Source organism: Sporichthya polymorpha DSM 43042, assembly GCF_000384115.1.
Lineage (GTDB): Bacteria > Actinomycetota > Actinomycetes > Sporichthyales > Sporichthyaceae > Sporichthya > Sporichthya polymorpha.
Genome location: NZ_KB913029.1, coordinates 3028223 through 3253940, shown reverse-complemented (window position 1 = coordinate 3253940; position 225718 = coordinate 3028223). Strand labels below are relative to the sequence as shown.

Annotated in this window: 215 protein-coding genes, 1 tRNA gene and 1 pseudogene (2 of these 217 cut by a window edge); 88 read left to right on the top strand and 129 right to left on the bottom strand. The window is 72.2% G+C overall.

Going from position 1 to position 225718, the window contains the following annotated elements; translation table 11 throughout:
* The 6 genes from SPOPO_RS0115895 to SPOPO_RS32930 form a co-directional block, all read right to left on the bottom strand.
* On the bottom strand, window positions 1–752 hold the 5' portion of the coding sequence (locus SPOPO_RS0115895; protein ID WP_084671170.1) for an ABC transporter substrate-binding protein. Its footprint begins 718 nt before the window's first position; only the first 752 of its 1470 coding nucleotides appear in the window; it begins with the start codon at window positions 750–752; the stop codon falls past the left edge of the window.
* Between the two features lie 116 nt (window positions 753–868).
* Entirely contained in the window at window positions 869–2059 is a 1191-nt protein-coding gene (locus SPOPO_RS0115890) for a thiolase C-terminal domain-containing protein (RefSeq protein ID WP_019875861.1), read from the bottom strand.
* The gene (locus tag SPOPO_RS29925) at window positions 2056–2451 is read right to left on the bottom strand and encodes a zinc ribbon domain-containing protein (protein ID WP_019875860.1); all 396 of its coding nucleotides are present in this window, start codon (window positions 2449–2451) and stop codon (window positions 2056–2058) included. The genes SPOPO_RS0115890 and SPOPO_RS29925 overlap by 4 nt, the downstream gene beginning before the upstream one ends.
* On the bottom strand, window positions 2451–2849 hold the full coding sequence (locus tag SPOPO_RS0115880; protein WP_019875859.1) for a MaoC/PaaZ C-terminal domain-containing protein: 399 nt from the start codon (window positions 2847–2849) through the stop codon (window positions 2451–2453). Before SPOPO_RS0115880 ends, SPOPO_RS29925 begins: the two co-directional genes overlap by 1 nt.
* Window positions 2846–3307: an FAS1-like dehydratase domain-containing protein gene (locus tag SPOPO_RS0115875; RefSeq protein WP_019875858.1), complete on the bottom strand. Its 462-nt coding sequence runs from the start codon at window positions 3305–3307 to the stop codon at window positions 2846–2848. Before SPOPO_RS0115875 ends, SPOPO_RS0115880 begins: the two co-directional genes overlap by 4 nt.
* A gap of 9 nt (window positions 3308–3316) precedes the next feature.
* Window positions 3317–3859 (bottom strand): histidine phosphatase family protein, encoded by a 543-nt coding sequence (locus tag SPOPO_RS32930; RefSeq protein ID WP_019875857.1) that lies wholly within the window; start codon window positions 3857–3859, stop codon window positions 3317–3319.
* Window positions 3860–3926: 67 nt separating this feature from the next.
* Between SPOPO_RS32930 and SPOPO_RS0115865 the strand changes: the two genes are divergently transcribed.
* The gene (locus tag SPOPO_RS0115865; protein WP_019875856.1) at window positions 3927–6548 is read left to right on the top strand and encodes an NAD-dependent epimerase/dehydratase family protein; all 2622 of its coding nucleotides are present in this window, start codon (window positions 3927–3929) and stop codon (window positions 6546–6548) included.
* A 78-nt stretch (window positions 6549–6626) separates the two neighbouring features.
* Here the strand turns inward: SPOPO_RS0115865 and SPOPO_RS0115860 are convergent, their stop codons facing one another.
* The 8 genes from SPOPO_RS0115860 to SPOPO_RS29910 are packed head-to-tail and all read right to left on the bottom strand — an operon-like array spanning window position 6627 to window position 14157.
* Complete coding sequence (locus SPOPO_RS0115860) at window positions 6627–6827, bottom strand: hypothetical protein (protein WP_019875855.1); 201 nt, start codon at window positions 6825–6827, stop codon at window positions 6627–6629.
* Window positions 6828–6845: 18 nt separating this feature from the next.
* Window positions 6846–7991 (bottom strand): cytochrome P450, encoded by a 1146-nt coding sequence (locus SPOPO_RS0115855; RefSeq protein WP_019875854.1) that lies wholly within the window; start codon window positions 7989–7991, stop codon window positions 6846–6848.
* A gap of 22 nt (window positions 7992–8013) precedes the next feature.
* Window positions 8014–8793, bottom strand: coding sequence for an acyl-CoA dehydrogenase family protein (locus SPOPO_RS32925; protein WP_019875853.1), 780 nt, complete (start codon window positions 8791–8793; stop codon window positions 8014–8016).
* A 10-nt stretch (window positions 8794–8803) separates the two neighbouring features.
* Entirely contained in the window at window positions 8804–10018 is a 1215-nt protein-coding gene (locus SPOPO_RS0115845) for an acyl-CoA dehydrogenase family protein (RefSeq protein ID WP_019875852.1), read from the bottom strand.
* Window positions 10015–10854: an amidohydrolase family protein gene (locus SPOPO_RS0115840; protein ID WP_033385074.1), complete on the bottom strand. Its 840-nt coding sequence runs from the start codon at window positions 10852–10854 to the stop codon at window positions 10015–10017. Before SPOPO_RS0115840 ends, SPOPO_RS0115845 begins: the two co-directional genes overlap by 4 nt.
* A complete protein-coding gene (locus SPOPO_RS0115835) occupies window positions 10851–12479 on the bottom strand; it encodes an AMP-binding protein (protein ID WP_019875850.1) in 1629 nt (542 codons plus the stop codon). The genes SPOPO_RS0115840 and SPOPO_RS0115835 overlap by 4 nt, the downstream gene beginning before the upstream one ends.
* An 8-nt stretch (window positions 12480–12487) precedes the next feature.
* Complete coding sequence (locus SPOPO_RS0115830; RefSeq protein ID WP_019875849.1) at window positions 12488–13249, bottom strand: SDR family oxidoreductase; 762 nt, start codon at window positions 13247–13249, stop codon at window positions 12488–12490.
* Complete coding sequence (locus tag SPOPO_RS29910) at window positions 13246–14157, bottom strand: 3-keto-5-aminohexanoate cleavage protein (protein ID WP_019875848.1); 912 nt, start codon at window positions 14155–14157, stop codon at window positions 13246–13248. The genes SPOPO_RS0115830 and SPOPO_RS29910 overlap by 4 nt, the downstream gene beginning before the upstream one ends.
* A gap of 76 nt (window positions 14158–14233) precedes the next feature.
* On the opposite strand from SPOPO_RS29910, the gene SPOPO_RS29905 reads away from it, so the two are divergent.
* The 3 genes from SPOPO_RS29905 to SPOPO_RS0115810 are packed head-to-tail and all read left to right on the top strand — an operon-like array spanning window position 14234 to window position 16946.
* On the top strand, window positions 14234–14848 hold the full coding sequence (locus SPOPO_RS29905; protein WP_169577206.1) for an HAD family hydrolase: 615 nt from the start codon (window positions 14234–14236) through the stop codon (window positions 14846–14848).
* A complete protein-coding gene (locus tag SPOPO_RS0115815) occupies window positions 14845–15912 on the top strand; it encodes an acyl-CoA dehydrogenase family protein (protein ID WP_019875846.1) in 1068 nt (355 codons plus the stop codon). Before SPOPO_RS29905 ends, SPOPO_RS0115815 begins: the two co-directional genes overlap by 4 nt.
* An 11-nt stretch (window positions 15913–15923) precedes the next feature.
* A complete protein-coding gene (locus SPOPO_RS0115810; protein ID WP_019875845.1) occupies window positions 15924–16946 on the top strand; it encodes a hypothetical protein in 1023 nt (340 codons plus the stop codon).
* A gap of 46 nt (window positions 16947–16992) precedes the next feature.
* Here the strand turns inward: SPOPO_RS0115810 and SPOPO_RS0115805 are convergent, their stop codons facing one another.
* The 10 genes from SPOPO_RS0115805 to SPOPO_RS0115760 are packed head-to-tail and all read right to left on the bottom strand — an operon-like array spanning window position 16993 to window position 29203.
* The gene (locus tag SPOPO_RS0115805) at window positions 16993–18144 is read right to left on the bottom strand and encodes an acyl-CoA dehydrogenase family protein (protein ID WP_028984825.1); all 1152 of its coding nucleotides are present in this window, start codon (window positions 18142–18144) and stop codon (window positions 16993–16995) included.
* Window positions 18141–19340, bottom strand: coding sequence for a thiolase family protein (locus SPOPO_RS0115800; protein ID WP_019875843.1), 1200 nt, complete (start codon window positions 19338–19340; stop codon window positions 18141–18143). The genes SPOPO_RS0115805 and SPOPO_RS0115800 overlap by 4 nt, the downstream gene beginning before the upstream one ends.
* A 19-nt stretch (window positions 19341–19359) precedes the next feature.
* Window positions 19360–19767: a Zn-ribbon domain-containing OB-fold protein gene (locus SPOPO_RS35235; RefSeq protein WP_019875842.1), complete on the bottom strand. Its 408-nt coding sequence runs from the start codon at window positions 19765–19767 to the stop codon at window positions 19360–19362.
* Window positions 19764–20795, bottom strand: coding sequence for an acyl-CoA dehydrogenase family protein (locus tag SPOPO_RS29900; protein ID WP_019875841.1), 1032 nt, complete (start codon window positions 20793–20795; stop codon window positions 19764–19766). The genes SPOPO_RS35235 and SPOPO_RS29900 overlap by 4 nt, the downstream gene beginning before the upstream one ends.
* 5 nt (window positions 20796–20800) lie before the next feature.
* On the bottom strand, window positions 20801–22003 hold the full coding sequence (locus tag SPOPO_RS0115785; protein ID WP_019875840.1) for an acyl-CoA dehydrogenase family protein: 1203 nt from the start codon (window positions 22001–22003) through the stop codon (window positions 20801–20803).
* On the bottom strand, window positions 22000–23550 hold the full coding sequence (locus SPOPO_RS29895) for a class I adenylate-forming enzyme family protein (protein ID WP_019875839.1): 1551 nt from the start codon (window positions 23548–23550) through the stop codon (window positions 22000–22002). Before SPOPO_RS29895 ends, SPOPO_RS0115785 begins: the two co-directional genes overlap by 4 nt.
* Window positions 23547–24437 carry an enoyl-CoA hydratase/isomerase family protein gene (locus SPOPO_RS0115775; RefSeq protein WP_019875838.1) on the bottom strand — a complete coding sequence of 297 codons (891 nt, stop codon included), beginning with the start codon at window positions 24435–24437 and terminating at the stop codon, window positions 23547–23549. Before SPOPO_RS0115775 ends, SPOPO_RS29895 begins: the two co-directional genes overlap by 4 nt.
* 25 nt (window positions 24438–24462) lie before the next feature.
* Window positions 24463–25614, bottom strand: coding sequence for an acyl-CoA dehydrogenase family protein (locus SPOPO_RS0115770; RefSeq protein ID WP_019875835.1), 1152 nt, complete (start codon window positions 25612–25614; stop codon window positions 24463–24465).
* Window positions 25611–27632 carry an acetyl/propionyl/methylcrotonyl-CoA carboxylase subunit alpha gene (locus SPOPO_RS0115765; protein ID WP_019875834.1) on the bottom strand — a complete coding sequence of 674 codons (2022 nt, stop codon included), beginning with the start codon at window positions 27630–27632 and terminating at the stop codon, window positions 25611–25613. The genes SPOPO_RS0115770 and SPOPO_RS0115765 overlap by 4 nt, the downstream gene beginning before the upstream one ends.
* Window positions 27620–29203, bottom strand: a complete 1584-nt coding sequence (locus SPOPO_RS0115760) for an acyl-CoA carboxylase subunit beta (protein WP_019875833.1) — start codon at window positions 29201–29203, stop codon at window positions 27620–27622. The genes SPOPO_RS0115765 and SPOPO_RS0115760 overlap by 13 nt, the downstream gene beginning before the upstream one ends.
* Before the next feature lie 89 nt (window positions 29204–29292).
* On the opposite strand from SPOPO_RS0115760, the gene SPOPO_RS0115755 reads away from it, so the two are divergent.
* From SPOPO_RS0115755 to SPOPO_RS0115745, 3 genes are all read left to right on the top strand, one after another.
* On the top strand, window positions 29293–30099 hold the full coding sequence (locus SPOPO_RS0115755; protein ID WP_019875832.1) for an SDR family NAD(P)-dependent oxidoreductase: 807 nt from the start codon (window positions 29293–29295) through the stop codon (window positions 30097–30099).
* A gap of 74 nt (window positions 30100–30173) precedes the next feature.
* Window positions 30174–30965, top strand: coding sequence for a FadR/GntR family transcriptional regulator (locus SPOPO_RS0115750; protein WP_019875831.1), 792 nt, complete (start codon window positions 30174–30176; stop codon window positions 30963–30965).
* Window positions 30965–31735, top strand: a complete 771-nt coding sequence (locus tag SPOPO_RS0115745) for a FadR/GntR family transcriptional regulator (RefSeq protein WP_019875829.1) — start codon at window positions 30965–30967, stop codon at window positions 31733–31735. The genes SPOPO_RS0115750 and SPOPO_RS0115745 overlap by 1 nt, the downstream gene beginning before the upstream one ends.
* Window positions 31736–31794: 59 nt before the next feature.
* On the opposite strand, the gene SPOPO_RS0115740 is transcribed toward SPOPO_RS0115745, so the two are convergent.
* Genes SPOPO_RS0115740 through SPOPO_RS0115730 form a run of 3 tightly spaced genes read right to left on the bottom strand, consistent with a single transcriptional unit; the run spans window position 31795 to window position 34172 of the window.
* Window positions 31795–32802: a hypothetical protein gene (locus SPOPO_RS0115740; RefSeq protein ID WP_019875827.1), complete on the bottom strand. Its 1008-nt coding sequence runs from the start codon at window positions 32800–32802 to the stop codon at window positions 31795–31797.
* 24 nt (window positions 32803–32826) lie between these two features.
* On the bottom strand, window positions 32827–33021 hold the full coding sequence (locus SPOPO_RS29890; RefSeq protein ID WP_019875826.1) for a hypothetical protein: 195 nt from the start codon (window positions 33019–33021) through the stop codon (window positions 32827–32829).
* Window positions 33018–34172 (bottom strand): amidohydrolase family protein, encoded by a 1155-nt coding sequence (locus tag SPOPO_RS0115730; RefSeq protein WP_019875825.1) that lies wholly within the window; start codon window positions 34170–34172, stop codon window positions 33018–33020. The genes SPOPO_RS29890 and SPOPO_RS0115730 overlap by 4 nt, the downstream gene beginning before the upstream one ends.
* Before the next feature lie 142 nt (window positions 34173–34314).
* Between SPOPO_RS0115730 and SPOPO_RS29885 the strand changes: the two genes are divergently transcribed.
* The 9 genes from SPOPO_RS29885 (at window position 34315) to SPOPO_RS32920 (ending at window position 46463) form a co-directional block, all read left to right on the top strand.
* Window positions 34315–34674 (top strand): hypothetical protein, encoded by a 360-nt coding sequence (locus tag SPOPO_RS29885; protein WP_019875824.1) that lies wholly within the window; start codon window positions 34315–34317, stop codon window positions 34672–34674.
* A 22-nt stretch (window positions 34675–34696) separates the two neighbouring features.
* On the top strand, window positions 34697–35401 hold the full coding sequence (larC, locus tag SPOPO_RS29880; RefSeq protein WP_019875823.1) for a nickel pincer cofactor biosynthesis protein LarC: 705 nt from the start codon (window positions 34697–34699) through the stop codon (window positions 35399–35401).
* Between the two features lie 218 nt (window positions 35402–35619).
* On the top strand, window positions 35620–36744 hold the full coding sequence (locus SPOPO_RS0115715) for a nitronate monooxygenase (RefSeq protein WP_019875822.1): 1125 nt from the start codon (window positions 35620–35622) through the stop codon (window positions 36742–36744).
* Entirely contained in the window at window positions 36741–38804 is a 2064-nt protein-coding gene (locus tag SPOPO_RS29875) for an acyl-CoA dehydrogenase family protein (RefSeq protein WP_019875821.1), read from the top strand. Before SPOPO_RS0115715 ends, SPOPO_RS29875 begins: the two co-directional genes overlap by 4 nt.
* Window positions 38805–38836: 32 nt before the next feature.
* Entirely contained in the window at window positions 38837–41197 is a 2361-nt protein-coding gene (locus SPOPO_RS0115705; protein WP_019875820.1) for an enoyl-CoA hydratase-related protein, read from the top strand.
* Window positions 41194–42999 carry a long-chain-acyl-CoA synthetase gene (locus tag SPOPO_RS0115700; protein WP_028984822.1) on the top strand — a complete coding sequence of 602 codons (1806 nt, stop codon included), beginning with the start codon at window positions 41194–41196 and terminating at the stop codon, window positions 42997–42999. Before SPOPO_RS0115705 ends, SPOPO_RS0115700 begins: the two co-directional genes overlap by 4 nt.
* The gene (locus SPOPO_RS29870; protein ID WP_019875818.1) at window positions 42996–43604 is read left to right on the top strand and encodes a TetR/AcrR family transcriptional regulator; all 609 of its coding nucleotides are present in this window, start codon (window positions 42996–42998) and stop codon (window positions 43602–43604) included. Before SPOPO_RS0115700 ends, SPOPO_RS29870 begins: the two co-directional genes overlap by 4 nt.
* A gap of 26 nt (window positions 43605–43630) precedes the next feature.
* Entirely contained in the window at window positions 43631–45115 is a 1485-nt protein-coding gene (locus SPOPO_RS0115690; protein ID WP_019875817.1) for an aldehyde dehydrogenase family protein, read from the top strand.
* Between the two features lie 43 nt (window positions 45116–45158).
* Window positions 45159–46463, top strand: coding sequence for an alpha/beta fold hydrolase (locus tag SPOPO_RS32920; protein ID WP_084671154.1), 1305 nt, complete (start codon window positions 45159–45161; stop codon window positions 46461–46463).
* Window positions 46464–46496: 33 nt separating this feature from the next.
* Here SPOPO_RS32920 and SPOPO_RS32915 read toward each other — a convergent pair whose 3' ends face one another.
* Together SPOPO_RS32915 and SPOPO_RS32910 are read right to left on the bottom strand one after the other, a co-directional pair.
* Window positions 46497–47534: an alpha/beta hydrolase gene (locus tag SPOPO_RS32915; RefSeq protein WP_245541719.1), complete on the bottom strand. Its 1038-nt coding sequence runs from the start codon at window positions 47532–47534 to the stop codon at window positions 46497–46499.
* 113 nt (window positions 47535–47647) lie between these two features.
* On the bottom strand, window positions 47648–48682 hold the full coding sequence (locus SPOPO_RS32910; RefSeq protein ID WP_425424138.1) for an alpha/beta fold hydrolase: 1035 nt from the start codon (window positions 48680–48682) through the stop codon (window positions 47648–47650).
* A gap of 168 nt (window positions 48683–48850) precedes the next feature.
* On the opposite strand from SPOPO_RS32910, the gene SPOPO_RS0115670 reads away from it, so the two are divergent.
* Window positions 48851–49918 carry a GDSL-type esterase/lipase family protein gene (locus SPOPO_RS0115670; RefSeq protein WP_019875811.1) on the top strand — a complete coding sequence of 356 codons (1068 nt, stop codon included), beginning with the start codon at window positions 48851–48853 and terminating at the stop codon, window positions 49916–49918.
* Here SPOPO_RS0115670 and SPOPO_RS0115665 read toward each other — a convergent pair.
* Window positions 49890–50414: a TspO/MBR family protein gene (locus SPOPO_RS0115665; protein ID WP_019875810.1), complete on the bottom strand. Its 525-nt coding sequence runs from the start codon at window positions 50412–50414 to the stop codon at window positions 49890–49892. The genes SPOPO_RS0115670 and SPOPO_RS0115665 overlap by 29 nt on opposite strands.
* A gap of 88 nt (window positions 50415–50502) precedes the next feature.
* On the opposite strand from SPOPO_RS0115665, the gene SPOPO_RS0115660 reads away from it, so the two are divergent.
* The gene (locus SPOPO_RS0115660; protein WP_019875809.1) at window positions 50503–50985 is read left to right on the top strand and encodes a glutathione peroxidase; all 483 of its coding nucleotides are present in this window, start codon (window positions 50503–50505) and stop codon (window positions 50983–50985) included.
* Window positions 50986–50992: 7 nt separating this feature from the next.
* Here the strand turns inward: SPOPO_RS0115660 and SPOPO_RS0115655 are convergent, their stop codons facing one another.
* From SPOPO_RS0115655 to SPOPO_RS0115640, 4 genes are all read right to left on the bottom strand, one after another.
* Window positions 50993–51817 (bottom strand): ABC transporter permease, encoded by an 825-nt coding sequence (locus tag SPOPO_RS0115655; protein ID WP_019875808.1) that lies wholly within the window; start codon window positions 51815–51817, stop codon window positions 50993–50995.
* Window positions 51814–52791 carry a daunorubicin resistance protein DrrA family ABC transporter ATP-binding protein gene (locus tag SPOPO_RS0115650; RefSeq protein ID WP_019875807.1) on the bottom strand — a complete coding sequence of 326 codons (978 nt, stop codon included), beginning with the start codon at window positions 52789–52791 and terminating at the stop codon, window positions 51814–51816. The genes SPOPO_RS0115655 and SPOPO_RS0115650 overlap by 4 nt, the downstream gene beginning before the upstream one ends.
* Before the next feature lie 84 nt (window positions 52792–52875).
* Complete coding sequence (locus tag SPOPO_RS34395) at window positions 52876–54585, bottom strand: choice-of-anchor G family protein (RefSeq protein WP_156869921.1); 1710 nt, start codon at window positions 54583–54585, stop codon at window positions 52876–52878.
* Window positions 54586–54722: 137 nt separating this feature from the next.
* On the bottom strand, window positions 54723–55217 hold the full coding sequence (locus tag SPOPO_RS0115640; RefSeq protein WP_019875805.1) for a CAP domain-containing protein: 495 nt from the start codon (window positions 55215–55217) through the stop codon (window positions 54723–54725).
* 349 nt (window positions 55218–55566) lie between these two features.
* Between SPOPO_RS0115640 and SPOPO_RS0115635 the strand changes: the two genes are divergently transcribed.
* Window positions 55567–55962, top strand: a complete 396-nt coding sequence (locus SPOPO_RS0115635; RefSeq protein WP_019875803.1) for a flagellar basal body-associated FliL family protein — start codon at window positions 55567–55569, stop codon at window positions 55960–55962.
* Between the two features lie 36 nt (window positions 55963–55998).
* On the opposite strand, the gene SPOPO_RS0115630 is transcribed toward SPOPO_RS0115635, so the two are convergent.
* Together SPOPO_RS0115630 and SPOPO_RS29850 are read right to left on the bottom strand one after the other, a co-directional pair.
* Window positions 55999–57960 (bottom strand): ATP-binding protein, encoded by a 1962-nt coding sequence (locus SPOPO_RS0115630; protein ID WP_019875802.1) that lies wholly within the window; start codon window positions 57958–57960, stop codon window positions 55999–56001.
* 7 nt (window positions 57961–57967) lie between these two features.
* Window positions 57968–59197 (bottom strand): EAL domain-containing protein, encoded by a 1230-nt coding sequence (locus SPOPO_RS29850; RefSeq protein WP_019875801.1) that lies wholly within the window; start codon window positions 59195–59197, stop codon window positions 57968–57970.
* Between the two features lie 273 nt (window positions 59198–59470).
* Here SPOPO_RS29850 and SPOPO_RS29845 point away from each other — a divergent pair, with 273 nt between their 5' ends.
* A complete protein-coding gene (locus SPOPO_RS29845) occupies window positions 59471–60931 on the top strand; it encodes a putative glycoside hydrolase (RefSeq protein ID WP_156869919.1) in 1461 nt (486 codons plus the stop codon).
* A gap of 85 nt (window positions 60932–61016) precedes the next feature.
* Window positions 61017–62006, top strand: a complete 990-nt coding sequence (locus tag SPOPO_RS35230) for a lytic transglycosylase domain-containing protein (protein WP_028984819.1) — start codon at window positions 61017–61019, stop codon at window positions 62004–62006.
* Window positions 62007–62033: 27 nt separating this feature from the next.
* Here SPOPO_RS35230 and SPOPO_RS0115610 read toward each other — a convergent pair whose 3' ends face one another.
* Window positions 62034–62702, bottom strand: a complete 669-nt coding sequence (locus SPOPO_RS0115610; protein WP_019875796.1) for a hypothetical protein — start codon at window positions 62700–62702, stop codon at window positions 62034–62036.
* Between the two features lie 100 nt (window positions 62703–62802).
* Entirely contained in the window at window positions 62803–63351 is a 549-nt protein-coding gene (locus tag SPOPO_RS0115605; RefSeq protein WP_019875795.1) for an RNA polymerase sigma factor, read from the bottom strand.
* Window positions 63352–63370: 19 nt separating this feature from the next.
* Here SPOPO_RS0115605 and SPOPO_RS0115600 point away from each other — a divergent pair, with 19 nt between their 5' ends.
* The 3 genes from SPOPO_RS0115600 (at window position 63371) to SPOPO_RS32905 (ending at window position 67177) form a co-directional block, all read left to right on the top strand.
* Window positions 63371–64321, top strand: a complete 951-nt coding sequence (locus SPOPO_RS0115600) for a serine/threonine-protein kinase (protein WP_019875794.1) — start codon at window positions 63371–63373, stop codon at window positions 64319–64321.
* Window positions 64322–64635: 314 nt separating this feature from the next.
* Complete coding sequence (locus tag SPOPO_RS0115595) at window positions 64636–65148, top strand: C40 family peptidase (protein WP_156869917.1); 513 nt, start codon at window positions 64636–64638, stop codon at window positions 65146–65148.
* Between the two features lie 382 nt (window positions 65149–65530).
* Window positions 65531–67177, top strand: a complete 1647-nt coding sequence (locus SPOPO_RS32905) for an HNH endonuclease signature motif containing protein (RefSeq protein ID WP_028984818.1) — start codon at window positions 65531–65533, stop codon at window positions 67175–67177.
* Between the two features lie 62 nt (window positions 67178–67239).
* On the opposite strand, the gene SPOPO_RS0115585 is transcribed toward SPOPO_RS32905, so the two are convergent.
* Window positions 67240–68169 carry a TIGR03619 family F420-dependent LLM class oxidoreductase gene (locus SPOPO_RS0115585; RefSeq protein WP_019875791.1) on the bottom strand — a complete coding sequence of 310 codons (930 nt, stop codon included), beginning with the start codon at window positions 68167–68169 and terminating at the stop codon, window positions 67240–67242.
* A gap of 36 nt (window positions 68170–68205) precedes the next feature.
* On the opposite strand from SPOPO_RS0115585, the gene SPOPO_RS0115580 reads away from it, so the two are divergent.
* Window positions 68206–68646 (top strand): TIGR03668 family PPOX class F420-dependent oxidoreductase, encoded by a 441-nt coding sequence (locus SPOPO_RS0115580; protein WP_019875790.1) that lies wholly within the window; start codon window positions 68206–68208, stop codon window positions 68644–68646.
* 10 nt (window positions 68647–68656) lie between these two features.
* Here SPOPO_RS0115580 and SPOPO_RS0115575 read toward each other — a convergent pair whose 3' ends face one another.
* The gene (locus tag SPOPO_RS0115575) at window positions 68657–69646 is read right to left on the bottom strand and encodes an LLM class flavin-dependent oxidoreductase (RefSeq protein WP_019875789.1); all 990 of its coding nucleotides are present in this window, start codon (window positions 69644–69646) and stop codon (window positions 68657–68659) included.
* 69 nt (window positions 69647–69715) lie between these two features.
* On the opposite strand from SPOPO_RS0115575, the gene SPOPO_RS0115570 reads away from it, so the two are divergent.
* Genes SPOPO_RS0115570 through SPOPO_RS0115560 form a run of 3 tightly spaced genes read left to right on the top strand, consistent with a single transcriptional unit; the run spans window position 69716 to window position 73212 of the window.
* Entirely contained in the window at window positions 69716–71689 is a 1974-nt protein-coding gene (locus SPOPO_RS0115570; protein WP_019875788.1) for an acetoacetate--CoA ligase, read from the top strand.
* Between the two features lie 34 nt (window positions 71690–71723).
* Entirely contained in the window at window positions 71724–72125 is a 402-nt protein-coding gene (locus tag SPOPO_RS0115565; RefSeq protein ID WP_019875787.1) for a DUF1801 domain-containing protein, read from the top strand.
* Window positions 72126–72180: 55 nt separating this feature from the next.
* Window positions 72181–73212, top strand: a complete 1032-nt coding sequence (locus SPOPO_RS0115560) for an LLM class flavin-dependent oxidoreductase (protein ID WP_019875786.1) — start codon at window positions 72181–72183, stop codon at window positions 73210–73212.
* A 15-nt stretch (window positions 73213–73227) separates the two neighbouring features.
* Here SPOPO_RS0115560 and SPOPO_RS0115555 read toward each other — a convergent pair whose 3' ends face one another.
* Entirely contained in the window at window positions 73228–73578 is a 351-nt protein-coding gene (locus SPOPO_RS0115555) for an STAS domain-containing protein (RefSeq protein ID WP_019875785.1), read from the bottom strand.
* Between the two features lie 165 nt (window positions 73579–73743).
* Here SPOPO_RS0115555 and SPOPO_RS29835 point away from each other — a divergent pair, with 165 nt between their 5' ends.
* Both SPOPO_RS29835 and SPOPO_RS0115545 read left to right on the top strand, forming a co-directional pair.
* Entirely contained in the window at window positions 73744–74487 is a 744-nt protein-coding gene (locus tag SPOPO_RS29835) for a GAF and ANTAR domain-containing protein (RefSeq protein ID WP_019875784.1), read from the top strand.
* Window positions 74488–74522: 35 nt separating this feature from the next.
* The gene (locus SPOPO_RS0115545; protein WP_156869915.1) at window positions 74523–74819 is read left to right on the top strand and encodes a DUF6665 family protein; all 297 of its coding nucleotides are present in this window, start codon (window positions 74523–74525) and stop codon (window positions 74817–74819) included.
* A 15-nt stretch (window positions 74820–74834) separates the two neighbouring features.
* On the opposite strand, the gene SPOPO_RS0115540 is transcribed toward SPOPO_RS0115545, so the two are convergent.
* Window positions 74835–76901, bottom strand: coding sequence for an acetate--CoA ligase family protein (locus SPOPO_RS0115540; RefSeq protein ID WP_051098381.1), 2067 nt, complete (start codon window positions 76899–76901; stop codon window positions 74835–74837).
* Between the two features lie 119 nt (window positions 76902–77020).
* Here SPOPO_RS0115540 and SPOPO_RS29830 point away from each other — a divergent pair, with 119 nt between their 5' ends.
* The 5 genes from SPOPO_RS29830 (at window position 77021) to SPOPO_RS0115515 (ending at window position 83323) form a co-directional block, all read left to right on the top strand.
* Window positions 77021–77692: a GntR family transcriptional regulator gene (locus SPOPO_RS29830; protein WP_019875781.1), complete on the top strand. Its 672-nt coding sequence runs from the start codon at window positions 77021–77023 to the stop codon at window positions 77690–77692.
* Between the two features lie 95 nt (window positions 77693–77787).
* Window positions 77788–79386: an acyl-CoA carboxylase subunit beta gene (locus tag SPOPO_RS0115530; RefSeq protein WP_019875780.1), complete on the top strand. Its 1599-nt coding sequence runs from the start codon at window positions 77788–77790 to the stop codon at window positions 79384–79386.
* A gap of 9 nt (window positions 79387–79395) precedes the next feature.
* Window positions 79396–81396, top strand: coding sequence for an acetyl/propionyl/methylcrotonyl-CoA carboxylase subunit alpha (locus SPOPO_RS0115525; RefSeq protein WP_019875779.1), 2001 nt, complete (start codon window positions 79396–79398; stop codon window positions 81394–81396).
* Window positions 81397–81464: 68 nt separating this feature from the next.
* Window positions 81465–82322: a mycofactocin-coupled SDR family oxidoreductase gene (locus SPOPO_RS0115520; RefSeq protein WP_019875778.1), complete on the top strand. Its 858-nt coding sequence runs from the start codon at window positions 81465–81467 to the stop codon at window positions 82320–82322.
* Entirely contained in the window at window positions 82319–83323 is a 1005-nt protein-coding gene (locus SPOPO_RS0115515) for a TIGR03617 family F420-dependent LLM class oxidoreductase (protein ID WP_019875777.1), read from the top strand. Before SPOPO_RS0115520 ends, SPOPO_RS0115515 begins: the two co-directional genes overlap by 4 nt.
* On the opposite strand, the gene SPOPO_RS0115510 is transcribed toward SPOPO_RS0115515, so the two are convergent.
* The 10 genes from SPOPO_RS0115510 to SPOPO_RS0115465 are packed head-to-tail and all read right to left on the bottom strand — an operon-like array spanning window position 83273 to window position 93187.
* A complete protein-coding gene (locus tag SPOPO_RS0115510) occupies window positions 83273–84367 on the bottom strand; it encodes a CaiB/BaiF CoA transferase family protein (RefSeq protein WP_019875776.1) in 1095 nt (364 codons plus the stop codon). The two genes, SPOPO_RS0115515 and SPOPO_RS0115510, sit on opposite strands and share 51 nt — an antisense overlap.
* 3 nt (window positions 84368–84370) lie before the next feature.
* Window positions 84371–84784 (bottom strand): VOC family protein, encoded by a 414-nt coding sequence (locus tag SPOPO_RS29825; protein WP_019875775.1) that lies wholly within the window; start codon window positions 84782–84784, stop codon window positions 84371–84373.
* Between the two features lie 4 nt (window positions 84785–84788).
* On the bottom strand, window positions 84789–85538 hold the full coding sequence (locus SPOPO_RS0115500; protein WP_019875774.1) for an SDR family NAD(P)-dependent oxidoreductase: 750 nt from the start codon (window positions 85536–85538) through the stop codon (window positions 84789–84791).
* A 2-nt stretch (window positions 85539–85540) separates the two neighbouring features.
* A complete protein-coding gene (locus SPOPO_RS0115495; protein WP_019875773.1) occupies window positions 85541–86470 on the bottom strand; it encodes a cyclase family protein in 930 nt (309 codons plus the stop codon).
* A gap of 52 nt (window positions 86471–86522) precedes the next feature.
* The gene (locus tag SPOPO_RS29820) at window positions 86523–87299 is read right to left on the bottom strand and encodes an enoyl-CoA hydratase-related protein (protein WP_169577205.1); all 777 of its coding nucleotides are present in this window, start codon (window positions 87297–87299) and stop codon (window positions 86523–86525) included.
* A gap of 9 nt (window positions 87300–87308) precedes the next feature.
* Window positions 87309–88139, bottom strand: a complete 831-nt coding sequence (locus tag SPOPO_RS0115485) for a phytanoyl-CoA dioxygenase family protein (RefSeq protein ID WP_019875771.1) — start codon at window positions 88137–88139, stop codon at window positions 87309–87311.
* Window positions 88136–89692 carry a long-chain-fatty-acid--CoA ligase gene (locus SPOPO_RS0115480; RefSeq protein ID WP_028984814.1) on the bottom strand — a complete coding sequence of 519 codons (1557 nt, stop codon included), beginning with the start codon at window positions 89690–89692 and terminating at the stop codon, window positions 88136–88138. Before SPOPO_RS0115480 ends, SPOPO_RS0115485 begins: the two co-directional genes overlap by 4 nt.
* Before the next feature lie 14 nt (window positions 89693–89706).
* Window positions 89707–90441, bottom strand: a complete 735-nt coding sequence (locus SPOPO_RS0115475) for an SDR family NAD(P)-dependent oxidoreductase (protein WP_019875769.1) — start codon at window positions 90439–90441, stop codon at window positions 89707–89709.
* 23 nt (window positions 90442–90464) lie between these two features.
* On the bottom strand, window positions 90465–91577 hold the full coding sequence (locus SPOPO_RS0115470; RefSeq protein ID WP_019875768.1) for a nitronate monooxygenase: 1113 nt from the start codon (window positions 91575–91577) through the stop codon (window positions 90465–90467).
* A complete protein-coding gene (locus SPOPO_RS0115465; RefSeq protein ID WP_019875767.1) occupies window positions 91574–93187 on the bottom strand; it encodes a flavin-containing monooxygenase in 1614 nt (537 codons plus the stop codon). The genes SPOPO_RS0115470 and SPOPO_RS0115465 overlap by 4 nt, the downstream gene beginning before the upstream one ends.
* Window positions 93188–93276: 89 nt before the next feature.
* Here SPOPO_RS0115465 and SPOPO_RS0115460 point away from each other — a divergent pair, with 89 nt between their 5' ends.
* On the top strand, window positions 93277–94020 hold the full coding sequence (locus SPOPO_RS0115460; RefSeq protein WP_019875766.1) for an IclR family transcriptional regulator: 744 nt from the start codon (window positions 93277–93279) through the stop codon (window positions 94018–94020).
* Window positions 94021–94038: 18 nt separating this feature from the next.
* Here SPOPO_RS0115460 and SPOPO_RS0115455 read toward each other — a convergent pair whose 3' ends face one another.
* From SPOPO_RS0115455 to SPOPO_RS0115420, 8 genes are all read right to left on the bottom strand, one after another.
* Window positions 94039–95670 (bottom strand): flavin-containing monooxygenase, encoded by a 1632-nt coding sequence (locus SPOPO_RS0115455; protein ID WP_019875765.1) that lies wholly within the window; start codon window positions 95668–95670, stop codon window positions 94039–94041.
* An 89-nt stretch (window positions 95671–95759) separates the two neighbouring features.
* The gene (locus tag SPOPO_RS0115450; protein WP_019875764.1) at window positions 95760–96281 is read right to left on the bottom strand and encodes a hypothetical protein; all 522 of its coding nucleotides are present in this window, start codon (window positions 96279–96281) and stop codon (window positions 95760–95762) included.
* Window positions 96278–96616, bottom strand: coding sequence for a hypothetical protein (locus tag SPOPO_RS0115445; RefSeq protein ID WP_019875763.1), 339 nt, complete (start codon window positions 96614–96616; stop codon window positions 96278–96280). The genes SPOPO_RS0115450 and SPOPO_RS0115445 overlap by 4 nt, the downstream gene beginning before the upstream one ends.
* Before the next feature lie 38 nt (window positions 96617–96654).
* Window positions 96655–98169 (bottom strand): ABC transporter substrate-binding protein, encoded by a 1515-nt coding sequence (locus SPOPO_RS0115440; protein ID WP_019875762.1) that lies wholly within the window; start codon window positions 98167–98169, stop codon window positions 96655–96657.
* A 70-nt stretch (window positions 98170–98239) separates the two neighbouring features.
* Entirely contained in the window at window positions 98240–100177 is a 1938-nt protein-coding gene (locus SPOPO_RS29815; protein WP_019875761.1) for a branched-chain amino acid ABC transporter permease, read from the bottom strand.
* Window positions 100174–100872 (bottom strand): ABC transporter ATP-binding protein, encoded by a 699-nt coding sequence (locus SPOPO_RS0115430; RefSeq protein ID WP_019875760.1) that lies wholly within the window; start codon window positions 100870–100872, stop codon window positions 100174–100176. The genes SPOPO_RS29815 and SPOPO_RS0115430 overlap by 4 nt, the downstream gene beginning before the upstream one ends.
* A gap of 37 nt (window positions 100873–100909) precedes the next feature.
* A complete protein-coding gene (locus SPOPO_RS0115425) occupies window positions 100910–102268 on the bottom strand; it encodes a hypothetical protein (RefSeq protein WP_020629231.1) in 1359 nt (452 codons plus the stop codon).
* Between the two features lie 54 nt (window positions 102269–102322).
* Window positions 102323–102880, bottom strand: a complete 558-nt coding sequence (locus SPOPO_RS0115420) for a MarR family winged helix-turn-helix transcriptional regulator (RefSeq protein ID WP_019875759.1) — start codon at window positions 102878–102880, stop codon at window positions 102323–102325.
* A 95-nt stretch (window positions 102881–102975) separates the two neighbouring features.
* Between SPOPO_RS0115420 and SPOPO_RS0115415 the strand changes: the two genes are divergently transcribed.
* From SPOPO_RS0115415 to SPOPO_RS0115405, 3 genes are read left to right on the top strand one after another with little or no spacing between them, the layout of a single operon-like run.
* Window positions 102976–103551 carry an NADPH-dependent F420 reductase gene (locus SPOPO_RS0115415; protein ID WP_019875758.1) on the top strand — a complete coding sequence of 192 codons (576 nt, stop codon included), beginning with the start codon at window positions 102976–102978 and terminating at the stop codon, window positions 103549–103551.
* A gap of 53 nt (window positions 103552–103604) precedes the next feature.
* Entirely contained in the window at window positions 103605–104120 is a 516-nt protein-coding gene (locus tag SPOPO_RS0115410; RefSeq protein ID WP_019875757.1) for a VOC family protein, read from the top strand.
* On the top strand, window positions 104117–105283 hold the full coding sequence (locus SPOPO_RS0115405; RefSeq protein ID WP_019875756.1) for a luciferase domain-containing protein: 1167 nt from the start codon (window positions 104117–104119) through the stop codon (window positions 105281–105283). The genes SPOPO_RS0115410 and SPOPO_RS0115405 overlap by 4 nt, the downstream gene beginning before the upstream one ends.
* A gap of 26 nt (window positions 105284–105309) precedes the next feature.
* Here the strand turns inward: SPOPO_RS0115405 and SPOPO_RS0115400 are convergent, their stop codons facing one another.
* Window positions 105310–105708 (bottom strand): hypothetical protein, encoded by a 399-nt coding sequence (locus SPOPO_RS0115400; RefSeq protein WP_019875755.1) that lies wholly within the window; start codon window positions 105706–105708, stop codon window positions 105310–105312.
* A 68-nt stretch (window positions 105709–105776) separates the two neighbouring features.
* Here SPOPO_RS0115400 and SPOPO_RS0115395 point away from each other — a divergent pair, with 68 nt between their 5' ends.
* Complete coding sequence (locus SPOPO_RS0115395; protein ID WP_033385070.1) at window positions 105777–106796, top strand: CobW family GTP-binding protein; 1020 nt, start codon at window positions 105777–105779, stop codon at window positions 106794–106796.
* Between the two features lie 197 nt (window positions 106797–106993).
* Here the strand turns inward: SPOPO_RS0115395 and SPOPO_RS0115385 are convergent, their stop codons facing one another.
* The 5 genes from SPOPO_RS0115385 to SPOPO_RS0115365 all read right to left on the bottom strand — a co-directional run bounded on the left by SPOPO_RS0115385 (window position 106994) and on the right by SPOPO_RS0115365 (window position 113222).
* Window positions 106994–107962 carry a hypothetical protein gene (locus SPOPO_RS0115385; protein WP_019875753.1) on the bottom strand — a complete coding sequence of 323 codons (969 nt, stop codon included), beginning with the start codon at window positions 107960–107962 and terminating at the stop codon, window positions 106994–106996.
* 122 nt (window positions 107963–108084) lie between these two features.
* Window positions 108085–109614 carry an acyl-CoA carboxylase subunit beta gene (locus SPOPO_RS29810; RefSeq protein ID WP_019875752.1) on the bottom strand — a complete coding sequence of 510 codons (1530 nt, stop codon included), beginning with the start codon at window positions 109612–109614 and terminating at the stop codon, window positions 108085–108087.
* Entirely contained in the window at window positions 109607–110212 is a 606-nt protein-coding gene (locus tag SPOPO_RS35675) for a TetR/AcrR family transcriptional regulator (protein ID WP_019875751.1), read from the bottom strand. The genes SPOPO_RS29810 and SPOPO_RS35675 overlap by 8 nt, the downstream gene beginning before the upstream one ends.
* Window positions 110213–110359: 147 nt before the next feature.
* Window positions 110360–111814 carry an ABC transporter substrate-binding protein gene (locus tag SPOPO_RS0115370; RefSeq protein ID WP_156869913.1) on the bottom strand — a complete coding sequence of 485 codons (1455 nt, stop codon included), beginning with the start codon at window positions 111812–111814 and terminating at the stop codon, window positions 110360–110362.
* 103 nt (window positions 111815–111917) lie between these two features.
* Window positions 111918–113222 carry a cytochrome P450 gene (locus tag SPOPO_RS0115365; RefSeq protein WP_169577203.1) on the bottom strand — a complete coding sequence of 435 codons (1305 nt, stop codon included), beginning with the start codon at window positions 113220–113222 and terminating at the stop codon, window positions 111918–111920.
* 84 nt (window positions 113223–113306) lie between these two features.
* Between SPOPO_RS0115365 and SPOPO_RS0115360 the strand changes: the two genes are divergently transcribed.
* Entirely contained in the window at window positions 113307–114587 is a 1281-nt protein-coding gene (locus SPOPO_RS0115360) for an ATP-binding protein (protein WP_051098374.1), read from the top strand.
* Between the two features lie 76 nt (window positions 114588–114663).
* On the opposite strand, the gene SPOPO_RS0115355 is transcribed toward SPOPO_RS0115360, so the two are convergent.
* Both SPOPO_RS0115355 and SPOPO_RS0115350 read right to left on the bottom strand, forming a co-directional pair.
* Window positions 114664–114740: transfer RNA gene (locus SPOPO_RS0115355), tRNA-Met, on the bottom strand.
* Window positions 114741–114877: 137 nt separating this feature from the next.
* A complete protein-coding gene (locus SPOPO_RS0115350; protein WP_019875747.1) occupies window positions 114878–117910 on the bottom strand; it encodes a UPF0182 family membrane protein in 3033 nt (1010 codons plus the stop codon).
* 165 nt (window positions 117911–118075) lie between these two features.
* Here SPOPO_RS0115350 and SPOPO_RS29800 point away from each other — a divergent pair, with 165 nt between their 5' ends.
* Window positions 118076–118750: a PPA1309 family protein gene (locus tag SPOPO_RS29800; protein ID WP_211210908.1), complete on the top strand. Its 675-nt coding sequence runs from the start codon at window positions 118076–118078 to the stop codon at window positions 118748–118750.
* A 43-nt stretch (window positions 118751–118793) separates the two neighbouring features.
* On the opposite strand, the gene SPOPO_RS0115340 is transcribed toward SPOPO_RS29800, so the two are convergent.
* From SPOPO_RS0115340 to SPOPO_RS0115330, 3 genes are all read right to left on the bottom strand, one after another.
* Window positions 118794–119855 carry a YlbL family protein gene (locus SPOPO_RS0115340; RefSeq protein WP_019875745.1) on the bottom strand — a complete coding sequence of 354 codons (1062 nt, stop codon included), beginning with the start codon at window positions 119853–119855 and terminating at the stop codon, window positions 118794–118796.
* Window positions 119856–119885: 30 nt separating this feature from the next.
* The gene (locus SPOPO_RS0115335; protein ID WP_019875744.1) at window positions 119886–120311 is read right to left on the bottom strand and encodes a molybdenum cofactor biosynthesis protein MoaE; all 426 of its coding nucleotides are present in this window, start codon (window positions 120309–120311) and stop codon (window positions 119886–119888) included.
* A 76-nt stretch (window positions 120312–120387) separates the two neighbouring features.
* Window positions 120388–121506 (bottom strand): NAD-dependent epimerase/dehydratase family protein, encoded by a 1119-nt coding sequence (locus SPOPO_RS0115330; protein WP_019875743.1) that lies wholly within the window; start codon window positions 121504–121506, stop codon window positions 120388–120390.
* 98 nt (window positions 121507–121604) lie between these two features.
* Between SPOPO_RS0115330 and SPOPO_RS0115325 the strand changes: the two genes are divergently transcribed.
* The 3 genes from SPOPO_RS0115325 to SPOPO_RS0115315 are packed head-to-tail and all read left to right on the top strand — an operon-like array spanning window position 121605 to window position 124209.
* A complete protein-coding gene (locus tag SPOPO_RS0115325; RefSeq protein ID WP_019875742.1) occupies window positions 121605–122969 on the top strand; it encodes a zinc-dependent metalloprotease in 1365 nt (454 codons plus the stop codon).
* A complete protein-coding gene (locus tag SPOPO_RS0115320; RefSeq protein ID WP_019875741.1) occupies window positions 122966–123523 on the top strand; it encodes an NUDIX hydrolase in 558 nt (185 codons plus the stop codon). Before SPOPO_RS0115325 ends, SPOPO_RS0115320 begins: the two co-directional genes overlap by 4 nt.
* Complete coding sequence (locus SPOPO_RS0115315) at window positions 123520–124209, top strand: PH domain-containing protein (RefSeq protein WP_019875740.1); 690 nt, start codon at window positions 123520–123522, stop codon at window positions 124207–124209. Before SPOPO_RS0115320 ends, SPOPO_RS0115315 begins: the two co-directional genes overlap by 4 nt.
* 21 nt (window positions 124210–124230) lie before the next feature.
* Here the strand turns inward: SPOPO_RS0115315 and SPOPO_RS0115310 are convergent, their stop codons facing one another.
* Window positions 124231–124800: a M48 metallopeptidase family protein gene (locus tag SPOPO_RS0115310; RefSeq protein WP_019875739.1), complete on the bottom strand. Its 570-nt coding sequence runs from the start codon at window positions 124798–124800 to the stop codon at window positions 124231–124233.
* Between the two features lie 400 nt (window positions 124801–125200).
* Here SPOPO_RS0115310 and SPOPO_RS34855 point away from each other — a divergent pair, with 400 nt between their 5' ends.
* From SPOPO_RS34855 to SPOPO_RS0115295, 3 genes are all read left to right on the top strand, one after another.
* The gene (locus SPOPO_RS34855; RefSeq protein WP_019875738.1) at window positions 125201–125359 is read left to right on the top strand and encodes a DUF5679 domain-containing protein; all 159 of its coding nucleotides are present in this window, start codon (window positions 125201–125203) and stop codon (window positions 125357–125359) included.
* A gap of 143 nt (window positions 125360–125502) precedes the next feature.
* Window positions 125503–126561, top strand: a complete 1059-nt coding sequence (locus SPOPO_RS0115300) for a hypothetical protein (protein WP_211210907.1) — start codon at window positions 125503–125505, stop codon at window positions 126559–126561.
* A gap of 105 nt (window positions 126562–126666) precedes the next feature.
* Window positions 126667–128043, top strand: a complete 1377-nt coding sequence (locus SPOPO_RS0115295; protein ID WP_051098616.1) for an ABC1 kinase family protein — start codon at window positions 126667–126669, stop codon at window positions 128041–128043.
* 101 nt (window positions 128044–128144) lie between these two features.
* Here SPOPO_RS0115295 and SPOPO_RS34850 read toward each other — a convergent pair whose 3' ends face one another.
* The 5 genes from SPOPO_RS34850 to SPOPO_RS0115270 all read right to left on the bottom strand — a co-directional run bounded on the left by SPOPO_RS34850 (window position 128145) and on the right by SPOPO_RS0115270 (window position 131964).
* A complete protein-coding gene (locus SPOPO_RS34850) occupies window positions 128145–128321 on the bottom strand; it encodes a hypothetical protein (RefSeq protein WP_169577202.1) in 177 nt (58 codons plus the stop codon).
* A gap of 157 nt (window positions 128322–128478) precedes the next feature.
* Complete coding sequence (locus tag SPOPO_RS0115285) at window positions 128479–128778, bottom strand: WhiB family transcriptional regulator (protein WP_019875734.1); 300 nt, start codon at window positions 128776–128778, stop codon at window positions 128479–128481.
* Between the two features lie 131 nt (window positions 128779–128909).
* Complete coding sequence (locus SPOPO_RS0115280; RefSeq protein ID WP_156869911.1) at window positions 128910–129167, bottom strand: hypothetical protein; 258 nt, start codon at window positions 129165–129167, stop codon at window positions 128910–128912.
* Window positions 129168–129314: 147 nt separating this feature from the next.
* On the bottom strand, window positions 129315–131429 hold the full coding sequence (locus SPOPO_RS0115275; RefSeq protein WP_051098614.1) for an ATP-dependent DNA helicase UvrD2: 2115 nt from the start codon (window positions 131427–131429) through the stop codon (window positions 129315–129317).
* A gap of 91 nt (window positions 131430–131520) precedes the next feature.
* On the bottom strand, window positions 131521–131964 hold the full coding sequence (locus SPOPO_RS0115270) for a peptidoglycan-binding domain-containing protein (RefSeq protein ID WP_084671147.1): 444 nt from the start codon (window positions 131962–131964) through the stop codon (window positions 131521–131523).
* Window positions 131965–132120: 156 nt separating this feature from the next.
* Between SPOPO_RS0115270 and SPOPO_RS0115265 the strand changes: the two genes are divergently transcribed.
* Window positions 132121–132396, top strand: coding sequence for a glutaredoxin domain-containing protein (locus SPOPO_RS0115265; RefSeq protein WP_019875730.1), 276 nt, complete (start codon window positions 132121–132123; stop codon window positions 132394–132396).
* 118 nt (window positions 132397–132514) lie between these two features.
* On the opposite strand, the gene nudC is transcribed toward SPOPO_RS0115265, so the two are convergent.
* The 9 genes from nudC to SPOPO_RS0115220 form a co-directional block, all read right to left on the bottom strand.
* On the bottom strand, window positions 132515–133432 hold the full coding sequence (nudC, locus tag SPOPO_RS0115260; RefSeq protein WP_019875729.1) for an NAD(+) diphosphatase: 918 nt from the start codon (window positions 133430–133432) through the stop codon (window positions 132515–132517).
* 26 nt (window positions 133433–133458) lie between these two features.
* The gene (locus SPOPO_RS0115255; protein WP_019875728.1) at window positions 133459–136647 is read right to left on the bottom strand and encodes an ATP-dependent helicase; all 3189 of its coding nucleotides are present in this window, start codon (window positions 136645–136647) and stop codon (window positions 133459–133461) included.
* Window positions 136644–139940: an ATP-dependent helicase gene (locus SPOPO_RS0115250; protein ID WP_156869909.1), complete on the bottom strand. Its 3297-nt coding sequence runs from the start codon at window positions 139938–139940 to the stop codon at window positions 136644–136646. The genes SPOPO_RS0115255 and SPOPO_RS0115250 overlap by 4 nt, the downstream gene beginning before the upstream one ends.
* A gap of 12 nt (window positions 139941–139952) precedes the next feature.
* Window positions 139953–140309, bottom strand: a complete 357-nt coding sequence (locus SPOPO_RS0115245) for an MGMT family protein (RefSeq protein ID WP_019875726.1) — start codon at window positions 140307–140309, stop codon at window positions 139953–139955.
* Between the two features lie 60 nt (window positions 140310–140369).
* The gene (locus SPOPO_RS29790) at window positions 140370–141254 is read right to left on the bottom strand and encodes a S1 family serine peptidase (RefSeq protein WP_211210906.1); all 885 of its coding nucleotides are present in this window, start codon (window positions 141252–141254) and stop codon (window positions 140370–140372) included.
* Window positions 141255–141561: 307 nt separating this feature from the next.
* Window positions 141562–142722, bottom strand: a complete 1161-nt coding sequence (gene moeZ / locus SPOPO_RS0115235) for an adenylyltransferase/sulfurtransferase MoeZ (RefSeq protein WP_019875724.1) — start codon at window positions 142720–142722, stop codon at window positions 141562–141564.
* A 106-nt stretch (window positions 142723–142828) separates the two neighbouring features.
* Window positions 142829–143815, bottom strand: a complete 987-nt coding sequence (ku, locus tag SPOPO_RS0115230; protein WP_019875723.1) for a non-homologous end joining protein Ku — start codon at window positions 143813–143815, stop codon at window positions 142829–142831.
* Between the two features lie 118 nt (window positions 143816–143933).
* A complete protein-coding gene (locus SPOPO_RS0115225; RefSeq protein WP_019875722.1) occupies window positions 143934–144926 on the bottom strand; it encodes a hypothetical protein in 993 nt (330 codons plus the stop codon).
* On the bottom strand, window positions 144919–145464 hold the full coding sequence (locus tag SPOPO_RS0115220) for an RNA polymerase sigma factor (RefSeq protein ID WP_019875721.1): 546 nt from the start codon (window positions 145462–145464) through the stop codon (window positions 144919–144921). Before SPOPO_RS0115220 ends, SPOPO_RS0115225 begins: the two co-directional genes overlap by 8 nt.
* 102 nt (window positions 145465–145566) lie before the next feature.
* Here SPOPO_RS0115220 and ligD point away from each other — a divergent pair, with 102 nt between their 5' ends.
* The 3 genes from ligD (at window position 145567) to SPOPO_RS0115205 (ending at window position 147592) form a co-directional block, all read left to right on the top strand.
* Window positions 145567–146490 carry a non-homologous end-joining DNA ligase gene (gene ligD / locus SPOPO_RS0115215; RefSeq protein WP_019875720.1) on the top strand — a complete coding sequence of 308 codons (924 nt, stop codon included), beginning with the start codon at window positions 145567–145569 and terminating at the stop codon, window positions 146488–146490.
* A gap of 77 nt (window positions 146491–146567) precedes the next feature.
* Entirely contained in the window at window positions 146568–147197 is a 630-nt protein-coding gene (locus SPOPO_RS0115210; RefSeq protein WP_019875719.1) for a TetR/AcrR family transcriptional regulator, read from the top strand.
* A 167-nt stretch (window positions 147198–147364) separates the two neighbouring features.
* Window positions 147365–147592 (top strand): DUF3107 domain-containing protein, encoded by a 228-nt coding sequence (locus tag SPOPO_RS0115205; protein WP_019875718.1) that lies wholly within the window; start codon window positions 147365–147367, stop codon window positions 147590–147592.
* Window positions 147593–147642: 50 nt separating this feature from the next.
* Here the strand turns inward: SPOPO_RS0115205 and SPOPO_RS0115200 are convergent, their stop codons facing one another.
* Window positions 147643–148335: a ferritin-like fold-containing protein gene (locus SPOPO_RS0115200; protein ID WP_019875717.1), complete on the bottom strand. Its 693-nt coding sequence runs from the start codon at window positions 148333–148335 to the stop codon at window positions 147643–147645.
* Window positions 148336–148443: 108 nt separating this feature from the next.
* Between SPOPO_RS0115200 and SPOPO_RS0115195 the strand changes: the two genes are divergently transcribed.
* Window positions 148444–150087, top strand: a complete 1644-nt coding sequence (locus tag SPOPO_RS0115195) for a DEAD/DEAH box helicase (protein WP_019875716.1) — start codon at window positions 148444–148446, stop codon at window positions 150085–150087.
* Between the two features lie 7 nt (window positions 150088–150094).
* On the opposite strand, the gene SPOPO_RS29785 is transcribed toward SPOPO_RS0115195, so the two are convergent.
* The 3 genes from SPOPO_RS29785 to SPOPO_RS0115180 form a co-directional block, all read right to left on the bottom strand.
* Window positions 150095–151897 carry a DUF11 domain-containing protein gene (locus tag SPOPO_RS29785; protein WP_019875715.1) on the bottom strand — a complete coding sequence of 601 codons (1803 nt, stop codon included), beginning with the start codon at window positions 151895–151897 and terminating at the stop codon, window positions 150095–150097.
* A 361-nt stretch (window positions 151898–152258) separates the two neighbouring features.
* On the bottom strand, window positions 152259–152594 hold the full coding sequence (locus SPOPO_RS0115185; protein ID WP_019875714.1) for a hypothetical protein: 336 nt from the start codon (window positions 152592–152594) through the stop codon (window positions 152259–152261).
* Complete coding sequence (locus tag SPOPO_RS0115180; protein ID WP_019875713.1) at window positions 152591–153364, bottom strand: ParA family protein; 774 nt, start codon at window positions 153362–153364, stop codon at window positions 152591–152593. Before SPOPO_RS0115180 ends, SPOPO_RS0115185 begins: the two co-directional genes overlap by 4 nt.
* 100 nt (window positions 153365–153464) lie before the next feature.
* Between SPOPO_RS0115180 and SPOPO_RS0115175 the strand changes: the two genes are divergently transcribed.
* The gene (locus tag SPOPO_RS0115175; RefSeq protein ID WP_019875712.1) at window positions 153465–154328 is read left to right on the top strand and encodes an alpha/beta fold hydrolase; all 864 of its coding nucleotides are present in this window, start codon (window positions 153465–153467) and stop codon (window positions 154326–154328) included.
* Window positions 154329–154453: 125 nt separating this feature from the next.
* A complete protein-coding gene (locus tag SPOPO_RS29780; RefSeq protein ID WP_019875711.1) occupies window positions 154454–154912 on the top strand; it encodes an ATP-binding protein in 459 nt (152 codons plus the stop codon).
* 7 nt (window positions 154913–154919) lie between these two features.
* On the opposite strand, the gene SPOPO_RS29775 is transcribed toward SPOPO_RS29780, so the two are convergent.
* Window positions 154920–155582: a DUF6758 family protein gene (locus SPOPO_RS29775; protein ID WP_084671144.1), complete on the bottom strand. Its 663-nt coding sequence runs from the start codon at window positions 155580–155582 to the stop codon at window positions 154920–154922.
* Between the two features lie 136 nt (window positions 155583–155718).
* On the opposite strand from SPOPO_RS29775, the gene SPOPO_RS0115160 reads away from it, so the two are divergent.
* The gene (locus tag SPOPO_RS0115160; RefSeq protein WP_019875709.1) at window positions 155719–156123 is read left to right on the top strand and encodes an NUDIX hydrolase; all 405 of its coding nucleotides are present in this window, start codon (window positions 155719–155721) and stop codon (window positions 156121–156123) included.
* Entirely contained in the window at window positions 156120–156788 is a 669-nt protein-coding gene (trmB, locus tag SPOPO_RS29770) for a tRNA (guanine(46)-N(7))-methyltransferase TrmB (protein WP_019875708.1), read from the top strand. The genes SPOPO_RS0115160 and trmB overlap by 4 nt, the downstream gene beginning before the upstream one ends.
* Window positions 156789–156791: 3 nt before the next feature.
* On the opposite strand, the gene SPOPO_RS0115150 is transcribed toward trmB, so the two are convergent.
* From SPOPO_RS0115150 to SPOPO_RS36070, 5 genes and pseudogenes are all read right to left on the bottom strand, one after another.
* The gene (locus SPOPO_RS0115150) at window positions 156792–158051 is read right to left on the bottom strand and encodes a Kelch repeat-containing protein (RefSeq protein WP_156869905.1); all 1260 of its coding nucleotides are present in this window, start codon (window positions 158049–158051) and stop codon (window positions 156792–156794) included.
* Between the two features lie 101 nt (window positions 158052–158152).
* Window positions 158153–158662, bottom strand: a complete 510-nt coding sequence (locus SPOPO_RS0115145) for a MaoC family dehydratase (protein ID WP_019875706.1) — start codon at window positions 158660–158662, stop codon at window positions 158153–158155.
* Between the two features lie 106 nt (window positions 158663–158768).
* Window positions 158769–159860 carry a DUF2332 domain-containing protein gene (locus SPOPO_RS29765; RefSeq protein WP_019875705.1) on the bottom strand — a complete coding sequence of 364 codons (1092 nt, stop codon included), beginning with the start codon at window positions 159858–159860 and terminating at the stop codon, window positions 158769–158771.
* Window positions 159857–160822 carry an aldolase/citrate lyase family protein gene (locus tag SPOPO_RS36075; protein ID WP_028984804.1) on the bottom strand — a complete coding sequence of 322 codons (966 nt, stop codon included), beginning with the start codon at window positions 160820–160822 and terminating at the stop codon, window positions 159857–159859. The genes SPOPO_RS29765 and SPOPO_RS36075 overlap by 4 nt, the downstream gene beginning before the upstream one ends.
* 192 nt (window positions 160823–161014) lie before the next feature.
* Window positions 161015–161806: pseudogene (locus SPOPO_RS36070) on the bottom strand (DMT family transporter); the annotation flags it as partial.
* A gap of 147 nt (window positions 161807–161953) precedes the next feature.
* Between SPOPO_RS36070 and SPOPO_RS0115130 the strand changes: the two are divergent.
* Genes SPOPO_RS0115130 through SPOPO_RS0115120 form a run of 3 tightly spaced genes read left to right on the top strand, consistent with a single transcriptional unit; the run spans window position 161954 to window position 164979 of the window.
* Window positions 161954–163297 (top strand): magnesium transporter MgtE N-terminal domain-containing protein, encoded by a 1344-nt coding sequence (locus tag SPOPO_RS0115130; protein WP_019875703.1) that lies wholly within the window; start codon window positions 161954–161956, stop codon window positions 163295–163297.
* On the top strand, window positions 163287–163805 hold the full coding sequence (locus tag SPOPO_RS0115125; protein WP_019875702.1) for a DUF1003 domain-containing protein: 519 nt from the start codon (window positions 163287–163289) through the stop codon (window positions 163803–163805). Before SPOPO_RS0115130 ends, SPOPO_RS0115125 begins: the two co-directional genes overlap by 11 nt.
* A gap of 19 nt (window positions 163806–163824) precedes the next feature.
* On the top strand, window positions 163825–164979 hold the full coding sequence (locus SPOPO_RS0115120) for an Mrp/NBP35 family ATP-binding protein (protein ID WP_019875701.1): 1155 nt from the start codon (window positions 163825–163827) through the stop codon (window positions 164977–164979).
* Between the two features lie 10 nt (window positions 164980–164989).
* Here the strand turns inward: SPOPO_RS0115120 and SPOPO_RS32895 are convergent, their stop codons facing one another.
* The 3 genes from SPOPO_RS32895 to sigE all read right to left on the bottom strand — a co-directional run bounded on the left by SPOPO_RS32895 (window position 164990) and on the right by sigE (window position 166886).
* A complete protein-coding gene (locus tag SPOPO_RS32895) occupies window positions 164990–165556 on the bottom strand; it encodes a twin-arginine translocase TatA/TatE family subunit (protein WP_019875700.1) in 567 nt (188 codons plus the stop codon).
* Between the two features lie 119 nt (window positions 165557–165675).
* Window positions 165676–166299 (bottom strand): anti-sigma factor family protein, encoded by a 624-nt coding sequence (locus tag SPOPO_RS32890; protein ID WP_051098372.1) that lies wholly within the window; start codon window positions 166297–166299, stop codon window positions 165676–165678.
* The gene (gene sigE / locus SPOPO_RS29750) at window positions 166296–166886 is read right to left on the bottom strand and encodes an RNA polymerase sigma factor SigE (RefSeq protein WP_051098370.1); all 591 of its coding nucleotides are present in this window, start codon (window positions 166884–166886) and stop codon (window positions 166296–166298) included. Before sigE ends, SPOPO_RS32890 begins: the two co-directional genes overlap by 4 nt.
* Window positions 166887–167055: 169 nt before the next feature.
* On the opposite strand from sigE, the gene SPOPO_RS0115100 reads away from it, so the two are divergent.
* Window positions 167056–167682: an O-methyltransferase gene (locus SPOPO_RS0115100; RefSeq protein ID WP_019875698.1), complete on the top strand. Its 627-nt coding sequence runs from the start codon at window positions 167056–167058 to the stop codon at window positions 167680–167682.
* A 101-nt stretch (window positions 167683–167783) separates the two neighbouring features.
* Here the strand turns inward: SPOPO_RS0115100 and SPOPO_RS0115095 are convergent, their stop codons facing one another.
* Together SPOPO_RS0115095 and SPOPO_RS33810 are read right to left on the bottom strand one after the other, a co-directional pair.
* Window positions 167784–169340 (bottom strand): leucyl aminopeptidase, encoded by a 1557-nt coding sequence (locus tag SPOPO_RS0115095; protein ID WP_019875697.1) that lies wholly within the window; start codon window positions 169338–169340, stop codon window positions 167784–167786.
* Window positions 169341–169379: 39 nt separating this feature from the next.
* Window positions 169380–169547: a DUF3117 domain-containing protein gene (locus SPOPO_RS33810; protein ID WP_019875696.1), complete on the bottom strand. Its 168-nt coding sequence runs from the start codon at window positions 169545–169547 to the stop codon at window positions 169380–169382.
* A 231-nt stretch (window positions 169548–169778) separates the two neighbouring features.
* Here SPOPO_RS33810 and SPOPO_RS0115085 point away from each other — a divergent pair, with 231 nt between their 5' ends.
* Window positions 169779–170561 carry an enoyl-CoA hydratase-related protein gene (locus tag SPOPO_RS0115085; RefSeq protein WP_028984803.1) on the top strand — a complete coding sequence of 261 codons (783 nt, stop codon included), beginning with the start codon at window positions 169779–169781 and terminating at the stop codon, window positions 170559–170561.
* Window positions 170562–170576: 15 nt separating this feature from the next.
* On the opposite strand, the gene SPOPO_RS0115080 is transcribed toward SPOPO_RS0115085, so the two are convergent.
* Genes SPOPO_RS0115080 through SPOPO_RS0115070 form a run of 3 tightly spaced genes read right to left on the bottom strand, consistent with a single transcriptional unit; the run spans window position 170577 to window position 171895 of the window.
* A complete protein-coding gene (locus SPOPO_RS0115080; RefSeq protein WP_019875694.1) occupies window positions 170577–171149 on the bottom strand; it encodes a DNA-3-methyladenine glycosylase I in 573 nt (190 codons plus the stop codon).
* A complete protein-coding gene (locus SPOPO_RS0115075) occupies window positions 171146–171601 on the bottom strand; it encodes an SRPBCC family protein (RefSeq protein ID WP_019875693.1) in 456 nt (151 codons plus the stop codon). Before SPOPO_RS0115075 ends, SPOPO_RS0115080 begins: the two co-directional genes overlap by 4 nt.
* Window positions 171602–171895, bottom strand: a complete 294-nt coding sequence (locus SPOPO_RS0115070; protein WP_028984802.1) for a DivIVA domain-containing protein — start codon at window positions 171893–171895, stop codon at window positions 171602–171604. It lies immediately after the preceding gene.
* A gap of 101 nt (window positions 171896–171996) precedes the next feature.
* Between SPOPO_RS0115070 and folP the strand changes: the two genes are divergently transcribed.
* Entirely contained in the window at window positions 171997–172863 is an 867-nt protein-coding gene (gene folP, locus SPOPO_RS0115065; protein WP_019875691.1) for a dihydropteroate synthase, read from the top strand.
* Between the two features lie 25 nt (window positions 172864–172888).
* On the opposite strand, the gene SPOPO_RS0115060 is transcribed toward folP, so the two are convergent.
* From SPOPO_RS0115060 to SPOPO_RS0115035, 6 genes are all read right to left on the bottom strand, one after another.
* On the bottom strand, window positions 172889–173200 hold the full coding sequence (locus SPOPO_RS0115060; RefSeq protein WP_019875690.1) for a hypothetical protein: 312 nt from the start codon (window positions 173198–173200) through the stop codon (window positions 172889–172891).
* 34 nt (window positions 173201–173234) lie between these two features.
* The gene (locus SPOPO_RS0115055) at window positions 173235–174935 is read right to left on the bottom strand and encodes a BNR-4 repeat-containing protein (protein ID WP_084671137.1); all 1701 of its coding nucleotides are present in this window, start codon (window positions 174933–174935) and stop codon (window positions 173235–173237) included.
* Between the two features lie 55 nt (window positions 174936–174990).
* The gene (locus tag SPOPO_RS0115050; protein WP_019875688.1) at window positions 174991–176253 is read right to left on the bottom strand and encodes an ATP-binding protein; all 1263 of its coding nucleotides are present in this window, start codon (window positions 176251–176253) and stop codon (window positions 174991–174993) included.
* A gap of 132 nt (window positions 176254–176385) precedes the next feature.
* The gene (locus SPOPO_RS0115045; RefSeq protein ID WP_028984801.1) at window positions 176386–177057 is read right to left on the bottom strand and encodes a response regulator transcription factor; all 672 of its coding nucleotides are present in this window, start codon (window positions 177055–177057) and stop codon (window positions 176386–176388) included.
* Between the two features lie 181 nt (window positions 177058–177238).
* On the bottom strand, window positions 177239–177838 hold the full coding sequence (locus SPOPO_RS0115040) for a PH domain-containing protein (protein ID WP_019875686.1): 600 nt from the start codon (window positions 177836–177838) through the stop codon (window positions 177239–177241).
* A complete protein-coding gene (locus SPOPO_RS0115035; protein ID WP_019875685.1) occupies window positions 177838–178647 on the bottom strand; it encodes a biotin--[acetyl-CoA-carboxylase] ligase in 810 nt (269 codons plus the stop codon). The genes SPOPO_RS0115040 and SPOPO_RS0115035 overlap by 1 nt, the downstream gene beginning before the upstream one ends.
* Window positions 178648–178813: 166 nt before the next feature.
* Here SPOPO_RS0115035 and SPOPO_RS0115030 point away from each other — a divergent pair, with 166 nt between their 5' ends.
* The 4 genes from SPOPO_RS0115030 (at window position 178814) to SPOPO_RS0115015 (ending at window position 183873) form a co-directional block, all read left to right on the top strand.
* Entirely contained in the window at window positions 178814–180337 is a 1524-nt protein-coding gene (locus tag SPOPO_RS0115030; RefSeq protein WP_051098610.1) for a carboxyl transferase domain-containing protein, read from the top strand.
* Window positions 180334–180573 (top strand): acyl-CoA carboxylase subunit epsilon, encoded by a 240-nt coding sequence (locus tag SPOPO_RS0115025; protein ID WP_019875683.1) that lies wholly within the window; start codon window positions 180334–180336, stop codon window positions 180571–180573. Before SPOPO_RS0115030 ends, SPOPO_RS0115025 begins: the two co-directional genes overlap by 4 nt.
* A gap of 65 nt (window positions 180574–180638) precedes the next feature.
* Window positions 180639–181316, top strand: coding sequence for a haloacid dehalogenase type II (locus tag SPOPO_RS0115020; RefSeq protein ID WP_019875682.1), 678 nt, complete (start codon window positions 180639–180641; stop codon window positions 181314–181316).
* A gap of 37 nt (window positions 181317–181353) precedes the next feature.
* Window positions 181354–183873 (top strand): glycosyltransferase family 2 protein, encoded by a 2520-nt coding sequence (locus SPOPO_RS0115015; protein WP_019875681.1) that lies wholly within the window; start codon window positions 181354–181356, stop codon window positions 183871–183873.
* On the opposite strand, the gene SPOPO_RS0115010 is transcribed toward SPOPO_RS0115015, so the two are convergent.
* The gene (locus SPOPO_RS0115010; RefSeq protein ID WP_019875680.1) at window positions 183828–186386 is read right to left on the bottom strand and encodes a glycosyltransferase family 2 protein; all 2559 of its coding nucleotides are present in this window, start codon (window positions 186384–186386) and stop codon (window positions 183828–183830) included. The two genes, SPOPO_RS0115015 and SPOPO_RS0115010, sit on opposite strands and share 46 nt — an antisense overlap.
* Window positions 186387–186554: 168 nt before the next feature.
* Between SPOPO_RS0115010 and SPOPO_RS0115005 the strand changes: the two genes are divergently transcribed.
* Window positions 186555–186950, top strand: a complete 396-nt coding sequence (locus tag SPOPO_RS0115005) for a hypothetical protein (protein WP_019875679.1) — start codon at window positions 186555–186557, stop codon at window positions 186948–186950.
* Window positions 186947–189025, top strand: coding sequence for an acyltransferase family protein (locus SPOPO_RS29745; protein WP_019875678.1), 2079 nt, complete (start codon window positions 186947–186949; stop codon window positions 189023–189025). The genes SPOPO_RS0115005 and SPOPO_RS29745 overlap by 4 nt, the downstream gene beginning before the upstream one ends.
* A gap of 15 nt (window positions 189026–189040) precedes the next feature.
* Here SPOPO_RS29745 and SPOPO_RS35220 read toward each other — a convergent pair whose 3' ends face one another.
* From SPOPO_RS35220 to SPOPO_RS0114985, 3 genes are read right to left on the bottom strand one after another with little or no spacing between them, the layout of a single operon-like run.
* The gene (locus SPOPO_RS35220) at window positions 189041–189658 is read right to left on the bottom strand and encodes a PH domain-containing protein (RefSeq protein WP_019875677.1); all 618 of its coding nucleotides are present in this window, start codon (window positions 189656–189658) and stop codon (window positions 189041–189043) included.
* A gap of 37 nt (window positions 189659–189695) precedes the next feature.
* A complete protein-coding gene (locus tag SPOPO_RS0114990) occupies window positions 189696–190550 on the bottom strand; it encodes a class I SAM-dependent methyltransferase (RefSeq protein WP_028984798.1) in 855 nt (284 codons plus the stop codon).
* The gene (locus tag SPOPO_RS0114985; protein ID WP_019875675.1) at window positions 190547–191776 is read right to left on the bottom strand and encodes a homogentisate 1,2-dioxygenase; all 1230 of its coding nucleotides are present in this window, start codon (window positions 191774–191776) and stop codon (window positions 190547–190549) included. Before SPOPO_RS0114985 ends, SPOPO_RS0114990 begins: the two co-directional genes overlap by 4 nt.
* 51 nt (window positions 191777–191827) lie before the next feature.
* Between SPOPO_RS0114985 and SPOPO_RS0114980 the strand changes: the two genes are divergently transcribed.
* The 3 genes from SPOPO_RS0114980 (at window position 191828) to SPOPO_RS0114970 (ending at window position 193891) form a co-directional block, all read left to right on the top strand.
* Window positions 191828–192433, top strand: coding sequence for a Maf family protein (locus tag SPOPO_RS0114980; protein ID WP_019875674.1), 606 nt, complete (start codon window positions 191828–191830; stop codon window positions 192431–192433).
* A gap of 73 nt (window positions 192434–192506) precedes the next feature.
* Complete coding sequence (locus tag SPOPO_RS0114975; RefSeq protein WP_019875673.1) at window positions 192507–193607, top strand: WD40/YVTN/BNR-like repeat-containing protein; 1101 nt, start codon at window positions 192507–192509, stop codon at window positions 193605–193607.
* Window positions 193604–193891, top strand: coding sequence for a ubiquitin-like small modifier protein 1 (locus SPOPO_RS0114970; RefSeq protein ID WP_019875672.1), 288 nt, complete (start codon window positions 193604–193606; stop codon window positions 193889–193891). Before SPOPO_RS0114975 ends, SPOPO_RS0114970 begins: the two co-directional genes overlap by 4 nt.
* Here SPOPO_RS0114970 and SPOPO_RS0114965 read toward each other — a convergent pair.
* The 4 genes from SPOPO_RS0114965 to SPOPO_RS0114950 are packed head-to-tail and all read right to left on the bottom strand — an operon-like array spanning window position 193888 to window position 197011.
* The gene (locus SPOPO_RS0114965) at window positions 193888–194073 is read right to left on the bottom strand and encodes a hypothetical protein (protein WP_019875671.1); all 186 of its coding nucleotides are present in this window, start codon (window positions 194071–194073) and stop codon (window positions 193888–193890) included. The two genes, SPOPO_RS0114970 and SPOPO_RS0114965, sit on opposite strands and share 4 nt — an antisense overlap.
* Before the next feature lie 17 nt (window positions 194074–194090).
* Window positions 194091–194264: an acyl-CoA carboxylase subunit epsilon gene (locus SPOPO_RS33805; protein WP_019875670.1), complete on the bottom strand. Its 174-nt coding sequence runs from the start codon at window positions 194262–194264 to the stop codon at window positions 194091–194093.
* On the bottom strand, window positions 194261–195790 hold the full coding sequence (locus SPOPO_RS0114955) for an acyl-CoA carboxylase subunit beta (RefSeq protein WP_019875669.1): 1530 nt from the start codon (window positions 195788–195790) through the stop codon (window positions 194261–194263). The genes SPOPO_RS33805 and SPOPO_RS0114955 overlap by 4 nt, the downstream gene beginning before the upstream one ends.
* Before the next feature lie 51 nt (window positions 195791–195841).
* Complete coding sequence (locus tag SPOPO_RS0114950) at window positions 195842–197011, bottom strand: acyl-CoA dehydrogenase family protein (RefSeq protein WP_019875668.1); 1170 nt, start codon at window positions 197009–197011, stop codon at window positions 195842–195844.
* Window positions 197012–197094: 83 nt separating this feature from the next.
* On the opposite strand from SPOPO_RS0114950, the gene SPOPO_RS29735 reads away from it, so the two are divergent.
* The 5 genes from SPOPO_RS29735 to SPOPO_RS0114925 all read left to right on the top strand — a co-directional run bounded on the left by SPOPO_RS29735 (window position 197095) and on the right by SPOPO_RS0114925 (window position 202667).
* Window positions 197095–197646, top strand: coding sequence for a MerR family transcriptional regulator (locus SPOPO_RS29735; RefSeq protein WP_019875667.1), 552 nt, complete (start codon window positions 197095–197097; stop codon window positions 197644–197646).
* 28 nt (window positions 197647–197674) lie between these two features.
* The gene (locus SPOPO_RS0114940; RefSeq protein ID WP_019875666.1) at window positions 197675–199435 is read left to right on the top strand and encodes an acetyl/propionyl/methylcrotonyl-CoA carboxylase subunit alpha; all 1761 of its coding nucleotides are present in this window, start codon (window positions 197675–197677) and stop codon (window positions 199433–199435) included.
* A 46-nt stretch (window positions 199436–199481) separates the two neighbouring features.
* Entirely contained in the window at window positions 199482–199994 is a 513-nt protein-coding gene (locus tag SPOPO_RS0114935) for a hypothetical protein (RefSeq protein WP_019875665.1), read from the top strand.
* Between the two features lie 33 nt (window positions 199995–200027).
* Window positions 200028–200753 (top strand): enoyl-CoA hydratase, encoded by a 726-nt coding sequence (locus tag SPOPO_RS0114930; RefSeq protein ID WP_019875664.1) that lies wholly within the window; start codon window positions 200028–200030, stop codon window positions 200751–200753.
* 393 nt (window positions 200754–201146) lie between these two features.
* Window positions 201147–202667 carry a DEAD/DEAH box helicase gene (locus tag SPOPO_RS0114925; protein WP_019875663.1) on the top strand — a complete coding sequence of 507 codons (1521 nt, stop codon included), beginning with the start codon at window positions 201147–201149 and terminating at the stop codon, window positions 202665–202667.
* 63 nt (window positions 202668–202730) lie between these two features.
* Here SPOPO_RS0114925 and SPOPO_RS0114920 read toward each other — a convergent pair whose 3' ends face one another.
* From SPOPO_RS0114920 to SPOPO_RS0114910, 3 genes are read right to left on the bottom strand one after another with little or no spacing between them, the layout of a single operon-like run.
* A complete protein-coding gene (locus SPOPO_RS0114920; protein WP_084671131.1) occupies window positions 202731–204200 on the bottom strand; it encodes an ABC transporter substrate-binding protein in 1470 nt (489 codons plus the stop codon).
* Window positions 204200–205102, bottom strand: a complete 903-nt coding sequence (locus SPOPO_RS0114915) for an alpha/beta hydrolase (protein ID WP_019875661.1) — start codon at window positions 205100–205102, stop codon at window positions 204200–204202. Before SPOPO_RS0114915 ends, SPOPO_RS0114920 begins: the two co-directional genes overlap by 1 nt.
* Window positions 205099–206283 carry a cytochrome P450 gene (locus tag SPOPO_RS0114910; protein ID WP_019875660.1) on the bottom strand — a complete coding sequence of 395 codons (1185 nt, stop codon included), beginning with the start codon at window positions 206281–206283 and terminating at the stop codon, window positions 205099–205101. Before SPOPO_RS0114910 ends, SPOPO_RS0114915 begins: the two co-directional genes overlap by 4 nt.
* 52 nt (window positions 206284–206335) lie before the next feature.
* Between SPOPO_RS0114910 and SPOPO_RS32885 the strand changes: the two genes are divergently transcribed.
* Window positions 206336–207016 (top strand): TetR/AcrR family transcriptional regulator, encoded by a 681-nt coding sequence (locus tag SPOPO_RS32885; protein ID WP_084671128.1) that lies wholly within the window; start codon window positions 206336–206338, stop codon window positions 207014–207016.
* On the opposite strand, the gene SPOPO_RS0114900 is transcribed toward SPOPO_RS32885, so the two are convergent.
* Window positions 206946–208343: an NAD(P)H-quinone dehydrogenase gene (locus SPOPO_RS0114900; RefSeq protein ID WP_019875658.1), complete on the bottom strand. Its 1398-nt coding sequence runs from the start codon at window positions 208341–208343 to the stop codon at window positions 206946–206948. The two genes, SPOPO_RS32885 and SPOPO_RS0114900, sit on opposite strands and share 71 nt — an antisense overlap.
* Window positions 208344–208460: 117 nt before the next feature.
* On the opposite strand from SPOPO_RS0114900, the gene SPOPO_RS35215 reads away from it, so the two are divergent.
* From SPOPO_RS35215 to deoC, 7 genes are read left to right on the top strand one after another with little or no spacing between them, the layout of a single operon-like run.
* On the top strand, window positions 208461–208910 hold the full coding sequence (locus SPOPO_RS35215) for a gamma-glutamylcyclotransferase family protein (RefSeq protein ID WP_019875657.1): 450 nt from the start codon (window positions 208461–208463) through the stop codon (window positions 208908–208910).
* Window positions 208907–209713 carry a purine-nucleoside phosphorylase gene (locus tag SPOPO_RS0114890; RefSeq protein WP_028984797.1) on the top strand — a complete coding sequence of 269 codons (807 nt, stop codon included), beginning with the start codon at window positions 208907–208909 and terminating at the stop codon, window positions 209711–209713. The genes SPOPO_RS35215 and SPOPO_RS0114890 overlap by 4 nt, the downstream gene beginning before the upstream one ends.
* 10 nt (window positions 209714–209723) lie before the next feature.
* Window positions 209724–211238: a phospho-sugar mutase gene (locus SPOPO_RS0114885; RefSeq protein ID WP_019875655.1), complete on the top strand. Its 1515-nt coding sequence runs from the start codon at window positions 209724–209726 to the stop codon at window positions 211236–211238.
* Window positions 211239–211248: 10 nt separating this feature from the next.
* On the top strand, window positions 211249–213027 hold the full coding sequence (locus tag SPOPO_RS0114880) for an N-acetylglutaminylglutamine amidotransferase (RefSeq protein ID WP_028984796.1): 1779 nt from the start codon (window positions 211249–211251) through the stop codon (window positions 213025–213027).
* Between the two features lie 18 nt (window positions 213028–213045).
* Window positions 213046–214809, top strand: coding sequence for an N-acetylglutaminylglutamine synthetase (gene ngg, locus SPOPO_RS0114875; RefSeq protein ID WP_019875653.1), 1764 nt, complete (start codon window positions 213046–213048; stop codon window positions 214807–214809).
* Window positions 214806–215987: an osmoprotectant NAGGN system M42 family peptidase gene (locus SPOPO_RS0114870; RefSeq protein ID WP_019875650.1), complete on the top strand. Its 1182-nt coding sequence runs from the start codon at window positions 214806–214808 to the stop codon at window positions 215985–215987. Before ngg ends, SPOPO_RS0114870 begins: the two co-directional genes overlap by 4 nt.
* A gap of 10 nt (window positions 215988–215997) precedes the next feature.
* On the top strand, window positions 215998–216771 hold the full coding sequence (deoC, locus tag SPOPO_RS29725) for a deoxyribose-phosphate aldolase (protein ID WP_019875648.1): 774 nt from the start codon (window positions 215998–216000) through the stop codon (window positions 216769–216771).
* A 71-nt stretch (window positions 216772–216842) separates the two neighbouring features.
* Here the strand turns inward: deoC and SPOPO_RS0114860 are convergent, their stop codons facing one another.
* The 5 genes from SPOPO_RS0114860 to SPOPO_RS29715 form a co-directional block, all read right to left on the bottom strand.
* The gene (locus tag SPOPO_RS0114860; RefSeq protein ID WP_019875646.1) at window positions 216843–217034 is read right to left on the bottom strand and encodes a hypothetical protein; all 192 of its coding nucleotides are present in this window, start codon (window positions 217032–217034) and stop codon (window positions 216843–216845) included.
* A 57-nt stretch (window positions 217035–217091) separates the two neighbouring features.
* Entirely contained in the window at window positions 217092–218240 is a 1149-nt protein-coding gene (locus tag SPOPO_RS0114855) for an adenosine deaminase (RefSeq protein WP_019875645.1), read from the bottom strand.
* Between the two features lie 77 nt (window positions 218241–218317).
* On the bottom strand, window positions 218318–219604 hold the full coding sequence (locus SPOPO_RS0114850) for a thymidine phosphorylase (RefSeq protein ID WP_019875644.1): 1287 nt from the start codon (window positions 219602–219604) through the stop codon (window positions 218318–218320).
* Window positions 219601–219990: a cytidine deaminase gene (locus SPOPO_RS29720; protein ID WP_019875643.1), complete on the bottom strand. Its 390-nt coding sequence runs from the start codon at window positions 219988–219990 to the stop codon at window positions 219601–219603. The genes SPOPO_RS0114850 and SPOPO_RS29720 overlap by 4 nt, the downstream gene beginning before the upstream one ends.
* The gene (locus SPOPO_RS29715; protein ID WP_019875642.1) at window positions 219987–221177 is read right to left on the bottom strand and encodes an amidohydrolase; all 1191 of its coding nucleotides are present in this window, start codon (window positions 221175–221177) and stop codon (window positions 219987–219989) included. Before SPOPO_RS29715 ends, SPOPO_RS29720 begins: the two co-directional genes overlap by 4 nt.
* A gap of 137 nt (window positions 221178–221314) precedes the next feature.
* On the opposite strand from SPOPO_RS29715, the gene SPOPO_RS29710 reads away from it, so the two are divergent.
* A complete protein-coding gene (locus SPOPO_RS29710; RefSeq protein WP_245541717.1) occupies window positions 221315–222628 on the top strand; it encodes a D-alanyl-D-alanine carboxypeptidase family protein in 1314 nt (437 codons plus the stop codon).
* Between the two features lie 6 nt (window positions 222629–222634).
* On the opposite strand, the gene SPOPO_RS0114830 is transcribed toward SPOPO_RS29710, so the two are convergent.
* Window positions 222635–223174: a 2'-5' RNA ligase family protein gene (locus SPOPO_RS0114830; RefSeq protein WP_019875639.1), complete on the bottom strand. Its 540-nt coding sequence runs from the start codon at window positions 223172–223174 to the stop codon at window positions 222635–222637.
* Between the two features lie 11 nt (window positions 223175–223185).
* The gene (trpS, locus tag SPOPO_RS0114825) at window positions 223186–224226 is read right to left on the bottom strand and encodes a tryptophan--tRNA ligase (protein WP_033385065.1); all 1041 of its coding nucleotides are present in this window, start codon (window positions 224224–224226) and stop codon (window positions 223186–223188) included.
* A gap of 132 nt (window positions 224227–224358) precedes the next feature.
* Between trpS and SPOPO_RS0114820 the strand changes: the two genes are divergently transcribed.
* Together SPOPO_RS0114820 and SPOPO_RS0114815 are read left to right on the top strand one after the other, a co-directional pair.
* Window positions 224359–225255, top strand: a complete 897-nt coding sequence (locus SPOPO_RS0114820) for a hypothetical protein (RefSeq protein WP_019875636.1) — start codon at window positions 224359–224361, stop codon at window positions 225253–225255.
* Window positions 225256–225422: 167 nt separating this feature from the next.
* On the top strand, window positions 225423–225718 hold the start of the coding sequence (locus tag SPOPO_RS0114815; RefSeq protein WP_019875635.1) for an NADP-dependent isocitrate dehydrogenase. 1915 nt of this gene lie beyond the right edge of the window; the window shows 296 of its 2211 coding nt (coding positions 1–296); it begins with the start codon at window positions 225423–225425; its stop codon lies off the right edge, out of view.

The window sequence follows — 225718 nt, the reverse complement described above, 5'->3', positions numbered from 1 at the left end:
TGCACGCTGTACTTCCCACTCGAGGCCTGCGGGAAGAAGTTCGGGTGGTTGTAGACCATGTCGTAGGACGTGTCGGTCCCGATCACCGGAATCTTCTTGGCCACGAGGTACTTCTCGCTGCCGCTCCAGGACAGTGCCGGATTCATCTGCACGAACGCGATGACGCCGTCGCGCTCGACGAGTTGCTGAACCTGCGCGGCGTGCTTGGCCGGGCTCCCGCCGTCGTCCGCGATGAGGTACCGGACCTGATGGCACGCCAGACCACCGGCCGCGTTGACCGACGCCACCCACGCCGACACGGCCTTCGGGCCGTTCATCGTGACCGCGCCGGCGATGCCCGACTGCTGGCCGACGGAACCGAGAACGATCGGCTTCTCGGTACCGGTGCACGGTCGGCCCGATCCGCCGCCGGTCGCCCCGGCGCCGGGCTGCGCCTTCGTCGTCGCGGCCGGTTTCGGGCCGCCGGCGTTCGGGTTGGTGCCCGGAGCGGTGGTGGCGACGGCACCGGGCGCGGTGGTCGCCCCGGGGGCCGGCGCCTCGGGGGCAGCGGGCTGCTGGGGCTGGGCCGGCGTGGTCCCCGGATCGGTGACGGCGCCGGGCGCGAGCTGACTCCCGGCGGCCGTCGGGAACTGGTCGACGAGCGCGGTCTTCAGCTCGTCATGAGTGCGCCGGGTCCCGCAGCCGGCGAGCAGCAACGCGAGGCAGCAGACGACGGCCGTCGCCGACCACACCTGCGCGCGCGTCCTCTTCACCGCCGGTGTCGCCTCCCGGAATCACGGGTCCGCGTCGACCCGCCAAGTGAATATGATTTCTCCGTTGTCGACGATACGTGCCCCGCGTCACACACGCAACCAATGCCCGCTCCTGCCTACTTCTGCAGGATGTGGACGGCGCAGGCGCTGCCGAGGCCGAGGACGTGGGCGAGGCCGACGCGAGCGCCGGGGATCTGGCGGTCGCCGGCCTCGCCGCGAAGGTGGGTGACGATCTCGTAGACACCAGCGACGCCGGTCGCGCCGAGGGGGTGACCCTTGGACAGCAGGCCCCCGGAGACGTTCACGGGCAACGACCCGTCGCGCCAGGGCGCGCCGGACTCCAGGAACCGCACCGCGTCACCGGGTTTGCAGAGCTGCAGGTTCTCGTAGTGCAGCAGCTCCGCGGTGGCGAAGCAGTCGTGGAGCTCGACGAGATCGAGGTCCTCGGGCCCGAGGCCGGCCTGCTCGTAGGCGGCGGCCGCGGCGTTCCGCGTCACGGTGCTGACGTCCCACCGCGCCTCGGCGTCCGGGACCCACGGGTCCGAGACGAGCACCGACGCCGCCACCCGCACCGCGCGCGCCCGCACGCCCGGGTCGAGCGTCGCGAGCCCGGCCTCGTTGACGACGACGACCGCGGCCGCGCCGTCACTGGTCGGCGAGCACATCAACGCGGTGTTCGGCCACGCGATCATGTCGCCGTCACGGATCTGATCGAAGCTGAACCGCTTCCGGTACTGCGCCAGCGGGTTGAGCGTCGAGTGCGCGTGGTTCTTCTCCGCGATGCGGAAGAAGTGGTCGGCCGACGCCTCCGGGTTCGCGGCCAGGTACTCGACCCCGGCCTCGGCGAACACCGCCGGCATCGTCGAACTGCCGATCAGCCCCTCGGTGTCGAGCACCGAACCGTCCCGACCGCGCGGCGTGTACTCGGCCGGCCGCGGCTCCTCCGGCGCCGCGAGCAGCCCGCGCTTGCCGAGCTGCTCGACGCCGACCGCGAGCGCGGTGTCGGCCTCCCCCGCGCGGATCGCGGCGATCGCGGCGCGGACCGCCGTCGCCCCCGTCGCGCACGCGTTGACGACGTTGACGACCGGCACGCCCGTCATCCCGATCTCGTGCAGCACCCGCTGCCCGACGCCCGTCAGCGCCTCGAAGACGTTGCCAACGGCGACGAACTGCATCTCGTGAATCGTCACCCCGGCGTCGCTCAGGGCACCCCGCGCGGCGGTGCCGCCCAGGGTGGCGACGTCCGCATCGTCGTACCGGGTGAAGCGCGTCATGTCCGCGCCCACGACCCAGATCGGCGCGCTCATGCCGCCTCCACCCGGAACGTGAACCCGACGGCCGCCGTGCCGGCGACGTCGGTCCCGACCACACCGGTCTCCAGCGCGGCCCGCCGCCCGACGACCGCGACCGGGTCCTCGGCCCCGGTCAACGTGCAGCGGACGAAGCCACCGCCGTCGAGCGCGACGACGCCGCTGGTGAACGGGGTCGGCACTCCCGGCATCCCGCGGCGCACGACGGTGGCGGTCGTGACGGTGCCGGTGGTCGCCAGCTCGACGTCAGCGGTCAGGTTCGCGCCCCCGCAGGACGCACACGCGATCCGCGCCAGCAGGTACACCGCGCCGCAGTCCGCGCAGCGCGAGCCGACGAGGCCGGGTGGGTCGATTCGCAGGTAGGCGACGGCCGGGATCTGTGGGGGCATCAGTTCTCCAGTCGGACGGTCACGGCACCGGTGACGGCGACCCCGCCGCCGGAGCGTGTGATTCGCAGGTCGAGGTCGGCGACGCGGCCGTCGCCCTCGGGCCGGACGTCGGCGACGGTGCCGGCGCAGGTGAGGACGTCGCCGGGCCGGACCGGCTCGGCGAAACGGACGGCAATCGAGCGCACCGCGGTCGGCCCGAACAGGTCGACGCAGTACGTCCCGAGGTAACCCGCCTGCAGCATGCCGACGCTGATCGCGTCGGGCAGCCCGCCCGCGCGGGCGAACTCGTCGTCGTGGTGGACGGGGTTGAAGTCCCCGCTCGCCCCCTGGTAGCGGACGATGTCGGTTCGGGTCTGCGGGCCGAATGTGCGCTCGGGCAGGGTGTCGCCGGGCTTCACTCCGACACTCCTGAGGCACTCCGCTCGATGACCGTGGCCCGGCCCTCGGCGACGATGCCGCCCCCGCGGCGGTACGTCGTCAGCAGCACGAGAAAGGTCATCGAGCCCCGCTTCCCGGGTTTGGACGTCACGGACTCGACGGTGACGTCGATGTCGAGGTGATCCCCGACCCGCGGCAGCTCGCCGGGGAACCGGTACTCCTGGCCGCCCTGCAGCACGCGCGTCAGATCGAGGCCGAGCCGTTCGACGAGGGAGACCCCGGCCGGCTCCCAGAGCATCGAGGAGACCAGGAACGTCGGCGGGATCGGAGCGTCCGCGGCGTCGTAGAGCGCGACGTCGGCGCCGGTGGCCCGCGCGAACTCGCGCACCTTGCCGCGCTCGATCGGCATCGAGAACGACAGCAGCGTCTCGCCGATCAGCTTCGCCGCCGGATGGTCGGTGTGGCCAGGCCCGTCCACGAACGCCCCTCAGTAGGTGAGCAGGTCGTCGTCGAGCAGGTGCTCGACGAGGTTCAGGGAGTGGATCTCGCGCCGCGAGTCCGGCGCGTAGCGGAGCCACGTGATCGAGCAGTGCGCGGGGTTGAAGACCATGTCCGCGCGGACGCCGAGGATTTCCGCGACGGCCAGGTCGCGGTAGAGGTCGATCTCGCGAAGCTCGGGCAGCTCGCCCGCGATCGGCACCCCGGTGGCGTCGGCGATCGCTCCGGCCGTGTCGCGCGCCCGCTGCAGATCGCTGCAGTAGATCCGCTGCAGGTCGAACCGCTTCATGCGCTCCGCGACGGCCGCGGCCTGTCGACGCCCGACGTCGTCCAGCGGCGGGTCGAGGAAGTGCTCCCGGCTCACGGTGCGCGGCATCTCCTGCCGGCCGTGACGGATCAGGAACAGCGACCCGGCGAGGTCGGGCTGGTTGAGAAAGATCCGGTCGAGCGGCGCGTACGGCAACCGATGCCGACCGACCACGAAGACCGGATCGTTCAGTGGGTGCGTCCCGTCCTCGGGGTCCGTCTCCATGCGAATATCATATTCACTTCGCGGCAGGTCGGCGCTAGTCTGCCGGGACGCTGCAGAGGAGATCGACGTGGGTCACGGCGGGCGGGTCCTGGTCACCGGTGGGACCGGAGCGTTCGGCATCGCGACGAGCACGTGGCTGTCTCGACTCGGCCACGACGTCGTGGTCTTCGCCCGCCGCGAACCCGAGCGACTTCCCGCCCGGGCGACGTTCTTCCGCGGCGACATCTGCGACCCCGCGAGCGTCCGGGCGGCGATGACCGACTGCGATGCGGTCGTGCACCTCGCGTGGGCGGTGAGCGGGTCGATCAGCCTCGAGGCCGCGACGCCGCTCAACATCGGCGGCACCGAGAACGTGCTCAAGGCTATGGCCGACACCGGCTGCGCGCGCCTGGTCTTCGCGTCCTCGATCACCGCGTACGGCGGGCACCCCGACCATCCGCAGCCCTGGCACGAGGACGAGGAACTGCGCCCCGGCCGCGACATGGTCTACGAACTCCACAAGGCCGAGGCCGAACAGCTCATCGTCGCGAGCGGGGTGTCCGCGGTGCGCGTCCGCCCGACGGTGGTCGTCGGCCGGCACGCGCACAACGCGCCGGCGAACGTCTACCGGCAGCTGGTGATCCCGAACCTCGGCTGGGGCATGCAGTCGGTCCACCAGGACGACGTCGGCCGCTTTTTCGCGCAGGCGTGCACCTCGACGCAGACCGGCGCGGTGAACCTCGCCGCCGACGACGTCGTCAGCTGGGCCGAGATCGCGCGGTTGTGCCGGCGCCCGCTGCTGCCGTTCTCCGTCCCGGCCGTGACCGCGGTGCTGCGTCAGGTCGGCAAGGTCGTCCCCGCCGCGCACTCCGCGCCGGAGCTCGTGAATCTGATGGCTCATTTCCCCATCGGTGACACGACGCGGCTGAAGGAGGACTTCGGGTTCTCCGTCGCGTGGACCAGCGCCGAGGCGTTCGCGGACCAGGGCCGGACGTCCGGCTCGCACGTTGTGCTCGGGATGAAGGAGGTGCGCCGGCCGAACCGGCTCGACCGCGTCCGCGACCACGGCGCGGCCGGGGGCGACGACGCCGGCAATTTCGTCGAGGCGATCGACCCCGCCGTCGCGGGTGAGTTCGACACCGTCCGCACAGACCCCCGCTATCCCGACTGGACCGCCGCCAACCTCGCCGAAGCCTTCCCCGGCCCGATGACCCCGCTCTCGCTGCAGATGGGGTGGGAGTCGCTGAGCACCAGCGCCGACCTCGTCGCGCGGTTGCTGCCGCTGCCGGAGCACATCGCGGACAACATCCGCCGTCGCCAGCTCGGCATCTTCGGCCACCGCCTCTACAACAACACCTCCGTGCTGGAGGAGATGGTCGTCGCCGTCCCCGGTCAGACGCCCGAGGACTTCAAGTACCAGACGCTGGGTCAGCCGTACCCGGAGAACTTCGTCCGCCCGCGAACGACGCCGCGCGACGTCCTCGGGTACGCGCGCTTCGCACTGCAGGCGGGGCCGCGGCTCGCCGGCCTCGACGCCGAGGTCGGCCGCGCGATCGCCCGGGCGCAGGAGCACGCCGCACGCCTCGACCCCGACGCGACGCTGCCGGACGAGCGGCTGCTCGCATCCATCGACGTCCTCTGGGACGACACCCTCAAGGCGTGGCAGACCGGCAACGTCTGCACGTTCCTCGTCAGTGGCCCGACCGCGATCCTCGAGCGCAAGTACGGCCGCCAGGCGATCCTCGCGCTCAGAGGCGAGGCGGGGTCGCTGCCCAGCGGGCGGCTGCTGCACGGCATCGGGAACCTCGCGCGGATCGCGCGGACCAACGACACCGTCGGCGCTCTGCTCAGCGGCGGGATCGACGACACGACGCTCGACCGGCTCGCCGCGGACGCGCCGAGCTTCGCCCGCGAGGTCCGCAAGCTGCTCGCGGACTGCGGTCACCGCGGCCCCGGCGAGACCGAGCTCGCCAACAAGGTCTACGCCGACTCCCCCGCCTTGCTGCTCCGCGCGATCGCGGGTTCGATGAGTGAGCGCTCCGCCCTGCCACCCGCGAGCCCGCCCTCGGGGCTCGCCGCCCGGCTGGGGAAGGTCGCGCTCCAGGCGATCTGCCGGCGCGAACGGGCCCGTGACGCCGTCGTGCTGACGACGCATCAGCTGCGCAAGGCGCTGCGCGAGTGGGAGCGCCGGCTGATCGAACGCGGCCGGCTGACCGAGCCCGGCGACGTCTTCCACCTCCGTCTCGACGAGGTGTACGCGGCGAACGCCCGGGACTTCCGGGAGCTCGTCGCCCGCCGCCGGGCCGAGCGGATTCGGCTGGCCGCGCTGAACCTGCCTACCGACTTCTCCGGGCAGATCTCCCTGGACGCCGAGGCCGCGGCTTTCAGCTCGGGCGCGGTGCTCACCGGGATCCCCGCCTCCCCCGGGACCGTCCGCGGCCGGGTCCGGCGCATGTCCTCCCCCGAGGACGACCTCGACGAGGGCGAGATCCTCGTCGCGAGCGCCACCGACACCGGGTGGACCCCGTTCTTCGGCGTCGCCTCCGCCGTCGTCACCGAGTTCGGCGGGCTGATGTCCCACGCGTCCATCGTCGCCCGGGAGTTCGGCATCCCCGCCGTCGTCGGGCTGGGCGGCGCCTGCGTCCGCCTGACGGACGGTCAGCTCGTCGAGGTCGACGGCGCCGCCGGCACCGTCACCGTCCTCCCCTGACCTCCCCGCTTACGTCCGGCCAACTGTGGCCTATGGGCCACACTTCGCCGGACGCAAAGATCACGGCTGCCGCTGAAATCAGCACAACCCCGCGCGCCTCATCCATTCGACATGCCTGGTGGTGAACAGGCAGTGCTCGCGCAACAGCGTGAGCAACTCGTCGTGGTTGCCGAACCACGGATACTGCTTCTGCTCGATGGCTTCGATCCGAGCTTGCGTGAGCCGTATGCGCTCTTGCCACTCTTCGAAGGTCCACGAGAGTTCATCCTGATGCGCCATGTCCCATGATATCCGCGGTCAGGAACGCAGGGCGAACCGCACGGGGAGGGTCTTGGCCCCGCGCATCATGACCGGGCCGCGGGGCTTCCACTCGTAGTCGGCGGGGAGGTGGAGGTCCGGGAACAGGTCGAGGACGGTGTTGAGGGCGCCGCGGAGCTCGACCTTGGCCAGCGGGGCCCCGATGCAGAAGTGGGACGCGAAGCCGAACGTGACCGGGGTCGGCTCGTCCTTGGACCGGTCGAGCCGGAACGTGTGCGGGTCGGCGTAGTGCGTCGGGTCGTGGTTGGCGCTCGCGAGGTTGACGGCGACGACGCAGCCGGCCGGGATCTCGACGCCGGCGATCTCGGTCGCCGCGGCCGCGATGCGCGGGATCCACGCCAGCGGCGGGTCGATGCGCAGCGCCTCCTCGACGGCGACGGCGCGCAGGCTCTCGTCGGCCTTCACCTTCTCCCACAGTTCGGGCCGGGAAAGCAGCTGGTGGAACAGCGTCGAGATCGCGTTCGCGGTGGTCTCGGTGCCGGCGACGATGAGGATGCGCACCATTGCGACGAGCTCGTCGTCGGTCAACCGCTGGCCGTTCACCTCGGTGTGGACGAGCGAGCTGAGGATGTCCTCGCCCGGGTGAGCCCGGACGTGCTCGATGCGCTCCCGCGCGTAGGCGACGAACTCGGGGTGGCTCGGCGGTTCCTCGGAGCGGTGGCTGTGCTCGACGGCGTCGTCGGCCCAGGAGATGAACCGCTCACGGTCGAACTCGGGAATGCCGAGCAGGCGGAAGAACACGATCGCGGGCAGCGGCTGCGACAGGGCCGGGACCAGGTCGAAGCCCCCGGAGCCGAGGTGCGGCGTCAGGAGCTCGCGGGCGATCTCCTCCACCCAGGGCTGGCAGTGCAGCATGAACCGCTTCGGCAGGGCCTTGTTCGCGATCCGGCGGACGCGGACGTGCTCCGCGCCGTCAAGGTGCAGCAGCTGCTCGACCTCCCCCTCGGCCGGCGGCCGGAGCGAGCGGCTGGAGTAGGTCTCGTGGTCGGCGAGGACGCTCGTCACCGTCGGGTACCCGACGGTGTGCACGATGCCCTTCGGCGTGCGGTGCGCGGGGCACTGCTCACGCAGGGCGTCGAGCGCGGCCCACGGGTGGTCCGGCGGCGCCAGCGGGTCGTACTCCATCTCGCTCACTCCTGACGATCCATCAGTGGGCCGGAACGGCGTCGAGTTCGCGGGCCCACCGGGGCAGGCGGAGGCCGTGCCGGTGCTGCCAGAGGTCGCGGATCTGCTCGGAGTTTGGGTCGGCGAGCAGCGTCCGCGCGATGCGCAGCCGCGCCGCCGTCGGGTCCTGCGGGAGCGCTCGGGCCCAGTCCTTCAGCCGCCGCGTCCACAACTGCAGGTCGGCCTCGACGGTGAATCCGTGCCCGCCGAACACCTGGTGCGTGTTGCGGGCGACGGTGAACGCGCGCGGCACGGCGGCACTGATCAGGGCGGCGGTCCAGAAGTCGTCGGGCGCACCTGAATCCGCACTGGCCCACGCGACCTTCCGGACGAGCAGGACGAGCCCGTCCACCGCGATGCGTGTGTCGACGAGCTTGTGCGCGATCGCTTGGAACGAGCCGATGGGGACCCCGAACTGGCGGCGCTCCTGCGCGTACGCGACCGCGAGCTCCAACGCCCGCTCCGCCGCCCCGGCGATCCGGGCGACGTCGACGAGCACGGCGAGGTGCTCGTCGTCGACCGCGAAGGGCGCCGGTGCGGCCGCGCGACCGAGCTCGAACGCCGCCGCGGCCAGGAGCTCCGGCTCCAGCGGAAGCTCCTCCAACCCCACCTGCGCCAGCGCCTGCGCCAGCCGCGTCGCCTCCGCGCCCTGCGGGTCCGCCTCGATCGCCCGCACCGTCTCCGGGGGGCACGCGCGCCGCAAGGTGTCCCGCAGTGCGGCGGCGAACTCGCGGGCGTCCGGGCCCCAGCGTTCGTCGATCATCGCGACCCCCTCATCGCGGCAGCCCCAGGCCCCGGTCGGCGACGACGTTGCGCTGGACCTCCGAGGTCCCACCGATGATCGTGAACGCGGTCGAGGTTCGCAGGGCCTGCCCCGCGTCGGCGATCAGCGGATCCGCGGCCGGCCCCGCGCCCGTCGACGTCGACAAGGGGTGACACCCCTTATCAACATCGGTCGACAAAGGGTGACACCCCTTATCAACGTCGGTGGACAGGACGGCGTCGACCCACTCGGCGGTGCGCTGGGCGAGCTCGGAGCCGAAGACCTTGCTGATGCTCGCCTCGGCGGCGGCGTCCTCGCCGCGTTCACCCAGGGCGGCGGCGCGGAGGTTCAGCAGCCGCTCGATCTCGAGCTCGACAACGAGGTCACCGAGCGCCTCGGCACGGACGTCGTCGACGTCCTCCTGGGTCGCGGCCCACCGATGGATCAGCCGCGCGAGCAGCAGCCGGGATTCGCGGCCGCCGAAGCTCATCGTTCGCTCGTCGGTGAGGGCCTGGGAGAGAACGGCCCAACCGCGGTTCTCCTCACCGAGGAGGTGCGACGCCGGGACCCGCACCTGGTCGAAGCTGACGGCGTTGACGCGCCACCCACCGACGACCGGAACGGCGTCGATCGTCACGCCCGGCGCCTTCGCGTCGATGACGAGGATCGACAGGCCCCGGTGCCGCTGCGACTCCGGGTCGGTGCGGACGATCGTGACGATCCAGTCGGCCAGGTGCGCCGACGACGTCCAGAGCTTGGTGCCGGTGACGACGTACTCCTCGCCCTCGCGGACCGCACGTGTCCGGAGCGCCAGCAGGTCGCTGCCGGCCTCGGGCTCGCTGTACCCCCCGGCGTAGGTCCACTCCCCTGCGAGCAGCTTCGGCAGGTGTTCGGCGACGAGCTCGGGGCGGCCCCGACGGGCGATCATCCCCGCCATCGTCTCGTTCAGCTCGAGGCTGTACGTCGGCAGGCCGGCGGCGTCGAGGGCCTCGTGCAGGGCGTAGCGCTCGGTCGGCCCCGCGCTGCGGCCCCAGGGCTCCGGCAGTCCGATCGCCAGCAGGTTCCGCTTCGCGAGCTCACGGTGGAAGGACTCCGCGTGCCGCTCCGCACCGAGAGTCTCGACCTCCGCGCGCAGCGCGAGGATCTCCTCCCGGCCGTAGCTTCCGACCAGCTCCGCGACCTCGGCGAGGACTGCGGCTCCTTCGGGCTCCAGGGCGAACGTCATGCCCAGCCCCGGCGGTCGAGCCGGAACGCCGCGACGGCGTTGTCGTGCAGGAAGCGCCGCTCGACCTCGGGCTTGAGGTCGAAGTCATCGAGGCCCGCCAGCGCCGTCGGGAAGTCGAGGATCGGCCAGTCGCTGGCCCAGATGCACTTGGTACGGCCGAACGTGCGCAGGAAGTGCACGAACTCCGGCGGGTAGTACTTCGGCTGGTGGGCGCTGGTGTCGATCCAGACGTTGTCGTGCTTCTGGGCGATCGCCATCATCTCGGTCGTCCAGGGCCAGCCGATGTGTCCCGCGACGATGCGCAGCTCGGGGAAGTCGATCGCGAGACGGTCGATGTACAGCGGCTGCCCGGTGTACGACGGGTACGTCGCGGGCCCGGTGTTCCCGACCTGCACCTGCAAGGTGATGTCGAGGTCCACGCACGCCGCGTACAGCGGGTACCAGCGCGCCTCGGTGAGCGCCTTGTCCTGGTGGAACGGTTCGAGCTTGAGCGCGACCGCGCCGTGCTCGGAAACCGCGCGGCGCAGTTCGTGCACCGCCGGCATCACGCCGTCGAGCGTCCAGGGGTCGACGCTCGCGACCGGGAGCAGCCGCTCCGGCGCGAGGGCAACGGCCTTGAGGACCTCCTCCCACGCGATCGTCGGCCCGGCCGAGACCAGCGCGCGGTCGACCCCGGCCGCGTCCATCTCCTCCAGCAGCGCCTCGGCGGGCATCCCCTCCAGCAGCCGGGTCGCGCCCAACCGCTCGGCGAGGCTGCGGTTGCGCGCGGGCTGCGCCTGCGCGACCGCGGGTGTCCAGGGCTGGACCCAGGCGTCGATCACGGGCCGGCTCGTCATCGGGTCGGCACCAGTCCCTCGCGATTGACGCGATAGCCGTGCGCCTCGAGGTCGAAGGCGCCGGTGGTTCCCTGTTCGCGCAGCACGTACTTCAGGATCTTGCCGACCGGACTCTTCGGCAACTCCTCGACGAGGCGCACGTACCGCGGCACGGCGAAGAACGGCATGTTGTCCACGCAGTACCGAATGAGCTCGAACGGCTCGATCGTCACCCCCGGCGCCGGGACGACCGCGACGAGACAGTCGTCCTCGGTGAACTCGCTCGGGACGCCGATGGCGGCGACGTCCGCGATCCCGCCGAACCCGCGCACGGTCCGCTCGACCTCGAAGGAACTCACGTTCTCCCCCCGCCGGCGGAGGTAGTCCTTCTTGCGGTCCTCGAAGTAGAAGAACCCGTTGGAGTCGAACCGGCCCAGGTCGCCGGTGTGGAACCAGCCGTTGCGCCAGACCGCGCGCGTCGCCTCGGGGTTGCGGAAGTACTCGGTGAACATGACCGACGGCTGCCGCGGCCGCACGCACACCTCGCCGATGGAGCCGACCGGTACCTCGTGGTCGGAGTCGTCGAAGAGCCGGACCTCGACGCTCTCGACGGGAATGCCGCTCGACCCCGGCGGCGAGTCGAGCCAGATCGGGCGGCTGCAGATCGGCGTGCACTCCGTCAGCGCGAAGCCCTGCGAGACCTTCAGGTCGTACCGGCTCTCCCACTGCTCGCGCATGTCCGCGGAGATCGGGGCGCCGATCAGGACGCGAACGCCGTGCTGCGCGTCCCGCTCGGACGGAGGCAGGTTCCACACCATCGTCAGCATCGCGCCGAGGATCGCGATGTGGTCGGCGCCGACCTCGTCGACGCGGTCCCAGAACTGCGAGACCGAGAACCGCTGGTCGAGCACGCCGGTCCCGCCGTGGAGCATCGGCCCGAGCACGGTGACCATGTGCGCGTTCAGGTGGAACAGCGGCAGTGGGCTGTAGACGACGTCGCCCTCGCGGCCGCCGCGGTTGCGGAACGACGTGTCGGCGGCATTGATCACCGCGCGGTGCGGGAGGACGACGCCCTTGCTCGGGCCGGTCGTCCCGCCGGTGTAGACGATCATCAACGGGTCGGCGTAGGTGACCTCCGCGGGCGGCAGCGTCTCGGGGTCGCCGTCGAGCAGATGGGTCACCGGCAGCACCGGGGCGCCGAGCAACGTTTCCGGCAGCCCGTCGAGCGAGCCGCGGACGAGGACGGCCGCGAGGCCCTCGAGCTCGGTGTCCGGCAGGCGGTCGACGTACTCGGCCGCGATCACCAGCACCCGGGGCAGGCAGTTCAGCAACTGGTGGCGCAGGTAGTCCCCGCGGTAGGCGGTGTTGAGCGCGACCTCGATCGCGCCGGTCTTCCCGCACGCGAACCAGACGTCCGCGATCTCGATGCAGTTCTCCACCAGCAGCGCGACGCGGTCCCCGTGCCGGACCCCGAGGGCGTGCAGGGCGGCGGCGGTCCGGTTGGACCGGTCGTCGGCCTCCGCGTACGTGATCGGGACGCGGTCGATGACCAGCGCCGGGTGGTCCGGCCACTGCTTCGCGCCGGAGACGACGACGTCCCCGAGCGTGCGCGTGTCGGTGACGGGGCCCCACGAACTGTCGGTCACGGGTCTCCTCAGGCGAGCAGGCTGTAGCCGCCGTCGACCGCGATCACCTGGCCGGTGACGAAGACGAACGCGGGCGTGGTGAGGGCGACGGCGACGGAGGCGATCTCGTCGGGGGTCGCCAGTCGGCGCATCGGCGTCTTCGCCGCCACGGCCGCGATGACCTCGTGCACGCCGGCGATCTGGTCCTCGCCCCCGTGGCCCGGATTGTCGATCAGACAAGGGGAAACGGCGTTGACGCGCACCTGCTTCGGGCCGAGCTCGGCGGCGTAGTAACGCACCAGCCCCTCCATCGCGGCCTTCGCCGGACCGAGCGCGCCGTAGTAGCGGGCGTAGGAGTTGCTGCCCAGGCTCGTCACGGCGACGACCGCACCGCCGCCGTCCGCGAGGTACGGCAATCCGGCGCGCACGATCTCCCACAACCCCCAGACCTGGACGTCGAAGGCGCGCTCGTAGTCCTCGCGCGTGACGCCGAGCGTCCGGCCGGTGATGAGCGGGACCGCCGTCGTGACCAGCGCGTCGAGACCGCCGAGTTCCTCCGCGGCACGGACGGTCATCGAGGCGCCCTCGGTACCGAGGTCGCCCTTGACGAGGATCGGCTCCGGCCCGACCTCCGCGGCGGCGCGCGCAGTCTCCTTGGCCGCCTCGTCGTTGGACGTGTAGCCGATCGCAACCCGCGTCCCCCGCGCCGCGTACTGCCGGACGGCGGCCGCCCCGACCCCCCGGCTGCCGCCGATGACGAACGCGGTCCGCGGATTCTGAGTATCCGTCATGCCGCTGCTCCGGCGGTCAGGCCGCAGCGCTCGCGCAGCTCGGCGGTGGTCGCGGGTTCGAGGCCGTGCTTGCGGACGCGCTCGACGGCCCGTTCGGCGAGCTCGGCGTTGGTGGCGGTCGGGTGGACCAGCGGGGTGTCGCCGAGCCCGGTCCGGATCCCGAGACCGCGCTCGAGGGCGGCGTCCCAGAGGGCCTCGCAGCGTTCGGCGGAGGACATCGCGTACGGGACGACGACGGTCTCGTGGTCGATGCCGTCCGGGATCCGGCTCAGCAGGAAGTCGAGCACGGCCGGGTCGGGTTCGTTGTTGCTGACCCAGCGGTCGGAGAAGAACATCTTCAGGTTCAGCGGCTGGCGCAGCACCCCGGCGCGGGCGGCGAGCAGCGTCCACCGCAGGTCCGAGACGTTGAAGATCGCGATGTTCGGGACGAGGCCGAGTTCGGCGAGGCGGTCGAGCTCCGGCGGGTACGGGGGTCGACTGTGGGCCGGGTCGTCCGGGCCGAAGGTGACGACGCCGAAGCTGTTCGACTCCTCCTGCCAGAGCACGCGGCGGATGTGCTGCACCGGGTCGAACGGGCTGACCTGCAGCCGGCGCTCGGGTTCCCGGCTCGCCGCGAGGTCCCACACCACCGACAGGTCGGCGTTGTTGTAGCTCGGGTAGGCGAGCAGATCGATCTCGCGCGCGACGGCGGCGAGCACGTCGCCGGTGATCGCGGCGTCGGTGAAGGCCTGCCGTCCGTCCGGGTGGCGCGCATGAAAGTGGGCCATCGTCACGCCCGCGCGACCGCAGGCGACGACGTCGGCCGCGACCTCCTCGGCGGTGTACGGGACGCCCGCGGCCTCGTCCTTGGTCGCGACCTCGTTGACCCCGACCTCGACCACGACCTTGCCGCTGTCCCGCAGCGCCATGGAGCCTCCCTCGGCCACGATCCGGCTGGCGCTCCCGACTGTAGATGATTTCCTCTTGATGTGCCATGCTGCGAGCGTGGAACAGCGCATTGCAGCGGTGGTCTTCGACCTGGGCGGGGTCCTCACTCCTCCGGTGTTCGGCCCGCTCGACGAGCTCAACGACTCCCTCGGCCTGCCGGACGGGACCCTGCGCGCCTTCTTCCGCGGCGACGAGGTGTTCGCGCAGGTCGAGCGGGGCGAGATCAGCTTTCGCGAGTTCCTCAAGTCCGTCGGGACGCGCGTGCAGGCCGCGCACGGACTGCGCCTGGACCTGCGGGCCCTGGCCGCCGCGGTCGAGGACGCCGGCCACCTGGAGCCGGCGATGGTCGACCTCGTCCGCCGCCTGCACGCCGACGGAATACGCCTCGGCCTGCTGACCAACAACGCCAAGGAGTCGGTGTTCTGGCGCGAGACACTTCCGCGGGAGTGTTTCGACGTGGTCGTCGACAGCAGCGAGGTCGGGCTCCGCAAGCCGGACCCGCGCATCTACGCCCTCGTGCTCGAACGCCTCGGGCTCCCTGCCGACGAGGTGCTCTACGTCGACGACTTCGCCGAGAACCTGCCCCCGGCCGCGGATCTCGGGATGCTGACGTGGTCGTTCGACGGGCGCGACCGGCTCGAGGCCTTCCTCCGCGGGGTGGTGACTCCGTGACGGGTGATCATCTCGACGACCTGCGCACCACGCTCCGCACGCTGCTCGCGGCGCACGCCCCGCTCGCCCGGGTGCGGACGACGGCGCTGGCCGGCAAGCCCCGGGACGAGGGCGTGTGGAACCGCCTGGTCGCCGAGGTTGGCGTCGCCGGACTTCCGTTCGCCGAGGTTGACGGCGGCGCCGGTGGCGGGCAGCGGGAACTCGTCGTGCTGCTCGAGGAGACCGGCGCGGTCCTGCTCGACCAGCCGCTGTTCTCGACCGTCGCCCTCGCGGGGCAACTGGTGGCGGAGACGGTTTCCGGCCCCGCCCGGACGCAACTGCTGCCGCTCCTCGCCGGTGGAGCTGCTCGCTCCACCGTGGCGGTGGGCGACGACGGCGAGCCGCTGACGGAGCTTGAGCTCGCGGACGGGCGACTCACCGGCACCGTGCTCCGCGTGCCCGAGGCCGCCCGGAGCACCGAAGTGCTCGTGGTGCTCGCCGGCGGGTGCGTCGTCCGTGTCGACCTCGACCAGCCCGGGGTGACCCTGCGCCCGACCGATGCCCTCGACCCGACCCGCCCGTGCGCCGACGTGGTGTTCGACGGCGCGGCGGCCGAGGTGCTCGCCGAGAACGCGACCGACGGCCTCGCCCGCTGGCGTCGTCTCGCGGTGCTGGCGAACGGGGCCGAGCAGGCCGGCGTCTGCCGCGCCGCGCTGACGATGGCGGTGGAGTACGCGAAGCTGCGCGTCCAGTTCGACAAGCCGATCGGCGCGCAGCAGGCGATCCAGCATTTGCTCGCGGGCGTGCTCGCCGGGACCGTCGGTGCCGAGGCCGCGGTGCGCCTCGCGGCGGCCGCCGTCGACGAGGGCCGCTCCGACGCCGCGGAGCTCGTCGCCGTCGCGGCCGCGCACGCCGCCGAGACCGCGGTGTCCGCGACGAAGGCGCTGATCCAGGTCCACGGCGGGATCGGTTTCACCTGGGAGCACGACGCCCACCTGCTCTACCGCCGGGCGCTCGCGTCGGCGGCGTTCTTCGGCGGCGCGGCCGCCCGCCGGCGCGAGCTGGCGACCGTCCTGCAGATCTGACGAGGAGTCTGATGACCACGCTCGACAACGCTCCCGCCCTCGGCGACCTCGGCTTCCCGACCGCGGTCTCGTGCTACGCGCCGAACCTCGACATGCACCGTCCGACCGCCCGTCCGTTCGGGCTGACCGAGCAGTCGATGTACCTCTACGGCGGGTGGCGCGACGAGACGGGCGCGCTGCACATCGTCGAGCGCAAGTTCTGCGGCCCGATGACCGGCGGCCTGTGGCTGATGAACACCAAGAGCGGCAAGGTCACGCTCGCGCCGGAGTCGCTGAACACCGTCCGCGGTGAGGTCAAGCGCGAGTACTCCGACTCCGAGCACCACCTGCACGGCTCGCTGCTCGGCAAGGCCGGCGGCGCTCCCGAGGAGGGCCTGGACTACCGCCTCACCCCCGGCGCGATGCACTGGCGCGAGGGCACGGTGATGGAGCTGTCGGGCAACCTCGTCGGCCCGGGCATCCAGATCGGGAGTCTGGACCACGAGCTCCCGTTCTTCTACACCTCCGAGCTCTACAAGATCTCCGGCACCGTCCTCGGCGAGCAGGTCGACGGATTCGTCTTCCTCGACCACGGCTACTGGCCCCACGGCGCGGACTGGAAGGAGTGGCACATCTTCAACCGCCAGCAACTCTCGTGGACCGCCTGGGCCGCGGAGTTCGAGAACGGTGACGTGGAGTGGGGGCAGGTCTGCTTCGGCCGGGACGGCTTCAACTTCGTCGCGGTCGCGAACGCCGACGGTCCCGTCGTTCTGGACGCCACCTGCCGACCCGGCATCGACCCCGACCCCGACGACTGGGCCGCCCGCCTCGGCTACCAGGCGACCGACGGCCGGACCTGGATCTTCGAGCTCGAGCCCGGCGGTCAGATGTCCCCGTTCACCGCCGCCCGCTGGGGCGGCTACCGCGCCCAGGCCGGCCGCGTCCTCCGGCACGGGGAGGACCGCCCGGTAAAGGTCGCCTTCGGCTGGGGCGAGACGTTCATGGAGCGCATCCGCGACGCCGGCGTCAGCCCCGTCGACGCCCTCCTGACGTAGCGGACGTCCGAAGATGTGGCTGCTATAGCGGCCACATCTTCGGACGTCAGGAGCCGCGCGGGAGGCCGAGGACGCGCTCGGCGACGAGGGTGCGGAGGATCTCGTCGGTCCCGCCGGCGATGTGGAAGGCCGGCTTCGCGAGGAGGAGGCGGCGCCACTCGTCGTCGAGGTCGACGGCGCCGGCGGTGAGCACCGGGCCGAGGGAGGCGGCGACGGCGTCGGAGAGGGTCTCCAGCAGCTGGGCGACGGCGAGCTTGGCGAGGGTCGCCTCCGGCCCCGGGGACTTCCCGGCCAGCAGCGCGGAATTCACCTGCTCCTCCATCGCGGCGAGCACGCGGTGCTCCACGACGGCGCGGACGTAGGTGTCGCGGGCGATCGGGTCGGACCAGTCGAGGTCGCGGGCGCGGTCGACGAGGGCCCGGAACGACTTGCCGTGGCTGGAGAACCGCTCGAAGCCGAGCGTCGTCATCGCCACGCGCCAGCCCTTGCCCACCTCGCCGAGGACGTCGGCGGGGCCGATGCGGGCACCGTCGAGGAACACCTCGGAGAACGAGGACCCGCCGGTCATCTGCCGCAGCTCGCGGACCTCCACCCCGGGCTGGTCCAGGTCGAGCCGGAACGCCGTCAGCCCATCGTGCTTGCGCCCCTCGACGGAGGTCCGCGCCAGCAGGTAGCCGTACCGGGCGTGCTTGGCCTCGCTGGTCCAGACCTTCTGGCCGGTGACGCGCCAGCCGACGCCGTCGGGCTCCGCACGCGTCCGCAGTGACGCCAGGTCACTTCCGCTGCCCGGCTCACTGAACAACTGGCACCACACCTCGTCGCCGCGGAGCATCGCGCGGCAGTGCTCGCGCTGCTCGGGGGTTCCGAGGGTGAACAACGTCGGGCCGATGATCTCCAGCGTGACGTCGAAGAGCCCGCGCGCGACGACGTACGGCGCCTGCTCCTCGGCCCACACGTGCGCGTGCGCCGGCGAGAGCCCCTGACCACCGACCTCGGTCGGCCACGCGACGCCCGCGAACCCGGCGTCGAAGAGTTCGCGCTGCCACGCGCGGCAGGCTGCCGCCCACTCCGCGTCCTCCGCGGCCGAGCGCTCGGCGAAGATCGCGAGCACCGACCGCGCCCGCGCCGGGTCGCGCTCGGCCCGACTGTCGAGGAACGCCCGGGCCCGGGCGCGGAAGGCGTCCAACGTTTCAGTCACCGATGTCCCCTCGTCAGCAGCAACGCCCCGGCGAACGGGCCGCCACCGGCGCTGGTCAGCACCACCTCGGCGCCGGTGACCTGCCGGGCCCCGGCGTCCCCGCGGGCCTGGAGCACCGCCTCGTACAGGTGCCCGTACCCGTGCAGCCGCCCCGCGGAGAGCTGACCGCCGGACGTGTTCATCGGCAGCGACCCGTCGAGCGCCATCGTGCGCCCGCCGTCGAGGAACGCCGCCCCCTCCCCCGGTCCGCAGAACCCGAGGGCCTCGACCCACAGCAGCGTCAGGAAGCTGAAGCCGTCGTAGAGCTGGGCGGTGTCGACGTCGGAGGGCTTGAGGTCGGTGCGGGCCCACAGCGACGTGCCGACGTCGTGCAACGCCATGGTCGCGAGGTCGCCGCGGTGGAACCACTGCGGCCGGTCGGTCACCGCCGCTCCCATGGCCTCGACGAACACCGGGACCGGACGGGTGTCCGCCGCCGCCTCGCGCGCCGACACCACGATCGCGACGCTCCCGTCGCACGGCACGTCGCAGTCGTAGAGCGAGAGTGGGGTGGAGATCATGCGGCCGGCAAGGTAGTCCGCCATCGTCAACGGCTGCCGGAACACCGCCGCCGGGTTCCGCGCCGCGTGAGCCCGGGCCGCGACCGCGATGCCGCCGAGGTCCTCACGCCGCAGACCGTACGTGTGCTGGTACCGCGTCGCCGACAGCGCCAGCCAGTTGACCGGGCTGTACGCGCCGGGCGGCATCACCCACTGGAACGGACCGCTGGTCACCTCGGGCCCCGTCGACGAACGCCCCGTCAGTTTCACCGCACCGCGCTTCGCGTTGCCCTGCACCGTCGCCTCGGTGACGGTCCGGTAGACGACGGCGTGCCGCGCCATCCCGCCGGCCACCGCGAGGATCGCGTTCATGACGGCGAGCAGCTGCCCCGGGCCCTCCGCCGCGCCGCTGTGCCAGGTCAGCTGCAGGCCGAGCGCGTCCTGGACGTCGCTGCTCGCCGGCCCACCGAGCCCCGGCATCCCGGTCGCGCCGGGGTAGGTGCAGAGCCCGTCGATGTCCTCCATGCGCAGGCCCGCGTCGGCGACCGCACGGCTGACCGCCTCGCAGGTCAGGTCCAGGCTGCTGCGGTTCAGCTTCCGCCCGACCTCGCTCTGCCCGGCGCCGGTGATCGCGACCGCGCTCTCCGCCTTCCTCATGACGGGGCCTTCCGCACGCTCACGCCGGCACCCCGTAGGGGATCGCGACCTCGCCGGCCGCGGCGAACGCGAGCCGCACCGGCATCCCGATCGTCACGGCCTCGGGGTCGACGTCGACGAGCGTGACCAGCAGCCGCAACCCGGGCTCCTCGGCGAGCTCGACGACCGCGAGGACGTTCGGCGTCTCCATGTCGGGGAACCACGGCTGGACGTTGACCGTGAACGTGTAGACCTCGCCCCGGCCGGAGAGCGCGACGTCCTCCAGGTCGGTGCTCCGGCACCGGCGACACACCGGCGCGGGCGGGATCAGGTGGTGGCCGCAGGCGCGGCAGCGCGGAACCGCCAGTGCCCCGGCGAGACCCGAGGTCCAGAACCGCTCGGTGTGCGGTTCCACCTCGGGCAGCATGCGGACGACGAACTCACTCACGCGCTAGCTCCTGACGGTGCGTCATCCAGCAGCAGGCCGGCGAGCGCCGCGAAGCGCTCCGCCGGCGTCCCGCCCAGCTGCTCGTTCACCTTCGCACGCCGCAGGTACAGGTGCAGGTCGTGCTCCCAAGTGACACCGATGCCGCCGTGGATCTGCACCGCCGCCGCCGCGACCGCCCGCGCGTTCTCGGTCGCGACGGCCTTCGCCATCGCCGCCGAGAGCGCACGGTCCCGCCACCCGTGCGCCAGGGCCCACGCCCCGCCCCACGTGGCACTGCGCGCGTTCTCGGCGCGGACGAGCATGTCGGCGAGGTTGTGCTTCACCGCCTGGAACGTGCCGATCGGAACGCCGAACTGCTGCCGGGTCCGGGCGTAGGCCGAGGCCGTGTCGAGGCACCAGCGTGCGACGCCGGTCGACTCCGCGGCGAGCAGCACCTGCCGCCGCCGGCGGACCTCCTCGCCCAACTCCGCGGCGTCGTTGAGCAGCACCCGCCCGGCCCCGGCCGGGATGGCGACGGTCGCGATCGATCGCGTCCGGTCGACGCACGGCTGAGCGCGACGTGCCGCCGCCCACTCCTCGCCGGCGAGCTCGACCAGCGCGCCGCCCGTGAACACCAGACCCGCATCGGCCTCCGCCGCGTCGAGGACCACCGTGTCCCCCGGCAGCACGACCGCCGGCGGCCGACCCTCCAGCACGCGCGCCGTCAACGCCTCGTCGGGGGCCGAACCGAGGACCACCGAGGCCAGGGCTGCCGACCCGAACGGCACCCGCGCCAGCGCGGCGCCGATTTCCTCGGCGACGACGACCTGGTCGATGGCGTCCCCGCCCGGCCCGCCGAGCGCCTCGGGCACGCCGAGCGCGGCGACGCCGGACTCCACCAGCGCCGCCCACACCTTCGCCTCGCGCGGGGTCGCGGCGTCCACCGGCAGCTCGGTGTCGTACCGCTCGCGCCGGTCGGCGAGGTCGGCCAGCAGCTGCGCGACCATCTCCCGCAGCGAGATCTGTTCCTCGGTCAGTCCGTAGTGCATGCCAGTCAGTCCGCCCACGGGTCCCGCGGCTGGCCGAGCAACCGCTCGGCGAGGGCGTTGCGCTGCACCTCGGAGGTGCCGCCGCCGATCGTCGACGCCCGCGTCCGGAGCCAGCCGAGGATCCACTTGCCGCCGTCGACAGCCTCACCGGGACCGTCGAGCCCGCGGTCGATCACACCCTCCGGCCCGCAGCAGTCGAGCAGCAGCTCGTAGAGCGCCTTCTCGGTCTCCTGCCCGAACAGCTTGCTCATCGCCGCCTCGGGTCCGGGCTCCAGCCCGTCGGCCGCGCGGGCCAGCCCGCGCAGCCCGTTGATCCGGACGAGCTGCGCGTCGCACCACGCCCGCGCGTACCGCTCGCGGGTGTGGGCGTCCGCGGTCCGGGCCCGATCGCGGATCGCCGCCAGCTGGCGCGCGAGTGCGAGCTGCCGGCCGAGGAAGAGGACGCCCCGCTCGTTGGCCAGGGTCGTCCGCATGACCGCCCACCCGTTGCCGAGGCCACCGACCACATTCGTCAGCGGCACCCGGACCTCGTCGAGGAAGACCTCGCTGAACTCGGCGTCGCCGCTGATCTGCTCAATCGGACGGACCGTCACTCCCGGCGCGCTCATCGGGATCAGGACGTACGAGATGCCGTCCCGCTTCGGGACGTCGCGGTCGGTGCGGACCAGCGCGAACATCGCGTCGGCCTCGCGGGCTCCGGAGGTCCAGATCTTCTGACCCGAGATCACGAGCTCGTTCCCGTCAATCGCCCCGAAGGTGCGCAGCGACGCGAGGTCGCTGCCGGCCTCGGGCTCGGAGAAGCCCTGGCACCACAGGTCGTCACCGCGGCGCAGCCGGGGCAGCACCGTGGCGCGCTGCTCCTCACTGCCGTGCACCATCAGCGTCGGGCCGAGGATCGACAGGCCCGTCCGACCCGGCACGGTCGGCAGCCGGCGGCGCGCCATCTCGGAGTGGCAGATCAGCTGCTCGGTGAACGTCGCGTCCCGGCCGCCGTGCTCGGCCGGCCAGGTGATCGCCGCGTACCGGCCCTCGTCGAGGGTGGCCTGCCACGCGCGGAGGGCCGCCAACCGCTCGGCGGGGTCGTCGGGCAGGACGAACGGCGACGGCGCGTGCTCGTCGAGGAAGGCGGACAGGTCGGCGAGGAACTGCTCGTCGCCGTCCCCGAGCGCCGTGCCGAGGTCACGTGCGATCCCGCGCAGCACGCTCACGGGCGCGGCTCCGTCGGATTCGGCGTCGGCTGCGGGTTCTTCAGCAGCGCCAGCACCGCCGGGCGCACGATCTTCATCGCGCCGTTGCGCGGGATCGCCTCGCACCGGCGCAGGACGGTGGGCGCGTAGTACGGGGGCAGCCGGTCGCGAACCCAGCCCTCGAGGTCGTCGTCGCTGACGTCCTGCCCCTCGCGCAGGACGACCAACGCGCCCGGGGTCTCGCCGAGCCGTTCGTCGGGCATGCCGACGACCGCGGCCTCGCGGACCGCCGGGTGCTCCTCGAGGACGCTCTTGAGCTTGCCCGCACTGACCTTGAACCCGCCGCGGTTCAGCACGTCGTCCACGCGACCCTCGACGAACAGGAACCCGTCGGAGTCGATGCGGCCCAGGTCGTTGGTGTTGATCCAGTCCTCGGGCCCGGCGCCGACCGAATGCGGAGTGCGGAAGCTGAGCCGGCCGGTCTCACCCGCCGTCAGTTCCGCGCCGGTGTCGGGATCCAGCGTCCGGCCCGCGACGCCCGGGTGCAGCCGGCCGACGCTGCGGCGCTTGGTCGCGCCCCAGATCTTCCAATCGCCCAGGCTCCAGCCGGCGAGGCCGCCGGTGAACTCGGTCGCCCCGTAGCTCTGCAGGACCGGGAAGCCGTAGGTCGCCTCGAAGCGGTCGGCCAGCGCCGGGTCGAGCGGCGCCGCGCCCGACCAGACCGCAGCCACCGACGCGAGGTCGCCGGCCGGGATCTGGGCGTCGAGGATCATCCGCAACGCCGCCGGTGGGAGGTTCAGCGTCCGCGGCCGGTGCCGACGCACCAGCGCGGACCACGGCACCGGGTCGAAGCGGTCCATCAGCACGATCGGGGCGCCCCCGGCCAACGCGGTGATCAGCGCCCACAGCCCGGTGATCGTGACCGGCAGCAGCGGGCAGATCACCGGCGCCGTCCGCCGCGCGGTGACGACCTTGCCGAGGTAGTGCCGATCGATCCCGGTCAGGGCGGCCTCGATGTCCCGGTACCGGACGGACACCCGCTTCGCCGGCCCGGTCGTCCCGCTGGTCAGCATCACGATCGCGACGCCGGGTTCGGGATCCTGCGGCTCGCCCTGACCGGGCGTCAGCAGCGGTGCGCTCCCCTGCCCCGGCACCGGCAGCTCCACGAAGGTCGAACCGGCCGCGACTGCCGCGGCGCGCAGGTCCGGGCCGGCGTCGCCGGTCTCCGCGACGACGACGGCCGGACGGAACGCGCGGATGTCGGCGGTCGAACGCTCGACCGGTTCCAGCGGGCTGAGCACCACCAAGGTATGGCCGTCGATCAGCGCCGCCGCCAGGGCCGCGATGTGCCACGGGTGGTTGCGCGGAACGATGGCCACCGGCGCCGCCGGACCCCGCGAGCCGAACACCGCACGCAGGTGCGCCACCGCGGCGCGCAGGCGGTCGGCGTTCCAGGCGAGGTCGCGGTAGAAGACGAGCTCCATCTCCGCCGGTGCCTCGGACAGGTGCGTCGCGAGGTTCCGGGCGAAGGCGGGCGCGTCCTCCGAAGCGGTGGCCGGGGTGGTCATTCGCCGCGGCCCCCCGAACCACCGTCATAGAACTCGTCACGCTTCTTGAAGGCGGCCCCGGTGCTGCCCGCGCGCGAGCGTTCCTTGACGAAGTTGAACTCGTCGTCCTCGAACCGCAGGTTGGTGCCGTAGCTGTGGAACAGGTACGCGCAGGTCTCCTCCGCCGCGAGGGCGGTCTGGCCCTCGACGAGCCGGTAGGCCTCCTTGGCGATCGCGATGCCGTCCGCGGGCATCCGCGCCACCTGGGCCGCGAGCTCCTCGGTCGTGGCGGCGACGTCCTCGTCCGGGAGAACGCGAGCGAAGATGTGCGCGTGCTCGTACTCCGAGGCGATGGCCTGACGTCCCGTCAGGAGCAGGTCGCGCGTGATGTTCGGGCCGAGCCGGTGGAAGAACAGGTGCAGGTTGCCGAGCACCGGGCCGAGGAAGCGCGTCGCCGGCATGCCGAGCTTGGCGTTGCGCCCGACCACCGCGAGGTCGCTGGCCAGCGCCAGTTCCAGGCCCGCGCCGAAGGCGTAGGCCTCGACCTGGGTGATCGTCACCTTCGGGTAGCCGATGAACTCGTGGAAGATGCGCTGCCCCGCGCGGTCAACGGCGAGGCGGCGCCGCTGGCTCGGCCGGCGCGTGTCGCCCTCCTTGGCGTACCAGTTGTAGGCCTGCGAGAGGTCCGCCCCGGTGGTGAAGACGCCCCCGGTCCCGCGGAGCACGACGACCTTGATGTCGTCGTCGACGGCGAGCTCGTCGAGCGCCCGGCCCAACGTGTTCACCATGTCGAGGTTCATCGCGTTCTTCTTCGACGGGTTGTCGAAGGTGATGCGCGCGATGTGGCTCACGGGGTCGCGGTCGACGTGGACGATGCCCTTGTCGTCCGTGCTGAACTCTGCGCCCACCGGGTCTCCACTCACTGGTCGATGCTCACTGGTCGAATCCGTACTGCTTGGACAGCATCCGCAGGAGCACCTCGTCGGCGCCCCCGCCGATGGAGAGCAGCCGCGCGTCCCGGAAGTACCGGGACACCCACGTCTCCTCCATGTAGCCCACGCCCCCGTGGTACTGGATGCACGTGTCGGCGACCGTCCGCGCCAGGCGGCCGGCCTTGAGCTTCGCGACCGTCGACACCTGCGCAATGTCCTCCCCCGCCGCGAACTTCGCGGCGCAGGAGTACGTGTATTCCCGCAGAATCTGCACCTCGGCGAACAGCTCGGCGAGGACGTACTGCAGGTGCTGGTTGGCCAGCAGCGGCTGGCCGAACGCCGACCGGATGCGCAGGTAGTCGACGGTCCGCTCGAGCGCGAACTGCATCTGCCCGACGGCCTGGTAGGTCGCGGTCAACCGTTCCAGGTTGAACTGATGCATCTGCTGGACGAAGCCGCGGTCGATCTCGCCGATCGTGTTCGCGACCGGGACCCGGACGTTGTCGAAGACCAACTCCGCGGTGTCCGAGGCCTTGTTGCCGAGCTTGCGCAGCGAGCGGCTGACGGTCAGCCCCGGCGTGGTCGTGGGCACGACGATCTGGCTCATCCCCCGGTAGCCGGGGGCGTCCGACGTCCGCGCGAGCAGACACAGCCAGTCGGCCTGGGTGCCGTTGGTGATGTAGATCTTCGCGCCGTTGATCACCCAGTCGTCGCCGTCGCGGCGGGCGCGCGTCCGGATGTTCGCGACGTCCGACCCGGCGTCGGGCTCGGTGACCGCGATCGCCGCGACCAGCTCGCCCCACATCGACGGGACGAGCCAGCGCTCCTTCAGTTCGGGGCTGCCGTGCTCGGCCAGCGACGCCGTCGCGTAATAGGCCTGGACGTTGAACGCCATCGGGATCGCGTTGCCGTCGACCCGCCCCAGTTCCTCGGAGAGCACGACGGTGTACCAGTGGTCCGCGCCCTGACCGCCGTCGGCCTCGGCGTACTCCAGCCCGATCGCTCCGATGCTCGCGAACTTCGTGAACAGCTCGCGGGCGGGGAAGATCCCCGCCTCCTCCCACGCATCGACGTGCGGCGCGACCTCGTTCGCGAGGAAGTCGCGCACCGTCTTGCGGAACGCCTCGTGCTCCGCGGTGAACGGGGACGTCACCCGGCCTCCTCCGTCTCCGTCAGCTCCAGCAGCAGCTGGTGCGCCTCCACCGCCTGACCCGGCGTCACCAGGACGCGCGTCACGACCGCGTCGTACGGCGCGGTGATCGGGTGCTGCATCTTCATGGCCTCGACGACGGCCAGCACGGTGCCGGCGGCGACCGTCTCGCCCTCGCCGACACGGACCTCGACGACGGTGCCCGGCAGCGACGACACCGGCCCGGTGGCCGCGGTGTCGTGCCGCCCGGTCCGGAACCGCGGCGCGACGCCGAGCGCGATCGCCCGTCCGTTCCCGCGGACCACCACCTCGTCGGGCTCGATGTCCCGCGCCGGCCCCCGCCGCGCGACCGTCCACTCCGCGATCTCGGACCCGACCCGCAGCAGGAGCGTCCGCTCGCGCCCCTCCGACCGGTCCGCGATCACCTCCACCTCTGCGGGATTCGGGACCACCTCAAGGCTCCAGTACCGGTCGGCGACGGGGGTGAGGCGGACGGGGAGGGGCTCGCCGTCGACGACGAGCTCGAGCTCCCGGGCCGGCTGGACGCCCCAGCGCCACGAGGTGGGCAGGGTCGGGACGATCGCGTCCGCGACGGTCTCGTCGGCGAGCAGCCCCAGCGCCGCGGCGGCGAGCTCGGCCGTCGTCGGCGCGGGGGCGGCGGTGACCTCGGGGTACTTCTCGAGGAAGGAGGTGTCGACCTCGGTCCCTGTCACGTACACCGGGTGCCGCAGGACCGCCGCGAGCGCGAGCCGGTTGGTCTCGACGCCCGCGACCTCGGCGCGGGCGAGGGCGTCGGCCAGTCGCGCCAGCGCGATCGCGCGCGTCGGGCCGGACGCGATGACCTTCGCGATCATGGAGTCGTACGCGGGCGTGACGGTGTCGCCCTCGGTGATGCCGTGCTCGCCGCGCAACCACGGCGCCTCCGGGTGCCGGTACCGCCAGACCGTGCCGGTGCTCGGCACCCAGCCCGCCGCCGGGTCCTCGGCACAGAGCCGGGCCTGGACCGCGACGCCGCGCGGCTCCAGCTGATCCGGCGTCAGGTTCAGGCGCTCCCCCGTCGCGACCGCGAACTGCAGATCGACCAGGTCGAGCCCGGTGACCTCCTCGGTCACGGTGTGCTCGACCTGCAGGCGCGTGTTCATCTCGAGGAAGTATGCGTCGGACCCTTCCACGAGGAACTCGCACGTCCCGACGCCCTCGTAACCGATCTTCGAGGTCAACCGCGCGGCCGCGGCGGCGATCGTCTCCCGCACCGCGCCCGGGATGCAGACCGCCGGGGCCTCCTCGATCAGCTTCTGGTGCCGGCGCTGGACCGAGCACTCGCGGTCGCCGAGGACAAACACGTTGCCGTGCCGGTCCGCGATCACCTGCACCTCGACATGCCGGGCGGACGCGAGGTACCGCTCGAGGAACACGGTGCCGTCACCGAAGGCGGCCAGCGCCTCGCTCCGGGCGGCGGACACGGCAGCGACCAATTCGCCCGCCGCGGCCACCGGTCGCATGCCCCGGCCGCCGCCACCGGCGCTGGCCTTGACGAGCATCGGGAACCCGACGGACTCCCCCGCCGCGAGCAGGTCCGCCTCGCTCACGTCGGCGCCGATCACGGCGTCCGGCAGCACGGGCACATCCGCGGCGCGGGCCGCGTCCTTCGCGGCGACCTTCGAGCCCATCAGCGCGACGGTCTCGGCGCTCGGCCCGAGGTAGGTCAGCCCCGCGGCGGTCACGGCCGCCGCGAAGTCGGCGTTCTCGGCGAGGAAGCCGTAGCCGGGGTGGATCGCGTCGACGCCCGCCTCCCGGGCGGCGGCGACGATCGCCTCGATGTTCAGGTAGGTCTCGGCGAGGGTGTCGCCGGGGAGCAGGACCGTGGTGTCGGCCTCGCGCACGAACGGCGCGGTGGCGTCGGCCCGGGAGCAGACCGCGACCACGCGCAGTCCACGGGCCCGGGCCGCGCGGGTGATCCGCCGGGCGATCTCGCCCCGGTTGGCGATGAGAAGAGAGGTGAGCGCCATCAGTGCCGCCACACCCCGTAGTCCGGGGACGGGACGGTCTCGGTCTGCGTCGCCGCGGAGAGCGCGACCCCGAGGGCATTCCGCGTCATGCGCGGGTCGATCATCCCGTCGTCCCAGAGCCGGCCCGTGGCGTAGAGCGGGGAGGACTCCTCGTCGATCTGACGCTCCGTCGCCGCGCAGACGGCCGCGTCGGCGGCCTCGTCGTACGGCTCACCGCGGGACTCCGCTGACCGGCGGCGCACGATCGACATCACACCGGCGAGCTGCCGCCCGCCCATGACCGCGATGCGGTGCGACGGCCAGCTCAGCACCAGCCGCGGCTCGTACGCCTTCCCGGCCATCGCGTAGTTGCCGGCGCCGTACGAGGCGCCGACCATCAGCGTCAGCTTCGGGACGTCGACGTTCGAGACGGCGTTGATCAGCTTCGCGCCGTCCTTGATGATGCCGCGCTTCTCGCGCTCGGAGCCGATCATGAAGCCGGTGATGTTCTGGCAGAACAGGAGCGGGACGCCCTGGCGCTCGACGAGCTGGATGAACTGCGCGCCCTTCTGCGACTCCTCGTTGAACAGCACGCCGTTGTTCGCGAGCACCGCGAGCGGCATACCGTGCAGCGACGTCCAGCCGCAGACCAGGTTGGAGCCGTACGGGCCCTTGAACTCCTCGAACTCCGAGCCGTCGACGAAGCGGGCGAGGACTTCACGCATGTCGAACGGGACGCGGATGTCCGCGGGCACGACGCCGAGCAGCTCGTCGGGGTCGTACGCCGGCGGCGGTCCCCCCGGCGCGCGGCGGGCGTCGGGCAGGCGGCCGACGATCTCGCGCGTCAGCCGGATGGCATCCGCCTCGTCGAGCGCGAGGTAGTCGGCGAGCCCGGAGACGCGCGCGTGCATGTCCGCGCCGCCGAGAGTCTCCTCGTCGACGTCCTCGTCGATCGCCATCTTCACCAGCGGCGGGCCGCCGAGGAAGACCTGCGCGCGCTCCTTGACCAGCACCGTGTAGTCGCTCATGCCGGGCAGGTACGCGCCACCGGCGGTCGACGAGCCGAACACCGCGGCGATCGTCGGGATGCCGGCGCGGGAGAGCTGCGCGAGCCGGCGGAACTGCTCGCCGCCGGGGACGAAGATGTCCGCCTGCTTCGGCAGGTCGGCGCCCCCGCTCTCGACGAGCAGCACGACCGGCAACCGGTTCGAGCGCGCCACCTCCATCGCGCGCAGCGTCTTCGCGACCGAGGTCGGGGAGAGCGAGCCGCCGCGCTGCGTCGGGTCGTTGGCGACGACCATCACCCAGCGGCCGCGGACCTGGCCGATGCCGGTGACCATGCCGCCGCCGAGGGGGTCGTCGGAGCCCCAACCGGCGATCGGCGAGAGTTCGAGGAAGGCGCCGGCGCGGTCGAGCAGGAGCGCGACGCGGTCGCGGACGGGGAGCTTGCCGCGCGAACGCAGCCGCTCCTGGGCCTTCGCGCCACCGCCCGCGGCGGCGATCGACAGCTGCTCGGCGTGGGCGTCCAGGACGGCCTGCGCGGCCTCGCGCGCGGCCAGATAACCCTCGGACCGCACGTCCAGGGCGGAGGTCAGAACCGGCACGGTTGCTGCCTCCTCTGGCCGCCCTCAAGTGGAGATGATTTACTCATGATGCCGACCTCCGGAAGATTTGTCGAGCGAGGAGAGAGCCCATGAGCCTCACTGTGGCCGGACGCTCCGCACCTCGGATTCTCGTCGTCGGCGCGAGCCAGGGCATGGGACGCGCCGCGGCGTTGCGGCTCGCATCCGGCGGTGCGCGCGTGGCGCTCGTGGCCCGGACGCCGGCCGATCTCGACGCCGTCGCGAAGGACGTCTCCGCTGCCGGCGCGGTGGACGTCCTCACCGTCCCGACCGACGTGACCGACCCCGCCGCGGTGGTCACCGCCGTCGACGCACCCCTTCAGCGCTGGGGCGGGCTCGACGGTCTGGTCAACGCGGTCGGGCTGTGCGAGCCGGTGGACGGCGGGTTCCTGGAGACCGACGACGGTCACTGGCAACGGGCGTTCGACGCGGTGCTGCTCTACGCGGTGCGGACGTGCCGCGCGGCGCTCCCCCACCTGCTCGACGGCGGTGGGGCGATCGTCAACGTGTCGGCCATGTCGAGCCGGCACTACCTGCCGATGATGCCGCACTACTCCTCGCAGAAACTGGCGCTCGCTCACCTGACGAAGAATCTGGCGAAGGAGTTCGGCGCTCGCGGGATCCGGACGAACGCGGTCATGCCGGGCATGGTCTCCTCCGACGCGGTGGCGCGGCGCAAGGCGGCCGCGATGGCCGAGCACGGCTGGGACGACGAGCAGTTCTTCGACTACGTCAACACGAAGTACTCCCAGTGCACGTGGGGCGGCCGACTCGGGCAGCCGGACGAGGTCGGGGCCGCGATCGCCTGGCTGATCTCCGACGACGCGTCCTACGTCAACGGGGCCTGGTTGCCGGTCGACGGTGGTTCGACGTTCTGACCACCACCCGGCCCGGGCCACGTCACACGCGAGGTGAATGGGAAATGGTTCCCCCTCTTGGCACAATGCGACGCATGACGGGCCGGCAGGGAACGACCTTCGGGTCCGCACGTCGACGCGTCAGTCTGCCCAAGGCCGCCGACCTCGTCGCCGACGACCTGCGCCGCGAGATCGCGTCCGGCACCTTCGCCGACGGCGAGCTCCTCCCGCCCGGGACCGTGCTGCTGGAGCGCTACGGCATCTCGCGCCCGACGCTGCGTGAGGCGCTGCGGGTACTCGCGTCCGAGAACCTGATCAGCCTCTCCGCCCGGACCCAGGGCGCGCGGGTGACGCTGCCGTCGACCGACGTCGCCGCCAACTACGCGGGCGTGCTCATGCAGCTGCGCGGCACGACGCTGCTCGACCTGGAACGGACGCGGGCGGTGATCGAGCCCCCGGCCGCACGGCTGCTCGCGGAGGCCGAGGACCGCAAGGCCGCCCTCGACAAGCTGCGCGCCGCCCTCGACACCGAGAAGCAGGCCATCGCCTCCGGCGACGCCGTCGCCGCCGGCCGCGCGGCACTGGACTTCCACGACGCCGTCGTCGAACTGTCCGGCAACATCACGTTGGCAACCACGTTCGCGCTCGTGCAGTCGGTGGTGCAGCGGCACCAGGACCTGCGGCTGTCCGAAGGCTCCGACCCCTCCGATCACGAGGCCCACCTGCGCAACCTCGGCATTGCGAACCGCGCGCACGCCAAGCTGATCCGGCTCATCGAGGCCGGCGACGCCGACGGCACCGAGGCGCACTGGCGCACCCACGCCGAGCTCGTTGCCGAGGCGCTGGTGGAGAACGACGACGCCCGCCGCATCGTGGACATCGTCTGATGGCCCGTAAGGAACCCGGGGCGCCGGGCGACGACGACATCCCCGCCAGCGCCACCGCCGACGCCCGCCGGCTCGCGCGTGACCTGCGCCGGCAGATCGTCACCGGCGAGCTTCCCGCCGGCACGCGCCTCGCGGCCGAGCCCGAGCTGCAGGAGCAGTTCGACGTCTCCCGCGCGACGCTGCGCTCGGCGTTCCGCGTCCTCGAGGCCGAGGGCCTGGTGCGCATCCACCGCGGGGCACGCGGGGGCGCGGAGGTCACGCACCCCAGCGCCGAGGCCGCGGCCCGCTACTTCGGTCTCGTTCTGCAGTCCCGCGGCACGCGACTCGAGGACTTCGCCTACGCCCGCACCGTGCTGGAGCCGCACGCCGCGGCCCTCGCCGCCGAGCACGCGACACCCGAGGACGTCGCCCGCCTGCGCGCCGCCCTCGAGACCGAGAACGCCGCGCTCGCCTCCGGCGACCTCGAGGAGTTCCTCGCCGCGACCGTCGCCTTCCACGGCCTGGTCGCGGAGATCGGCAAGTCCTCGACGCTCTGGGTGATCATGGATCTGATCGACGGCGTCCTGCAGCGGCACGCGGAAGGCCGCATCCGCGCCGGCCGCAACACCGATCCCGAGCTCCGCAAGGACAAGACCCACGCCCAGCTCGTCGCCGCGATCGAGTCCGGCGACGTCGACGCCGCCCGCGAGATCTGGGCCAAGCACGCGCAGCAGCTCGGCGCCGCGATGGTGAAGAACTCCTCCGGCCGGGACGCCCGCCTCTTCGCCTGACCGCAACGTCCGAAGATGTGGCTGCTATTGCGACCACATCTTCGGACGTTGTGCCGGGATCAGCCGTCGGCCAGCGCCTCGTCGAAGGAGCGGATCTTGTCCTCGCGGATGCGGTCGCCGAAGGTCTCGAGCCAGCTGAAGCCGAGCTTGACCTCACGGTCGTCGCCGACGCGCTGGGTGTGGCCGGCCTGGGCGCGGTAGCCGCCCCAGCGGGCCTTGGTGAACCCGGACAGCGGGGCCTCCAGCTCGAACACCCACCGCTTGCCGTCGGCGGCGCGCCAGGTCTGCCGCGTGCAGTAGTCGTCCTCGCCGAGATCGAGGCCGGCCGTGACGTTGCTGTCGCAGGAGACCGGACCGTCGGCGCTGCCGACGCCCGTGAAGTTGAACCCGTGGCGGCCGAGGCACAGGTGGCCCCACTCGATGCTGCCGTCGGTGTACTCGTTGGCGAAGGCCTGCCAGCCGAGCTGGAGGTCCTGAAAGACGCGGTACTCCTTCCAGTCGTGGCCGGGGGCCCAGTAGGCGTGGTCGAGGAAGACGAAGCCCTCGACCTCGTCGCCCTTCACGGTGCCCTTCACCTTGTAGAGCTCGCTGATGTACAGCAGCGGCTCGGCGACGTCGGGGGCGTAGATCTGGATGCCGGGGCCGACGAGCTTGCCGTCGAGGGCGAGGACGTCGTCACCCTCGGTCCAGGTGAACTCGCCGGCGCGGAGGGCGAACTTGTACGACAGGCCGCCCTTGCCGATCTTCTCCATCATCTGGCCCGCCAGGACGTACTCGTCGTCGCCGTAGGACCGCTTGACCTCGCCGCGCACGGTCTCGGCCGAGATCTCGTCGATCTCGACGGAGCCGTCGAGCGCCTTCATCAGCCACAGGCCGGCCGTCATCGGCCCGATGAACTTGCGCTCGAAGACGTGCAGGGTGCCGTCGGCCTCGCGCCAGCCGCCGTAGAGGTAGACGACCTGCTCGGTCAGCCCGAACGGCGTGTTCGACGGAAGGTGGATCCTCAGGTCGGGGTCGTAGGAGGCGGTGATCGCTTTGAAGTTGAGCGACCCGATGCCTTGAGCCATGCCGGTACCTTCCGTGACGGGTGATCAGATCGATTTGTTACGAGCGGCGGCGATGCGTTCCGCCGCCTCGGTCAGCTCCTGCACACGTTGGTCGTCGCCGCGCTCGCGCGCGCGCCGGATCTCCTCCGCGAGCCGCTCCGAGGCCTCGGCGATCGTGAGCAGGTCCTCGTCGTCCCAGTCGGACGCCCCGAGGCTCTTCTCGGACGGGGAGTCGGTCATGCCGCGGCTCGCGGGAAGCGGAACAGCTCGCGTGCGTTGGTCTCCACGATCCGCCGGACGTCGGAGTCGGGGACGTCGGCGAAGACCTCCTCGGCGACCTTGCGGCTGTTCGGCCAGTTCGAGTCCGAGTGCGGGTAGTCGCACTCCCAGAGCATGTTCGCCACACCCACCGACTCGCGCACCGCGAGGCCGTGCTTGTCCTCGATGAAGCAGGCGTAGACGTTGCGGCGGAACAGCTCAGAGGGCCGGACCTCCTGGTTCACGTTCTGGTAGAAGCGGTGCCGCTCCCACACGTAATCCGCCCGCTCGAGGATGTAGGGGATCCACCCGATCCCACCCTCGGACAGCGCCACCTTCAGGTCCGGGTGCTGGTGGAACACCGGCGAGAACAGCAGGTCCACCACCGCGGACATCGAGTTCGTCCCGAACAGCGTGATGCTCACCGCCAGCGGCCCGTCCGGCGACGGCCGCGGGGACTGCCCCGAGGTCCCGAAGTGCAACGACAGCGGCAACTGACGCTCCGCCGCCGCCCGCCACACCGGGTCCCAGTGCGGGTCGTGCAGCGACGGCAGTCCCAGCGGGTAGGTGTTCTCCGGGAACGAGATCGTGCGCGAGCCCAGATCCGCCGTCCGGTGGATCTCCGCGACGCACGCGTCCACGTCCCACAGCGGCAGGATCGAGAGCGGGATGTACCGATGCGGGTCGGCCGCGCACCACTCCTCGATCAGGAAGTCGTTGTAGGCGCGCACGCACGCCAGCGCGACCTCACGGTCCTCGCCCTCCAGGAACACCGTCCCCGCGAACCGCGGGAACGACGGGAAGCACAGCGCGGCCTGGACGCCGTCCAGATCCATGTCCGCCAGCCGCTGCTTCGGGTCGTAACAACCCGGCAGCATCTCGTCGAAGCGCGCCGGATCGATGTTCCACTCCGACGGGTCCTTGCCCGCCACCGCGTTCAACCCGATCTGCGGATAGCGCCGCCCCTGGTACTCCCACACCTGACTCGGCGGACCGCCGGACTCCCGCGGCACCTCGACGATGTGCGGCGCCACCTGCGCCCACTTCGCCGGCAGCCGGTCCGCCCACACCCGCGGATGCTCGATCAGATGATCGTCCACGGAGATCAGCTGCATGTCCGGCTGGAGTGGCATGACGGTCCGGGCCCCCGGGTCAAAGGGAAAATGATTGCTGGTTCGAGCGTAACCCGCCGGGGGCGATCCGCCTAGAGGTGCGGATGCGAATCATTTCCTCTGGCCGGGTAGATTCGGACTGAACCGAGGGAGGGAGCACGGCATGCGGGAGACGACGCTGGCGGTCGCATCGGGGGCGGGGCGGACGCTGTTCGGGGCACTGGCGCTCGCCGATCCGCCGACCATCGCCAAGCTCGGCGACTTCCAGCTCGATCACCCGACGGCTCAGTTCATGACGCGGCTGTTCGGCGCCCGCGACGTCGTCCTCGGCGCGATGACGATCCTGCCGTCGACCCGCCGGTTCGCCCTCACCGCCGGCCTGCTCTGCGACGTTCTGGACGCCGGCTCCGGCCTGCTGCTCGCCCGCGAGGGCGCGTCCACCCGCGCCAAGCTCGGCACGATCGGCGGCCCGATCCCCTTCATCGTCGCCGGCGCCCTCGCCCTCCGCGCCGGGAAGCGCTGACGCCCCGCCCGCGGGCTCCGCGGTGATCGGCTGGATCGACGCCACCGCCGGCGCCGCCGGCGACATGCTGCTCGGCGCCCTGATCGACGTCGGCGTCCCGTTGTCCGTGCTGCAGACCGCGGTCGACGCCGTCGCTCCCGAGCCGATCCGACTGCGCCGTGAGCAGGTCGTCCGCGGCGGCGTCGCCGCGACCAAGTGCCACGTCGACTTCGCCCCGAGCGACACGCACCGGCCGTGGGCGAGCATTCGAGAGCGACTCCTGGCCGCCGACCTGCCGGACGGCGTGCGCGACCGCGCCCTGGCCGCCTTCGAGCGCCACGCCCGCGCGGAGTCGGAGGCGCGCGACATCGCCCTCGACGACGTCGACTTCTTCGAGGTGCTGGACTCGTTCGCCGACATCGTCGGGGTCTGCGCCGGGTTCGAGCACCTGGCCCTGGAGTCGCTGACGGTGTCGACGATCGCGGTCGGGGCCCGGGTCGTCGCGGGTCCGCCCGACTCCCTGCCCCTGCCCGGCCGCGTCGTCACCCGGGTGCTGCGCGACGTCCCGACGACGGCGGGCCCCATGCCCCGCGGGAGCTGCACCCCGACGGGCGCGGCGCTGCTCCGGACCCTCGCCGACTCGTTCGGCCCCCAGCCGCCGATGACCGTCCGTGCCGAAGGCATCGGCGCCGGCACCGACGACCCCCACACCCACCCCAACGTCGTCCGCCTCCTCCTCGGCGACTGACCCCCCACCCATGGGGGTGACACCCCCTTGTCGCCGCGACCAAAGGGGTGACACCCCTCGGTGACGGAGGACAAAGGGGTGACACCCCTCATGGATCCGGCCTGACCGACTGGATATGTCATGTCCAGTGACGAGCCTTCCCTCTGGCCTGGGGCCGGGGTACGGTGCGGGATTACTGACGTAGAGCGTTCTGTAATTCGACCCCGGGAGGCCTGCCCGTGCGAACCGTCGCCACCGAGCTGCTGGGGATCGAGCACCCGTTGATCGGGTTCAGCCGCTCCCCCGGGGTGGTCGCGGCGGTGAGCCGGGCGGGTGGGCTCGGCGTCCTGGGCGCGACGGCGTACACGCCGGAGCAACTCGACGCCCAGCTGACCTGGATCACCGAGCAGGTCGAGGGCAAGCCCTTCGGCGTCGACGTCCTGATCCCGGCGAAATCCGTGCCCGGCGACCCGGCGAACCTCATCGCGAGCCTGCGGGCCCAGATCCCTGCGGCGCACATCCGGTTCGTCGACGAACTCCTTGCCAAGTACGAGATCCCCGCCGACGCCGGCAAGGCGCTGTTCACCGACGACCTGATGGCGGGGCTGGCCGGCAACGGCGCCGAAGCCCTGCTCGAGGTCGCGTTCCGGCACCCCCTCGCGCTCGTCGCCAACGCGCTCGGCCCGGCCCCGGAGCCGATGCTCAGACTCGGCCGCGAACACGGGGTGCCGGTGGCGGCGCTGGTGGGATCGCCGAAGCACGCGCAGCAACAACTCGAACGCGGCGTCGACCTGCTCATCGCGCAGGGCACCGAGGCCGGCGGCCACACCGGCACGATCGCCACGATGGTCCTCACCCCCGAGATCGTCGAACTCGCCGGGGACACCCCGGTCCTGGCCGCCGGCGGCATCGCCAGCGGTGCCCAGATGGCCGCGGCCCTGGCGCTCGGCGCGGCCGGGGTGTGGTGCGGGTCGGTGTGGCTGCGGTCCGAGGAGGACATCACCCCGCGCGAGATCAAGGAGAAATTCCTCGCCGCCGGCAGCAGCTCGACCCTCCGGTCCCCGACGCGGACGGGCAAGCCGGCCCGGCAGTTGCGCTCCGCGTGGCACGACGCGTGGGAGTCCTCCGACGCCCCGCCGCCGCTGCCGATGCCGCTGCAGCCGCTGCTGGTCAACGACGCCTGGAACCGCATCGACGCCGCGGCCGAGGCGGGCCACCCCGGCGCGCTCGAACTGGAGTCGTTCTTCATCGGCCAGGTCGTCGGCCGGTTCCGGCAGCTGGAGCCCGCGTACGACATCGCGACCGGGATGATCCGCGACTGCGAGGCGCGCCTCCGCGAAGTGGCGGCCCTGGTGACGCCGTGAGCACAGGGACGACGACGGCGACGACCGACGCCGCGATGAGCGCCTCGGCAGCCGCGCTGCTCGCCGGCACCTGGACGCCGCAGGATCCGAGTTCCGACGCCCTCGCGCAGATCTGGGAGTTGGGCGCCAAGGCCGGCTGGTTCGACCTCGAGGGCGAGGGGTCGGCCGCCGCGCTGGTCGCGATCGCCGACGCGCTGGGCCGCGTCGCCTGCCCCGTCGCGGTCGCCGACGCCTACGTCGCCGCACGGTTGCTCCCCGCCGACCTCGCGGACGCGGTCCGCCGGGGCGACCTCCGGCTCGCGGTCGTGCCTTCCCTGGCCGACGGGGTCCGCGGCCTGGAGGCGGCGTCGGTGCTCACCCACGTCCTGGTGATCGGGGACGGCGCGGTCGATCTGCAGCCGGTGCGCGTCACCGGCGTCGAGCCGGGGACCGCGCGGCCGGAGTGGGGCGTCGGCGACCTGGAGCCGGCGGTCTGGTCCGCCGACCCGGGGGTCGCCGTCACCGACGCGGCCCGGACGCAGCTGCGGCTCGCGCTCGCGGCCCGCGCCGCCGGCGGGGCGGCCCGGTTGCACGAGCTCGCCGTCGATCACGCGAAGACCCGGAAGCAGTTCGGCCGTGTCATCGGCACGTTCGGTGCCGTGCAGCAGCGGACCGCCACGGCCGCGATCGCCGTCGCCGGGGCCGCGCTGCTGCTCCAGGACGCCGTCCGCGCCCTGGAAAGCGGCGCCGGCGACTGGGAGTTCCGCGCCGAACTGGCGGTCCGTCACATTGCGGAGTCCGCCCGTGCCGTCCTGCTCGCCGCGCACCACACGCTGGGCGCGATCGGGTACTTCTCCGAGCACGTCGGGCCCTGGCTGTTCCGCCGGGTGCACGCGGACCTGGCCCAGTGCGCCGCGCTGGCTCCGACCGCCGGCTCGGTGACCGACCGGCTCCTGGCCGGGGCCACGATGCCCGCCATCGGCGACGACGCCGAAGAGTTCCGCGCCGAGGTCCGCGCCGTCATCGCCAGTCTCCGCCGGCCGAACGGCACCTACGACCGCGACGCGGCGGTGGCCGCCCTCGTCGACCGCGGCTGGCTCGGGATGGCGTGGCCGCCGGCTCTCGGTGGCCGCTCCGCGCCGCTGGACGAACTCGCCGTCCTCCAGCACGAGTTCACCTACGCCCGGGCCCCGGTCGAGATCGAGCTGGCCTCGGTCCTCATCGTCGGCGACGCCATCGTCGCCCACGGCACGCCGGCGCAGCAGGCGCAGTTCCTCCCCCTCGTGCGCGAGGGCCGGATGCGCTTCTGCCTCGGCTACTCCGAGCCCGAGACCGGCTCCGACCTCGCGTCGCTGCGCACCCGCGCGACCCGCGTCGACGGTGCGTGGGAGATTTCCGGGCAGAAGATCTGGACGACCCGCGCGGACGTCGCCGACTGGATCTGGCTCGCGGCGCGCACCGACCCGACCGCCACCCCGCCCCACGCGGGCATCACGGTGTTCCTCGTCCCCACGTCGGCGCCCGGTGTGACGATCCGTCCGATGACCGCGCTGTCCGGCGAGACTGCGGCCACCGTGTTCCTCGACGATGTGCTCGTGAGCGACGACGCCGTCATCGGCGAGGTGAACGGCGGCTGGAGGGTCATCACATCCGCCCTCGCCGGGGAACGCGTGCTGATGGGCGGGATCGCCGCGCTGCTCCAGCGGGTCCTCGACGACGTCGTCGCCGCGGGCCGCCGGGACCCCGACCTGCTCGGACCCCGCGGCTCCGCGAGCCGCGCCGCCCTCGACTCGGTCGCCGCCGAACTCCAGGCCCTGCACGCCCTCGTCCGCACCGCTCTCGGCTCCACTCCGCAGGCGCGCCTGGCTGCTCCGATGGCCGGCGTCCTCGGCGGGGAACTGGCCGAACGGTTCGGCGGGATCCTGCTCGACGTCCTCGGCCCCGACGCCCTCCGCGCCGACGGCCCCGCCGGCCCGTGGCCCGAGTACCTGAATCGACTCGCCCCGATGTACGTCATCGGCGGCGGGACCAACGACATCCAGCGCGGCCTCATCGCCCGGGGGGTCGGCCTCCCCCGTTGACCGCCCGTCGTCCAACAGTGAGCGAGGACCACATGATCGACCCGAGCACCCCCGTACTCGTCGGCGTCGGCCAGAGTTCCGAACGCGTCGGCGACCCCGGCTTCGCCGCGCTCTCGCCGATCGCGCTCGCGGTGGCCGCCGCGCAGGAAGCCCTCACCGACACCGGCCGGGAGCCGGCGGAGATCGCCCCGCTTGTCGACGTCGTCGCGACGACCCGTCAGTTCGAGAATTCGACCCCGATGGCCAAGGCGCCGTTCGGACAGTCGACGAACTTTCCGCGCTCGGTCGCCTCGCGGCTGAGGGCCGACCCGCGCCGCGCGGTGCTCGAAGTCGTCGGCGGTCAGGGCCCGCAGAAGCTGGTCAACGAGTTCGCGGCCGAGATCGCGGCCGGCCGGGCGTCCTGGGTCCTGCTGGCCGGGGCGGAGGCAATCTCGACGGCCCGTCACCTGCAGGAGACCGGGACCGCGGCGGACTGGTCCGACGATCCGGGCGGTGACCTGGAGGACCGGGGCTGGGCGCTCGAAGGCCTGCTCACCTACGCCCAGATGCTCCACGGACTCATCGACGCCCCCAGCCAGTACGGCCTCGTCGAGAACGCCCGCCGCGGCCGCCTCGCGCTGGGGCGCGACGAGTACCGCCGGGCGATGGGCGAGTTGTTCGCGCCGTTCACGACTGTCGCGGCGAAGAACCCGCACGCGGTGTTCCGCGAGGAGCTCGATGCCGCGACGCTGTCGACCGTCGACGAACGCAACCGCCTCATCGCCTCCCCCTTCCCGCGCTTCCTCGTCTCCCGCGACCTGGTCAACCAGGGCGCCGCGATCCTGCTGACCTCGCTCGGGGAGGCCCGGCGCCTCGGGATCGACGAGGACCGGATCGTCTACCTCGCTGGGTACGCGGACCTGCGCGAGGTGACGCTGTTCGAGCGGCCCGACCTGTCGGTCGCGCCGAGCGCACCGGCCGCCGTCCGGCACGCGCTGGCGGTGGCGAACAAGTCCCTCGACGACGTCAGCTGCTTCGACCTCTACAGCTGCTTCCCGATCGCGGTCTCGAACGTCCTGGACACGCTCGGGCTCTCGCCCAACGACCCGCGCGGGTTCACCCTCACCGGCGGGCTCTGCTTCTTCGGCGGCGCCGGGAACAACTACTCGGCCCACGCGATCGCCGAAGCCGTCACCCGCGCCCGGTCCGAACCCGGCTCGCTCGCCCTGGTCGCGGCGAACGGCGGCGTGCTGTCCAAGTACTCCGTCGGGCTCTACACGACCACCCCCAGCCCGTGGCAGCCGCCGAGCAGCGCCCACACCCAGGAGGAACTCGACGCCGTCCCCCGCGTCGCCACCGTCGCGGCGCCCAACGGCTGGGCCCGGCTGGAGACGTGGACGGTCAAGTACGGCCGGTCCGGGGCACACGCGATCGTCGTCGGCCGCCTCGAGGCGGACGGTCGCCGCTTCGTCGCGACCGGCATGCCCGGCGACGACGACCTGCTCCAGGTCCTCGAAGGTGAGGACAACCCCGTCGGCACCCGGATCTACGTCCGCGCCACCGGAGCGAACAACCGCGTCGCGCTCAGCCGGGCCGCCCTGGAGCGGCGCCTGCCGGCCCGGCCCGTCGGGTTCCGCGACTCCTACGAGTTCGCCACGGTCGAACGGCGCGGCCGCCTGCTCGAGGTGACCATCAACCGGCCCGACCTGCGCAACTCGCTGCACCCGCCGGCCAACGAAGAGCTCGAGGACATCTGGAACGCCTACTTCGCCGACCCGGAGCTGTGGGTCGCGATCGTCACCGGCGCCGGGGACGAGGCGTTCTGCGCCGGCAACGACCTGATCTACAGCGCCTCCGGCAAGCCGACGTACCTGCCGGTGACCGGCTTCGGCGGCTTGACGGGGCGTCAGAACATGAGCAAGCCCGTCATCGCCGCGGTCAACGGGTACGCCCTCGGCGGCGGGTGCGAGATCGCGCTGGCCTGCCACCTGATCGTCGCCGACGAGCGGGCGACGTTCGGGCTCAGCGAGGTCAAGGTCGGCGTCTTCGCCGGGGCGGGCGGGCTCGTCCGGTTGCCCCGCCGCATCCCGCCCAACGTGGCGAACGAACTCATCCTCACCGGCCGCCGCATGAACGCCGAGGAGGCCCGCGGCTGGGGTCTGGTCAACCGCGTCACCCCCGCGGGGGAATCGCTGCGCGTCGCTCGCGAACTCGCCGACGAGATCCTCACCGCCTCCCCCACGTCGGTGCGCCTGTCGCTGCAGGCGATGGAGGCGATGCGCGGTGACCCCGACGAGGTCCGAGCGCAGGAGCGGCAGTCCGCCGTGGCCGACGCGCTGATGGTCAGCGCGGACATGATGGAGGGGATGACGGCCTTCGCCCAGAAGCGTGCCCCGCGGTGGAGGAACCGATGAGCGCGAACGCCGACCTGATCTCGGGCCGCGAGTTCTACCTCCGGCTGATCAGGAAGCTGAGCCACCGCGGGGTCCTCCCGGCACTGATCAAGCTCCAGCGTCTGTCCGACTCCGAGCAGGACTCGATGGGCGCTCTCCTGGAGCGCCGCGCCGCCGAGACCCCGACCCAGGTCGGGCTGCGGTTCGAGGACGAGGTCTACACCTGGGCCGAGATCAACGAGTGGTCGAACCGGTGCGCGCACGCCCTCAAAGCCGTCGGCGTCGGCAAGGGTGACGTCGTCGCCATCTTCCTGACGAACCGTTCGACCTACATCCCGGTCGCGATGGGCGCGCTCAAACTGGGAGCGATCGGGGCGCTGATCAACATCGGCCTGCAGGGCGACGTCCTCGCGAACAGCCTTCGCAAGGCCGCCCCCAAGGCCCTGGTGGTCGGTGAGGAACTGCTCCCGAGTCTGCAGACGATCCCCGAGACCGAGCTGCCGGCCGAGTGCTTCCTCGCCGAGGAGGCCGGGAGCACCCCGCTGCCGGCGGGCTTTCGGTCCCTGACCGCGGCCACCGAGTCCGCGGCGTCGACGAGCCTGCCGGAGACCGCCGCCGTCTCGTTCGGCGACCCGGCGTTCTACGTGTACACCTCGGGCACGACCGGCATGCCGAAGTGCGCGATCAACAAGCACCGCCGCCTGTTCATGGGCGGCCTGTTCGCCGGCAAGGCGTTGCGCGAGATCGGTCCGGACGACGTCATCTACTGCCCGCTGCCGATGTACCACGTCACCGCGCTGATGGGCGGCTGGTTCGCCTGCCTGTTCACCGGCGCGACGTTCGCCCTCGCGCGCGGGTTCTCGGCGTCGAACTTCTGGAACGACATCCGCAAGCACAACGCGACCGGCTTCAACTACGTCGGGGAGATGGCGCGGTACCTGTGGAACCAGCCGCCCTCACCGGACGACCGCAACCACCGCGTCACCAACATGATGGGCGCCGGCCTACGGCACGAGATCTGGGACGACTTCAAGGCCCGGTTCGGCATCGACGCGGTCTACGAGGTGTACGGCGGTTCGGAGTCGCCGGCCGGGTTCGTCAACCTGTTCAACTTCGACCGCACCTGCGGGTGGTCACCCCGCGGCATGAAGGTCGCGGCGTGGGACCACGAACGGAACGACATCGTGCGTGGCACGGACGGTCGCGGGATCGCGCTGAAGCCGGGCGGCCGCGGCGTCCTGCTCCAGCAGATCTCCGCCCACCAGCAGTTCGACGGGTACACCGACCCGGAGGCGACGCAGAGCAAGATCCTGCGCGACGTGTTCAAACCCGGCGACCGCTGGTTCAACTCCGGCGACCTGGTCCTGAATCAGGGTCACGGACACATCCAGTTCGTCGACCGGCTCGGTGACACGTTCCGCTGGCACGCCGAGAACGTCGCCACCACCGAGGTCGAGGGTGTGATCAACGGCTTCGCCGGCATCCTCGAGGCGATCGTCTACGGCGTCGAGGTGCCCGCGATGGAGGGCCGCGCCGGCATGGCTCGGCTCGTGGTCGAGGAACCGGCGACCTTCGACCTCGCCGGCCTCGCGCGGCACATGCGCGCCGGTCTGCCGGAGTTCGCGGTGCCACGCTTCCTTCGCCTGACCAACTCCCAGACCGACGTCACCGGGACGTTCCGCTACAAGAAGGCCGACCTCAAGGACGAGGGCTTCCGACCGCCGGGCGGCGACCGTGTCGTGCTCGTTGCGCCGGGGTCGGACCCGCAGGACCTGACCGACGACGTCGAGGCCCGGATCCGGTCGGGCGAGATCCGGCTGTGAGCACTCCCGCTGTCACCAACTCCGGCCCCGGTCGGCCGCCGGACCCCGGGCTGGCCGACCGCGTCCACCGTGCGGCCTGCCGGGTCTACGGCCGGCACGGCTGGCGCGGCTTCACGATCGAGGCGGTCGCCAAGGAGGCCGCCGTCGGCAAGGCGTCGATCTACGCGCGGTGGTCCTCCAAGGAGGATCTGCTGACGGAGTCGCTCGCCGCGCAGGTCGCGTTCCGCAGCGACGTCGACACCGGCGACATCCGGTCCGACCTGACGGTCCTCGCGCAGGCGGTCTTCGACTTCTACGACGGCGAGTACGGCGCCGCGGCCCTGCGTCTGCTCGGCGAGGCCCGGCTGAACCCCGACCTCGGGATCCGGTTCGAGGCGTTCCGCGACGACGCCATCCGCGCCGCGCGCAAGGTGGTCCGTCGCGCCATGGACCGCGGCGAGGTGTCCCGCGAGACCGACGTCAGCGCGCTGCTCGTCGCGATCTTCGGCGGCGTGATCATGCAGGTCGTCAGCACACCGATCCCCCCGACCAAACGTCAGCGCGTCACCGCAGCGCGTGACGTCTCCGCCCTGGTCGATCTCGTCCTCAAGGGGGTTCAGACATGACGGCCAGACATGACGGAGGGCCAGACATGACCGCGGTCCGGACCGAGCACACCGCCGACGAACTGCGCGCGGCCTACGACCGGCAGCGGGCCGCGTTCGTGGCCGAGGGTCCCCCGTCGGTGGCGGTCCGACGGGATCGCATCGACCGCCTGACGCTGCTGCTGACCGAGAACGCCACCGCGATCGCGGACGCCGTCGGCGCCGACTTCGGGTCCCGGCCGCGGTCGACCAGCATCGTCAGCGAGGTGCTCGGGATCGTCCCGGACCTCGAACTCACGCGGGCCCGGCTCGCGACGTGGATGAAGCCGCGCCGTGTCCTGCCGGTCGCGGGCGCCCTCGGGATGCCGATCCGCGTCGAACCCAGCCCGCTCGGCGTCGTCGGCGTCATCGCGCCGTGGAACTTCCCGGTCGGGCTGCTGGCCGAGCCGGCCGCGGCGGCGTTCGCCGCCGGCAACCGTGTGATGGCCAAGGCCTCGGAGGTCACGGCGCGGACCGGCGAACTGCTCGCCGAGCTCACCCCGAAGTACTTCGACCCCGCCGAGTTCACCGTGTTCTGCGGCGGCCCGGAGACCGCGGCGGCGTTCAGTTCCCTGCCCTTCGACCACCTGTTCTTCACCGGCTCGCCCCAGGTCGGCGCGCTGGTCGCGCAGGCCGCGGCCGCGAACCTGACGCCGGTCACGCTCGAGCTCGGCGGCAAGAACCCGGCCGCGGTCGGTTCCGGCGCGGACGTCGCGAAGGTCGGGGCCCGCATCATGGCCGCGCGGCTGGCCAACGGCGGCCAGCTGTGCCTGTGCCCGGACGAGGTCTACGTCCCCCGCGCGCAGGTGCATGCGTTCGTCGACGCCGCGCAAGCCGCGGCGCGCGCCAGCTTCCCGTCGGTGCTGCACGGCGAGGGTTGGGTCAGCATCGTCAACGAGCGGAACTTCGACCGCGTCGTCGGCCTCATCGAGGACGCCGTCGCCAAGGGCGCCAAGAAGATCGAGGTCGCACCCCCGGGCGAGCGGCTTCCTGACCGGACGTCACGTCGCATCGCCCCGACGATCCTGCTCGGCGTCACGCCGGAGATGACGATCGACTCCGAGGAGGTCTTCGGCCCGGTCCTCACCGTCCACCCCTACGACCGGATCGACGACGTCATCGCACGGCTCGCCGACCGCCCCGCCCCGCTCGCGGCGTACTGGTACGGCCCGACCGGGGCGGACTTCGAGCGGTTCCGGACCCGCACCCGCAGCGGCGGCATGACGATCGACGACTTCGCCGCCCACTGCGCCGCGATGTCCGCACCGTTCGGCGGCGTCGGCCGCAGCGGTTACGGCGCGTACCACGGCAAGGCCGGTTTCGACACGTTCAGCCACCGGCGCACGGTCGTCCACAACAAGACCCCGGTCAGCGTCGCGCAAGTGATGGTCCCGCCGTACCCCCGCGGGTACGACCGCGTCGTTACCGCATCCGTCGGCCTGATGCGGAGAACCGCCCGGCGGCGCCGGGCCAAGGCCGCCGGAAAGGCGTGACCGAACCGGTGACACGGGCCCGATCCCGTGCTGCAATGCGGAAATGATTGGCGGTCGGGCCCGGCGGATGCGGCACGCGGTCGCGGGCGCGGCGGCGCTGACGCTGCTCGCCCCGACCGCGGCGGTCGCCACCGAGAACGGTCCGCGGTGCCGCGAGGTCCAGGTCGCGGTCGCGCTGACCGAGGGCGGACCGAAGGACCAGCGCATCGTCGGTGACCTCTGCGAACCGAAGGGCGTGCGGGCGACCGCGATCCAGTTGCTGGTCCACGGCATCACCTACGACGCCGGCTACTGGTCCTTCCCCGACCGCACCGGCGGGACCGATCGTTACAACTACGTCGCCCACGCGAACCGGGCCGGCTTCGCGACGCTCGCGATCGACCGGGTCGGGTCGACGCGGTCGTCCAAGCCGCTGTCCACCGACCTCACGATCGAGAGCAACGCGCACTCGGTCCATGAGGTCGTGCAGGCGATCCGCACCGGCGAGATCCGCCGCTCCGACGGCCGCCGCTTCACCAAGGTCGTCTACGTCGGCCACTCCTACGGGACGTGGACGGGTTGGTTCGAGGTCGGCCGTTACTCCGACGTCGACGCCGCGGTGTTCACCGCCGCTTCCAGCAAGGGCGCGCCCACGGCGCTCGCGAACGCGCTCGGCAACCTGTACCCGGCGATGTTCGACGAGAAGTTCCGCGACGCCGGCCTGGACCCCGGGTACCTGACGACCCTTCCGAACACCCGCTACCAGTCGTTCTACGCCCCCGCCGAGGCCGACCCCGGGGTGATCGCGCACGACGAGGCGACCAAGTCGACCGTCACGTTCTCCGAGCTCGCGAAGTTCCGCGACATCCTCACGACGAAGCACGACATCCGCGTGCCCGTGCTGCTCGTCGCCGGCGCGCAGGACAGCCTGTTCTGCCGCGAGAACTTCCACCCCTTCCCCGCGGGCGCGCAGCTCGACGCCGCGACCCGGCCCCACGAGGACCGCACGCTCCCCGAGACCGGCGACCTCACCGGCCTCCGTTTCGGCGCCACGCGGTGCGACACCCCGGAGGAGCTGATCGCCGACGAGCGCGCGCACCTCGGGTCGAACATGCCGGTCCTCGACGCCTACGTCCTCCCCGGCGCCGGGCACGACCTGAACCAGGCGCCGCGCGCCCGCGAGTTCTTCGCCTTCACCCAGCGCTGGATCCGCGCTCAGCTCGGCCGAATCCCCCGGACGTCCGACGATGTGGCTGCTATGGCAACCACATCGTCGGACGCAACGGCAGTCGTGGCCCGTCGACGGATAGGTGCCCCGTCGATAAAGGGTGTCACCCCTTGTCGACGGCGGGCGCGGGCCCGTCGATAGAGGGTGTCACCCCTCATCAACCGCAGGTGTGGTCTACAGGCGCTGGGCCAGCCAGTCCCGCAAAAGCGGGAAGACCTGGTTCCACAGGGCGATGCCGTGCTTGCGGCCCGGGAGCACGACCAGGTGTGAGTCGACGCCGACGCGATGGGCGGCGCGCTGGAACGCCTCGGCCTGCTCCGGCCCCCAGGACTTCTCCTTCGCGGAGTGGAACAGCAGTGACGGTGGGTCAGTTCGGTCGAGTTGGTTGAGCGCCGAGGCGGCCCGGTACTCGTCGGGACACTCCGTCGGCAGGCAGCGGAGCAGCAGGTTGGGGACCACGCCGCTGCTGTAAGCCGGGTTGGCACCGACCATGTAGAAGGGGTCGAGGAGCCCGGACAGAGTGACGAGCCCGCGGAATCGGTTCGGGCCGGTGCCCGCCGTGGCCACACTCGCCGCGATCTGCCCACCGGCCGAGCTGCCGACCAGAACCATGCGCTTCGGGTCGACGTTCAGCCGCGACGCGTTCTTCCGCACGTACGCGATCGCCGCCTCGACGTCCGCGCGCTGCTGGTCCGCCGTTCCGTGCTGGGCGAGGCGGTAGTTCACCGACACCGCCACGTAGCCGAGCTGCGTGAGCTGCACCGCCTGCTTCTCCAGGTCCGTCCGGTCGCCCTTGACCCAGCCCCCGCCGTGGACGAGGACGATCGTCGGCGTCGCCTGCCCGGTCCGGCCGCGCAACGCACGAGGCGTGTAGACGTCGAGCGTGCGCGCGTTGCCGTACTCCTCCGAGACGACGTGGGTCTTCACCCGCACGCCGGCCCTGGACGCGATCAGCCCGAAGTCGGGCGGAGTGGTGACGGGCGGGAGCGGGAGCGGCTCGGGAGCCGCGTCGAGGTCGGAGTCGGTGGAGTCGGTGGAGTCGGTGGGACCGGTGGAGGTCTGGCTCGCGACCGTCTCGGCCACGACCACCTGCCCGGGCGCAGTCTCACCCGCGGCGGCCGGAGAGTCGTCCGACCCGACCAGAAGCGACAGCGCCGTCGCCAGCGCGATGACGGCCACCCAGGCCTGACGCAGTCCTGCTGTCGTGCCCACCCCTGAACACCCCCGCCGTCATGGTGGCGGGCGGTGCGCGCAATCGTCCCGCTTTCGCGGGCACATCAGCCGAACGGACCCGGGAGATGTCCGGCGTATCGGGACATCTGCGCTCAGCGGTCCTGAGTCCCCAGCCGTTCGAAGAGCCACTTCTTCAGGGTCGGGAAGATCTTCCACCACGCGTCGATCCCGTGGGTTCGGCCCGGCAGCACGACGAGCCTCGCCGGGACGCCGACGCGCTTGGCCTTCTTCACGAACTGCTGCGCCTGCTCGGGCCCCCACCACACCTCACGCTCCGAGTGGAACATCAGGGTCGGCGGGTCCTTCTTGTCCAGGTGGTGGATCGCCGTCGCGGACTTGTACTTGTCCAGGCAGGTGATCGGCAGGCATCGCAGCAACATCGTCGGGATGACCGCGTTGGAGTAACCGGGGTTGTTCCGCGCCATGTAGAGCGGGTTCACCAGCCCGGAAAGCGTGACCAGGCCACGGAACCGCTTCCGACCCGCGCCGCTCGTGGCGACGGCGGCCGCGATCTGCCCCCCGGCGGACGAGCCGAGCAGGACGGTCCGCTTGTTGTCGACGTTGAGCTTCTTCGCGTTCTGCCGGACGAACTTGATGGCGGCGTTGACGTCGTTGCGCTGCGCCGACCACGGAGCCTCGGTCGCGAGCCGGTAGTTCACGGAGACGACGACGAACCCGAGCTGCGCGAGCTCCACCGCGTGTTCCTCGAGGTCCGTGCGGTCGCCCTTCTGCCACGCGCCGCCGTGCACCAGAATCACGGTCCGGACCTGGCGACCCGTCTTGTTGCGGAACTTGCGGGGTGTGTAGACGTCGAGGGTGCGGGCATTGCCGAACCCCTCGGAGACGACGTAGGTCTTCAGGCCGACGCCGGTCCGCGCCGCGACCTGGCCGAAGTCCTCCGCCTGCATCACGATCATCGGCGCCTTCGTCGAGTCGCCGGCGAACCCGGACTCGGGAGTACCCGGGGTCTCCCCGGTCGGGACCTCCTCCGACCCGTACGTCGGCCGGGGGTCCGCCGCAGGTCCGGCCGTCGCGGAGGTGTGCACCGCGGACACCGACAACGCCGCGGTCAGGGTGACCGCAGCGAGCCGAACCGGACCCGGGCGAAACGTCGACACACCGCACATCCTGCCCGATCCGGCGGCGGACGGCCCCGGATCCGGCAGCTTCGCCCGCCGTTCGCCCGGCGTTCGCCCGTCGTCCGGAGCCGCCTTCTCAGCGGCTTCGCAGGTTTCCGGCCACCTTTTCAGCGGAAGCATGATCACTTCGCCGCATTCGGCACCTACCATCGCCGCGTGTCCCGGATCGGCTTCGGCCTCCTCGCCGCCGTCACAGCGTTCGGTGCCCTCACTGTCGGTCCCGCCACCATCAACGCCGCCCCGGCGCGGGCGGGCAACCAACCGGTGCGGCTGCTGCTGACCGGCGACTCGATCACCCACGGCAGCCACGGGGACTACACCTGGCGCTACCGGCTCGCCCAGGAGTTCCGGCTCCAGGCCAAGCCGTTCGACTTCGTCGGGTCGTGGACCTCGCCGTACAAGCCGATCGAGTTCGCGGCCGCGGCCTACGCCGACCCCGCCTTCGACCAGGACCACTTCTCGCGCGCCGGCTGGCAGCTGCGGGAAATGGTCGGGGCGATCGGGGCCGAGGTCGGCCGGCACCAGCCCGACGTCATCGTCCTCGAGGCGGGGATCAACGACCTGCGCCACGGCCAGACGGCCGACCAGATCGAGTCCTCGCTGCGCGCCTGGGTGAAGCAGGTGCGGGCGGCCAAGCGCGACGTGCGCATCGTGATCTCGCCGCTGCTGCCCGCCGACCGCGTCGCCGACCGCGACCGGATCAACGCCGGCGTCGCGGACTACAACGCCCGGCTCCCCCGCCTCGCCACCCGGCTCTCCACCCGCCGATCGCCGGTCACCGTCGCACGGACGAACCAGGGCTGGTCGCCGGCGGAGCACACCTGGGACGGCCTGCACCCGACGCCGGCCAGCGAGGGCCTGATCGCGCGCCGGATCGCCGAGGAGCTCGCCCGCGTCGGGGTCCTGCCGACGGATCCGCAGATTCCGATCGCCACCCGGTGGACCTTCACCCAGCGGCCGGAGGTGACGCTCGCCGGCCGCACGGTCACCGTCCGATGGTCCCCGCAGGCCGTCACCAGCGCTTCCGTCCAGGTCCGGCGCATCGACGCCCCGGCGCCGGTGGTCACGAAGGAACGAGGCCAGTCGGCGCAGTTCGCGCTGGAGCGCGGCGGCGTCTACGACGTCCGCCTGCGACTGGTGCGCGGCACGATGACCGGGCCGTGGGGTCAAGCGGTGACGGTCGAGGTCCCGTCCGTCAGTTCAGCGCCGCGACTCCCGCGTTGAGGTAGGTGGCGAACAGCGTCCACGCCAGGTAGGGCACGAGCAGCAGCGCGGCCGTCCGGCTGTGCCGGCGGAAGGCCCCCGCGGTGGCGAGGATCGCGAGGTCCAGGGCCAACACGATCACGAGGCCCACGAACAGTCGCTCCGCACCGAAGAACACCGGCGTCCAGGCGGCGTTGAGCGCGAGCTGGACGGCGTAGAGGCCGAGGGCGGTGCGGGCCCCGGTGAAGCCGCTCGACCGCCAGACCAACCAGGCGGCGACGGCCATCGAGGTGTAGAGGATCGACCAGACCGGCCCGAACAGCCAGCCCGGCGGCGTCGCCGGCGGCTTGTCCGCCTCGGCGTACCAGCCGTCGGTCTCCCCCGCGTTGATCAACGCGCCGGAGACGGCCACGGCCGCGACCAGGAGCAGGGACAGCACGAGCACGCCGAGGTCGAGGCCGGCCCGCCGGCCGGCGGGCGGGGGCGCCGTCGAGGTCACCTGGGCAGTGGAGGCCATGGCCCTCCCCTTCCCCGAACCGGCCCCGACCCACCCGCGGCGGGGCCGGCAACGAAGAATGAGAGCCACGACACCGCGAGGAGGGTTCATGACCGCCCTGACCGACTTCACCGCCCGCACCCTCGACGGCGAGGACAAGTCCCTCGCCGACTACGCCGGGCAGGTCGTGCTCGTCGTGAACACCGCCTCCAAGTGCGGGTTCACACCGCAGTACGCCGGGCTCCAGGAACTCCACGAGGCCTACGGGCCGCAGGGTCTGGTGATCCTGGGATTTCCCTGTAACCAGTTCGGCCACCAGGAGCCGGGCGACTCCACCGAGATCGGCGAGTTCTGCTCGCGCAACTACGGCGTCACCTTCCAGATGATGGAGAAGGTCGCCGTCAACGGCTCCGACGCCCACCCGCTCTTCGACTGGCTGCGCAAGCAGAAGGGCGGCCTGCTCGGCGAGAAGATCAAGTGGAACTTCACGAAGTTCCTCGTCGGCCGGGACGGGCAGGTGGTCGAGCGCTACGGCCCGACCACCAAGCCCGAGAAGCTGACGGCCGACATCGAGAAGGCCCTCGCCGGCTGACGCCGCCTCAGCGGCTCGATGCCCGCACGTACTGACGCACCGACAGGGGCGCGAAGATCGCGACGATCGCCACCGACCACAGCAGGGTGTAGATCACCGGGTTCTCCATGGCCCAGCTGTCCGGCGTGACGACGTCGGGCGCCGTGTTGCCGAACAGCTCGCGGCACGCCTGCGCGACCGTCGACACCGGATTCCACTCGACGAATGTGCGCAGCGGGCCGTCGAACGACTCGGTCGGCACGAACACGTTCGAGACGAACGTCAGCGGCATGATCACGATGAACGAGGCGTTGTTGACGACCTCGGGGCTCGGCACCAGCAGCCCGACCCAGCCCATCACCCAGCTGATCGCGTAGGCGAACACGAGCAGGACTCCGAACGCCAGCGCCGCGTCGAGGATGCCGTCGCGGATCCGCCAGCCGACGAGCAGACCTGTCAGCGCCATGATCGCCAGCGACAGGACGTTGTAGATGACGTCCGACGCCGTCCGCCCGACCAGCACCGCGGACCGCGACATCGGCAGCGACCGGAAGCGGTCGATGATGCCCTTCTGCATGTCCTCGGCGAGACCGGCCCCGGTGAACGTCGCGCCGAACACGACGGTCTGGGCGAAGATCCCGGGGACCAGGAACTCCTTGTAGTCCACGTCGCCGGGCACGTCGATGGCGCCGCCGAAGACGTACGCGAACAGCAGCACGAACATGATCGGCGAGATCAGGACGAAGACCAGGATCTCCGGCACCCGCATGATCTTGATGACGTTGCGGCGGGCGACCACCCAGCCGTCGCGCGCGATGCGAACCGGGCCCGACGTCGTCGAGGTGGCAGTCACGACGCCACCCCCTCGGTCGCGGCATCGGCAGGAGGCTCCGCGGCGTGGCCGGTCAGCTCGAGGAAGACGTCGTCGAGGGTGGGACGCCGCAGCCCGATCTCGAGCACGTCGATGCCCGCGTACTCGAACTCGCGCAGCGCCTGCTGCAGCGAGCGGGCGCCGTCGTCGACGCGGGCGGCGAGACCGCGGCCGCTCTCGTCGACCTGCACCTCACCGCGCGCGACCTTGGCCAGCACGCGCTCCGCGTTCTCGCGGCGGGAGGAGTCGGCGAGGATCACCTCGATCCGCTCGCCGCCGGTCTGCGCCTTGAGCTGGTCGGCGGTGCCGCGCGCGATCGCCCTGCCGTGGTCGATGACGACGATCTCGTCGGCGAGGCGGTCGGCCTCCTCCAGGTACTGCGTCGTCAGCAGCAGCGTGGTGCCGGCGGCGACGAGTTCGCGGATGACGTCCCACAGCTGCAGCCGGCTGCGCACGTCGAGCCCGGTCGTGGGCTCGTCGAGGATCAGCAACGGCGGCGCCGCCACGATCGCGCCCGCGAGGTCGAGCCGGCGTCGCATGCCGCCGGAGTAGGTCTTCGTCGGCCGGTCGGCCGCCTCGGTCAGCCCGAACCGCTCGATCAGCTCCCGCGCCCGGGCCCGCGCCCGCGCGCGGCCGAGGTCGTAGAGCCGGCCGACCATTTCCAGGTTCTCGTAGCCGGTGAGGTGCTCGTCGACCGCGGCGTACTGCCCCGAGAGCCCGATCCGGGCGCGCACGCCCGCCGGGTCGGCGAGCACGTCGACGCCGGCGACCTGCGCCGTCCCGGCGTCGGGGACGAGCAGGGTGGTCAGCACCCGCACCGCCGTCGTCTTGCCCGCGCCGTTCGGCCCGAGCAGGGCGACGACCGAGCCCTCCTCCACCTGCAGGTCGAGCCCGCTGAGCGCCTCCACCGTCTTGTACCGCTTGACCAGGCCGGTTGCCCGGACCATGTCCGTCATGACTCTCCTGCCGTGTGGCCGGTCGGGGACCACGGGGTACCCAATCACGCCTCACCGACAGAACGGGAACCAATTTCCCCGGAACTACCGCCGGGCGTGGCGACCGCGGGGCCGGGAGCGGACCGCGCTGAGAGCTCCGCCCGCGACCAGCATCGTGAGGCCGGCTGCCCCGATCGGGACGATCCCGGCGGCTCCGGTGCTCGGGAGCACGGGGACGGCCATCTCGTCCGTCGGCGCGGGCACCTCGTCCGCGGCGTCCGGGGCCAGGGACTCCGGGAGCGCGGCGGACGGCGTGGGCGTCGGGGTGGGCGTCGGGGTCGGCGTCGGGTCCGGCATGGGGGTCGGGTCTGGACTGGGCGTCGGCGTCGGGTCCCCCGGCGTCGGCGTGGGGGTCGGCGTGGGGGTCGGCGTGGGGGTCGGCGTGGGGGTCGGCTCCGGGTCCGCCGGGCCGGCGTTCGGCCCGACGGTCGCGGAGGCCAGCTTGATCTCCGCGACCGACGGGGCGCCGGGCAGCACGGCGACGCGCAGCGCGGACTGGGTGAACCGGCCGTCCGCGGTCTCCTGGACGTTGGCCTGCAGTCCGAGCACGCCCGGCAGCAGGTTCGCGAGAGTGTCGTCGAGCAACGGGTTGAGGCCCGCGACCGCGCTGGTGATCGCGCCGGTCACCAGGTTCACGACCGGTGTCACGACCGAGAGCAACGTGCCGGCCTCGATCGGCAGGCCCAGCACCGTGACCGTCAGGTTCTCCAGCGACCCGGTGATGTCCGCGAGCAGGTCGTTGAGGATCCCGGTGATCGTCGGCAGCAGCTGCGTGGTGAGCGTGGCGGTGATCAGCGGCAGCAGCTCGGTGTTCGGGGCGAGAGAGTCCAGATCGGGGCCGGCGAGGTCGACGAGGTGCCCGACGTCCAGACTGATCCGGCCCTCGAGCAGGTTGATGTCCAACGAGCCGTCGTTGCTGGTGACAGTGCCGAGAGCGTCGACGAGGTCGACGAGCGTGGGCAGGCCGCTGATCTCGACGATGCCGAGGTCCAGCGGATCGAGCAGGAGGTTGAGCGTGTCGACGATCGCGTTCACCGGCACCTGCAGCCCGGCGAGAGTGGTTCGCAGCGCACCGAGGATGTCCGCGACGGCCGGGCTGCGGAGGTCGAGGCTGATGTCCGCGATGTCGTAGGTGCCGGACTGCGCGCCGCCCGCCCCCGCGGCCTGCACGGCCCGGGCGGCGATCGAGGAGATGTTCAGGCCGAGTTCGCTGATCAGGCCGGTGTCGCCGCTGCCGAGCAGACCGCTCAGGTTCAGGGCGGCGTTCGCGAGCGGCACCCCCGCGCCGCCGACGGCGATGGCGCCGGAGTCGGTGACCGCGCCGGCGGCGGCCAGGGCGCTGCCGTCGGCGTTCGCCTCGGCGTACTGCCCGACCGCGCCGAGCGTCAGGATCGGGTTCGACCCCAGCAGGTTGACCGGGCCGAGGGAGATGGGGATGGAGTTGAGCAGGTCGAGGTCGAGCGGGTTGGCCTGGAACACCTGCGCGACCGACCCGACGTTCGTCGCGCCGGCCGGGAGGACCGCGAGCAGGCTGTCCAGGTTCGTCCCGAGGACGCTGCCGGACAGGAATCGCCCCTGGGCCTGGGCGACCGGGTCGTCGGCCGTCGCCGGCTCCGCGGTGAGCAGCAGCCCTGCCGCCGAGAGTCCCGTGGCGGTCGTCAGCGCCACGGCGCGCCGGCCCGCCCCGACGCGTGCGGGCGACCGGCGGTGCGCCCCGCGCCGGCGGGTGGTCGTCGTCCTGCGCTGTGCAGCCATCCGTGGCTCCCCATGCGTTGTCCCGTCCTCAGACCCCCATCGGTCGGGGGCCGGTCGACCTGACGAAAGCGACCGGACTCGCAGGGATGGGAAACCTCACCTCACTGCCGCGGGATCGGCCCCGGGTCGGCCCCGGGTCAGTAGCCGAAGTCCTGGACCCAGTAGTTGCCGTTCGCGTTGTGGCCGACGCCGATCTGGCGGAACTTGCAGTTGAGGATGTTCGCGCGGTGGCCCGGCGACTTCAGCCAGGCGGTCATGACCCGCTCGGTCGAGGTGTGGCCCCGCGCGATGTTCTCCCCGCCCGGCTTCTTGAACCCGGCCTTCTTGATCCGCGTGATCCACGAGCGGCCGTTGGCGCTGGTGTGGCTGAACAGATTCGTGCGCACCATGTCGTCGGCGTGGCGCTGGGCGGCCGTCGTCAGCTGCGAGGAGACCTTCAGCGGCTTGCAGCCGGCCTTGGCGCGGGCGGCGTTCACCGAGGCGACGACGTCGGTGCGCAGCTCGGCGCGGGTGGAGCCGCTCACCGACGCGGCCTCGGCCGAGCTGGCCGTCAGCGCCGGCGTGAGCGCGGTCAGGGTGAGGACCGCCGCGGCAGCGCCGGTGCGGGCCAGAGACAAGCGGGCGTGCGACATGAAGGGTCTCCTGAAGGAAGGCGTGAGGTGTCTCGGACCCGCTCATCGAGTGGCCGCTGCGGTTCCCGTGATCCGCTGCGGTGCCGCGGAGGGCGCGAGGCGCCGTGTGTTCCGCGTTGCGTTGTCCGACGCTGTGAATGTCGGACATGGACCGGTCCGTCTTGAGGGTCCGTGACCCGCGTCTCGCCGCCACGCCGACCAATCACCCGTTCGGACGATCCCAGGCCGAATCGTCCGAACCGGGCCTAAAGACCCAGGCCGCGGCGACCGAGGTTGTCCATGATCAGAGTGATCTGACGGCTATTCAGACGCTGTCAGCTTCGATGCCCGCGATCCCTTGGAGTGATCAGTGAACATCCAGCGGGCGCAGGGGGCCGGACGCCGGCTGCTCGAACTGACGTTGCTGGTGACCGCGACGGCGATCCTGCTGCGCCCCGAGGTGGCACCCGCGACCGCGAACGCCGGCCCCCGCGTCCAACTCGCGCCTCTGACCCTCGACCTCGCGGACGAGCACTACGTCCAACTCTCGCTGGACCTCGAAGGAGCTACCGGTCTCACACCGGCCGAGATCGACCGCACGCAGGCCCTCGACGTCGCCATCGCCGAACTCGCGCCGCGCACCGGTGCCGATCTCGACACCGCGGAGGAACGAGCGGACGCCAAGGCCGACCTCACCTCCGCGATCCTCGCGGCCTACGACGGCCGGATCGCCGAGGTCCACGTCGCGGAGTTCCTCGCCCACTGACCGAGCCGCCACGGACTCCGGATCGGCGGCGGTCACTCAGAGCCCGGGGATGCGCGCCAGGCGGACGTCGTCGAGCAGCGCGAGCAGACGACCGACCTGGATCGGCTTCGTGAAGTAGTCCGCCGCGCCGAGGGCGACGATTCGCTCCGCGCGGCCCGGGGTGGCGTCGGCGCTGACCACGACGACCGGCACCGCGGCTGTGCTCGGCTCGGCCCGCAGTCGCATCAGGACGTCCTCGCCCCGCAGGTCGGGCAGATGGAGGTCGAGCAGGACCAGGTCCGGCGGGTCGGCGATCGCGAGATCGAGCCCGAGCTGCCCCTGTCCGGCCGTGACGAGCCGCCAGCCCGGCCGCCGGCTCACGATCTCCTGCAGCAGGCGGACGTTCGCCGGGTTGTCCTCGACGGCGAGCACGACCAGCGTCGACTCCTCGCTCGCGCGGGCCGCCGGCAGTCGGATCTCCCCCGTCGGCCGGTCGACCGCCGTCGTCGGCGCCGTGGCCGACGGCAGCACGAGCCGGAAGGTGCTCCCCGCACCCCGCTCGGACTCCACCTCGATGCGGCCCTCCATCGCCGACGCGAGGCGCTGCGACAGCGCGAGCCCGACGCCGGTGCCCTCGATCTCGCTGTTCGTCGCGCCCAGCCGTTCGAAGGGGGTGAAGAGTCGCACGAGATCCTCCGCCGCGATGCCGACGCCGTTGTCGGTCACCTCGATCGCGGTCGTGGGATCACCGGCGTGGCACCGCACGACGACGAATCCGCCCGGCCGGTTGTACTTCACCGCGTTCGAGACGAGGTTCAGCACGATCTGCTTGGTGCGCTGCCGGTCGGCGAGCACATACCCGGAACCGCGGACCACGGCGGAGACGTCGAGTGCGACCCCGTGGTCGGCGGCGAGCGGCGCCATCAGCTCGACCACCTCCCCGACCACGTCGGAGACGCGCACCGGCTCCAGCGAGAGCGTCAACTGCCCCGCCTCGATCCGCGAGATGTCGAGCACCTCGTTGATGAGATCGAGCAGATGAGCGCCGGCCCGCCGGATCTGACGGGCACTCTCCTTCTCACCCTCGGGCAGGTCCATCTCCAGCAGCTGCGCGAAACCGAGCACCGCGTTCAACGGCGTACGCAGTTCATGGCTCATGCGCGAGAGGAACTCGCTCTTCGCCTGATTGGCCTCCTCCGCCGCCACCCGGGCCGCCTGCGCCTCGGACTTCCACAGCTGCCAGCGGGACGCGACGTCGGTCAGCCGGCGCGAGACCACGCCGATCTCGTCCCGGCCCGGGTCGACGAAGTTGGGGACCTCCCCCTCGCGCAGGCCGTCGGTCCGTGCGACGACGCGTTCCAGACGACGCGTCACTCCTACGGTGAACGCGAGCATCGCCGCGACCCCGCCCGCGATCCCGAGGCCGAGCGCGACGATCGTGATGACCGTCCCGCGGTCGACCCACGCATCCTCGGACCGCAACCGGTCGGCGAGCAACCGGTCCTCGGTCCGCCAGACGTCGGACAGCAACTCGCGGAGCTCGTCGGTCGACGCCTTCTGGCGGTCGATCCAGGCGCGCACGAACTGGGCGTCGGTGTTGCGTCGCGGTGGTGCGCGCAGCTGGTAGCCGTCGTCGAGCAGGACGCGGATGCGCGCCAGGCGGGCCGCCTGCTCCGGGGTGTCGCCGACCAGCGCGGTCAGGTTGTCGAGCACCTGCGGCAGACGTTCCTGCGCCGTCCTCGTCGGGGCCAGGTACTGGCGGTCGCCGGTGGCGAGGTAACCCCGGATGCCGGTCTCGCCGTCGATCACCAGCCGGTAGGCCTGGGCGAGCTCGTCCTGCGCCTGGCGGGTCTCGTCCACCCGGTCCTGCGACCGTTCGGTCTGCGAGAGGACGGACAGGAACACGACGGCGGCGCCGACGAACGCGAGCAGCGGCAGGGCGAGGACGAGTACGCCTTTCGTACGGAGGGAGCGGTTCGACCACCACCGACCGAAGGCACTGCGCTGACGGTCCGTCATCTGCAGGTCATCCCGGCGCTCGGCCCGGCGCGCCGTCGCCGTGGCAGAAGCGCAGCACCTCGTCCAGCGGCAGCGGTCGCGCGATCAGGTAGCCCTGCGCCCACGGCACGGCGAGGTCACGCAGCGAATCCAGTTCGGCGGCGGTCTCCACCCCTTCGGCGAGGACCCCCGAGCCGGTGTCGCTCCCGAACTGGACTAGCGCGCTGGCCAGGGCCCGGCGCGCCGGGTCCCGGTCGACGCCGCGGGTGAGCGACAGGTCGAGCTTGACGACGTCGGGCGCGAGCGCGACCAGATGCTGCAGCCCCGCGTACCCGGCGCCGGTGTCGTCGACCGCGAGCCGAGCGCCGCCCTTGCGCAGCGGTTCGACCGCGGCGTTCAACGCGTCGTAGTCCTCGACCGGCACCTGCTCGGTGAGCTCGAGGACCAGCCGGTCCAGCACCGGTTCCGTCAGGGCCGCCAACCGGTGCGAGCGGTCGAGCAGGACCGACGGCGTCAGGTTGACCCCGAGGAGGACGCCGGGCGGGAGGGAGTCGAGCGCGGTCAGCGCCTGCTCGATCGCCAACAACTGCAGTTCCACACCCAGGCCCACGCGGTCGGCCTCGGCGAACCAGACGTCGGGGGTCCGCGCGAGTTCGCCGGAGAACCGCGCCAGGGCCTCGACCCCGACGACGCGGCCGGTCTGCACGTCGGCGACCGGTTGATAGACGACATTCAGGGCCCGCTCGTCGAGGACCCGGCGGATCCGCGCCTCCTGCTGCGAGCGCTCACCCCGCTCGGCCTCGGTGTGAGCACGCTGCTCGTCGACCTTCGAGCGCAGCCAGCGGTTGTGCAGCCGCAGTTGTTTCTGCAGGGCGTTCGTCTGCAGGAGGTTGCGGACGCGGAGCACCACCTCGGTCGCGTCGAAGGGCTTGGTGACGAAGTCGTGGGCGCCGGAGGCGAGCGCACGCCGCATCGCCTCGGCGCTGACGTCCGCCGTGAGCACCAGCGCGGGCAGGTAGGAGCCGGCGGCCCGTTCGACGATCCGCTCCAGGACGGCGTAGCCGTCGAGGTGGGGCATGTGCAGGTCGACCAGCGCGAGGTCGGGGCGCTGCGCGAGGCCGGCGACGGCCTCGCGGGAGTCCGTGTAGGTGCGCACGTTCCGCAGGCCGGCGCGCTCCAGGATCGCCGACAGCAGCGCGACGTTCGCCCGGTTGTCGTCGACGACCAGGACGTCCGCCTCCGCGAACCGCTCCAACACGATGAACCCCGCCCCCTTTGTCGCTGCCGCCTCTTCCCTGAGGGACGGTGCGAGAACAGCCTCCCCGCTTCCCTCACTGACCGCAGCCGCACAACTACTATCTGTACGTTATCCCGATCACATCCGGACGAATCCTGCGATGGGCGGATTCGCCAATCTTCGTCCCGGCCTCGCCCGGCCCGATCGGGTGCAAGATCGCGGAAGTCCGTGCGCCGGACCCGCGCTTTGCCGCACTCTGCTCTTGACGTCTGACCTGATTCGGGGGGCACAACCATGACCGGTGCACGACGGCCGAACCTCCGGCGCGCCTTGGCCGCCGCCGGAGCTCTGGCTCTGCTGACCACGCTGGCCGCGTGCAGCAACGATGACGACGACCCCGTGGCGGAGCCCGCCGCGGCGGCCACCGAGACCGCGGCGCCCGCGGCCGAACCCTCGGCGGCCAGCAGCCCGGACGCGGCGGCCGGCCCCGAGGCCGGCAACGGCGTCGGCGCGGTGCACGTCCGCTCCACCCACCTGACCTCGTGGGCCTGGGGCGACCCGGAGACCAAGGACCCGGTCGTCGCGCTGATCAAGGCCGGCAAGCTCGACAACGTCCAGCTCGACATCAAGGACGAGGACGGCATCGTCGGCTACGACTCGCAGGTCCCGCTGGCCGTCGAGGCCAAGACGGTCTACAAGCCCAACGGCACGGCGCGTTTCGACCTCGCCGCGACCATCAAGGAGATCCACGACCTCGGGGCGACCGTCACCGGGCGCATCGTCGCCTTCCGCGACCCGCGCCTGGGCAAGTGGGCCCTGAACGAGGGCAAGATGGACATGCTCATCCAGGACAGCGCGGGCAAGCCCTACCCGGCCGGCAACTACGGCGTCGGCGCGTTCACGAACTTCGCCAACAACGACGTCATGGAGTACAACATCCAGCTCGCCGAGGAAGCCGCGAAGGCCGGCTTCGACGCGATCATGTACGACTACGTCCGCAAGCCCGAGAACAGCGGCCAGGTCTACCCGGGCCTCGGGGACAAGACCCCGGCCGAGGGCATCACCGCCTTCCTCGAGAAGGCCGCCCCGCGCATCCGGGCGGCGGGCGCCGCGGCCGGCGCGGCGGTGTACGGCATCTCGTCCTTCGCGCCGTCCTCGGTCGCGCAGGACATCCCGGCGATGGCCAAGGTTCTCGACTTCGTCTCGCCGATGATCTACCCGTCGCACTGGAACAAGGGCGAGTACTCGGTCGCCTCCCCGGTCGACCAGCCGTACGACATCGTCAAGCAGTCGATGATGGACTTCAACCGCATGGTGATCGGCACCAAGTGCGCGGTCGTGCCGTGGCTGCAGAACTTCAGCTGGCCGAAGACCTACACCGCGTCCGACGTGGCCGCGCAGATCAAGGCGGTCAAGGACACCGGCATCAACAGCTGGTTCCTGTGGAACGACTCCTCGAAGGTCGGCATCGGCGCCCCGGCGCTGCAGCCCGGCGACAAGGCCAACAACGTGCCCGGCCAGATCGTGTACTCGATCAACAAGCCCGGCAACAAGTCCGAGGGCAGCACGGACCTCGAGAAGGCCCGCAAGGTCTTCGAGGCGTACCTGGCCTGGCTCGAGGGCGGACGTGAGGGCACGTTCAAGAACCCGCTCGACGAGCCCGCCACCCCGGCGACGACGGAGCCGAGCTCGTCGGACTCCTCCTCGTCGGACACCGAGTCCTCGCCGGAGCCGTCGGCGACGGCCACGCCGTAACCAGCACCAGCACCAGCACCGCGAGAGGCGCGGCGCCCCACCCGGGGCGCCGCGCCTTCCGCGTTGTGCGCCTAACCTCGGACCGATGAGATCGACCCGCACCACCGTTCGTGCCCTGGCGGCCCCTTTGGCCGCCGTCGTCGCGCTCAGCGGCTGCGGCGAGCTGACCGGCTCCTCCGGCGGCGCGGGGCCGGCTCCCGCGGCGAAGGCCGCGTCCACCACCGCGGCGACCTCCCCCGAACGGGACGCGGTGCTCGCGCGCCCACTGGCCGGCGAGCAGCCGTTGTTGCCGGCGGACCCGCGCGAGCTGGCGCGCTACCTGACCGTGGCCGAGGACGTGGTGCGCGACCGCGCCGAGAGCCCGGCCCGCGTCGCCGCCGCCGGGTGGGCGGCCCAGCACGCGTACCGCGCGCTGAACGGTCGGCCGGAGTGGCACCGCACGGTCCTCGCCGCCCTCCCGTCGCACTACCGCAAGCACGCCCGGCGGCACCTGCGCGCCGGGGAGGCGCTGGCGCAGCTGGTCGGCAAACCGGCGACGAAGATGCCGGCCTGGCAGATCGTGGAGCCGGAGCCGGCGGAGAACCTGCGCCGGTACTACGCGGCGGGCGAGCGGCGGTTCGGCGTGCCCTGGGAGGTGCTCGCCGCGATCAACCTCGTCGAGACCCGGATGGGCCGCATCGTCGGCTACTCCACCGCCGGCGCGCGCGGACCCATGCAGTTCATGCCCGCGACCTGGCGCGCGTACGGGCGCGGCGACATCGACGACGCGCACGACTCGATTCTTGCCGCCGCCCGCTACCTCGCCGCGAACGGCGGGGCGGACGGCACCAGCGCCGGTCTGCGCCGCGCCGTCCGCCGGTACAACAACTCCGGGCACTACGTCACCGGCGTCCTGCAGTACGCGGCCGTCCTCCGCGCCGACGACCGCGCGTACGCGTCCTTCCACGCCTGGCAGGTGTACTACCGGACCCGCGCCGGGGACGCCGTGCTCCGCGTCGGGTACTCCTCCCGCACCACTCCCCCGGCGAAGCGGTGGCTGGCCGATCACCCCGAGGCGCGGGTGCGGTACTTCTAGCGGTTCTGGCTCATGCCTGACGGATCGTCAGTCGTCCGCGATCCCCGCCGCTTCCTTCGCGATCTGCTCGACCTGGTCCGCCGGCACGGTGTCGGAGATGTCGACGACGCCGACGCGCGGGCCGACCTGCAGGACGACGTAGCCGCCGTAGACGCGGTCGGTGTCGAAGGCCGGGAAGTAGACGACCTTGCGGTCCGGCTCGTCGATCACCGTCACCGGGTCGCCGTAGCCGAAGTCGCCACCCGAGATCGCCGCGCACTCGTCGACGAGCGACACGATCTCGTTCGCCGCGACGCGCGCCTCCTGCGCGTTCAGGGCCTGCGCGAGCTGGTGGGTGACCGCCCGGTTGTCGCTGCCGGTGAGCCGGGTCCCGATCCGCGTGACGCCCTGGACCGGGAGCACGTCGGCGAAGGTGCTGTCGCCGGTACACGGACCGAGGCGGGCGCTCTGCCCGAGGGTCGTGCGGTCGAACGCGTGCCCGGTGACGTCGAAGTACATCCGCTCGCGGACGAGGTTCTCCTCCGAGGGCGCGTCCGTCGCAGTGGGCGACGGCGTCGCCGGTGTCGCGGCGGGCGAGGCCGTCACCGGGACGACCTCGACGTTGTCGTCGTCGTTCAGCAGGGCCGCGGCGGCCCCACCCCCGATTCCGACCACGGCGGCGGTGACGGCGGCGATCGTGGCGGTGCTGCGCTTCATGGTGTACTCCCCTGTCGTCGACGGGCGGCTCGTCGTGCCGTCCCACCCCGCTTGATGCGCGCGGGCACGGTTTCGTCGGTGACAAGTCGTGTGAGCTGCGTCACAGGCGGGCCCGCAGGAAGGTCCGGGCCGCGGAGATGCGCTCGCGGACGGTCGCCAGCGACGTCCCGGTGATCGCCGCGATCTCCTCGTACGGGAGCGAGCCGAGGTCGCGCAGCACGAACGGCTCGACGACCTGCGGCTTCGCCTCCTCGAGCCGGGCGAGTGCCTCCATCAAGTCGATCCGCGTACCGGCGATGACGCTGGTCGTGCGGGGGTCCGCGGTCTCGGGCAGCTCGATCGCGCCGTTCTCGATCGCCTGGCGGCGGAGCCGGCGGTAGGTCATCCGCGCACTGTTGGAGGCGATCACGGTGACCCAGCCCCGGAACGTGCCGACCCCGGTGTAGCTGCCGAGGTTCTGCGCGATCGCGACCAGCGCGTCCTGCGCGGCCTCCTCGGCGTCGTGCGTGTGCGGCAGGAACCGCGAGCACCGGCGCACGACGAAGGGGCGCAGTTCGCCGAGCAGCTCCTCGAGCGCGGCCGCGTCCCCGGCGCGGGCGCGCGCCACGAGGTCATCCTCGAGCGTCGTCGTGCCGTCGTCGGGTTCCACGGGCTGCCATGGTGTCTCAATGCAGTCGATCAAGCGAGTCGGCCGGTACCGGCTCGTGCGTGTCCTCGGCTCGGGCGCGTTCGCGACGGTGTGGCTCGGCGACGACCCCGCCCTCGAGGTGCCCGTCGCCGTGAAGGTGCTGGCCGACAACTGGGTGAACAACGCCGACGTCGTCGAGCGGTTCCTGGCCGAGGCGCGGTTGCTGCGGCGCATCGACGACCCGCGGGTGGTGCGCGTCTTCGACGTCGGCGTGAGCGGCGCCGGGGAGAGCGACGCGGAGTCCCGCCCCTACTTCGTCATGGAATACGTCCCCGGCGGGACGCTCGCGGACCGCATCGGGACGCTGAGCCCCGCGGACGCCCTGACCTTCGGAGTCGCGACGGCGGAAGCGGTCCAGGTGCTGCACGACGCGGGCGTCGTGCACCGCGATCTGAAGCCGAGCAACCTGCTGCTGGACGACCGCGTCACGCCGCCGCGGTTGATCGTCTCCGACCTGGGCAGCGCGAAGCTGCTGGCCGAGGCTTCGGGCATCACGGTCACGACCGGGACGCCGTCGTACATGGCGCCGGAGCAGATCCACCAGAGCGCCGGCTTCGACGCCCGCGCCGACGTCTACGCCGTCGCAGCCGTGACGTACCACCTGCTGGCCGGCGAGCCGCCGTTCTCGCACCGGACCGCGGCGTCGGTGGTGCACCGCGCCCCCGACTCCCGGCCCGCGCCCGTGGCCGCACAGGTGGGTCGCCCAGCGGGCCTGGACCACCTGCTCACGCGGGCTCTGAGCTGGGACCCCGCCGCGCGTCCGGCGAGTGCGGCGGAGTTCGCGCGCGAGTTGTCCCGTTTCGTGCCGGAAGGAGCAGGTTCGCCCGAGCCGGTGGCCGCGGGCCGCGAGCTTTCCGGCCCGGCGGTCGTCGTCGGCTGCGTCCTGCTCGCGGCGTTGTGCTTCCTGCTCGCCTACCTCGCGCTGGCGTGAGCGTGCCGGTGAGATCGCCTGTGAGATCGCCGTGAGATTGGCAATGTCGATCGTGTGAGGCCGAACGGTCAAGGCCGGGGCCGGGAGCGCCGATAGGACTTCTCGGTGCCTGCACCGGGCACCGCCGCGAGACGTGCACGCCGAATCCCGTCGCCTGTCCCGCGGTCCGCACTACCGACGAGCGGCGGGAGCGGGAGAACCGGCAACACGGGCGCGATTTCGCGCCCTCGGGGTGAAGCCCTCTGCGGAGGGCCGGGCGTCCCTGGCGTCCGAATCCGACAGGTTTCCTTCCGCAGGCGGTCCTGGGGATCTTCATGACTCTTCCGCCCGCGATGACGCACGCCCGCATCCGCCTCCGCCGAATTCTGGCCACCGCACTGTCCCTGGTCACCCTTGCCGCCGTCGTCGCCCTCGGCGCCGGCGCCCTCGGCAGCACGGCCGCCGCGGCCGGCCCCCTGAACAAGACGCTGCGACTGCAGAAGGTCGACCGCGTGATCCACACGGCGAGCCGCCTGAAGGGCACGCCGTACGTCTACGGGGGCACGAACCGCCGCGGCTTCGACTGCTCCGGCTACACCCGCTTCGTCTACGCCAAGGCCGGGGAGAAGCTCCCCCGCACCTCCCGCCAACAGTTCGCCAGCGCCCACAAGGTCGCGAAGAACAAGGTCCGCCGCGGCGACCTCGTCTTCTTCCACCGCGGCGGCCGCGTCTACCACGTCGGCATCTACGCCGGGGACAAGCAGATCTGGCACGCCCCCCGCCCCGGCCAGAAGGTCAAGCTCGAGAAGATCTGGACCTCCGCCTGGCGCGCCGGCCGCGTCCTCTGACCTCCCCGCCCTTCAACAAGGGGTGTCACCCCTTATTGAGGTCGCCGCTGTCAAGAAAGGGTGACACCCCTTACTCCCCAGTAAGGGGTGTCACCCCTTCTTGACACGACCTGCACTGGAGATGACATCTCTTGTGCAGGCACGCCCTGCAGTGGAGATGACATCTCTTGTGCAGATGCCGGTGGTGCTGATGATGCGTCAGAGGCGTTGCGCAGCCGACGTTCCCGGGCCGCGGCAGACCCGACGGGCGGCGGAAACAGACTGTCGGTGGTGGCCTCTAGGTTCAGCAGTGATGACGGGGACATCGACAGCCACCACTTCCACGCCGAGTGCGTGGCAGGTCTCGTTGGGCATTGCGCCCAGCGAGGGCGAGCGCGCGTCGATGACCGGGGCCGAGTCGGTCGGGGTGCTGCGGGCCGGCCAACGACAGCTGAACGCCGCGAACGCGGTTTGGTTGGCGATGGTGGCGGAGGTCGGGTCCCGGGGGCTGGATTCGCAGGACGAGATCGTGCGCCTGGCGGCCCCGGACCGCTGGGGCGCCGATGAGGTCCGCACTGCCCTGCACATCTCCGCCTACACCGCGAACGAACTGCTCGACTTCGCCTGGGCCGTGGTGCGCCGGTTCCCGAAGCTCCATGCCGCGATGGCCGCCGGCGAGTTGAGCATCGAACGGGCCCGGGTGATCCACTTCTGGGTCCGGGACATGAGCGATCAGCACGCCAACACCGTGATCGATGAGGTCCTCGGGCACTGCTCGATCGACGCCGACCGCCCCTGGACCAGTGAGCAGCTCGCCGCGCGGTGCCGCAAACTCGGCAGCCAGCTCGACCCCGACTGGGCCCAACGCCGGTTCACCGAGGCCCACCGGGAACGGCGGGTGATCTCCTGGCGCAACGAGGACGGCACCGCCACCCTCGCCGCGCAGAACCAGGACCCCGCCCGCGTCGCCGCCGCCATCGCCCGCGTCCGCAAACTCGCCGACGACGCCAAACGCGCGGGTGACCCCCGGCCGGTGGATCACCTGCGCTCGGAGATCGCGCTCAACCTGCTGGACGGCACCTACGCCGACTTCACCGACGAGCAGATCCTCGCCCACCTCGCCACCACCCGCCCCACCGAGGACGAGACGGTCGAGACGGCCGAGACCGACGAGGGCGACGCGTTCGAGACGGAGCCCGAGCCCGAGGCGGAGCCGGAGCCGGTGCGCGAGCCCGAGCCGGAGCCCGAGGCGGAACCGCGACCGGAGCCGCAACCCGAGCCGGAGCCGGTGGCGCGGTCGCCGCACCACGGGGTGCAGCTGACCGCGAAGGTCTCCACCCTGCTCGGGCTGGACCGCGACCCCGCCGAACTGGCCGGGCAGGGCCCGGTGCACGCCGAGTACGCCCGCGACCTTGCCCACCGACTGGCGGCCGGGCAGTGGCGGTTCGCGGTCACCGACCCCGCCGGGTACGCCATCTCCTCCGGCCTGGTCGCCGCCCGCCCCCACGGGTGGGACCGGCGCCGCTCCAGCGACCACGGCATCGTCGACCTGCTCATCCCCGCGACCCTCCTACGGGCGCTGCTCGAGGGAACCGTCACCGGGGAACACGTCCCCACCTGGCGGTCCGTGCTGGTCGAGATCGGCCGCCAGCACCTCCTCGCCACCGCCGGCGCCGAGAACGAGACCGCCCCGGAAAACCCGGACGACGCCCGGCGTCGGTTCCCCCGCCAAGAACTACGCCGGGACACCCAGCTCCGGATGACCACCTGCCAAGCCCCCGGCTGCCGACTCCCCGCCGCCCGGTCCGAGATCGACCACACCCTCGACCACGCCCGCGGGGGCCTGACCCTGGCCGGGAACCTCGGCCCGCTCTGCGAGCACGACCACGACCTCAAGACCAAAGGCGGGTGGCAACTCATCCGGCTCGGCCACGACCGAGTCCGCTGGATCACCCGCCTCGGGGTCAGCTACGACGTCGAAATCCCACCCCTGATCGACCCCGGGGAACGACCAGCACCCCGCCCCGGACCCGACGAGCCAGCCGTCTGAGGCTCCCGGGCCGAACCAGGCCGCCCACCGGTCCTCGCGGCGGACCAGACTCTGACGTTCCGTCAGACAGCCACGCCTTCCAGCACCGCCAGCGCGGTGTCGAGGGAGGCGGCGGGGTCGGAGTCGAGGGTCCCGACGGCGGGGTCGAAATTGAGGTCGAGGAACAGGTGGTCGACCCCGGCGGCGGCGTAGCGCTCGACGTCGGCGGCGATCTGCTCCACGGTCCCGGTCAGCGGCTTCCCGCCCGGAGCCACCGGAGCCGCGGTCACGACCGTCACCCCGCGGCACACCAGCGCGAGGTCGCTCGGGTCGCGGCCGCCGGCGAGGGCGAACTCCGACAGCCGGGCCCGGACCTCGGGGACGCGGTCCAGCGGGAGGCTCCCGGCCAGGTGCCCCCGGCCGAACCTCACCGCGCGGCGGAGCGCGTTCTCGGTGTACCCACCGACGAACAGCGGCGGATGCGGCCGCTGCACCGGGCCGGGGAGAACCTCACCCGGCGGCAGCGTCACGAACTCGTTCTCCAGCGCCTCCCCCGTCCACGCGGCAACCAAGGCCTCGAGATACGCGTCGAACCGCGCCCCGCGCCGGACGAAGGGCGTCCCGACCGCGGCGTACTCGTCCTGCGACCAACCCAGCGACACCCCGACGTCGAGCCGTCCGCCGGACAGAACGTCGAGGGTCGCCAGCTGCTTCGCGAGCAGGACCGGGGAGAACAGCGGCAGCATCAGCGAGCAGGTCCCCAGCCGGATCCGACTGGTCAGCGCGGCGACGTAGGCCAAGGGAGCGATCGGGTCGACGACGCTGCGGATCGTCGGCGGCCACGCCGGGCCCGGCGCCGCCGGGAAGCTGTCCCGCGGCGAGTCCGGGTACAGCAGCCGCTGCGAGGTCCACACCCGCGACCAGCCCAGCTCCTCCGCCCGCCGGGCGACGGCCGCCTGGTTCTCCGGCGTGGCCCAGCGGCCGGCGTACGGGAGGGCGAAGCCGAGCTCCATGACCGGCGAGCCTAGGGCCGCACGCGTGTCCGGACGATGCGCCGGAACTACGCTGCGACCGTGACCCCCGACGAGGCGCGGACCGCGTTCGCTTCGGCGCGGGTGGTCCGGCTGGCCACCGTGAACGCCGAGGGTGTCCCCCACCTCGTGCCGATCACGTTCGCGCTGCCGACCCCGGACGTCGTCGTGTTCGCCGTCGACCACAAGCCGAAGACGACCACCGCGCTGCGCCGCCTCGCGAACATCGCCGCGAACCCCGCCGTCTGCCTGCTGGCCGACTTCTGGTCCGAGGACTGGACCGAGTTGTGGTGGGCACGCGCGGACGGCCTCGCCGCGGTGCTCGGGGACGGAGACCCGCACCGCGACGAGGCCGTCGCATCACTGTGCGCGCGCTACGCGCAGTACCGCGACCGTCCACCCGCCGGGCCGGTGGTGTGGATCGAGGTGCAGCGCTGGAGCGGCTGGACCGGGGCCTGAGGCCGGACGATCAGCCCGCGTTGACCTTCGGCAGGATCTCCTCGGCGAGGCGCTTGAGGTCGTCCATCGTCTTCTCGGTCGGGACGTCGGCGAACGGCGGCCACAGCAGCGGCATCGTCATGCCGGCTTCCTTGTAGGCCTTGAGCCGGTCGGTGATCTGGCCGACGGAGCCCACCAGCAGGTTGGTGCCCTTGCCGGCCGGGGACTGGTCCATGTCCACGTCGGTGATGACGAACCAGATCATCGAGCACATGTCGAAGTTGTCCGGCAGAGCGTTGCCCATCTCGCCGAGCTCGTTGTTGATCTCGGTCTTCCAGCGGGCGATCTCCTCGGGCGTGTCCTGGATGCCGATCCAGCCCTGGAGGCCGTACTTCGCGATGCGCTTCGCCGACCGCTTCGGGTCCTTGAGGCCGGAGAAGTAGATCGGCGGCCCGGGCTTCTGCAGAGGCTTGTGCCCGAAGCCGCACAGGTCGAAGTCCGCGAACTCGCCGTGGTACTCGAAGAGGTCGTTGCTCCAGATGCCCTGCATGATCTCGATCGTCTCCCGCACGTGCGCGTGCCGCCGCGGGAAGATGTCGGACGCGCTGGCCGCCGCGAACTCCTCGGGCATCCATCCCGACCCGACGCCGACGTTGAGGCGTCCGCCCGCGAGGTGGTCGATCGTCGCGAGCTCGGTCGCGAGCACGCCCGGCGACCGGTAGGGGGTGTCGATGATGCTCATGCCGACGCGCAGCTTGGACGTCTTCGCGGCGAGGTACGGGATCAGCGGGTACCCCTGGAACCACTCGCCCCGGGCGGCGACCGGCATGCCCTTCGGGAACTCCGTCATCATGCCGAAGGAGTACTGCAGCTCCTGGCGGTCCGACGCCTCGGGGACGACGATCCGGTCCAGGGTCCACACCGAGTCGAAGTCGAGCTGCTCGGCGAGCGCCGTCAGGTCCTCGAGCTCCTTGAGCGTCACCTTGGTCCGGAAGTTCGGAAGGTACAGAGCGAGCCTCATGCGTGCGGCCTCCTTGCCGTGCGTTTGTCAGGTGGAAGTGACCCTAGCCACACCTCCTAAGGTTTTCGGATGAATGTCGACGCGTCCGGAGCCGAAACCCTCTGGGAACCCTCGCCCGCCCGCATCGCCGCCTCCCCGCTGCGCGCGTACCTGGACTGGCTCGCAACCCGCGAGGGCCGCCCGTTCCCCGACCACGACGCGCTCTGGTCCTGGTCGGTCGAGGGCGTCGACCGGTTCTGGACCTCCCTGGCCGAGTACTACGACGTGCGTTTCTCCACCCCGTGGACGCAGGTCCGCACCGCCGACCCCATGCCCCACACCCGCTGGTTCCCCGGCGCGCAGCTGAACTGGGCGGAGCACCTGCTCCGGCCCGGCGCGGACGACGACGTCGCGCTGGTCTGCCTCACCGAGGGCGGGACGCCGGTCCGCGAGATCACCCGCGCGGCCCTGCGCCGGTCCGTCGCCGCCGCGGCAGGCTGGCTGCGCCGCGCCGGGGTCCGGCCCGGGGACCGGGTCGTGGCCTACCTGCCGAACACCGAGCACGCGGTGATCGGCGCCCTCGCGGCCGGGGCGGTCGGCGCGGTGTGGGCGTGCTGCTCCCCCGACTTCGGGGCCGAGGGCACGATCGGCCGCCTCGCGCAGTTGGAGCCGACCGTCCTGATCGCCACCGACGGCTACCACTGGAACGGCAAGGAGGTCGACCGCAGCGACGTCGTCACCGAGCTGCGCGCTCAACTTCCGACGCTCCGTCACTTCGTGCACGTCCCCTACGTGTTCGACCGGCCGCACCCCGAGGACTCGACGCCCTGGGACGCGCTGCTGGCCGAGGACGCCCCGGCGGAGTTCGAGCCGGTCGAGTTCTCCCACCCGCTCTGGGTGCTTTTCACCTCCGGGACGACCGGCCTGCCGAAGGGCCTCGTGCACGGGCACGGCGGCATCACCCTCGAAGGCCTGAAGTGGGCCGGCCTGTACGCGGGCCTCGCCCCGAACGAGCGCCTCTTCGCCTACACCTCGACGGGGTGGGCGCTGTGGAACATGCAGATCAACGCCCTCGCGACCGGCGCGAGCATCGTGCTCTACGAGGGCAGCTTCAACCACCCCGTCGGGGCGGTGTGGGAGGCGGCGGCGCGTACGGGCGCGCACGTGATCCTCCTCGGCGCGGCGGTGGTGACGGCGACGTCGAAGTCCGGGATCTCGCCGCGACACGAGTTCGACCTGAGCGGGCTGCGGCACGTCATGGTGAGCGGGTCGGCGCTGCCGTCGGACGGCTACCGCTGGATCCTCGAGCACATCGGGGCCGTCCGCATCGACTCCACCAGCGGCGGCACCGACGTCAGCGGCGCGTTCGTCGGCAGCAACGAGTACGCCCCGGTCCAGGTCGGGCGGATCGGCGGCAAGCTCGCCGGCTGCGACTGCGGGGCCTGGGACGACGACGGCAAGCCACTCGTCGACGCGGTCGGCGAGCTCGTCGTCACCCAGCCGATGCCGTCGATGCCGGTGCACCTGTGGAACGACCCCGACGCCGCCCGCTACACCGAGGCCTACTTCGACACCTGGCCCGGCGTTTGGCGGCACGGTGACTGGGTGACGATGCACTCCGACGGCAGCATCACCGTCCACGGTCGCTCGGACGCCACGCTCAACCGGCACGGGGTGCGCCTCGGCAGCAGCGACTTCTACGACGTGCTGGAGACGATGCCGGAGATCGCCGAGACCCTGGTCATCGGCAACGACCTGCCCGACGACGGGTACTGGCTCGGCCTGTTCGTCGTGCCGGCGCCGGGGCACGCACTGGACGACGCGCTCCGGCAGCGGATCGTCGACACCCTGCGCACGCGGCTGTCCCCGCGGCACGTCCCCGACGAGATCATCGAGGCCCCGGCGGTCCCCCACACCCTGTCCGGCAAGCGCCTCGAGGTCCCGATCAAGAAGCTGCTCCGCGGGACGCCGCTGGAGCGGGCCGCGAACATCGCGGCCGTCGACGACCCGGACGCCCTGCGCTGGTTCGCCGCCTTCGCGGCGGACCGGGCACCGCGCACCTGACCACGCACCTGACCGCGACACCGGAGAGGACGACATGCCGAAAGCACCCAAGGCCGGGGCGACCCGCAAGCCGCCGGAGCCGACGGACAGCCACGCCGAGATCGAGGACTGGGCGCGCAAGGTCATGCCCGACCTCCAGCCCGTCGTCGCACGCCTCGACGAGCTCATCCGCGACCGGCTCGACGACCTGCAGTACGCCGTGAAGTGGAAGAAGGCGTACTACGGGACCTCCGACCACGGCTGGGTGATCGAGATGGTCGCCTACGACGTCTCGGTGAACGTGGTCTTCCACGGCGGCGCCGACTTCCCGTCCCCGCCTCCGCTCGGGGAGACCGGACGCACCCGCTACGTGAAGCTGCGCTCGCTCGAGGAGGTCGAGCAGCCGCAGGTCCGCGAGTGGATCGAGCAGGCGGGCCGGTTCCCGGGCTGGACGTGATGCGCCCGCCACCCGGAGCGGGAATGCGGGCGCGCGTCCCGTCGCTGCACCTGCCGTGAGTGATGCAACGACAACGACGTCCGCAACCCTGCCCGTCGGCGTACTCGACTTCGTCGGGATCGAGTACGGCCAGACCGCCGGCGACTCGATCCGCGGCGCGGTCGAGATCGCGCGCAGCGTGGAGGCCGCCGGCTACCGGCGCTACTGGGTGTCCGAGCACCACAACATGCGCAGCCTCGCCTGCAGCGCGCCCGAGATCCTGATCGCGCACATCGCGGCGCAGACCGAGCGGATCCGCGTCGGGGCGGCGGGGATCATGCTGCCGAACCACGCCGCGTTCAAGGTCGCGGAGATCTTCCGGACGCTGCTCGCCATGCACCCCGGCCGGATCGACCTCGCTCTCGGCCGCGCGCCGGGCACCGACCCGCTCACCGCCCACGTCCTGCGGCGCGGCCTGAACCTCGACCCCGGGGCCGAGTTCCCCGGCCAGGTCGCCGAACTGCTCGCGTTCCTCGGCGACGGCTTCCCCGAGGGCCACCCCTACGCCCCGCTCGTCGCCGCCCCGGTCGTCGAGGAGCAGCCGGAGATGTTCGTGCTCGGCTCCAGCGGCTACGGCACCCGGTTCGCCGCCGTCAACGGGCTGCGGGCAGCGTTCGCGCACCACATGAGCCCGGAGATCGCCGTCGAGGCGCTTCGCGCCTACCGCCGCGAGTTCGAGCCCCGGAACCCTGGCGACGAGCCCTACTCCGTCATGTCGGTGCTGACGTTCGGCAGCGAGAACCCCGACGACGTGGCCGAGTTCGAGGCGGCCTGGACGCTTATGATGCGCAACCTCGCCCGCGGGATCCGGGAGCCGCTGCGCCCGCAGGACATCGTCGAACTGGCGCGGTCGGAGTCCTTCCGCCGCGCCGAACGGGACTCGAGCCGCATGGTGGTCGGCGAACCCAAGGCCGTGGCCGAGCGCCTGCTGGAGCTTCAGGAGCAGGCCCAGGTCGACGAGATCGTCGTCGTCACCCCGAGCCTGGACCGTGCACGCCGGACCCGCAGTCTCCTCGAGGTCGCCGAAGCCTGGCGGCGGGCGGCCTGACTACGCGGACGAGGGTCAGTCGACCGCGCTCACGACCGCGAGGGCGCAGTCGACGTCCGGGTGGATCTCGAAGACCGTGTCGAGCCCGGTGATCCGCACGACGCGGAGAACACGCTCGTTGATCGCGGCCAGGCGCAGCGTGCCGCCCCCGGTGCGCAGGCGTTTGAGCCCGCCGACGAGAACGCCGAGGCCGCTGGAGTCCACGAACGTGACGTCACGCAGGGAGACGATCACGTCCGTCGCGCCCTGATCCGCCAGGTCGGTGAGCACCGAGCGCAGCACGGGGGCCGTGTAGGCGTCGAGCTCGCCGCGGACGTGCGCGACGGTACTTACGCCCTGAGTTTCCACCGAGACGGTGAGATCCATGGGTGCCTTAGAAAGTTGCACCGCCGGTGTCTTCAGCGGAGTCGGTCACCTCGACCCTAGCGCACGCCCGGTTGACAGGGGCGGCGGCAGCGAACAAAAGTCGGCCTCCCACCACCTTTCCCGCCCGGAATCCGGCGCGGGCACTTCTCGACGGGACGAACGAGCGTGAACGAACGGCCGGACCTTGCCGGGACGATGCTGGCCCTGGCCGACGACTTCGTGGGCCTGGGCCGGGTGACGCTCCAGATCGCGGACGAGCAGGACCTCCTGGCGGCCGTGGCGCGGGTGGCGCAGGCGCGCATCGAGCCCGCGGACTGGGTCAGCATCACCACCCTGGCCGGGGGCGAGTTCCGGACGATGGCCAGCACCGACCCCCGCGCCGAGCAGGCGGACGCGATTCAGTACGCGGTCGGCGCCGGCCCGTGCGTCGACGCGATCCTGGACGAGACCGACGTGGTTGTCCGCGACCTGCGGACCGACGAACGCTGGCCGACCTTCGGCCACCGCGTCGCCGACGAGCTCGGCGTCCGCAGCATGATGGCGTTCCGCCTGACGATGGACGTCAAGGACACGATCGCCGCGCTCAACGTCTTCAGCTGCACCGTCGACGCCTTCGACACCGAGGCCGTCGTCACCGGGCGGCTGATGGCCACCTACTCCGCGCTCGGGCTGAACTCGATCGCCGACCGGCGTCGGGCCGAGGAGCTGCAGCAGGCCCTCGGGTCCGCCCGGGAGATCGGCATCGCGATCGGGGTCCTCATGGTGAGCGAGCAGCTCACCCGCGAGCAGGCCTTCGAGGTCCTGCGCACGCACAGCCAGGACCAGAACCGCAAGCTGCGCGAGATCGCCGCGTACGTCGCCGAGACCGGCACCCTCCCCCACGCCAACGGGCACGCTGCGCAGAGCTGACGACGCTCCCGCCGCGGCCGACGTACCGTGGAGCGATGCGTGACCTTCGCCGGAGTTGGAGCTACCACGAGTCCGTGCTCAAGGAGATCGCCGGCGAACGGGCGAACACCTTGGGCCTCGCCGGGGTCAGGCTGAACGAAGCCCTCGCCGCCTACCGGTCGGCTCTCGAGACCGGCGCCGAATCCGCCCGCGTCGAGACCGCCCTGACCGAGGCCCGCGACGCCGCCTGGGCCCTGGTCGTCCAGCGCGAGTGCGCGGGGTTCCGATCCAAGGACTTCACCTGGCTCCGCGAGCACTGGGGCGTCCCCGACGAGATCCTCCGACGGATCTGACGGCCAGATCTGGGCCTAGTCAGGGAGATCAAGGTCCAGCAGCACGTCCACCGCGACCGCGCTTGACCGGCCCACCACCAACGGGTTCACCTCGAGTTCGCGCACGCCCGGCGCGCGCCCGGCCCGACTGATGCGCTCGACGGCCGCGACGGCGCCCTCGACATCGCGCGGCGGTGTGCCCCGATGACCGGCGAGCAGGGGCCAGCACCGCAACGAGGAGAGCAGGGCCCGCGCGGTCTCCGCACTGACGGGCGCGAGTGCGTGGACGAGGTCCCGGTGCAGTTCGACCTCGGTGCCACCCCGGCCGACGGTCAGGATGCCCGGCCACCCCTCTGCGGGCGCGGTCACCGACACCAGCAGCTCCACGCCCGCCGGGACCTGTTCCTGCACCAGCACCGCGCGGACTCCGGGTACCGACGCGAAGAGGTCCTCGGCCTCCGCGGCCGCACGATCCGGCGTTACGTCGAGACGAACCCCGCCGAGTTCGGTCTTGTGCTCCAACCCGGGGGCGACGGCCTTGAGCGCGGCTCGACCGCCGACCTTGACCACGGCCTCGGCGGCGGCCTCCGCGGTCTCGATCCGGAGAGCCGCCGGTGTCCGTGCCCCCAGGCGATCGAGCAGGTCCCACCCGTCGCCCGGCGCGATCGGCACCGCACCGCCGAGTACCGGTGAGGCGACTCGCGACGGCGCGGCCGCCCCCAGGACCCGCGCGGCCAACGCGACCGAGGACAGCACCGGGACCCCGGCGCCCGTGAGAATGCGGCGCGCCTCGGCGGTGGCGTCCTCCCCGGCCATCCAGACGACGACGAGCGGCGGGGCGCCCGCGGGCGCGTCGTGCACCACCCGTGCGAGGTCGGCCGCGAGCGCCCGGGCCGTCTCGCCGACGAGCATCGTGAGTACGACGACCACCGCGTCGACGCTCGCGTCGGCGCGCACGATCGCGCACACCCGGGCGAACGCGTCACCTCCGTCGTTGAACTGCTGGGCGGTGACGTCGACCGGGTTCTGCACCGCGCCGAACGACGGGACCAGGGCGGTCAGCGCCTGCTGCGTCGCCGCGCCCAGTTCCGGCACGGCGAGATCGGCGTCGGCGCACCGGTCAGCGGCGAGGGTGCCGGCCCCGCCCGAACTCGTGAGAACGGCGACGCGGCGCCCGGTCGGCCGGGCCTGCCCGCGGAGCAGGGCCGCTGCTGCGAGCATCTCCTCCACGTCGTCGACGAGCACGACTCCGTGCTCCCGGGAGACCAGGTCGAACGCCGGGTGGTCACCGAGCATCGCACCCGTGTGCGAGAGCGCGGCGCGGCGTCCGGTCTCGCTGCGCCCGCTGCGGAGCACGACGAGCGCCGTTCCCGCCGCCCGCGCCTCGACGGCCAGTCGCACGTAGTCCTCCCCCCGCGGGAGCGACTCGGTGTACATCGCGAGGACCCGGATCTCCGGATCGGCCACCAGGACGCGTCCGATCTCCGTGAGGTCGACGTCCGCCTGATTGCCGGTGCTGACCCAGGCGCTGAGATCCAGGCCGCGGGCCGCGGCCAGGTCCAGCAGCGACCCGCCGACCGCGCCGCTCTGCCCGACATACGCGATGCCGCTGGCGCTCGCGAGCGGTCGCGCGGCGGCCGCCGAGAACGTCGCGAACAGCCGGCTCTCGGCGACGAACAGCCCCTGACAGTTCGGTCCGATCACCCGGACACCGGCCGCGTGCGCGGCCGCCACGAGGTCGGCCTGGAGCGCCGCTCCGCCCGCTCCGACCTCCGCGAATCCAGAGGCGAAGACGACGACGGCCGCCGCGCCGACGGCGCCGGCCGCCTCCACCGTCGCGACCACGTTCTCGGCCGGGGTCAGGCACAGCACCAGATCGACCGGACCCGGCACCGAGGTCAGGTCCGGGTGGCACGGCAGCGACCCGAGTTCGGAGTGCTTCGGATTGACCGGCAGCACGCGTCCGGCGTAGCCGCGGTCCCGCAGCCACTCCAGTGGACGCGCCATCGGGTGTCCCGGTCGCCCGGACACTCCGACCAACGCCACCGAGCGGGGCCGGAACACCCGGTCCCAGTTGGTGCTTCGACCGCCCGGCAGGCTCATCGCCGTCCTCCGCTCACCCGGACCCCATGACCGTGCCGCTATATCGGACACAATTTTGTATCCAATGTCCAGCGCCGGAACGAGCCCCCGCACGGTTACGCTGGGATCCGGAGGTGCCGATGGCCGCGATCGAACCCGCTCCCCCGCAGCGGACCACGACGGTGGAGCGCGCAATCTCCGAGATCCGCGCCCTGCTCCGGAGCCGTCAGCTCGTGCCGGGGCAGCAGGTCCGCCAGGAGGCCCTCGCCGGCCGCCTGGGCGTGAGCCGGATCCCGGTGCGCGAGGCACTGAAAGCACTGGCGGCCGAAGGCATCCTCGACCACGAACCCAACGTCGGCTACACGGTCGCCCGGCTCAACGCGGCCGAGCTCGCGCAGATCTACCTGATGCGCCGGGCCCTGGAGACCGAGGTGCTCCGCGCGCTTCCGCGCCTGACATCCACGCAGGTGAAGGAGCTGACGGCGCTCAACGACGCCATCGGCGAGGCGGTCGAGCGCGCGGACGTCGCGGAGATCCTTGCCACCAACCAGGCCTTCCACTTCGCGATGTTCGGCCTGTCCGGCCTCGACCTCGTCGTGGCCGAGATCGAGAAACTGTGGCGCCGCAGCGAGCCGTACCGGACCTTGCACCTCTACGACAGCGACGGCCGTAAGCGGATCGTCCGCGAGCACCGCCGGATGATCACCGCACTGCGCCAGGGCGATCACGAGCAGGTCGTCGCGCTGATGGACGCGCACCGCGACCTCACCGTGAGCGATCTCCACACTGCGCTCGCGCCGTCGCCCCGCTGAGATTGATTGCCTACCAAATTGCATACAATCTTGTGCGCACCACTCCGGAATCGCTAAGGTCGGCCATCCATCCCTGACCGTCCCGGAGGTCACCGATGACCGTGCTGCGGTCTGCGCTCGACCTGACGTCCGAGACGTACACGTGCAACCGCGCCCACCAGCTCGAGCTGCTCGCCGCGTTGACGGAGCAGCTCGAGGTCGCCGCGGCCGGCGGCGGCGACGACGCCCTGCGGCGGCACCGGGAACGGGGGAAGCTGCCGGTCCGGGAGCGGATCGCCCTCCTGCTCGACCCGGACTCCCCCTTTCTCGAGCTGTCGACGCTCGCCGCGTGGGGCACCTCCTTCACGGTGGGCGCCGCCACGGTCACCGGCATTGGGGTGGTGTCCGGCGTCGAGTGCGTCGTCGTCGGGCACGACCCGACCGTGCGCGGCGGGGCGATGAATCCCTACTCTCTGCGCAAGATCCTGCGCGCCCTGGAGATCGCCCGCATCAATCGGCTGCCGGTCGTCAACCTGGTGGAGTCCGCCGGGGCGGACCTGCCGACGCAGGCCGACCTGTTCGTCCCCGGCGGCCGGATCTTCCACGAACTCACCGAGCTCTCCGCCCACGCGATTCCGACGGTCGCGCTCGTCTTCGGCAACTCCACCGCCGGCGGTGCGTACGTGCCGGCGATGTGCGACTACGCCGTCCTCGTGGACCGGCAGGCGAAGGTCTTCCTCGGCGGCCCGCCGTTGGTCCGGATGGCGACCGGCGAGGAGTCCGACGACGAGTCCCTCGGCGGTGCCGAGATGCACTCGCGGATCTCGGGTCTCTCCGACCACCTGGCGGCCGACGAACGCGACGCGATCCGGCTGGGCCGGCAGATCGTCGCCCGCCTCGGCCGGCGCAAGCAGGGACCCCCACCCGCTCCCGACGCGCGCGAGCCCCGGTACGACCCGGACGAGATCCTCGGCATCGTCTCGGCCGACCCCAAGGTCCCCTTCGACCCGCGGGAGGTGATCGCCCGCACCGTCGACGACTCCGACTTCGACGAGTACAAGCCGCTCTACGGCACGTCGCTCGTCACCGGCTGGGCGACGCTGCACGGGTACCCGGTCGGCATCCTCGCGAACCACCGCGGGGTGCTGTTCAGCGAGGAGGCGAAGAAGGCCACCGAGTTCATCCTGCTCGCGAACTCCTCCGACATCCCGCTGGTCTTCCTCCAGAACACGACCGGCTACATGGTCGGTCGGCGCTACGAGGAGGGCGGCATCGTCAAGGACGGCGCGAAGATGATCAACGCCGTCACCAACAGCACGGTCCCGCATCTGACCGTGAACATGGCCTCGTCGTTCGGAGCCGGTAACTACGGCATGGCCGGCCGCGCGTTCGACCCACGCCTGCTGTTCTCCTGGCCGGGGGCACGGCTCGCCGTCATGGGGGCGACCCAGTTGGCCGGGGTGCTCTCGCTCGTCGGCCGCGCCTCCGCCGCCGCGCAGGGCCGGCCCTTCGACGAGGAGGCCGACGCCTCCCGCACGCGCGCGATCGAGGCACAGATCGACGGCGAGTCGCACGCGTTCGCCGTCTCCTCCCGGCTCTACGACGACGGCGTCGTTGACCCGCGGGACACCCGCACGGTGCTCGGGATGGCCCTGTCGGCGGCCCACTCGGGCCCGGTCAGCGGACGCCGCGGCTTCGGCGTCTTCCGGATGTGAGGCTCCGTCATGACGATCCGTCCCGTCCGCAAACTCCTCGTCGCCAACCGCGGGGAGATCGCCGTCCACGTCCTGCGCACCGCGCACGAGCTCGGGATCGCCACTGTCGCCGTGCACTCGGACCCGGACGCGGACGCACCGTTCGTGGCGCTGGCCGACGAGGCGGTCCGCCTGCCCGGCGCCACCCCGGCCGAGACCTATCTGCGCGGAGATTCCGTGATCGCCGCCGCGCGGGCCACCGGCGCGGACGCCGTCCATCCCGGCTACGGCTTCCTGTCCGAGAACGCCGGCTTCGCCCGGGACTGTCAGGAGGCCGGCCTGACCTTCGTCGGTCCGGCCCCCGCGGCCATCGCGGCCATGGGGTCCAAGCTCGAGGCCAAGGCCCTCATGGCCGCCGCGGGAGTCCCGGTGCTCCCGGGCGCGACCGTGGGACCCGGGGAGGATGCCCGGGCGGAGGCCGACCGGATCGGTTACCCCGTCCTCGTCAAAGCTGCCTTCGGCGGCGGCGGGCGGGGCATGCGCGTCGTGCGGGACCCGGACGAGTTGGCCGGCGCCCTCGAACAGGCCGCCCGTGAGGCGGCCTCGGCCTTCGGGGACGGCACGGTCTTCCTCGAGCGGTACGTCGAGCGGCCCCGGCACGTGGAGGTGCAGATTCTCGGCGACGCCCACGGCACGGTCGTCTCCCTCTTCGAGCGGGACTGCTCGGTCCAGCGCCGGCACCAGAAGATCGTCGAGGAATGTCCCTCCCCCGCAGTCGACGCACAGCTGCGCGCGGACCTCGGCGCGGCGGCCGTCGCGGCGGGCCGGGCGATCGGCTACACCAACGCCGGGACCGTCGAGTTCCTCCTCGAGGAGAGTGGCGCCTTCCACTTCCTCGAGGTCAACGCCCGCCTGCAGGTCGAGCACCCCGTCACTGAGATGGTCACCGGGCTCGACCTGGTCGCCCTCCAGATCCAGGTGGCCGAGGGGCGGCCGCTGCCGGAGAGTGTGCGCGCCGCGCGGCTCGACGGCCACGCGATCGAGGCCCGCCTCTACGCCGAGGACGTCCCGGCCGGGTTCCTCCCGACCACCGGGACTCTCGACCGGTTCCACGTCCCCACCCCGCCCGGGGTTCGCGTGGACTCCGGGGTGTCCGACGGCTCCGTCGTCGGCCCGCACTACGACGCCATGCTCGCGAAGGTCGTCGCCCACGGCGAAACCCGCGACGAGGCCGCGCGACGACTGGCACGCGTCCTCGCCCGAGCCGAGCTCCACGGCGTCGTCACCAATCGCGACCTGCTCGTCGGGCTCCTCGGCGAGGAGGAGTTCCTCGCCGGACGCGCCGACACCGCCTACCTGGACCGCCATCCCGAACTGACGAACCCTCAGCCTGCCGCGGCGACCCGGGTTCACGCCGTGGTGGCGGCGTTGGCCCGCCAGGCCCGGAACCGCTCCACGGCTTTGGTGCTCGCCGGGTTCCCGTCGGGCTGGCGCAACGCTCCCGCCCCGCCGCAGGCCGTCTCCTACGCCGTCGGCGGCCGGACGTACGCGGTCACCTACACGATCCGCGACCGCGGCGCGTTCGGCCGGGACGTGGACGTCGCGGTCGACGGCGAGGATCTCCCGTGCCGGCTCGTCACGGCAGCCCCCGAACGGGTCGTGCTGGAGAGCGGCGGCGTCCGCCGGACCTACCGCGTCCACACCGTCGGCGGCCGCACGTACGTCGACGGACCGGACGGCACCGCCGCCCTGGTGGAACTGCCCCGACTGCCCGAGCCCGGGTCCGTCGCGGCCCCGGGATCGCTGCTCGCCCCCATGCCGGGGACGGTCGTCCGCGTCCTCGCCGCGACGGGCGAGTCCGTGACGCCAGGTCAGGTCCTCGTCGTGCTGGAGGCGATGAAGATGGAACACACCGTGACCGCCCCCGCCGCCGGGACCCTGAGCCGCCTGACGGTCGCCCCCGGCGACCAGGTGCAGCCCCAGCAACTGATCGCCGTCATCGAGGAGCAGCCACCCGAATACGCAGCCTGAACACGCACCCTGAACACGCAGTCGGAAACGCAGCCGGAAACCGCAGCACCCCACGATCGGAGCGAGCCATGGGACTTCTCGACGGCAAGGTCGCGCTGGTGACCGGAGCGGCCCGGGGCCAGGGCCGGGCGCACGCGCTCACCTGCGCCCGCGAGGGTGCGGACGTGATCGCGGTGGACGTCCCCGGTGAACTGCCGTCGGTCCCGTACCCGCTGGGCACCGCGGAGGAGCTCGCCGAGACCGCCCGGCTCGTCGAGGACCACGACCGGCGGGTCCTCACCGCGGCGGCCGACGTCCGGGACCAGGCGGCTCTCGACGCCGTCGTCGCGCAGGGTGTGGCGGAGCTCGGCCGGATCGACATCCTCGTCGCGAACGCCGGCATCTGGACCCGGGCGCCGTTCTGGGAGCTCACCGACGCGCAGTGGGAGGAGATGATCGCGGTCAACCTCACCGGCGTGTGGCGGTGTGCGAAGGCGGTCGCGCCGCACATGATGGAGCGCCGGACGGGGTCGATCGTCGTCATCTCCTCGGCGAACGGCGTCGAACCCGGCCAGAACTACGCGCACTACTGCGCGGCGAAACACGGGGTGATCGGGCTGATGAAGAACCTCGCGCTCGAACTCGCGCCGTTCGGCGTCCGCTGCAATGCGATCTGTCCCGGTGCGATCGACACCCCGATGGTCAATCAGCCCGCGGTCTACGACATGTTCGCCGGGCGGAAGGGCGGCACCCGCGAGGACATGCTCGCGGGCGGCCACGCCTTCCACGCCCTGCGCGGCACCGGGTTCCTCGACCCACAGGTCATCGCCGACGCCGCCCTGTTCCTCAACTCGGACCTCGCCGCCGCGATCACCGGTGCCACCCTGCCCGTCGAGGCCGGCCATCTGCTCCTCCCCGGGCTCAACCTGGCCCCGGTGATGGCGTGACCGAACGCCGGTTGCGGATCGACGCCCGGTTGCGCAACGACCTCACCACCATCGCCGAGGACGTCCGCACCTGCGACGAGCTCGGCTTCGACGGGGCCTGGAACACCGAGACCGTCAACGACCCGTTCGTCGCGCTCACCCTCGCCGCGGAGCACTCCCGGCAGGTCGAGATCGGACCGTCGGTGGCCATCGCCTTCGCCCGGACGCCGATGACCGTCGCCTACCCCGCCTGGGACCTGCAGCGGTTCTCCGGCGGGCGGTTCGTGCTCGGGCTCGGCAGTCAGATCCGCCCGCACGTGGCCAAGCGCTTCTCGATGCCGTGGGGACGACCGGCGGCCCGCATGCACGAGTTCGTCACGGCTCTGCGCGCGATCTGGCGGACCTGGGAGACCGGCGAGCGACTGGACCACCGCGGGGAGTTCTACGAGCACTCCCTGATGACGCCGAACTTCACCCCGGCCCCGAACCCGTACGGACCGCCCAAGGTCTTCCTCGCCGCCGTCGGCCCGAAGATGCTGCAGACCACCGCCGAGGTCGCGGACGGGCTGTTCGTGCACTCGTTCTGCACCGAGCGCTACCTCCGCGAGGTCGTCCGGCCCACGCTGGAGCGGCACCGTCCCGCCGGGGCCGCACCGCTCGAGATCGCCCACTCCCCCTTCGTCGCGCTCGACGAGGCCGATCGCGAGGCGGTACGTCGGCAGATCTCCTTCTACGGCTCCACACCGGCCTACCGCCCGGTGCTCGACCTCCACGGCTGGGGCGATCTGCACGACGAGCTGAACGCGCTGTCGAAGCAGGGACGCTGGGACGACATGGTGCCGTTGGTGTCCGACGAGGTGCTCGGCGCGATGTGCGCGTCCGGCACCGAGGAGGAGGTGGCCGCCGCGCTCCACCGGCAGTTCTCCGGCCTCGTCGACCGCATCCGGTTCAACCGCCCGGGTGACGTCCCCTCACCCCGACGCTTCGGCGGACTCCTCGCCGCCCTGCGCGCCCACGGCTGACCCGGCCCCGGGGCCGAAGCGGGGGGCCGGGGCGGGCACCGGCACGCCGTCGACTTCGATCAGCGCCCGGCGGGCGGCGTGGTGCGGGAAGTCGGCGAGCTCGTCGCGCCGCAGCACCGGTGACACGCAGGCGGTGGTACCGGCGAAGGCCGCCACCCACTCCGCCCGGGTGCGCCCGGCGAAGATCTCCCGGAGCTCACTCTTCAGCGCCGGCCAGTCCGCCGCGCGCCGGTCGCGCCACCGCGGGTCGTCGGCCCGGCCGAGCACTTCGAGGAGCGCCCGCCAGAACGGGTCCAGCAGAGCCCCCACCGCGACGTGCTGCCCGTCGGAGGTCTCGTAGACCTCGTAGAACGGCGCCCCGGAGTCGAGCAGGTTGGTCCCGCGGGGCCCCGGGGGGTCGAACGCGTAGGTCGCGCTCGCCAGCAGCATCGCGCCGTCGCACATCGCGGCGTCCACGACGCGGCCCCGCCCGGTCCGCCGCGCGTCGGTGAGCGCCGCGAGGGCACCGACCACCGCGAGCATCCCTCCCCCGCCGTAGTCCGCGACGAGATTGAGCGGCGGCGTCGGGGCCTGGCCGGCCCGGCCCACCTCATCGAGCACACCGCTGACCGCCAGGATGTTCAGGTCGTGCCCGACCTCCTGGGCCAACGGCCCGGCCTGCCCGTAGCCGGTCAGGCGCACGTAGACCAACGCCGGATTGCGTTCGTGGCACGGGCCCGGACCGACGCCGAGCCGTTCGGTCACCCCGGGTCGGTATCCCTCGATCAGCACGTCGCACGAGGCGACGAGGTCGAGGAGCGCATCGGCCGCCCCCGGCGCCCGCAGGTCCAGGACGACCGACTGCTTGCCCCGGCCGAGCACGTCGACCCGGCGGCGAGCCTCGGCCGGGACCGCCGGCGGTTCGGGGCGGTCGACGCGGAGCACCCTCGCCCCGAGGTCGGCGAGCATCATCCCGGCGAAGGAGACGGGACCCAGTCCGGCCAGTTCGAGCACACGGACGCCGGTGAGCGGAGGATCCGCGGCGGCGGACGCCGAGGGTGCCACGGGCTAGTTCGGGCGCGCGTCGACGAACTCGACCCAGTTCCCGTCCGGGTCCTCGACGATCACCATCCGGCGGCCGGGCGCGTACTCGGTCAACGGCACCGCGATCGGGACGCCCGCCGTCTCGCAGTCGGCGAGCAGCACCGTCACGTCCGGAACCGAGATCGTCCAGTACCGCAGACCCGTGGAGGCGTAGATCCCGCCCGGGGCCGACCGGGCCGGCAGCGGCTTGCGCAGGGCGAGCAGCTTGACCACGGTCGTCCCGCAGCGGAGGCGGTAACTCACGCCACCGGGGACGGGGAGCGGGGTCTCCCCGTCGGGGACCAGACCGACCACGCCGCGATAGAAGCCGAGCATCGGTCCGGGGTCGTTGGTCACGATCCCGATGTCGACCGAGTCCTTGGTGGGCGTCAGGGCCACGACGTCACCCGACCATCGTCAGGCCGCCGCTGACCGACAGCACCTGACCGGTGATGTACGCGGCCCCCGGGGAGGCGAGGAAGACGACCGCGGCCGCGACGTCCTCCGGGATGCCCAACCGCCGCATGGGGATGGCCCGGACCCGGGACGCGGCGTGCGGGTCGGGCATCGACCGGTAGAGCGGTGTGTCGATGACGCCGGGACAAACACAGTTCACGGTGACCGCGTGCCGTGCGCCCTCGCGGGCCAGCGCCTTGGTCAGGGCGATCACTGCTCCCTTGGCGCTGGAGTACAGCGCCTCGTGGAGACTGCCGATCCGGCCGGCCTCGCTGGCGATGTTGACGATCCGCCCGCCGCGCGCCTGCTCCAGCATCGGGCCGAAGAACTCGTGGGTCACCGTCAGCGTGCTGAGCAGGTTGAGGTCCAGGACCTCCTTCCAGAACGCCGGATCCGTCTCCGCAAACGGCATCGGACGGTCCCACCCGACGCTGTTGACGAGGATCGTCGGCGTCCCGAGGTCCGTGAGGACCTGGCGGCGCATCTCGTGGACCTCGTCCAGCACCGTCACGTCGGTGACGAAGGCGGCGACCTCCGGCGCCGACCCGAGGCCCTCGAGCGTGACCGCCATGGCCTCGGCGTCCCGGTCGACGATCGCCACCACGGCCCCGCACTGCACCAGCAGCTCGACGACACCGCGGCCGATCCCGGACGCACCGCCGGTGACGACCGCGATCTCGCCCTTGAGGTCGATCACCGCTACACGACCGCGACCGGGTTCACCGGCGAACCGGTGCCACCCTGAATCTGCAGCGGACTGACGGTGAACAGGAACTCCCAGCGCCGTTCCTCCTCGCACACCGCAGCCAGGCCGGACAGGTCGAGGTTGTCGAGCAGGTGCACGCCCATCGCGACCAGACAGCAGACGTGGATCGGCAGCGGCCAGCGGTTCGTGTTCGGCGGCATGATGTCGTTGGCGCCGTCGCACCCGAGCATCGCGATGTCCCGTTCGGCGATCCACGGCACGCACTCCCCGTCGAGACCGGCCAGGCCGTGCCCGGGGTCCCACGGGCCCTCGGCCTCGCGGCGGGCGTCGCGGCCCGTCGAGACCAGCAGGATGTCCCCGGGACCGACCTGGACGCCCTGGGCCTCGCAGGCCGCGTCGAGGTCGTCCGGAGTGACGCCGTCGCCGGGCTCAAGCCAGTCGACACCGCGGGTCCGCGGGATGTCGAGGAGCACCCCGCGCGAGGCGACCCCGCCCGCCATCGCCATGACGCTGTTGCGCGTCGCCCCGGTGCTCATCACCTCCGACGCCGGGCGTCCGTTGTACATCACGCCTTCGTGGAATACGTGGCAGAGCGCGTCGAGGTGCGAGACCCCGAGCCCGTGGAAGGCCAGCCCGATGTAGTCGATGCACGCCTCGGCACCCGGGACACCGGTCCCGTGCCGGGCGTCGCCCGCGAGGATCATCATGTGCTGCGCCGGGACCGGGTTCTCGACCGACGGGGCGACCGGCAGCACCCGCCCGCAGTTCACCGTGCGACCCACGACGTTCCGTGCGGCCCGCGCCGTGTGCTCCGGCGTCAGCAGGTTGAGGGTCCCGCGCTCGTCGTCGTCACCCCAGCGACCCCAGTTCTTGACCTTCTCGAACAGCGCGTCCATGCGGGCGTCGCTGACGCGTTCCACCATGGCGGTCTCCTCATTTCTCGGTTGCGCAACGACGTGACGAACTGACGAACTATCAGCCAGGGACGCGCGCCCGGCCGGACCGCGGTCGGGCGTCCGGCCAGTGCGGGGTGTGGTCCGGGGTGACCTGGCCGGCGACGAGCCCGTACGGGACCACCCACGCCGCCAGGGCACGCATCTGGGCGTTGACCGCCACCTTCGAGGCGCGGATCGCGCGCTGATTGCCGGCGGCGAGCCGGTCGGCCAGTTCGACCGCCGCCGCCTCCACGTCGCCGTCGACCACGAAGTTGACGAGGCCGAGGCGATGCGCGTCGTCGGCCGAGACCGTCTCTCCGGTCATCAGGTAGTACTTCGCCCAGTTCGGCCCCGCGAGCAGCGGCCAGACGAGTTGGGCTCCGTCGCCGGCGCCGGCCCCGATCAGCGCGTGGGTGTCGGCGAACGTCGCGCCACGATGGGCGTAGACGACGTCGCAGAGGAACGCGAGGGTGACCCCGAGGCCGCGAGCCGGCCCGTTGACGGCCGCGATCACCGGTTTGTCCAGGGCCAGGAGGTTGTCCACCACCTGCCGGCCGATCTTGTAGGTCGCCGCCGTCGGCGTGGTGTCCATCGGCTCGCGCAGGTCACCTCCCGCGGTGAAAGCGCGCCCGGCACCGGTGAGCACCAGGACGTCCACGTCCGGATCGAGGTCGACGTCGTACGTCAGACGCGCGAGTTCGTGATGCAGCCGGTCGTTGATCGCGTTCAGCCGCTCGGGGCGGTTCAGCCGCGCCACCAGGACGCCGTTGCTCCGCGCGTCGAGTTCGACGTGCCGGTACCCGGACGGATCGATCACCACGCCCCCTCAGTCGCCCGGTCGCCAGATCACCGGGAACCGCGGATGGTCGAGCGGCTGACCGACGTCGACCAGCGGCTCGATGCCGCCCCGGACCAGTCCGGTGTAGACGACGTCCTCGGGCACGTAGAGGTTGATCAGGTTCCACCGCGGTTCGTCGGTGAAGTTGCCCGGCGACTCGTGGACAGTGAGCATCGTGTGCGCGGTGGCGTCCCCGGGGCGCAGGTGCAGCGGTTCGGACGGCGGGCACCGCTCGGCCAGGTCCGGGTAGGTCTCCAGCAGCGAACGACCGCTCGGGGAGAGCTGCCCGTCCCGGTCCCGCCACCCGAGCGGACCCTCACGGTGCGAGCCGGAGAAGAAGCGCAACGAGCCCCGCTCGGGCGGAATCTCGTTGAGCGCGATCCAGAAGTTCACGTAGCCCATGCGGTCGAAGACCGCGGCCGAGAAGTCCTGGTGCGGCGGCGCCGGCTCGGACTTGCGCTGCCCCGCCGGCTGCCGGCACACGACCTGGTCCCGCAGGTAGCGGACCCCGACGTCGCGCCGGACCCCGAGCGCGTGAGCGGCCTTGCCCATCGCCGGGTCGAACGCGACGGACCGGAAGGGTTCCAGCCCCTCGTAGCCGGGCAGCTGGTACTCGGCGAACCAGTCGAAGTCGATGTCGACACCGCGCCGGGCCGTGTGCCCCGTGCCGTCGGGGCCCAGGAGCCGCTGCGCTCCCTCCAGCAACTGCGCGGCGAGGTCCGCCGACAGAAAGTTCTCGAGCTTGACCCATCCGTTCTGCCGGAAGGTCTCACTCTCCTCCGGCCGGATCTCCCGGACGCTCGAGGTCATGGTGGTCATGCGGTCACTCCTTGCTCTCGCCGGGCGTGCTCACGGAGGTCACGTCGCCGGACCTTGCCCGAGGCGGTGCGCGGCAGCGCGTCGATGAACTCGATCTCCTTCGGCACCTTGTAGCGCGCGAGGCGCTCCCGGGCGAAGGCCTGCAGGTCCGCGGCGTCGACGTCGGACCGACGGACCACGTAGGCCTTCGGGACCTCACCCCACTGAGGGTCCGTCAGCCCGACCACCGCGGCTTCGAGCACCGCGGGGTGCTCGCCGAGCACACGCTCGACCTCCGCGGGGTACACGTTCTCCCCGCCGGAGATGAGCATGTCCTTGATGCGGTCCTTGAGGAACAGGTAGCCGCTCTCGTCGTAGCACCCGGCGTCGCCGGTGTGGAACCAGCCGTTCGCGTCCACCGACGGGTCGACCGTGCCGTCGCTGCGCCAGTAGCCGAGCATCATCGCCGGCGACTTCACGCAGATCTCGCCGACGACGCCCGGCGGCACGACATTGCCCGCGGTGTCGAGGATCTCGGTCTCCATCCCCGGTGTCCGCTGCCCGACGGAGAGCATCCGTTCGGCCAGGTCCGGGCCGTGGTCGTCGGGTCCGAGCAGGCCGATCACCGAGTGCTCGGTCATGCCGTAGGTCTGGGTGAAGCGGCAGCCGAAGGTGTCCATGCACCGCTTCAGCAGCTCCGGCGACATCGGGGCGGCGCCGTAGTAGATGTAGCGCAGCCGGCTGTAGTCGAGGGTCTCGGTCCGGGGGTTCGCCAGGATCATCTGGAGCATCTCGGGGACGGCGACGAACGCGGCCGCCGAATGCGTCTCCACCGCGTCGAGCACCGCGTCCGGGGTGAAGTTCGGCATCAGGACGATCGTGGCGCCCTGCATCGTGACCCAGAACGGGAACAGCGACCCGCCGACGTGGAAGTTCGGCATCGGGCAGAGGATCGACTCGCCCTCGTACCACCGCAGCGGTTGCTGCGGGACGTTGTGGGCGAGGTCGAGCATCCCGGCGAAGGAGCGGTGCGGGATAACGGCGCCCTTCGGGAAGCCGGTGGTCCCGCTCGTGTAGATCTGCAGGACCGGGTCCTCGACGGACGGGGTGACGTCGACGGGCCCCGCGGGCTGCGCGTCGCGCCACGTGTCGAAGTCGCGCGGGTCGTCGCCGCCGTCCATCACGCGGACGTGATCGACGCCGGTGCCGGCGATCGCCTCCGTACCGACCGGAAGCAGATCCGCGTCGACGGCGAGCAGCCGGCTCCGGCTGTCGGCGAGGATGAAGTGGATCTCCGGTGCGGTGAGGCGGTAGTTCACCGAGACCAGGACGGTCCCGGCCTTCGCGCAGCCGTGGAGCATCTCCAGGAAGCGCTCCGAGTTCTTGCCGATGTAGGCGACGCGATCGCCGGCACGGAGGCCGTCGGTGAGCAGCGCCGTCGCGATCCGGTCCGACCGGACGTCCAGCTCACGGAAGGACGTCCGGCGGTCCTCGCACCAGATCGCCGTCCCGTCCGGGTCCTGGGCCGCTCGCGCGCGCAGGATCGCCGGCACGGTCCGGTCGGTCTCACCCATGGTCTCCACCACCATCACTTCGCCGACAGCCGCAGCCCGCCGTCGAGGCGGATGACCTCGGCGTTCAGGTACGGGTTGGTCACGATGTGCCCGACGAGTTCGGCGAACTCCTCGGGGTGCCCCAACCGGGGCGGGGACAGGACGGGCCGGGCGACGTCGGGGCCGAGCCCGGCGGCCTTCGGCACCGCGAACAGCCCGGGCGCGACACCGCAGACGCGGATCCCCATCGGCGCCAGGTCGCGTGCCGCGGGCAACGTCATGGCGACGACGCCGCCCTTCGCCGCCGCGTAGGCCACCTGCCCGACCTGGCCGTCGTAGGCCGAGACCGACGCGGTGGTGACGATGACGCCGCGCTGACCGTTCTCGTCCGGTTCGTTGGTTCGCATCGCGGCGGCGACCGAACGCAGCACGTTGAACGGGCCCCACAGTCCGTGCCGGAGCGCCTGATCGAACTCCGCCAGCGGGTGAACGCCCCCGCTCCGGTCCACGAGCCGGCGGGACGAGGAGAGCCCGGAGATCGCCACCGCACTGCGGATCGGACCGTACTCCCGCGCGGCCGCACACACCTGCGCGACCGCATCCTCGTCGGTCCAGTCGTTCTCGAGGAGGACGACATCGGCGTCGTGGCCGGACAGGTCCGGCCCGGCCACCACCACCGTGGCGCCGAGCTTGTGCAGCGCGCGGGCGGTGGCCACGCCCAGCCCGGAGTCCTGGTCGAAGACCAGCGCCACCGAGTTCGCCCGCGTCACTGCTGCCACCTCCGGTCCGGCGCTCATTCCGCGACCAATCGCCGCTCGAGGTCCTCGACGCACTCGATGTACTCCTCGACCATGTCGAGCAGCAGCCGGGACGCCTTCGAAACCTTGGTCAGCTGACCGATCACCTGTCCAGCGGGACACGTCAGGAGTTCCAGCCCGCCCGAGTCACGGTCGCGGGAGGCGCGCTCGATCCGGCGCATCGCGTCCTCGACGAGGAACCCTTGCGCCGGCATGGGCAGCGGCTTCGGGGAGCCCTCGGCCTCCCACGCGTCGGACCACGCCGACCGGACCACCCGGCAGGGCTTGCCGGTGATCGACCGGGTCTGCACGGTCTGCCAGGAGTCGGCCGTGACGATCTTCTGCACCATCTCCGGACTGAGGTCGGACTCCTCGGTGGCCAGCCACATCGACCCCGTCCAGACCCCGGCACCGCCCAGCGCCATCGCGGCCGCCATCTGACGGCCGGAGGCGATGCCCCCGGCCACGAGCACGGGCGTCGGGGCGACCGCGTCGACGACCTGCGGGGCGAGCACCATGGTCGACACCGATCCGGCGTGGCCGCCCGCCTCCGAGCCCTGCGCGACGATGATGTCGACACCGGCCGCCACACTGCGCACGGCGTGCTCGGGCTTGCCCGCGAGGGCTGCGACCAGCCGGCCCTCGGCGTGGGCCCGCTCCACCACCCCGCTCGGCGGGGTGCCGAGCGCGCTGACCACCAAGCGGCAGTTCGGGTGCCGGTAGACCACCTCGAGCGCCTCGTCGTAGTCCCCGAAGTCGACGCCGCGATAGGTCGCCCGCTCCTCGTCCGTGCCCGCCGGGAACTCGGCGACGCCGTACCGGTTCAGCAGGTCCTCCACGAAGGCGCGGTGCTGCGCCGGGAGGTCGGGCTCCGCACCGGGTACGGATTCCGTCGCCCGGGGCGGAAAGGCGAAGTCGATCCCGTACGGGGCGCCGTGGCTGTGCCGGTCGATCCAGTCGAGCTCGATCTCGATCTCCTCCGGCGTGAACACACTGGCGCCGAAGACACCCAACCCGCCGGTCCCGGAAACGGCCGCCACCACGTCGCGGCAATGGCTGAACGCGAACACCGGGAACTCGATGCCGAACAGGCGTGCAATGTCGGTCATCGCAGCACGAACCCTCGGTAGCCGTCCGCGGCGACCTCCGCGCACAGCCGGCGGAAGTAGCCGAAGTGGCCGAAGTAGAAGACGTACGCCCGCTGCTTGCCGGGAATGTTCGCACCGTTGATCCACGAGTCGGCGCGGGAGATCATCGAGCTCTCCGCCTGTTCGTTGACCTGGCGCATCCACTCCCGTTCGGCCTCGGGGTCGGCCTCCATCTCGCGGATCCCGTTCGCCTCCAGGTGGGCGATGCAGTCGGTGATCCACTCGACGTGCGTCTCGATCGTGATCGGGAGGTTCCCGAGGGTGCTGCCCGGCCCGGTGACCGTGAACAGGTTCGGGAAGCCGGCGGTCTGCAGGCCCAGGTAGCCCGAGGGCCCGTCGCGCCAGGCGTCCACGAGCGAGAGCCCGTCCCGTCCACGGACGTCGATCCCGAAGTACGGGCCGGTGACGGCGTCGAACCCGGTCGCGAGGATCAGGACGTCGAGCGGGTACTCGGCCTCGGCGGTGCGGACCCCGGCCGGCGTCAGCGTGACGATCGGCTCGGCCCGGATGTCGACGAGGGTCACGTTGTCGCGGTTGTAGGTCTCGAAGTAGTTCGTGTCGACGATCGGCCGACGGGACAGGAACGGGTGTTGCGGAACGAGCTTCTCCGCGGTCACCGGGTCCTTCACGATCTCGCGGATCTTCTCGCGCAGGAACTCGGACACCGTCCGGTTCGCCTCGTCGTCGCTGACGAGGTCGCGGAACGAGCCGTTCGCGAAACGCACTCCGCCGTGGAGCCAGAGTCGCTCGTAGGTCTCGCGCCGTTCCTCGTCCGAGACCTCCAAAGCCCGCTTGCCGTTGTGCTGCCACGGGAAGCCGCTCGCGGAGACCTTCGCCTGCTCCCAGATCTCGTCATAGTTCGCCTTGACGTCCCGCCAGAAGTTCTCGTCCACCGTCTCGTGCCGCGCGGGGATGCTGAACTGGGGCGTCCGCTGAAACACCGTCAGGTGCTCCGCCTGCTCCGCGACGACCGGGATGCACTGCACCCCGGACGAGCCGGTGCCGATGACGCCGATCCGCTTACCACAGAGGTCGACCGGCTCGTGGGGCCACGAACCGGTGTGGTACCACTCGCCACCGAACTCCGACAGGCCCGGCAGGTCCGGGACGTACCGGGCGATCGACAGGTGCCCGATCCCGGTGACGAGGTAGCGGGTGGAGAGCGTCTCCCCGCCGTCGGTCGTGACCGTCCAGCGGGCCGCCGCCTCGTCGTACACGGCTGAGGTGACGCGGGTGTCGAAGGTGAAGCTGCGCCGCAGGTCGTGGCGGTCCGCCACGTGTTCGAGGTAGCGGAGCAGCTCCGGCTGCACGGGGTACTTGCCGCCCCACTCCCACTCCTGCAGGAGTTCGGAGTCCCAGGAGTAGCAGTAGACGAAGCCGTCGGAGTCGCAGCGGGCGCCCGGGTACCGGTTGTAGTACCAGACCCCGCCGACGCCACCGGCCGCCTCGAATCCGCGCACGTCGAGACCGAGCCGGTCGCGCAGACAGTGGAGCATGTACAGGCCGGAGAAGCCGGCCCCGATCACCACGGCGTCGACGTTCGTGACGTCGCGCTCCTTCGCCTGCTGCATGTCCGGAACGCTAGGAACAGGGTCAGGACCGGTCAACGCGAGGTGCCACTCAGTGGCACGTTGACGCCGCCTCAGATAACCTGCGCGGCATGCCGGAACCACCCGACGCGGTCCTCGCCCGCGCGTTCGCGCTCCTGGACGCCGTCGCCGCCGCCGCGCCCGAACCGCTGGGCCCCAGCGAGCTGGCGCTGGCCACCGGACTGCCGAAGTCGACCGCGTTCCGACTCGCCCGTCAGCTGGTGGCGATCGGCGCGCTGCAACCGGGCAAACGCGGTTACCGCATCGGTCTGCGCCTCTACGAACTCGGCAACCGGCACTACCCCTCCGGGGTGAAGGAGGCCGTGCAGCCCTACATGGCCGACCTGTGCCGCGCCACCGGTCTCACCGTCCAGGCCGGCCTGCTGGACGGCGCCGACGTCGCCTTCCTGGATCGGCACGTGCCGCGGGGCGTCGGGACCGCACGGCGCCGCGCGGAGATCCGCGTACCGGCGCACCTGTCCGCCGCGGGCAAGGTGCTGCTCTCGAGCCTCCCGGCCCGGATCCTGGACGGCCTTCTCCCCCGCGACGAGTTCGACGTCGACGACCTGGCGGAGGAGCTCCGGCGCATCCGCCACGACGGTTTCGCCCTGGAGTACGGCGCCACCGATCCGACGTTGGGCTCGCTGGCGGTTCCGCTCGCCACCTCCGGCTCGCGTGTGTTCGAGTCCGCTCTCGAGCTGCGCGGGCCACGCGAGGCGATCCGGCCGGACGAACTGCTCAGCGCCGCCCGGCTCGCAGCCTCGACGATCACGCGCGTCGCGGCCCGTGCCCGCGCCCGCCCGATGCGGGGCTGAGGACGCGGGCCCGCTCCGTCACGCTCCCGACGCGACTGGGGACGGTACGGCCGCGGTCGCGAACTCGAACCCGCGGTAGCCGGCCGCCACGACCTCGTCGAGCTTGCTGCGGTAGGTCGGGATGCCCCAGCTGTACGGCAGGAAGCGCCGCGGCTTGCCCGGCACGTTCCCGCCGACGTACCACGCGCCGTCGGCGAGCAGGTAGTACTGCGCCGCCTCGTACACGTGCGCCGTCCAGGCCTCGGCGGCCTCGGTCGTCGCCTCGATCCGCTCGTAACCGTGCGCGCGCGCGTGGTTGACCAGTTCGGTCACGAAGTCGGCCTGAACCTCCGCCGAGCGCGGGATGTTGCCGTAGGTCCCGTGCGGCCCGCTGTCGATGAGCAGGTTCGGGTACCCCGGCACCGCGACGCCCAGGTAGGTGAACGGGCCGTCGGCCCAGGTGTCGTTCAGCGAGACCCCGTCGCGCCCCCGGATGCCCATCTTCAGCAGCGCACCGGTGAACGCGTCGAATCCGGTCGCGTAGACGATCACGTCGAACTCCCGCGGCCGGTCCTCGGACTCGATGCCCGTGGCGGTGATGCGGCGAGTGGGGTTCGCACGCAGGTCGACCAGTTCGACGTGCGACCGGTTGAAGGCCTCGTAGTACCCGTTCTCCATCGGTGGACGCTTCATCCCGAAGCCGTGGTCCGAGGGGATCAGCTTCTTCGCGACCACCGGGTCGGTGACGATCGAGCGGATCTTCTCGGCGAGGAACCGGCTGAACTCCGCGTTGGCCGCGGGATCGGTCACGAGGTCCGCGTACGTGCTGAACATCGCCCGCATGCCCTGGCCGTTCCACAGCCGCTCGTAGTGAGCCCGGCGCTCGGACTCGGAGTCCTCGAAGGTCTTGCGGGTGGCGTCCTCGTGGACGAAGCCGCCGGACGTGCGTCGCAGGAGCTCGCGCAGCGCGGGGTAGTTGCGGCGGATGTCCTCCTGCTCCTGCGGGGACAACGGCTTGTTGTTCAGCGGCATGGCCCAGTTGGCCGTGCGCTGATAGACCGTCAGCGAGGCCACCTCGTCCACGATCGCCGGGATCAGCTGGATCCCGCTCGAGCCGGTGCCGATGACCGCGACCCGCTTGCCGCGGACGTCGACGCCCTCCGCCGGCCACTGGGCGGTGTGGTGGACCGGGCCCGCGAACTCCCCCGCACCGGGGATGTCCGGGAAGTGCGGCACCGAGAGCACACCGCTGGCCGCGACGAGGTACCGCGTCACGAACGTCTGCCCCGTCGCCGTCCGCAGCGTCCAGCGGCCGCTCGGTTCGTCGTACTCGGCCGCGGTCACCCGGGTGTTCAACTCGATGTCGCGACGCAGGTCGAACCGGTCGACGAACTCGTTGTAGTAGCGCTCCAGGTCGGGCTGCGCCGGGAAGGTCTCCTTCCAGTCCCAGGACTGGAGGAGCTCCTCGTTCATAAAGTAGGCGTAGCTGTAACCCTCGGAGTCCGTGCGCGCGGCGGGGTACCGGTTCCAGTACCAGGTGCCGCCGACGCCGCCGCCCGCTTCGAGCAGGCGCACCGACCAACCGTGCTCGCGGGCTCGGTAGAGCTGATACAGGCCGGTGAGTCCACCGCCGACAATCAGGACCTCGTACTCCGTGCTCGCGTCCGGCATGGGGACCTCCCGGCTCGTCGTTCGGTGGTGGCGCCGTTGGTCGCACGACGCTAGGGAGCGGACTCGGCTCCGGCAATCGGCCGTGCCACTCAGTGGCACATGGCGCAGGGCGCCAGGACGTCGCCCTCGTCCGGCCCGAGCGGGCGCACGGCCTTGTCCCGCACCAGCAGGCAGTCCGGCCGGTGCGCCCACCGCATGCCGGGGCCCGTCACCAGGCCGCCGACGTCGTCCGGCGGCCGAGCATCGACACCGGGCAGTGGCTCGGCGAACGCGTTGGCGAAGTCGATCCGCAGCTGCGCCCGGCACTGCCGGGTCCGCCGGAAGCCGACGAGGATCCACCACGCCCCGCCCAGGGCGAAGACACCGAACCCCGCGGCCGCGAGCACGATCCAGCCGATCTGCTCCCGGAAGACCTCCTCGCGGGACGCGCCGTTCCAGGCCACGGCGACCACGACGGCGCCGACCGCGCCGAGCACGCCCGGCCCGGTCAGGTCGGCCCGTCCCCACGGCGCGGGCGAGCCCAACCGGGCCGGCGCGGGCGCGGCGACCCGGCGCCGGCGTGGAGTCACCACGTCCCGCGGCGTCGCTTCGACATCGGCGACGGCGGTCACGTCCGCTCCGGGACGCCCCGCGCGGCGAGCTCCTCACGCACCAGGTCGACGAGCGCGCTGCGCTGTTCGACCTGCTCGCGGTGCAGCAGCTCGTTCTGACGGTGCATGACGCGCCACTCGTCCCGCAGATCCGCCGAGATCCAGAGCACCGCCGCGACGGTCAGCAGCATCAGGCCGACCAGACCACCGGAGATCAGGTACGGGATCTGTCCGGCGATGTACTCGGTCCGGGCCGTGCCGAGGTAGCCGAGCAGCAGGACGACGGCCGCCAGCACCACCGCCCCGACGGCGACGGCCCGGTCCCACTGCAGCCGTAGATACCTGAACAACTCCATGCCGGTTGCCTCCTTCGTCGTCCGACTTGGTCGCGCGGCTACTGCTTGAGGCAGCGCAGCTTGGAGCCGAGGGGCGCAGTGACGCCGTTGGCATTGAGCAGGAGGACGTAGTAGCAGGGTGGCGCGCTCGCCGGCTTCCCCTTCACGAAGGTGACGCCGGGGCTGAGACCGCCAAGCTTCTCGGACTTCAGCTGCCAAAGCCCCTCGAGGATCAGCGCGGTGGTCACGTCCCCGGATCGCGCTCGGTCGCCCACCTTCGCCATGGCCGCCTCGAAGAGCTTCCCGGCCGACCAGCCCTGCATGACGCTCTGATCGAGTTTCAGGCTCGGGGCGAAGCGCTTGGCCGCCGCGTGGAATTCGGCAGTCCCGGCGGTGTCGGTGGTCGAGTACGGAACGGTGGGCGACGCCAGGTACACCGTCGCCTTCCGCAGCACCTGGTCCTCCGCCACCGCGGGCGGCACCGCGAGGGCCATCGTGGCCAGCTGCGGCTTGTACCCGAGGCGGTCGCAGGACCGGCCGAGTCGGGTGACTCCCGAGCCGTCGAGCGCGAGCCAGAGGACGTCGACCTTCGCGTCCTTCATCGCCTGACACTCGGCCGTGAAGTCGGACTGGGTCAGCGAGACCGCCTTCATCAGGCCGACCCCGAGGCCGGCCGTCTCCGCCGACCGGGGGAAGTTCCCCTTGATCGCCGTGCAGATGGAGGCCTCGACGCAGTAGATGAGGCCGGCCGTCTTCGCGCCCGTCCGCGCCCGCGCGGCCTCGACCAGGGAGCCGTCGTAGGACGCCGTCGTGGGTGCGCCCTGCGGGAAGACCCATTCGCTCTCGAACCAGGCGGTGTCGACGAGGTCCCCACCGATCACGGGGATCTTGTCCCGCTCCGCCTGCGCGCGCAGCGCACCCATCGTGATCGGCTCGCCCGCCCCGACCATGGCGACCATGCCGCGCGCCTTCAGCGTGTTCCAGTTCGACGCGACGCGCGCCGAGTCGGAGCCGTCGTCGAGCGAGATGACCTGGACCGGGTGGCACTGCACGCCGCCGGCGGCGTTGACCGCGGCGGCCCACATCTGCATTCCCTGCCGCAGGTATCCGGTCGTGGACCCGATGAGCCCGGAGGTCGCCAGCGTCTGCCCGATCACCAGCGGCTTCCGGGGCTCGGTGCAGGCACCGCCGGCCGTCTGGGCCGCGGGGGCACCGCCGGTCGGCTTCGTGCGCCCGGGTGAGCCGCCGAGGACCGGGGCGGCGGCGCCGGCACCGGATCCGGGAGCTCCGCTCGCCACCGCACCGGTGCTGCCCGAGTCGGGCGCCGCGCCGGGGAGCGGTGCTGCGAGGCCAGGGTCGACCGGGGCCACCTCCCCGCCCGCCGGCACCTGCCCCGGCGCGAGCGTGGGGACGACCTGCGCGCTGTACCCGTTGCCGACCGCGGCCAGGCGCTCCTCCTCGAGCTGCGTCCCGCACCCGGCGGTGAGGACGAGCAGCCCCAGCGTGGCCCCGGCCGTGGTGACGCGCTGCCGGCGCGAGAAGAAGGTTTGTCGACGTGCTGGGGTTCGCTTCACAGCGGCCTCCGGGAGCCGGGGCGAGCCGAGCTCGCGCGGGAACTGTTCGTGGTGGGACGGAGCGGGCGACTCATGTGTCGGCTCCGACGAGTGGGCGGTCGACGACGGCCCAGGACGACGGTGGTTCGTCGGCCGCGGTTCGCCGTCGTTCGTCGGCCGGACCGTGGGCCCGGTCGGCCAGCGTCACCGACTGCCGGGAGAGCCACTGGCGGACCGCGCCCTGGGAGGCCGCGGCCACGGCCATCGCCCCGACCCCGAACGCCAACTGGAGCCACTGGGCGGTGTCCGGGTCGTCGATGTACACCGGGACGACGTAGAGCAGGAACGGCGCCACGAAGGCCGCCGTCACGGTGCGCCGGCCGGCGACGGCCAGGACCGCCAGCACGACCAGCGACTGCACGAAGTTGAAGGCGTCCTGCGTGACGGCGCCGAACAGCGATGCGTACAGAGCCCCGCTGACGCCCGCCAGGAAGCACGAGATGCAGAAGACGATGACGCGCGAGACGTTGACCGACGCCCCGAGCGTCGAGAGCGCGACCGGGGAGTCGGCCATCGCCCGCAGCAGACGGCCGAGGCGCGAGTGCTCGACCGCGAGGACGAAGAGCACGGACGCGATCGCGATGCCGAGCAGGAGGTAGTAGTACGCGCGGTCGGTGTCGAGGCCCGGTGCGCGCTCGGTCAGCAGCTGTCCCCCGCCGAACATCCACGACTTGGCGTACGCGAACTGGGCGAGCACGATCCCGAAGCCGAGGGTGGCGAGCGCCAGGTACAACCCGGAGAGGCGGATGGCGGGGACCGAGACGATCAGCGCCACCGGGAGGCACGCCAGCCCACCGAGCACGACCGCGGCGTAGAACGGCACGTCCTTCGCGAGCATCTGTCCGAAGGTCGCGGCTCCGACCGCGGCGAAGCCGAAGTGGCACAGCGAGATCTGGCCCGAGGACCGGACCAGCAGGTGCAGCGAGGCAAACAGCACCACCTGCGTGAGCGCCAGGTTGTAGCCGGGAAGTTCCTCGGCGGCGAAGGTCGGGACGAGCAGCGCGAGGCCGAACGCCCCGGTGTAGCCGACCGCGCGGGTGCGGGTGCCGAAGACACTCGCCGGCGGGGGCGTCGGCCGGACCACCCGGCCGATCTCGACCAGCTTGCGTCGCGGGATCAGCAGCAGGCCGAGGAACAAAACGAGGAACGGCGTAGCCAGATCGAGGCCCTGCAGCTGCTCGGAGGTCCCGACCGCCTTGCTCAGCACGGCCTGCACGACCCCGACCAGGATCCCGCCGGCGAACGCGGTGGGGACGCTCTGGAACCGCGCGATCGTCGCCGCACCGAACGCGTTGACGACCAGCAGGGTGAGCACGTTGACGTCGAGCTGGTTCTGCACCGCGGCGAAGAGGACGCCGGACATCGCGGCGAACGAGGTTCCGATGACCCAGGCCGCACGGCGCACCCGGACCGGTGAGGTCCCGGCCATCGAGAGCAGCTGCGGGTCGTCGACGACACCGCGCATCGCGGTGCCCAGCCGGGAGAGCCGGAAGAACAGGAACAGCGCCAGCGCGGAGGCCGCACCGATCCCGAGCGTGATGAGGTCGTCCCACCCGACCGCGACACTGGCGAGGTCGAACGCCTTGTCCTCGGGCAGGAACTGCGGGAAGAACCGCGTGCTGTCGCCGTACACCAGGCCGAGCAGCGCGCGGATCGCCACCAGGAGCCCGACCGTGCCCACGATCTTGTACGCGATCGCGACCGGTGCCAGGGCGACCGCGAGGCGTTCCAGGAGCAGCCCGGCGAGCGGGCCGAAGCAGAACACGACCAGCAGGGCCGCCACGGGCCACGGCAAATCGGCCTGGTCGCGAAGGCTGTAGAAGACGAACGCGGAGGCGGCACACACCGCGCCGTGACCGATGTTGAACACGCCGCTCGTCTTGTAGGTGAGGACGAGGCCCATGGCGCACAGGCCGTAGATCGACCCGGTGACGACCCCGATCACGAGGAACGGCAGGTAGTCGCTCATCCGCGTCCGCCGCCCACGTACTCCGCGGCGAGCGCCGCGACGTCGACCTCTCCGACCTCGCCCGCAAAAGCGATCTGACCCCGGTTCAGCAGGAAGACGAAGTCCGCGACCTCCAAGGCACGGGTGACGTACTGCTCGACGAGCAGGAGGCTCGCCCCCTCGGCCGAGAGGCGGGCGAGGAAGGCGAAGATCTCGTCGACGATCGTCGGTGCGAGGCCCATGCTCACCTCGTCGAGGAGCACCACGCGGGGACGCTGCATGTAGGTGCGCGCGAGCGCGAGCATCTGCTGCTCACCGCCGGACATGGTGCCGGCGAGTTGGTTCAGCCGTTCGCCGAGACGCGGGAAGGCGGTGACGGCCCGTTCCAGCGACTCCGACTCGGTGCCGGCCTTCGACAGCAGCACGAGGTTGTCGCGCACCGTCAGGCTCGGAAACACACCGCGTCCTTCGGGGACGTGGCAGACACCGCGCGCACAGAGCGCGTGCGGGGCCTGCGTCGTGACGTCCGCGCCGTCGAGCAGCACCCGCCCGCCGGTCGGACGGAGCAGCCCGGAGGCGACACGCAGCAACGTGGTCTTGCCCGCCCCGTTCGGTCCGAGCAGCGCCACCACCGCACCGTCGGGCACGCGGACGCTCACGTCCCGCAGGACGGTCGTTCCGCCGTACCCGGCCGTGACGCCGTCGAGGGCGAGCATCAGGCGGAGCCGTTCCGCGCGGCGGTCGTCGCGGCGGTCATGAGGAGCGCACCCCGAACCGGATCACGCCGGCCGTGGCGAGGGCGCCCACGACCGCCAGGGCCAGCAGGGTCAGGTACAGCGCGTCGACGCCGCGGCCGAGCGGGTACGCGGCGGTGAACTGTGTCCGGTCCGCAGTGGGGAACAGGTCGACCGTCGCCGGCACGGCACCGGGCAGAGCACCGGCGTCCGTGCCGGGGAGCAGGTCCACGGCGCCCGCGGCGTCGACCCCCGGCACCGCGCCCGACCCGGTTCCTGCCGAGACCGGGGCTCCGAGCACGGACCCGGTCGCCGTCGGCGTGAGGTTCACGCTCGCGATCCCGTAGGCCGTCGTCTGGGTGATGGTCGTCGGACCGTTCCAGTACGAGTTCGACGGCGGGGCCGGCAGCGTGTAGGTCACGATGTACGACCCTGCGACCACGCCGGTGGCGGTGTGCTCCGGCGCCTGGAACCGCAGAGTGATGCCCGCGGCCTTCAACGCGTCGAGCACCGGCTGGGTTGGCACGGCGAAACGCTGGGGTCCGTCCTGTCCGGGTGCCGTCACCGTGAAGTAGCCGTCCTGGACCCCGAGGTCGGGGTCGTGGAACGTGGTGCCGGCACCGGGGAACGGGAACGGCGGTGCGGGGATCGGGTCCTGGTTGGGGACCCCGGGCAGCGGGATCGGGATCGGGACCGCGCCCGGGCTCTGCTCGGGAACCGTGAACGAGAGGCCAGGGACGGAGATCCGGCCGATCGAGCTCGAGGTCGAACGCGTCAGCTTGCCGGAGTTGCCGTCGGCGGCGACCTCGGCGACCGTGCGGACGTTGGAGAGCACGCCGTACGGACCGAGCTTGATGGTGTCTACCGCCGTGCTGGCGACGGCGACGACGGTGCCGAGCCGGTCTTCGACGACCGAGGCGGACGCACTCGCGCCCGCGCCGGGCTCCCCCGCGACCGCGCGGGCGCGGCTGTGCAGATCCGCGCTCTCCGCCTCCAGGTTCATGCCCGGGTAGGCCACGTTCTGCGGCGGGGATCCGGCCGTCGACGCGGCGACGAAGGGGTACGGCGGGGCGGTGAAGCCGAAGAGGCTCGCCCCGAGCCCGGGCAGCCCGGCCACCGTGTCACCGGCGTAGGGCAGGGCGGCGCTCGCGTCCCGGATGCCGAGGCTGTCCTGAACCACCCGGGCCACCGGCCCGCCGGCCTCGATGTCGATCCCGGTCGGGATCGACTCGTTGCCGATGGTGACTGTCGAGGCGTCAGTTCGTGCCAGTGCCTCGTACGCCGCGCCGGCGGTCGCACTACCGGCGGTGGCTCCCAACCAGGCGCAGGAGCAGGTCAGGCCGACGACGACACCGACGACGGAGGAGGTTCGGACCACAGGGGCCTCCGGGGGCTGAGTGCCCCCGAACGGTAGAAATCGCGTTCCGGGCGGTCAACGCGTGGTGCCACTGGATGGCACGACGTCCTCGACCGTGACGGTCCGTCGGTGAACGTCCGCGTCGTACAGATCGGTCATTCGCCCGTCCGGGTCGAGCCGGCTCAGCAGCGCGTCGGCGATCTCGCGCAGTTGACGAAGTTGTGCCCGGGACAGCGGGTCCAACACGTGGTACCGGACGTTGGCGACGTGGCCAGGGGCGGCGGCGACCATCAGGTTCCAGCCGGCCTTCGTCAGGCGGGCGTTGGTCGCCCGACCGTCCTCCGGGCACGGGACGCGCTCGACCAGCCCGCGGTCCTCGAGGCGTTTCACGACGTGCGAGAGCCGCGGGAGCGTCGAGTTCGTCCGCTGGGCCAGGGAGGTCATGCGCAACGTGCGCTCGGGCGCCTCGGACAGCATTGCGAGCACGTAGTACTCGAAGTGCGTCACGCCCGCGTCGGCTCGAAGCTGCGCCTCCAGCACCCCGGGCAGCAGCTCGACCACCGCCACGAGCCGCAGCCAGGCCTCCCGCTCGGTCGCGTCGAGCCAGCGGGGCTCAGGGGACGGCGTGTCCATGACCACAGTCTACGCGATTAGTTGAAGGAACAACTAAACCGTGCGACGCTGTTACTTGTAGCGACAACAAAATCCTCGCGACCCAGGGAGCACTCATGACGACCATCTCGATCCTCGGCACCGGCAACATGGGGCAGGTGCTCGCCTCGCTCGCGGCGAAGGGCGGCCATTCCGTCCAGCAGCTCGGGTCGCAGGACGGCGCCACCCCGGTGACCGGTGACATCGTCGTCCTCGCCGTCCCCTACTCCGCGGTCGGCGACGTCATCGCCCAGCGCGGCGCTCAGCTCGTCGGGAAGATCGTCGTCGACATCAGCAACCCGCTGAACTTCGAGACCTTCGACTCCCTGCTCGTTCCGGCCGACAGCTCGGCCGCCGCCGAGATCGCCGCCGCCCTGCCTCAGTCGCGCGTCCTCAAGGCGTTCAACACCAACTTCGCCGCCACGCTCGGCAGCGGTGCGGTCGGGCCGCTGACCACGACCGTGCTGATCGCCGGCGACGACGCCGAGGCCAAGACCACGCTGGCCGGGGTCGTGACCGACGCCGGCCTCGTGACGGTGGACGCCGGATCGCTGAAGCGGGCCCGCGAACTCGAGGCGATCGGCTTCCTGCAGCTCACTCTCGCCGTCAACGAGAAGGTCTCGTGGACCGGCGGCGTCGGCATCGTCGCCTGAACCACCTGACAGCACGTCACGCCTGATCCGCACCAGTACCCCGGGAGCACGCCATGACCGTCAACGCCGTCCGCCTCAACCACGCCGTGCTGTTCGTCGCCGACCTGGAGCGGAGCATCGCGTTCTACTCAGCCGCGTTCGGAATGACGGTCATGGCGCGCGAGCCCCGCGCGAACGCCACCTTTCTGCGGCTCCCGCGGTCGGGCAACCACCACGACCTCGGGCTGTTCGGGGTGGGTGCGCAACCCCCGCGCCCACGGGGCAGCATCGGGCTGTACCACCTGGCCTGGCAGGTCGACACGATCGAGGAGCTGGAGGAGGCGCGCGCGACGCTGGCGGACCTCGGCGCGTACACCGGGGAGTCCAGCCACGGCGCGACCAAGAGCGTCTACGGGCAGGACCCCGACGGCAACGAGTTCGAGGTCATGTGGATGCTCCCCCGCGCGACCTGGGGCGAGTACGCCGACGCCGACGCCGCGCCGATCGACCGGTTGAACCTCGCCGCCGAGGTGGAGCGTTGGGCCGGTGTCCGGACCGCGGCCGAGCTCGTCCCGGTGGAGGCGTCATGACCACCCGGACCTTCGCCCCGGCCGTCGTCGCCACCTACGGCTCCACCGACCCGGCCGCGCCGCTCGTCGTCCTCCTGCACGGACGCGGGTCGAGCGAGACGGAGATCCTGGGGCTCACGCAGCACCTCCCGGTCGGTCCCGCGTACGCCGCCGTCCGGGCCCCGATCGTCGAGGGCGGCGGCTGGGCTTGGTTCGACAACCGCGGCATCGGGCGCCCGGTCGCGACGTCGCTGCGCGCCACGATGGACTGGTTCCGGACCTGGCTCGACGACGCCGCCCCGGCCGGACGGCCCGTGATCCTCGTCGGGTTCAGCGGCGGCGCCGCGTTCGCCGGCGGGCTCGCGCTCGACGACCCCGCGCGCTACGCCGGCGCGGCGATCCTGTTCGGCACACTGCCGTTTGACGTCGGAGTTCCCATCGACCCGGGTCGTCTCGCACACCTGCCGGTGTTCGTCGCCCAGGGCGAGGACGACCACGTCATCCCCCGCGACCTGCTCGACGCGACCTGGACCTATCTACTCGCCGAGTCCGGCGCGCCGACCGTCGCCCTGCGCGAGCCCGGCGGCCATTACCTGAGTTTGCTGACGGTTCGTCACCTGGCCGACTGGCTCACGCGCCGCGTCGCTTTCGTCGAGGACCACCCGAGCACGCCCGCCGGCCCCCGGCCCATCGTCACCTGGCCGACGCTGGCCGGTGGCGTCCTGCCGGCCCGTCCCGGTCCCCCGCCCGGGGTGACCTGGACGATCCCGCAACAGCAGGTGTCGGACCACGCGCCCGCCGACCTGCAGCAGCGCCTGTTCGACGCGGTTCGCGCTCTCCCGGGCGTGGGCGTCGCCGCGTCCCGGATCTCGGTGCCCGGCGCACGCGCCTTCACCCTGCGCGCGGGCACGGACGACCCCGCAGCCTTCCTCGTCCCCCGGGTCGGGGAGTTCGCGCACCTGCACCCGGAGTACGACGGCTCGCTGCACCTCGCGCTGCCGCCGGATCTCGCCGCGGACCTCGCGGCCAAGGGCTGGGGCCGACCCCACATGTGGGCGGGAACCCGGCTCCCGGCGGGGTTCGTGATGGTCTACGGCCCCCGGACCGAGGACGAACTTCCCACCGTCCTCGGCATCGTCGCCGCCAGCCACGCCTACGCCACCGGGCAGACGAAGGCGGCCTGATCAGGCCGGCTGACCAGGTCGATTGATCAGGCCGTCAGGCAGGCGATCAACGCGGCGAAGTACACGACGCCGGCGAACAGCGCGTGGAACGTGACCGGTGGCGGGAAGCGGCCGGTCACGGCGGCGCCGATCGCGGCGCCGTAGTCCCGCAGCAGTGACGACTGCTGCCCGGACAGGCGACGCCAGCGGCCGCGGAGCACCTCGTCGCCGAGGGTGTTCCCGGCCGTGATCAGACCCAGCGCGACCCATCCCCACAGCGCGCGGTCGGTCACCAGGAACGCGACCCAGGGCACCAGTCCCCCGACCGAGAACGTGACGTGCCCGAGCATCACCCCGGCCTGCTGCCGGTGCCGGTTCCAGCCCACGAGCAGCACGACTCCCACCACGGCCTGGAGCAACCACGCCGCCAGCACGAAGTAGGCCACGTCGTGACCGTACTCCGGCGCGCAACCCAGGACGGTCCGTCAGATCCGTGCACTGCCATCATGACGGCGTGAGTTCGGAACGGGTGCCGGTGGTGGTGCTGACAGGCCACCTCGGGTCGGGGAAGACGACGCTGCTCAACTTCCTGCTGCGGCGCCCGGGGGCGCGGGTCGGAGTGATCGTCAACGACTTCGGTGCGGCGAACGTCGACGCGGGCCTGGTCAGCGGGCAGGTCGACGAGCCGGCCTCGATCGCCGGGGGCTGCATCTGCTGCCTGCCCGACGCGGGCGGGCTCGACGACGCCCTCGCCAAGCTCACCCACCCGCGGCTCGGGCTCGATGTCGTTCTGGTGGAGGCCAGCGGTCTCGCCGAGCCGACGACGCTCGCACGGCTCGTGCGGTTCTCCGCGGTCGAGCGGGTCCGGCCCGGCGGTGTGGTGGAGGTCGTCGACGCGGCGGAGTACTTCGCGACCGTCGACGACGGCCGGGGCCCCGCACCGCTGCGCTTCGAGGCCGCGACGCTGGTCGTGGTGAACAAGCTCGACCGCGTCGACGCCGCCGACCGCGAGAAGACTCTCGCCCGGATCACCGAACGCGTGCGGGCCCGCAACGCCCACGTCGCGATCGTGCCCGCGGAGCACGGTCGCATCGATCCCGACCTGATCTACGACGCCGCCGCGACCGAGGACCCACCCGACCAGCTGCCGTTCGGGGAGGCGCTGCGCGCCGAGTCCCCCGTCGAGCCCCCGCACGTCCACGCCGACTCGGTCACCGTCACGGTCGACGGGGCCGTCGAGCCCGCCGGCCTCGTCGACCTGCTCACCGATCCCCCGCCGACTGCGTACCGCATCAAGGGCACCGTCACCGTCGCCACCCGCGGTCGTCCGCAGCGCTACGTCCTCCACGTCGTGGGCCGCTCCGGCGACCTCGTCCCGGCCAAGGCAGCGCCCGAGGGCCGGAGCGAGCTCGTCGCCATCGGCCTGGGCCTCGACCGCGAGCAGGTTCGCCGTCGTCTTGAGGAAGCGCTTCTTCCCACCACCGACCCGACCACCGCGGGCCTCGCCGCCCTCCGCCGCCTCCGCGCCCGGTAGGCGCACGGTCAGGCGGCGTCCAGCCGTCGCAGGATCTCACGCAGCATCTCGCCGTGACCCCGCAGCATCTCACCGTGCTCGCGGTGCGTGTTCATCCTCGGTCACGAGTGCCATTGTCCGCGGCACCGTGGACAACGCAAGAGCCCCGATCGCCGACCGCGATCGGGGCTCCTGTCTTGCGCCCGGTCAGGTGAGGATCAGACGCCGGCGAGCTCGCGGACCTTCTGCTCGCGGTCGATGGTGATGCCACCCTCGCGCTCCATGGTGGCCCACAGCTCGTCGCGCTTACGGCCCGGAATGAGGACGTAGGCGAACATGCGCGGCAGGGTCCAGGCGAGCGCGGGCTCGTCGGCCTTGCGGCCACCGATGTAGTGGAGCAGGGCCATGAAGAAGCAGGCCTCGACCATCATCAGCGCCGCGGCGACCCAACGCGCCCAGGTCGGCAGGGCCGAGTTGTGCGCGATCAGGTGGATCCAGCCGACGGTGAAGTAGGTGCCCGCCATGCCGTACGACGGCGCCATGAGGAGGAACCACTTCTTGCGGCCCTGCAGGCGCGGCACACCCCAGGCGAGGATCGCACCGACGGCGACGAACGAGGCGCCGTTGATGAACGCCCACCAGTACGGGAAGTTCAGGAACTCGAAGGGCTGGACGCCGTAGTACTTGTAGACGCCGAGGTTGATGCCGATGGTCTCCATGACCGCATCGAGGATGCCGCCCATCGCCAGCAGCATGAAGTAGTGCTCACGCTTGGCGCCGTTGCGGATGACGAAGTAGCAGAAGTACGACATCAGGCCGAGGAAGGCCACGTAACACAGGGGAATCAGCGCCGGCACGGTCACGCCGAAGTTCGTGTAGGCCGGCGCGAGGCCCGGCGCCCAGTGCAGGTGCCCGAGCATGTCGAGCATCGCTTCTTCGAGCGAGCAGATCAGGCCACCGATCATGACGATGAGCGGCATCCAGTTGCTGTTCTGAACGATCGAACGGATCGCCCACGGCAGCGCCAGGATGACCACCGCGGCACCCGCGATGAAGAAGAAGGCCACCTCGGCACCGAGACTCGCCGGACCCAGGGTCGGCTCGTTCGACGGGATGACGTTGGGCGGCCATCCCTCCTCGCCGACGAGGGGGTTCCAACTGTCCCCGCTTGCCGAAATCGCCCTCAAGGCCAATTCGTTCAACATGAGCGGCCGCTCCCGAGACGTGACGTGCGCTACTACCGGACCGTCAAGTTATACGCCACGTCCATACACGCTGTCTACAGGAACTTGTCCGACATGCGCCCCCGTCACAGGGGGCTGACCGCCCGCACCCGCGGGGTCAGGGTCTGCAGCTGCCGACGGCGGGGCAGGGTGGCGAGGGTGGCGAGCAGCCACGCGCGGGTCTCGCTCGGCCGGAGTACGACGTCGACGCCGAACGCCGCGGCAGCCCCGAGCACGCCGGCCTGCTCCGCGAACCGGCCGGTGAGCTCGGCGCGGCGGGCCGCCGGGTCCGGTGCCGCATCGATCTCGCGTCGGTACATCAGTTCGACGGCGCTCTCGGGGCCCATCACCGCGGTCCGCGCGTCGGGCCAGGCGACCACCAGTTCGGGGTCGAAGGTGCGCCCGCCGGACAGCACGACGTAACCACCGCCGTAGCCCTTGCGCGCGATGACCGTCATCGTCGGCACCGTCGCGTCGCCGAGCGCGGTGATCAACCGGGCGCACGCATTCGCCAGTCCGCTGCGTTCGGCCTCGGCGCCGACCGCGAGGCCGGGCAGGTCCATCAGCACGAGCACCGGAATGCCGAAGGCGTCGCACAGCGAGACCAGTCGCGCGGCTTTCGCCGCGGCGGCGGCGTCGAGCATCCCGGCCTTCTGCAGCGGCTGGCTCGCGACGATCCCCAGCGGACGGCCGCCGACCCGCGCCAGTGTCGTGATCAGGTTCGGGGCGTACTCCGCCTTCAGCTCGACGTCGCTGTCCGCGTCCACGATCCCCGCGATCACCGCGTGCATGTCGTAGGGCTGCCGCAGATTCGCCGGGACCGCCTCGTCGAGGGCAGCCGCGGCGTCGGACTGAGGGTCCGTCACCGACTCCACCGGCAGCGGCGCCTGGGCGTTCGACGGCAGCATCGCGAGGTACCAGCGGAGCGCGTCGAGGGCCTCGGTCTCGGAGTCGACGGCAGCGTCCACGAGTCCGTGCTGCGCCTGCGCGTCCGCTCCGCACGAAGCTTCCGCGTCGAACTGCTCCCCGGTCGCGGAGGCGGCCAGCGCGGGCGGCGCCATCCCGAGTGCGGCCTGTCCCCGCACCGCCACGACGTAGTCGCACAGGGACGCCGCCAGCGTCGGCTGGCCGTACGCCGGGCCGAGCACGGCCGCGACCATCGGGACCCACCCGGACAGCCGTGCCTGCGTCTGCTGCAGGGGGAATCCGCCGCCGAACTTCCGGGCGTCGAGGCCCTCAGACACCCGGTGCCCGCCCCCGTCCAGCAGCATGACGACCGGGATCCCGCGGGAGGCGGCCATCCGCCAGCAGCGGTCCTGCTTCGCATTGCCGAGGTCGCCGTTGCTCCCGCCCGCGACGGTGAAGTCGGTGGCGAGGACGACGACGGGTCGCCCGTCCACCGTCCCCAGACCGGCGACGAGCCCGTCGGCCGCGAGCTCGGGCGAACCCTCCGGTCGTGCCAGTGCTCCGATCTCCCGGAAGCTCCCGGCGTCGCACAGGCGCTCGATCCGCTCCCGTGCCGTGAGCTTCCCCCGCCGGTGCTGGCGTTCGACCGCCTCCGGTCGCGCCGCGTCCAGCCCGGCGGCGGTCAGGACCTCGTGCGGGCACTCAGTCATCCCGGCCTTTCGTTCGACTGCCCCCATACAGGCCGTTCGTCAGGAGGTCCCACTGCGCGGCGAACCACCGGTCCAGTACTTCGGGCGCGAAGAAGGACGCTCCGAAGGCTTCCTCGACCGCGGGCGCCATCGTCATCAGTCCCACATGCATGGCCGTGATCACGAAGGCGACCATGGTTTCGTCCGGGAGGTCGCGCAGCGCTCCGTCCCGGCTCTGTTGCGACAGCTGCGCCAACTCGATGTCCACCAGCCGACGGATGAAGGCGCGACTCCGCTCGGAGTCGTCGGAGAAGACCCGCCGGAAGAAGGCGACGACCTCCGGGTTCTGCCGGAATGCCTCGACCAGCGCACTGCGGCGCGCCTGCTCGTTCGTTGCGGGATCGTCGCCGGCGACGTGCACGACCTCCCAGAAGCGCTCGAACACGTAGTCCTCGACGGCCTCCCGCAGACCCTCTTTGGACCCGAAGTGGAAAGCGATCAGACCGGCGGACACCCCGGCACGGTCGGCGATCTCGCGGACCGGGACGCCGAATCCCTTCTCGCCGAAGGCACACAGTGCGGCCTGCCGCAGACGCGCCTTGGCGGTGACGGGATCCATCCACGGTCGCGGCGCGGGGCGGGCGGGCCGTGGGTCCCCCGTCATTCTTCCTCCCGAACCCGGCAGCGAACTCGAGGTCAGCATGCCAGACCTCGGGACGTTCACCGCTGCATTGGCGTCAGTGCCCGCTCCGGTCCCAGGTGTCCATCAGGTGCACGTGTACTTCAGGCCGTCCGGTGCTGAGAAGACCCCCTTGTTGAGGGCGATCCGGTACCAGCAGAACATCTCGACGGGAGGCTGCCCCTTGCGGAAGGTCAGTGGTGGTGCGAGGCCACCGAGGGTCTCCTTCTTCAGCGCCCAGAGCCCGTTGAGTAGGTCCGCCGACGTCACGGCGCCGGCCGGGAGGGCCCTCGATGCCGCCTGCAACAGGAGTCCGCTCCCCCAGACCGACGAGGTCGATCCGGACGTGCTGATCCTCGGGCCGTACTGGGACAGCGCCGCCGCATAGTCCGCCGCGGGACCGTCGTTGAGCGTCCAGGGGAAGGCCCCCGCCGCCGCGACCAGGCCATCCAGATCGGGTGAGTCGCGGAGCGAGTCGACCAGGGCCAGGGCGAACGAGACGAAAGTGACCTTGACGTTCTGCTGCTTGCAGTCGCGCGCGATACGGGCCAGCGAGTTGCCGTCGACCGTGGCGACAACCGCCTGTACCCCGCGGAATCGGAGCTGCAGGCACTCCGCGGTGAAGTCCGGTTGCGCCAGCGACACCTGAGCCGTGTAGACGAGCTCTCCACCCGCCTTCGTGACCGCACCCGCGTTGTAGATGTCCCGAGCGCGATAGCACGCCGCCGCTTCGCCGCAGTAGATCAGGGCGACCTTCGCGCCACCGTGCTTGACCGCCAGCTGGGCTGTTCCCCGCAGCGGGCCGTCGATGAGCGCACCCTGGGGGAAGAACATGGGGCTCTCGTACCAGCCGACGTCGGTCAGGTCACCTCCGACGAGAGGAATCTGCTTCTGCTCGAGATAGGCCTTGCTGCCGTTGAGCGAGAGCGGCGTGATGGCCCCGAAGAAGGCAATGACCTTCTGCTGCTCGACGAGGCTGCGCACCAGCGACAGGTTGCGCGAGGGGTCTCCGCCGTCGTCGGCCGTGATCACCCGAACCGGGTGCCCGTTGAGCCCGCCTCGTGCATTGACCCAACTCGCCCAGACCTGGGTCATCTCGCGGCCACCCTTGAAGATCGCTCCGAGCACTCCCGAATAGGTCCCGATGTGCCCGAGCTTGATCTCGGGCCGGTCCGCGATCTGCGGCGCCGACCCCGGTCTCGCCCCGGCTGCCGGCTGCGGCCCCTTCCCGACCGCCGCCCCGGCCGATCCGGTACCGGTGACCGGAGCAGCCGCGCCCGGAGCAGTTGCCGCGACCCCGGTCGAGGCGTTCCCGGGGATCGCGACCCCACCCGTTTCGGCCTGGGGCACCCCGACACCCGCCGGGGGCACCGCACCCATTCCCTGCCCGTCGACGGTCGCCGCGCCCAGATCGCCCGCAGCACGTGCGATCTCCGCACGGTCGACCTGCGAGCCGCACCCCGACACGGCGAGCACCAGGCTGACCGCGGCCGCCAGCACGGCGAAGCGGCGAACCCCTCGGGTCCCGAGGCACTCAGACATGCATCCTCCCGTCCCCTTCGTCCTGCAACCACGCACGACAAGGAGCCCCGGTGCGGGCCCCCGGTCGGCGGTGTTTCGAGTTCTGCTACCGGTCGGCGTCGGTCTAGCCGAACACGACGGGTACCGACTCCCACGCGTTGAAGAGGACGCTGTCCTGGCGGCGCGGCTCGCCGGCGAGGGCGAAGCGCGGATGACGCACCATCAGTTCCTCGAGGAAGACACGAATCTCCATGCGGGCCAGAGCCGCCCCCATGCAGAAGTGCTCACCGAACCCGAACGACAGGTGCATCGGGTCCGGTTCGCGCGCCAGGTCGAGCTTGTCGGCCGCGGGCCAGATCTCCTCGTCACGGTTGCCTGCCGGGTACAGCATGTAGACCCGTTCGCCCGCCCCGATGTGCTGGCCGCGGATCTCCGTCTCCTGTTTCGCAGTGCGGACGAATCCCATCGCCGGTGTGATCCAGCGCAGCAGTTCGTCGGCGGCCGTCGAGGCCAGACCGGGATCGTTGATCAGGAGCTCGTGCTGCTCCGGATGATCGAGGAAGGTCAGAAGCGCGTTGGACAACAGGTGCCGGGTCGTCTCGCCGCCGGCTGCCAACAAGAACTGGCAAAACATCAGCCGTGTGACCTCGTTCAGGCGTTCCCCGTCGATCTGTGCGTCGAGCAAGCCAGTCAGCAGATCACCGGCAGGGCAGGCTTGGCGCTGGGCGAACTGCTCGCCGAAGTAGGCGGCGGAGTTCATCAGGTCCCGGACGATCGCTTCGAACTCCTCCTGGGTCAGCGGCAGACCCACGGCTGTGGTGTCGTCCGCCCACGTGCGGAGGTCGGGAATGTTGTCCCCCGGCAGGCCCATGAGCTCACTGAGGACGAGCAGCGGGTACGGGACCGCGATGTCCTCGACCCATTCGATCGGCTCACCCGGGGTGATGCGGTCGAGCAGCGTTGTTGCGATGCGCCGGATCCTGGGCTCCATCGTGTTGACGATCTTCGCCGTGAAGGCCGTGACGATGATCTTGCGCAGCTGGCGGTGCCGCGGCGGGTCACTGGCCATCAGGTTCTCGGCGTCCGGCGGGAACAGCATCTTGACCATGCTCTGGTCGTACTTGATGTCGTTCAGCACGAGCCCGCTCTCGGAGGAGAAGAGTTCCGGCGTGCGCGAGACGTGGCGGATGTCCTCGTACCGGCTCAGCACCCACAGGTCGAGCGGTTCGTACCGGTGGACCGGCGCCTCGGCCCGCAGCCGGGCGTACACCGGCACCGGATCACCGGCGTAGAAGCTCGGGTCGTCCAGCCGGAACTCGTCGTCCAGAAACGCCACAGCGCCCTCCCTCAGTGAATCGGTAAAAACGCTACCGAAATACTGAACGCTTGTACAGCCTAACCTGAACGCACGTAAAGCGTCGCGCCGCACCGCCCGGTACAGGGAGGCGAATCGGCAGCGCTCACGGGCTCGAAAATGTAGCGTTGGAGAATACGAAACAGTAGCGTTTGGCCCATGCCACCGACCCTTCGTGCGCCGTTGTACCGGCGGCGGGTCATCGACGAGGAGCTCGACGCTCTGATCGGCCAAGGAGCGTCAGCCATCGCTCTGGTCGGCGCCAAGGCGGTGGGCAAGAGCGCAACCGCTGCGGAGCGGGCGGCGATTGCCTTCGCTCTCGACGATCCGGCCGTCCGGTCGCTCATCGAAGCCGAGCCCGCGCTCCTGCTCGGCGGCGACTCCGTTCTCATCGACGAATGGCAACATCTCCCCCAGTCGTGGGACGTCGTCCGCCGAGCCGTCGACGCCGGGGCGGAGACACAGTTCCTCCTGACCGGGTCGGCCTCGCAGACGAACCCGGGGACCCACAGCGGTGCCGGGCCCATCCTCGTCCTCCGCATGCGGCCCCAGAGCCTGGTCGAACGTGGCCTCGCTGAGCCGACCGTCTCGCTCGGAGCGCTGCTGTCCGGTGAGCTCCCTCCGGTCACCGGCACCTGCGAGGTCACGCTGTCCGGCTATGCCGCCGAGATCGTGCGCTCGGGCTTCCCCGGCATCCGCGACCTGTCGCCCCGGCTCCGGCGCGGTCAGCTCGCCGGTTACGTGCAGCGCGTCATCGATCGCGACATGGCCGAACTCGGACGCTCGGTGCGCAATCCCGCGGCGCTCGAACGCTGGCTGCGTGCGTACGCGGCTTCCTCCGCCACCACCGCGTCGTTCGAGACCATCCGCGACGCCGCCACCTCCGGCCAGGGTGAGAAGCCGGCCAGGACCACGACCATTCCGTACCGCGACGCCCTGGAGCGCTTGTACGTCCTCGACCCGATTCCCGCCTGGATGCCGCGGGCGCGGCCGATCAACCAGGTGGCCGCCGCACCGAAACATCACCTGGCCGATCCCGCCCTGGCCACCACCTTGCTCGGGATCGACGAGACCAATCTGCTGGGGCGCGGCGCAGCGGCGAGCAAAGGCGTCGCGATGCTCGCCGCGCTGTTCGAATCGCTGGTCACCCAGAGCGTGCGAATCTACGCACAGCACAACGAAGCTCAGGTCGGCCACCTTCGCCTCCACCGGGGGGAGCGCGAGGTGGACCTCATCGTCGAGAACGCCGACGGCACCGTCGTCGCGATTGAGATCAAACTGACCGCTGCGGTCGACGACGACGACGTCAAGCACCTGGCGTGGTTGCGCGAACAGATCGGCGACGACCTCCGCGACGCTGTCGTCCTCACCCCAGGCGCCTCCGCCTACCGCCGCCGCGACGGAATCGCCGTGGTTCCCGCCGCTCTCCTCGGTCCCTGAACCGAATGTCTGACGACCGGAACGAACAAGGCCCCGACCGCCTGCCGGCGATCAGGGCCTCGATCCGTACTTTCCTTGGTAGCGGGGACAGGATTTGAACCTGCGACCTCTGGGTTATGAGCCCAGCGAGCTACCGAACTGCTCCACCCCGCGTCGATGACTCCGTCAGATTACCAGCAATGGGAGCGCGATCAAATTCGGGGGTGGGTCGGGAGGCTTAACGGCCGCAGCGCCCGAGGCGGGGAGCGGGTGAGCTCCCGCACCGCGGACGCTGCGACGTCGGTCGGCCGCTACGTGTCGGCCGGCGGGGTCGGATTCGGTGGTGCCGGAGTCGGGTCCGGTGGTGCGGGCCGGGTCGGGGTCGCGACCGGGGCGTTGTTGCCCCCGCCGCCTCCGCCGCCGCGCCGGTTCTGGAGGTTCGCGGCCTTGTTCAGCGCCGCCTCCAGCCGGTCCTGGGCCTTGCCGTAGGCCGCGAAGTCACCCTTGGCGAGAGCCTCCTGGCCGTCGGAGTAGGCCTTCTGGGCGTCGGCGATCGCGGACGCGATCTGGGCGTTGACGTTCTGTCCGCCGCCCGAGCTGCCGTTGTTGTTGCCACCACCGCTGGGCGTCTCGTCCGGCGTGGTGACCCCCGAGTCGCCCTCGAAGACCTTGTCGAGGGCGTCCCCGAGACTGCGGCCGATGGCGATGTTGTCGCCGAAGGCGACGATCACCTGCTGCAGCAGCGGGAACGAGGTACCGGTCGCGGCCTGGACGTACAGCGGCTCGACGTAGAGCAGGCCACCGCCGACGGGGAGCGTCAGCAGGTTCCCGAACGTCACCTTGTTGCCGACGCGCAGCGCCAGCAGCTCGGCGTTGACGCCCGGATCGGCCTTGATCTCGTTCTGCACCTGTCTCGGGCCGGGCACGGTGGTATTTCGGGGCAGCTGGAGCACGCGGATCTTGCCGTACTCCGCCCCCGGCGTCGCGTTGACCGCCATGAACGCCGAGAGCTGCTGACGCCCCGCCGGCTCGAACGCCGTCGAGAGCGAGAAGGCCGGCTCCTTCTGACCCGGCATCTGCAGCGTCAGGTAGTACGGCGGCTGGGCCTCGGTGTCGGAGGCGACGCCGAGCGCGGTCTGACTGTCACCGGTGCCCGGGTCCCGCGGCACCTGCCAGAAGTCCGCCCGGCCGTAGAAGGTCTCCGCGTCCGTGACGTGGTAACGGGCCATCATTTCCCGCTGAACCTTGAACAGGTCCTCCGGGTAGCGCAGGTGCGACATCAGCGCGTCGGGGATCTCGCTCTTCTCCTTGACGGAGTCCGGGAACGCCTTCTTCCACGTCTTCAGGACGGGGTCTTCCTCGTCCCACGTGTAGAGGCTGACCGTGCCGTCGTAGGCGTCGACCGTCGCCTTCACCGAGTTGCGGATGTAGTTGACCTCGTCACGCGGGGCGATGACCCGACGGTCCGCCGTCGTCAGCGTGGTCTCGGTCGCCGTCCCCAGCGTCGTGCGACTGGCGTACGGGTAGTTACCGCTGGTCGTGTAGCCGTCGACGATCCACTGCACCCGGCCGTCGATGATCGCCGGGTACGGGTTGCCGTCCAGCGTGAGCCAGGGCGCAACCTTCCCGATCCGCGCCCGCGGGTCACGGATGTAGAGGATCTTCGAGGCCGTGTCGACGTCGGAGGAGAGCAGAATCTTCTGCTCGCGGAACTTCACCGCGTACAGCATCTGCTTCCAGAAGCTGCCGATCGGCACCCCGCCCTTGCCGGCGTACGTGTTGTTCGACTGGCCGTTGGGCTTGGTGTCGTCCGGATAGTCGAACTCGCGGTTCGCGCCGTCGGAACGGCCGACGATCGAGTACTCCGGCGACTCCTCACCGAAGTAGATGCGCGGCTCGTACTCGCCGACCAACTCATTGGTTGCGGAGATCCCGCCCGAGAGGTAGTTCGGACCGCCGTCGGAGTTGACGGTGTTGCCGCGCGCGGCCACGAATCCGTAGCCGTGGGTGAAGATCAGGTGGTCGGACACCCAGTTGCGCTGCTCCGGCGGGATGTCGCCGAGGTTGAGCTCACGCACCGCGGCGACAACGTCCTCGGTCCGCCCGTTGACGTTGTACCGGTCGATCTTCAGTGTGTCCGGGAACGAGTAGAAGCCACGGATCTGCTGCTGCTGCTGGAACGTCGGCGAGACGATGTTGGGGTCGAGCAGACGGATGCTCGCCGTCGTGTTCGCGTTCGCCCGCAGTGCCCCGGCCTCCGCCGTGGTCTTGGCGTCGTACTCGGTGACCTCGGCGTCCGCGATCCCGTACGCCGTCCGGGTCGCCTGGATGTTGCGGTCGATGTACGGCGCCTCGCGGGTGACCTCACTCGGGCGCACCTGGAACTGCTGGACGATCGCCGGGTACACGCCACCGATGAGGACCGCGGACAGGACCAGCAGACCGAGCCCGAGGCCCGGCAGGATCCACGTCCGCCGCCACACGTTGGCGAAGAACAGGACGGCGCAGATCAGCGCGATGCCGACGAGGATCGTCTTGGCCGGCAGCAACGCGTTGACGTCGCGGTAGCGCAGACCGGTCCACCCGGTGACGCGCTCGAACCCGCCGCCGTGGACCGCCAGGCCGTAGCGGTCCAGCCAGTACGCGACGGCCTTGAGCAGGACGAACAGACCGAGCAGCACCGAGATGTGCGCCTGCGCGGCCGGGGTCGACTTCTCCCCCGGCGTCTGCAGCCGCAGTCCGCCGTAGAGGTAGTGCGTCACGGCCGTGGCGAGCAGCGAGACCAGGACGATCGCGAAGAAGAACCCGAGGATGAAACGCCACCACGGGTAGTCGAAGACGTAGAAGGAGACGTCCTTGTTGAACTGCGGGTCCTTCACCCCGAAGCTCGTGCCGTGGCGCCACTGCAGCCAGGTGCGCCACTCACCGGCGGCGGAGGTGCCGCCGAGGATGCCGAGCACGGCACCGACGCCGACGACCAGCCACACCCGGTACGGGTCGATGCTGACGCGGTAGCGGTCGAGGTTCTGCTGCTCGGCGGACATGCCGCGGAACGCCGGCCGGAGCCGGTACGCGATCACGATGTTGGCCACGACCAGCACGGCCATGAGCAGGCCGAAGACGAGGAACAGGCCGATCCGCGTCGTCAGGCGCGTCGTGAAGACGTCCGTGTACTGGATCGAGCGGAACCACAGCAGATCGGTCATGAACGACGTGAAGACGCCGAATCCGAACAGCAGCATCACGAGGATGACCAGCGTCGGAATGAGCGCCTTGGGTCGCTTACGCCCGGTGCTGAAGGGTCGCCGACCGCTCGACCCTGCGTCGGGGGGATTGAAGGTCACGCCAGCCGTCCTGTCTCGCTAGATCATCTGGCCGTGCCAGGGCAACTTACCGAGCGTCCCGAGGGTTCCCGACGGTCGGCCCCGGCGCGTCACACCGGGAATCACCTCGTCCTTTCGTTCAGGAGGTCGAAGACGCACCGCCCGGGCTCGCCTAGGGTGAGCGCCGTGAACCCCTTCCTCCACTCCGCGCTGGTCGACATCGAGCAGCACGTCGCGCAGGGCGGCTGGGACCAGCCGACCCGGCTGTACGCCCTGGTCGAGACCGCCACGCTCCTCCGCGAGGAACCCTCCCTGATGGAGGAGTTCCAGCGGATGGGCATCGACCGGCCCCCGGCCTTCACGCCGGTCGAGCAGGAGGACCTGCCCGACATGCCCCTGGACGAGATCCTCGCCCAGATCACCTGGGGCGAGCAGGTCACGGGCTGCGCGATCGCCGTTGAGCGACTCGTGCTCCCGGCCGAGGTCGAGGTCACGATCCCCCACGACTCCCCCGAGATGCCGGCCTACGTCGCCGCCCACCCGCTGCGCGAGGAGATCCGGCTCGTCGCCGTGGTCCTGCGCAACGGCCACCGCGACTGCGCCCTGCGCATGCGCTCCAACGACAAGGACGAGGAGGTCCTCTTCGGCGAGGACCTCGCCCCCGGCCTGCTCGAGGCCCTGCTCGGCACCTTCAGCGAGTACGAGTACGAGCAGGTGAACGAGGAGGACCTCACCGACGAGGAGCGCGAACTGCTCGCCCAGGAGCGCGCGGCGGCGGCCAACGGCCACGAGCACGGTCCCGGCTGCAGCCACGACGAGGACGAGCACGGCCACGGGCACGGGCATGGCCACGGGCACTGAGGTCGGGGCTCCGCTCGGGGCCTGAACCCCCGCCGTCCCGGCGTCAGCAGGTCGGGACGGTGCCCTGCCCGGTGCGGATGGCGGTCAGCGCCTTCACCGCGGTGTCGAGGGTGTCGACGCGGACCAGCTGAATCCCGTCGGGCCGGTTCGCCGCGGCCTCGCGGCAGTTGCCGGCCGGAACCATGAAGACCGTCGCCCCGGCCTTGCGGGCGCCGAGGATCTTCATCTGGATGCCGCCGATCTTGCCGACGACGCCGTCGTCGGAGATCGAGCCGGTCCCCGCGATGTGCCGGCCGCCGGTGATGTCCTCCGGCGTCAGGCGCTCGACGATGCCGAGCGCGAACATCAGCCCGGCGCTCGGGCCGCCGACGTCGTCCAGAGAGATCGTCACCGAGAACGGGAACTCGTAGTCGACGTCCGGGGTGATCCCGACGAACGGGATCGACGGGTCGTCCGGGTTCGCCGCCGCGGTCAGGGTCTGGTTGACCCGCTTGCCGTCGCGCTCGAGGACGAACGCGACCTGCTCCCCCGGCTTGTGCTTGCGGACGAGCTCCACGACCTGCGCCGGGCCGGTGACCTTCACCCCGTCGATCCGCAGGATCCGGTCCGCGACCTGGAGCTTGCCCCAGGCCGGGGTGCCCTCGGTCAGGGCCGCGACCACGGTGTTCCCGACCAACGGGATCTTGAGCTGCTTGAGCGCCGCCGCGGTCGCGTGCGTCTGCGACAGCGCCATCTCCTGGACGTTGCGGGCCTCGATGTCCTCGGCCGACAGGTTGTCCGGGTAGACGGTGTTCCGCGGCACGACCGCGACGCCGGACTGCAGCCAGCCCTGCATCGCCTCGAACAGGCTCATCCGGTGGCTCGGGTTGCTGATCGCGACCGTCGTCAGGTCGAGCTTGCCGGTGGTCGGGAAGGTCTGCCGCCCGGAGATCACGATCAGCGGCTTGCCGTTGGCCTCACCGAGGGTGTCGGTGGCCGGGCCGGGCGAGAGCCGCGCGTACGGGACGGGCAGCAGGAGCAGGCACGCCACCATGACCGCCAGGAGCACGCCCGTCACCGACAGCGTGACGTTCCGCGCCTGACGCGCGCCCAGTCGGTTCAGCACGGAGGAACCTTACGTGAGCGTGCTTGGCCCCTACGGGGTACCGACCCACTCGGTCGAACCGTCGGTGAAGAGCTGGTGCTTCCAGATCGGCGTCTCGGCCTTGATGGTGTCGATGAGCTCCTTGCACGCCGCGAACGCCTCGCCCCGGTGCCCGGTCGAGACGGCGACGACGACCGCGAGCCCGCCGATGTCAAGGTCCCCGACCCGGTGCACGGCCGCCACCTTGATGACGTCGTGCGTCGCGGCGATGCGCTCGCAGATCTCCCGCATCTTGTCCGCGGCGGTCGGGTGCGCCGAGTACTGCAGGCCGGTCACGTTCTTGTCCTGGTCGTTGTCCCGGACCGTGCCGACGAACATCGAGATGCCGCCCGCGGCCGGGTCCTCGACCAGGGCGAGGATCTCCGCCGGGTCCAGGGGGACGTCCCGGATCTCGACCAGCCGTACCGCGTCGCTCATTCCTCGCCTCTTCTCGTCAGGGCTGCGCCTCGGCCAGTTCCCGAGCAGTTCCCGGGCGGTTTCGGACCATGGGGGGTCATGCGCGCCGCCGGCGGCGGGCCTGCCGCAGGATCGCCGCCGTCCCCATCATGGCGACCGCTGCCCCGGCCGCGCCAAGGGATGCCCGGTGAGCGTTCGCCGGACGCGCGCCGAGATCGGTCAGCATCGCCTCCAGCGCGGCGACGTTGTCGTACCGCGCGCGCCACCCGGCGGTGCGCAGCCGGTCGCTGGAGACCACCCACGGGTAGGCGACGTACCGCAGTTCGGAGGCCGGGGCGCCGACGCCGAGGCGCGCGAGCCGCTCCGCCGCCCCGAACGCCAGCGAGGACGGCAGCGTGATCCGGCGCAGCCCCGCGACCAGCTCGACGTCCTCCTGATCCAGCCACCCTTCGCACCCGACGGTGACCGCGCCGGTCACCTTCCCGAGCGCGGCGTACTCCAGCGCCGAGACCAGGTCGTCGACGTGACAGAACTGCCAGGCCGGCCGGACGCCCTGCAGGTGCAGCAGTCGCGTCGAGGAGAAGTGCCGGGTCAGCACGGTGTCCGTCCCGCCGCCGACGAGCATCGCCGGGCGCAGGACGGTCAGCGCCGGGGCGCCGGAGCCGTCCGCCGGCCGCGCGGAGCGGGCCAGGTCCTCGATCTCCATCAGCTCGGCGACCAGTCCCCGCTCCGGGGCCGCGCGCAGCGGGGCGTCCTCGTCCAGCGGCAGCGGGTTGGCCTCGTCCGCGCCGTAGACCATCGCCGAGGTGCACAGCACGACGCGGGGCACGTTCGCGCGCCCGGCCGCATCGAGCGCCGCGGCCGCGACCGGCACGTTCGCCACGGTCGGCTCCGCGGCGAAGGAGATCTCCAGGTGCACCAGCACCGACGCCCCCGCCAGCCGGTCCGCGACCAGCGGCTCGCCGGTGGCGATCGGGCGCAGCTCCGCGACCTCGGGGTGGCCGGTCAGCCGCTCCGCCAGCCGCAGCCCCAGTCCGCTGTCGGCGCCGGTGATCGCGACGACCAGCCCGCGGCCGGTTCCCCGCCCCGCGGTCGCGCGCGCCGCGCTCCACCGCTTCGGCGCCTTGCCGGTCGACTTGCCTGAGTTGCCCGTGGCCCGGCCCGCCGGGCGCGTCCCCGTGCGCTCAGAGCGAACCTGCCGCTGCGGCGGAGTCATCGCCGCCGGGGCCCGGCTAGGTTGGAGAACATGAGCAGCGCACGCTCCAGGACTTCGGGTGTCGCCGCAATTGTCGCCGACCGGGACGGATTTCCGCGATGAGCGTGCCCTTCGGATTCGGAATGCCGGGCGGCGGGGACGACGACCCCGGCAAGAACCTGGGCCCCGACAACCCCTTCGCCGCCCTGTTCAGCGGCGACCCCAACGCGCTCGGCGCGATGTTCACCCAGCTCGGCCAGATGCTGTCCTACAGCGGCGGCCCGGTGAACTGGGACCTCGCCAAGGACGTCGCCCGCAAGACCGTGGCGGCCGCCGGCGGCGACCGCTCGATGGGCGCCGGTGAGCGCGCCGAGGTCGACGAGGCGATCCGCCTGGCCGAGCTCTGGCTGGACCCGCTGACCGTCATGCCGGCCGGCGCGAACGCGTCCCTGGCCTGGAGCCGCGCGGAGTGGATCGAGCACACGCTCCCCGTGTGGAAGCAGCTCGTCGAGCCGGTCGCCGCCCGGGTGGTCGAGGCGATGGGCGGCGCGCTGCCGGGCCAGCTGCCCGAGGAGATGCGTGACGCCGCCGCCCCGCTGATGGGGATGATGAAGCAGATGGGCGGCGCGATGTTCGGTGCCCAGGTCGGCCAGGCGCTCGGGACGCTCGCCGGCGAGGTGTTCGGCGCGACCGACGTCGGCCTGCCCCTCGGCCCGCCCGCGCGGGCCGCGCTCGTCCCGGTGAACGTGGCCGCCTTCGGGCAGGGCCTCGGCGTCCCGGGCGACCAGGTCCGCCTGTTCCTCTCCCTGCGCGAGGCGGCCCACCAGCGCCTGTTCGCCCACGTGCCGTGGCTGCGCGCGCACGTCCTCGACGCCGTCGAGTCCTACGCCCGCGGCATCTCGGTGCAGATGGACAAGCTCGAGGAGATCGTCTCCGGTCTCGACCCGACGAACCCCGAAGCCATCGGCCAGGCGTTCAACGAGGGCATGTTCACCCCGGAGAACACCCCCGCGCAGCGAGCCGCGCTCACGCGCCTGGAGACGATTCTCGCGCTCGTGGAGGGCTGGGTCGACGAGGTCGCCGGCGCCGCCGCGGCCGAGCACCTCGCCGCCGCACCGCAGCTGCGCGAGGCCGTCCGCCGCCGCCGCGCGACCGGCGGCCCGGCGGAGCAGACCTTCGGCACGCTGATCGGCCTCGAGCTCCGCCCACGCCGGTTCCGCGAGGCCGCCGAGCTCTGGCGGCGCCTGACCGAGGCGCGCGGCGTCGACGGCCGCGACGCGCTCTGGGTGCACCCGGACCTGCTGCCCACCGCCGACGACCTCGACCATCCCGCGGCGTTCGTGGAGGCCGGGCAGATCGCCGGTGGCAGCGACCTCGACATCTCGAGCCTGCTCGACGGCAGCCTCGGCGAAGCCCCGCCGGAGCAGCCCCCGCCGGGTTCCGGGCCGAGGGACGCCGAGGGCGACGACAACCCCGAGAAGTGAGCCTGCATGCCGACGCCGTCAGGGTTCTGACGGCGTATCAGCCCGCGGACGAGCACCAGCAGGAGCTCCGTGCGTCGTTCCTGACGTTCCTCGGCGCGAACGCCGACGCGATGACCCGCGAGTGCCGGCCGGCGCACCTGACCGGCAGCGCGATCATCGTCGACGCGGCCGGCGAGCGGGTGCTGCTCGCCTTTCACGGGAAAGCCCACATGTGGCTGCAGATGGGCGGGCACTGCGAGCCCGGCGACCGCGCGCTCGCCGACGTCGCGCTGCGGGAGGCCCGCGAGGAGTCGGGCATCGCGACCCTGACGCTCCTCCCCGACCCCGTCCTGCTCGACCGGCACGCGGCGCCCTGCTCGCCGTACGTCGAGCACCACCTCGACGTCATGTACGTCGCGATCGCGCCGCCCGACGCCGTCGAGCAGGTCAGCCCGGAGTCCATCCGGCTGGGCTGGTTCGCCCCGGACGAGATCCCCGAACCCACCGACGACGCGGTACGCCGCCTCGCCCGGGCCGGGACCGCCCGCGTCCGCGCCGAGCTCGCCGGCCGGTGAGCGGCGCCTCCTCCTCCGGCTCGGGCGGGCTGGGGCTGGGTCGGATCCCGGCCGTCCTCGAGGACGACGCGCCGGTGACGGTCCGCCAGCACGCCGTGCTCGGCGTCGGGGTGTTCCTGACGCTCGTCATCGGCGCCCTGGCGGTCACGGTGCTCGCCGACCCCGGCGAGTCCGGCGGCACCGACAACGCGTTCACCGACCGCTGGGTGTTCGGCGCGATCGTCGTACCCGCGGCCTACGGCATCCGCCGCTACCTGTTCCGCCCCCGGATCGTCGTCGACGCCGCCGGCGTCCGGTTCGACAACGCGTTCTCCTCGGTCGCGCTGCCGTGGGAGGACGTCGCCGACGCCCGGGGCCGCGGCTTCGTCGAGGTCGTCGGCACCGACGGCGACTGCGCCCGCGCGCTGCTCTACGGCCCCACCTTCGCCGGGCCTCTGACCCGCGAGGAACGGCCCGCCGCGTTGGTCGCCCTGATCCGGGCCGAGGCCGCGCGCCGCAACGGCCGCGACCCGCTCCCCGAGGACTACGCCGCGACCCCGCTGGTCTCCGACCTCGCCGCCGACGCCGAGGACCGACCGGTCCCCGACCCGGTCATCCACCCGCGCCCGAGCTACGGGGTGCCGGAGGCGGTCACCTACCTGGTGCTCTGGACGGCGGCCTGTGCCGTCGCCGCGGCGCTGGCCTGAGCGGCCGCGGAGACCCTGGGGTCACGCCTCGGGGGCGTCGGAGGACTCGGACAGGTCCAGCCCGGCGGCGGAGGAGACGCCGTCCAGGTAGCCCCGGGCCCGCTCGGTGCGCGGGTAGGGCTCCAGCAGCTTCCAGAACGCGGCGCTGTGGTCGGGTACGAGCAGGTGCGCGAGCTCGTGCAGCAGCACGTAGTCGACGACGTACCGGGGCATTCCCTGCAGCCGGGTGGAGAGGCGGATCGTCGCGTCGATCGGGGTGCACGAGCCCCAGCGGTTGACCTGGTTGTCGGCCCAGCGCACCGAGGTCGGCACGGCCGCACCGCCCAGGTAGCGGTTGGAGAGCTCGCGGGCCCGGGTCATCAGCTCGGCGTCGCTGGGGCGTCCCCGGGCCTCCTGGGCCTGCAGGCGGGCCAGCATCGTCTCGACCCAGTAGCGCTCGTCGGCGCGGCTCATGCGGGCGGGGATCAGCACCACCGTCCGGCCGTCCTCGCGGTAGGCGGAGACGGTGCTGCGCCGGCGCGTGCTGCGACGGACTTCGACCTGGTCGAAGGCGACCTCGTCCGACGCCCCGGCGCGCCGACGCGAGGTCATGCCCGAACCCCACGAGTCACACTCAGGACGCTACCGGCCCCGCCCACCGGTCCGCGGGAGGACGACACGCTCGTGACCAGAAATCCACACCCTCATGACCCGGAACCGCCCTGCTCAGCGGCGCGCGCCCTCGAACCTGGGAGGGTTTCCCACAAAGTTGTCCACAACCCGGTCGGGCGCAGCTCCAGGCCCGGCTGAGCGTGGCGAATCTCGCGCGGGATGCCCCGGTTTGTCACGATTTGGGCGTTTTTACGGGACCCGCCGTGTGTCGCCACGGCCCCAACTGGCGTCCGCAGGCTCCGACGGGCACTAGTGTGTGCCGTCGTCGCGCGGGGCAGCACGCCGACAACCGCCCGACGCGACCGGCTGGTGCCGGTCGACCAAACCCGAGGGAGAAGAGATGGCCGAGACCTACACCGGCGAGGCGTACTGCGTGAAGTGCAAGGAGAAGCGCGACTTCACCGGCGAGGTGAAGGTCAGCGACTCGGGCCGCCGCATGGCGCAGGGCATCTGCAAGGTGTGCGGCACCAAGCTGAACCGCATTCTCGGCAAGGCCTGAGTCCCGCCCGGATCCACCGTTCCACCCCCGGCCCGGGTCGCGAACCCGGCCGGTTGTCCACAGCCTGGCCCCGCGCTCCGGCGCGGAGGCCGAGGCTGCGGCAGGCTTCCCTCCGGACCCGTCAGGTCCGGGAGGGAGGGGCCGTGCCCACGCCACCGCCGATGCGTCGCCCCAAGCTGAAAGCCGGTCTGAGCCGGCTCCGCCGCGGCCCCGCGACCGTCCAGTTCGGCCTGGACCCGGATCGCGCGGTGCTCGTCAGCGGCATCGACGCTCCGCTGGACGACTTCCTGGACCGGCTCGACGGCACGGTCCACCCCGCCGAGCTCGCGCGGTGCCTGGACATTCCCGCCGCCCGCGTCCGGCGTCTGCTGGCCGAACTCGCGGCCGCGGACCTGCTGGAGGACGCGGCGGTCACCGCCGACGGCTGGTACCGCCTCCCCCTGACGTCCCGGGACCGCCTCACGCCGGACCTGGCCGCGGCGGCCCTCGCCCACCCCGGCCCCGACGCCGGCAAACGCGCGCTGTCCCGCCGCCTGGCCGCCGCCGTCGAGGTCCGCGGCGGCGGGCGGGTCGGCGCGACGACCGCCGCCCTGCTCGCGGCGGCCGGGGTCGGCCACGTCCACGTCGTCGACGAGACCGTCACGACCCCGGCCGACCTCGCGCCCGGCGGGCTCCGGCGCGCCGAGCTCGGGCAGTGCCGCGGCCCGGCCGCCACGGCCGTCGCCGGCGAGTTCGCGGCCCGGCCCTGGGCCAACGCCGCTCCCCCGACCCTGGTGATCCTGGCCGACCGGCTCCCGGGGCTCGGGGACGCCGACGACCTCGTCCGGGCCGGGACGCCGCACCTGGTGGCCGCACTGCGCGAGGCCGAGGGGGTCGTGGGCCCCCTGGTCGTCCCGTTCCGCAGCTCGTGCCTGCACTGCCACCACCTGATCCGCAGCGACCGGGACCGGGCCTGGCCCCATCTCGCGGCCCAGGTCGCTGCGGCCGAGCCCACGGCCGGCCCACGCCCGGCCGACGTGGTCCTCGCCACGCTGGTGGCCGCGCAGGCGGCCCTGGAGGCCCTGTCCTACCTCGACACCGGCTCCGCCGACACCGTCGACGGCACGCTGCATCTACGCCTGCCGGGCGGGTCCCGGCGTCGCCGCAGCTGGCGCCGCCACCCCGCCTGCGGCTGCGCCTGGGCCGAGCGGACGGCGGGTTGAGCGGTGGGTTGAGCGATGGTTGAGCGGTGGGTCGAGCGGTGGGTTGAGACGGGCGCCGCAGCCCAGATGGCTCCGCGCGCGGCCGAGATTCGCGACAATGGCGGGGTGAGTGACGCGCCCCGAGGACCTGCCGACATCCCGATCCGGGCCGTGACCCGGGGCGCCAAACTGGCCGCGTTGCCCCTGGGCATGGCCGGCCGGGCGACCCTCGGGATCGGCAAACGGATCGGCGGCAAGCCCGCCGAGATCGTCACCGCGGAGATTCAGCAGCGCACCGCCGAGCAGATCTTCAAGACGCTCGGCGAGCTCAAGGGCGGGGCCATGAAGTTCGGCCAGGCCCTGTCGGTGTTCGAGGCCGCGCTGCCCGAACCGGTGATCGCCCCCTACCGCGCCACGCTGGTCAAGCTGCAGGAGGCGGCCCCGCCGCTGCCCGCCCGCGTCGTCCACGACGTCCTCCGGACCAACCTGGGCCCGGACTGGCAGGACCTGTTCACCGAGTTCGACGCCAGGGCCGTCGCCGCGGCGAGCGTCGGGCAGGTGCACCGCGCGACCTGGTCGGACGGCCGGGACGTCGCGGTCAAGATCCAGTACCCCGGCGCCGGGGAGGCCCTGCTCGGCGACCTGAACCAGATCAGCCGCCTCGCCCGTCTGTTCGGCTCGATGGTGCCCGGCCTGGACATCAAGGCCCTCATGGTCGAGCTCAAGGAGCGCGTCGCCGAGGAACTCGACTACGCCCTCGAGGCCGACTCCCAGCGCGCCTTCGCCGCCGCCTTCGCCGACGACCCGGACTTCTGCGTCCCGCAGGTCGTCCACCAGGCCGGGAACGTGATCGTCACCGAGTGGATCGACGGCACGCCGCTGTCGAAGGTGATCGCCGAGGGCGACCAGGAGACCCGCAACCGGGCCGGCGTGCTCTACCACCGCTTCCACCTGTCGAGCCCGACGCGCGTCGGCAAGCTGCACGCGGACCCGCACCCGGGCAACTTCCGGATCCTGCCCGACGGGCGACTCGGCGTCCTCGACTTCGGCGCCGTCAACCACCTGCCCGAGGGCGTCCCGCCGGTGATCGGCGTACTGCTGCAGCAGGCCCTGCGCGGCGAGGCGAAGGCGGTCGTGGACGGTCTCCGCGCCGAGGGCTTCCTCAAGCCGACGATCGACCTCGACCCCGACCGGGCCCTGGCCTACCTGCTGCCGTTCCTGGAGCCGGTGACCGTGCCGGAGTTCCAGTTCAGCCGGGCCTGGCTGCGCGCTCAGGGCCAGCGCATCGGCGACCCCCGCTCCCCCAACTACTCCACCGGCCTGCAGTTCAACCTGCCGCCGCGGTACCTGCTGCTCCACCGGGTCTGGCTCGGCTCGATCGGTGTCCTGTGCCAGCTCGAGGCCTCCGGCCCGTGGCGCGAGGAGCTCGCCGCGTGGCTCCCCGGAGCCGACGGGCTCACCGACATCCCGTACCGCACACCCGAGGAGATCGTCGGCGAGTAGCCGACACGCCCCGTCCCCCCAAACGGTGATGGCCCGTCACTCGGTCGCAGGATGCGATCGGGTGACGGGCCATCGTGTTGGCTCCGTGAGTTCGGGCCGGCCTAGGCGCCGGCCACGCGGGCGACCGCCAGTTCGGCGCGACGCTGTGCGCGGGCCGCGCGCCGCTGCAGCCGCTCCGCCCGGCGCTGACGCCGGACCGTGGCGAGCAGGCGCTCGTGCTCGGCCTCGCACAGGCGTACCCGCATGTGCTCACGAGCCAGGTCCTCATTGCTGAACATGACCAGGCACTCCACTTCCAACGGATCCCCTTGTGGGGGAAAGTCCATGTCTCCATAAGAACTGACGCCGCGTGAGGGTTACTCCCACGGATCAGGCTGCTGCGGAACTTCGAACCAAACGTCAGGCCACTCGCAGGCCATCGGCAGGCCATTTCGGTCACGCAGCGATCGGGTTCTTGCGCGGACGACCCCGGGGCCGCTTGCGCGGCACGACGACGCCCTGCACGAACAGCTCGCCGCCCCAGACGCCCCACGGCTCGGCGCGCTCCAGCGCTCCGGCGAGGCACGCCGAACGGATCGGGCAGTTCTGGCACAGCGACTTCGCGTACTCGACGTCGTCGGGCGACTCGGCGAAGAACAGCTCCGCGTCGAACGCGCGGCACGGGATCTTCTCGAGCAGCTCGGCCGGCGCCGAGTTCAGCGCTTCGGTCGGGCTCTGCGCGGTGGTGCACAACATTCGGGTCTCACCCCTTGTGAGGGAACTTGCTCGGGCTGGTGGCTCGGTGGTGGACGGGTGGCGGCGAAACAAAAAGGCCGCGGATCCCGGGTTTCGGGTTCCGCGGCCTGGAGAGTGCCGGTCGATGGTGCCTAGACCGGTGGTCCAAGGGTGCGGAAGCCCGAACGGGCGAAAACGTCCTTACGCAGGGCAGCGGCGACGCCAACCGTCGTCGGGAGAGCCGTCAGGAGGACAGACTTCTCCTGCGGAACGGAGGCCATCGGCGCGATGTGGACGCCCTGCACGCAGCCGTGCTCATAGGCCGACCAAGGACGCGCGACAGTGCCCGTCGCCGGTACGCCGATGACACCCAGCTGGGTCGTTCCGACGGTGTTCGTCATGTTCTCCACGGGGGTCACCTCCGTCCTGGCTCGGGCAGCCGCAGTCGATCCGCGGCGTAGCAGATGGTGGAAGGCTAGAGGTCGCGTACTTCCGGCCGCAAGCGATTTATTCGGCGTTCTTCTGCGGCGCGCGCAACAGTTCCTACCGACAAGGGTTCATTCCGCCGCAGAACTTGCACCGACGGGTTCGCCGGCACAGATGGCGAGCACGTCCGTGCCGTAGCGATCGAGCTTGGAGGCGCCGATCCCGGCAATGCGGCCGAGTGCCCGCAGGTCGCCCGGTTCGGCCTCCGCGATCGCCTGCAACGTCGCGTCGGTGAACACGCAGTACGCGGGCAGCGACGCCTCCCGCGCCCGGGCCAGCCGCCAGGCCTTGAGGCGTTCCAGCAGCTCCTCGTCGTAGTCCGAGGGGCAGTCCGTGCAGCGCCCGAGCTTGCGCGCGACGGCGTCGACCAGCGTCTTCCCGCAGACCCGGCACGAGGTCACGGCCTTGCCGCGGTCCCGCTTGGGCTTGGCCGGCCGCCGCGGGCCGGCCTCGACCGCGACCAGGCCGTCGAGGAACCGCGACGGGCGCCGGTTGCCCCGCCCGCCCGGTGTGCGGGCGGTGGCCCAGGACAGGAACAGCCGGTCGCGGGCCCGGGTCAGCCCGACGTAGAACAGCCGGCGCTCCTCGGCGACGGCCTCGTCGGTGTCGGCGTAGGTGATCGGCAGCATCCCCTCGACGAGCCCGACCAGGAAGACGGCGTCCCACTCCAGGCCCTTCGCGGCGTGCAGGGAGGCCAGCGTGACCCCCTCGACGACCGGCACGTGGGCGTCGGCGGCGCGGGTGTCGAGCTCGGTCACCAGCGTCGCGAGCGTCGCGCCCGGGTCCGCGACGGCCAGCTCCTCGGCGATGCGGACCAGCGCCGCCAGCGACTCGGCCCGCTCGGCCGCAGCACCACGGGCGCCGTCGGACGTGGTGGAGAGGCCCGCGCTGGCGAGGACGTCCCGGACGGTGTCGACGAGCCCGCGGCCGCCCTCCAGCTCGGTGTCGGTCCCGGCCGCGATCGAGCGGGCCGCCCCGCGCAGGCGGACGCGCGCCTCGCGAACCTCGGGCCGCTCGAAGAACTTCTCCCCGCCGCGCAGCAGGTACGGGACCCCGCGGTCGGCCAGCGCCTGCTCGTAGGCCAGGGACTGGCCGTTGGTGCGGAACAGCACCGCGATCTGGCTGGCCGGGACGCCCTCCTCCCGCAAGGCGGCGATCCGGTCGGCGACGGCGGCCGCCTCGGCCTCCTCGTCCGGGTACTCCGCCAACGTCGGCGCGACCCCGGCCGGGCGCTGGGCGCGCAGGTCGCCGGTCCGCGGCCCGTCGGCCGGGGTGGCCCCGACCAGGACCCGGTTCGCGAGGGCGATCACCTCGGGCGTCGAGCGGTAGTTCCGGGTCAGGCGGACGACCCGCGCGCCGGGGTGCTGCCGCGAGAACTGCAGCAGGTGGTCCGGGGTCGCCCCGGCGAAGGAGTAGATCGTCTGCGCCGGGTCGCCGACGACGCAGACCTCGTGGCGGTCGCCGAGCCAGAGGTCGAGCAGGCGCTGCTGCAGCGGGCTGACGTCCTGGTACTCGTCGACGACGAAGTGCCGGTACTGGCGGCGGACCTGCTCGGCGGCATCCGCGCTGTCGGCGAGCACGCCGACGGTCAGCAGGAGGATGTCCTCCATGTCGATGATCCCGCGGGACCGCTTGGTGTCCTCGTAGGCGCCGTAGAGCTCGGCCATCCCGGCCGGGTCCAGGCCCGCCGGCGGCGTCCGGCCGGCCGCCGCCGCGGCCCGGGCGTACTCGGCCGGGGCGATCTGGCTCACCTTGGCCCACTCGATCTCGGCCGCGAGGTCGCGCACCTCGGCCTGGCCGGGGCGCACCCCGACCCGGGACGCGGCCGCCGCGACCAGCGGGGCCTTCTTGGCCTCGATCGTCGGCAGCTCGCCGCCCACGACCATCGGCCAGAAGTACTGGAGCTGGCGCAGCGCGGCGGAGTGGAACGTCCGGGCCTGGACGCCGGCGGCGCCGAGCGCGCGCAGGCGCGTCCGCATCTCCCCCGCGGCGCGCGTGGTGAAGGTGACGGCGAGCACGCACTGCGGCGGGTACACCCCGGTCCGGACGCCGTGCGCGATGCGGTGCGTGATCGCGCGGGTCTTGCCGGTTCCGGCGCCGGCGAGGACGCAGACCGGGCCTTCGAGGGCCTCGGCGACCTCACGCTGTTCCGGGTCGAGCGCGTCCAGGATCTGCCTGTCCGACATCGTCACGAGCGGCCCCGAGCTGTCATACCGACATCCTCGCAGCCGCCGCTGACAGCGGTCGGGGTGTGCTCAGCCGCGACTCAGGCCCGACTCAGGCCCGGCCGAGCCCGAACAGGCTCTTCCAGGTCTGCAGCCCGACCTTGCCGTCGACGACGAGGCCCTTGCGGCGCTGGTACCGCTTCACGACGTCCTTCGTCTGGGTGCCGTAGTACCCGTCCCGGACGATCGGCCCGTACCCGAGGTCGTGCAGGCGGAGCTGGATGAACAGCGTGCGCTCGCGGTACTTGCGCCGCAGCGCGGTCGTGTACTGCGGGCCCTGGTAGAACAGGTGGTCGAGCTCGTCGGGCAGGTTCGGGCACTGCTTGCTGGTCCCGCCCCGCCAGACCTTCTTGACCTGCTTGGCCGGGCACTGCTTCCCGCTCTTGGTGTGCGCCGGAGCCGCCGGGGCCGCCGTCGCGGCCGGGAACTCCACCACCGCCCCGCCGAGCAGCGACAGTCCCAACGCCATCGCGGACATCCCCACCCGTGCGCGCATGAGTCTCCCCTTCCGACGCCCCTTCGGAGCCCCTTCGAAGCCCTGCCGGGCACCGTAGTGAGATGGGGCGGAAGAAGCGACGCCCCTGCGCTGTTTCAGCGACAGCGGCCCGGAACCCCGGACCGACAGCCCCGACGAGAGGTAGCCACGCCCGCCATGGCCGACTACGCCAGCCAGCTCGACCCCGACGTTCTTGTGATGTTCTCGACGCCGTGGTGCGGCTACTGCAAGCGCCTCAAGCTGCTGCTGGACTCCGACGGCATCCCGTTCGTCGAGGTCAACATCGAGGCCGACCCGGCCGCCGAGAAGTTCGTGGTCGAGGCCAACGGCGACGGCACCACCACCGTCCCGACCCTCCGCTTCCCCGACGGCTCCACCGCGGTCAACCCCACCTTCGCCCAGGTGAAGGACCGCCTCGCCCAGAGCGCCTGACCCGCCGCGCCCAGACCGCCTGACCCGCCGCGCCCAGACCGCCTGACCCGCCGCGCCGTCAAGAAAGGGTGACACCCCTTACTGCGGAGTAAGGGGTGTCACCCTTTCTTCACACGGGTCAGGTGCGCGAGCCGCCCCAGGAGTTGGACTTCGGCAGGGGCTCGCCGTACCAGCGCTCGATGAGCCAGCGGGCGATGGAGATCGAGCCGGGCATGAGGATCTCGCCCCGGCGGCCGGCTTCCAGCAGTTCGCCGCGGGAGAGCCAACGGGCCTCGGCGATCTCCTCCGGGTCGAGAGTGATGTCCGTCGACGAGGCGCGGGCGTGGAAGCCGAGCATCAGCGAGCTCGGGAACGGCCAGGGCTGCGAGGCCTGGTAGGTCACCTCGTCGACGACGACGCCGACCTCCTCCAGCACCTCGCGCCGGACGGCCTGCTCGAGGGACTCCCCCGGCTCGACGAAGCCGGCGAGGGTGGAGAAGCGGCCCTCCGGCCACACGGGTGCGCGCCCGAGGAGCGCACGGTCGTCGTCGTCGACGACGAGCATGATCACCGCCGGGTCGCTACGCGGGAACTGCTGCATCCCGCAGTCCGGGCACCGGCGGACGTGGCCGGCCGCCGTCGACTCCGTCCGCGCCCCGCAGTTCGGGCAGAACTGGTGCCGGGCGTGCCAGTTCGCGAGCCCGACGGCGTGCACGAACAACCCGGACGCCGCGGCGGACAGCCGGGAGGAGATCTCGCGCAGATGCGTGACCCGCTGCTCCTCGCCGTTCGCGACCAGCTCGCGGTCGACCGCGAAGTACGGAACCCCGGCGTCGTCGAAGCCGAGAAAGAACCGCCCGTCCGGGGCCACGTCCTCGAGCTGACTCGACGTCAGGTAGACGAGGTCGCTGCCGTCGGCGAGAAGCAGGCTGGCGGAGTCGCGGACCACCAGGACGCGCGCCCGCGGGTCGGACCATGCCGCGTCGAGGGCCTTCGGATCCAGCCGCAGGTGCGCCGACCGGTCGTGGGTGGCCCGGGACAGCCGCAGCTCGTTCATAATCCGACCCTACGGATCCGCGCGCGTCAGGGAACGGCCGCCCACGCCGGACCGGCGAGGATCTCCTCGAGCTCGACGCGCCCGGGCAGCTCCGGCCGGACGACCTTGCCCGAGCGGACGTACAGGAACGCCGCCGACACCTCCTCCGGCTCGACCCCGGCGATCTCGGCCCAGGCGAGGCGGTAGATCGCGAGCTGGAGCGGGTCGGCCGTGGCCGACTTCGAGGTCTTCCAGTCGACGACCTCGTAGCCGTCGAGCATCTCGTAGACCGCGTCGATCCGCCCCCGGACCACGCGCCCGGCGATCGCGAGCGCGAACGGGGCCTCGATCCGGTACGGGCGCTGATCGGCATACGGGCCGCGCAGGAACGCCTTCTGCAGGGCGGCCAGGTCGGCGTCGTCGAGCGCGGCGTCCGCGGCGCCGGGGAGGTCGTCGGGTTCCAGCAGCGGCTGCTGGCCGAACAGGGCCTCGACCCAGCCGTGGAAGCGCGTCCCCCGGCGCGCGGCGGGCGCGGGCCGGCGCGGCATCGGCCGGGCGAGCTCGCGGGCCAGGGCGTCGGGGTCGGTCGCGAGCGTGAGGACCTGCGACGCGGACAGCGACGCCGGCAGCTCCACCTCGCGCACGGTCGACCGCGTCCGGGCGAGCTCGGTCAGCAGCAGGTCGAGATCGCGGTCCCAACCCGCGGCCAGCTCGGCCTCCGCCGGGGACAGCCCGTCGGGCACCACGGTGCGGCGGTCCGGGTCGCGCAACGCGGCGCGGACCAGCTTCGCGCCGGCGCGACGCCGGGCCAGCGCGTCCTCGTTCAGCGGCGCCGGCCACGGGTACTCGACGACGATGCCGCGCTGCGGGTTCTCCGCCCCCGGCTCGGGCTCGTCGGCCCACGGGCCGCCGGGGTCCAGCCCGCGCTCGGCGGCGAAGGCCCGCGCGGCGAGCAGGTACTCCGACGGGCCGCGCGGCTTCTTCTGCGTCGGCCCCCACCAGTGCGCGGAGGCGACGAGCCGCCGCCGCGGGCGGGTGAAGGCGACGTAGCCGAGGCGGCGTTCTTCGAGCTGCGCCTGCTCGCGGACGGCCTTCTCGAACGTGTCGATGCCCTTGCTGGTCAGCTCGGGCGGCGAGGGCAGGGAGTCGCGGTCGCCGCGCAGGGCGTAGGGCAGCGAGTCGCCGCGGCTGGTCCACTTCGCCCGGCCCTGGTTCGACGGGAAGACCGTGCGGGTCAGGTCGGGCAGGACGACGACGTCCCACTCCAGGCCCTTGGACTTGTGGGCGGTCATCAGCTTGACCGAGTTCGCCGAGCCCGGCGTCGCGGAGTCCAGCCCGCGCTCGTGCTCCTCCGCCGCGCGCAGGTAGGCGAGGAACGCCGAGACCGAGGAGTCGCCGTCGAGGTCGCTGAACGCCGCGGCGACGTCGAGGAAGGCGGCGAGCGACTCGCGCCGCCGGGTCGCCACCGCGTGCGGTCCGGCGGCGATCTCGACGTCGAGGCCGGTCACGGCGAGCACGCGGTGCAGCAGGTCGACCAGCGGCTCGCCGACGTGGCGGCGGAGCTCACCGATCTCGGCGTCGAGCGCCGCGAACCGGGCCAGCGCGGCGTCGGAGTAGCCGAGGTCGCCGGGCCAGGCCATCGCGTCGGAGAGCGAGACCAGTTCGGCCGGGTCGGTGATCGGTACGGCCGCTTCGAGCGGGGTGAGCGTGGAGTCACGTGGCACCGCGACCAGGTCGCGGGCCCGCCGGCCGAGCAGCGCGAGGTCGCGGGGGCCGATGCGCCAGCGCGGACCGGTGAGCAACCGGACGAGGGCCGCGTTCGCCGTCGCCTCGTCGAGCACCTCAAGGACGGCGACGACGTCGGCCACCTCGGGCAGGTGCACCAGACCGCCGAGACCGACGACCTCGACGGGGATGTCGCGCGCGACCAGCTCGCCGTGGACCGGCCCGATGTCGCGGGTCGCCCGCACCAGGACCGCGATCTCGCCGGGCTCGGTGCCTTCGGCGATCGCCGCGGCGACCTGGTCGCCCACCCAGCGGATCTCCTCCGGGTACGTGTCGAACAGCCCGGTGCGGATCTCGCCGCGTCCGAGGTTGTCGTCGCACGGGGTCAGCGCCTCGACGCCGGCGTGCAGCCTGCGCAACGGCTCCGCGAGGGTGTTCGCGAGGTCGAGGACGACCTGCCCGCTGCGCCGGTTCTCCCGCAGCGAGTAACGGCCGGCCTCGACTGACGGTCCATCAGGCCCGAACGCCGGGAAGTGCCGAGGGAAGTCCTCCAGGTTCGCCACCGAGGCCCCGCGCCAGCCGTAGATCGCCTGACAGGGGTCGCCGACGGCGGTGACCGGGTGGCCACCGCCGAACAGCCCGACCAGCATCCGCCGCTGGGCGACGGAGGTGTCCTGGTACTCGTCGAGCAGCACGACGCGGTAGCGCTCCCGCAGCGCTGCACCCACCGGCGGGCACTGCTCGGCCAGCCGCGCGGCCAGCGCCATCTGGTCGCCGAAGTCGACGAGGTCGCGCTCGGCCTTCTCGGCGCGGTACGCCTCGACCAGGTCGGCGAACTCCAGCCGGCGGCGGGCGGCGACGATCGCCTTCGCGACCGCGTTGGACGGGGTGTCGGCGCCCTTGACGGTCCGCAGCCGCTCGATCAGCTCACGGTCGTGCGCGCGGAGCTCGTCGAGGTCGACGAGGTGCTCGGAGCACTCCCCCTCGAGCGCAAGGAGGTCGACGACGAGGTCCGGCACCGACTTCTCCAGCGCCGGGAACGGCCCGCGGGCGCGGCAGATCACCCGCGCGGCGAGCTGGTAGCGCGAGGCGTCGGCGAGCAACTTCGCGTGCGGCTCGACGCCGAGGCGCAGCCCGTGCTCCTCGATCAGCTGGGCGGCGAAGGAGTGGTACGTGGAGACGGTCGGCTCGCCGGCGTCCTCACCCTGGGGCTCCGGCCCGCCGACGGGGGCGGAGATGCCGGCCTTCGTGAGCGCCGACCGGATGCGGACGTTCAGCTCGCCCGCGGCCTTGGTCGTGAACGTCAGGCCGAGCACGGCGTCCGGCGCGACCTGCCCGGTACCGACCAGCCACACGACCCGCGCGGCCATGACGGTGGTCTTGCCCGACCCGGCCCCGGCGACGATGACGCCCGGCTCGAGCGGGGCGACGATCGCCGCCCGCTGCTCGGCGTTGTACGGGACGCCCAGCAGCCGGATCAGGTCGTCGATGTCGCGGATCGGCGCGTTCACGGAATCACCTGCCGGCCCTCGGCCCGCCCGGAGCAGCAGCGGCGGTACTCGCACATGTCGCAGTCGTCCGACGGCCGGGGCGTGAACTGCTCCTCCCGCAGCCGCTGAGCCGCCTCGCCCAGCAGCTCCAACGCCCAGTTCGGGTTCTCCGCGTCGGCGCACGCGTCCTGCGCGTGAACCTTCGGCAGGCCCTTGGCGTTGACCTGACGGAGCATCACCAGCTCGGCGCCCCCGCACTCCTGCGAGACGCCGAGCTCGTCGAGGGCGCCGACGGCGACCGCCGCCTGGTAGGTGGCGAGCTGCGGGTGCGCGGCGATCTCCTCCTTGGTCGGCGAGCTCTTGGAGGTCTTGAAGTCCACGACCCGCGTGCGCCCGTCGGCGTCGCGCTCGATGCGGTCGAGCGACCCGCGCAGGTGCACGGTCTCGCCACCGGCGTCGAGGTGGATGTCGAACGGCACCTCGGCGCCGACCAGCTCCCGGTCCGGCCGCCCCGAGTGCCAGGCGAGGAACGCGCGCAGCGCCTCCCGCGCGGCCTCGCGCTGGACCGCGGACTGCCAGGACGCGTCGAACGTCAGCTCGGACCACACGGTGTCGAGCCGCTTCATCAGCGCGTCGAGGTCGTCGACGCCGGTCCGCGCGACCTCCTCGGCGAGGGCGTGCAGGACGTTGCCGAACGTCATGCGGATCGTCGGCGCGCTGTCGGCGGAGACCTCGCGCTGCAGGAACCACCGCAGCGGGCAGGAGGTCAGCCCCTGCACCGCGCTGGCGGAGAGCTTGAGCGGCTCGTCGAGCGGGCGCACCGGAACCTCGGCGTCGCTGGGATCGACCGTGCCCCACCAGCGTTCCGGGGCGGCGGACGGGACGAGCGGGCGGCCCGCGCCGTCGCGGGCGTCGGCGAGGGTGGCCAGCCTCCCGGCGGCGACCGCCCGCATCGCGTCGGACGTCGAGGGGTCCTCGAGCACCGCGCGGAGCGAGGCGACCAGCGCGGCCGGGGCGAGGGTCCGCGCCGGGCGGGTGCGCACCTCGCGGACCTCGACACCGAGCTCCCGCAGGAAGCGGGAGGGTCGGTCGCCGTCCTCGTCGGGGGCGTCGACGGCGGTGACGAGCAGGCGCTGCTTGGCGCGCGTCACCGCGACGTAGAACAGCCGGCGCTCCTCGGCCACCACGCTCGAGATGCTCGGCACCGGCGCCAGGCCGTCGGGTTCGAGGCGGTCGGCCGCCAGCAGCGAGCCGCGGCGGCGCAGGTCGGGCCAGAGCCCCTCCTGGACCCCGACGACGGCGACCAGCGGCCACTCCAGCCCCTTGGACCGGTGCGCGGTGAGGACGCGGACGGCGTCGGTCGTGCCGTCGGGCGAGCGCGGCGCCTCGCTCGGGATCTCCTGCGCCTCGATCTCGGCGAGGAAGTTCGCGACGCCGCGGCGGCCCGCCTTCTCCTCCGCCCGCGCGGCGAGGTCGAACAGGGCGCAGACCGCGTCGAGGTCACGGTCGGCGCGGCGGGCGGCGGCGCCGGTCCCGGCCGCGGAGCGGGCCAGGTCGTCCGGCCACGAGGTGCCGTCCCACAGCCGCCAGAGCGCCTCCTCCGCCGAGCCCCTGGCCGCGAGATCGGCCGCGACCTTCGCCAGCAGTTCCCCCAGCCGGCGGGCGGCACCGGCCGCCGCGGCGTCGGGGCCGACCAGCAGGCGCGGCACGGCCAGCGCGTCGCGGATCAGCTCGGCCGACGGGGCGAGCTCCTCGCCGGTGAGTCCGCCGGCGCGGGCCTCGGCGCGCAGGGCGCGCCCGAGCCGGCGCAGGTCCGCGGGGTCGATCCCGCCGAGCGGCGAGAGCAGCAGTGTGCGTGCGACCTCCGGGGTGAGGACCTCCCGGAGCGGGCCGGGCAGCGCGGCGGTTTCGTCTGACGGAGGGTCAGCCGCCAGCGCTGACGCGACTTTCAGCGCCGTCAGCAACAGCGCGACCGCGGGCTCGGCCCGCAGCGCGATCTCGTCGCCCGCGACCTCCAGCGGCACGCCCGCGGCACCGAGCACCCGGCGCACGACCGGGATCGTGCGCGTTCCCGAGCGGACCAGCACGGCCATGTCGGACCAGGGCACGCCGTCGGCGAGGTGCGCACGGCGCAGGACGTCGGCGACGTGCTCGAGCTCCGCCCCCACGCTCGGGAACGTCAGGACGTCGAGGGCCGGGGCGGGGCCGGGGTCGAGCGACGGGCGAAGATCGCGGTGCGCGCGGGCCGCCGCGGCGGGCAGGCCGGCGAGCGGGAGCCGGCGCGCGACCTCGCGGCTGGCGGCCAACAGTTCCGGCACCGCGCGGCGGGAGGTCCGCAGGACCAGCGTGCGGGCGGGGGCGCCGGTGCGGTCGCAGAAGGCCTGCGGGAAGTCGAGGATCCCGCGGACGTCCGCGCCGCGGAACGCGTAGATCGACTGGTCCGGGTCGCCGAACACGACGAGGTCGCGGCCGTCCCCGGCCATCGCCTGCAGCAGGCGCACCTGGGCCGGGTCGCTGTCCTGGTACTCGTCGACGAACACCGCGTCGAAGCGGTCGCGCAGCTCGGCGCGCACCGACGGGGACTCCGCCAGCGCCACTGCCCGGCGCACGAGTTCGGTGTAGTCGAGCACGCCGCGGGCGTCGAGGACGTCGGCGTACTCGTCCGCGAACGCGGCGAGGGCTCGCCAGACCGCGGCGTCCTCACCGGCCGGCGACGGGGAAGCGTCGACGAGCTCGGCGACGCGGCGCAGATCGATCCCCCGTTCCCCGACGCGGGCCAGGACGTCCCGGACCTCCTCGGCGAGGCCGCGGGTGTCGAGGCAGCGCGCGATCGTCGCCGGCCACGGGCGTCCGTCCGCGACCGTGCCGCGAAGCAGCTCGCGCACGGCGACGTCCTGCTCGGTCGCGGACAGCAGCCGCAACGGGACGCCGGCGTCCTCCGGCGGCCGGTGCGCGGCGACCAGCGTGTGGCAGAACGCGTGGAACGTGACCGCCGCCGGGGTCGCGGTCGTGCGCCCGATGCGGCGGGCGATCCGGTCCCGCAGCTCCCCCGCGGCCTTGCGGCTGAACGTCAGGACGGCGATGCGCTCGAGGTCCGTCCCCGCCTCGACCCGGCGCGCGACCGCCTCGACCAGCGTCGTCGTCTTGCCCGTCCCGGGCCCGGCGAGCACGAGCAGCGGCCCTCCGCTGTGCTCGACGACCGCGCGCTGCGCCTCGTCCAGTCGGGGCACAACCACCGGCGGCGACGGCCGGCGTACGAGCCGGTACTCGACGCGCGGCGTCCGTCCCGACCCCTTGGTCCGCCCCGCTCTCACGGACCCATCACATCACCGACCGCCGACGGTCCGTCCGTCCCAGCGCGCGCGCCGCATGTCGACCTTGCCGTTGGGCAGGACCGGCGTCCCCTCCGCGCGCCAGGCGCGGCGCGCGGCGGCCTCCTTGCCGATCGGGGGCGACCCGTCGGCGCGCGGCACGCGCCACCACGGGACCCCGCCGCCGGAGTTCGACAACACCCGCCCCACCGAGCGCGGGCCGCCCCGGCCGACCAGCTCCGCGACCTCGCCGTAGGGCAGCACCTGGCCCGGTGGGATCGACTCGATCGCCGCGAGCACCGCCTCGACGTAGTCCTCCGTGAACAGCCGACCGCCCCGCGCGTCGTGCTCTCGCGGGGCGGTCGGCGTCATGTCAGGAGCATGTCACCAGCGGCTGGGCCGTCTCCCAGGGCTCGGGTTCAGGCGGTGGCGTCAGAGCTTGCCCGTGATGCCGGCGAGCGCCGGGAGGGCACCGGGGGCGAAGCCCTCCGTCCCGGTGGCGAGGCGCAGGCCTCGAATGTTCGAGTGCTGCTCGGCGTAGGCCAGGGCCTTCGCGAGGTCCGTGACGCCGTTGCTCGCCGGGAACGGCAGGAGCGCGAGCGTCGAGAGGATCCCGAACGCGCGGCCCTCGGAGTCGAGGAAGCCACTGCCCGAGTCACCGGGGACGCCCGGGGTCGCGGTGAAGATGGTGTGCGTCCAGCCGCCACCCTCCTCGCCGAGGATGAAGCCCTGTTTCGGCGAGAGCTGCGTCAGACCGCCGCGCAGCGGGGAGTTGCCGTAGCTGAACACGGCCTCCCCCGAGCCCATCGGCTCGGTCCGCACGCCCACCGGACCACCGAAGACCGGGATCGACGGGTTGACCTGACCGATCGCGCTCTTGGGGATCTGGATCAGTGCGAAGTCGTTGAAGGCGCAGGCGTTCGCGTCGGTCTCCTTGGCCTTCTGCATCGCGAGCCAGGAGTTGTAGACCATCTTTCCGCTGACGCCCGACTCGCCGAGCTTCACGGGCGTGCCGAGCGGAAGGCTCTCGGACTGGCAGCCGTCGGTCTCGTCCGGCGTGCCGGTGCCGGAGCAGTGCGCAGCCTGGCCGAGATAGGCGTTGCCGACCTTGTCCGTGAAGACGAAGTTGGACGTGCAGGAGGACGATTCGTCGGTGACCGTCTGGATGCCCGGATGGATCATCGAGACGTCGGCCGCCGGCCACGTCGGCACCGATTCGGCGCTGGCGCCCGGCGACTGCACGGCGACGGCGGCAGTGGCGGCCACCGCGGTCGCGAGCGCGCTCATCGCTACTCGTTTGAACGGGCTGGAGCTCATTGCGATTCTCCTTGGATTCACCCGGCGGGGATGAAGTGATTGCTACCCGGAAAACGGTTTGTCCCGATTGCGGGCTCGGTCACGTTACGAACCCTCCCTGTGCGGAAGCCATGAGCCTGCTAGGGGCTCGCCCTCATTCCCAGGGTGCCTTCGTTGTCGTGATCGACAAGCGCGGCTCCACGCACCTTTGCCCAATCCGGGGTCCGCATTGTGCCGCCACAGAAAAGCCCACCTGAGGGATCCTCAGGTGGGCTTTCCGTCTGTCCGGATTTGGCCGCCGGTGCGGCCGTTGGTCCGGAACTGGCGGTCAGTAGGACGGTTTGTCCGGCTCGATCTGGCTGACCCAGGCGACGACCCCGCCGCCGACGTGGACGGCGTCGTTGAAACCGGCGCGCTTCACCGCGGCGAGGGCCTCGGCCGACCGGCCGCCGGACTTGCAGTGCAGGACGATCTGCTTGTCGCGCGGGAGTTTCTCGAGTGCATTCCCGTTGAGGAATTCACCCTTCGGGATCAGCGTGGCACCCGGGATCGAGACAATCTCGAACTCGTTCGGCTCCCGGACGTCGATGAGCGCGAAGTCCTTGCCCGCGTCCATCCACTCCTTGAGTTCCCTGACCGAGATGGTCGAGTCCTTGACCGCGTCGGCGGCCTCGTCGGAAACCGCGCCGCAGAAGGCCTCGTAGTCGATGAGCTCGGTGATGTCCGGGGCGTTCGGGTCGCGGCGGACCTTGACCGTCCGGTACTCCATCTCGAGGGCGTCGTAGATCATCAGGCGGCCGACGAGGGGCTCCCCGATGCCGGTGATCAGCTTGATGGCCTCGTTCACCATGATCGAGCCGATCGAGGCGCACAAGACGCCGAGCACGCCACCCTCGGCGCAGCTCGGGACCATGCCGGGCGGCGGGGGCTCCGGGTACAGGTGGCGGTAGTTCGGGCCGTACTTGTCCCAGAACACCGAGGCCTGGCCCTCGAAGCGGTAGATCGAGCCCCAGACGTACGGCTTGCCGAGCAGGACGCAGGCGTCGTTGACCAGGTAGCGCGTCGCGAAGTTGTCGGTGCCGTCGAGGATCAGGTCGTAGTCGGCGAAGACCTCGAGCGCGTTGGTCGAGTCCAGCCGCAGCTCGTGCAGGATCACGTTGACGTACGGGTTGATCTCGGCGACCGACTCCTTGGCCGACTGGGCCTTGGACTTGCCGATGTCGGACTGGCCGTGGATGACCTGCCGCTGCAGGTTCGACTCGTCGACCACGTCGTCGTCGATGATCCCGAGCGTGCCGACCCCGGCCGCGGCCAGGTAGAGCAGCGCGGGCGAGCCCAGGCCGCCGGCGCCCACACAGAGCACCTTGGCGTTCTTCAGACGCTTCTGGCCGGCCATCCCGACGTCGGGAATGATCAGGTGGCGGCTGTAGCGGCGCACCTCGTCGACGGTCAGTTCGTCCGCGGGCTCGACGAGCGGGGGCAGGGACACGGCGTTCTCCGAAACTGTGTGAACGTGCTGGAACAGCGCTGGTAATCGCCCCAACCGTCCCACGCGCCGTGGAATTCCACCCAATCCGGGTGGCCCCGATCGCTCGTCAGGCGGACTTCCTGGCGGCGGCCTTCTTCGCGGGTGCCTTCTTCGCGGGCGCCTTCTTCGCGGGCGCCTTCTCCGCCGCCTGCTCGGCCGCCTTCTCCGTCGCCTTCTTGGCCGCGGGCGCCTTCTTGGCGGCCTTCTTCGCCGGGGCCTTCTTCTCCGCCGACTTCTCCGCCGACTTCTCCGTGGCGGGCGAGTCGCCGGCGGCGCGGCGCTCCTTCGCGCGGGCGACGGACTGGCGCAGGGCCTCCATGAGGTCGACGACCTCGGCGGCGGGCTCGGCGTCGGTGTCGACGGCGACGACCTCGCGGCCGGCGACCTTGGCGTCGACGACGGCGCGCAGGGCCGCGGCGTACTCGTCGGCGTACTGGGACGGGTCGTAGTCCGCGGTCAGGGTGTCGATGTACGCCTCGGCCATCTTGACCTCGGCGTCCTTGACGGAGACGTCCTCACCGGGCGCGAGCTTCCCGGCGTCGCGGATCTCCTCGGGCCACAGCATGAGCTGCAGCAGCAGGACGTCCCCGTAGGGCCGGATCGCGGCGAGCGACTCACGCGAGCGCAGCGCGACCTTCACGATCGCGACCTTGTCGGTGGACCGCAGGGCGTCCCGGAGCAGGACGTACGGCTTCTCCCCGAGGTGGTCGGCCTGCAGGTAGTAGCTCTTCGCAGTCGCGATCGGGTCGTACTGGTCGGCCGGGATGAACTGCAGCACCTCGACGGCCTTGGTGGAGGGCAGCGGGAGGGAGTCCATGTCCTCGTCGGTCAGGACGACCATCTCGCCGCCCCCGAGGTCGTAGCCCTTGGCGATGTCGCTGTAGGCCACCTCCTCGCCGTCGAGCTCACAGAAGCGCTTGTAACGGATGCGTCCGCCGTCGGCGGCGTGGACCTGCCGGAGCGAGACCCCGTGCTCCTCGGTCGCGGAGAACACGCGGACCGGGATCGAGACCAGCCCGAAGGAGATCGCGCCCTTCCAGATCGTCTGCGCCATGGCCTCGTCGCCTCGTCCGTCCCAGCTGTTTCAGCAGTCCCGTCGACCACTCTGGGGACTCACGGTACGCGCGCGCACCGACCCCGGGCTACGCCCGGCGCCCGCGGAGCCCGGGTCGTCAGCAGGACTGCCCGGAACGCTCGGCCCGAATCGCCGCGATCCGTTGCTTCGTCGCGGCCCAGTCCTTGGGCCGGAAGGAGTAGATCCGCTCGGACTCCGAGGCGGCGACGACGAACAGCCGGCGCAGGCCGACCCGGACGGTCTCGTCCTCGCCGGGCGAGTTCGCGGTGCTGCCGAACACCCGGTGGGTGACGCTGACCGGGCCGGACGTCGGCGCGATCCACTCCTCGACCAGGACCGTGACGTCGTAGTGGGCCCCGTCCGGCGCGGGCTGGACGGCGGTGATCGTGCCGGTGAAGATGCCCCGCGCGCAGGCGACCGCGTCCGCGAACTGCGGGGTCGCGGCCTGCCGCGCGGCGTCGTTGGCGGTCTTCGCGGCGGCCGGAGCCGGTGGGGCGTCGGCCGCCATCGGGGGCGGCGCCTGCTCCGCGGCCGCGACCCCGCCCGCCGATCCCGACGTCGTGCCCGGCACCGCGGCATTCGTCCCCGCGCCGGCGTCGTCGCTGAGGGCCTCGGCCTTCAGGTCGCCGCCCGGGTCCGCGGCGAACGCGTCGGCCGGGGCGGGGGCCGCCGGGGCGCCGGCGGCCCGGTCGGCGGCGGACTCGGGGACCCCGAGCGCCGTCGTGGAGTCGTTCGAGCCCGACCCGCCGGTGGAGTTCACGGCCAGCGGCACGCCGACACCCAGCACGACCACCAGCGAGGCGGCCGCGGCGAGCACGCGCGGGTTGAGCTTGGAGCGCCAGGAGCTCATCGCGACGACGGTCCCGCCCGCCGCGGCCGGGGGCAGGGGCGTCGCGGCGGGGGTCCCGCCCTCCTCCGCGGCGAGCGCACCACCGATCAGGCCCAGGGCGCGGGCGATCGAGTCGGTGTCGGCGCGCACGGCGGCGTCGGCCGGGGCCGTGCCCTCGATCCCGTCCAGGAGGCGATCCAGGGCGGCCGCGTACTCCTCCGGGTCCGGCTCGCGGTCCAGCCCGGGGCGCTGCTCACTCATGGTCGATCACCTCCGTCTCGCGCAGTCGGTCGCGCATCGCACTCACGGCCGCGTGCAGCCGGCTCTTCACGGTGCCCTCGGGGACGTCGAGCGCCCGGGCGATGTCCTTCACCGGCAGGTCCGCGTAGAACCGCAGCACGAGGACCTGCTTGTGCTGTTCCGGCAGGGCGTCGAGCCCCGCCGCGACCGCCATCGCCAGCACCCGGTCCTCGGGCGCCGGTTCCGGCGGGGACGTCCACCGGGCCGCGAGCCGCTCGCGCAGCCCGTCGTCCCGCTTCACCCCACGGTGCCAGTCGATCGCCACGCGTGAGGCCACCACGACCGCCCAGGCCACCGGGTCCCGGATGGGCTCCTGCCCCGGCCGGGCCGCCTGCTCGAGCAATCGCAGTCGTACCTGCTGGACGCCGTCGTCCAACTCGGACCTCGGCACCCCACCCAGGGCGAGGACCGCACGCACACGGCCCACACCCTCGGTCGGGAGCGGGTCGCCGCCCGGCGGCGGGCCGCCGGGCGCCTTCCCGCGACCGTTTCCGGTCACCGTTCTCCCCCCAGATCACATGGCGAGGACGCAGGACGGGGCCAGAACGTTCGGTGCCCGCCGCGATTCACGCTGGACGCTATCGAAGATCGGCCTGCAAGCATGGGCGCCATGGCGGGTTCGCAGAAGGTCGCGGTCGAGGTCGAGGGCCGCCGGTTGCAGCTGTCGAATCTGGACAAGGTGCTCTATCCGGCCACCGGGTTCACCAAGGGCGAGGTCATCGACTACTACTCCCGGATCGCCCCGGTGCTGCTCCCGCACCTGGCCGGCCGGGCCGCCACGCGGGTGCGCTTCCCGGACGGGGTCGACGGCAACTCCTTCTTCGAGAAGAACGCCCCGAAGGCGACGCCGGACTGGGTCCGCACCGTCACGCTGCCCACGCCGGGCAGCTCGCGCGGCCGGGAGACCATCGACTTCGTCGTCGTCGAGGACGTCCCGACGCTGATCTGGCTGGCCAACCTCGCCGCGCTGGAACTGCACGTGCACCAGTGGACGGTCGGGCCGCGCGGGGGCGTGCACGGCGTCGACCGCCTGGTCTTCGACCTCGATCCCGGCGCCCCCGCGGCGCTGGCGGAGTGCGCTCAGGTCGCGCTGATGCTGCGGGAGGTGCTCGCCGACCTCGGGCTGGAGGCTCTGGCGAAGACCTCCGGGTCGAAGGGCATGCAGCTCTACGTGGGCCTCGCCGAGACCGACCCCGGCCGCACGCACGGCTTCGCCAAGGACCTCGCGGTTGCGATGGAGGAGGCGCACCCCAAGCTCGTCGTCCACCGCATGGAGAAGGCGCTGCGCGGCGGCAAGGTCCTCATCGACTGGAGCCAGAACGCCGCCGCCAAGACGACCGTCGCGCCGTACTCGCTGCGCGCCCGCGTCCGGCCGACCGTGTCGACCCCGGTGACCTGGGACGAGGTCGCCGCCGCGGCCGACGGCCGCGAGCTCGCGTTCACCGCCCCGCAGGTCCTGGAGCGGGTCGACGAGATCGGCGACCTGTTCGCCCCGCTGCTGACCGCCAACGCCCGCCTGCCCTGACCGTCCCGGAGGACGAATCCGGTGCCCCGGAGTTACCGGCGGGTAGAGTTCGCCGCAGCGAACGAAGGGAACCCACGGTGAGCGCCATCGAGGAGAGCCAGCCGCCCCGGGCCGGCCGGCTGCCGCGCAACGCGCGGCGCCGCCAGTTGCTCGACGCCGCGCTGTCCGTCTTCGTCGCGCAGGGCTACCACGCGGCCGCGATGGACGACATCGCCGACAAGGCCGGCGTCAGCAAGCCCGTCCTGTACCAGCACTTCCCGGGCAAGCGGGACCTCTACCTCGCGCTGCTCGACGAGAGTGCGGCCGCGCTGATGGAGGCGGTCCGCTCGGCGATGTCCGCCACCGACGACAACAAGGAGCGCGTCCGCGCCACCGTCGCGGCGTACTACGAGTTCGTCGAGGACAAGACCGGCGCGTTCCGCCTCGTCTTCGAGTCCGACCTGATCGGCGAGCCCGAGGTCCGGGACCGCCTCGAGGCCGTCGAACGCCAGTGCGCCGAGATCGCGGCCGAGGTCATCGCCTCCGACACCGGCCTGCCGGACGCCGAGGCGCGCCTGCTCGGGGCCGGCCTCGCCGGCATCGCGCAGGTCACCGCCCGGACGTGGGCCGCGAACGGCGAGCCGCTCCCCCGCGAGCAGGCCATCGACCTGGTCGCCTCGCTCGCCTGGCGCGGCATCCGCGGCTTCCCGCGGACCGACGACCACTGACCGACCCCCCTCGGCACCCCGCGTCCTGCGCCCTGGGCGAACGTGGCCCCCACCGGCCGTCACCGGGGCGCGCCACCCAGTAGCCTCGGCAGCGCGATTTGCCGAGCGCTCCGTCGAGCGCTCCGTCGAACGCGAAAGAGTCAGCGCCAAACAGTTTCGGAGGGCCCGTGGAGATCAAGGTCGGGGTTCAGCACTCGCCGCGCGAGCTGACCGTGGAGTCTCCGCTCGGCGCCGACGAGCTCGAGTCGGTCATTCACTCCGCGCTGTCCAACCCCGACGGGGTCCTCACGCTGGTCGACGAGCGCGGCCGCAAGGTCGTCGTCCCGACCTCGAAGGTCGCCTACGTCGAGATCGGCGAGCCGGAGACCCGGCGCGTGGGCTTCGGCGCGCTCTAGCGCCCGACCCGGCCGACCCGCCCGACCTGCCCGACCCGGCCGACCAGGGGTCAGGCCTCCAACCCCAGCGCCGCCATCCGCTCGCTGTGGGCGGCGGTGAGGCGGCCGAGCAGGGCGCCGAGCTCGTTCAGGTCGATGCCCGGCCGGTCGTCGCCGGTTCCGCCGACGATCAACGCCGTCAGCACCTCGCGCTCCGCGGCGACCCGCTGGGCCTGCGTCAGCGCCTCGCCCATGAGGCGCCGCCCCCAGAGCGCGAGCGGGCCCGCGACGCGGGGGTCGGCCTCGATCGCCGCCCGGACGTGCTCGACGGCGAACGCCGAGAGTCCGGTGTCGGCCAGCACCTCCGAGACCAGCGCGGCGGTCGCCGGGTCGAGGTATCCGCTGATCTCCCGGTAGAAGTCGGCGGCGAGACCGTCCCCGACGAAGGCCTTGACCAGGCCTTCCAGCCAGTTCGAGGCGGCGGTCCGGCGGTGGAAGTCCCCCAGCGGCTCCACGAACGGCGCCATCGCCGCCGCCGGGTCGACGCCGATCTTCACCAGGTGCTCCCGCAGCGTGGTGAAGTGGGTGAATTCGGCCACGGCCATGCGGGCGAGCTCGGCCTTGTCCTCGATCGTCGGCGCGAGCGCCGCGTCGTGCGCCAGACGCTCGAACGCGAGCAGTTCCCCGCACGCCAGGACGCCCAGCAGGTCCACGACGGCCGCGTCCGGGCCCGTCTGCGGACCCCGGTCCCCCGCCGCGTTCACGGGGCGAGCCTAGGTGAGCCGCTATGCTGACAACAGGTGTAACAGGCGTCGGCCGCTTCCGTGGCTCGCCGCACCCCCTCGTACGCACAGCGCGCGGCGTCGTCGCGCGTGGGACCGCTTCGTTCACGGCGGTCACCCCCCGTCGCCGTCCACGAAGGACGGCCGAAACGAAGTAGGCGAATCCTCCTGACCACGTTTTCCGAGCTCGGTGTCATCCCGGCCATCGTCGATGCCCTCGCCGACGAGGGCATCGTCGACGCCTTCCCGATCCAGGAACTGACCCTCCCCATCGCGCTGACCGGCACCGACGTCATCGGCCAGGCGCGCACCGGCACCGGCAAGACCCTCGCGTTCGGCATCCCGCTGCTGCAGCGGGTCGTCGCCCCGCTCGACGACGAGTGGTCCGAGCTCGTCGACTTCGGCAAGCCGCAGGCGCTGGTGATCGTCCCGACGCGTGAGCTGTGCACCCAGGTCGCGAACGACCTGCTCGTCGCCGGGAAGCGTCGCGGCGTCCGCGTCGCCGCCATCTACGGCGGGCGCGCCTACGAGCCGCAGGTCGCCGCGCTGCAGGCCGGCGTCGAGGTCGTCGTCGGCACGCCCGGCCGCCTCCTCGACCTGCGCAAGCAGCGTCACCTCGACCTCAAGCACGTGAAGTCGCTCGTCCTCGACGAGGCCGACGAGATGCTCGACCTGGGCTTCCTCCCCGACGTCGAGCGTCTCATCGAGGACACCCCGGCGAGCCGGCAGAGCATGCTGTTCTCCGCGACCATGCCCGGCCCGGTCCTCGCGATGGCGCGCCGGTACCTGCGGACGCCGACGAACATCCGCGCCGAGGCCTCGGGCGACGAGACCACGGTCCCGCTGACCGAGCAGCACGTGTACCGCACGCACAAGATGGACAAGATCGAGTGCCTCGCGCGGATCCTGCAGGCCGAGGGCCGCAAGCTGGCGATGGTGTTCTGCCCGACCAAGCGGCTCGCCCAGCAGGTCTCCGACGACCTGGCTGACCGGGGCTTCGCCTCCGCCGCCGTGCACGGCGACCTCGGCCAGGGCGCCCGTGAGCAGGCGCTGCGCGCCTTCCGCGGCGGGAAGGTCGACATCCTCGTCGCGACCGACGTCGCGGCCCGCGGCATCGACGTCGACGACGTCACCCACGTCGTGAACTACGAGTGCCCGGACGACGAGAAGACCTACGTCCACCGCATCGGCCGCACCGGCCGCGCGGGCCGGACCGGCGTCGCGGTCACGTTCGTCGACTGGTCGGACATGACGCGCTGGCAGCTGATCGACAAGGCCCTGGGCCTGGGTCTCGGCGAGCCGGCGGAGACCTACTCCACCTCGCCGCACCTGTTCTCCGAGCTCGGCATCCCGGAGGGCACGAAGGGCACGCTCCCCCGCGCCGCCCGGACCCGCGCCGGCCTGGACGCCGAAGCGGTCGAGGACCTCGGCGAGACCGGCCGCGCGCGCTCGAAGTCCCGCGGCGGAAGCAGCAGTGGCGGCGGCGGTCGAAGCGGCAGCAGCCGCGACGACGACGCCGGCCCGCGCAAGCCGCGGCCCAAGCGCAACCGCACCCGGACCCGCACCCGCGGCGGCCAGCCGGTCGAGGCCGGCGCCGAGGGCGGCGCTCCGGCCGAGGAGTCCGGCGCCGGCCCTGCGACCGACGGCACCGACGCCCCGGCGCGGACCCGCACCCGCAGCCGGCGGCGCACGCGGAGCGGCGCCGCCTCGGAAGGCGACGCCGCTACCGACTGACGCTCCGTCAGCAGCCGGCGCGGCCGGCTGTCCGCACCTGCGGGGCCCCGACGGGGCTGACGGCGGTGCTCGCGACGCCGACTCGGCACGGGGTCCCCGCGCCGACCGGACGCACCCGCGTCGTCGCCGCCGAGCTGTTGTTGCGGACGTTGCTGTCCTGGGCGTCGGTGACCCGCGCGGTGTTGGTCATCCGGCCCTTCGCGTTCGGCGAGAGCCGTCCGGTGATCTTGACGACCAGCTTCTTCCCCGGCGCGATCGTCCCGAGCTCGCACCGGACGTTCCGCTTGGCGACCGTGCAGCGCACACCCTTCGGGGTGGCGACCCGTGAGGACCGGACCTGCTTCGGCAGGGTGTCCGTCAGGACCGCTCCGACACTTGCCGCATTGCCACGGTTCCGGACCACGATCCGCCAGGTGACACTCCGGTCGGCCTGCGCCTGCGCCGGCGCGGTCTTGCGCACCACCAGATCCGGCCGCGCGGACGGCTGCCCCGGGCCAGGGGCCGGGCTCGGCGTCGGCGTCGGGGTGGGAGTGGGAGTCGGGGCGGGGGTGGCCACCGGCACCGTGATCGTCGAGGTGTTGTTGTCCGCATCCGGGTCGCGCTCGTTCCCGGTCACCGTCGCGGCATTGACCACTGAACCCGTCGCGCCGGGAGCGTCGGCGGTGTATTCGAAGGCGACGCTGTCACCGGCCGGCAGCGCACCGCCGGTGCACGTGAGGGTCTGACCGGCGAAGTCGCATCCCGGGCTGGAGGTGGAGAGGTTGGTCAGGTCAGCCGGCACGGTGTCGCTGACGACGAAGCCGGAGCTGTCGTTGGTTCCGCTGAGGTTCTCGACGGTCAGGGTGTAGGTGATGACGCCGCCCGGAGTCACCGGGGATGGTGCGGCCGTCTTGGTGATCGCCAGATCCACGTCCCCACCGCGGCAGGCGGTGCCGTCGTTGACGGACGAATCGGGCCCCTCGCTGACCGCGACGAGGGTGAACGTGGGCGTGGCCGCCGTCGGGTTGTCGACACGGACCTGGTAGATGTCACCGGTGTCGTTGTCGGAGAAGCCGAGATTGCCGTTCGCGTAGGTCCAGGCGGCACCGGACTCCGAATCCACAACGCCGACCGGAGCGGCGTTGAAGAGGTCCACGACCCCGAACGTGGGTGAGCCCGTGGGCGAGTCGTCCAACGTGATACGGGCGAACTGGTCGCTGTTGCTCCGCTCCCCCCACAGGTCGTCCCCGAGGAACGTCACGTCCGCCGACAGCGCCCCGCGAGGGTTCCCGCCGGGCTCATCGAAGAGCGGGATCCGGAGGGTGTGGATGCCGTCGGCGTAGTTCGGATCGTCCAGATCGATGCGATACAGGGCACTGTTCGCATTCGTGGTGACGAAGTAGTACCGGCCACCGGAGTGCACGGCCCCCGCATTGAAAGTCGCGTTGTTGCCGTCGGTCAGCTGCCCGAGGTCTTCGACGTTGCCCTCGCCGTCGATCCGGCCCAGATGCCCGTTGCTCAGGATGGCGTAGATGAAACCGTCGGCCTCGTTGTAGCCGATGGCGTTGTACGTGCGGGTGGCGGCGCCGATCTCCGTCGGTTCGTCCGAACCCGGCGTCAGGGTGGACATCTGCGTCGGCGAGCCCTGGCTGAGGAAGAAGCGCGAGCTCGGGCAGGCGAAGGGGTCGCCCGGCGCGGCCACCCGAGCCGATCCCTGCGGCTGCGCGGGGCCCACCGGCTCACTCGCCGCAGGGGTCGCCGCCAGTCCCCCGGCGATCAGCGCGCCCGCGAGGGCCGCGATTCCAACCGTGCGCATGGTGATGCGCCGCATCCGTAGCTCCAATCCCGCGCCCCACGGGCGCGGCGGTTCGGCAGTGATCCGCGTCCGTGGTGGTGCGACGCCGGGCGCATACTACTGAGCGCGACTCAAAGAACACAGAGCGCAATATCGCGCTTAGGGCGTGTCTCTCAACTCCTGGAGGATGCGATGGGCGGCTCGGACGTTCTCTGGCTAGGCGGAGGAGGAGCCCGCTACGGAGTAGCGGGCGACGACGACAACGCGGCCAGAGGGCGTCCGGGGCCCCGAGCGCGCCGCAGAGGAGTTGGGAGACATGCCCTAATTGATCTTGTGTCTGCCAAGAGGCTGAGAGCGAGGCGCAGGTGACCTGATGCCCGGTCTCGGCGCGGCCGGGTCAGCGGCGCAGGTCGACCCGGACCCACTGGTGCCGGCGGCAGGCGGGGCAGCGCATCCACGACGGGAACTTCCCGCGCAGGATCGGCAGGTGGACGCTCGGGATCGCGGCGAGCAGGGCCTGACGGGGGCTCAGCGCGGAGACGGAGCCGCAGCCGGAGCAGGTGAGCTGCAGCGCCCCGCGGGCGACCGGCGGGGCCGGGGGCGGGGTCTCGACGGAGAACAGCGCGCGCTTGCCCTCCCGGTCGGGCCGGGGGTTGGGCACCGCCCCGGCGCGCGGGGTGGCCGGACGGGCAGCGCTCCCCGAGCGCGGACGCAACCGGTCGAAGTCGGTCATAGCACCCCATCCTTGATCAGCCGGTCCGCGAGCTCGCGATAGGCCTGGGCGCCGGTGGACGACTTCGCCGTCGACAGCACCGACTTGCCGGCGGCGGGCGCCTCCGCGAACCGGATCGAGCGCGGGATCGGCGGCTCCAGCACCGCGACGCCGTACCGCTGCGCGACGTCGGCGATGACCGCCCGGGAGTGCGTGGTGCGGCCGTCGAAGAGCGTCGGCAGCACGCCGAGCACCTGAAGGTCGCGGTTGGTGATCCGCTGGACGTCGCCGACGGTGTCGAGCAGCTGACCGACCCCGCGGTGCGAGAGGGTCTCGCACTGCAGCGGGATCAGCACGTAGTCGGCCGCGGTGAGCGCGTTCAGCGTCAGGACCCCGAGCGCCGGCGGCGCGTCGAGCAGGATCACGTCGTAGTCGGCGGCGAGGTCCGCCAGAGCGGAGCGCAGGGCGAACTCGCGGCCCGTGCGCGTCATCAGCAGTGCCTCGGACCCGGCGAGGTCGATCGTCGCCGGCAGCAGGTCGAACCCGTCCGCGACCGGGTGCAGCGCGGTCTTCGCCGAGACGCGCCCGAGCAGCACGTCGTGGACCGAGAGCTGGAGCGAGTCCGGGTCGAGCCCGAGCGAGAACGTCAGGCACGCCTGCGGGTCGAGGTCCACGACGACGACGCGGCGGCCGAACTCGTTGAGGGCGGCCCCGAGCGAGACCACGGTCGTGGTCTTCGCGACGCCGCCCTTCTGGTTGGCGACGGCAAGGGTCCGGGTCACCTGCCACATTCTGCCGCTCGGACATTGCCGCCCGATAGCGCCCGAACCGCCCGCCGACGTGGATCACATCGACACGCCGGGCACTGTGACCGGACTAACGTGACCGCCCGTGAGCACACCTCCCCACCTGCGCCTTCCGGACTGCGCGAAGGCCTACCTCCTCGACACCGACCGGGGCCCGTTCGCCGTCCACGACGCGACGCCGCCCGACGGTGCCGAGGCCACCGCCACCCTCCTGCTCGTCCCCGGGTTCACCGGGTCGAAGGAGGACTTCATCACCGCACTGGAGCCGCTGGCGGGCGCCGGGTACCGGGCCGTCGCGGTCGACCAGCGGGGCCAGTTCGAGACGCCGGGTTCCGAGGACCCCGCGGCCTATGCGCTGGAGGCCCTCGGCGCGGACGTCGTCGCGGTCGCCCGGGCTCTCGGGGACGGCCCGGTGCACCTCGTCGGGCACTCGTTCGGGGGGCTCGCCGTCCGCGCCGCGGTGATCGACGACCCGGCGGTGTTCCGGTCGGCGACCCTGCTGTGCTCGGGCCCCGGGCCGATCGCCGGCGCCGAGGCGACGCGGTGCCAGATGTTCCTCGAGCTGCTCACCGAGATGGAGTTGCCGGAGATCTGGACGTTCATCTCCTCGATGGCGGAGGCCAACGACGAGTACACCGGGGTCGGCAGCGACGTCGTCGACTTTCTGGGCCGCCGCTTCTGCGCCTCGGCGAAGGCGAGCCTGATCGGGATGGCGACGATCCTGCTCGACACCCCGGACCGCACCGCCGACCTCGCCGGCACCGGCGTCCCGTTGCTGGTCGCCTACGGCGAGGACGACTTCATCTGGCCGCCCACGGAGCAGGCCGACATGGCCGCGAGATTGGGCGCCCGGCACGAGGTGATCACCGGGGCCGCGCACTCCCCCGCGGTGCAGGCACCCGAGACCTTCGCCCGTCTCATGATCGATTTCGTCTCGACCCTCCCGTGACGATCTCTTTTGGTCCGTTGTGGTCTCGGCCGTTCGGGTACCGATTCGGACAAGCGCCTGCGCCGCGCTCAGCACCCCGGCACGATGAACGAGTTCCTTGAGCGGCGCGGAAGGAAAGACGAGCGGTGGAGCTTCGCACTGCCCTGCGCAACGACCCCGGTGAGGTCGAGCGGGCACGGAATCTGATCAGCGCGTGCCTGCAGCGCTGGGACATGCCGGAGGACGGCGGCGTCGCCCCGCTCCTCGTGAGCGAGCTCGTCACCAATGCCCTGCGCTACGGCGCGCAGCCGATGCGGATGGTCGCGAAGCAGGAGGGCGCAACCCTGCGGGTCGAGGTCCACGACGCCCGGGGTGGCGAGCCGCCGCGGCTGCGGCGCGCGGCGCCGGACAGCACCAACGGCCGCGGGATGATGATCGTCGACGCGCTGGCCGCCCGGTGGGGCTGGTCGGAGTTCGGCGGGGAGAAGCAGGTCTGGTTCGAGCTCGACCTCGAGCCGGCGGCCCCCGCGGTCGACTCCGCCGCGGATGTGGTCGAGGAGAACGCTGCCGCGGTCGACAACTCGGACGAGGTCGTCGCGGCCTGACGGTTCGTCAGGCCGACTCGGGTCCGTCCGGGCCGTTCGGCAACGTCGTCAGCGCCGAGCCCAGGGGCAGATCGAGGTCGCACGGACTGTCGCGCAGGTCGATCAGCGTGATGTGGTCAGCCACCAGCGCGCCGGCGGACGCCGGGGTCAGGATCAGCCAGAGCCACCGTCCGAGCGCCTCGCCGACGTAGACCGCGCGGTCGTGGGGGCCGCGGACGCACCACAAGGCCGTCGGGTGGCCGGCGGCGGAGATCTTGGCGTGCGGCACCTGGGTCGCGATCTCGGTGCCGGGGTCGCGACCGGGCAGACCCGCGCAACGGGCGCCCAGACCGACCCCCGGCTCCTCGGCGACGATCACGAGATCGGCCGGACCGCCGACCGGGTTGGGTCCGGTGAACGCGACCGCCGTCGCGCGCACGCCGTGGCGGTCGTCGCCGGCGTGCGTGATCCCGGTGGCCAGCCAGCCGGTCGGAAGGGGCCAGGGCAGCCAGAACGGCACGTCCGGGGACGGACCCGCGTGCAGTTCGCGCTCGAGCCGCTCCCGGGTGGGCAGACCGACCGGGGCGAGCGGCTCGACGTCGCCGTGAACCTCGCACCGCCACGCGTTCGACCAGATGCCCGGGGCCCGCACGGGGCGGCCGCACCGCGCGCACGAGGGGTGGCCGCTCACCGCTGAGCACCCCCAGTTCCGCCCGGCCGGGCACGACGTGGAATTACTCCACGCTCCTCCCCGCAACGCTGCGTCGTCAACCGTCCGCGTTCGCGCACCCCCGGGACCCGCCCGCACCGCCGCCTACAGTGACCTCGTGCTGCGAACCGTCCGCGTGCCCTGTGTCGGGGCCGTCGTCCACGACGACGACCACCGGCTACTGATGGTGCGCCGGGGAAACCCGCCGGCGGCCGGGCGCTGGTCCCTGCCCGGCGGGCGGGTCGAGGGCGCGGAGAGCGACCTCGAGGCCGTCCGCCGCGAGGTGCTGGAGGAGACCGGCCTGATCGTGGCGGTCGGCGTCCGCGTCGGGACGGTCGAGATCCCGGCCGGCGACGTCGTCTACGACGTCCGCGACTACGCGTGCGCCCCGCTGGGCGGAGACCTCCTCGCGGGCGACGACGCCGACGACGTCCGGTGGGTGTCCCGCGCCGAGCTGCTGCAGCTCGACGTCGTCCCCGGCCTGATCGACACCCTGAGCTCCTGGGGAGTGCTGCCCGCGTGAGCCCGAGCGTCTCGACCCCGGGCCCGCCGCCCCCGGGGCCGTTCCAGCCGCGCAGCTGGCGCAACCGCGGCCGGATGTCCGACGAGCACCGCGCCCGGCTCGCCGAGCGCGCCGCCGCGCTCGCGCTGTCCGGCCCCGCGGCCGCTGCGGCCTGGGCGCCGGCGGTGCTCGACATCGGCTTCGGGTACGGGGAGTCGCTCCTCGCGCTGGCGCAGGCCCGGCCCGATGCCCGCGTGCTGGGCGTCGACGTCCACTCCCCCGGTCAGCTGCGGGCGATGGACGCCCTCGTCGACGCGGGGCTCGACGACGGGACCGTGCGCGTCCTCCCGGCCGACGTGACGACGCTGCTGCCGGCCCTGACACCGGGGTCGCTGGAACTCGTGCAGGCGTTCCACCCCGACCCGTGGCCCAAGCGGCGGCACGCCGCCCGGCGGCTGCTGCGGCCCGCCGTGCTGACCCGGATCACCGAGCTGCTGCGCCCGGGTGGGGTGCTGCACGTCGTCATCGACAACGACATCTACGCCGGCTCGGTACGCGAGGCGGCGGCGGAGATCCCCGCCCTGCGGGAGATCCCGGCCCCTGACGTGCCCGAGACCAAGTACGGCCGCCGTGCCCGCGCCGCGGGGCGGACGATCCACTCGATGGCCTGGAGCAAACGGAACTGACGATCAGTCAGTGCCGTCGACGGTGAGCGCCCAGGTGTCCCCGGTGAGGGCGGCCTGGCCCGAACGGTCGGTGAACTGACCCCCGACCACGTAGAGGGTGTCGCCCACCCACACCGCGGCACCGGGCAGCCCCGGGGCATCGGCGGGCGCGGTGAGGACGGACCACTCCGCGGTCCGGTCGTCGTAGAGCCAACCGCCGGACGCCGACACCGGCCCACCGAGCGCCTCGACCGCCCAGCCACCGGAGTAGGCGTCGGGCGCCTCGACGAACCGGCCCCACTCCTTCGTCGCCGGGTCGAACGTGCCGCCGTAGGGCAGGCTCCGGCCCCAGTTGTTCACGGTGCCGCCGTCGGCCTCCCCCAGGGTCGGGTCGACCATCCGCTCCCCCGTCCACGCCCAGCGGTAGCCGCCGATGAGCTCGCTGTCCGGGAGCCGCGTCCAGGTCTTGAGCTCCGGGTCGAGCTGCGCCGCGCGCACGATCGGCGGGGCGATCGACCCCGGGGCCTCCACGCTCTCCTTCGCGGTGAGCACCGCGCCGGCCGGGGTGTCGGTGAGGACCCGGTCGAAGCCCGGGCCGAGCGGGTCGACCGGCAGGCGGGACCACGTCTCGGTCGCCGGATCGAAGACCTCGTCCCCGGCCTCCTCGGTGCCGGCCTCGTCGGTGCCGGCCGCCTCGCCGTCATCCCCGCCGGGGTCGCCGACGCGCTCCCCGGCGACCGCGGCGACGCGTTCGCCGAGCGTGGCGAGCCGGACGTCCCGGTGGTCGGTCGCCGGCAGCGGGTGGGTGTCCCAGGCACTCGCCGCCGCGTCGAACGAGACCAGCGCGGTGTCGGTGAGGACGTAGAGCACGTCCCCGGCCACGGTCGCCGGGAACTGGTTCAGCAGGCCGAGCGGGGCCTCCGGGAGCTTCGTCCACTCGCCGGTCGCGGCGTCGTGCACGGCTCCGTCGCGCAGCGGGGCCGGGGTTGCCGCACAGTCGGCGTTCGGCGGGCACGGCGGCCCGTCGTCGCCGCCGACCACCAGCAGACGGTCGCCGACGGCGACGGCGAGAACCGCCGTCCGCGGCGTGAGGGGCGACGCCGGCAGCTTCTCCCAGCGGAGCGCGGGGTGCGCGGACGGCGCGGCCGTCACCTCACCCGGCGCGGCGCCCGTCGCCCCGGCCCGGGTCGCGTCCGCCGCCGGGTCGTCGGAGCTGCACGCCGCCAGCGCGAGCACGGCGGCGAGTGCACCGGAGAGCACAGCGGTCCCCGCAACCGGGCGCATGCAGCGAGGACGCAGGGGAAGCTCCGGACGTTCGCTTCGGGACGGACCCTCCCAGTGTGACCGCGTTGCTACCGCTTGTCGCGCGAGTCAGGCGAAACGGCTCACTTCTCCCGCGGGATCGGGGTCGGCCGCCCGGGCTGGTCCCCACCGCGCGCGTCGAGGTACTCCTGCGTCGGCACCATGACCTTGCGGCGGAAGATGCAGACGATCGTGCCGTCCTGCTTGTAGCCGATGGTCTCGACCTCGACGACCCCGCGGTCCGGCTTCGAGGTCATGTTCTTCCCGAGCACGGTCGTCTCGCCGTAGATCGTGTCGCCGTGGAACGTCGGCGCGACGTGCCGCAGGGACGAGATCTCCAGGTTCGCGATCGCCTTGCCGGAGACGTCCTCGACGGACATCCCGAGCAGGAGGGAGTAGATGTAGTTCCCGACCACCACGTTCTTGCCGAAGTCCGTCGTGTTCTCGGCGTAGTTGATGTCCATGTGGAGCGGGTGGTGGTTCATCGTCAGCAGACAGAACAGGTGGTCGTCGTACTCCGTGACGGTCTTGCCTGGCCAGTGCTTGTAGACCGCGCCGACCTCGAACTCCTCGTACGTCCGCCCGAACTGCATGTCCCGCGTCCTCCTGCTGCGTCGATGTCGCGGGCCATCCTGCCCCAGCGCCCGCAACGTCAGCGAAAGCGGTCGCCATAGCGCACGATCCCGCTGACGCTACGGGTCAACGGGCGTGCCAGGTGACCCAGTCGCCGTGGGGGTGGCCGGAGGCGAGGTGGAGCGGCGCGTCCTCGTCGCCGCCGAGGCCGGCGGGCCAGCGGCGGAGGGTGAGGGCGAACTCCACCCCCGGCGGGGTGGTGCGGGGCGTCGGCTCGAAGGAGAGCCGGGCCACGGGAGCGTCCGCGGTCGCGCGGGACCCGAGGGCGGAGAACGCGTCCTCCAGGTCGGCGCGCACGTCGGCCGGGAGGTACTGCGTCATCACCGAGTGCCAGACGACCGTGACGACGCCGGGGACGGGGTCGAGCCCCGCGACGGTGACCGACGCGCTCTCGCGGCCCACCGGCACGGGCACGGCGTCCGCAAGGGCGAAGGCGCCCCGCAGGCGCTCGAACCGCTCGACCTGGTCGGGCCAGACGTAGGAGAGCAGACGCAACCGGCCGTCGCCGGAGGTGACGTCGACGGGGTCGAGGTCGGTGCCGATCCGCTCCACGACCTCCACCGGCCGATCGAGCGGCGGGAGCTCGCCCTCCCAGGGCTGACGGAGCGTCACGGGTGAGTCGACGGGCCCGATCCCGCGGCCGTCGCCGAGGTCGATGCGGATCAGGTCCGGGCGCAGGTTCAGCCCGGCCGAGGCACCGATCTCGACCAGCCGCACCGGGAGGTCGACCAGCGAACGCAGCGTGAGCAGCCCGCCGATCAGCAGGGCCGAGCGGCCGACCTCGTTCGTCTGCGGCGGCGAGACCAGGCCGGCGCGGACGTCGTCGGGTCGGGCCGCCAGGACGTCCCGGAACGCCGCCCAGGCCGCGTCGGGCTCGAACGGCACCACGTCCGCCCCGGCGACGCTCGGGTAGAACCGCGCCAGCTCCGGCGCCTCGCCCGCGAGCGCGAAGCGGTGCACCGTACCCAGCAACCGCAGCGCGAGCACGGCGGGGCCGGGGTCACCCGCCCAGTCCGCGCACACCGCCGCGACCGGTCCCCCGGCCGCGAGGTCGTCCGCGGCGAAGGTCAGCAACGCCTCGTACATCGGCGACCCGATGTCCCCGCAGGCCTCGGCCTGGGAGCGCAGGTGCGCCTCGATCGCGACGTCGCGCGTCACTCCGCGGGCGGCTCGAACTTCGAGGTCCGCGAGAACCCGGCCGCGCGGCCCTTGCCGGCGACGACGAGCGCCATCTTGCGGGAGGCCTCGTCGATCATCTCGTCGCCGAGCATGACCGCGCCGCGCTTACCGCCGGCCTCGGAGGTGTAGTACTCGTACGCGTCGAGGATCAGCTCGGCGTGGTCGTAGTCCTCCTGCGAGGGCGAGAAGACCTCGTTCGCGGCCTCGACCTGGCCGGGGTGCAGGACCCACTTGCCGTCGAAGCCGAGGGCGGCCGAGCGGCCGGCGACGCGGCGGTAGCCGTCGACGTCGTGGATCTGCAGGTACGGACCGTCGATGGCCTGCTTGTCGTGCGCGCGAGCCGCCATGAGGATCCGCATGAGGATGTAGTGGTACGCGTCGCCCACGTCGTAGCCGGGCGGCTGCTCACCGACGACGAGCGACTTCATGTTGATCGAGGCCATGAAGTCGGCCGGGCCGAAGATGATCGTCTCGACGCGGGGGGAGGCCGCCGCGATCGCGTCGACGTTGCACAGGCCGAGCGCGTTCTCGATCTGCGCCTCGATGCCGATGCGCCCGACCTCGAAGCCCATCGTCTTCTCGATCTGCGTGAGCAGGGTGTCGAGCGTGACGATCTGCTCGGCGGTCTGGACCTTCGGCAGCATGATGCAGTCGAGGTTCTGGCCCGCGCCCTCGACGACCTCGATGACGTCGCGGTAGGTCCACGAGGTGGTCAGGTCGTTGACGCGGACGGTGCGGACCTTGTTGCCCCAGTCGCCCTCGTTCAGCGCGGCGACGATGTTCTTGCGCGCCTCGGGCTTCGCGAGTGGCGCCACCGAGTCCTCGATGTCGAGGAAGACCATGTCGGCCGGCAGGCCCTGCGCCTTGCCGAGCATCTTCGGGCTGCTGCCCGGGACCGCCAGGCAGGACCGGCGCGGGCGGAGGTTCGCAGTTTCAGCCATGGACGCTGCACCTTCTCGAAATCTGGACCGGGGGCGACTGCGGCGCAGCCTAACTGCCGGGCCTCGGCACTCAGTCCACAGGGAGGTTCGGCTGCTGCTCCGCCCGCGCCTGCCCCTCGGCCCGGACGACGACGTAGACGCCCGCGAGCAGCAGCAGCCCGGCGGGACGGCGGTCCCGGGCGGGGCCTGGTCGAGGAAGACCGCGGCGAGGATCGCGGCCAGCGGGACTTCGAGCAGGATCGCCGTCGACACGACGGTCGCGCCGACGCGGCCCACGACCCGGTTGAACATCGTGTGGCCGAGCAGCTGCGCCGTCAGCGTCAGGGCGGCGATCCGCAGCCAGGTCTCGCCGTCGTACCCGCCGAGGTCGACACCCGCCGCCACGCAGACGAGCAGCGTCGAGACCGCGGCCACGCCGTAACAGAGCGAGGTGTAGACGGGCGTGGAGACCGTGCGCCGGACCTCCTCCCCCGCGGTCGTGTAGGCGGCGGCGAGCATCCCGCCGGCGATCGCGAGCACGTCACCCCAGACAGCCCGACCGGAGACCGCGAGGTCGGCGCCGGTCAGGAGCAGCACCCCGGCCAGGGCGAGCCCGATGCCGCACCAGGTCTGCCGCGAGACCGGCCGTCCGAGCAGCCGGGACCCGAGCGCGGCCCAGACCGGCTGCGCGCACACGAGCGCCGTCGCCGACGCCACCGTCGTGTAGGTCAGGCTCGGCGTCCAGCAGAGGAAGTGCGCCCCGAGCAGCAGCCCGGACACCGTGATCAGGCGGATCTCACGCCGCGTCAGCGCGCGGTACTGCGCCCGGACGGCGGGGCGGACCACCGCCGCGGCCCCGATCACGGCCGACCCCATCGCGTTGCGCCAGAACGCGATCGCCAGCGCGGGGGCCGTGATCGCCGCGATCATCGGGCCGGAGGTCGAGACCGCCGCCACCGCGACGCCCAGGACCACGAGGTCGCCGCGGGCGTGGCGGGAGTCCATCCGGCCGATTATTCGTCCCGGACGCGCCCCACGCTGCGCCGCGTCCCGCGTGCGGGCCGATAACCTGAGCCGAACGTTCCGTATGCGCAGGTCCAGGCGCTGCGTCCATGCGCGGCGGCGGCGCGCCCAACCCGCGGGGAGGCACGCATGTCCGGTGCCGCCACACGGGTCTTCGTCTCCCGGCTCGCCGGGCTGGCCGTCTTCGACCCGCGCGGCGACCAGGTGGGTCGCGTCCGCGACGCCGTCGCGGCGCTGCGGCCCGCCGGCGAGGTCACACGCGTGGTGGGCCTCGTCGTCGAGGTGGGCATGCGCCGCCCGATCTTCGTCCCGATGGGCCGGGTCACCTCGATGGACCGCGGCCAGGTCATCACGACCGGCGTGGTCAACCTGCGCCGCTTCGAGCAGCGCAACGACGAGACGCTGGTGATCGCCGAACTGCTGGACCGCAAGGTTCGGCTGCTCGGGACCGACGACGAGGTCACCGTCATCGACATCGGCATGGAGATGACGCGCAACCTCGACTGGGTCCTGTCGAAGGTGCACGTCCGCAAGGGCGGCGGGAAGCTGCGCCGCCGCGGCGAGACGCTCACCGTCGCGTGGGACGGCGTCGAGGGCCTGACGGCCGGGCAGTCGACCCAGGCCGCGACGAACATGCTCGCCGCGTTCGAGAACCTGCGCCCGGCCGACCTGGCAAATGTCCTGCACGACCTCAAGCCCGAGCGCCGGGCCCAGGTCGCCTCCGCGCTCGACGTGGACAAGCTCGCCGACGTCCTCGAAGAACTCCCGGAGGAGGACCAGGTCGAGATCGTCGGCCTCCTCGACGAGCAGCGCGCGGTCGACGTCCTCGAGGCGATGCAGCCCGACGACGCCGCGGACCTGCTCGGCGACCTGCCCACCCACGAGGCCGAGAAGCTGCTCGACCTGATGGCACCGGAGGAGGCCGCCCCGGTCCGGCAGCTGCTCAGCTACGCCGACCACAGCGCCGGCGGCCTGATGACGACCGAGGCCGTGATCCTGCCGCCGACCGCCACCGTCGCCGAGGCCCTCGCGGCGATCCGCAACCCGGAACTGACCCCGGCGATGGCCGCGCTGGTCTACGTCTGCCGCGCGCCGCTCGAGACCCCGACCGGCAAGTTCCTCGGCGCGGTCCACTTCCAGCGGCTGCTGCGCACCCCGCCCGGTGACCTCGTCTCCTCGGTGCTCGACAAGGAGCTCAAGACGCTGCGCCCGGAGACGATGCTCTCCGACGTCGCCAGCTACCTCGCGACCTACAACGCCGTGGCGGCCCCGGTCGTCGACGCGCAGCGGCGCCTGGTCGGCGTCATCAGCGTCGACGACGTGCTCGACCACCTGCTGCCCGAGGACTGGCGCAACGCCGAGGCGGCCGAGGAGCCCGACGACGACGACACCGGGGCCGGCGGCCGGGCCTTCAGCCCGGACACCACGGGCGAGATCCGCGTCTACCGGCCGAGGAAGCGCCATGGCTCCTGACTGGCGCGAGCCGCGCGACCGCCTCGACCTGCCCCGTCAGCCGGGGCGGCTGCCGAAGCGCCCGCAGTGGGACGCCGAGACCTTCGCCGCGTTCGCCGAGCGCTTCGCCCGCTTCCTCGGCACGTGGAAGTTCATCGGCTACATGACGGTGTTCGTCCTGACCTGGTTCCTGTGGAACACGGTGCTGCCGAGCGACTGGCGGTTCGACGACTACCCGTTCATCTTCCTGACGCTGATGCTCTCGCTGCAGGCCTCGTACGCGGCGCCGCTGATCCTGCTCGCCCAGAACCGGCAGGCCGACCGCGACCGCGTCACCTACGAGCAGGACCGCACGCGGACCGAACGGAACATCGCCGACACCGAGTACCTGACGCGCGAGATCGCCGCGATGCGCAACTCACTGGGCGAGGTCGCGACGCGTGACTTCCTGCGCTCCGAGCTCGGTCGCATGCTCGACGAACTGGACGAACGCGAGCGGAGGGCCCGCGCCGAACGCGCCACCGAGTAGCGCGACATACGATGCGGACATGTCTTCTGCACCGTCGGTCGAGGCCGTCCGCGCCGCACTGGCCACCGTCAACGACCCCGAGATCCACAAGCCGATCACGGAGTTGGGCATGGTGGCGACCGTCGACGTCGCCGCCGACGGTGTGGTCTCGGTCACGGTTCTGCTCACCGTGGCGGGCTGTCCGCTGCGCGACACCATCACGCGCGACGTCAACGCGGCGCTCGCCAAGGTGCCCGGCGTCACCGACGTCCGCCTGACGCTCGACGTCATGACCGCCGAACAGCGTGAGGAGCTCCAGACCAAGCTGCGCGGCGGCGTCCCCGCCAAGGAGATCCCGTTCTCCCGGCCCGGATCGATGACGCGCGTCTACGCGGTGGCCTCCGGCAAGGGCGGCGTCGGCAAGTCGTCGGTGACGGTCAACCTCGCCGCTGCGATGGCCGCCGACGGCCTGAACGTGGGCGTCCTCGACGCCGACATCTACGGCCACTCGATCCCCCGCATGCTCGGCGCCGACGGCCGCCCCACGCAGGTCCAGAACATGATCATGCCGCCGTCCGCGAACGGCGTGAAGGTCATCTCGATCGGTATGTTCGTCGAGGGCAACACCCCCGTCGTGTGGCGTGGCCCGATGCTCCACCGGGCGCTGCAGCAGTTCCTCGCCGACGTGTTCTGGGGCGACCTCGACGTCCTGCTCATGGACCTGCCCCCGGGCACCGGCGACATCGCGATCTCGATCGCGCAGCTCGTGCCGACCGCCGAGATCCTCGTCGTGACGACGCCGCAGCAGGCCGCCGCCGAGGTGGCCGAGCGCGCCGGCTCGATCGCGACCCAGACCCACCAGCAGATCGCCGGCGTGGTCGAGAACATGTCCTACCTGCCGTGCCCCCACTGCACGGCCGAGGGCAAGGAGCACCGCCTGGAGATCTTCGGCAGCGGCGGTGGCCGCCGCGTCGCCGAGGGCCTGGGCCGTCTGCTCGGGCACGAGATCCCCGTCCTCGGCGAGATCCCGCTCGACCCGCGCCTGCGCGAGGGTGGCGACGAGGGCAAGCCGCTGGTCGTCGCCGAGCCCGATGCCCCCGCCTCGCAGGTCCTGCGCTCGATCGCGTCCCGTCTCGGTCACCGCTCCCGCGGTCTCGCCGGCCGGTCGCTCGGGCTCACCCCGGTCGGTCGCTAGACCGTCGGACTCAGGTCGCGTCGAGGTCGATCGGCGGGATCTCGTTGTCCGCGAGCGCCCGCGACGCACGCGGGGCCGCGCCGTTCGCGGCCCCGTTCGCCGCCGGTGCGGCGGCGCGGGTCGCCGAGCCGTTGGAGGTCGCGGCGACGTTGGCCGCACGGGCGGCCTCGGCCTGCCGCTTGCCGATCGCGGACGTGCTGGACGCGTCGTCGGCCTTGCTCTGCGTCCGCGACTCCTCCTCCTGCTTCGGTGCCCCGAACTGCATCGGGTTGCGGAGGTCGCGGAACTGGTCGACGTCCTTACGGATGTCGATGCTCTGGCGCAGCTCCTCGAACGGGTCGTCCGGGCCCAGCGCCTTCTTCATCATTCCGCGGGGGGTCAGGTCGGAGACCTTCACGTCGGCGAACTCCGGCCCGAGCTCACGCGTGAGCTCGTCCTTGGCGCCGTTCACGTAGTGCCGGACCTGCTTCATCAGCCGACCGGCGTCCGCCGCGAACTTGGGCAGCTTGTCCGGGCCGAAAACGATCACGGCGATGATGCCGAGAGTCAGGAACTCCCAGCCACTGATGTCCAACACGTGATCTCTCCTACCCGCTCCCGCCGGGCAGACCGGGAGTCGCCCACAGGGTAGACCGGGAAACTGCGCCCGTCAGCGGTCCGGTCACGCTCGGTCGCCCAACGCACCCGTTCGGACGATCAGCGGGCGGTGTGGGTGTGCCCGTAGAACACGTCGACGCCGGGTGGGCCCTCCACCTGGGGCACCACGCTCGGGGCCGGGAAGAGGTGCGGCGAGGACACCGTGCCCGGCGCGTCCGGCGACTCCGAGCCCGACCCCGCGGACTGCGGGCCCACGACCTGGGCGAACGAGCTCCCGCCGGGCGGGGCCGCGTCGCCCGCGTTCTGGGCGTGCGCCGACGCGAGGCTCACCGCGGCGACGCCCATCGCCCCGGCCGCGAGCAGGGAGCGCCGGACCCGCGAGCCCCGGGTCGCGTACGGGATCGCCGGCTCGGCCACGCCGAGGAACGCGACGCGGACGGGCTTGCCGACCGGGACCGGCCGGGGAGCCGGTTCCGCGCCGAGCGGGCGGCGGCGCGGCGGCAACGGCTCCCCGGGGGCCGCGAGGTCGAGCAGTGCGCCCATCAGGTTCGGTGACGGGTCCGGCGTCGACAGGTGCGTCAGACCGGACTTCGTGCGGGACTCGGCCTCGACGGCCGCCCGGCAGCTGCTGCACATCAGCAGATGCGCGGAGATCAGCTCCCGCGTCACGCGCGGCAGCTCGCCGTCCACGTAGGCGGCGAGCCGGTCCCCGAGGTGGTTCACGTCGCGACCTCCAGGGCCGCGGGCCGCCCGGTGGCGGCCGAACGGTGCTCGAGGGCGGCGCGCAGCTGCGCCCGCCCCCGGTGGATCCGGCTCCGGACCGTACCCAGCTTGATGCCGAGCGTGGCCGCGATCTCCTCGTACGACAGACCCTCGATGTCACAGAGGACGACGGCGGCGCGGAACTCCGGCGGCAGCTGGTCGAGCGCGTACTGGATGTCGGCGTCGAAACCCTGGTCGTCGATCAGCTGCTGCGGCGAGGGCTCACGGCCGGGCAGACGCTCGTGCGCGTCCTCCGGGAAGCCCTCGAAGCGGATCCGCTGCCGGCGCCGGACCATGTCGAGGAACAGGTTCGTGGTGATGCGGTGCAGCCACCCCTCGAACGTCCCCGGCTGGTAGGTCGACAGCGAACGGAACACTCGAACGAAAACCTCCTGGGTCAGGTCCTCGGCGTCGTGCTGGTTCCCCGCCAGGCGGTAGGCGAGCCGGTACACCCTCGCGGAGTGCGTCCGGACGATCTCCTCCCAGCTGGGCGGCACCCAGTCCCCCTGCGCGGCTCCACCGTCGGGAGCTGGCCGCGCTGTATCCACGTGATCTCCTTCTACGGACGCGGAGTTCCACTCTGACGTGCCGCACTGTGTGCGGCCTGTGAGCGCGGAGTCGGCCCGTTGCGGACTCAACGCGCGCGCCCTGCAGATCGTTCCTGCCCAGGTCAGTAGGCTGCAGAACACGAACGGCCCACAAGCGCGAGGAAGTTTCATGGCGGGCATCGGCACCGAGCACCTCGACGCCTCGGCGACGGCGGCCCTGGCGGATGCCTACCTCGCCGAGGACGACGTCCTGCGCGCCGCGCGCGCCCGCGCCGCCGAGAACGGTCTCCCGGTGCTCCCGCCGGCCGCCGGGGCGACGCTGCGGTTCCTCGCCGCGCTGCTGGACGCCCGCTCGGTGGTCGAGGTCGGCACCGGCACCGGTGTCACCGGCATCTGGCTGCTGCGCGGCATGCGCCCCGACGGGGTGCTGACCTCGGTCGACCCGGACCCCGACTACCAGCGCACGGCCCGCACCGCCTACACCGAGGCCGGCGTCCCCGCCAACCGCGCCCGGCTGATCGCCGGCCGCCCGATCGAGGTCCTCCCCCGCCTCACCGACGGCGGCTACGACCTGATGTCCGTCTGCGCCGACCCGCTCGCCTACGCCGACTTCCTCCGCGAGGCCCCTCGCCTGCTCCGCGACGGCGGTGTCGTCGTCTTCGCCGACCCGACCGGCCGCGGCGCCCCCGCCATGCGCGAACTCGGCCAGACCCTCCTCGAGAGCGAGGACTTCGCCGCCGTCCTGCTCCCCGTCGGGACCGGTCTCCTCGCCGCCACCAAGCGCCCCGCCCGCTGAGCCCGCGCCTCACCCGGTGTCCGGGGCCCCCGAAAGCGCAGTACGGCACGCGAATTTTGCTTTCAGACGTGCCGTAGTGCGCTTTCGGGAATGAACAGCACCTAGCGAGCGCGAGCCTTCGCGGGGTACGCCTCGAGCCAGCGGAGGAGGAGCCGGACGCCGTAGCCGGTGCCGCCCTTGGTGTTCTCGTGCTCGTCGCCGTCGATCTTGCCGGGGCCGGCCATGTCGACGTGGGCCCAGGAGCGGCGGCCGACGAACTCGCGGAGGAACAGCGCCGCGGTGATCGCGCCGCCCTGCACCTTGCGGTGCCGCTGGTGGGGGACGTGCGCGAGGTCGGCGACCGGGGAGTCCAGCGCGGGCCGGTACTCGTCGACCAGCGGCATCCGCCACAGGCGGTCACCCCCGGCGTCGGAGGCGGCGAGCAGGGCCTTGGCCAGGCGGTCGTCCGGGGTGAACAGCGCGGCCATGCGGCGGCTCAGCGCGAGCGTCGCGGCGCCGGTGAGCGTCGCGAGGTCGACGATCACGTCCGGGTCGAGGTTCGCGTCGGCGTAGGCGAGGGCGTCGGCGAGGACGAGACGGCCCTCGGCGTCGGTGTTCAGCACCTCGACGGTCGTGCCCCCGTAGTGGGTGATGACGTCGCCGGGGCGGAAGGCCGAGCCCGACGGGAGGTTCTCCGCCGCCGCGACCAGGCCCGTGACCCGGACGCCGACGCCGAGCGCACGCAGCGCCGACATCGCGCCGATCACCGCCGCGCCGCCGGCCATGTCGGCCTTCATCGCGACCATGCCGTCGGTGGGCTTGAGGGACAGGCCGCCGGAGTCGAACGTGATGCCCTTGCCGACGAGGACGACGTGCGGCAGCGCGGCACCGGCCGGCGCGTCCGCGGGGGTGTACTCCAGGCGGATCAGGCGCGGCCCGCGGGACGAGCCCGCCCCGACCGCGAGGATGCCACCGAACCCGCCGGCCTCGAGGTCGGCCGGCTCCCAGATCTCGACGTCGAGACCCGCGCGGCCGGCCATCTTCCTGGCCTGCGCGGCGAGCCATGCCGGGGTCTTCTCGGCCGACGGGGTGTTGGCCAGGTCGCGCGCGAGGCAGACGGCGTCCGCGGTGCGCAGGCCACGCTCGACGGCCGGACCCGCGGCCTCGGCCCGACGCCCGTCGACGTGCAGGTCGACCGCGCCGACGTGCTCGCGCTTGGCACTCGGCTCGTTCGCGGCTGAGGTCGGCGTCTGGCCCCGCAGGGTGAACGAGTACGACCCGAGGACCAGGCCCTCGGTGAAGGCACGGACACCGTCGGGACCCGCGCCGGCCGCGACCGAGGTTGCGAGCCGCTCCCGCGACCGGACCCGGCGCGCGAGGGCCGCGCCGGCCCGCCGCAGCGCGGTCGGGCTGCCGTCCCCGGTGCCGACGAGCAGGATCTGCTCGGCCGGGCCCGCGGGGTCGGTCAGCGGGAGCGCGACGATCTCCGCCGCGTCGCCCCGGGCCTTCTCGCGGCGCGCGAGCGCCAGCAGGTCGAGCCCGAGGGCGGAGCCGGCGGCCGCCAGGCCGGGGCCGGCGACCGGACCGTCCGGACCCTTCGAGATCGGGACGGCAAGAACGTCGGCCGACCCGCTGAGCAGGGGCTTACCGACGACGACGTGCACGGCCGGACGGGCCATGGTTCTCCTTCGGCCGCGCGGACGGGTGCGACGAGCGGATTAGGAAACGACGCCCTTCAGGGCCTCACCGAGGGCACCGGCCTCGTCGGCCGACAGCTCGACGACCAGACGGCCGCCACCCTCCAGCGGGACACGCATGACGATGCCGCGACCCTCCTTGGTGACCTCCAACGGGCCGTCGCCGGTCCGTGGCTTCATGGCCGCCATGCTCGCTCCTCAGGTGTTCGTCGATGTCGACCGCCCGGCGGGGCGAGCCCGCGGGCGACGAAACGCCGCGTCGTTGATCTCCATTATCTCTGATGCGGTCACCGGTCCGGTGCGCTCACCCCCCTCGGCGCGCCCCCCGGGCCCTTCGCGACCCCGATCCCCGCCCCCGCGGCCCCATTAGGCTCGGGCCGTTCCGCCGTCCGACGCCGACGTCTGTCAGGGGTGCGCTCGATGTCCGATCCCGTTCTGGTCTCCCTCGACGGCGGTGTCGCCACCGTCACCCTGAACCGGCCGGAGAGCTTCAACTCACTGAACCTGCTGGCCCGGCTCCTGCTGCTCGACGCGTTGAAGTCGATCGCGGAGGACCCCGCCGTACGCGCCGTCGTGCTGACCGGCGCCGGTCGGGGCTTCTGCGTCGGGCAGGACCTCGCCGAGATCGACCCCGCGAAGACGGCGAAGGAACGGTTCTCCGTCGTCCCCGAGCACTACGCGCCGATCGCGCAGCTGCTCGCCGACATGGACAAGCCCGTGCTCGCCGCGATCAACGGCCCCGCGGCGGGCGCCGGGCTCTCCCTCGCGCTGGCCGCGGACTTCCGGATCGCCTCGGAGAAGGCGAGCTTCACGACGGCCTTCACTGGCATCGCGCTCAGCCCCGACACCGGGATGTCCTGGTACCTCCCGCGCCTGGTCGGGGTGAACAAGGCGACCGAGCTGCTCCTGCTCAACCCGACGCTGAAGGCGCCCGAGGCCCTCGAGATCGGGCTGGTCACCCAGGTGGTCGCCCCCGAGGACCTGATGCCGACCGCGAACGCGCTCGCCGCCCGGCTGGCCGCCGGCCCCACGCGCGCCTACGGCCTGACGCGCCGCGCGCTGCGGTACGCCCACGACCACGAGCTCGCCGAGGTCCTGGCCAAGGAACACGAGCTGATCGAGGAGGCCGGCGCCACCGAGGACCACCTCGGCGCCGTCGATGCCTTCCTGAACAAGCGCAAGCCGGAGTTCTCCGGGCGCTGAGTTGCCGAGCCCCGATCAGGGGGCGGTCTGACACCCCGCCAGGTGGTCGTCGACCATGCCCGTGGCCTGCATGAGCGCGTACGCCGTGGTCGGGCCGACGAACGCGAACCCGCGCTTCTTCAGTGCCTTGGCCATCGCGGTCGACTCCGGCGTCACGGCCGGGATCTCGGCGAGCGAGGCGACGCGACGCGTGCGGGGCGGCGGGGCGAAGGACCACAGCAGCTCGTCCAGACCGTCCGGCCCGAGCGCGGCCGCGGCGCGGGCGTTCTGCAGCGCGGCGAGCACCTTCGCGCGGTTGCGTACGATGCCCGGGTCCGCGAGCAGGCGGTCGACGTCGGCCTCGGAGAACCCGGCGACGGCGGGGATCGAGAAGTTCGCGAACGCCGCCCGGAAGTTCTCACGCTTGCGCAGGATCGTCAGCCACGACAGACCGGACTGGAAGGCCTCGAGTGTCAGCCGTTCGTAGAGCCGGTCGTCCCCGTGGACGGTCCGGCCCCACTCGGTGTCGTGGTAGGAGACGTAGTCCGGCGCCGACAGCCCCCACGGGCACCGCTTACGGCCGTCCGGCCCCGCGACCACACCGCTCACGCGCCGGCCTCGCTGCGGACGGCGAAGCGCGCGAACCGCTTCAGCGCCAGGCCGATCACCGCCCGCGTCCCGATCGACAGGAACGGCGTGAGCAGCCGGCCGGGCGCACCGAACGGCGGGACGAGATCCTCGCACCAGACCACGCGGCTGCGGTGCTCCCCCAGGGGCTGCACCTCGAACCAGGCGCTGCCCTTCAGCAGCCGGCCGGTCTTGACGACGTCGAGCCGGCGGGGTGGGTCCCAGCGCGTGATCGTCATGCGGTCGGCGATGGCCAGCGGCCGGAAGCCGGTCCAGCCGATGAATTTCTCGCCCTCGCCGTGGCCGGCGCCGCCACCCACGACCTCGACGTGGGTCAGCGGCATCCACTTCGCGTGGCTCGGCCAGTCGACCAGCCCGGCCCACACCCGCTCGGCGGGGAGGTCGATGTCGACGCTCAGTTCGATCGGACGCACTCAGGACTCCGCACGGTTCTCGGACGGTTGTTCGAGCTCGCGGATCCGGGCGTCCCGGGTCGCGATCTCGTCGGTGAGCCGGTCGAGGACGGCGTCGACGGCGTCCATGCGGTAGCCGCGGACAACGACCGGGAACCGGATCTCCGCCAGGTCGGCGGACGTGACCGGGCCCTCGACGTCGGCCAGGGGCTGCGGGGCCGGGGCGACGCTGCCGAGCGTCCCGCCCACGCCGGCGGCGACCGCGGCCGTGCCGAACACGACCACCGCCACCACGACGACCATCAGCCAGAACACGGCGCCTCCCTCTGCCGCGGCGATCGTGTCACGGCGCTCCGACAGACCCGCCGAGAGCACTCACTCTGCACCACCCGACCCCGCAACAACGGGAGCCGCCCATGACCGCCTTCCGACTCGGCCGCCACTCGTTCGGCGCGGACGAGCTCGCCGTCATGGCGATCGTGAACCGGACCCCGGACTCCTTCTACGACAAGGGCGCGACCTTCGACGACGAGCCCGCCCTCGCGGCCGTCGAACGGGCCGTCGAGGCCGGGGCGCGAATTCTCGACATCGGCGGGGTGAAGGCCGGGCCGGGCGACGAGGTCGACACCGCCGAGGAGCTGCGGCGGGTGGTCCCCTTCGTGACGGCCGTCCGCGAGCGCTGGCCGCAGGTCGCGATCAGCGTCGACACCTGGCGGGCCGAGGTCGGCGCCGCGGTCTGCGAGGCCGGCGCCGACGTCCTCAACGACGCCTGGGGCGGGGTGGACCCGGATCTCGCCGGGGTGGCGGCGCAGTACGACGTCGGGCTCGTCTGCACGCACGCGGGCGGCGCCGAGCCGCGCACCCGCCCGCACCGCGTCGCCTACCCCGACGTGATGGCCGACGTCCTCGAACGCACGATCGGCCTCGCCGAGCGGGCCGTGTCCCTCGGGGTCGCGCGCGAGTCGGTGCTGATCGACCCCGGCCACGACTTCGGCAAGAACACCCGGCACTCGCTCGAGGTCACGCGCCGTCTGCCGGAGATGGTCGCGACCGGGTGGCCGGTGCTCGTCTCCCTCTCCCGCAAGGACTTCGTCGGCGAGACGCTGAACCTCCCGCCCGACGATCGCCTGACCGGCACCCTCGCGACGACCGCGATCAGCGCCTGGCTCGGCGCGCAGGTCTTTCGCGCCCACGACGCCGCCGCCACCCGGCAGGTGCTCGACATGACCGCCGCGCTCCTCGGCACCCGACCCCCGGCCGTCGCCCGCCGCGGGCTGGCCTGAGTCCGGCCACCCACCGTCGAGCGGTTCAGCCGAACGTGCGCTGCAGGATCATGCCGACCGCGGCGAGCTGGGCCGCGACCTCGACGTCCGCGGGCGGAGCGCCCGGGACGCTGTAGGGGCGCCGGACCTCCTCGGCGGCGACGACCATCGCCCGCCCGATCCGGGCCGCCTGCTCGGGTTCGAGCTCGTCGAACGACAGCGACATCAGCGCCCCGGGGTGGGCCAGCAGGGCCGCATCCGCCGGGTTCTGCGTCAGTTCCACCACACGCCGGTGGAGCGCCGCGGCCACCGGCGTCCGCACCGGCAGCCGGACACCCCGCACCACGACCTCGGACACCGCCGCCTCCCCACCCCACGGGCGTCGTGCCCGATCACTGCACCCGCTCGACCTTCGTGGACGCCGCGCCCCAGGTCGCGGTCGGTCGCACCACGAACCGAACCGTCGAGCCGGGCCGCACACCGGTCACCCGCGCGACCAGGCGGCCCGACCGGTTCGTCGAACCCACCGCGCGAACCGTCGTCCGCTTGCCGTTCGTGACCCGCACCAGCACGGGCACGCCCTCCGCCGGGACCGTGGTGTACCCCTGCCGCGCCAGGACCACCGCGCGGAGCGAGCCGTCGCGCCCCCGCCGCCACGTGACCGTCAGATACACGGGCCGACGCCCGGTGGTCAGGCCGGTCACCGTGGTGTCGTAGTTGTTCCACTTCGTGTACCGGCCGTGCAGCCACATCGCGAGGAACGGCCCGCCGGAGCCCACCGGGGTCGTCGGGGTCCGGGACCCCGGGGTGTCCCCGATCTCGTGAACGCTCCAGGTCTCACCGTCGTCCCGCGTGCGCAGGTGGACGATCCGCCCCGCCTCCCCGGGGGCGGCGTAGGACAGGTACACGTTGCGCGGGTCCGCGGTGTCCAGCGTCATACCCTCCGGGCGGACGGACTGGCGGACGAGCGTCCGCAACTGCCACCGCCCGTTCCGGAACCGGGCCCACTTGTACGCGGGCGAGGTCCCCGAGCCGCCGAGCGACGTCACCGCCACGATCGGTTCGGAGTTGCGGACGGCGATGTCGTAGACCCGGACCTGACCGTCGGCGCCCGCACCGTCGTAGAGCAGCGTCGTGCTGCGCAGATCGACCGGACGACCGGCCTGAACGTTGGCCAGGGTGTCGACGACGCTGCCGTCGGTCCGGCGGACCACACCGCCGCCGATGCTGAAGTGGTAGAGCTTGTTCGGGCCGGAGACGCCGGGCTGCCGGTCCGAGCCGAGGACGTGCAACGTCGTCCCGTCGAAGGCGAACTTCAGGTACGGCTGCTCCCGCTTCTCGATCGGGTAGATCGTGCGCACCAGCGGGAAGGCTTTGCTCCAGTGCTGCAGGTCGCGGCTCGTGGTCATGACCCACAGTGCGTCGGTCTTTCGGCGCACGATCGCGACGTACTGGTCGGTCTGCTGCGGCACCCGGAACAGAACGGCGTAGCTCGCGCCGACCTTCTCCAGCCCGGAGCCGGTGAGCACGCGCCGGGGCGACCAGTCGTCGATGCTGTTGGGCTGACGCGAGACGCGCAGGAATGCGGGGGTCTTCCCGTGTCCTGACCAGAGCGCCGCGTACCGGCCGCCCGCCGTCCGCAACAGCGCCGCCGAGTTGTGGTCGTCGACCTTCACGTCCCGGGCGATGGTGAACCGACTGAGCCGCCCGCTGGCGTTGACGACCTGCACGACCTGCAGATGGCCGTTGTTGGCCAGGGCCCCGAAAGTCGTGCGGCCGCGGTCCTCGATCACGCGCGGGTCCAGGTACCAGGACCACGCCGAGCTGCGCAGCAGCGGCGTGATCTTCAGCCCGCTCGCCGACCCGCCGGGCGCGGTCGCAGAGGTTCGCGACGCCGGGGTCTCGGGCGCCGGGCCGAGGTCGTCGAAGACGGCCGGCTGCGGCTCCGTCTCCAGCGGCTCCTCCCAGCCCGGCCCGGCATGGGCCTCCACGCCGGGAAGGGGGTCGGCGGACGCAGGGGTCAGCGTGCTGCCGGTCCCGGCGACGAGCAGCAGTGCAAGACCGACTGCGGCATGCCGACGCGTCAAAACCATGCGCCCGATTGCACCACACGGGCCGGAGGCTGCGACTGCGCGGCGGACGGCGCCGTCAGCCGATGACGTCGGGGTAGTCGGGGGCGGCGAGGAAGAGCGCGAACACCGCGGGACGCTGCTGGACGAGCTCGAGGCGGGCGCCGTCGGCGCGGGCGAGGTCGCGGGCGAGGGCGAGGCCGCGGCCGGTGCTCTCGCCGCCGGAGACGCCGGCTTCGAAGATGCGGTGACCGAGGGCGTCGGAGACCCCGCCGCCCTCGTCGGTGACCTCGATGACGACCGAGCCGCCGACGGTGCGGGTCCGGATCGTCACCGTGCCACCGCCGTGGTGCAGCGCGTTCTCGACGAGCGTCGCGAGGATCTGCGAGACGTTCGCCGCGGTCGCACGGGCCGTCAGGTTCGGCACCCCGACCAGCTGCAGGCCGCGTCCGGCCTTGCTGAACGCGACGCTCCACTCGTCGAGCTGCTGGGACACGATCTTGTCGATGTCGATGACGTCGGCCGCGACCGCGGTCGGGGTCCGGTTCTGCGCGAGGAGCTGCTCGACGACCTCGGTGAGACGTTCGACCTGCGAGAGCGCCACCGTGGCCTCGTCGCGCATCGCGTCCATGTCGTCGGACATGGTGATCTCCTCCAGCCGCATGGACAGCGCGGTCAGCGGCGTCCGGAGCTGGTGGGATGCGTTTGCGGCGAACTGCCGTTCGGCGGCGAGGATCCGCGAGATGCGTTCGGCGCGCCGTTCGAGGACGTCGGCGACGCGGTCGACCTCGGGCAGGCCGTAGCTGCGGCGGTGCCGGCGACGCCGCGGGTCGCCGGAGCCGAACCGCTCGGCCGCCTCGGCCAGGTCGACCAGGGGGCGCGCCAGCGAGCGGGCCTGCAGGGCGGCGAGGGCGCCGGCGGTCGCCACGGCGAAGAACGCCTCGACGAGGATCAGCAGCCACGCCTTGCGGATCTGGCGGGTGACGCGAGCCCGGGACTCGGTGACCGTGACCTGCTCGCCGTGCTGCCCCATCATCTCGACGCGCAGCGGGTTGCCCTCGTCCGGCGCCGGGCCGCCGAGCGGGAAGTTCTCGCCGCCGGGGAGCCGCACCGTCGCGCTGCGGTCGCGCGACACCAGCCGCGCGAGCGCGGAGGCGTCGACCTTCTCGCCGAGTTCGATCCGGACCTCGACGGTGTTCAGCAGCCGCTGCGCCTCGGCCCGGAGGCTGTCGTTGGCGCTGCTCTCGATGCCGTTCCGCATCGCGACACCGAGCGGCACCCCGAGCAGGAACACCACGACGATGACGACCGACAGGGTCGACAGGACCAGGCGCCTACCCACACCGACGGGGGGCTCCGCCCCCCATCACCCCCCCGAAAAGCGCTCCACCGCGACGGGGGGCTCCGCCCCCCATCACCCCCTCAAGGCGCACCCGGGGACGGGAACCACCGCGGCGGCCTGCGGCCACCGCGGTTACTCGCGCTCGAAGCGGAACCCGACCCCACGCACGGTGGTGATGTACCGCGGGTTCGTGGCGTCGTCCCCGAGCTTCTTGCGGAGCCAGGAGATGTGCATGTCGAGCGTCTTGGTCGAGGTCCACCAGGTGGTGTCCCAGACCTCGCGCATCAGCTGGTCGCGGGTGACGACGCGACCGGCGTCGCGGATCAGCACGCGGAGGAGGTCGAACTCCTTCGCGGTGAGCTGGAGCTCGGTGTCGCCCATCCAGGCGCGGTGGGACTCGATGTCGATGCGGACGCCGCGGATGCCGTGCCCGACCTCCGGGGCGCCCCGGCGCAGGAGCGCCCGCACCCGGGCCAGCAGCTCGGCCAGGCGGAAAGGCTTGGTGACGTAGTCGTCCGCGCCCGCGTCCAGGCCGACGACGGTGTCGACCTCGTCCGCGCGGGCGGTGAGGACGAGCACCGGGATCACCTGGCCGTCGCCGCGCAGCCGGCGGCAGACCTCGAGGCCGTCCAGACCGGGCAGCCCGATGTCCAGGACGACGAGGTCGATCCCGCCCTGGCGGGCACGTTCGAGGGCCTGCACCCCGTCGGCGCGGACCTCGACCGCATAGCCCTCGCGCCGCAACGCCCGGGCCAGCGGCTCGGAGATCGCGACGTCATCCTCGGCGAGCAACAGACGAGTCATGACCGAATGGTAAAGCGCAAAGGCCCTCGGAAACCGGCAACACCACGACCAGGGGTTTTCGTGGCGCTTTGTCCTTGGGTGGTCCGGAGGACGCCGCCCGCCGGCTCAACGAGCGGTCGGGCGTCGGTCAAGGGGGCGATCTTGGTCGGAGTGCCCGGTTCGCCCCCGACCCGCGGAGCCCTCAGGAGCTCGCGGGGAACTGCTGGGGCGGGAATGGCTGGTGTGGCGAAGCCGGGGGTGCGGGCGGAAACGCGGGCGAGGTCAACCCGGACGGGCGAATCGCGGTCGGCCCGGAGTTGGCCACGGCGGCCGCGACGACCTTCTGGACCTCGGCCAGCATCGGGGTGTTCTCGATGACGAGGTCACCGGCCGGGCTCGCGGTCGAGATCGTGAGCCGGCCGCTGCGGAACATCCGCTGCAGGAGGGTCCGGCTGGCCGAGGACCCGATCACCCGGTCCAGCGGGACGTCCAGGCCCCGGCGCGAGAACACGCCGTGCCGGACGAGCAGGCGCCGGGAGGTCAGCACCCAGCTGTGGGCGTACCAGCTCAGGAACGGCCAGACCGACCAGCGCAGGACGATCGCGCCGGCCGTGGCGCCGATGATCAGCCGCAGGGTGGTCTGGGCGCCGGTGTCCGGGACGGTGCCGGCGAGGAACGCGGAGATCCCCGTCGTGACGACCAGGATGATCGCGGGCCAGATCAGGGTGAAGCAGTGCTCGCGGAGCTCGAAGACCAGGTCCTCGCCCTCGAGCAGCGGGATCCGCTCCCGGCGGCGCAGCATCAGCCGGGGTCCCGGGCGCCCGCCGCCCGGACATGGGTGACGTCGCCGGCCGCGACCCGGACCGGTCCGTTCTCGGTGGTGATCACCAGCGAGCCGTCGGGGTCGACGTCCTCGCCACGGCCGATCAGGACGTCCCCGCCCGGCAGCTCCGCCCGGACCTCCGCGCCAAGGGTCGCGCACACCGCGCGGTAGTCGGCGGCGAGGCCGCCGGCGGTCGCGTCGCCGGCGGCCGCGTGCCAGGCCTCGAAGCGAGCGCCGAGCGCCCGGAGCACGACCGCGAGCAGCGTGGTCCGGTCCAGGTCGTCGCCGCCGGCGCGGGCGAGCGAGGAGGCGTTCGGGATGTCCGGGGCCCCGGTGACGTTGAGCCCGATGCCGATCACGGCCATCGCCCCGTCCGGGGTCTCGACGCGCTCGACGAGGATGCCGGCGAGCTTCCCGCCGGCCGCGTCGAGGACGTCGTTCGGCCACTTCAGCCGCAGGCCGTGGATGGCGTCGGTCACGGCCACGCCGGCCAGCAGCGGCAGCCAGGCCCAGCGCTCGGCCGGCACCCCCTCGGGGTGCACGAGCACGGAGAAGGTCAGCGCCTCCCCCGGGGCCGCGGTCCAGGTGCGGTCCAACCGGCCGCGCCCGGTCGTCTGGTGTTCTGCGACACAGACGTAGCCGGGCCGGGCCCGCCCCTCGACGGCCGCGACGCGCACGTCCGCGTTCGTCGAGCCGGTCTCGGGCACGACCACGACCTCCCAGGGCCCCGCGGGCAGGGCGGCGCGCAGCAGGTCAGCGTCGAGTGGTTGTCCCAGGGGCTCGGTCACGACCTCCACATTAGGGCTGGAGAGGCCGCCAAATAGAGTGCCGCGCATGGCTGCTGAACCCGCACTGGAGACCGGAAATCCGGAAGAGCTCCCCTCGTCTCCCCCTGACGACCACACGAACGCGCTCGACATCCACACCACGGCGGGCAAACTCGCCGACCTCGCGATGCGCGAGGAGGAGGCGATTCACGCGGCCTCCGCCCGCGCGGTGGAGAAGCAGCACGCCAAGGGCAAGATGACCGCCCGCGAGCGGATCGCCGCCCTCCTCGACGAGGGCTCGTTCGTCGAGATGGACGAGTTCGCGCGACACCGGTCCACCGCGTTCGGGCTGGAGAAGACCCGCCCGTACGGCGACGGCGTCGTCACCGGCTACGGCACGATCGACGGCCGCCAGGTCTGCGTGTTCAGCCAGGACTTCGCCATCTTCGGCGGGTCGCTCGGTGAGGTCTACGGCGAGAAGATCTGCAAGGTCATGGACCTGGCGATCAAGACCGGGTGCCCGATCATCGGCATCAACGAGGGCGCGGGCGCCCGCATCCAGGAGGGTGTGGTCTCGCTCGGCCTCTACGGCGAGATCTTCAAGCGCAACGCGCACGCCTCCGGCGTCGTCCCTCAGATCTCGCTGATCATGGGCACCTGCGCCGGCGGGCACGTCTACTCCCCCGCGCTGACCGACTTCGTCGTGATGGTCGACCAGACCTCGCACATGTTCATCACCGGTCCGGAGGTCATCAAGACCGTCACCGGCGAGGAGGTCTCCTTCGAGGACCTCGGTGGCGCGCGCGCCCACAACACCAAGAGCGGCAACGCCCACTACATGGGCGCCGACGAGGAGGACGCGCTCGAGTACGTCAAGGCGATCCTGAGCTACCTGCCGAGCAACAACCTCTCGGACCCGCCGGCATACGCCGCGGACGCGGACCTGCAGATCAACGACGACGACCTGACGCTCGACACGGTCATCCCGGACTCGGCGAACACGCCCTACGACATGCACACCGTCATCGAGAAGGTCCTCGACGACGGCGAGTTCCTCGAGGTGCAGCCGATGTTCGCGCCGAACATCATCGTCGGCTTCGGCCGCGTCGACGGCCGCAGCGTCGGCATCGTCGCGAACCAGCCGATGCAGTTCGCCGGCTGCCTCGACATCGACGCCTCCGAGAAGGCCGCGCGCTTCGTGCGGACCTGCGACGCGTTCAACGTCCCGATCCTCACCTTCGTCGACGTCCCGGGCTTCCTCCCCGGCACCGGTCAGGAGTGGGACGGCATCATCCGCCGCGGCGCGAAGCTCATCTACGCCTACGTCGAGGCGACGGTCCCCAAGGTCACGGTCATCACGCGCAAGGCCTACGGCGGCGCGTACGACGTCATGGGCTCGAAGCACCTCGGTGCCGACCTGAACTTCGCGTGGCCGACCGCCCAGATCGCGGTCATGGGCGCGCAGGGTGCGGTCAACATCCTGTACCGCAAGGAGCTCGCCGCGGCCGAGGATCCCGACGCCCGCCGTCAGGAACTCATCACCGAGTACGAGGACACCCTCGCGAACCCGTACATCGCGGCCAGCCGCGGCTACGTCGACTCGGTGATCCGCCCGTCGGAGACCCGCGTGCAGGTCGTCAAGGCCCTGCGGGCCCTGAAGGACAAGCGCGAGACCCTGCCGCCCAAGAAGCACGGGAACATCCCGCTGTGACGGACGGTCAGGAGCAGAAGGACGAGACCCCGCAGCGGCCGTTGCTGCGGGTGGTCCGCGGCGAGCCGGACGACGCCGAGCTCGCCGCGCTGATCGCGGTCGTCTCCGCCCGGGCCGGGGGCCCGGCGGAGGAGCCGGCACCGGTCCCGAACGCCTGGACGGACCGGACCCGCCTGGTCCGCCACCCGCTCCCCCACGGCCCCGGCGCCTGGCGCGCCTCGGCCTGGCGCAGCTGATCCACCCGGACTGGCCGACAGGACCGGCCGACAGGACCGGCCGACAGGAGCAGACCGGAGGAGCCGTGGCCCACCGCCCTGCCGCCGTCGCGTTCGACGTCGTCGAGACCCTGATCGCGCTCGAACCGCTCGGGAAACGGTTCGAGACGGTGGGCCTGCCGGCCCACAGTGTGCGTGAGTTCTTCCCGCGGACCCTCCTCTACGGCGTCGGGGTGAACGTGACCGGCGACTACATCCCCTTCCCCGTCGCCGCCGCCGCGGCGGTGCGCACGATCGCGCGGCACTCGCTGACGCCGGATCAGGTGGACTACGTCGTCTCGGGGATGCGTGAGCTCCCGGCGCACGCGGACGTCGAGCCGGCCATGCGGGTGCTCAACGACGCCGGCATCCGAGTGACGTGCCTGACCAACGGCGCACCCGAGGTGGTCGAGGCGTTCCTGGCCCGCAACGGCCTGGAGTCCCTCGTCGAGAAGGTTCTGACGACCTCGGAGCTGCAGGCCTGGAAGCCGCCGGCGAAGGTGTACCTCCACGCCGCGACGGAACTCGGCCTGCCGCCCGACCGGGTGTGCCTGGTCGCCTGCCACGCCTGGGACTGTCACGGCGCCAAGCGCGCCGGGCTGATGGCGGGCTGGGTCGCGCGGGCCGAGGGTGGGTACGACGAGATCTTCGCGCCCGCCGACGTCCTGGGCGACGACCTCGTCGCCGTCGCCCGCGCTCTCGCGGATCTGCCGTCATCGGACTGACGCGCAGTCGTCATCCGGACGCTTTAGGCTGCGCGTCATGGGGGACGTCGGGCGCGCGCGGCGGCCGGCGCGCCGCAGCCCGGCCGAGTGGGGGCCGGACGGTGAGCGCTTCCTCGCCGACGTCGTCCGGCGCCTCGACGCACTCGGGCCGACGACGCTGGAGCGCCAGGCGCTGCGCATCCGCAGCTACGAGATGCGGCACCTGTTCGCCGGGCGGGCGACGCGGGGGAAGCTGAGCTACGACGTTCTCGTCGGGCACCTGCGCCGCGCAGCGCTGGGGTCCCGCGACCTGGCCGACGGGCTCCCCCGCCTGGTCCCGAAGTGGACCTACGCCCTCGCCCGCGTGATCGGGCTGCAGCACCTCGAACCGGACGACGCGCTGATGTCGGCGCGGCTCCTCGGCGCGCTGTGGGAGCAGTCGGGCGCGGACGCGATCGCGCCCGAGCACCAGAACTTCGCCGCCCAGCAGCTCTTCGCGGCCGGAGCCCACGACACCCTGCGCCGGGCGCTCAAGGACTTCCGGGCGCTCACGCCGGCGCAGCGGCTCGCGCTGACCGCCGACCTGCGCAACCCCGCGATCTCCCGCACCGGGGACGACGCCGCCTGGCACGCGACCGTGCGGGAGATCTTCGCGGCGGCCCGCCTGGAGCCGGTACGCCTGGTGGGCGACGCGACGACCCGCTTCGACCGGCTGACCTCCGACGTTCCCGCCGGCACCGTCTCCGGCCCCCTGGTGAGCGTTCTCCTGACCTGCTACCGCCCCGGCCCGGCGCTGCTCTCCTCGGCGCGGTCGATCCTGCAGCAGACCTGGGCCGACCTCGAGCTGCTCGTCGTCGACGACGCGTCCCCGGCGGAGTTCGATCCGGTGCTGGAGGAGTGCGCCGGGCTCGACCCGCGGGTGCGCGTGATCCGGCTGCCGGCCAACGGCGGCACCTACGTCGCCCGCAACGCCGGGCTCGACGAGGCCCGGGGCGACTACGTCACCGGCCAGGACGACGACGACTGGTCGCACCCGCGGCGCATCGAGTGGCAGATCGCGCCGCTGCTCGGCGACGCGAGCCTGCGCGGCACCCGCACCCAGTGCTTCCGCGTCTCGCCGCACGTCGGGTTCACCCGGCCCGGTCAGGAGCCGCGGTCGGCGGCGGGGTCCTCGCTGATGTTCGGGCGAACGGAGGCACTCGCCACCGCCGGCTACTTCGACCGCGTGCGCAAGGCCGCGGACACCGAGTACCTGATGCGGCTGACCCACGGCCGGCCCGACTCGGTGCTCGACCTCGACGCCCCGCTCTCGTTCGTCCGCGTCGGGGCCAGCACGCTCTCGGCCGGGGAGTTCACCGTCGGCTGGCTGGCCGAGGCACGCCGGGACTACCGCCTGCACTACGGACACTGGCACCGTCACCTCGCCGCCGGTGAGCCGCCGCGGCTGCCCCGGAAGCCGGCCACCCGGCCGTTCCCGGCCCCGGCCGCGTTCTGCCGGGGCGTCCCGGACGCGCCCGAACCCCCGGACCGGTACGACGTCGTCATCCTCGGCGAGTGGCAGAGCCGGGGCGGGCCGTCGCCGGCGCTGCTCGACGAGGCCCGCGCGCTGGTCGCCGGCGGCCTGCGCGTCGGCGTCGCGCACGCCGAGCCGGTCGCACCGGCGCCCGAGGCACCGCGCGACTCGCTGCCCGATCTCCTCGACCTCGCCGCCGCCGGCGCCCTCGACCTCGTGCAGCTCGACTCCGGCCTGTCGGCGGAGCTGCTGCTGGTCCGGTGCACCGCGGCGCTGCCGTTCCTGCCCACGGTGCCGACCGATCTCGACGTCGGCCGGGCGGTGATCGTCGCCGACGAGCCGCCCCACGACCCGGCCGCCGGGTTGCGCTACCTCGTCCCGGTGTGTGTCCAGGCCATCCGGGACCGCTTCGGCGTGACGCCGACCTGGGCGCCGGTCGACCTGCGCGTCCGGGCGGCCCTGGCTCCGCACGTCGACGGCGACCGGCTCGAACCCTCCGACCTCGGCTGGGCGGTGGACCCGTCGCGGGCCGTGCTGCCCCGTCCGGCCCGGCGCAACCTCCGCCCCGTGCTGGGCTGGAACCCGGACCCGACCGGCGCCTGGCCCGAGCAGCGCGCCGATCTGCTGGCCGCGTACCCGGCCGACGACGAGTTCGACGTCCGCATCCGCGGGAACACCGACGCCGTCGCGAAGGTCGTCGGCCGGGTCCCGCCGCGGTGGGTGGTGTTCACCCGCGACGAGATCGCGGCGGCGCCGTTCCTGCGCGGTCTCGACTTCTACGTCCACGCGGTGCCGACGCTGACCGCGCAGACGGCGCGCAGCGTCCTGGACGCCGTCGCGCTCGGGTGCCTGGCCGTGCTCCCGCCCGAGCTCGAACCGACGTTCGGTCCGGTCGCCGAGTACGCGACGCCGGACCAGGTGCGGGCGACCGTCCGACGGTGGGCCGCCGACCCCATGGCGTTGGCCGCCCGCGTCGGCGAGGCGAAGGTCGCCCTGCTGGACCGGTTCGGCCCGCCCGCCTACGTCGCGGCGGTCCGGGCGCTCCTGGCGCCCGCCAGAGCCTGAGCCCCGCGCAAGCCGTCGACCACGTCGGCGAACGCCGGCGCTCCGAACTGCTCCCGGACGAAGGCGACGCCGCGGGTGGACTGCGCGTCGTACCGCCCCGGATTCGCCCACAACTCGGCCACGACGTCGCCGGCCGCCCCCGCGGCGGCGTAGCAGGCGGCGTCGCCGAACGCGGGCCGGAACTGCTCGGGCAGGACGGCGACCGCACCGGTGGCCATCGCCTCGCGGATCCCCCGCTCGGTCTCGAGCGTCACGTCCTCGTTCGCCGGCGGGACGTAGAAGTCGAGCGCGGCGAGGAACGGCCGGACCGCGATGTCGTCCTCGGAGAAGGACATCCACTCCTGCGGCAGGCCGTCGTGGGTGAGCAGACCGGTCGAGGTGACGATCACCCGCCGGAGCCGGACGTCGACCTCGACGCCCGACGCGGGCGCCGGATAGGTCGCCCGCAGGTCGGCCGCTCGGGTGCGCCAGGTCCCGACGGTGTCGCGGATCATCGCGCCGATCACCGGCCGGCGGTCGCGCAGCGGGCTGCGGGCGACAACCCAGGAGTCGACGTCGACGACCGGGGGGACGTCGACGTCCCAGAGCCGGGCGGGATCCACCAGAGCGGCGAGTTCGGCGCGGACCGCCGGACCCTGCGGCACCCAGACCGGGTCCACCCCGAACAGGTCGCTGACCGACCGCTCGGTGATCGGCACCGTGTAGACCCGCCGGCCCTCACTGACCGGTGGCCGATCGGCGAGCACCGCGACGCGGGCGACGCCGATGTCGGTCGGCGCCGTCGACGGGAACTGCAGGACGGGCGCGCCGTGCACGAGCAGCAGCCCGACCTGCGCGCCCTGGTCGGCGAGCACGAAGTCCGCTTCGCCGCGGTCGATCAGGTCGAGCAGGTCGGTGGCGAACGGCAGGCGCTTCGGGCTCGGCGGGAACATCGTGTCGAGCGGCAGCACCCCGAGCCGCAGTCCGCGCCCGCGCAGGCTGCGCAGCTGGTCGAGCAGGATCCGCGGCGTGGAGTCCGGCGTCACCCAGTCCCCCGCGACCACGACGTCGTAGCGGTTCGGCGGCAGCGTCGCGCCCGGGATGCCGGTGACGAACCGCAGCGGGGCGGGGAACGGCCGCTTCGTCTGCTCCTTCGGCAGCCGACGGTCCGCGCCGGTGCGCAGGAGCTCGGCGTGCCAGTGGTTGTAGGACGCCTGGTACGTCGTGCGCGCCGCGTGCTGCCAGCCGGCGGAGAACTCCGAGCGCGACAGCGAGCCGTGACCCACGCGCTGGCAGGCCAGCGGGTAGTCGACGTCGACGAGGCCGTCCGGGGCGCCGAGCACGAGCCGCTTGAGGAACTCGTTGTCCGCGGCCTTGCGCGCATGGTCGTAGTACCCGCAGAACTGGCGCACGTCCTCCCGACGGGTCATCAGAAACGGCGCGATGAACAGGATCGGGTCGTAGCCGGGCTGGTTGAAGACGAAGTCGTCACTGACCCGCAGGGACCGGCCCCGGGTCGCCCGGACCGACCGGTTCTTCAGCAGCGGCCGGACCTGGATCTCCAGCCGGCGGGGGTGCGACCAGTCGTCGGCGTCCTGACCGGAGATGAACTCCCCGCGGGCGAGGTCGAGCGCCGTGTTCCGGGCCAGGTACGTCCCGCCGTTGACGGGCTGCTTCACGACGCGCACCCGCTCCGGGTCCAGCGCCGCGACCTGCTCGAGGACCGCGTCGAACTCCGGCGGCGAGGCGTCGTCGATGACGAGCAGCTCCACGTTGCGCCAGGTCTGCTCCAGCACCGACCGCGCCGAGGTGATCAGCGCCGAGTCGGGCCGCCAGCTGCTCATCATGACGCTGATCAGCGGGCCGTCGACCTCGTCGGTGACGCCCGCGCACCGCATCCGGTCGAACACCGTGTCGCCCTCCGGGGCGAACGTGATGGTCTCCAGCCCGGTGCCGTCGAAGATTCTCGCGATCGCCGCGAGCCACTCCGCCTCGCCCTTCGCCACCGTGGAGGCGTACGGGTTCGCGAGGTCGGCCTGGATCGGGAACAGCACGCGGGGCGGCAGGTTCAGGCGTGGCAGCAGGTGCGCGAGTTCGGCGTGGAAGCCGGCGGCGTAGAGGAAGTGCGCGTACGTCTTGCGGTGGTCCTCGTGCCAGTTCTCCACCCGGTGCTGGCGGCTGACGACGGTGAGCAGACGCGCGGCGAGCGCCTCGTCCTCCTCCTCGAGGCCCTGCAGCCCGATCACCCGCGCCAGCTGGATCGTCGGGCGCTCGGCCAGCTTCGGCAGGCCCGTCCCCAGCCGGCGGTCGTCGACGTCGTGCGCGCGCAGGTGCTCGATCAGCTCGGTGTAGGTCAGCCCGGGACCGGCGGCGTTGCGCAGCAGCAGGTGGCGGGCGGCGAAGCTCTTCGCGTACAGCGCCCCGCGCTCCATCGCGACATTGCTGACCCGGTTGCCGAGGTCGACGTAGTCGCCGGCCAGCTGCTCGCCCTCCGGTCCCCAATCCGGGACGAATCGCCGGGGCTGGACGCGCATCTGTGCAGGCGGCGGCTGCCCTCGATCGACCAGTGGCGGGGAGGACAAAGCGGGCGACTCCGGCAACGGTCCGGTACCGGGTGCGGTACCGCAGTGGAACGGTCGACAATGATCGTTCTTGGGCAATGATTCCGACAGTATCTTCGCAGCAGGGGTGAGGGGTTCTTGATGCGCGCCAAGGTGATGGACCTGGGCCGGGCCGTGGGCGGTCCGCGGGCTCAGGTGCCCGTGATGGCCGTGGCCACGGTGGTGGCCGGCCTGACCGGGGCCGCCGCCGTGGCCGAGAGCCTCCGCTGGTCGGTCCTCGGGCTGACGGTGCTGGCCTGGCTCGCCGTCCTGCTGGTCGTCGACGCCCGCTTCCGTCTCGCCCAGCTGGAGCGGGTGCAGCGCCTCAAGGACGCCGAGCCCGACCCCGCCGTGCGGATGGAGCACACCCTGCGCCGGGTCCTCGCCGCCGTCGAGACCTCACGACTGGAGTCGCTCGACCGCTACGCCGAGCTGGTCGCCGGCCGCCCGGGCGCCGCGGCGCGGACCGAGGAGTCGGAAGAAGCGGCCCGCGCGTGACGGACGAGGTCGCGGGTCCGCGGCACCGAGCACAGAAGGCGGGGCGGAGGAAGACACCCGAGAACGAACTGCCGGCGACGGCGGACCGGCCGCACGGTGGCTCCCGCTTCCGGGCGGACGTCGAGGGGTTGCGCGCGATCGCGGTCGGCCTGGTCCTGATCTACCACGCGGGACTGTCCGAGCTGTCCGGCGGCTTCGTCGGCGTCGACGTCTTCTTCGTCATCTCCGGCTTCCTCATCACGAGCCTGCTGCTCGCGGAGTTCGACCGGCGCGGCACGGTCTCGCTCGTCGAGTTCTACGCGCGCCGCGCCAAGCGCCTGTTGCCGGCGGCGTGCATCGTGCTGGTCGTCACCGCGATCGGGGCGCGGCTGGTCCTGCCCGAGTACCGCTGGGACTCGACCGGCGGCGACATCCTGGCCGCCGCGTTCTACTTCGTGAACTGGCGGCTGGCGGACCGGTCCGTCGACTACCTCGCCGAGGACGTCGCGCCCTCCCCCGTCCAGCACTTCTGGTCGCTCGCGGTCGAGGAGCAGTTCTACATCGTCTGGCCGGTGCTGCTGGTCGTCGTCGCGCTGCTCGCGCGCCGCTTCGGCCACGGCCGCCGGCTGCTGACGTTCGGCCTGATCGGCATCGCGGTCCTCTCGTTCTGGTACTCGCTCTCGGAGACCGACGCGAACCCCGCCCGCGCCTTCTTCGTGACCCCGACCCGGATGTGGGAGCTCGCGGTCGGCGGCCTGGTCGCCGTCGCGGTCGGAGTGCTGCCGCGCATCCCGCGCCTGGTGGCGCTCGTACTCGGCTGGGGCGGCCTCGCCGCGATCGTGGCGGCCGGTTTCGTCGTCGAGGAGACCATGCCGTGGCCGGGCTGGCGCGCGGCGCTGCCGGTCCTCGGCACCGCGGCGGTCATCGCCGCCGGCCCCGCCGCGGGCCGGTTCGGACCCGCCGTCGTGCTCGGCACCAAGCCGATGTGCTGGATCGGCGGCCTCTCCTACTCGCTGTACCTGTGGCACTGGCCGCTGCTGGTCCTCGCCGACGACCACTACGACGGCATCTCCACCAAGCAGGGCCTGGTGGTCGTCGCGATCAGCGCCGTGCCGGCGTGGATCACCCACAAGCTGGTGGAGAACCCGGTCCGGCACAGCCGCGTCCTGTCGGCCCGCCCGAAGCTCGCGCTCGGCGTCGGCCTGAACGTCACCGTCGCGGCGGCGGTCGGGGGGCTCGCGCTCGCGGCGGTCGTCGGGGGCACCGGCGGCAACATCCGCCCGAACCCGGTACGCGCGGAACGGGACGTCCCGGACCTGTACGCCAAGGGTTGCCAGCAGAACCAGGTCTCGGCCGAGGTCGTCACCTGCGAGTACGGGCCGCCGGACGCGGCGACGACGATCGCGGTGTTCGGCGACTCGAAGATCGCCCAGTGGGTGCCGGCACTGCAGGCGCTGCTGCCCCGCAACGACCTGCGCGTGGTGACCTACACGAAGTCCGCCTGCGCCCCCGCCGACGTCGACACCAACGGCAACGACGGGCTCTACACGAGCTGCCGCGAGTGGGTCGGCAACGTCCTCACCGAGCTCACCGGCCCGGCGAAGCCCGACTTCGTCCTGACCTCACAGCGGATCCCCACCGCGGCCGGCCCGACGCCCGAGGCGCGCCGCACGGCGATGCGCGACGGGCTCGACGCGACCTGGGCCCGGCTGGAGGCCGCCGGCATCCGCGTTCTCGTCCTCGCGGACACGCCCTCCCCGCCGTTCACGGTCTGGCAGTGCGTCGCCGAGAACCGTTCGGACTGGTCGAAGTGCGAGTTCGAGCGCGACCCCGCCGTGGCCGACAGCGCCGCTCCCCTGCTGCGCGAGGCCGTGGCCCAGCCGCGGGCGAACCCGGCGTTTCTCGACCTCGTCGCCGACATCTGCCCGGCGCCGATCTGCCCGCCGGTCATCGGCGACGTGCTCGTCTACCGGCAGGGCTCCCACCTGACGGCGACGTTCGTCAAGGAGCTCGCCCCGGTCCTCGGGGCCGCGCTCAAGTCGGCCGGGGTTCCGCTCCCCGCCGTCCGGGTCGCGACGCCGACGCCCGCTCAGTGACCGGCTGAGTGAGCGTCACATCCGGTTGAGCAGCTCGGCCTTCTTCGCCTGGAACTCGGCGTCGGAGATCAAACCCCGGTCGCGCAGGGCGGCGAGCTCGGCGATCTGAGTGGGCACCGAGGGCGCGGCCGGTATGCCGCCGCTGCGCTCGCGGACATCGTTGGCCTCGACGGCGCGGTTGATCTCCCGCTGCACGTACTCGGGGCGCTTGATGTCGGTGAACCGCTGCTGCCCGCTCTCACCCGCGGACTCGATGAGCAGATCGCCCGAGCGCAGGATCCGCTCGAACACCGTCTGGCTCATGTCGATGTTGTTCACCCGGTTCAGCGGGACGTCCCGGCCGTGCTTGGCGACCAGACCCTTGCGGTAGATCAGCCGCTCGGAGGTGAGGACGAAGTGGGTGCTCAGCCACTGCAGCAGGCGCGCGGCGAACCACAGCAGCCAGACCACGAACAGCGCCGCGGCGAGCCACCCGACGACCGTGCCGGTGTCGCCGTCCAGCGTCAGGGCGAAGACCCCGAACGCGACCACGGGCACGCCGACCGCGATGTGCTTGGACAAGAACCACCAGTGCGGACGCAGGTCGAGGACGATCTCCTCGCCGTCCAGCAGAAGCCGCTGCGGGTATCCCATGGAGCAGAACCTACTGCGCGAACGCCCCGATCGGGCCTCAGTGCCGCACCGCCGTGACGAACCAGGCCGCGGAGTCCAGCAGCAGCCCGTCCGGGGTGAGGTGCTCGGCGATCGTGGCGCGCAGCGCGGCGAGGCCTTCCGTCCGGGCGGCGTCGTCCAGGTCCTTCAGGAGGAACCGGACGCACGGCTGCCCGGAGACGAACTCGTACGCCGAGTCCAGATCGGTGCCGAAGCACGCCGGCTGCCGCACGCCGGTGAGCTTCACCTTGTGCAGACCCGCCCCGGTGAGCAGGTGCCGGACCCGGTCGGGGTCGGCCAGCGAGGTCGGGCCCGGCGCGTCCGGCGGAGGCGCCGGGAGGTCTCGTCCCATCGCCAGGGACTCCCGGAGAACCTGCATCCAGGTGTTCTGCGCCGGGGCCTGCCAGACCGCGAACAGCACCCGGCCGCCCGGGCGCAGCGCCCGGGCGATGTTGGCGAAGGCCGCGGGCGGATCGGCGAAGAACATCACCCCGAACCGGCTCAGGACGACGTCGAACCCGCCCGGTTCGAAGTGGTAGACCTGCGCGTCGGCCTGGACGAACTCGATGTTCGCGACCTGTTCGGCCTGCGCGCGGTGCCGCGCGACGTCGAGCATCGCCGCCGAGAGGTCCACCCCCATCGCCCGCCCGGGCGAGGTGCGGCGCGCGGCGTCGATCGTCGCCCGGCCGCACCCGCAGCCGATGTCGAGCACCCGCTCGGCGGGCCGCAGGTCGGCGGCGTCGAAGAACGGCTCCATGTACGCCGCGAGCGTGGCGTCGAACGCGTCGGCGTTGGTGGCCCAGTAGTCGCCGTCGGTCCCGTCCCAGCTGCGCAGCGACTCGGCGTTCGCCGGGTCGACCCGCGGGGCGTTCACGCGTCCGCCCCGGTCGCGCCGGTGCGGCGGCCGGCCCACGTCCAGGCGTAGTCCGGGTCCTCGCAGGCCCGCGCGCCCTCGCCGAGCTCCAGCGGCCGGAAGGTGTCGACCATGACGGCGGTCTCGTCGAAACGCTCCGCCCCGAGGCTCGCCTCGGCCGCGCCCGGCTGCGGGCCGTGGGCGTGCCCGCCCGGGTGCAGCGAGATCGAGCCGAGACCGATCCCCGAGCCCTTGCGTGCCTCGTAGTTCCCGCCGACGTAGAACATGACCTCGTCCGAGTCGACGTTCGAGTGGTAGTACGGCACCGGCACCGCGAGCGGGTGGTAGTCCACCTTGCGCGGCACGAAGTTGCAGACGACGAAATTGGCGCCCTCGAACATCTGGTGGACCGGCGGCGGCTGGTGCACCCGGCCGGTGATCGGCTCGAAGTCGGCGAGGTTGAACGCGTACGGGTACAGGCACCCGTCCCAGCCGACGACGTCGAACGGGTGCGTGGCGTGGGTGACCACCGAGCCGACGACGCCCCCGGCCCCGCGGTGCTTCAGGTACACCTCGACGTCGGTCGCCTCGACCACCGGCGGCGCTCCCGGCGGGCGGAGATCCCGCTCGCAGTAGGGGGCGTGCTCGAGGAACTGCCCGCGGGCGGAGAGGTATCGCTTCGGCGGCGTGATGTGGGAGTTCGCCTCGATCGTGTAGAGGCGCAGGGGCGTCGTTCCGCTCGCGGAGTCGCCGGTCGGGACCCAGCGGTGCGTCGTCCCGCGCGGGATCACGACGTAGTCGCCGGGGCCCGCGTCGATCGCACCGAACAGGGTCTCGACGGTCGCCGTCCCGCCCTCGACGTACACGCACTCGTCGCCGATCGCGTTGCGGTACAGCGGTGAGGTGGCGCCGACAACGGCGTAGTTCAGGCGCACGTCGGCATTGCCGAGCACCAACCGACGGCCCGTCACGGCGTCGACGCTCCGCCAGTCCCCCTGGTCGCCGAGGGCGTGCAGCCGCAGGTGCCGCGGCCGCAGCGGGTGGTTCGGAGTCGTCGTCAGATCCGGGAGCTCCCAGGGCCGGCTGTCGACGATCGCCGACGGCACGTGCGCGTGGTAGAGCAGCGCGGAGTCCGAGGAGAACCCCTCGGCCCCCATCAGCTCCTCGGAGTACAGCCCGCCGTCGGGCCGGCGGAACTGCGTGTGGCGCTTGGGCGGGATCGTTCCCGCCACCCGGTAGTAGGGCATGAGCTCATCCTGCCCCGAGCGGCCGGGATCGCGGCGGCACAATTGCTCCCCGTGCCGCACCTGATTCTCGCCTCCGCGTCCCCCGCCCGCCTCACCACGCTCCGGCGGGCCGGACTGAACCCGGAAGTGATCGTCAGCGACGTCGACGAGACCGCGGTGTCCGGCCCGACCCCCGCGGCGACCGCGGAGCTGCTCGCCACGCGAAAGGCCGAGACGGTCGTGGGCCGGATCGAGCCGACGCCGGGCACCGTCGTCCTCGGCTGCGACTCCCTGCTCGAGCTCGACGGCCAGGCGCTCGGCAAGCCCGAGACCGCGGAAGCCGCGACCGAGCGGTGGCGCGCGATGCGCGGGCGCACCGGGGTGCTCCACACGGGGCACTGCCTGATGGAGCCGGCGTCGGGCCGCCGCGCGGTCGCGACCGCGTCGACCACGGTGCGGTTCGCCGACGTCACCGACGCCGAGATCGAGGCCTACGTCGCCACCGGCGAACCCCTCCGGGTCGCGGGGGCGTTCACGATCGACGGCCGCGGCGGCGCGTTCGTCGAGGGCATCGACGGCGACCACCACAACGTCGTCGGGGTCTCCCTCCCCCTGCTCCGCCGCCTCTGCGCCGCCCTCGGGATCGCCTGGACCGCCCTCTGGGAGCTCCCCGCCTGACGTCCGACCGATGAGTTCCGGTCGTCGGTGGGGTCTGTCAGGGTGAGAGAACCCCGGACGAGGACGGTGACGCATGGCCACCACGCTGGCAGCGATCGGCACGGCGAAAGGGCTGTTCCTGGCCCGCAGCGACGACGACCGGAGGAGCTGGTCCCTGACCGGCCCCCACTTCGGGATGAGCGAGGTGTACTCGGCCGCGATCGACACGCGCGGCGGGCGCACGCGCATCCTCGCCGGGGCGATGAGCTGGCACTGGGGCCCGATGGTCGTCCGCTCGGACGACCTCGGCGCGACCTGGGTCGACACCGAGCGCGGCGCGGTCCGGTTCCCGGAGGGCACGGACGCGGCGGTGGCGCGCGTCTGGCAGCTCGCCCCGGCGCCGGCGGACCAGCCCGGCGTCGTCTACGCCGGCGTGGAGCCCTCCGCGCTGTTCCGCTCGACCGACGGCGGCGAGACGTTCTCGCTGGTCGAGGGTCTGTGGAATCACCCGCACCGCAAGGAGTGGCAACCCGGCGGTGGCGGCCAGGCGTTGCACACCGTCCTGCCGCACCCGACGGACCCGGCCCGGGTCCTGGTCGCGATGTCGACCGGCGGGGTCTACCGGACCGGCGACGGTGGTGAGTCGTGGTCACCGGCGAACCGCGGAATCCTCGCCGACTTCCTGCCCGGCGAGGAGCCGGAGTACGGCCAGTGCGTGCACAAGGTGGCGCGCAACCCGCAGCGACCGGAGCAGCTTTTCGCCCAGAATCACGGCGGGGTCTACCGCAGCGACGACGGCGGCGACCGCTGGGTCTCGATCGTCGACGGGCTGCCCGCCGACTTCGGGTTCCCGATGGTCGCCGACCCGAACGCGCCCGGCTCGGTCTTCGTGTTCCCGATCGTCTCGGGCGAGGAGCGGTTCCCGCCCGAGCGGAAGTGCCGCGTCTACCGCACCGACGACGCCGGGGCGACCTGGTCGGCGCTGACGAACGGCCTCCCGTCGGACCCGCACTACGGCGCGGTACTGCGCGACGGGATGTGCGCCGACGACGCCGACCCGGTCGGCGTGTACTTCGGCAACCGCAACGGCGAGGTCTACGCCACCGCCGACCGCGGCGAGAGTTGGCAGCAGATCGCCGCGCACCTGCCGCCGGTGCTGTGCGTCAAGGCTGCCGTCCTGCCGGAGCCGGCGTGATCGAGGTCCCGGTCCGCCTGCCCGCGATCCTGCGTGAGTTCGCGGGCGGGCAGGCCGTCCTGCACGTGCCGCTCGACGGCGCCGTGACCGTCGGGGCACTCCTCGACCGGCTCGCGGCCGAGCGGCCCGCGTTGGAACGGCGGATCCGCGACGAACGCGGCGTCCTGCGCCAGCACGTGAACGTGTTCGTGCACGAGACGAACGTCCGCGACGCCGGTGGGCTCGCCACCGAGATCCCGCCCGGAGTCGAGGTGCTCGTGATCCCGGCGGTGTCCGGGGGCTAGGCGATGCAGTAGAGCTCGGCCCCGGCCGCCGCCGCGACGGTGGCGACGGCCGGGCAGAGGTCACAGGCCCCGCCGACGCACTGCGTCTGGTTCGGGGTGACGACGGGAGTGACGACGCCCGGCATCGTCACCATCGCCAAGCCGGCCATCGGAGCCAGGACCTTCAGCAGGGCCGCACGCATGCTCCCAGTGTGCGCTCTCAGCGGGCGCGCCGCATCCGCAACGCCGCCAGCCGTTGCGCACGCCAGGCCTCGTAGCCGGTCAGCGGGGCGGGGCCGGCCGGGCGGGCACAGAGCACCGCGACGAGCGCCGCGACCTCCTCGGCCGTCGGCTCGCCGCGCGTGATCCGTATCCCGGCCTGAAGGTCCGTCATACCGGCGGGACCCCGTGCCGACGCTCGGTGAAGTGCCGGGACTTGCCGACCGCCTGCCGGAAGCGCGCGATCAGCTCGGCGCGCAGTTCCTCCGGCGAGATGATCGCGTCGATGACGAGGTCGGCGGCCAGGCGGAGCAGGTCGACGTCCGCCTCGTACTCAGCGCGGCGAGCGGCGACGAACTCGGCCCGCTCGGTCTCGTCGGTGATCTCGGCGATCTTGTTGAAGTACACCGCGTTGACGGCGGCCTCGGGACCCATGACCGCGATCCGGCCGGTCGGGAGTGCGATGCAGGCGTCGGGCCCGAATCCCGGGCCGCACATCGCGTAGAGGCCGGCGCCGTACGCCTTCCGCACGATCACAGAGATCTGAGGGACCGTCGCCTCGGAGACGGCGGTGATCATCTTCGCGCCGTGGCGGATGATGCCCTGCCGCTCGACCTCGGAGCCGATCATGAAGCCGGGGACGTCGGCCAGGTACAGCAGCGGGATGTTGAAGGCGTCGCAGCACCAGATGAACCGGGCGGCCTTGTCGGCGGAGTCGGTGAACAGCACCCCGCCCTTGACCGCCGAGTTGTTCGCGAGAACGCCGACGACCTTGCCGTCGAGCCGGCCGAAGCCGACGACGAGCTCAGCCGCGAACATCGGCTTGACCTCGAAGAAGGAGTCGGCGTCGAGGAGGGCGTCCAGCAGGTCGTGGACGTCGAACGGCTGGCTCTCCTTGGCCGGGACGAGCTCGGCGGTCAGCGGCCGGGAGGACTCCTCCGGCGCGAACTCCGGCGGCTGCTCACGCCAGCAGGTCGGCAGGTAGGAGAAGTAGGCCTTCGCCTGGTCGATCGCATCTTCGTCGTCGACCGCGAGCTGGTCACCGCACCCGGAGACGGAGACGTGCATCCGCGCGCCGCCCATCTCCTCCAGGGAGACCTTCTCCCCGACGACCATCTCGGCCATGCGCGGCGACCCGAGGTACATCGAGGCGTTGCCGTCGACCATGATCACGAGGTCGCAGAACGCCGGGATGTAGGCACCACCCGCGGCCGACGGGCCGAACAGGCAACAGATCTGCGGGACGCGGCCGGACAGCGCGACCTGGTTGTGGAAGATCCGCCCGGCACCGCGACGACCGGGGAACATCTCGACCTGGTCGGTGATGCGGGCACCGGCGGAGTCGATCAGCCAGAAGACCGGCAGCTCCTCGCGCAGCGCGGTCTCGGTGAGCCGCACGATCTTCTCGACCGTGCGGGCCCCCCAGGAACCGGCCTTGACCGCCGGGTCGTTGGCGACGACCAGCGCGGGCCGGCCCTCGACCAGACCGCGGCCGGTGACGACGCCGTCGGCGGGCAGGCCGACCGCGAGGGCGTTGGCGAGCTGGCCGTCCTCGACGAACGTCCCGGAGTCGAAGAGCAGGTCGAGCCGCGCGCGGACGTGCAGCTTGTTCTGCGCCTCGAGCTTCTTCAGCGCGGAGGCGCCGGGGACGAGCGTCGCCTCACGCGCGGCGGCGACCGCCTTGGCCATGTCCTCGGTCATGCGGGTCCTTCGATCTCGCCGGCAGCGAACGGGTCGGGCGGGTGCGCCGGGTTACTCGACCGGGAGGCCGAGGCCGCGGCTGATCAGGATGCGCTGGACCTCGGAGGTGCCCTCGCCGATCTCCAGGATCTTCGCGTCCCGGTAGAAGCGCGCGATCGGGTACTCCTCCATGAAGCCGTAGCCCCCGAAGATCTGAGCGGCGGTGCGGGTGGCGCTGACCGCGGCCTCGCTGGAGTAGAGCTTCGCGATCGAGGCGGCCTGCTTGACCTCCTGAACCGGCCGGCCGGAGTCCTTGAGCCACGCGGCCTTGTAGGTGAGCAGCCGGGAGGCCTCGACGGCGACCTGCAGGTCCGCGAGCTGGAACGCGACGCCCTGCTTCTTGCCGATCGGCTGGCCGAACGCCTTGCGCTCCAGGGCGTAGGCCACCGAGTGGTCGAGACAAGCCTGCGCGAGACCGACGGCGAGCGCGGAGATCGCGATGCGGCCGTCGTCGAGGATGTTGAGGAACTGGGCGAAGCCACGGCCCCGCTCCCCGAGCAGGTTGGCCTCGGGAACGCGGACGTTGTCGTAGGTCAGCGGATGCGTGTCCGACAGGTGCCAGCCGAGCTTCCGGTACGCCGGCTCGGCCGTGAAGCCGGGCGTGTTCGTCGGCACCATGATCGCCGAGATCTCGGCGTTGCCGTCGGCCGTCGTGCCGGTGCGTGCGGTCACGGTGACGACGGAGGTCATCTCGTGGCCGGAGTTCGTGATGAAGGCCTTGGAGCCGTCGATGACCCACTCGCCGTCGGTGAGCACGGCCTTCGTCCGGGTGCCGCCGGCGTCGGAGCCGGCCTCCGGCTCGGTCAGGCCGAAGCCCGCGAGCGCGCGACCCGCGACGAGGTCGGGCAGCCACTGCGCCTTCTGCTCGGCGGTGCCGTACGTCGCGATCGGGTTGATGCCGAGCCCGACCGCGGCCTCGAGCGTGATCCCCAGCGACTGGTCGACGCGGCCGATCTCCTCGATCGCGACGCAGAGCGTCGTCAGATCGGCGCCGGCACCCCCGTACTCCTCCTCGGCCGTCAGCCCGAACAGACCGAGCTCGGCCATCCCCTGAACGGCCTCGGTGGGCAGGCCCTTGCCCTCGGCCTCCCAGCGCTCGATGTTCGGCGCGAGCGCCTTCTCGGCGAAGTCGCGGACGACCTTGCGGAACGACTCGTGGTCCTCGGAAAGGGCGAAGGACATGGGGCGGATCACCTCGGGTCACCGGAAAGGCGGACGGAGTTCGGGCTGGCGGAGCAGCTGACGCTTACGTTAACGTAAGCGGCGTGAGTGAGGCGGCGCAAGAGCTCTCCCCCGGGCGGGAGTGGACGATCACGGAACTCGCGGCCGAGTTCGACGTGACGTTGCGCACGATCCGCTTCTACGAGGACCTCGGCCTGATCTCCCCCGAGCGCCGCGGCACCTCGCGGGTCTTCCGCAGCCGCGACCGGGTGCGCCTGAAGCTGATCCTCCGCGGCCGCCGGCTCGGCATGTCGCTCGACGAGATCCGCACGATCATCGACATGTACGACGCCGAGCCCGGCGAGGTCGGCCAGCTCCATTACCTGCTCGAACAACTCGACGCCCGGCGCGTCGACCTCGAGGCACGCCGCCGCGACATCGAGGAGAGCCTGGAGGAACTCGACCGCGTCGAGGCCAAGGTCCGGGCGGACCTCGCCCGCCTCTCCGGCCGCACGGGTCACAGCGACGATTCCGGGGAAGGTCGACCTCGGACTCCGGCGCAGAAGCACTCGCAGGCCCGCTCACACGCTCAATCGCACGGTCGTTCGGACGGTCAGCGCCGACCGTCGCGCGGACGTCCCCGGGGCGCTCAATAGACTCCGTCCGGTCTGAGGAGGAACGACGGTGCAGAAGGTTCTGATCGCCAACCGCGGCGAGATCGCTGTGCGCGTGGCACGTGCGTGCAAGGACGCCGGGATCGGGAGCGTGGCGGTCTACGCCGAGCCCGACCGGGACGCGTTGCACGTCCGGGTGGCCGACGAGGCCTTCGCCCTCGGGGGGTCGACCCCGGGTGACAGCTACCTGGTGATCGACAAGATCCTCGACGCCGCACGCAAGTCCGGCGCCGACGCGGTCCACCCCGGCTACGGCTTCCTCGCCGAGAACGCCGACTTCGCCCAGGCGGTGATCGACGCCGGGCTGACCTGGATCGGTCCGCCGCCGTCCGCGATCGTCGGCCTCGGCGACAAGGTCAAGGCGCGCCACATCGCGCAGAAGGCGGGCGCCCCGCTGGTCGCCGGCACCCCGGACCCGGTCTCGGGCGCCGACGAGGTCGTCGCCTTCGCGAAGGAGCACGGCCTCCCGATCGCGATCAAGGCCGCCTTCGGTGGTGGCGGTCGCGGCCTCAAGGTCGCCCGCACCCTCGAAGAGGTCCCCGAGCTCTACGAGTCGGCGGTCCGCGAGGCGGTCGCCGCCTTCGGCCGCGGCGAGTGCTTCGTCGAGCGCTACCTGGACCGTCCGCGTCACGTCGAGACCCAGTGCCTCGCCGACTCGCACGGCAACGTCGTCGTCGTCTCGACCCGTGACTGCTCGCTGCAGCGTCGCCACCAGAAGCTGGTGGAGGAGGCGCCCGCGCCCTACCTGACGCAGGCTCAGGTCGATGAGCTCTACCGCTCCTCGAAGGCCATCCTCAAGGAGGCGGGCTACGTCGGAGCCGGCACCTGCGAGTTCCTCGTCGGCCAGGACGGCACGATCTCCTTCCTCGAGGTCAACACCCGCCTGCAGGTCGAGCACTGCGTGTCCGAGGAGGTCACCGGCATCGACCTCGTCCGCGAGATGTTCCGCATCGCGGACGGCGAGGCGCTCGGCTACGACGACCCCGAGATCCGCGGCCACTCGATCGAGTTCCGCATCAACGCCGAGGACGGCGGGCGCAACTTCCTCCCGGCCCCCGGCACCCTGACCGCGTGGAAGCCGCCGTCCGGCCCGGGCATCCGCCTGGACTCCGGCTACGAGGTCGGCGAGACCATCCCCGGGATGTTCGACTCGCTGGTCGCGAAGCTCATCGTCACCGGCGCGACCCGGCAGCAGGCGCTGGAGCGTTCGCGCCGGGCGCTGTCCGAGTTCGTCGTCGACGGCATGCCGACGGTGATCCCGTTCCACCTCTCGGTCGTCTCCGACCCGGCGTTCGCGCCGACCGACGGCAACGCGTTCACGGTCCACACCCGCTGGATCGAGACCGAGTACGACAACCAGCTGACCCCGTACGCGGGCGCCGGCGCCGAGGCCCCCGAGGCCGAGGAGCGCCAGAGCGTCACCGTCGAGGTCGGCGGCCGTCGCCTCGAGGTCGTGCTGCCCGCGGGTCTCGCCGCGGCCGGCCCGGCCGCCGGTGCAGGCCCGGCCAAGAAGGCCCGCAAGGCCGGGGGCAAGAAGGCCGGCGCCGCGGCGTCGGGCGACTCGCTCACCTCGCCGATGCAGGGCACGATCGTCAAGGTCGCCGTCGAGGAGGGCCAGACGGTCGCCGAGGGCGACCTCATCGTCGTCCTCGAGGCGATGAAGATGGAGCAGCCGCTCAACGCGCACAAGGCCGGCACGGTCACCGGGCTCTCCGCCGAGGTCGGCGCCACCGTGACCAGCGGATCGGTGCTCTGCGAGATCAAGGACTGAGGTCATCGCCCGGCCGCTCCCCCGGCCCAGCAGGTCGCTGCCGGCCGTGCTCGGGCTGCCGGTCGTCGCCGGCAGCCTGGCGGTCGGGCTGCTCGTCACCTCGTCCGCCGGCGCCGACACGGTCCTGGTCTCCGAGGGCTCGGAGAGTCATCTCCCGGCCTTCGTGGACCTGACGGGGGCGCGGTACGTCAGCGACGCCGACGGGTTCTCCGCGCGGCTGTCCGTGCGCGACCTCAAGCTGCGCACGGCCACCGTCGGGTTCACCCTGACCTTCCCGCGGTCGGAGCAGGTCTTCCGCGTCTCGACCACCCGCACCAAGGGCGGCAAGCAGGTCTACCTGGTGACCCGGGACCGCTCGGGCAAGAAGCCGGCGCGGACGTGCGCGGAGTTCGTCTCGACCTGGGACGACACCCGGGACCGCGTCGACATCCACGTCCCGTGGTCCTGTCTCGGAGACCAACGGGCGACGATGAAGGTCTCCGGCCGACTGCACTCCGGGACCCGCTCCGCGAGCGGGACCGGCGACTCGGTGAAGACCGTGCGGGTCGCGTACACCTGAACGCCCCCGGCTGTGAGTTTCGAGGAGCCCCGCTTGATCGAGAGCACGACCCACGACCGGGTCACCGTCGTGACCATTCACCGCCCCGACAAGCGGAACGCCCTCAACATCGAGGTGTGCGACCGGTTGACGGCCGCGGTGACCGACGCCGTCGCCGCCGGTGCCCGCGCGCTGGTGCTCACCGGCACGGGCTCGAGCTTCTGCTCCGGCGCCGACTTCGGCGAGGTCTACACCGGCGACTTCCGCGCCTCGCTCTACGGGATGCTGCAGGCCGTCACGAACGCGCCGGTGCCCGTCGTCGCGGCGGTCAACGGTCCGGCGATCGGCGGCGGCACGCAGCTCGCGATCGCGGCCGACCTCCGCGTCGTCGCCCCCGCTGCGGTGTTCGCGATCCCGACCGCGAAGCTCGCCCTCGCCGTCGACCCGTGGACGATCCGCCGCATCGCCGACCTCGCCGGCGGCGGCCCGGCCCGGCGCCTCCTCCTCGCGTGCGAGCAGCTCACGGCGACCGAGGCTCTGGACCACGGCCTCGCCGACCGGGAGGGCGACCTCGACGCCGCTGTCGCCTGGGCGCAGGAGCTCGCCGCCCTCGCCCCCCTGACGATCTCGTACAACAAGCAGGTCCTGAACGCCCTCGCCGCCCCGGTCCCCGAGCCCGACCTCGTCGCCGCCTTCGACCGGTGCTGGTCCAGCGAGGACCTCGTCGAGGCCCGCACCGCCCGCACCGAGAAGCGCGCCCCCGCCTTCCGCGGCGTCTGACGCGGCGAGCCGACATCTTCGAGCGCGCCGGTGGGTGAACCAGGCATCCCAATTGCAACTCGTGGGGCGGCTGGTGCGCTGCGGGTGCCTCATCCGTAACGTTCGGCATGCCTCGTTGACGCCCTCCCACCCCCACTCTCGGGGCGAACAAATGCGCATTCCCGGTCTCCCCGTGACCAGCGGCACCCCGATCTGGTCGGGGACGGGGTGGTTGCGCTGATAAGCTCAGCTCAGGTCGGCTGCATTTCGTCGCCGACGTCTTACGCGGGCGAGCCGCCCGCCGCCGCGAGCAGCGAAAGCTCGGCACGTGTGGTTCCCCGTTCTCCGGAGTGCCTCGAGCGTGCCTCGTGGCCGAAACGGGTCCGCTTGGACCCGAACGGAGAGTTCTCACCCTTGTCACAGCACGCCTCGAATTCCCGCGCGCCCCGGCGCGCCCCGCACGCCCGCACCGCCGGTCACAGCAAGAGCTCGTACGGCAACCCCCGCAGCGACTCCCGCAGCAGCGACCCGCGCGGCTCGAAGCCCCGCAGCAGCTCGCCGCGGACCCCGCGGCCGGCGCCTGCGCCGGTCAAGTCGGACCTCGATCTCAAGCTCGACGAGGCGCTCGCGGCGCCCGAGCCCCCCACCCGCACGTTCGCCGAGCTCGGGCTCCCGAAGCCGATGGTGCTCGCCCTGAGCCGCCGCGGTATCGACGCGCCGTTCGCGATCCAGTCCCGCGCCCTCCCGGACGCGCTCGCCGGTCGTGACGTCCTCGGCCGGGCCGCGACCGGCTCGGGCAAGACGCTGGCGTTCGGCCTGCCGATGTTGGCGCGCCTCGCCGCGACGGCGTCCCCGAACCGTTCCCGCAAGGGCCGCACGCCGCGGGGCCTCGTCCTCGTCCCGACGCGCGAGCTTGCGCGCCAGGTCGCGGACAACCTCGTCGCCTTCGGCCACACCGTCGACCTCAGCGTCGCGATGGTCTACGGCGGTGCCCCGATCAGCCGTCAGATCGCAACGCTGCGCGGCGGTGTCGACGTCGTCGTCGCGACGCCGGGCCGGCTGCTCGACCTCGTCGAGCGCCGCGCGGTCTCCCTCGGCGACATCGAGATCACCGTCCTCGACGAGGCCGACCACATGGCCGACATGGGCTTCCTGCCCGACGTCCGCCGCATCCTCGGCCTGACGCCGGAGGGCGGGCAGCGCCTGCTCTTCTCGGCGACGCTGGACAAGGCTGTCGGCCGACTCGTCCGCGAGTACCTGCCGGACCCGGCCGTGCACGCGGTCGCGTCGGCGAGCTCGCCGGTCGAGACGATGGACCACCTCGCGTTCCACCTGAACTCCGAGGACAAGGTCAAGATCGCCGCGGAGATCGCCGCCCGCCCGGCGCGGACGCTGTTCTTCGTCCGCACCAAGCACGGCGCGGACCGGCTCGCCCGTCAGCTCGAGGCCGAGGGCGTCGCCGCCGGCGCGATCCACGGCAACCTCAACCAGAACCAGCGGCAGCGCGCGCTCGACGCCTTCGCCAACGGTTCGCGTCGGGTCCTCGTCGCCACCGACGTTGCCGCGCGCGGCATCCACGTCGACGACGTCGACCTGGTCGTGCACTTCGACCCGCCGGTCGACGAGAAGGCCTACCTGCACCGCTCGGGTCGCACCGCGCGCGCCGGGACCACCGGCACCGTGCTCTCGCTCGTCGAGCGTGCGCAGCGTCGCGAGGTCGAGAACCTGCACCGCAAGGCCGGCATCACCGCGACGCGTCACGACGTGACGCCGGGTCACCCCGAGGTGGTCGCGGTCGGGACGTCGGGCACGCCGATCCCCGTCGTCACCCTGGTGCCGTCGGAGAAGCCGAAGAGCTCGCCGCGTGGTGGCGGTCGTCCGCCTCGCCGGGCGACGGGTGGTCGCCCGCGGCGCCCGATGCGCGCCGCGGGGTGAACTTCGCGGCAGCACCCGGCTGACGACGTTCGAGCAGAATGCGTGCGCCCGACTGATCCGGTTTCAGGTTCCCGGCCGCCAGTCGGGCGCACAGACGAACCCACCGCGCTGGACGAACGCACCGTTGTCCAGCCGGACGGGCGCGATACATCGGTTCGTCTGCGTCCGGTCGTCGCTGGGGGCGAAGGTGATGCCGGGCAGGAGCCCGCCGAGTTTCTCGTTCTTCAGTGAATACAGCAGGTCAAGCAGATCCTGGCTCGTGACCGACGTCTTGGCCAGGAAGGCCGAGGCGTACCTCTCCAGCAGGGCACCAGAGACGAACGCTCCGGCGCCGACGTCACCGAGAGGCTTGCCCGGCTGGTAGCGCGCCATCGCGTCCCGGTAGTCCCTGAGCAGGGGCGACGTGGAGTAGGCCGGGGTCCGACTGGCCAGGATCAGCCCGTTGAGCACGGGACCCTGGTCGAGGGTGGCCTGGATGCCGAGGTTGTAACTGCCGGCCAGAACCGGGGCGTAGTTCTGCTGAGCAGCATTCCGGGCGACGCGGCCCACGCTCGCGCTGTCCAGCAGCAGCACCATGATCTCGGCTCCCGCGTTGCGGGCCTGCAAGAGCTGTGCCGTGTAGTCCGGCTGGACCAGCGAGACCTGCGCCTTGTAGACGATCTCCAGCCCCTTGTAAGGCAACAGCTTGCCGAAGCTGACCACCTGCTGCGCGCACGTGGCGGCCTCCTGGCAGTACAGGACAGCCAACTTCCGTTTGTCGGTCTGGGCGATGATCGTGTTCAGGAACCCCCACGCGTTGCCGACGTCCGCGCCGTTCAAAGGGTTGAACACCATGATGTTGTGGTCGCTGGCGAGCGCCGCCCCAATCGACCCGATCACCGGGACCTTCTTCGCTTTCAGGTACGGCAGCGCGCCGTCGATCTCGCCGAACGTGTACTCGTTGAAGATCGCGACTGCGCGCTCCTGCTCCACGCATCGCTGCGCGATCGCCTGCGCGTTGGCCGCGGCGCCACCGGTGTCAGCGATGATCATGCGGACGCGGTGCCCAGCCAGGCCGCCCCTGGCATTGGTGTAGGACGCCCAGGCCGCATTGGCCGCCGGCGCCGGCCCGGAGACCGCACCGAGGACGCCGGTGGAGTTCCCGAACGAGCACATCACGATCTCGTCGCGCGGGCCGACCGATGTCCGATCGACGATTGCCGTCCCGGCACCGGGGGCGACCGGCCGGCCGGCACCGTTACGGTCGGGTGTCGCGCGCGGCCCCGCCGGTCGACCGTCCGGAGGGGCGCCGACCGGGTTGAGGGCGGGGCCCGGGCGCGCCGGGCCGGTCCCGACCGTGTCGACCCCGGCAAGGCTGGTGGGCACCTCATTCGGAACGGCCACCGAGGTGGGGTTGGTGAGCGCGCCCTGGGCGGCTGCCAATTCCTCCTCCGTCAGATGGCTTCCGCAGCCGGCCGCGAGGGCCAGGCTCACCACGCCCGGTGCGAGCTTGCGCAGCGGCCACCACCCACGACCGCCTGCACGCCGAGCCATCAGCGCCCAACCGTTCGGGCTCGCACGAACGCCCCGATCTCGTCGAGCGCCTCCTGACCTTCCGACAGGACCTGGTGAAAGAGCGGCCACACGTGGGCCTGCCCCTCCCCCACGATCAAGTCAGCGGCCCCGCCGCTGGCGCGGGCGTGCTGGACGATCCGGACCGCGTCGTCGTACAACACCTCGTCGGAGCCGACGAGAACCAGGAGCGGCGGCAAGCCGGACAGGTCGGCCAGCGCCGGCGACAGGTAGCGCGAGTCCCGTCGTTCGGCGCCCGCGTAGAGCCCACAGAGGGCGGCGAGCATCTGTTCCGACGCGAGGGGGTCGAGATCCGCCTTCGTCCGCACCGACTCACCCGACAGCGTCAGATCGGCCATCGGCGACACCACGACGGCCCCGGCCGGCAACGGCGATGCCGTGTCCTTCAACGCGAGCAGGACGCTCAGGGCGAGCCCGCCGCCGGCCGAGTCCCCCGCGACCACCAGTCGCTCCGGTGGCCAGCCCTGGTCGAGCAGCCATCGGTAGGCCGCCCGAGCGTCGTCGAGCGCCGCCGGAAAGGGATGTTCCGGCGCAAGGCGGTAGTCGACCAGCAGCACGGCACCGTCCGCCGCCGCGGACAGGGCGGCGGCGAAGAACCGGTAACCCAGCGCCGAGCCGAAAACGAATCCGCCGGAGTGCAACCACAGCACGATGCGGTCGCCGCCGACGTGAGGCGCACTGACGAGGATTGCCGGCACCCCGCCCGCGTCGGCCTGCTCGATCGTGGTGCCCTCGGGAATCGGGAAGGAGCCGAGGAGTTGGTCGTAGCCGGCCCGGTACTCCGGAATTCCCGCCGGCGGTGCGAGCGCCTCCACCAGGATCCGCCACCGCTCCCGGACCTTCGCCCGCTCCGCGGCGCTCATGCCGGACCCGCCACTGCTCGCAGTTGGGTGGGCCCGTAGATCGTGCCCATCTGCAACGACCGGGTTCCGATCACCGAGTGATGAGGCATGCGGTCGCAGAAGGCGTCGAGCACGGCCCGCAGCTCCAGACGGGCCAGGTGGATCCCAGCACAGTGATGCGCTCCAACTCCGAATGCGAGGTGCCGGTTCGGTGCGCGCACCGGGTCGAGGAGGTCGGCGGCCGGGAACTGGTCCGGGTCGGCGTTGGCAGCCCCGAGATTGACCACGATCCGATCACCGGGCGCCAATATCCGATCGTGGAGCTCGATCTCGGTAGAGACCGTGCGCGCCAAATGCTGCAGCGGACTGAACAGCCGCAGGCTCTCCTCGATCGCGCCCGCACGGAGGTCCGGGCGCGCGACCAGGTCGGCGCGCAACTGGTCGTCGGTACCCACCAGCAACAGGAGATTGGCGATGGCCATGGCCGTGGTGTCCTGGCCGGCCAGGATGAATCCGATGCAGAGCGCGATCTGCTCGTCAGGCGTGAAGCCGTTGGTCGGGGCGGCGATCGTGGTCATCAGATCGACGTCCGCAGCGATCGCCTTCGCCTGCAGCCGCTCCCCGAGGAATCCGGCAAACCGCGGCAGGACCTCGGCCAGAGCTGCCGGATCACCGGCGCTCATGGCGGCGACGGTGTCCGCGAAGACTGCGCGCAACGGGATCTCGTCCTCGGGCGGAAGGCCGAGGACCCGGGCGGAGACGATCAGCGGCAAAGGCACAGCGACGCCGGCGACCAGATCCGGCTCGGCCTGGTCGGCCATCCTATCGAACAGGGCGGCGGTGGTCGCACGGATCGCCGCTTCATGGCGGGCCACGGCTCGCTTGTCGAGATGGCGTAGGAAGGCGGCGCGATAGCGCGTGTGCGCGGGGGCCTCAGATTCCTGGGGCAGTGCACGCGCTGCGCCGTCCAGGCCGGGAAGAACGACACCGTCCCGAGAACTGAACGTGTGCTGGTCGCGCAGCACCCGGGCGACGTCCTCGTACCGCGTCACGACCCAGAACCCCCCGAAACGCGATCCGCGCGCCAACGGGCACGTCGCTCGCAGACGAGCCCCTATCTCACTCATGCGGGAGAGGAACTCCGGCGCGGTGTGGTCGTAGTCCGCCACGCCGTCCGGCACGATCGGGGATTCCAGCGTCATGCCGGTGGACGGTAGTTTATTTGTAAGCGTACTAGCAACTGATTGAGGTACGGTGAGTCGACGTTCGCACGCCGAGCGACGGGCCGAATCCGCCCAGCGCCTGCTCGCGGCCTGTGTGGAATTGATCGCCGAGCAAGGTTTTGAACGCACCACCGCCGTGGAGATCGGTGAACGGGCGGGTTACAGCCGGTCGATGGTGAGCGTCCGGTACGGCTCGAAGGAAGGCCTGCTGCAGTCCCTGTTCGACTCCGAGATCAAGCAACGGCTGCTTCCCGACCACCAGTTGACGGGCCTGGCCTGGGTCCTCGGGCATCTCGACCACGCCGTCACACTCCTGGAGCTGGACCGCGACCTGGCCAAGGCGTTCTGCGTGCTCATCTTCGAAGGAGTGGGCGGCATCCCGTCGGTTCGGGAGTGGTACGCGGGCTGGATGGTGGACTACGAGGCTGCTCTGGTGCAGCACCTCACCGAGGGCCAGCGCGACGGCGAGATCGATCCCGGTCTGGACCCGGTGCAGGAGGCTGAGCAGATCGTCAGTTACGGACTGGGAATCTGCTTCCGCTGGACCATCGACTCCGAGAACTACGACTTCGCCGGGGCCATCCGCCGCTGGCGGCAGCGATTGGCGGCCCGTTACCGACCGGATCCCTCCGGACCCGCCGTCACGCCGGCGGCAGGTGCAACAGCCGCCCGGCCTCGGCGATCGAGCCGGTCATCGACGGGTAGACCGTGAACGCGTGGGCGAGCTGGTCCGCGGAGAGCTGGGCGTCGACGGCGAGTGCGACCGGGAAGATCAGTTCGCTGGCGCGCGGTGCGACGACGACCCCGCCGATGATGATTCCCGTCCCCGGCAGGCAGAACAGCTTCACGAAGCCGTCGCGCACACCCTGCATCTTGGCCCGGGCGTTCGTCCCCAGCGGCAGCATGACGGTGCGCGCGGGCACGTCCCCGCGGTCGACGTCGTCCTGCGAGACGCCGACGGTCGCGATCTCCGGCTCGGTGAACACGTTCGCCGCAACCGCATTGAGGTTCAGCGGGCGGACGGCGTCGCCCAGCGCGTGCTGCATCGCGATGCGGCCCTGGTGCGCCGCGACCGAGGCGAGCATGAGCACACCGGTGCAATCCCCCGCGGCGTAGATGCCGCGCACCGAGGTGCGCGAGACGCGGTCGACCTCGACGAAGCCGCCGGAGTTGAGGCGGACGCCGGCCTCCTCCAGCCCGATGTACTCGGTGTTGGGCACGGACCCGACCGCCATCAGCACGTGCGAGCCGGTGATCACCTCGCCGTCGGACAGCTCGACGTGCACGACGTCGCCCTCGCGCGTCACGCGCTTGGCCCGCGATTGGCTGCGGATGTTCATGCCGCGCCGGCGGAAGGCGTTCTCGAGGACGCTCGCGGCGTCCGCGTCCTCACCGGGCAGCACGCGGTCGCGTGAGGACACGAGCGTGACGTTCGTGCCGAAGTTGTAGGCGCTCGCGAACTCGGCACCGGTGACGCCGGACCCGACGACGATCAGGTGCTCGGGGAGCTCGGAGAGGCCGTAGACCTGGGTCCAGGTGAGGATCCGCTCGCCGTCGGGCATCGCGTCGGGCAGGACGCGTGGCCGCGCGCCGGTGGCGACGAGGATCCCGTCGGCCGGCAGCTCCTCCTCGGTGCCGTCGTGGCACTCGGCGAGCACGGCGTCGGGCGAGAGCAGGCGGCCCCGGCCGGCCAGCACGCGCACCCCGGCCGTGACCAGGCGGTTGTGGATGTCCACCGACTGCGCCTGGGCCAGCGCCTTCACGCGGTTGTTCACCCGCGAGAGGTCGACGCCGAACGCCGACGGGCCCAACTCCTCACCCGACGCGCGGAGCTTGACGCCCAGCCGGCGGGACTCCGCGGCGTTCCAGGCGGCCTCGGCCGTCGCGATCAGGGTCTTGGACGGCACGCAGTCGGTGAGCACGGCCGACCCGCCGATCCCGTCGGAATCCACAACGGTGATCTCGGCTCCCAGCTGCGCGGCCACCAGGGCCGCCTCGTACCCGCCGGGACCGCCGCCGAGCACCACGATGCGTGTCATAGGGCTTCATTCTCCCCCGCGGCGCTCCCCGACCCGAACCCGCGCCTCGCCGACCCGTTGTGACTTGCGCCCCGACCTGCCGGAAAGCGGCGTCGCGCCGCCCTAAGCTGACCACCCATGGCCCTGTACGCCGCCTACGGCAAGAACCTCGACCCGGCGTTGATGGCGCTCATCGCGCCGCACTCGCCGCAGCGGGGTACCGGTTGGCTGGTCAACTGGCGCCTGACGTTCGGCGGCGAGGAGCTGCCTGGCGACGGCGCACGCACGACGGTCGTCGAGGACCCCGGGCACCAGGTCTTCGTCGCCCTGTACGACGTCACCCCCGCGGACGAGCAGGAGCTCGACGGCTGGGAGGGCACCGCGATCGGGTTCTACCGGAAGATCCGCGTCCGGGTCGCGACCATGGACGGCGACGAGCTGGCCTGGATCTACGTCGTGGACGGCTACGAGGGCGGCCTGCCCTCCGCCCGGCTGATCGGCCACATCGCGGACGCGGCCGAGCGCGCCGGCGCCCCCGACGACTACGTGAAGTGGCTCCGCGAGCGGCCCTGCCGCTCCGACCCGTGAGCACAGCTCCCGACGCCGACCCCTACGCGCTCGCCGCGGCGGCCGCGGAGCAGCTGCGCGGGCGCACCGGCCCGGTCGACCTCGCCGTCGTTCTCGGCTCGGGCTGGAACGGGGTCGTGGCCGCCCTCGGCGGAGCCGACGACGGCATCCCTGTGGCCGACCTCCCCGGCTTCGCCCCGCCCACGGCGGCCGGGCATCTCGGCCGCGTCCACGTCCTCGACGCCGGGCCTCATCGGGTTCTCGTCCTCGCCGGCCGCACTCATTACTACGAGCACCGCGACCCGGTCGCGGTGGTGCACAGTGTCCGGACGGCGGCCGCGGCCGGCGCCCGAGCGGTCGTGCTCACCAACGCCGCCGGCGGCCTGCGCCCGGAGTGGCCGCCCGGGACCCCGGTGCTGATCGCCGACCACCTCAACCTCACCGGCGCCTCGCCGCTGCGCGGGGCACGGTTCGTCGACCTCACCGACGCGTACTCCCCCACGCTGCGCGCACACGCCCGCGCGATCCGGCCCGCCCTGCCGGAGGGCGTCTACGCGCAGTTCGCCGGGCCGCAGTACGAGACCCCGGCCGAGGTTCGGATGGCGGGGATCCTCGGCGCCGACCTCGTCGGCATGTCGACGGCGCTGGAGACGATCGCCGCCCGCGAGGCCGGGCTCGACGTGCTCGGCCTGTCGCTGGTGACAAACGCGGCGGCGGGGACGGGGCCGGCCCTCGACCACGCCGACGTCCTCGACGCGGGTCGCGCAGCGGCGGACGAGCTCGCCGCGCTGCTGGCCGAGACCCTGACGCACTGGCCGGCGTAGGGAAGTCCCGATGTCCGACGTCCGGTTCGGCACCGCTGGTCTGCGCGCGCCGATGGGCGACGGCCCGGGACAGTTCAACACCGCGCTCGTCGCTCGGGCGAGCTACGGCCTCGCCACTTACCTGACGGAGAATCAGATTCTGGGCCCGGTCGTCGTCGGCTTCGACGCCCGGCACGGGTCGGCGCGCTTCGCCGCTGAGGCCGCCGCGGTCCTCCGCGCCGCCGGCCGGCCGACCCTGCTGATGCCCCGCGAGCTCCCGACCCCGGTGCTCGCGTTCGCCGTCCGGCAGCTCGCGGCCGCGGCCGGGGTGATGATCACGGCCTCGCACAACCCCGCGTCCGACAACGGTTACAAGGTCTACCTCGCCGATGGTTCCCAGATCGCCCCGCCGGCCGACGCCGCGATGGAGGCCGCGATCGCCGCGGCCCCGGCCGACGTCCCGCGCTCCGACGCGCCGGGCGAGCTCGTGCGCGAGGACCTCGTCGAGGCCTACCTCGCCCGGACCGTGTCGCTGGTGCCGGCCGACGCGCCGCGGACCTCGCCCCGCGTCGCGTACACGCCGCTGCACGGGGTCGCGGGCGCGACGTTCCGCCAGGCCTGGGAGCGGGCCGGCTTCGCCCCCTACGCCGAGGTCGCCGAGCAGGCCGCGCCGGACCCGGACTTCCCGACCGTCGCCTTCCCCAATCCGGAGGAGCCCGGGGCGCTCGACCTGGCCGCGGCGACGGCCGCGCGGGTGGACGCGGACCTCGTCCTCGCGCACGACCCCGACGGCGACCGCTGCGCGGTGATGATCCGCGACGGCGACGGCTACCGGGCACTCACTGGCGACGAGGTCGGTGCGCTGCTCGCGGAGCACCTGCTGAGCTCCGGGCGGATCCCGCCCGACGGCGTCCTCGCGACGACGATCGTCTCCTCACCCCTGCTGGACCGCATCGCCGCCGCGCACGGCCGGCGTTGCGTTCGCACGCTGACCGGGTTCAAGTGGCTGGCCCGCGTGCCGGGCGTCGCGTACGCCTACGAGGAGGCGCTCGGCTACTGCGTCGACCCCGGCGGGGTCCGGGACAAGGACGGCATCAGCGCCGCCCTGCTGATCGCGGAGATGGCAGCCGCGGTCCCGCTGGGCGAGCGTCTCGACGCGCTGGCGCAGCGTTACGGCGTGCATGTGTCCGCACCCCGGTCGATCCGCACCGACGACCCCGAGCAGGCCGGCACGGCCCTGCGGCGACTGCGGGACGCGCCGCCGCGGCACCTGGCGGGGGTCCCCGTCGACGACGTCCAGAACCTCAGCGCGCCCGGCACCGGACTGCCTCCGACCACCGGGGTCCGGGTGACCGCGGGGGCGATCACCGCGGTGGTCCGACCGAGTGGAACCGAGCCGAAACTCAAGATCTACCTGTACGTTTCCGGTGAATCGCCCCCCGTCCACCCGGACCGAGAACGCGCAGGTCTTGCGGAACAACTCGAGCTCGCGGGCCGTGAGTTGTGCAACGTTCTCGTCGGGATGAGGGAGTCAGAACGCGGGTAGGTTCCCTGGCGTGTGTGGATTTGCCGGTGAACTCTGCCTGAAAGACGACTCCCCCGACGTAGCTGCCGTGGCCACGATGGCAGCGACGATGTCCGACCGTGGCCCCGACGGCAGCGGCGTCTGGTCCAACGGACGCATCGCCCTCGGTCACCGCCGATTGCAGATCATCGACCTCTCCGAGGCCGGTGCGCAGCCGATGGTCGACCCCGAACTCGGTCTGACGGTCGCGTTCAACGGCTGCATCTACAACTACCCGGAACTGCGGGCCGAACTGCAGCAGGCCGGCTACCGCTTCTTCTCGACCTCGGACACCGAGGTCATCGCGAAGGCCTACCGGCAGTGGGGCGACGACTTCGTCGACCACCTGTTGGGCATGTTCGCGATCTGCATCGTCGAGCGCGACAGCGGCCGCGTCCTGTTCGCGCGCGACCGCCTCGGCATCAAGCCGCTCTACCTCACCGAGCGCCCGGGCCGCCTGCGCTTCGCCTCGACGCTGCCGGCGCTGCTCGCCGGCGGCGGGGTGGACACCGACATCGACCCGGTCGCGTTGCACCACTACCTGACGTTCCACTCGATCGTGCCGCCGCCGCGGACGATCCTCGCCGGCGTCTCGAAGCTGCCGCCCGCGACGATGCTGACGATCGAACCCGACGGCCGCCGGAACCAGCGCGAGTACTGGCGCCCCTCGTTCGAGCGCGACGCGAGCAAGGCGCACTGGTCCGAGCGCGACTGGGAGGATGCGGTCCTCGAGGCCCTGCGCGTCTCGGTGCGTCGACGTCTGGTCGCGGACGTCCCCGTCGGTGTGCTGCTCTCCGGTGGTCTCGACTCCAGCCTGGTGGTCGGCCTGCTCGCCGAGGAGGGCCAGCGCGGCCTCGCCACGTTCAGCATCGGGTTCGAGGCGGCCGGCGGCGAGGAGGGCGACGAGTTCAAGTACTCCGACGTCATCGCCCGCGAGTTCGGCACGGACCACCACCAGATCCGCGTCGCCACCGAGCGCATGCTGCCCGCGCTGCCGCGGGCCATCGCGGCGATGAGCGAGCCGATGGTCAGCCACGACGCGGTGGCGTTCTTCCTCCTCTCCGAGGAGGTAAGCAAGCACGTCAAGGTCGTGCAGTCCGGTCAGGGCGCGGACGAGGTGTTCGCGGGTTACCACTGGTACCCGCCGATGCGCGAGGCCGGGAACGACGAGCTCGGCACTTACGCGCGCGCGTTCTTCGACCGCGACCTCGCCGCCCGCAACGCCGCGCTGTCCCCGGACTACCGACTCGACCGCGACGTCAGCACCGAGTTCGTCGCCGCCCACTTCGGCGCGCCCGGGGCCGAGACCGCCGTCGACAAGGCGCTGCGCATCGACTCCCAGATCATGCTCGTCGACGACCCCGTCAAGCGCGTCGACAACATGACGATGGCGTGGGGCCTGGAGGCCCGGGTCCCGTTCCTCGACCACGAGCTCGTGGAGCTCGCCGCCGCCTGCCCGCCCGAGCTCAAGCTCGCACAGGAGGGCAAGGGCGTACTGAAGGAGGCCGGTCGCCGAGTCATCCCGGACGCGGTCATCGACCGTCCGAAGGGCTACTTCCCGGTGCCCGCGCTCAAGCACCTGCAGGGGCCGTACCTGGACCTCGTGCGGGACGCCCTCCACGCGCCGGCCGCCCGGCAACGTGGGCTTTTCGCCGAATCGGAGGTGTCCCGACTGCTCGCCGATCCGAACGGCAATCTCACGCCGCTGCGCGGTAACCCGCTGTGGCAGCTGGGGCTCCTCGAGCTGTGGCTCCAGGGCCATGGCCTGTAAGTCTGGGGGAACAACGACATGACGACCTCCATCGGTGAGCGCCGGGAGTGGTGGCAGGCGCAGTCCTGGCGCTCGCCCGACGCCAAGACGGACGTGGCGCTGGACCTGGGGTGGGGCCGGCTGATTCTGGGTCAGACCTTCGCCGACCACGAACACCTGCTCAGCGTGCTGGCGGAGGAAACCAGCGGACGCCGCGACATCTGCATGTACGTGACGGAGCCTCAGGTGCTCGTCAGCATGGCGCCGTTCGAGCTGTTCATAGATCCGTCGGTGACGTACCGGCTCTATCTGTCGGGCTCTCACCCGGAGCCGCCCACGGACGCGTTCGTGCGCGTCCGCACCCTGTCGAGTCGCGCGGACGCGGAGGCCGTCAACCGGCTGTACGCGTCGTGCGGCATGCTCACCGCCCCACCGGCCACGCTGCTGGCCAACTCCGAGGACGAGGCGTTCCACTACCTCCTCGCCGAGGAGGTCACCGCGAGCGGCGAGGCGGGCGCGATAGTCGGCACCGTCACCGGCGTCGACCACCGCATGGCGTTCGGGGACCCTGAGCACGGTTCGAGCCTGTGGTGCCTGGCCGTCGACCCGCAGTGCAGGCGGCCGGGCGTGGGCGAGGCCCTCGTGCTCTCGCTCGCCGGCCGGCTCTCCGACGCCGGCGCGGCCTACGTCGACCTCTCGGTGCTGCACGACAACTCACCGGCGATCCGGCTGTACGAGAAGCTCGGCTTTGTCCGGCACCCCGTCTTCTGCGTCAAGCGCAAGAACCCCATCAACGAACGGCTGTTCGCCTCCAGCCCGGCCGAGGACCTCGCGCAGCTCAACCCGTACGCACGCATCGTCGCCGACGAGGCGATCCGCCGCGGCATCCACGTCGAGGTGCTCGACCCCGCGTGGGGTGAGCTCCGCCTGACGCACGGCGGCCGCAAGGTCGTGACGCGGGAGTCGCTGTCCGAGCTGACCACGGCGGTCGCGATGAGCCGGTGCGACGACAAGCGCGTCACCCGCCGGGTGCTCGCGCAGGCCGGTCTCTCGGTGCCCCGCGGCCGCGCGGCGGACGGGACGGCAGCCGACGCGGAGTTCCTCGCCGAGGTCGGGTCCGTGGTCGTGAAGCCCGCCCGCGGCGAGCAGGGTCAGGGCATCACCGTCGGCGTCACCGACCCGGACGAGCTCGAGCGCGCCATCGCGGCCGCGCGACGCATCAGCAACGAGGTCCTGCTCGAGGAGCAGGTGACCGGCCAGGACCTACGGGTGCTCGTCATCGACCACGAGGTCGTCGCCGCTGCGATCCGCAAGCCCGCCGCCGTCATCGGCACCGGCGAGCACACGATCCGCACGCTCATCGAGGCCCAGAGCCGGCGGCGCTCCGCCGCGACCGGCGGCGAGTCCCGCATCCCGATCGACGACACGACCGTCGAGATCGTGCGGGAAGCTGGTTACGACCTCGACGACGTCCTGCCGGTCGACGTCGAGCTCCAGGTGCGGCGCACGGCGAACCTGCACACCGGCGGCACGATCCACGACGTCACCGCGCAGTTGCACCCGGAACTCGCCGCGGCGGCGGTGCTGGCGAGCCAGGCTCTCGACATCCCCGTGGTAGGCATGGACTTCATGGTTCCTGCCGTCGACGGACCGGACTATCACGTGATCGAGGCCAACGAACGGCCCGGGCTCGCCAACCACGAGCCCCAGCCGACCGCCCAGCGGTTCATCGACCTGCTGTTCCCGGCAACGCGCCCGCTCCCGGGCCCGTGGGTGCCGACGCCCGCGCGGAGCGACGTATGACGGCGTCCGCGCCGACACCCAAGGTGCTCCCGATCGACGACGAGTGGATGCGCGAGCTGATGCTCAAGCTCCTGTTGATCCCGAGCCCGACCGGGCGCACCGACCAGATCATGCACTGCCTGGGCGAGGTGCTCACCGAGCTCGAGATTCCGTTCGAGCTCACCCGTCGTGGCGCCCTGCTCGCGACCTTGCGCGGCCAGCGACACGCGCCGTCACGCGCCGTCGTGGTCCACTCCGACACGATCGGGATGGCGGTCCGCCACCTCAAGCCGAACGGGCGCCTGCAGGTCGTGCCGATCGGCACGCACAGCGCGCGGTTCTCCGAGGGCGCGCGGGTCACGATCTTCACCGACGACCCGCAGGTGTCCTACTCGGGCACGGTGCTCCCGCTCAAGGCGAGCGGGCACGCCTACGACGACGAGGTCGACACGCAGGGCGTCGGCTGGGACCACGTCGAGGTCCGCGTCGACGAGCCCGTCCACTCGAAGGCGGACCTCGCAGCACTCGGCATCCAGGTCGGCGACTTCGTCGCGCACCACGCACTGCCGGAGATCACGCCCAACGGGTACGTGAAATCCCGTCACCTCGACGACAAGGCCGGGGTCGCGGCCGCGCTGGCAGCGTTCAAGGCCGTCCGCGACGCCAAGGTCGACATCCCCGTCACGGCGCGGCTGCTGATCACGATCGCCGAGGAGGTCGGCCACGGCGCGAGCCACGGCCTGCACGCGGACGTCGCCGAGATGGTGTCGATCGACTCGGCCGTCGTCGCCCCGGTCCAGGAGTCGATCGAGACGGGCGTGACCGTCGCGATGCAGGACATGACCGGTCCGTTCGACTTCCACCTGACCCGCAAGCTGCTCGCCCTCTGCGCCGAGCACGGGCTCGAACACCGGCGCGACGTCTTCCACCACTACCGCTCGGACGTCGCCGCGGCCATCGAGGCCGGGGCGGAGATGCGCGCGGCGCTGATCGGGTTCGGCACCGACGCCACCCACGGCCACGAGCGGACGACGCTCAGCGCGATCCGCAGCGTCGCGGAGCTGACGGCGCTGTACCTGCAGTCCGACCTCACGTTCGCCGACTGGGACACCACCCGGCTCGGCACGCTCGAGGACTTCCCGAGCGAGGAGCAGCCGGCCCCCGCGCAGCACACGGTCGAGTCGAGCGGCCAGGCCTAGGATCCGTCGGGTGTCCCTTCCCCGCGAGCGCCTCGTCCAGCTGCTGACCCTGACCGACCTCACGAGCCTCGAGCTCACCGACACCCCCGAGACGATCGCCGCCCTGTGCGCCCGCGCGCGGCGGCCGGACCCCACGGACTCCGGCGTCCCGCCGGTGGCCGCGGTGTGCGTCTACCCGTGGCTGGTGAAGGTCGCTGCCGCCGAGGTCGCCGGGACGTCGGTCGCGGTCGCGAGCGTCGCGGGCAACTTCCCCACCGGCGTGGCCACGATCGCCGAGAAGGTCGCGGAGACCGAGCAGGCGATCGCCGACGGCGCGACCGAGATCGACCTCGTCGTCGACCATGTCGCCTTCGCGAGCGGCGCCGAGCAGGCGCTGTTCGAGGAGGTCGCGGCCGTGCGCGCGGCGTCCGCCGGCGTCCGGCTCAAGGTGATCCTGGAGACCGGTGCGCTCGGCGCCCCGGAGCGCATCCGCCGGGCCGCGGACCTCGCCCTCGACGCCGGCGCCGACCTGCTGAAGACCTCGACCGGCAAGGGCCACCCCGGCGCCTCTCCCGAGGCCGCCGGCATCCTCTGGACCGCCGCGAGCGAGTACGCCGTCCGCCGCGGCCGCCGCGTCGGCGTGAAGGTCTCCGGCGGCGTTCGGACCCCCGCGGACGCCCTCACCTACCTCGAGCAGGCCGAGACCGCCCTCGGCGCCGCCGCGACCCCCGCGACGTTCCGGATCGGCGCCTCCGCCCTCGTCGACGCCCTCGTCACCGCCCTCGTCACCGCCCGGCGCCCCTGACGCCGCACCTTGTCAAGAAAGGGTGACACCCCTTACTGCGCAGTAAGGGGTGTCACCCTTTTTTTACGAGGTCAGCAGCCGGGGCGGCTCGGATTGCTGTCGCCGCTGTCGCCGTCGCGGCGGGGGACGACCTTGCGGACGAGGCGGCCGGTCATCCGCAGCGACATCGAGAGCACCTCGGTCGCGGCGACGGCGGTGTCGGTGGTCACGCGGGTGGCCTTGCGGATCAGGTCACCACCGGGCATCTTCCGCGGCTCGCCCATCGGGCCTCCTGCGTCGCTTCGGTCCCGGCCGTGCGGGTCACCGGATGTCCGGCGAGCTCAGCCTAGCCCGGTCACCCGCGTCATCGCCGCCTCCGCGCGCAGGGCCGCGAAGCCGGGTTTGATGACCTCGTTGATCAGGAGCAGGCGGTCGTCGAACGGCAGGAACGAAGACTTCATCGCGTTGATCGTGAACCACTCGATGTCCGTCAGCCCGTAGCCGAACTCCTCGACGAGCAGGCCGAACTCGCGGCTCAGAGTCGTCCCGCCGAGCAACCGGTTGTCGGTGTTCACGGTGACGCGAAACTTCAGCTCGCGCAGCAACCCGATCGGGTGCGCGGCGATCGACGGGGCCGCGCCGGTCTGGACATTGCTCGACGGGCACATCTCCAGCGGGATTCGCTTGTCCCGCACGTACGCCGCGAGCCGCCCGAGCTTGATCGGTTCACCGTCGCGGCCGCCGGCGATGTCGTCCACGATCCGCACACCGTGCCCGAGCCGGTCGGCGCCGCACCACTGGATCGCCTGCCAGATCGACGGCAGACCGAAGGCCTCGCCGGCGTGGATCGTGAAGTGAAAGTTCTCGCGCTGCAGGTACTCGAACGCGTCGAGGTGCCGGGTGGGCGGGAAGCCGGCCTCGGCCCCGGCGATGTCGAACCCGACCACGCCGTGGTCGCGGTGCCGGATCGCGAGCTCGGCGATCTCCTGCGAACGCGCCTGGTGCCGCATCGCGGTGAGTAGCGCACCGACGCGGATGCGCCGACCCGCCGCGGCCGCCGCGCGCTCCCCCGCCCGGAAGCCGTCGAGCGTCGCCTCGACGACCTCGTCCAGCGTCAGGCCCTCGGCGAGGTGCTGCTCGGGCGCGTAGCGGATCTCGGCGTACACGACGCCGTCGGCCGCGAGGTCCTCGGCGCACTCGGCGGCGATGCGGTGCAGCGACGCGGCCGTCTGCATCACCGCGACGGTGTGCCCGAACGTCTCCAGGTACCGCTCCAGCGACCCGGAGTTCGCGGCGTCGACGAACCAGCGCCCCAGGGCCTCGGGCTCGGAGTGCGGGAGGTCGGGATACCCGCAGGCGTCGGCCAGCTCGAGCATCGTCGCGGGGCGCAGGCCGCCGTCGAGGTGGTCGTGCAGAAGGACCTTCGGGGCGCGCCGGACGACGTCGTCGTCCCAGGCCGCACCCGACTGCGCGGAGTGTCGTGCTGCCATGACTCACGTTACGTCGTGCGGGGCCGTTCGATCCGGCGTTCGGGAGAATCCGGCGTTCGCGAGAATTCGGCGCTGGACTACCCGACCCGGCCGCGGACCAGCGGCGGCGCCGGCCCCGGGTCCGGGCCCGGGTCGATCGTGAACGCCTCGGCGAGCGCGTCGACGGCGCCGGGGATCCGGGCGGCGTCGTCGGTCGCGAGGACGGCCAGCACGTCACCGGCGCGCACCTGGTCGCCGCGTCGCTGACGCAGCGTCACTCCGGCCGCGGCCGAGACCGGGTCCTCCTTGCGGGCGCGCCCCGCCCCGAGGCGCCAGGCCGCGATCCCGACGTCGAAGGCGTCGACGCCGGTCAGCACACCGGCCCGGCCGGCCCGGATCTCGTGGTGCTCGGCGGCGCCGGGCAGCGGGGCGTCCGGATCCCCGCCCTGGGCGGCAACCATCCGGCGCCACACATCCATCGCGCGCCCGTCGGCGAGGACGTCGGCGGGATCCACGCGGTCGAGGCCGACCAGCGCGAGCATCTCCCGCGCCAGCGCCAACGTGAGCTCGACGACGTCCGCCGGTCCGCCCCCGGCCAGGACCTCGACGGCCTCGGCGACCTCGAGGGCGTTGCCCGCGGTTCGCCCGAGCGGCGCGGACATGTCGGTGAGCAGCGCGGAGGTGCGCACGCCGGAGTCCGTGCCGAGCGCGACCATCGTCTCGGCCAGTTCGCGGGCCGAATCCTCGGTCTTCATGAACGCTCCGGACCCGACCTTCACGTCGAGCACGAGCGCACCGGTGCCCTCGGCGATCTTCTTGCTCAGAATCGACGCGGCGATGAGCGGGATCGACTCGACCGTGCCGGTGACGTCCCGCAACGCGTACAGCCGGGCGTCTGCCGGGGCGAGGTCCGGCCCGGCGGCGGCGACGACGGCGCCGACCTCCCGCAGCTGGGCCTCGAACTGATCCTTCGTCAGATCAGAGCGCCAGCCGGGAATTGCCTCCAGCTTGTCCAACGTCCCGCCGGTGTGCCCGAGGCCGCGGCCGGACAGCTGCGGCACCGCCGCCCCGCACGCGGCCACCAGCGGAGTCAGCACGAGCGTGATCTTGTCGCCCACCCCGCCCGTCGAGTGCTTGTCGACCGTCGGCCGGTCCAGGCCCGGGAGCGTGACGCGACGACCGGAGTCGATCATCGCCGCCGTCCAGCGCGCGATCTCGCGCCGGTCCATCCCTCGCCAGCAGATCGCCATCGCGAGCGCCGCCATCTGCTCCTCGGCGACCTCGCCGCGAACGTAGGCGTCGAGCACCCAGTCGATCTGAGCGTCGGTCAGCGCACCGCCGTCCCGCTTCGCGCGGATGACCGAGACCGCGTCCGGTGCCGTCATCGCGGGAGGTCCGCCGAGCCGAAGGAGTCCGGCAGCAGATCACCGAGGGGTCGCGGGCCCCCGGCGGTGTCGACCAGGCACTCCGGCCCGCCGTGCTCCAGCAGCACCTGCCGGCAGCGCCCACAGGGTGTGAGGACGTCCCCCGCGGCGTTCCGGACCGCAACCGCCCGCAGCCGCGCGCGCCCGCCCGCGACCAGCGCCGAGACCATCCCGCACTCCGCGCACAGCGTCAGCCCGTACGAGGCGTTCTCGACGTTGACGCCGACGACCACCCGGCCGTCCTCGGTCAGCCCGGCCGCCCCGACCTGCAGACCGGAGTACGGCGCGTACGCCGCCGACGCCGTGGCGTGCGCCGCCGCACGCAACGCCCCCCAGTCGACGCTCATGCGGTCGCCCCCGATCCGGGAGGCGCGGTCGCCACCGCGACCAGCGTGCGGATCCCGACCTCCAGAGCGCCCTCGTCGACGTCGAAGGTCGAGGTGTGCAGGTCGGTCGCCGGGGCGCCCGGGCCGCGGGTGCCGAGGCGGACGAGCGCGCCGGGCACCGCCCGGGTGAACCAGGCGAAGTCCTCGCCGCCGAGGCTCTGCTCGGTCGCCAGAACCGCGTCCGCGCCGAGCTCGGCGGCCAGCACGGACTCGAGGTCCGCCACCACGTCGGCGTCGTTGACGCACGGCGGCACGCCGCGGGTGACCTCGACCTCGGCCGTCACGCCGTGCTGCTCGGCGAGCGCGGTCACGATCCCGGTGAGCAGGTCGGGCGCGGCGTCCCAGGTCGCGGTGTCCAGGCACCGGACGGTGCCGGCGAGCTCACCCGCGGCCGGGATCGCGTTCGCCGCCGACCCCGCCGCGACCCGGCCCCAGACCAGCCGCAGCCCCGCCCGCGGGTCGAAACGCCGCGCGAGCAGCGCCGGTGTCTGCGTCGCGACGACCCCGAGGGCGTGGACGAGGTCGGCCGTCAGGTGCGGCCGCGCGGTGTGCCCGCCGGGCCCGGTCAGGCGGACGAGGACGAAGTCCGCGGCGCCGGTGATCGCGCCCGCCCGCAGGCCCACGCGCCCCACGTCGAGCCGCGGGTCGGCGTGCAGCGCGACCGCGCGGCCGACGCCGTCGAGCGCCCCGGCCTCGATCGCTGCCCGGGCGCCCCACATCGCCTCCTCCGCGGGCTGGAACACGAGCCGGACGGGGCGCAGGAGCGCCCCGGCCGCCAGCTCCTCGGCGAGGACGAGGCCGGCCCCGAGGAGGACAGCGGTGTGCAGGTCGTGCCCGCAGGCGTGGCAGGTGTCCGGGACCGTCGAGCGGTACGGCACGTCCTTCACGTCCGGCAGCGGCAGGGCGTCGAGGTCGGCGCGCAGCACCGTCACCGCACGCTCGCCGGCAGCGGCGCCCGCGGGCGCCAGGTCGCAGACCAGCCCCGTTCCGCCGGGCAGCACCTTCGGGGCCAGGCCTGCCGCGGCCAGCCGGTCGGCGACCAGGGCCGTGGTGCGGAACTCCGCGCCCGACAGCTCGGGATGGGCGTGCAGGTCGCGACGCACGTTCCGCATCCCGTGGGTGATCCGGGGATCGAGCCGCACCGACATGAGGAGTGTGCTGCCCTCCGATCCGGAACACGGCTGCGTAGATCGTCAAGTAACCGACCCCAGCGGCGACCAGACTCTACGCTGACTCGGGAGTAACACCTGCTGCCGCACCATGCCACCGCTCGGGGGAAGTCGAAGTGAGAGCCGCCCGTCGTCGCCGCCTCGGCCTGAGCGCGGCCGTGGTCGGTCTGGTCCTGCCCGCGCTGCTCGCGTCGACCGGGGTCGCCGCCGACCCGAACCCGCTCCCCACCGCCGGCACCATCGGCGCCCCCGAGGGCGCCCCGACCCCGACCCCGCAGCCCCCGGCGACCAACTCGATCGGCGGCCCGCGGATGACCGAGCGCGGCATCGTCGCGGCTCCGGGCGCCCCGGCCGTCCCCGCGACCACCGCCGCCGCCTGGGTCGTCGCCGACGCCGACACCGGCCAGGTACTTGCCGCCAAGAACCCCCACGGCCGCTATCGCCCGGCCAGCACGCTCAAGACGCTGCTCGCACTGACGATGGCCCCGCGCCTGGACCCGAACTCCACGGTGAAGGCCGACCACACCGATGAGGCCCAGGAGGGCACCCGCGTCGGCCTGGTCGCGCCGCAGGAGTACAAGGTCGACGACCTCTGGTACGGGCTGCTGCTGCGCTCCGGCAACGACGCCGCGAACGCGCTGGCCCGCGCCGGCGGCGGCACCGTCGAGCGCGGCGTCGCGATGATGCAGGCCGAGGCCCGGCGCCTGCAGGCCATGGACACCACCGTCGTGAACCCGAGCGGCCTCGACGCCGACGGGCAGTTCTCCTCGGCCTACGACCTCGCGCTCTGGGGTCGCGCGGCGCTGCAGCGCCGCGACATCCGGAACTACGTCTCCTCGGTGCGCCACGTCTTCCCGGGCAACCGCACGGCGAGCGCGACCCCGAAGACCAAGAAGGACTTCTGGGTCTACACCGAGAACCGCCTGCTCCTGCAGGGCTTCGAGGGCGCGATCGGCGTCAAGACCGGTTACACGACGCTGGCGCAGAACACGATCATCGCCGCGGCCCAGCGCGACGGGAAGACCATCGTCGCCTCGCTGATGTACACGCCGTTCGGCCAGATCACCAAGGAAGCCGGCGCGCTGCTGAACTACGGCTTCGACGTCGCCGGGAAGATCGAGCCGGTCGGCCAGCTCGTCGACCCGATCTCGCCATCGGTCGTCTCCCCCGAGGACGAGGGCTTCACCTCCGTCGGTTCCAACCCGGGCCCCGCGGTCGTCGGCAGCGGCGACCGGGGCGAGGCCAGCGGTGGCCGAGCGGGCAGCGGCGGCAGCACGAGCATCGACAGCTCCCCCGTCTCCCGCGAGGACTCGCTGCGGTGGTCCGCGGTCGCCGGCTCCGCGCTCGTCGCGGTCCTGATGATGCTCGGCGCGGCCCGGTTCTTCTCGAACCGCCGCCGGTACCGCCGCTACGGCGCCTACCGGTACTGACCGGCGTCAGCTTCCGAACGCGAAGTCGAGGAACGGACGCCAGACCCCGTCCGCGCCGTGTTCGAAAAGGCTGAACCCCCACACGGTGAAGCGGGCCTCGTACTGGGCGAGCTTCTCGAACGCGTGGGACAGCGCCTCGTCCGAGATGTGGTGGGCGACCGTCACGTGCGGGTGGTAGACGAACTCGAGCTCGCGGTGCCCGAGCGGGCCGCTGCGGACCTGCTGCTCGAGGAGTTCGCAGTCGGAGATGCCCTCGGCGAGGGTCACGAAGACCACCGGGGACGCCGGCCGGAAGGTCCCGGTGCCGCGCAGCAGGATGCCGAACGGGGAGAAGCCGGCCGCGATCGACCGCAGGTGCGACTCGACCCCCGGCAGGTCCTCCTCCGTGATCGGCGTCGGCGGCAGCAGCGTCACGTGCGTCGGGATCGAGCGCGCCAGCGGGTCACCGAAGTGCTCGCGCCAGTCCTGGAGCTCCGAGCCGTGCGGCTCGGGGATCGCGATCGCGACGCCGATGGTGCGGACGACCGGCGAGGAGTTCGCACTCATGCGGGCCGCCGTCAGTGCTTCGCCGGGACGAAACCGACGCGCTCGTAGACCTGCGCCAGCGTCTCGGCGGCGACGGCCCGGGCCTTCTCGGCGCCCTCGGCCAGGATCGCGTCGAGGCCCGCCATGTCGTCGAGGAAACCGTGGGTGCGCTCGCGGAACGGCGTCACGAAGTCCACGACGGCGCCCGCGACCTCCTTCTTCAGGTCCCCGTAGCCACGGCCCTCGAAGGACGCGACCAGGTCCGGGATCGGCGTCCCGGTCAGCGCGGACGCGATCGTCAGCAGGTTCGAGATGCCGGGCTTGTTCTCCTCGTCGAAGCGGATCTCCCGCTCGGAGTCGGTGACCGCGCTCTTCACCTTCTTCTCGGAGACCTTCGGCTCGTCGAGCAACTCGACGATGCCGCCCGGCGAGGAGGACGACTTGCTCATCTTCGCCGTCGGGTCCTGCAGGTCGGTGATCTTCGCGGTCGCCTTCAGGATGTACGGCTCCGGGACGCGCAGGGTCTCGCCGAAGCGGTGGTTGAACCGCTGCGCGAGGTCGCGCGTGAGCTCGAGGTGCTGGCGCTGGTCCTCGCCCACCGGGACCTGGTGGGCCTGGTAGAGCAGGATGTCCGCCGCCTGCAGGATCGGGTACGTGAACAGACCGACGGTCGCGCGGTCGGTGCCGCCCTTCGCCGACTTGTCCTTGAACTGCGTCATCCGGGAGGCCTCGCCCATCCCGGTCAGGCAGTTGAACACCCACGCGAGCTGCGAGTGCTCGGGCACGTGGCTCTGGACGAACACGGTGCAGCGCTCCGGGTCCAGGCCGGCCGCCAGCAGCTGCGCCACCGAGACCCGTGTCCGCTGCCGGAGCAGGGCCGGGTCGTGCTCGACAGTGATCGCGTGCTGGTCCGCGATGAAGTAGAACGCGTCGTGGGTGTCCTGCAGACCGATCCACTGGCGGACCGCACCGAGGTAGTTGCCGAGGTGGAAGGAGTCCGCGGTCGGCTGGATCCCCGACAGCACCCGCGGTCGATCAGCGTTACGAAGAGGTGTGTCACGGCGGGCCGACATGGGCGCCATTCTTGCAGCCCCTCCGGATCGGGCGGGACGGCCTTGATCCGGGCCCGGAGACCCGCGAGAACACCCACCGCGGGCGAGAACCCGTTGGGGAACGGTGTCACCAGCCCAGCGTAGGTTGTCCCTATGCCCCGCCGCGGCCGCGTCAGCGCCACGACGCTCGTCCTCGTCCTCGTGCTCGCAGCCGGCTGCGGGTCGGACGACCCGGCGGAAGCACCCGCTCAGGCCCAGGCGCCGTCCTCGACTCCCGATACGACGTCGATTGATCCCGGAACGGCCCAGGCGTTGTTGGACGAGGCCCTGGCGGTGGCGACGAGCAACCGCACTGCGCAGTTTCAGACGACCGTGTCGCAGCGGTTCGGATCCGAGATCGCCGGGTGGTACCTGCGCGGCTTCTACAACGCGCGCCAAGGACGCTGGGAGGCCGACTCGACGATGCGCTCCGGAACTGCGGACGGCAAGATCGGGAAGCCCGTATCAGCGGATCTGCGCTTCAGCGAAGGAGTCCTCTACACCTCGGTGTTTCAGTGGCCGGCTCGGTTGAGCGGCCGGTGGCTCGCGGAGGATGACACCTACCCAGGCAGCGCGGACGAGAAGTTTCCGCCCATGCTCGAGGCCCTGAGGGAAGCTCAAGCGACGTCGGCGCGCGATCGTGGTGCAATCACTCCGGGCCATGCCGTCACCGCGACCGTCCCCGCGCCGGTCGCGCTCCGGCTGCTCAACCTCGGTTGGGTGCTGATCGACGTCGGCGTCGATCCCTGGACCGTTCCCGGAGAGGCAACGCTGACGGTGGATCTGGACACCGAGCGGCGGCCCCGTGCGATCCGCTTGGCAGGTGACAGCCTGAAATTCGATGACCCGGGTGCCCTTCCGCCTGGCTTTCTCGACCGAGCGGCGGGGGCACGCTTCGAGAGCAACCTGACCGACTTCCAGACCGAGGTGTCCGTGACGGTCCCCTCCGGAGCGATGCTGATCGATCCCGACCGGGAAACGGTCCCGTCGTCCCCCGGGCGCCGCACGTGATCGCGACGTCCGAAGATGTGGTCGCGATAGCGGCCACATCTTCGGACGTCGGAAGTGCCGCCCTGACCGGGCCGTGCGCAGATCCGGCGCTCGCCCAGGTATCTTGACCTCAAGCTAATTGGAAGTTCAGCACGCACGTCGGCGACCGCAGGAGGCGCTCCGCACCCATGGCCACGATCATCTACACCCAGACCGACGAGGCGCCGCTGCTGGCGACCTACTCGTTCCTGCCGATCATCCAGGCTTACGCGTCCAAGGCGGGCGTCGAGGTCGAGACGCGGGACATCTCCCTCGCCGGCCGGATCCTCGCGCAGTTCCCGGACCGCCTGACCGAGGACCAGCGCATCGGGGACGCGCTCTCCGAGCTCGGCGAGCTGGCCAAGACGCCGGCCGCGAATATCATCAAGCTGCCGAACATCTCGGCGTCGATCCCGCAGCTGAAGGCCGCGATCGCCGAGCTGCA

Bases quoted from the DNA above. Each gene is read 5' to 3' on its own strand.
- SPOPO_RS0115890 (WP_019875861.1), bottom strand. From the start codon at position 2,059: ATGAGCGCGCCGATCTGGGTCGTGGGCGCGGACATGACGCGCTTCACC.
- SPOPO_RS29925 (WP_019875860.1), bottom strand. From the start codon at position 2,451: ATGCCCCCACAGATCCCGGCCGTCGCCTACCTGCGAATCGACCCACCC.
- SPOPO_RS32930 (WP_019875857.1), bottom strand. From the start codon at position 3,859: ATGGAGACGGACCCCGAGGACGGGACGCACCCACTGAACGATCCGGTC.
- SPOPO_RS0115860 (WP_019875855.1), bottom strand. From the start codon at position 6,827: ATGGCGCATCAGGATGAACTCTCGTGGACCTTCGAAGAGTGGCAAGAG.
- SPOPO_RS0115855 (WP_019875854.1), bottom strand. From the start codon at position 7,991: ATGGAGTACGACCCGCTGGCGCCGCCGGACCACCCGTGGGCCGCGCTC.
- SPOPO_RS32925 (WP_019875853.1), bottom strand. From the start codon at position 8,793: ATGATCGACGAACGCTGGGGCCCGGACGCCCGCGAGTTCGCCGCCGCA.
- SPOPO_RS0115845 (WP_019875852.1), bottom strand. From the start codon at position 10,018: ATGACGTTCGCCCTGGAGCCCGAAGGAGCCGCAGTCCTCGCCGAGGTC.
- SPOPO_RS0115840 (WP_033385074.1), bottom strand. From the start codon at position 10,854: ATGACGAGCCGGCCCGTGATCGACGCCTGGGTCCAGCCCTGGACACCC.
- SPOPO_RS0115830 (WP_019875849.1), bottom strand. From the start codon at position 13,249: ATGACGGATACTCAGAATCCGCGGACCGCGTTCGTCATCGGCGGCAGC.
- SPOPO_RS29910 (WP_019875848.1), bottom strand. From the start codon at position 14,157: ATGGCGCTGCGGGACAGCGGCAAGGTCGTGGTCGAGGTCGGGGTCAAC.
- SPOPO_RS0115810 (WP_019875845.1), top strand. From the start codon at position 15,924: ATGACCACGCTCGACAACGCTCCCGCCCTCGGCGACCTCGGCTTCCCG.
- SPOPO_RS0115800 (WP_019875843.1), bottom strand. From the start codon at position 19,340: ATGAGGAAGGCGGAGAGCGCGGTCGCGATCACCGGCGCCGGGCAGAGC.
- SPOPO_RS29900 (WP_019875841.1), bottom strand. From the start codon at position 20,795: ATGCACTACGGACTGACCGAGGAACAGATCTCGCTGCGGGAGATGGTC.
- SPOPO_RS29895 (WP_019875839.1), bottom strand. From the start codon at position 23,550: ATGACCACCCCGGCCACCGCTTCGGAGGACGCGCCCGCCTTCGCCCGG.
- SPOPO_RS0115755 (WP_019875832.1), top strand. From the start codon at position 29,293: ATGAGCCTCACTGTGGCCGGACGCTCCGCACCTCGGATTCTCGTCGTC.
- SPOPO_RS0115750 (WP_019875831.1), top strand. From the start codon at position 30,174: ATGACGGGCCGGCAGGGAACGACCTTCGGGTCCGCACGTCGACGCGTC.
- SPOPO_RS0115745 (WP_019875829.1), top strand. From the start codon at position 30,965: ATGGCCCGTAAGGAACCCGGGGCGCCGGGCGACGACGACATCCCCGCC.
- SPOPO_RS0115740 (WP_019875827.1), bottom strand. From the start codon at position 32,802: ATGGCTCAAGGCATCGGGTCGCTCAACTTCAAAGCGATCACCGCCTCC.
- SPOPO_RS29890 (WP_019875826.1), bottom strand. From the start codon at position 33,021: ATGACCGACTCCCCGTCCGAGAAGAGCCTCGGGGCGTCCGACTGGGAC.
- SPOPO_RS0115730 (WP_019875825.1), bottom strand. From the start codon at position 34,172: ATGCCACTCCAGCCGGACATGCAGCTGATCTCCGTGGACGATCATCTG.
- SPOPO_RS29885 (WP_019875824.1), top strand. From the start codon at position 34,315: ATGCGGGAGACGACGCTGGCGGTCGCATCGGGGGCGGGGCGGACGCTG.
- SPOPO_RS0115705 (WP_019875820.1), top strand. From the start codon at position 38,837: ATGATCGACCCGAGCACCCCCGTACTCGTCGGCGTCGGCCAGAGTTCC.
- SPOPO_RS0115700 (WP_028984822.1), top strand. From the start codon at position 41,194: ATGAGCGCGAACGCCGACCTGATCTCGGGCCGCGAGTTCTACCTCCGG.
- SPOPO_RS0115690 (WP_019875817.1), top strand. From the start codon at position 43,631: ATGACCGCGGTCCGGACCGAGCACACCGCCGACGAACTGCGCGCGGCC.
- SPOPO_RS32920 (WP_084671154.1), top strand. From the start codon at position 45,159: ATGATTGGCGGTCGGGCCCGGCGGATGCGGCACGCGGTCGCGGGCGCG.
- SPOPO_RS32910 (WP_425424138.1), bottom strand. From the start codon at position 48,682: ATGTGCGGTGTGTCGACGTTTCGCCCGGGTCCGGTTCGGCTCGCTGCG.
- SPOPO_RS0115665 (WP_019875810.1), bottom strand. From the start codon at position 50,414: ATGGCCTCCACTGCCCAGGTGACCTCGACGGCGCCCCCGCCCGCCGGC.
- SPOPO_RS0115660 (WP_019875809.1), top strand. From the start codon at position 50,503: ATGACCGCCCTGACCGACTTCACCGCCCGCACCCTCGACGGCGAGGAC.
- SPOPO_RS0115650 (WP_019875807.1), bottom strand. From the start codon at position 52,791: ATGACGGACATGGTCCGGGCAACCGGCCTGGTCAAGCGGTACAAGACG.
- SPOPO_RS34395 (WP_156869921.1), bottom strand. From the start codon at position 54,585: ATGGCTGCACAGCGCAGGACGACGACCACCCGCCGGCGCGGGGCGCAC.
- SPOPO_RS0115640 (WP_019875805.1), bottom strand. From the start codon at position 55,217: ATGTCGCACGCCCGCTTGTCTCTGGCCCGCACCGGCGCTGCCGCGGCG.
- SPOPO_RS0115630 (WP_019875802.1), bottom strand. From the start codon at position 57,960: ATGACGGACCGTCAGCGCAGTGCCTTCGGTCGGTGGTGGTCGAACCGC.
- SPOPO_RS29845 (WP_156869919.1), top strand. From the start codon at position 59,471: ATGACCGGTGCACGACGGCCGAACCTCCGGCGCGCCTTGGCCGCCGCC.
- SPOPO_RS35230 (WP_028984819.1), top strand. From the start codon at position 61,017: ATGAGATCGACCCGCACCACCGTTCGTGCCCTGGCGGCCCCTTTGGCC.
- SPOPO_RS0115610 (WP_019875796.1), bottom strand. From the start codon at position 62,702: ATGAAGCGCAGCACCGCCACGATCGCCGCCGTCACCGCCGCCGTGGTC.
- SPOPO_RS0115600 (WP_019875794.1), top strand. From the start codon at position 63,371: ATGCAGTCGATCAAGCGAGTCGGCCGGTACCGGCTCGTGCGTGTCCTC.
- SPOPO_RS0115595 (WP_156869917.1), top strand. From the start codon at position 64,636: ATGACTCTTCCGCCCGCGATGACGCACGCCCGCATCCGCCTCCGCCGA.
- SPOPO_RS32905 (WP_028984818.1), top strand. From the start codon at position 65,531: ATGACCGGGGCCGAGTCGGTCGGGGTGCTGCGGGCCGGCCAACGACAG.
- SPOPO_RS0115585 (WP_019875791.1), bottom strand. From the start codon at position 68,169: ATGGAGCTCGGCTTCGCCCTCCCGTACGCCGGCCGCTGGGCCACGCCG.
- SPOPO_RS0115580 (WP_019875790.1), top strand. From the start codon at position 68,206: ATGCGCCGGAACTACGCTGCGACCGTGACCCCCGACGAGGCGCGGACC.
- SPOPO_RS0115575 (WP_019875789.1), bottom strand. From the start codon at position 69,646: ATGAGGCTCGCTCTGTACCTTCCGAACTTCCGGACCAAGGTGACGCTC.
- SPOPO_RS0115570 (WP_019875788.1), top strand. From the start codon at position 69,716: ATGAATGTCGACGCGTCCGGAGCCGAAACCCTCTGGGAACCCTCGCCC.
- SPOPO_RS0115565 (WP_019875787.1), top strand. From the start codon at position 71,724: ATGCCGAAAGCACCCAAGGCCGGGGCGACCCGCAAGCCGCCGGAGCCG.
- SPOPO_RS0115555 (WP_019875785.1), bottom strand. From the start codon at position 73,578: ATGGATCTCACCGTCTCGGTGGAAACTCAGGGCGTAAGTACCGTCGCG.
- SPOPO_RS0115545 (WP_156869915.1), top strand. From the start codon at position 74,523: ATGCGTGACCTTCGCCGGAGTTGGAGCTACCACGAGTCCGTGCTCAAG.
- SPOPO_RS0115540 (WP_051098381.1), bottom strand. From the start codon at position 76,901: ATGAGCCTGCCGGGCGGTCGAAGCACCAACTGGGACCGGGTGTTCCGG.
- SPOPO_RS29830 (WP_019875781.1), top strand. From the start codon at position 77,021: ATGGCCGCGATCGAACCCGCTCCCCCGCAGCGGACCACGACGGTGGAG.
- SPOPO_RS0115530 (WP_019875780.1), top strand. From the start codon at position 77,788: ATGACCGTGCTGCGGTCTGCGCTCGACCTGACGTCCGAGACGTACACG.
- SPOPO_RS0115525 (WP_019875779.1), top strand. From the start codon at position 79,396: ATGACGATCCGTCCCGTCCGCAAACTCCTCGTCGCCAACCGCGGGGAG.
- SPOPO_RS0115520 (WP_019875778.1), top strand. From the start codon at position 81,465: ATGGGACTTCTCGACGGCAAGGTCGCGCTGGTGACCGGAGCGGCCCGG.
- SPOPO_RS0115495 (WP_019875773.1), bottom strand. From the start codon at position 86,470: ATGGTGGAACGCGTCAGCGACGCCCGCATGGACGCGCTGTTCGAGAAG.
- SPOPO_RS0115485 (WP_019875771.1), bottom strand. From the start codon at position 88,139: ATGACCACCATGACCTCGAGCGTCCGGGAGATCCGGCCGGAGGAGAGT.
- SPOPO_RS0115480 (WP_028984814.1), bottom strand. From the start codon at position 89,692: ATGGGTGAGACCGACCGGACCGTGCCGGCGATCCTGCGCGCGCGAGCG.
- SPOPO_RS0115470 (WP_019875768.1), bottom strand. From the start codon at position 91,577: ATGACCGACATTGCACGCCTGTTCGGCATCGAGTTCCCGGTGTTCGCG.
- SPOPO_RS0115465 (WP_019875767.1), bottom strand. From the start codon at position 93,187: ATGCAGCAGGCGAAGGAGCGCGACGTCACGAACGTCGACGCCGTGGTG.
- SPOPO_RS0115460 (WP_019875766.1), top strand. From the start codon at position 93,277: ATGCCGGAACCACCCGACGCGGTCCTCGCCCGCGCGTTCGCGCTCCTG.
- SPOPO_RS0115455 (WP_019875765.1), bottom strand. From the start codon at position 95,670: ATGCCGGACGCGAGCACGGAGTACGAGGTCCTGATTGTCGGCGGTGGA.
- SPOPO_RS0115445 (WP_019875763.1), bottom strand. From the start codon at position 96,616: ATGGAGTTGTTCAGGTATCTACGGCTGCAGTGGGACCGGGCCGTCGCC.
- SPOPO_RS29815 (WP_019875761.1), bottom strand. From the start codon at position 100,177: ATGAGCGACTACCTGCCGTTCCTCGTGATCGGGGTCGTCACCGGGTCG.
- SPOPO_RS0115430 (WP_019875760.1), bottom strand. From the start codon at position 100,872: ATGCTCGCCCTCGACGGCGTCACGGCCGGGTACGGCGGAACGACCGTC.
- SPOPO_RS0115420 (WP_019875759.1), bottom strand. From the start codon at position 102,880: ATGGACACGCCGTCCCCTGAGCCCCGCTGGCTCGACGCGACCGAGCGG.
- SPOPO_RS0115415 (WP_019875758.1), top strand. From the start codon at position 102,976: ATGACGACCATCTCGATCCTCGGCACCGGCAACATGGGGCAGGTGCTC.
- SPOPO_RS0115410 (WP_019875757.1), top strand. From the start codon at position 103,605: ATGACCGTCAACGCCGTCCGCCTCAACCACGCCGTGCTGTTCGTCGCC.
- SPOPO_RS0115405 (WP_019875756.1), top strand. From the start codon at position 104,117: ATGACCACCCGGACCTTCGCCCCGGCCGTCGTCGCCACCTACGGCTCC.
- SPOPO_RS29810 (WP_019875752.1), bottom strand. From the start codon at position 109,614: ATGACTGAGTGCCCGCACGAGGTCCTGACCGCCGCCGGGCTGGACGCG.
- SPOPO_RS35675 (WP_019875751.1), bottom strand. From the start codon at position 110,212: ATGGATCCCGTCACCGCCAAGGCGCGTCTGCGGCAGGCCGCACTGTGT.
- SPOPO_RS0115370 (WP_156869913.1), bottom strand. From the start codon at position 111,814: ATGTCTGAGTGCCTCGGGACCCGAGGGGTTCGCCGCTTCGCCGTGCTG.
- SPOPO_RS0115360 (WP_051098374.1), top strand. From the start codon at position 113,307: ATGCCACCGACCCTTCGTGCGCCGTTGTACCGGCGGCGGGTCATCGAC.
- SPOPO_RS0115335 (WP_019875744.1), bottom strand. From the start codon at position 120,311: ATGAGCGACGCGGTACGGCTGGTCGAGATCCGGGACGTCCCCCTGGAC.
- SPOPO_RS0115330 (WP_019875743.1), bottom strand. From the start codon at position 121,506: ATGACTCCGCCGCAGCGGCAGGTTCGCTCTGAGCGCACGGGGACGCGC.
- SPOPO_RS0115325 (WP_019875742.1), top strand. From the start codon at position 121,605: ATGAGCGTGCCCTTCGGATTCGGAATGCCGGGCGGCGGGGACGACGAC.
- SPOPO_RS0115310 (WP_019875739.1), bottom strand. From the start codon at position 124,800: ATGACCTCGCGTCGGCGCGCCGGGGCGTCGGACGAGGTCGCCTTCGAC.
- SPOPO_RS34855 (WP_019875738.1), top strand. From the start codon at position 125,201: ATGGCCGAGACCTACACCGGCGAGGCGTACTGCGTGAAGTGCAAGGAG.
- SPOPO_RS34850 (WP_169577202.1), bottom strand. From the start codon at position 128,321: ATGTTCAGCAATGAGGACCTGGCTCGTGAGCACATGCGGGTACGCCTG.
- SPOPO_RS0115285 (WP_019875734.1), bottom strand. From the start codon at position 128,778: ATGTTGTGCACCACCGCGCAGAGCCCGACCGAAGCGCTGAACTCGGCG.
- SPOPO_RS0115275 (WP_051098614.1), bottom strand. From the start codon at position 131,429: ATGTCGGACAGGCAGATCCTGGACGCGCTCGACCCGGAACAGCGTGAG.
- SPOPO_RS0115270 (WP_084671147.1), bottom strand. From the start codon at position 131,964: ATGCGCGCACGGGTGGGGATGTCCGCGATGGCGTTGGGACTGTCGCTG.
- SPOPO_RS0115265 (WP_019875730.1), top strand. From the start codon at position 132,121: ATGGCCGACTACGCCAGCCAGCTCGACCCCGACGTTCTTGTGATGTTC.
- nudC (WP_019875729.1), bottom strand. From the start codon at position 133,432: ATGAACGAGCTGCGGCTGTCCCGGGCCACCCACGACCGGTCGGCGCAC.
- SPOPO_RS0115245 (WP_019875726.1), bottom strand. From the start codon at position 140,309: ATGACGCCGACCGCCCCGCGAGAGCACGACGCGCGGGGCGGTCGGCTG.
- SPOPO_RS29790 (WP_211210906.1), bottom strand. From the start codon at position 141,254: ATGAGCTCCAGCCCGTTCAAACGAGTAGCGATGAGCGCGCTCGCGACC.
- ku (WP_019875723.1), bottom strand. From the start codon at position 143,815: ATGGCGCAGACGATCTGGAAGGGCGCGATCTCCTTCGGGCTGGTCTCG.
- SPOPO_RS0115225 (WP_019875722.1), bottom strand. From the start codon at position 144,926: ATGAGTGAGCAGCGCCCCGGGCTGGACCGCGAGCCGGACCCGGAGGAG.
- ligD (WP_019875720.1), top strand. From the start codon at position 145,567: ATGGGCGCCATGGCGGGTTCGCAGAAGGTCGCGGTCGAGGTCGAGGGC.
- SPOPO_RS29785 (WP_019875715.1), bottom strand. From the start codon at position 151,897: ATGCGGCGCATCACCATGCGCACGGTTGGAATCGCGGCCCTCGCGGGC.
- SPOPO_RS0115185 (WP_019875714.1), bottom strand. From the start codon at position 152,594: ATGACCGACTTCGACCGGTTGCGTCCGCGCTCGGGGAGCGCTGCCCGT.
- SPOPO_RS0115180 (WP_019875713.1), bottom strand. From the start codon at position 153,364: ATGTGGCAGGTGACCCGGACCCTTGCCGTCGCCAACCAGAAGGGCGGC.
- SPOPO_RS0115150 (WP_156869905.1), bottom strand. From the start codon at position 158,051: ATGCGCCCGGTTGCGGGGACCGCTGTGCTCTCCGGTGCACTCGCCGCC.
- SPOPO_RS0115145 (WP_019875706.1), bottom strand. From the start codon at position 158,662: ATGCAGTTCGGGCGGACGTACGAGGAGTTCGAGGTCGGCGCGGTCTAC.
- SPOPO_RS36075 (WP_028984804.1), bottom strand. From the start codon at position 160,822: ATGGCTGAAACTGCGAACCTCCGCCCGCGCCGGTCCTGCCTGGCGGTC.
- SPOPO_RS0115130 (WP_019875703.1), top strand. From the start codon at position 161,954: ATGTCCGGTGCCGCCACACGGGTCTTCGTCTCCCGGCTCGCCGGGCTG.
- SPOPO_RS0115125 (WP_019875702.1), top strand. From the start codon at position 163,287: ATGGCTCCTGACTGGCGCGAGCCGCGCGACCGCCTCGACCTGCCCCGT.
- SPOPO_RS0115120 (WP_019875701.1), top strand. From the start codon at position 163,825: ATGTCTTCTGCACCGTCGGTCGAGGCCGTCCGCGCCGCACTGGCCACC.
- SPOPO_RS0115100 (WP_019875698.1), top strand. From the start codon at position 167,056: ATGGCGGGCATCGGCACCGAGCACCTCGACGCCTCGGCGACGGCGGCC.
- SPOPO_RS0115095 (WP_019875697.1), bottom strand. From the start codon at position 169,340: ATGGCCCGTCCGGCCGTGCACGTCGTCGTCGGTAAGCCCCTGCTCAGC.
- SPOPO_RS33810 (WP_019875696.1), bottom strand. From the start codon at position 169,547: ATGGCGGCCATGAAGCCACGGACCGGCGACGGCCCGTTGGAGGTCACC.
- SPOPO_RS0115085 (WP_028984803.1), top strand. From the start codon at position 169,779: ATGTCCGATCCCGTTCTGGTCTCCCTCGACGGCGGTGTCGCCACCGTC.
- folP (WP_019875691.1), top strand. From the start codon at position 171,997: ATGACCGCCTTCCGACTCGGCCGCCACTCGTTCGGCGCGGACGAGCTC.
- SPOPO_RS0115055 (WP_084671137.1), bottom strand. From the start codon at position 174,935: ATGGTTTTGACGCGTCGGCATGCCGCAGTCGGTCTTGCACTGCTGCTC.
- SPOPO_RS0115045 (WP_028984801.1), bottom strand. From the start codon at position 177,057: ATGACTCGTCTGTTGCTCGCCGAGGATGACGTCGCGATCTCCGAGCCG.
- SPOPO_RS0115040 (WP_019875686.1), bottom strand. From the start codon at position 177,838: ATGCTGCGCCGCCGGGAGCGGATCCCGCTGCTCGAGGGCGAGGACCTG.
- SPOPO_RS0115030 (WP_051098610.1), top strand. From the start codon at position 178,814: ATGCGCGAGGAGGAGGCGATTCACGCGGCCTCCGCCCGCGCGGTGGAG.
- SPOPO_RS0115015 (WP_019875681.1), top strand. From the start codon at position 181,354: ATGGGGGACGTCGGGCGCGCGCGGCGGCCGGCGCGCCGCAGCCCGGCC.
- SPOPO_RS0115010 (WP_019875680.1), bottom strand. From the start codon at position 186,386: ATGCGCGTCCAGCCCCGGCGATTCGTCCCGGATTGGGGACCGGAGGGC.
- SPOPO_RS0115005 (WP_019875679.1), top strand. From the start codon at position 186,555: ATGCGCGCCAAGGTGATGGACCTGGGCCGGGCCGTGGGCGGTCCGCGG.
- SPOPO_RS35220 (WP_019875677.1), bottom strand. From the start codon at position 189,658: ATGGGATACCCGCAGCGGCTTCTGCTGGACGGCGAGGAGATCGTCCTC.
- SPOPO_RS0114985 (WP_019875675.1), bottom strand. From the start codon at position 191,776: ATGCCCTACTACCGGGTGGCGGGAACGATCCCGCCCAAGCGCCACACG.
- SPOPO_RS0114975 (WP_019875673.1), top strand. From the start codon at position 192,507: ATGGCCACCACGCTGGCAGCGATCGGCACGGCGAAAGGGCTGTTCCTG.
- SPOPO_RS0114965 (WP_019875671.1), bottom strand. From the start codon at position 194,073: ATGCGTGCGGCCCTGCTGAAGGTCCTGGCTCCGATGGCCGGCTTGGCG.
- SPOPO_RS33805 (WP_019875670.1), bottom strand. From the start codon at position 194,264: ATGACGGACCTTCAGGCCGGGATACGGATCACGCGCGGCGAGCCGACG.
- SPOPO_RS0114955 (WP_019875669.1), bottom strand. From the start codon at position 195,790: ATGACCGAGGACATGGCCAAGGCGGTCGCCGCCGCGCGTGAGGCGACG.
- SPOPO_RS0114950 (WP_019875668.1), bottom strand. From the start codon at position 197,011: ATGTCCTTCGCCCTTTCCGAGGACCACGAGTCGTTCCGCAAGGTCGTC.
- SPOPO_RS0114920 (WP_084671131.1), bottom strand. From the start codon at position 204,200: ATGGCTCGGCGTGCAGGCGGTCGTGGGTGGTGGCCGCTGCGCAAGCTC.
- SPOPO_RS0114915 (WP_019875661.1), bottom strand. From the start codon at position 205,102: ATGAGCGCCGCGGAGCGGGCGAAGGTCCGGGAGCGGTGGCGGATCCTG.
- SPOPO_RS0114910 (WP_019875660.1), bottom strand. From the start codon at position 206,283: ATGACGCTGGAATCCCCGATCGTGCCGGACGGCGTGGCGGACTACGAC.
- SPOPO_RS0114900 (WP_019875658.1), bottom strand. From the start codon at position 208,343: ATGACACGCATCGTGGTGCTCGGCGGCGGTCCCGGCGGGTACGAGGCG.
- SPOPO_RS35215 (WP_019875657.1), top strand. From the start codon at position 208,461: ATGGCCCTGTACGCCGCCTACGGCAAGAACCTCGACCCGGCGTTGATG.
- SPOPO_RS0114885 (WP_019875655.1), top strand. From the start codon at position 209,724: ATGTCCGACGTCCGGTTCGGCACCGCTGGTCTGCGCGCGCCGATGGGC.
- ngg (WP_019875653.1), top strand. From the start codon at position 213,046: ATGACGACCTCCATCGGTGAGCGCCGGGAGTGGTGGCAGGCGCAGTCC.
- SPOPO_RS0114870 (WP_019875650.1), top strand. From the start codon at position 214,806: ATGACGGCGTCCGCGCCGACACCCAAGGTGCTCCCGATCGACGACGAG.
- SPOPO_RS0114860 (WP_019875646.1), bottom strand. From the start codon at position 217,034: ATGGGCGAGCCGCGGAAGATGCCCGGTGGTGACCTGATCCGCAAGGCC.
- SPOPO_RS0114855 (WP_019875645.1), bottom strand. From the start codon at position 218,240: ATGGCAGCACGACACTCCGCGCAGTCGGGTGCGGCCTGGGACGACGAC.
- SPOPO_RS0114850 (WP_019875644.1), bottom strand. From the start codon at position 219,604: ATGACGGCACCGGACGCGGTCTCGGTCATCCGCGCGAAGCGGGACGGC.
- SPOPO_RS29720 (WP_019875643.1), bottom strand. From the start codon at position 219,990: ATGAGCGTCGACTGGGGGGCGTTGCGTGCGGCGGCGCACGCCACGGCG.
- SPOPO_RS29715 (WP_019875642.1), bottom strand. From the start codon at position 221,177: ATGTCGGTGCGGCTCGATCCCCGGATCACCCACGGGATGCGGAACGTG.
- SPOPO_RS0114830 (WP_019875639.1), bottom strand. From the start codon at position 223,174: ATGAGTGCGAACTCCTCGCCGGTCGTCCGCACCATCGGCGTCGCGATC.
- trpS (WP_033385065.1), bottom strand. From the start codon at position 224,226: ATGTCGGCCCGCCGTGACACACCTCTTCGTAACGCTGATCGACCGCGG.
- SPOPO_RS0114820 (WP_019875636.1), top strand. From the start codon at position 224,359: ATGCCCCGCCGCGGCCGCGTCAGCGCCACGACGCTCGTCCTCGTCCTC.